The sequence below is a fragment of the Streptomyces sp. NPDC040405 genome, assembly GCF_055595765.1.
The window spans coordinates 1,117,372-1,348,057 of the sequence record NZ_JBVIVI010000001.1; the positions used below are offsets into that span (position 1 = coordinate 1,117,372).

Sequence of the window (230,686 nt, forward strand, 5' to 3'; positions counted from 1 at the left end):
CTTGGGCGGCAGCACCGTGTCGCGCGGGTTGGAGCGCGGCGGCTGGACGACCACGCCGACGATGTCCAGCCTGCTGAAGCGGACGTAGGGGCGCACCTGAAGGGTGCGGGTGAGGTCGCCGCCGGTGGGGTCGACGCGGACCACCTTGCCGACCGGCACGCCGGGCACGAACGGCTTGTCGGCCTGGGAGCCGAAGGTGACGAGCCGGTCGCCCTTCTTGATCTTGGCCTTGCCGTTGAGGAGCTGGACGTGCAGGGAGCGGTCGCCGCGGCCGGTGGCGAAGCCCAGCTCGCTGGACTTCTCCATCCGGGTGCCGACGGTGAAGTCGGGGTCGATGGCGAGCAGCACGGTGGAGGTGGAGGGGCCGACCGTGGTGACCCGGCCGACGAGTCCGTCGCCGTTGATGACGGTCTGGTCGCGCTGGATGCCGTCGTCGCTGCCGACGTCGAGGGTGACGGTCCAGGAGAAGCCCTGGGAGGCGCCGATGCCGATGACCTCGGCGCCCTTGATGCCGTACTGACCGGTGCCCGCGACCCGGCGCAGCTTGTCGAGTTCGACGGTACGGGCGCGGTTGCGGTCGTCGCTGCCGAGCCGCTGCCTGAGTCTGGTGTTCTCCTGCTCCAGCTGACTGATGCGGTCGTGTCGCGCATCGGAGTCCCGGACGGCGGCAACGGCGTTGCCGACGGGATCGACGGCGCTCGCGACGCCGTCCTCCACCGGGCCGAAGGCGGAAGCGGCGGCCTGACGGGCGCCGTCGAGGGGCGAGTCCTCGCCGCCGCGGATGTCCACCGTGATCAGTGCGAACGCGATGGCGATCAGCAGCACCAGGAGCAGCCGGCTCTCTCGTGTGTCCCTCACGTGCGGCGACGTGCCTTCCTCGTCGAAGTCGGACCGGTCCCGATCTCGTTGTGGCCGTCCGGTCCTTAAGGAGCCTTATGCCTGTATATCAGCGGATCCGCCGATGCGCCGTACGGGCGACACACCGCCCGCACGGCCGATCCGCCTGGTTGTCATCTGCGCGGCTGGGCGTCCAGCACCTGCTGGAGCGCCTCGAATTCCTCCACGCACTTGCCGGAGCCCAGCGCGACCGAATCCAGCGGATCCTCGGCGATGTGGATGGGCATTCCGGTCTCGCGGCGCAGCCGCTCGTCGAGGCCGCGGAGCAGTGCGCCACCACCGGTGAGGACGATGCCGCGGTCCATGACGTCGCCGGACAGCTCCGGCGGGCACTTGTCGAGCGTGGTCTTGACCGCGTCGACGATGGAGTTGACCGGCTCCTCCATGGCCTTGCGGACCTCGGCAGCGGAGATCACCACGGTCTTGGGGAGCCCGCTGACCAGGTCACGGCCGCGGATCTCGGTGTGCTCCTCTTCCTCGCTCTCGAACGCCGAGCCGATCGTGATCTTGATGTTCTCGGCGGTGCGCTCGCCAAGGAGGAGGCTGTACTCCTTCTTGATGTGCTGGATGATCGCGTTGTCCAGCTCGTCGCCCGCGACCCGGATGGACTGGGCGGTGACGATGCCGCCGAGCGAGATGACGGCGACCTCGGTGGTGCCGCCGCCGATGTCCACCACCATGTTGCCGGTGGCCTCGTGGACCGGGAGGCCGGAGCCGATGGCCGCGGCCATCGGCTCTTCGATGATGTGCACCTGGCGGGCGCCTGCCTGCGTGGACGCCTCGATGACGGCGCGGCGCTCGACTCCGGTGATTCCGGACGGAACACACACGACCACCCGGGGCCGGGCCAGATAGCGACGCTTATGGATCTTCAGAATGAAGTACCGCAGCATCCGCTCGGTGATCTCGAAGTCGGCGATAACGCCGTCCTTGAGCGGACGCACCGCGACGATGTTGCCAGGAGTGCGGCCGATCATCTTCTTTGCCTCGGCGCCCACGGCGAGAATTCCGCCGGTGTTGGTGTTGATGGCGACGACGGAGGGCTCGTTGAGGACGATCCCGCGGCCCCTGACGTACACCAGCGTGTTGGCGGTCCCGAGGTCGACAGCCATGTCACGGCCGATGAACGACATGTTGTTCCCCATGAGGATACGTCAGGCCTTCCCTACTGGAGCGATTGCTTGCTTGAGGTCGGCAGGATGTGGTGCGCTGCGAGGCGCGGAAGCTTCATCGTAGTCACGCCCGCGCGAACACGCTGCGGGGGTCCTCCGCCATTGTCAGCAGAACACGAGCCCGCCCCCTCTAATGGTGACGTCGTGTCGCGGAGATGCGTTCCCCCGATCGGCTCGCATATGCCAAGAGGCGGCCGAGAAATTCGACCGCCCCCAGGTCAGCAGGGGTGTGACCAGCTGATGATCGATCGATGCGAGATCAGGTGCGATCAGGCGAGACCGGGAAAGAAAATCTTGATTTCCCGCTCGGCCGACTCTTCGGAGTCGGAGGCATGGATCAGATTTTCCCGAACGATGGTGCCGAAATCGCCACGGATGGAACCGGGCGCCGCGGCGATCGGGTCGGTCGGGCCCGTCAGCGCCCGGACGCCCTCGATCACGCGCTCGCCCTCGACGACCAGCGCCACGGCCGGTCCGGAGGACATGAACTCGACCAGCGGCTCGTAGAAAGGCTTGCCGACGTGCTCGGCGTAGTGCTGCTCCAGCAGCTCACGGCCCAGCTGGCGCAGCTCCAGGGCGGAAATCGTCCAGCCCGCCTTCTGCTCGATCCGGCCGAGAATCTCGCCCACCAGTCCACGTCGTACGGCGTCGGGCTTGAGAAGGACGAGCGTGCGCTGGCTCACGTGCGGGCTCCTTTGGCAGTGACATAAAAAGAAGGGGGGCATGCGGGTGAAGCTGTGCGGCTGAGGCTACATGGGTGATCTCCGGCCACATCACGCAGCGTCAGGGGAGGCGGCGGAGGCCGCGGCGAACCGCTCCTTCGCCTGGTCCACCTTGCGGCCGAAGTGGACCGAGGCCCACCACAGCGCGGCGAAGACCACGCCGAGGACGAACATGGTGGTCACCACGAAGCCGCTCAGCACCAGCCCGATCTGCAGGGCCCAGCCGATCTGCACCGCACCGGGACGGCTCAGCATCCCGCACAGCAGTACACAGAGTGCCATGGCGATCCCGCAGACCGTCCACACGGTGCCCATGGCCAGGCCGGACACCTTCATCGCGACCAGCCCCGCGAAGCCGATCACAAAGAACTCACCGATCAGCGTGGAGGCGCACAGCGTCCGCATGTCAGCCCTTTCCCATCAGCAGCCGGGCTTCGCCGACCGTGATGACCGACCCGGTGACCAGCACCCCCGCACCAGCGTATTCGCCCTCCTCCTCCGCGAGGGTGATCGCGGCCTCCAGAGCGTCGTCCAAGCGGGGCTCGACCTGTACGCGATCGGAGCCGAATACCTCGACCGCGAGCCCGGCCAACTCATCCGCGTCCATCGCACGATGGCTGGAATTACGGGTCACCACGATTTCGGTGAAAATCGGCTCAAAGGCTTCCAATAGCCCACGAACGTCCTTGCCGTCGCTGGCCCCGATCACGCCGATCAGCCGACTGAAATCGAACGCCTCGGTGACCGCCTCGGCCGCCGCCCGGGCGCCGCCGGGGTTGTGCGCGGCGTCCAGCACCACGGTCGGACTGCGGCGCACCACCTCCATCCGGCCCGGCGAGCTGACGGAGGCGAAGGCGGTGCGGATGGTGTCCAGGTCCAGCGGCCGGGCGTGCTGGGAGCCGACGCCGAAGAACGCCTCGACGGCGGACAGCGCCACCGCCGCGTTGTGCGCCTGGTGGGCGCCGTGCAGCGGGAGGAAGATCTCGGGGTACTCACCGCCGAGACCGCGCAGCGTCAGCAGCTGGCCGCCGACCGCCACCTCGCGGGAGACCACCCCGAACTCCATGCCCTCGCGGGCCACCGTGGCGTCCACCTCGACGGCGCGCTTGAGCACCACGGACGCGGCCTCCACGGGCTGCTGCGCGAGCACCACCGTGGCGTCCTGCTTGACTATCCCGGACTTCTCGGCCGCGATCTCCGCCGGAGTGGTGCCGAGCCGGTCGGTGTGGTCCAGCGAAATCGGCATGATCACCGCGACGTCCGCGTCGATCACATTGGTGGCGTCCCAGGAGCCCCCCATGCCGACCTCGACCACCGCGATGTCCACCGGGGCGTCCGCGAAGGCCGCGTACGCCATGCCGGTGAGCACCTCGAAGAACGACAGCCGGTACTCCTGCCGCTCGTCGACCATCCCGATGTACGGCGCGATGTCCTGGTAGGTCTCGATGAAGCGCTCAGCGGAGATCGGCGCCCCGTCGAGGCTGATCCGCTCGGTAATGGACTGCACATGCGGGCTCGTGTAGCGCCCGGTGCGCAGCTCGAAGGAGCCCAGCAGCGCCTCGATCATGCGGGCGGTGCTGGTCTTGCCGTTCGTCCCGGTGATGTGGATCGAGGGATAGGCGCGGTGCGGCGAGCCGAGGATGTCCAGCAGCGCCTCGACGCGCACCAGCGAGGGGTCGAGCTTGGTCTCGCCCCACCGCGTGGCCAGCTCCGCCTCGACCTCGCGCAGCGCGCGATCCACCTCGGGGTCGGAGGGACGGGCCGGAATGCCGTCGCCCTGCGGCGGGCCGGACTGCGCGCGCAGCGTCCGGCTGCCCGCCTCGATCACCGCCAGATCGGGGTCGCGGTCGGTTTCGGCTCCGACGATCTCGTCGAAATCGTCCGGTTCGTTCTGTTCATCCGGTTCGTTCTGGGGGCGCTCGCTCACACCGACCAGTCTACGAGTGACCCCTGACAGGCCGAGGAAGCGCCCATGCGGTCCCGGCGCGGTCCCTCAGGACGCCGCCCCGCCGCCGACGGCGGCGGACATCATCGACTTGGCGATCGGCCCGGCCAGGCCGCCGCCGGAGATGTCCGCCCGGGGTGCGTCGCTGTCCTCGACCACCACCGCGACCGCGACCTTGTGGCCGCTGCCGTCATCCGCGTAACTCACAAACCACGCGAACGGATTACCGCTGTTGTTCTCGCCGTGCTGCGCAGTGCCGGTCTTGCCGCCGACCTCGATCCCGGGGATCTTCGCGTTGGTGCCCGTGCCCTTCTGCACGACCGTCCGCATCGCCGACCGCAGCTCCTGCGCCGTGGACTTCGACATCGCCTGGCTGTAGGTCTCCGGGTCGGTGCGGTCCAGAGTGGTCGCGCTGCCATCCGTCGTGCGGTCCACCTCGTACGGCTTCATCAGCTTGCCGTCATTCGCGATCGCCGAGGAGACCATCGCCATCTGGAGCGGGGTCGCGGTCACGTCGAACTGGCCCATGCCGGTGAGCGCCGTCTGCGCGTCGTCCATCCCGCTCGGGTACACGCTCTTGGCGGCGCGCACGGGGATGTCCAGCTTGGAGTCGTCGAAGCCCAGCTTCTTCGCCTCGGCACCCAGCTTGGACTGGCCCAGGTCCACGGCCAGCTTCGCGAAGACCGTGTTGCACGAGTACTGCAAGGCCGTGCGGATCGTCGCGTTCTCACAGGGCGCCGACGCGTTCTCGTTCTTCATGTCGGTGACCGTGCCGGGCAGCCGGTACGGGTCCGGGCTCTTGGTCGGCTCGTCCACCGACGAGTACAGCCCGTTCTCCAGGGCGGCCGCCGCGACCACCAGCTTGAACGCCGACCCCGGCGGGTACGTCTGGCGCAGCGCCCGGTTCAGCATCGGCTGGTCCTTGTCCTTCGTCAGCTTCAGCCACGCCTTCTGGTCGGAGGTACCGGACCCGGCGAAGTCGCTCGGGTCGTACGAGGGCGTACTGGCCAGGGCGAGCACCTTGCCGGTCTTCGGGTCGATCGCCACGGCCGCGCCAGCCTTGTTCCCCAGTCCCTCGAAGGCGGCCTTCTGCACGGCCGGGTCGATCGTCGTCAGCACATCGCCCGGCTTGGACGGCTCCCTGGTCATCGCCTCCAGGGGATTCTTCAGCCGGGTGTCGGTGCCGTCGAGCACGGACCGGTTCAGGGCCTCCAGCTGGTTGCTGCCGTACGACTGCGAGGCATAGCCGGTGACCGGCGCGTAGAGCTTCCCGTCGGGGTACGTCCGCTTGTACTTCAGATCGCCGGTGGTGGCGGTCGAGCCGGTGATGGGCTCGCCCTTCGCCATGATGTTGCCCAGCGGGTTGGCGTACTGGCTGATGGTGTTGCGTTCGTTGTGGGAGTTGTCCCGGAAGCTCGCCCCCTCCGCCACCTGGACATAGGTGACCCAGGCGAGCAGGACCAGCACGAGCAGCAGGGAGAAGACGGAGGCGCGGCGCAGCGGTTTGTTCATGGGAGGGGGGAGCTCCTTCCGGGACGTACGGGTGGATAACTCCCGGAAGGCGGCTACGGGTTCCCGACCCAGCGTACGGATGATGCCTGGTGGGGCCACTGTGCGACATCGCACACCGGCCCGGGGGCCCGGGCCGGGAACAAGCACGAGCGCCCCCGCCGTGAGGGGCGGGGGCGCTCGGCACCGGTCGGAGGGTCAGCCCTGGGGCAGGGACGCCAACTGCGCGGTGATCCTGGCGATGTCGGCCTCGGCGGTCGCCTGCCGGGCGCGGATCTTCTCCACCACGTGGTCGGGCGCCTTGCCCAGGAACCCGTCGTTGGACAGCTTGGCCGTGGTCTGCGCCTTGTCCTTCTCGGCCGCGGCGAGGTCCTTGGCCAGCCGCTTGCGCTCGGCCTCGACGTCGATCGCGCCGGACAGGTCCAGCGCCACGGTCGCGCCCGCCACCGGCAGCGAGGCGGTGGCGGTGAAGCCCTCCCCGGCCGGCTGGAGGCGCAGCAGGGAGCGCATCGCGTCCTCGTGGGCGGCGAGCGAGGTGCCGGACAGCTCGAGCCGGGCCGGGACCTTCTGGCCGGGCTGGAGGCCCTGGTCGGCGCGGAACCTGCGGACCTCGGTGACCACCTGCTGGAGGTTCTCGATCTCCCGCTCGGCGGCCTCGTCGCGGAAGCCGCTGTCCTTCGGCCAGTCGGCGATGACGACCGACTCCTGGCCGGTGAGCGCGGTCCACAGCTTCTCGGTGACGAACGGGACCACCGGGTGCAGCAGCCGCAGCGTGACGTCGAGGACCTCACCGAGGACGCGCCGCGAGACGTCGGCCTCCGCGCCGCCCTTCTGGAAGGTGGTCTTGGACAGCTCCACGTACCAGTCGAAGACCTCGTCCCACGCGAAGTGGAAGAGCGTGTCCGAGAGCTTCGCGAACTGGTAGTCCTCGTAGAACGCGTCGACGTCCGCGACGACCTCGTTCAGCCGGGACAGGATCCAGCGGTCGGTGGCCGACAGCCGCTCGGGGGCGGGCAGTTCGCCCTCGACCGTGGCGCCGTTCATCAGCGCGAAGCGGGTCGCGTTCCAGATCTTGTTGGCGAAGTTACGGGACGCCTGGACCCAGTCCTCGCCGATCGGCACGTCCACCCCGGGGTTGGCGCCGCGGGCGAGGGTGAAGCGGACGGCGTCGGAGCCGTAGGCGTCCATCCAGTCCAGGGGGTTGACCGCGTTCCCGAAGGACTTGGACATCTTCTTGCCGAACTGGTCGCGGACCATCCCGTGCAGGGCGATGGTGCGGAACGGCGGAGTGCCGTCCATCGCGTACAGGCCCATCATCATCATCCGGACGACCCAGAAGAAGAGGATGTCGTAGCCGGTGACCAGGACCGAGTTCGGATAGAACTTCGCCAGGCTCTCGGTCCGCTCGGGCCAGCCGAGCGTGGAGAACGGCCACAGGGCGGAGGAGAACCAGGTGTCCAGGACGTCGCTGTCCTGCGTCCAGCCCTCGCCGCTCGGCGGCTCCTCGTCCGCGCCGACACAGACGACCTCGCCGTCCGGCCCGTACCAGACCGGGATGCGGTGGCCCCACCACAGCTGGCGCGAGATGCACCAGTCGTGCATGTTGTCGACCCAGTCGAAGTAGCGCTTCGACATGTCGTCGGGGTGGATCTTCACCCGGCCGTCGCGGACGGCGTCGCCCGATGCCTTGGCCAGCGGGCCGACCTTGACCCACCACTGCATGGACAGCCGCGGCTCGATCGTGGTCTTGCAGCGCGAGCAGTGGCCCACGGAGTGGGTGTACGGGCGCTTCTCGGCGACGATCCGGCCCTCGGCGCGCAGGGCGCCGACGATGGCGCTGCGCGCCTCCAGCCGGTCCAGCCCCTGGAACGGGCCGTGCGCGGTGATCACCGCGTGCTCGTCCATGACGCTGAGGTTCGGCAGGTCGTGGCGCTGCCCGATCTCGAAGTCGTTCGGGTCGTGGGCCGGGGTGACCTTGACCGCGCCGGTGCCGAACTCCGGGTCGACGTGCTCATCGGCGACGACCGGGATGCGGCGGCCGGTCAGCGGCAGCTCGATCTCCGTGCCGACCAGGTGCCGGTAGCGGTCGTCGGCGGGGTGGACGGCGACCGCGGTGTCGCCCAGCATCGTCTCGGCGCGGGTCGTGGCGACGACGATCGCGGTGTCGCCCTCGCCGTACCGGATCGACACCAGTTCACCGTCGTCGTCCTGGTACTCCACCTCGATGTCGGAGATGGCCGTAAGGCAGCGGGGGCACCAGTTGATGATGCGCTCGGCGCGGTAGATCAGCTCATCGTCGTAGAGCTTCTTGAAGATGGTCTGGACGGACTTGGACAGTCCCTCGTCCATGGTGAACCGCTCGCGGTTCCACGCGACGCCGTCGCCCAGCCGCCGCATCTGGCCGGAAATCTGCCCGCCGGACTCGTTCTTCCACTGCCACACGCGCTCGACGAACGCCTCGCGGCCAAGGTCGTGGCGGGAGGCGCCCTCCTTGGCCAGCTCGCGCTCGACCACGTTCTGCGTGGCGATACCCGCGTGGTCCATGCCCGGCTGCCACAGCGTCTCGTAGCCCTGCATCCGCTTGCGGCGGGTGAGCGCGTCGATGATCGTGTGCTCGAAAGCGTGGCCCAGGTGGAGGGATCCGGTCACATTGGGCGGCGGGATGACGACCGTGTACGGCTCCTTGCCGCTCTGGGCGTCCGCTTCGAAGTAACCGCGCTCTACCCAGCGCTCGTACAGCTGCCCCTCTACCTCGGCCGGCGCGTACTGGGTCGGCAGTTCAGGGTGGCTGTTCGGCCCGCTGTCGGGGCGCTGCTGAGAGTTCTCGGTCACCCCCGCAGTCTAAAGGCCCGCCGGACTCCGTTACGAACCCGTTGCGGCCCCGCCGCAACGCCGCCGAGGCGCGTCGGGAAGGATGTTCAGGACCTGTCATGCGCTTCTAGGAGAGGCACGATGAGCTATCAGCAGCCGCCGCCGCAGCCCGGTCCCTACGGGGCACAGCCGGGCCCTCACGGCGCCGGCCAGCCACCTGTGCCGAATCCGTATGCCCAGCCCACCGGCTACGGTCACCCGCAGCCGGGTCAGCCCGGGCAGCCGGGGGGCTACGCGGCGCCTCCTCCGTACAACGGCGGCAGCCCGTACGGCTCCCCCGCGAACCCCTACGGCCAGCAGGCCCCGCAGCCGGGCCAGCCAGGGCAGCCGGGGCAGCCGGGGCAGGGCTTCTACGGCGGTCCGCCCGCGCCGCCCGCCGCTCCCGGTGGACGCGGCAAGGGCCGGACCATCGGCATGGCGGTGGGCGCGCTGGTGGTCGTGGGCGGGCTGGTGGCGGGCGGGTTCCTGCTGTTCGGCGGCGACGGCGGGCCGTACAAGCTCACGACCCCGAAGACGGTCGCGAAGGAGTACCAGCGCCAGGGCAACGGCACGGACGACGGCGATCTGTCGGCGTCGGGCAAGAAGGACCTCCAGCAGGTCCCGGTGGTCAAGGATCCGCACCTGGTGGCGGCCGACTACCAGACCGACGGCAAGGAGATGCTGAAGTTCACCGGTGTCTGGGGCGAGGTGACCGACCCGAAGCGGGGCGCGGACCTGGCCCTCGCGGTCATCGTCAAGGCGCTTCAGGACAACGGCACCGCGCAAGCGAGCGGAACGCCCCAGGAGTTCTCGCCGGACGGCTTCGACGGGGACGTCATGAAGTGCCAGTCCCTGAAGTTCACGTCGGATCAGGGATCCATGGAAGCTCCCGCGTGCGTCTGGGGCGACAAGAGCACCCTGGGCGTCGCGGTACTGGCGGACCCGGCGGGGGCCGTTCTCGGCGGCAGCATGTCGTTGGAGGACGCCGCGGGGCTGACCGCCAAGGTGCGTGAGGACGCACGCGTCGAAATCGACAAATAGCTACAACAGCACAACCTAACGAGGGAAAAAGATGAGCTACAACCAGCCGGGCCCCTACGGTCAGCAGCCCCAGCAGCCGGGTCCGTACGGACAGGGCGGTGCCGCCGGCCAGCCCGGCTACGGCTACCCGCAGCAGCCGCCCCAGCAGCCCGGTCCGTACGGCCAGCCGCAGCAGCCCGGCTACGGTCACCCGCAGCAGCCCGGCCAGCCCCCGAACCCGTACGGCCAGCAGCCGCAGCAGCCGTACGGTCAGCAGCCCTATGGCCAGCAGCCGTACGGTCAGCCGGGCATGCCGGGTCCGTACCAGCCGGGCCCGGGCCAGGGCGGCGGCAAGAAGAAGGGCCTGGCGATAGCCATCGGCGCGGTGGTCGTGGTGGCCGCGGTCATCGGCGGGGTCATGGTGTTCAGCAGCAGCGACAGCGGCGGCGGCTCGGTCGCCGACGACGGCAAGCGGTACAAGCTCACCACCCCGCAGACCGTGGCCGGTGAGTACACCAAGCAGGCGGGCAGCGACGACTCGATGACCTCCAGCGACACCAGCGACTTCGAGAAGTTCGGCGTGCAGAACCCGAAGGGCGCGGGCGCGAACTACAAGGCCGGTTCCGGGATGACCGTGAAGCAGCTGCAGTTCAAGGGCGTCTGGGGCGAGGTGAAGGACCCCGCGACGGTCGTCGACGGCGCCTTCGCGAAGATGGCGAACGAGGCCACCAAGGACCCGTCGACGGACAGCAGCGGCGGGAAGGCCGAACTCGTCGGCAGCCCCGAGAAGGTGACCCCCGCCGGGACGGACGACGCCGTCATCAAGTGCCAGAACGCCAAGTTCACCCCGGGGTCCGGCGCCAGCGCGAGCGGTGTGGGCAGCAAGGGCTTCACCGTTCCGATCTGCATGTGGGGCGACCACAGCACGGTCGGCTTCGTGATCGTGTCCGACGCCGCCGCCGTGATCTCCGGCGGGGGCATGTCAATGGACCAGGCCGGGGACATCACCGCGAAGGTCCGCAAGGACGTCCGCGTCGAGATCCCCAAGTAGACGCAAGCAGACGCACCCGGGGGCGCGGTTCCGCGCCCTCCCGGTCCATACGCCGCCCACCGTCCGGAGGGATAACCCCACACCCATGAGCCACAACCAGCCACCGCCGCCGCCCGGTCCCTACGGCGGCGGCGGGCCCGGCCCGTACGGGGGCGCCCAGCCCAATCCGTACGGCGGGGGGCAGCAGCCGTCCGCGGAGCCCAACCCGTACGCCCAGAACCCGGGTTACGGCTATCCGCAGGCACCCCAGCCGGGGTACGGCTATCCGCAGGCACCCCAGCCGGGGTACGGCTATCCGCAAGCGCCGGGGCCCTACGGGCAGCCGGGCTACCCGGCACCGCCCGGACCCGCGCCGGGCCGCAATCGCACCAAGATCATCGCGATATCGGCGGCGGGGCTCGTGGTGGCGGGGGCGATCGTCACCGGCGCCGTGGTGCTGTCCGGCGGCGACAGCGGCCCCGCGCCGATGCGGCTCGTCACCCCCAAGACGCTCGACAACGGCACGTACACCCTGTCCAAGGGCACCGATGCGCTGAAGGACGAGGGCACGAGCGTACAGAGCAGCATGCCCGAGGGCGCGACCTCCGTCCTCGGTCAGTACCAGCGCGCCGACGACGAGAACTCGGGGCTCGCGTTCTCCGGCATGTACGGGGAGATCGACGACCCCGGGCGGGTTCAGGACGGGATGTTCAAGGGCTTCGAGGGCGGCGAGGGCTCCCCGGCGGTCGAGCAGGAGCGCAAGACGTTCCGGCCGGACGGCGCGGACGGCCCCGCCATCGACTGCGAGGTCGTGAAGATGTACGACCGGATCTACGCCCCGGCCTGCGCGTGGGCGGAGGAGACAGACGCGGCGATGGTGCTGGACGTCAACGCGGAGAACACCACCGCGTCCGCTGTGGACGTGGAAGCCTTCGCGAAGGTGACCGCGGGCATCTACAAGGACACCCGCAAGCCCGCCTGAGCCGCCCACAGGACGCCGCACAGGCGCCTGTGACACGAAGAGGGCCCCGGAGACCGGGGCCCTCTTCGTATGCGCTCTACGCGGCGCTCACGCGCTCTTCTCGTGCCGTTCACCCGGCTCGGTGCCGCGCGAGCGGGGCACCAGCGTCGGGTTGACGTTCGAGTGAACGACGTCCTCGGTGATGACGACGCGGGCCACGTCCTTGCGGGACGGCACCTCGTACATCGCCGACATCAGGACCTCTTCGATGATGGCGCGCAGGCCGCGCGCGCCGGTGCCGCGCAGGATCGCCTGGTCGGCGATGGCCTCCAGGGCCGGGCGGTCGAAGTCCAGCTCCACGCCGTCGAGTTCGAACAGCCGCTGATACTGCTTGACGAGCGCGTTCCGCGGCTCGACCAGGATCTGCAGCAGCGCCTCGCGGTCGAGGTTGTGGACGGAGGTGATGACGGGGAGCCGTCCGATGAACTCCGGGATCATCCCGAACTTCACCAGGTCCTCCGGCATGACCTCCTGGAACTGGTCGCTGGCCTCGATCTCGCGCTTGGAGCGGATCGTGGCGCCGAAGCCGATGCCCTTGGCACCGGCCCGCGACTCGATGATCTTCTCCAGGCCGGCGAAGGCACCGCCCACGATGAACAGCACGTTCGTCGTGTCGATCTGGATGAATTCCTGGTGCGGGTGCTTCCGGCCGCCCTGCGGCGGCACGGAGGCGGTGGTGCCCTCAAGGATCTTCAGCAGCGCCTGCTGCACGCCCTCGCCGGAGACGTCACGGGTGATCGAGGGGTTCTCGCTCTTGCGGGCCACCTTGTCGATCTCATCGATGTAGATGATGCCCGTCTCGGCCTTCTTGACGTCGTAGTCGGCGGCCTGGATCAGCTTGAGGAGGATGTTCTCCACGTCCTCGCCGACGTAGCCCGCCTCCGTGAGCGCGGTGGCGTCGGCGATGGCGAAGGGAACATTGAGCATCCGGGCGAGGGTCTGCGCGAGCAGCGTCTTCCCGGAGCCCGTCGGACCGAGCAGCAGGATGTTGGACTTCGCCAACTCGATGCCGTCGTCCTTGCTGTGGCTGCCGTTCTCACCGGCCTGGACCCGCTTGTAGTGGTTGTAGACCGCGACGGAGAGGGACTTCTTGGCGGCCTCCTGGCCGACCACATAGCCCTCGAGGAACTCGTAGATCTCACGCGGCTTGGGGAGTTCCTCCCACCGCACCTCTGAGGTCTCGGCCAGCTCTTCCTCGATGATCTCGTTGCAGAGATCGATGCACTCATCGCAGATGTACACACCAGGGCCCGCGATGAGCTTCTTCACCTGCTTCTGGCTCTTCCCGCAGAACGAGCACTTGAGCAGGTCGCCGCCGTCACCGATGCGTGCCACGAGGTGCTTCCCCTTCGCCTTGGATCCGCTTTGCTCTGCGGAACCGGGTGCTTGCGCTGCGAGCTTTCCGCTTGATGTTTCCCGGGGGCCGGCCCCCAGCCCTCTATGACGGTACCTTGCCGGGCCCCCGGTTCGGGCCCCCCTTGGACCTAACTGGTCCAAGGGGCGCCGGGTCGCCCTGGCTTCAGCCCAGGCCGACCGAGGTCTTACGGGTCGAGACGATCTGGTCGACCAGACCGTACTCCAGCGACTCCTCGGCGGTCAGGATCTTGTCCCGCTCGATGTCGTCGCGGATCTTCTCGATCGGCGTGGTGGAGTGCTTGGCCAGCATCTCCTCCAGCTGCGACCGCATCCGGAGGATCTCATTGGCCGCGATCTCCAGGTCGGAGACCTGACCCCGGCCGGTCTCGCTGTACGGCTGGTGGATCAGGATACGGGCATTGGGCAGCGCCATCCGCTTGCCGGGGGTACCGGCGGCGAGCAGCACGGCCGCGGCGGAGGCCGCCTGGCCCATGCAGACCGTCTGGATATCGGGCTTGACGAACTGCATCGTGTCGTAAATGGCGGTCAGCGCCGTGAACGAGCCGCCGGGCGAGTTGATGTAGACCGAAATGTCGCGATCCGGGTCCATCGACTCCAGGCACAGGAGCTGCGCCATGACGTCGTTGGCCGAGGCGTCGTCGATCTGGACGCCCAGGAAGATCACGCGCTCTTCGAAGAGCTTCGCATACGGGTCGTACTCCCGGACACCCTGGGAGGTGCGCTCGACGAAGCGCGGGACGACATAGCGCGATTCGGCCATCGGGCCGTCGTAGAGGCCGCTGCCGGGAAAGTTGTTCATCTGGGTGTTCACCATCCTGTGGCGATCAAAGGGCTGGAGGTCGGTACGGGACGGCGGGGCTCAGGCCCCGGTGCCGCCCCCGCCCGGAACGCCCGAGGCCGAGGCCATGACGTCGTCGACCAGGCCGTACGCCTTGGCCTCCTCGGCGGAGAACCAGCGGTCGCGGTCGGAGTCGCGGGTGATCTGCTCAACGGTCTGACCGGTGTGGAACGCGGTCAGCTCGGCCATCCGCTTCTTGGTGTGCAGCAGCCGCTCGGCGTGGATCTTGATGTCCGAGGCCGAACCGGCCAGACCCGCGGACGGCTGGTGGATCAGAATCTCGGCGTTCGGCAGCGCGAATCGCTTGCCGGGGGTGCCCGCGCTCAGCAGGAACTGCCCCATCGAGGCGGCGAGGCCCATGGCGATGGTGACGACGTCGTTCGGAATGAACTGCATGGTGTCGTAGATCGCCATGCCCGCCGAGATCGAGCCGCCCGGAGAGTTGATGTAGAGGTTGATGTCCTTGTCCGGGTCCGCGGCGAGCAGGAGCAGCTGCGCGGTGATCTTGTTGGCGATTTCGTCGTCGACCGGCTGGCCGAGGAAGATGATCCGCTCACCGAGCAGCCGGTTGTAGACCTGGTCGCCGAGGCCACCGCCGGTCGGCTCGCCGGCGGCGGAAGGCATCGTATTCGTCACGTATCCACCTGCTCGTCTCTGACGGCGACTGGCCGTCTCAGCGTCTTCTTCTGGGCTCGGGGACGGGCCGGCCGGTGCGATCCGGCGGCCTGCGAGACTCCCTGCCCTCGTATCTACGGACCCTAACGCGCTGGTCGGCGGGCGCCATCCCGCATCAGGAACTGTTCGCTCTGAGCGCAGGTTCCGCGGCCCCGCGGGCCCGCGGACTTCGCGGAACACGAACGGGCCCGGACGCGCGCAGACGTTCGGGCCCGTTCGTTACGGGCTGCGGAGCGGCCAGGATCAGCCCTCGGCCTTGTCCTGCGCCTTCTCCTGCTCGGGAGCGGCCTCGGCGGCGGCCTCGGTGACCTCGGCGGTCTCTTCGGCGGCCTCGTCGCCCTCGGCTGCGGCCTCGACCGTCTCGGCGGTCTCGTCCTCGTCGTCCAGGTCGACGGTCTCGCCCTTGTCGTCGACGACCTTGGCGGCCTCGACCACGACGGCGAGCGCCTTGCCGCGGGCGACCTCACCGACGAGCATCGGCACCTGGCCACCCTCGACGACCTGCTGGGCGAACTGGTCCGGGCTCATGCCGGAGGACTGCGCACGGCGCATCAGGTGCTCGGTGAGCTCCTCCTGGCCGACGGACAGCTGCTCCTTGTTGACCAGCTCGTCGAGGACGAACTGGGTCCGGATGCCCTTCTCCGCCTGCTCCTTGAGCTCGGCGTCGAACTCCTCGGCGGACTTGCCCTGAAGCTCCAGGTAGGACTCCAGGTTCAGGCCCATCTGGCCGAGCTGGTGGTGCTCCAGGTTGTGCTTGCGGGTCTGGACCTCGTCCTCGAGCAGCTTCTCGGGGATCGGGACCTCGACCAGCTCCAGGAGGGCGTCGAGCACCTTCTCCTGGGCCTGGGTGGCCTGGTCGTACTTCTTCGACTGCTCCAGGCGCTTGCGGCTGTCCGCGCGCAGGTCCTCAAGGGTGTCGAACTCACTGGCCAGCTGGGCGAAGTCGTCGTCCAGCTCGGGCAGCTCCCGGGCCTTGACCTCGTTCACCTTGACGGAGACCTCGGCCTCCTTGCCCTGGGCGGAGCCGCCCTTCAGCTCGGAGGCGAAGGTGGCGGTGCCACCGGCCTCCAGACCGGTCACGGCCTCATCGATGCCGTCGAGCAGCTCACCGGAGCCGATGGTGTAGGTGACGCCCTCGGCGACACCGTCCTCCAGCACCTCACCGTCGACCTTGGCCTCCAGGTCGACGACGACGATGTCGCCCTCGCCCGCGGCGCGCTCGACGGGGCTGGTGGTGGCGAAGCGCTCACGCAGCTGCTCGACCGACTTGTCGATGTCCTCGTCCGAGACCTCGACGGAGTCGACGGTGACCTCGATGCCGGAGTAGTCCGGGATCTCGATCGTCGGGCGGATGTCCACCTCGGCGGTGAACGTCAGCAGCTCGTTGTCCTTGAGCTCGGTGATGTCGACCTCGGGCTGCCCCAGCGGGTTCAGCTCACCCTCGTTGACCGCTTCGGTGTAGAACTTCGGGAGGGCGTCGTTGACGGCCTCCTCCAGCACCGCACCGCGGCCGAAACGCTGGTCGATGATGCGGGCCGGGATCTTGCCCTTACGGAAGCCAGGCACCGTGACCTGCTGGTTGATCTTCTTGTACGCCGCGTCGAGGCTGGGCTTGAGCTCCTCGAAGGGCACCTCGACAGTGAGCCGAACCCGGGTCGGGTTCAGGTTCTCCACGGCGCTCTTCACGGTTCGGTCTCCTTGGGGCTGACGTGTGGTGTTCTGCTGCCTCGCACTGATGCTTCGCAGCGGATCGCGCCCGGTAAAGAAAGACACAGACGCGCAGCTTGCATAGTAACCGCAAGCATGACGCGGCCCACAACGCGATCTTGACGCCTGTGGATGGTCGGGGTGGCCGGATTCGAACCGACGACCTTCCGCTCCCAAAGCGGACGCGCTACCAAGCTGCGCCACACCCCGTCGGTGCGACACGTAGGGTACATGGCCGCGGACGCCCCGGCTGCCCGTTATTCCACCGGCGGGCAAGGGTGTGCGGGAGAGGGCCCGGACCCGCTACGATGCTTTCCGTACCGCGATCCGGGTGATCACACCCGGGCGATGCGCGGCACGTGCGGGCGTAGCTCAATGGTAGAGCCCCAGTCTTCCAAACTGGCTACGCGGGTTCGATTCCCGTCGCCCGCTCCATGACGTACGACGGCCCGGCCCCGGGATCCCCAGGGTCGGGCCGTCGGCGTATTCGAGCGTGGCTCCAGTTCAGTGGCTCCAGTTCAAGCGCGGCTCCAGTTCAAGCCTGGCTCCAGGCGCGACTCAGAGGTTGATGTCGCCGATGGAGCTGGCGACCGAGTCGAGGAAGTCCTGGATGTTCGGCGCCAGATCGGATGAGGCCAGCAGAAAGCCGAAGAGGGCGGCGACGAGCGCAGGCCCCGGTTTCGTCTTCCCGGCGCGGATCATCAGTACGAGGATGATCCCCACCAGCACCACCAATGACAGGGAAATGACCACAGCTGATCACGCTTCCTCGGTCGCTCATGTCTTCACCCGGCCCCGGAAGCACGCGACCTCGCACACCCCCGCTGCAGCCATCGTGCCATCAACTACGGCCCCACAGCAGCAGGGTGAGGTGATCACCTGTGTCGGCGCACACCACACCCACCGTCTTGGTACCCCGTCAGAAATGCCTTACACAGCAGGACACGGGTGACGCTCCCCACAATTCCGTGGATCAATTTTCGACCTGATCGCATAACCCGGAAGGGAATTCCGATTTCCATGAATCAGACATTCCACCAGAGACACCTGAGGGGCATATGCACCATTTAAGGTGGATGAAACCCGACAGAACGGACAGTCAAGTTCCTCATATCGAACAACCGGATCGCTATGTCGACTTGATAACGGTCGGCTATCGGCCGGAGTGTGAACCGTATTACTGGGGAAGACCAGGGCGAGGTTTTACGCAATAGAGGTTTCGGCGCTATCGTGCCTCAGATGTTCCACGCTGCCATCTCTCCCCCACGCGCAGTGCGGTCCCGGGTGCTCTCCCCCAGCTCCTGGTGGGAGGGCCTGTGACCAACTCCCTGCGCCCGCACGGTTCCCAGCGGTCCCCGCTCCCCCCGGTCCGGGAAGCCGAGGCCGGGTCGTCCCCCACACCGCAGCGCGAAGAATCAGGGCGTCAGGCGACTGCGCCCGCCGCCAGTGCCCCTGCCGGGCAGAAGCCGAAGCAGCGCGACGCGTTCTTCGACAACGCGAAGTACCTCGCGATCGTGCTGGTCGCGATGGCCCACTCGTGGGAGCCGCTCACCGATACGAGCCGCACCGCGGAAGCCCTGTACATGACCGTGTACACCTTCCACATGCCGGCCTTCATCATCATCTCCGGCTTCTTCTCCCGCAGCTTCGACATGCGGCCCGACCGGCTCCGGCGGCTCATCACCGGTGTCGCGGTGCCGTACGTGCTGTTCGAGGTCGCGTACAGCTTCTTCAAGCGCTGGGCCGACGACGACCCGGGCCACCCGATCAGCCTGCTCGACCCCTGGTACCTGACCTGGTTCCTGGTCGCGCTGTTCGTGTGGCGGCTGACGACGCCGATCTGGAAGCTGGTGCGCTGGCCGGTCCCGCTCGCGCTGGCGATCGCCACCCTGGCGTCCGTCTCGCCCGACATCGGCGACGACCTCGACCTCCAGCGGGTCCTTCAGTTCCTGCCGTTCTTCGTCATCGGCCTGTGCATGAAGCCCGAGCACTTCCAGCGCATGCGCGGCCCCAAGATGCGGATGGCATCGGTGCCGATCTTCGCGGGCGCCCTGCTGTTCGCCTACTGGGCGGCGCCCCGGATGAACTCGGCCTGGTTCTACCACCGCGACAGCGTCCAGGAGCTCCACGCCCCGGCGTGGACCGGCCCCGTGATGACCCTGGCCATGTTCGGCTGCTCGATGGTCCTCACCGCGTGCTTCTTCGCCTGGGTGCCGCGGCGCCACATGTGGTTCACGGTGCTGGGCGCCGGAACGCTGTACGGCTACCTGCTGCACGGCTTCCTCGCCAAGGGCTCGCGCTTCTGGGGCTGGTTCGACATCGCCTGGCTGCACAAGCCGCTGGGTGAGATCACCGTCACCATCGTCGCGGCCAGCGTGATCACCGTGCTGTGCACCCCGCCGGTGCAGCGCGCCTTCCGCTTCGCGATGGAGCCGAAGATGGCGTGGGCGTTCCGCAAGGACCCCGCCGAGCAGGCCCGTCACCGCACCGCCGCCTGACGGCTCGAAGAGAGCGCCCGAAAGGGGCCGGGACCGCATGGTCCCGGCCCCTTTCCCGTTTTCCCGTTGGCGGTCCGCTTGGCGGTCCCCTTGGCGTCCACCCGCTCACCCCCGTCCCGGCGGCTCCCGGCGCAGCACCGCCCGGGCGGGCAGGGCGGTCGCCGCGAGCCCGAGCGCCACGGCCGCGCCCGCGAACCCGGCGTAGGTCAGCGGCGGGAGGTACGGGCTCTCGCCGGTCATCCCGCGCACCATCGGTACGAGCGTGGCCAGGGCGATCGCCGTGCCCAGCGCGACACCGGCCGTGGCCACCAGCAGCGCCTCCCAGCGCACCATCCCCAGCACCTGCCGCCGGGTCGAGCCGATCAGCCGCAGGGTGCCCAGCTCCCGGCGGCGGTCGAGGACCGTCATCACCAGGGTGTTGACGGCGGCGACCGCGGCGAAGCCGCCGAGCACCGCGGCCATGGTGGTGTTGGACCAGGCGTTGAGCGCGCGGTTCCGGTCGTCGGCGGCCGCGTAGCCGTCGGGGCCGGTGACCTGCTCGCCGAGCCGCTTCCCGAGCGCCGCCGCGACGGCCTCGCGGTTCGCGCCCGCGTCGTCCCGTACCAGTACATCGGCGTCGAAGGCCGACGTGACGTGGGCCGCCAGGGCCGCGCGGGGCAGGGTGATCCGGGCGATGCCCAGGCCCCGGCCGTACGTCGCGACGACCTCGGGCGCGGCCCTGGTGCCGTCCGGCAGGCGGAGCCGCAGCCGGTCGCCGACGCGGACGTGCGCGGACTTCGCGAGGTTCGCGTCGACGGCCACCCGGCCCGGCCCCAGGTCCGCCAGGCGGCCGGTGCGGAGGTCCAGGTCCTGTACGGCCGCCAGCGCACGGCCCGTCCCGGAGACGCCCTGGGCCGTCTCGCCCTGCAGTGCGGAGCCCATCGTGACGAGCACCCCCGTGCGCAGCACGCCCACCGCCGCCGCCACGCCCGGTACGGAGGCGGCGCGGTCGGCCGTGTCGGCGGGGAGGCCGCCGGGTGCGGACACGACCTGGTCGGCGACGATTCCGGCGTGCCGCTGCCCGGCCATCGCGTGGTCCTCGCTGGTGTGGACGAACACGAGCGTCGAGGAGAACGCCATGGCCAGCACGATCGGTGTGATCGCCGAGGCCAGTCGGCGGGCGTTGGCCAGGCTGTTGGCCGACGCCAGGACGGCCGGGGCCGCGCCCGCGCGCAGCGGCAGCCCGATCAGCCAGGCGCACAGCCGGGCGACCAGCGGGCCGAGCAGGGCCACGGCCAGCATGAAGAGCATCACGATCCCCAGCGCGGTGTTGGCCGCGTCCTCGCCGGAGGTCGACGCGGCGATCCCGGCGAGCACAATGCCGCCGACCAGCGCCGCCACGCCCAGCAGGGTCCGGATCACCCCGAGGTGCGGCCGCTCGACGGCCGCCTCGCCGAGCGCCTGGCCGGGCCTGATCCGCGCCGGGCGGCGGGCGGCCAGCAGGCCCGCGAGGAGCGAGGTGACCAGCCCCGCGCCGACGGCGGTGACCAGCGGGATCCACGAGACCGCGAGCTCCACGGGGGCGGGGATCGCGCCCTTGTCCTTCAGCTGTCCGAACCACCACCCCGCGAGGGCGATGCCGGGCAGACAGCCGAGCGCGCCCGCGAGCGGGGCGACGAGCAGCGCCTCGGCCGCGAGGGAGCGGCGGATCTGGCGCGGGGTGGCGCCGATCGCGCGCAGCAGGGCGACCTCGCGGGCGCGCTGGCCGACGGACAGGGCGACCGTACCGGCGGCGGTGAAGACGGCGACGGCGGTGGCGATCCCGCCGAAGGAGCCGCCGAGGGCGACGAGCAGCTCCCGCGCGCCCGCGAGCGAGACGTCCTCGGCCGCGCCGCGCCCGCCCCCGGTGTGGACCCCCGCCTCGTTCCCGTACGCGTCCTTCAGGCGTGCGGCCAGACGGTCCGGGGTGGTGCCGGGGGCGGGCCGGACGAAGATGGCGTCGACCGTACGGGGGTGGCCGGACAGGGCCCGGGCGCGGGTGTCGGTGAACCAGGCCGTGGGGGCGGCGCCGCCACGGGCGATGCCGGACACCCGGAAGGCGTGCCGACCGTCCGGGGCGCTCACCGTGACGCGCCCGCCCACGCCGATGCCCGCCGCGCGGGCGGCGCCCTCGTCGAGCACGACGTCGCCCGCCCGGGGCGGGGTGCCGGTGGCGAGCGTCACGCCGGTGAAGGCCGCCGCGCCCCAGCCATGGCCGGTCAGCGCGCCCTCCGGGGCGCCGACGATGCCCAGCGGGAAGGTCGTGTCGGGCGCGGCGGCGGCCGCCCCGGGGGTGCGGGCGGCGGCGGTGACGAGCGCGGCGTCGAGCCGGGCCCGGTCGGGGACCGGCTCGGACTCGTCCTCCCGCTCCTCGCCGTGGCCGACGATGTGGTGGGCGCGCTGGTCGGCGGCGACGACGACCGGGGCGCTCGCGTAGCGCTCGGGCGGTACGGAGGCCCGTATGCCGGTTTCCAGAAGGATGCCGCAGGCGGACACGATCATCGCGGTCATCATCAGGGCGACGAAGGTGCCCGCGAAGGCGGCGGGCTTGAAGCGGACGGAGGCGCGGGCCAGCCCGTTGGTGAGCGCCCTCACCGGACGGCGGCGAGGGCGGCGGGGGCCGCGGGAGCGGCGGCGGGGGTGCGGGCGGTGAGCCGGGTCATCCGGTCGGCGATCTCGTGCGCCGGGGCGCGGGTGAGCCGGTCCGCTACGCGCCCGTCCGCGAGGAAGAGCACCCGGTCGGCGTAGCTCGCGGCGACCGGGTCGTGCGTGACCATCACCACGGTCGCGCCGAGCGCGTCCACCGCGTGCCGCAGCAGCCCGAGCACTTCGGCGGCGGTGACGGTGTCCAGGGCGCCCGTCGGCTCGTCGGCGAAGACGACGTCCGGGCTGGTGACGAGGGCGCGGGCGATGGCCACACGCTGCTGCTGGCCCCCGGACAGCTGTCCCGGGCGGCGCCGGGCGTGCTCGTGCAGCCCGACCCGGGCCAGCACCTCGCGGGCCCGCTCGCGGTCGGGGCGGGCACCGGCGAGCCGCATCGGGAGCAGCACGTTCTGCTCGACGGTGAGGGAGGGCAGCAGGTTGAAGGACTGGAAGACGAAGCCGAGGCGGCTGCGGCGCAGCGTGGTGAGCTTGTTCTCGCTCATTCCGGTGATCTCGGTGCCGCCGAGCGTGACGGACCCGGCGGTCGGCCGGTCGAGCCCGGCGGCACACTGCAGGAATGTCGACTTACCGGAGCCCGAGGGGCCCATGACGGCGGTGAAGCTGCCGTGCGGGAGGGCGAGGTCGATGCCGCGGAGCGCGTGCACGGCGTTGCCGCCGCGGCCGTAGCGGCGCTGGACGCCATGGAGTTCGATGGCGTGGGTGGCAGGGGCGGGGTGCGGTGCCGGGGGCCCCGCTGTCGTACGCCGCTTGCGCAGCCGCATGGTGGTGGCCCTTCTCCGGAGTTCGCCCGATGTCCTACGACGTCCTACGAACGTAGGGATCGGGGGTGTCCCGGGGCCATGGCGGTCACCGCCGTATCGGGGTGGGGTTAACCCCCGGTAAGCGGGCCCGGCAAGCCGGTACGGACGACGACGGCCCGGTACGACGGTCCTACTGGCGGCAGATCAGCAGGAGCGCCCGGTCGTCGTTGACGTCCTTCGCCACCGTCTCGATCAGATGCCAGGCCGCGCCCTGGAAGCCGGAGGCGACATAGCGGTCGGCCTCGCCCGTCAGGTGGTCGATGCCCTCGCTGATGTCGCGGTCGGCGGTCTCGACGAGGCCATCGGTGAACAGCATCAGAACGTCCCCGGGGCGCAGGGTGCCCTTGGTGGGGTCGAACTGGGCACCGTCGTAGACGCCCAGCAGCGGGCCGTCGGCGGACTTCTCCTCCCATTTGCCGGTGCCCGCGCTGAGCTGGAGCGCGGGCAGATGACCGGCCGAGAAGAGTTCGAAGTCGCCGCTGTCGAGGTCGAGTACCAGGTGGACGGAGGTCGCGAAGCCCTCTTCCCAGTCCTGGCGCAGGAGATAGCCGTTGGCGGCCGGGAGGAAGCCGTGCGGGGGCAGCGAGCCGAGCAGGCCGCCGAAGGCGCCGGAGAGCAGGAGGGCGCGGGAGGCGGCGTCCATGCCCTTGCCGGAGACGTCGGTGAGGACGACTTCGAGGGTGCGGCCGCCGTTGCCGGTGCGGGCGGCGACCACGAAGTCGCCGGAGAAGGACTGGCCACCGGCCGGGCGCAGCGCCATCTCGCGGTGCCAGCCGCGCGGCAGGGCGGGCAGCTTGCTCTGGACGCGGATGCGTTCGCGCAGGTCGAAGAGCATGGTGCCGCCGCGCCGCCAGGGCACGCCGACCCGGCTGCGGAACTGGGCGATCAGCAGCCCGGAGAAGCCGACGGCGGCGACCACGAGGATGGTGCCGGGGGTGACCCGGGCGGAGGTGTCCTCCTCGGTGTACGGGCCGAGGACGGCGGACTCCACGATGAGGGCGGAGGCGGCGGCCGCGTACAGGGCGAGCAGGCTGGCGGGGCGCAGCAGCAGGCCGCCCGCGACGATCGGCAGGACGAGGGCGGAGGGGGCGCACCAGTCGGGGGTGGCGATGGTGCCGCCGGCGATGGCGGGGACGGCGAGGAGCAGCAGGGCGAGGGCGAGCCGGTCGGAGCCCTCGCCGCGGAAGTAGTCGACTCCGGCTTTACGCACGCCTGTGCGAGCCCGGTGCAGAGCTTTGCGCATCCGGGCCATCGGAGTGTCCGCGCCGCCAGTCATTGCATCGGGACCCTACCCACCCGTTCGGACGCGCGTCGATTCGTGGCGCGTTGAACCACCCAGCCAGGGGGGCAATCGTAAGCGATATTCGTTCGCGTGTACGGGAAACCGCTGCTAGGGATGGGGATATGACCACAGAGCTGAAGGTGCTCGATCCGACCGTTTGGGATGATTGGTACGGAAAGGTGCTCCTCGCCTTCGGCGGTGTGCCCGAAGCACCGGAGGAATCCGCGCTCTGGCGGGAGTTGACCGAATGCGAGCGCTCCATCGGCGCCTGGGACGGCGAGGACGTCGTCGGCACGGCGTCGCTCGCCAGCTTCCGGCTGTCGGTGCCGGGCGGGGCGCTCGTCCCCGCGGCCGGTCTCACCATGGTCAGCGTGCAGGCCACCCATCGGCGCCGCGGCGTGCTGCGGGCCATGATGCGGCGCCAGTTGGACGACATCCGCGCGGCGGGCGAGCCGCTGGCGATCCTGACCGCCTCCGAACCGGACATCTATGGACGGTTCGGATACGGCGCGGCCACCCAGAGCGCGCACGCCGAGATCGACACCGCCCGGGTGCGGCTGACCGTCCCGGAGGGCACCGACGGCGTACGGCTGCGGGCCGTGGCGCCGGACTCCGCCGTGGAGACGTGTGAGGCGGTCTACGCGCGGCTCCTGGCCACCCGGCCGGGCAGGCTGGAGCGGCGGCCGGGCTGGGAGCGGGTTCCGCTGCTCGACCCGCCGGGCGACCGCGAGGGGGCGTCCCCGCTGCGCTGTGTGCTGGCCGAGTCGGGCGGCGAGGTCAGCGGGTACGCGCGCTTCGCGGTCAAGCCGGACTGGGATCTGGCCGGGCCGAAGGGGGTGGTCGTGCTGCGCGATCTGGAGGCCCTCGATCCGGCGTCCGGCGCGGCGCTGTGGCGCTTCCTCTTCGACCTCGACCTGACCTCGGTGATCCGTACGAACACCCGCCCGGTCGACGATCCCTGGACGCAGCTGGTCTCCGACATCCGGCGGTGCGGGGTGCGGCTGCGGGACGCGCTGTATCTGCGACCGGTGGACGTCGGCGCGGCGCTGGCGGCACGTACGTACACCGCCCCGGTGGATGTGGTGTTCGAGGTCTCGGACCCGTTCTGCCCCTGGAACGAGGGGCGTTGGCGGCTCTCCGGCGACACCGCGGGCGCCTCTTGCGAGCGCACCGGCCGGGCGCCCGATCTCCGGTTGGGCGTACGGGAGTTGGGCGCGGCCTACCTGGGCGGGGTCTCGCTGGCCGCGCTGGCGGGCGCGGGCCGGGTCCGGGAGGTGCGGCAGGGCGCGCTGGCGGAGGCGGCGGCCGCGTTCCTCTCCCCGGTCGCGCCCTGGCTTCCGCTCCACTTCTGACGGCTGACGGCTGCCGAGGGGCTGAACACCCCTGACGGGCTGCCAGGGGTCTCTGACGGCCTGCCAGGGGCCTCTGGCGGTCTGCCAGGAGCCTCTGGCGGTCGCTCTAGGTCCGCTGGCAGGCGGGGCACCAGAACAGATTGCGGGCGGCGAGACCGGCGGTGCGGATCTCGCCGTCGCAGACGAGGCAGGGCTGCCCGGCCCGGCGGTAGACGTAGACCTCGCCGCCGTGGTCGTCCACGCGCGGCGGACGGCCCATGGCCTCGGGGGTGTGCTCGGGGCGGACCGTGTCGATCCGGTTGTTCCGTACGCCCTCGCGCATCAGCTCCGCGAGATCGGACCAGATCGCGTCCCATTCGGCGCGGGCCAGCCCGCGGCCCGGGCGGTACGGGTCGATACCGTGCCGGAACAGGACCTCGGCGCGGTAGACGTTGCCGACACCCGAGACCACCTTCTGGTCCATCAGCAGCGCGGCCACGCTGACCCGGCTGCGGGAGATCCGGGCCCAGGCGGCGTCGCCGTCATCGGGGCGCAGCGGATCGGGGCCGAGGCGGTCGTGGATCGCCTGCTTCTCGGGCTCGGTGATCAGCGCGCAGGCGGTCGGCCCGCGCAGATCCGCGTACCCCCCGGGGCCCGCCAGCCGCAGCCGTACGGTCTCGGTGGGCGGCGGCACGGGGGCCGGGCCGAAGGTGTACTTGCCGAAGAGCCCGAGGTGGACATGGACCCAGCCGGTGGCCGCGAAGTCCAGGAAGAGGTGCTTGCCGTGCGCCTCGGCGTGCTCGAGCACCTGCCCGTCCACGAGGGCGGCCCCGTCGGCGAACTTGCCCTGGGGACTGGTGGCACGGACAGGCCGGCCGCCGAACCGGTCGAGGTGGTCGGCGGCCAGTCGGTGGATCGTGTGCCCTTCGGGCATCAGTCGCCGGCGGGGTGATGGGCCGGGACGGGCGGCAGTTCGCCGGTGGTCTCGTAGTCGGCGAGCATGGCGATGCGGCGGGTGTGCCGCTCCTCGCCCGAGTACGGGGTGGCCAGGAAGATCTCGACGAACTTGGTCGCCTCTTCCCGGGTGTGCATGCGCCCGCCGACGCTGATCACGTTGGCGTCATTGTGCTCGCGCGCGAGGGCGGCGGTCTGCTCGCTCCAGGCCAGTGCGGCGCGCACTCCCTCGACCTTGTTCGCCGCGATCTGCTCGCCGTTGCCGGAGCCGCCGATCACGATGCCGAGGCTGTCGGCGTCGGCGGCGGTCCGCTCGGCGGCACGCAGGCAGAACGGCGGGTAGTCGTCCTGGGCGTCGTAGATGTGCGGCCCGCAGTCGACGGGGTCATGACCGCCCGCCCGGAGCCACTCCACGAGGTGGTTCTTCAGTTCGTAACCGGCATGATCGGAGCCGAGGTACACGCGCATGCCCCGAGTGTGGCATGGCCGTGTCTTTCCCGCCGAGGCGGGTAGGCGCCCGTTATTGCTATGCAACACCAAGGAACCTCATGAAAACCTCAAGTAACGATTTGAAATCAAAGGTTCACCTGCTGGTTCTCCTGAGATTCACTGGCGTCGCTCGTAACCCGGAAGCAAAGGATCGAGCCATATGAGCGCGCAACCAGCGACTTCCCCCGACGGCCTCAAGCCCGGGCTCAAAAATCGCCACCTGTCCATGATCGCGATCGGCGGGGTGATCGGCGCCGGGCTGTTCGTCGGCTCCAGCGCCGGTATCGCCAAGGCCGGGCCGGGCATCCTCGTCTCCTACGCACTCGTCGGCATCATGGTCGTCCTCGTGATGCGCATGCTGGGCGAGATGGCCGCCGCGAACCCGACCTCCGGTTCCTTCTCCGCCTACGCCGACCGGGCGCTCGGCCGCTGGGCCGGTTTCTCGATCGGCTGGCTCTACTGGTTCTTCTGGGTCGTGGTGCTGGCGGTCGAGGCGACCGCCGGTGCCAAGATCCTGGAGGGGTGGTGGCCCGCCGTACCGCAGTGGGGCTGGGCATTGATCGTGATGCTCGTTCTCACCGCCGCCAACCTGGCCTCGGTCTCCTCCTACGGTGAATTCGAATTCTGGTTCGCCGGAATCAAGGTCGTCGCGATCGCCGCCTTCATCGTCATCGGCGGGCTCGCGGTCTTCGGCCTGCTGCCCGGCTCCGAGAACGAGGGCGCGGGGCTGCACCATCTGACCGACCACAGCGGCTTCCTGCCCAACGGTCCGGGCGCGATCCTCACCGGCGTGCTGCTGGTCGTCTTCTCCTTCATGGGCAGCGAGATCGTCACCCTGGCCGCCGGTGAGTCCGAGGACCCCCAGCGGGCCGTCTCCAAGGCCACCAACAGCGTGATCTGGCGGATCGCGGTCTTCTACCTGGGCTCGATCTTCGTCGTGGTCACCCTGCTGCCCTGGGACTCCAAGGCGATCACCAAGGACGGCAGCTACGTCGCCGCACTGGAATCGATCGGCATTCCGCACGCCGGTCAGGTCATGAACGTCATCGTGCTGACCGCCGTGCTCTCCTGTCTCAACTCCGGCCTCTACACCGCCTCCCGGATGGCCTTCTCGCTCGGGCAGCGCGGTGACGCCCCGGCCGCCTTCGCGAAGGTGAACCCGCGCGGTGTGCCGCAGGCCGCGATCCTCGGCTCGGTCGTCTTCGGCTTCGTCGCGGTCTGGTTCAACTACCAGTGGCCGGACACGGTCTTCGAGTTCCTGCTGAACTCCTCGGGCGCGGTCGCGCTCTTCGTCTGGCTGGTGATCTGCTTCACCCAGCTGCGGATGCGCGGCATCATCCTGCGCGAGAACCCGGACAAGCTCGTCGTCCGGATGTGGGGCTTCCCGTATCTGACCTGGGCGACCATCGGGATGATCTCGTTCGTGCTGGTCTACATGCTCACCGACGACGACGGACGCGAGCAGGTGCTGCTGTCCGCCCTGGCGGCGGCGCTCGTGGTGGGCATCGCGCTGGTACGGGACCGGGTCGCCGGGCCCAAGCCGGTCGCCCCGGCCGACAGCCGCTCCAAGGACTCCGTGGGCTCGTAACCCTCGGCCATCGGACATCGGACATCGGACATGGGACGGGCGGGCTGGAGAACCAGCCCGCCCGACGCATATCCAGGAGGCGCGTGTCCCAGTGGTGTACGGCTCAGCCGCGGCGGCCCACCAGCTTCCAGGCGGTCGGCAGCGCGCCCATCGCCAGCGCCGCCTTCAGCGCGTCCCCGATCAGGAACGGGGTCAGACCGGCGGCTACCGCCTGGCCGAGGGAGATGTCCGTGGCCAGCGCCAGGTACGGGACGCCGATCGCGTAGATGATCGCGGAGCCGACCGCCATGGTGCCCACGGTGCGCAGCGCTCCCCGGTCACCCCCGCGCCGCGCCAGTGCGCCCACCACGGTCGCGGCGAGCAGCATGCCCAGCACATAGCCGAAGGACGGCATGGTGGCGCCGGAGTCGCCCTCGGCGAACCAGGGCATGCCCGCCATCCCGGCCAGCGCGTACAGCGCGAGCGACAGGAAGCCGCGGCGGGCCCCGAGCGAGGTGCCCACCAGCAGCGCGGCGAACGTCTGGCCGGTCACCGGCACCGGCGAGCCGGGGACGGGCACCGAGATCTGCGCGGCGAGACCGGTGAGCACGGCGCCGCCCACGACGAGCGCGGCGTCCCGGGCGAGAACACGCCGGGCGGGGAAGACCGCGTCGGCGAGGACCGTCCCGGTCGAGGCGGCGGCAGAAACAGTGCTCATCAGCGGAACTCCGAGGTCAGGAGGGGGTGGACTACGCGACGGTAACCCGGCGTGGAGGCGCCGCACACCGTCGGATGACCACAAAGGCCGGGCCCCGGGCTTGGCGGCTTCGGCAGATTGGTACGCAGATTGGCGCGATACGGAGCGTGACCATCATGTCCGATATCCAGAAAAGTTTGACATCAATGTTGTCCTGATCGGACGCACACCCCACACTGGGGGCGTTTTGCATCCGCCCGCCCCTCACACAAGGGACAGAGACCAGCCATGAACCCGACACCTGCGTCCTCAGCGCCGCAGAGCGGCACCAAGGCGACCGACGCGGGCGGGGACGCCTCGCGGCCGCTCTCGCACGGCCTCAAACAGCGCCATCTGTCGATGATCGCCCTCGGCGGGGTCATCGGCGCCGGGCTGTTCGTCGGCTCCGGTGCCGGAATCGCCGCCGCAGGGCCGTCGATCATCCTCGCCTACGCGCTCTCCGGGCTGCTCGTGATGCTCGTGATGCGGATGCTCGGCGAGATGTCGGCGGCCAACCCGGCCTCCGGTTCGTTCTCCGTGCACGCCGAGCGCTCGATCGGGCCATGGGCCGGATTCACCGTCGGCTGGATGTTCTGGGTGCTGCTGTGCGTGGGCATAGCCGCCGAGGCGATCGGCGCCGCCGGGATCATGGTCCACTGGTTCCCGGGCACCGACTCCTGGATGTGGGTCGCCCTCTTCATGGCGATGTTCTGCGGCACGAACCTGGCGGCCGTCAGCAACTTCGGCGAGTTCGAGTTCTGGTTCGCCGCGCTGAAGATCGCCGCGATCTCGATCTTCCTCATCCTGGGCGTCCTCGCCATCATCGGCGTCCTGCCCGGCACCGACGCCCCCGGCGGCAGCAACCTCACCGGCGAGGGGGGGTTCATGCCCAACGGCGCGAACGGCCTCGTCGTCGGCCTGCTGGCCTCCGTCTTCGCCTACGGCGGCCTGGAGACGGTGACGATCGCGGCGGCCGAGTCCGAGAACCCGGTCAAGAGCGTCGCCGGAGCCGTGCGCACCGCGATGTGGCGCATCGCCCTCTTCTACGTCGGCTCGATGATCGTCGTCGTCACGCTCATCCCGTGGAACGACGCCGCGGTCGTCAAGGACGGCCCGTACGTGGCGGTGCTCAACCACCTCGACATCCCGGCGGCGGGCAACATCATGAACGTCATCGTGCTGATCGCCCTGCTCTCCGCGATGAACGCCAACATCTACGGCGCCTCCCGCATGTCCTACTCCCTGATCGTCCGCGGCGAGGGCCCCGCCGTCCTCGGCCGCGTCTTCGGCGGCGTCCCCCGCCTCACCGTGCTCGCCTCGTCCTTCTTCGGCTTCGTCGCGGTGCTGCTCAGCTACTGGTGGCCGGACACCATCTTCAAGTGGCTCCTCAACATGGTCGGCGCCGCGGTGCTGGTGGTCTGGGGCTTCATCGCCGTCTCGCAGCTGGTGATGCGCCGCCGCCTGGAGCGCGAGGCCCCCGAGAAGCTGGTCGTCAAGATGTGGCTCTTCCCGTACCTCACCTACGTCGCCCTGGCCGCCACCCTCGCCGTCCTCCTCCTGATGCTCCGCGAGGACGACACGAGCACGCAGCTGTACTTCACGCTCGGCATGACGGTCGTACTCGCCGCCATCGGCTACGCCCGTCAGAAGGCAGTGTCGGCGCGACGCTGATCTCTCTTCTCCTCCGCTTCCGAGGCGGGGCGGGTCCTTGAGTCCAAGGGCCCGCCCCGCCTCGTTCTTTTGGAGCAGATCCCCGGTCTCCGCCACCGAAGAACACTCTTGCCGTTAAGGTGTACTTGCAAGTTGATTGCAATAAGCGGTCCGAAGGGCTTGGCATGGCCATCTACACACTTCCTGAACTCCCGTACGACTACTCGGCGCTGGCCCCGGTCATCAGTCCCGAGATCATCGAGCTGCATCACGACAAGCACCACGCCACGTACGTCAAGGGCGCGAACGACACGCTGGAGCAGCTCGCGGAGGCGCGGGAGAAGGACCAGTGGGGGTCGATCAATGGGCTGGAGAAGAATCTGGCCTTCCATCTGTCGGGCCACATCCTGCACAGCATCTACTGGACCAACATGACCGGCGACGGTGGCGGGGAGCCGCTGGAGGCGGACGGGGTGGGTGAGCTGGCGGGGGCCATCGCCGAGCACTTCGGGTCCTTCGGCCGGTTCAAGGCGCAGCTGTCCAAGGCGGCGGCGACCACCCAGGGGTCCGGGTGGGGTGTGCTGGCGTATGAGCCGGTGAGTGGGCGGCTGGTGGTGGAGCAGGTGTACGACCACCAGGGGAACGTGGGGCAGGGCACGGTGCCGATCCTGGTGTTCGACGCCTGGGAGCACGCCTTCTATCTGCAGTACAAGAACCAGAAGGTGGACTTCATCGAGGCCATGTGGAAGGTCGTCAACTGGCAGGATGTCGCCCGCCGTTACGCGGCGGCGAAGGAGCGGGCGCATAATCTGCTGCTCGCGCCGTAGCGCCGCGACAGACCTCCTGCTCTCGTGATCGTCTTCTCAACCTTCACGGGCAGGCGGAAAAACAGGGCCCCCGCGCGGTCGAGTCGCGCGGGGGCCCTGCCGTACAGGGGTATCGAGGGTGGGCGTCAGTCGAAGATCGGGCCCACCGTGCGGGTGCGCTTGATCTCGTAGAAGCCGGGGATGGCGGCGACCATCAGGGTGCCGTCCCAGAGCTGGGCGGCGGCGTCGCCCTTGGGGGCGGGGGTGACGACCGGGCCGAAGAAGGCGATCTGCTCGCCGTCCGAGCCGGGGACGGCGATGACCGGGGTGCCGACCTCCTGGCCGACCAGGTCGATGCCCGCCTTGTGGGAGGCGCGCAGCTCGGTGTCGTACGCGTCGGAGTCGGCCGCGTCCGCGAGGTCGGCGGGCAGTCCGGCCTCCTCCAGGGCGGCGACTATCGTCGCGCGGTCCTTCTCCAGGCCCTGGTTGTGGAAGCGGGTGCCGAGGGCGGTGTAGAGGGGGCCGAGGACGTCGCTGCCGTGCTTCTGCTCGGCGGCGATGCAGACCCGGACCGGACCCCAGGCGGTCTTCATCAGCTCCTGGTACCGCTCGGGCAGCTCGTCCAGCTTGGGCTCGTTGAGGACGGCGAGGCTCATGACATGCCAGCGCACCTCGACCGGGCGGACCTTCTCCACCTCGAGCATCCAGCGCGAGGTCATCCAGGCCCAGGGACACAGCGGATCGAACCAGAAATCAGCAGGAGTCTTGACGGTCTCGGTCACGGTCTCTCCTCAGACGGGCACGTGCGAATAAAGAGGTATCGGGGGTTGTCCCGTACGGACAACGTGGCCGGACCCGGCGACCATTCCCCGATGCCGGGTGTCAGTGCCACGTGACATGATTCCCGCTGTCCGAATGGCGAGAGGGAACACGAGGGAGCCGCTACGTGCCCGGTGAGAACCTGACCCGTGACGAGGCCCGCGAGCGGGCGAGGCTGCTGGCGGTGGACGCGTACGACGTGGCCCTCGATCTGCGGTCCGCGGTCGGGGCGGATACCGGACCCGGGCCGCGCACCTTCCGCTCCACGACGACCGTGCGCTTCCGCTGCGCCGAGCCGGGCGCCGCGTCCTTCGCCGACCTGGTGGCGCCGGAGATCGTCGCGGTGCGGCTCAACGGGCGGGAGCTGGACCCGGCGGCCGTCTTCGACGGGACCCGGATCGCCCTGGAGGGGCTGGCCGGGGAGAACGAGCTGGTGGTGGACGCGCGGTGCGCGTACAGCCGCACGGGCGAGGGGCTGCACCGCTTCGTGGACCCCGAGGACGGCGAGGTGTATCTGTACACCCAGTACGAGCCCGCCGACGCCCGCCGGGTCTTCGCCAACTTCGAACAGCCCGACCTGAAGGCGCCGTTCACCTTCTCGGTGACCGCCCCCGCGGGCTGGACGGTGCTGAGCAACGGGACGGTCGCCGGAGCCGAGCCGTCCGGTGACGGCGACGGGGCCGCGACCACCCGCTTCACCCCGACCCTGCCGATCTCGACGTACATCACGGCCGTCGTCGCGGGCCCGTACCACTACGAGAGCGACCGGTACCGCCGCACCCAGCCGGACGGCTCGGTGCTGGAGATCCCGCTCGGCGCGCTGTGCCGCAAGGGGCTCGCCAAGCACTTCGACGCGGACGACATCTTCACGGTCACCAAGCAGGGCCTGGACTTCTTCCACGACCACTTCGACTATCCGTACCCCTTCGGGAAGTACGACCAGGCGTTTGTGCCGGAGTACAACATCGGCGCGATGGAGAACCCGGGGTGCGTGACCTTCCGCGAGGAGTTCATCTTCCGCGGCAAGGTCACCCAGGCGTCGTACGAGCACCGGGCGACGGTGATCCTGCACGAGATGGCGCACATGTGGTTCGGCGACCTGGTCACCATGGAGTGGTGGGACGACCTGTGGCTCAAGGAGTCGTTCGCCGACTTCATGGGGGCCTTTGCGCTGGTCGGGGCGACCCGCTTCACCGACGGCTGGATCACCTTCGCCAACCGCCGCAAGTCCTGGGCGTACCGGGCCGACCAGCTGCCGTCCACCCATCCCGTCACGGCTGACATCCGGGACCTGGAGGACGCCAAGCTCAACTTCGACGGGATCACCTACGCCAAGGGCGCGTCCGTGCTCAAGCAGCTGGTGGCCTACGCCGGGCAGGACGCCTTCCTGGAGGGGGCCCGCCGTTACTTCAAGCGGCATGCGTACGGGAACACCCGGCTGACCGATCTGCTGTCGGTGCTCACCGAGACCTCCGGCCGGGACATGGCGGCCTGGTCCCGCGCCTGGCTGGAGACCGCGGGGGTCAACGTACTGACCCCGCAGGCCGTCTATGACGCCGAGGGGCACATCACCGAGCTGGCCGTCCTCCAGGAGGCCGGGGCCGACAGCCATCCCACCCTGCGCCCGCACCGGGTCGCGGTCGGGCTGTACCGGAAGGACGCGGCCGCCGGGGAGCGCGCCGGGGCGCTGGTGCGCTACGCCCGCGCCGAGGTGGACGTCGACGGCCCGCGTACGGTCGTCACCGAGCTGACCGGGGCCGAGCGGCCCGATCTGATCCTGGTCAACGACGAGGACCTCACCTACTGCAAGGTCCGCTTCGACGAGGTCTCGCTGGACACCCTGCGCGAGCATCTGGGCGACCTGAGCGATCCCCTCGCCCGCGCGCTGTGCTGGTCCGCGCTGTGGAACCTCACCCGGGACGGGCTGATGCCCGCCCGCGACTACCTCACGCTGGTGGAGAGGTTCGCCGGGGCGGAGAGCGACATCGGCGTGCTCCAGATGGTCCAGGCGTGGGCGCTGTCGGCGCTGCATCACTACACCGCGCCGGAGCGCCGTACGGAGGCCGGGAGCGGGATCGCCGAGGGCGCGCTGCGCGAGCTGCGGCTCGCCGCGCCGGGCAGCGGGCACCAGCTCGCCTGGGCGCGGTTCTTCGCCCAGGCCGCCTCCGGCGAGGCCGAGTTGCGGATGCTGCGGGGGCTGCTGGACGGGTCGGCCCGGATCGACGGGCTCGATGTGGACCAGGAGCTGCGCTGGACGTTCCTGGCGTCGCTCGCCGCGCTGGGCGAGGCCGACGAGAAGGCGGTCGCTGCGGAGCTGTCCCGGGACGACACCGCGTCCGGCAAGCGCCATCAGGTGCGCCTCCTGGCCGCCCGGCCCTCGGCCGCGGTCAAGGCCGAGGCGTGGGCGACGGTGGTGGACTCCGACCGGCTCTCGAACGCGCTGGTGGAGGCCACCATCGCGGGCTTCGACCAGCCGAACCAGCGCGAGCTGCTGGCCCCGTACGCCCCACGCTACTTCGAGGCGATCGAGCGCATCTGGCAGGAGCGGTCGATCGAGATCGCCATGGCGATCGTGCGCGGGCTGTTCCCGGGCACGCAGGGCGACGCCACCACCCTGGCCACGACCGACGCCTGGCTGGCCGGTCACCCTGAGGCGCCGTCCGCGCTGCGCCGACTGGTGCTGGAGGCCCGCGACGACCTCGCGCGGACCCTGCGCGGACAGGAGTGCGACGCGCGGGCCGCCGGATGACCGGCCGCGGCGGGGGCCCTTTCGGCATTCGAACTGCCGTACTTTAGTGCGGTGTTGTCCGGTTTTGTCGACGGTTCTGTCACAGCGGTGAGCGGGGTGGAGCGGGCGGGAATGGCGGGGTCATGAGCCACAACACACCGCTGTCCCCCCGTCCCCTCCACCAGCTCTCGGACGCCCGCCGCCGGGTCCTGACCACACATCAGCTGCGTGAGCACGGCGTGACGGCGGCCCAGACCGCCGAGCGCTGCCGGGCCGGTGGCCCCTGGCAGCGGATCCTGCCGGGCGTGCATCTGCTCCACCCGGGGCCGCCGACCGGCGAGGAGCGGCTGTACGCGGCGCTGCTGTACACCGCGAGCCGCGGCCACGCGGGCGACCACGGGCGTGGGGATTCCGCAGGGGACGGCGAGGCGATGATCACCGGACTCGCGGCGCTCGCCCTGCACCACTTCTCCTCCGCTCCCCCGCTGGCCTCCCTCGACCGCGTCGACGTCCTCGTACCGCACGCCCGGCGGCTGCGCTCCACCAGCTTCGTGCGCTTCGTCCGCGCCCACCCCCTCCCGTCGCCGCAGGACCGCGCCGGGATGCCCGTCGCCCCGGTCGCCCGGGCGCTGGCCGACGCGGTCGCCCGGCTCTCCGACGCGGTGACGGTGCGGGCGCTGCTCACCGAGTCCGTGCGCCAGGGGCACTGTGACGCCGCGGCCGTGGTCACGGAGCTGAGCGGGGCCCGGCTGCTGTCCCGGCCGCATGTCGTCGACGCCGTGGACGCGCTGCTCGCCGAGGGGCGGGCCATCGCCGAGGGCCGGTTGTACGACATGGTGCGCGGCTACGGCCTGCCCGAACCGCTGTGGAACGTGGAGCTGCGGCTGCCGGGCGGGCCCGCGCTCGGCGGGGTGGACGCGTACTGGCGGGATCAGGGGGTCGCACTGGAGATCGACGCCCGGGCGCCGCGCCACGGCGGGCCCGTCCCGGGCACCGCCCAGGCCCGGCGGCGCGAGCATCTGGAGGGGATGGGCATCACGGTCGTGCGCGTGACGCCCAGGCGGCTCCGGGAGGGCCTGGAGGAGCAGGCCGCGGTGGTCCGTACGGCGCTGATCGCGTCCGCCGACCGCGGCCCGGCTCCCTATGTGCTGCTCCTGCCGCGCTGAGAGTGCTCGGGGCTGAGAGCGCTCAGGGCTTGCGCAGCAGCAGCTCGGTGTTGCGGTCGTCCGGGTCACCGGCGAGGGTCTGGCTGGCGCCGGGCGCGTTGAAGGCCAGTTCGCGGTAGAGCGCGGCGAGTCCGGTCTGCGACAGGTCCTCGAAGTCGGTGCGGCGCGGGGCCGCCGCCTCGATGAGCGTGGTGAACAGGGACAGCGTGCCGTCGTGGTTGTCCACGACCTCGATGACCCGGGCCAGCTGGGGGAAGTCGACGTGGGAGGCGGTGGTGATCTCCCAGAAGGTGTCGTGCGGCGTGATCTCGTTCTGGTGGCTGTGGCCGTTGATCCAGGCCACCACGTGGGGGTTGCTCTGAAAGAGGGAGACCACCTCGTCGCCGCCGTGCCGGGCCTCGCCCGGGCGGGACGGGTCGGCGTTCATGTTGTTCATGCTGTCGCTGTAGTGGTGGCTGTAGACGATGACGTAGTCGTCCTTGTGCTCCTTCAGCGTCTTCTCCAGCCACTTCAGCTGGGCGGTGCCGATCGAGCCGGTGTAGTGGCCGCCCGGGTCGGTGGTGTCCAGGCTGATCCCGACGACGTTCTCGGAGATCCGGAACGAGTAGTAGAGGGTGCCCTCTTCGAGGTTGGCCTTGGTGTAGCCGTGGCCGACCGGGCCCGCCCCGGCGGCCAGCGGGTCGAGGTGCGCGGCGAGGTATTCCTTCTGGGTGAAGGGAGCGCGGCGCTCGTCCGGGGTGACCGTGCGCATCTCCTTGGCGTGCGCCTCCACCAGCGCCTTCATGTCGGCGCCCTTGGGGTCGGCGCCCTTGCGCTGGCCCTTGTAGATCGCCGCGGCCTCGTCGGCCGGGATGAGCTGGAGCTTCCGCTTGCCGGTCGCGATGTCCGCGATGTAGTCGGCGCCGAACGAGTAGACGCCGCCCGCCAGATCGTCGTGGTTGCCGATGGTCGAGTACCACGGCAGCCGCAGGCCGGGGCTGTTGACGGTGCGCAGGGCGGCGTCGAGGAAGCCTTCGATGCGCGGGAAGCCGAGCTGCTTGTCGGAGTCGCGCAGCGCCTGGTCCGGGTGCCAGAACTCCTTGAGCCCGCTGTTCTGCACGCCCTCGTAGTGGCGCGGATCGCCGGTGTTGGGGGTGATCCGGCCGCCGTTCATGGCGGTGAGGAACCAGTCCAGCTCGATCTTCGAGTTGTTGTCGGTGTTGTCACCGGTGGTCATCACGAAGGAGAGCGGGGCGCCGGTGGCCGGGCCGCCGCGCAGCCCGTTGACGCGCTCGATGAGGGAGGCGAGACCCACGACGGTGAGCGCCTCGTGGGGACGCCAGGCGCCGGTGCGCCCGGAGCGCAGGAACTCGTAGCGCAGCGGGTGCTGAACGTCCGCCAGGTGCAGGTCCGTCAGCTGGACGAACGAGGCGAGGGCGGTGCGCCGGTCCTCCCGGCCGCCCTTGGCGCCAATGATGTCGGTGCGCACCTGGCGCTCCCAGGCCGGGCCGTCGCCGAGGCGCCGGTAGCCGCCGGTACCGGTGGTCGGCGCGGAGAACGTCTCCAGCGTGGTACCGGCGTCGGAGGGGGCGGCGGGCGCCTGGGCCACCCTGCGTCCCGCGGCGCGCACCGTGGCGGGCTGCGACGCCTTCGCCGTTCCGCTGCCGGGACCGAAGGCGATGCCGAGACCGGCCGTGGCGCCGGTGGCTGCCGCGGCGGTGAGAAAGGTGCGACGGTCGAGCGCGGCGACCGCGGAGGCGGCGGACCGTATGCGGGACATGCGCGATCTCTCCCCGAGTGGATTCGCGAAGCGGGTGGACAGCGGTGGCTGTCCTCACTTCGGATCGTTGGCATCGGGGATGGCGTGGGAGTGAACGACATGGCAACGCCGGTCGCCGATCTCCTCACGACGATCTTCGTGAAGAAAAAGGCCATCGCACCCTCGTGAACAGGAATTCTTCCGCTCACTTCGTGTTCACCCGCGCGGGAAGCCCGGGACCCGCCGCGGGGCGCCGCACCAGCGTGGCGTTGGTCACGGAAGGGTTACGGCGGGGCCTGAGACACTGGCCGGAAGGGTAGGCGCCATCACGAGATACGACCAAGGAAAAGGGTTCATATGAGGATCGGAATCGTCGGAGCGACCGGCCAGGTCGGCGGAGTGATGCGGAGGATACTCGCCGAGCGCGACTTCCCCGCCGACCAGCTGCGGCTGTTCGCATCCGCGCGTTCCGCCGGCCGCACGCTCCCCTGGGGCGGCACCGAGGTCACCGTCGAGGACGCGGCCACGGCCGACTACTCCGGGCTGGACATCGTGCTGTTCTCGGCGGGCGGCGCCACCTCCCGGGCGCTGGCCGAGAAGGTCGCCTCGCAGGGCCCGGTCGTGATCGACAACTCGTCCGCCTGGCGCATGGACCCCGACGTCCCGCTGGTCGTCTCCGAGGTCAACCCGCATGCGGCGGTGCAGCGCCCCAAGGGCATCATCGCCAACCCGAACTGCACCACCATGGCGGCCATGCCGGTGCTGCGCCCGCTGCACCGGGAGGCGGGGCTGACCGCCCTGGTCGCCACCACCTACCAGGCCGTCTCCGGCTCCGGGCTCTCCGGCGTCGCCGAGCTGGACAGCCAGATCCGCAAGGGCTCCGAGCGCGCGGCCGAGCTGACCCACGACGGTTCGGCGCTCGACCTTCCCGAGCCGGAGGTCTACGCCCGCCCGATCGCCTTCAACGTGCTCCCGCTGGCCGGGAAGATCGTCGAGGACGGACGGCTGGAGACCGACGAGGAGCAGAAGCTCCGCAACGAGAGCCGCAAGATCCTGGAGATCCCGGACCTGAAGGTCTCCGGCACCTGCGTCCGGGTCCCGGTCTTCACCGGCCACTCGATCCAGGTGAACGCCCGCTTCGAGCGTCCGATCAGCGTCGAGCGGGCCGTGGAGCTGCTGGCCGGTGCCCCGGGCGTGGCCCTCAGCGACATCCCGACCCCGCTGCAGGCCGCGGGCCAGGACCCGAGCTTCGTGGGCCGGATCCGGGCGGACGAAACGGTCGAGAACGGCCTCGCGCTGTTCCTGTCCAACGACAACCTGCGCAAGGGCGCGGCGCTCAACGCGGTGCAGATCGCCGAGCTGGTGGCGGCCGACCTGAGCTGACGCCACACCTCATCCGGGGGAGCGGCCGACGGCCGCTCCCCCGCGGCGTTTCCCCGGCCGGTCATGTACCGGCGCCGACCGGCTCCGACGTGCGAGGATGGCAATCCGCCTGACGCATGGCGTACCGCACATACCGCACATGACGAACGGGAGAGAGCCGACGTGCCTGGTACCAACCTCACCCGGGAGGAAGCGCAAGAGCGAGCGCGCCTCCTGACCGTGGACGCGTACGAGATCGAGCTGGACCTGAGCGGCGCGCAGGAGGGCGGCACCTACCGATCGGTGACCTCGGTGCGCTTCGACGCCGTCGAGGCGGGTGCGTCCTCGTTCATCGACCTGGTGGCGCCCACCGTGCACGAGGTGGTCCTCAACGGGGACGCCCTGGACCCCGCCGAGGTCTTCCAGGACTCGCGGATCGCGCTGCCGTCGCTGCTGGCCGGGCGCAACGAGCTGCGGGTCGTGGCCGACTGCGCCTACACCAACACCGGTGAGGGGCTGCACCGCTTCGTCGACCCGGTCGACCAGCAGGCGTACCTCTACACGCAGTTCGAGGTGCCGGACGCCCGCCGGGTGTACGCCAGCTTCGAGCAGCCGGACCTGAAGGCCACCTTCCAGTTCACCGTGAACGCGCCCGAGGGCTGGACGGTGATCTCCAGCTCGCCGACGCCCGAGCCCAAGGACAACGTCTGGCACTTCGAGCCGACGCCGCGCATCTCGACGTACGTCACCGCGCTCATCGTCGGCCCGTACCACAGCGTGCACAGCTCGTACGAGAAGGACGGCCGGTCGGTGCCGCTGGGCATCTACTGCCGTCCCTCGCTCGCCGAGTTCCTCGACTCGGACGCGATCTTCGCGGTGACGCGGCAGGGCTTCGAGTGGTTCGAGGAGAAGTTCGACTACGCGTACCCCTTCGCCAAGTACGACCAGCTCTTCGTGCCGGAGTTCAACGCGGGCGCGATGGAGAACGCGGGCGCGGTCACCATCCGCGACCAGTACGTCTTCCGCTCCAAGGTGACGGACGCGGCGTACGAGATGCGGGCCGAGACCATCCTCCACGAGCTGGCCCACATGTGGTTCGGCGACCTGGTCACCATGGAGTGGTGGAACGACCTGTGGCTGAACGAGTCGTTCGCCACCTACACCTCCATCGCCTGCCAGGCGTACGCGCCGGGCAGCAGGTGGCCGCACTCGTGGACCACCTTCGCCAACTCCATGAAGACCTGGGCCTACCGGCAGGACCAGCTGCCGTCCACCCACCCGATCATGGCCGAGATCAGCGACCTGGACGACGTCCTGGTCAACTTCGACGGCATCACGTACGCCAAGGGCGCGAGCGTGCTCAAGCAGCTCGTCGCGTACGTCGGCATGGACGAGTTCTTCCAGGGCGTCCAGGCGTACTTCAAGCGCCACGCGTACGGCAACACCCGGCTCACCGACCTGCTCGGCGCGCTGGAGGAGACCAGCGGACGCGACCTGAAGACCTGGTCGAAGGCGTGGCTGCAGACGGCCGGTATCAACGTGCTGCGCCCGGAGATCGAGACGGACGCCTCCGGCACCATCACCGCCTTCGCGGTACGGCAGGAGGCCCCCGCGCTGCCGACCGGCGCCAAGGGTGAGCCGACGCTGCGGCCGCACCGCATCGCGATCGGGCTGTACGACCTCGACGCGACCGGCAAGCTGGTCCGCTCCGAGCGGATCGAGCTGGACGTGGACGGCGCGCTGACCGAGGTGCCCGCCCTTGTCGGCACGAAGCGGTCCGCCGTCATCCTGCTCAACGACGACGACCTCTCGTACGCCAAGGTCCGGCTCGACGCCGACTCGCTCGCCGTCGTCACCGAGCACCTGGGCGACTTCGAGGCATCCCTGCCGCGGGCCCTGTCCTGGGCCTCCGCCTGGGACATGACCCGGGACGGCGAACTGGCCACCCGGGACTACCTAGCGCTCGTGCTGTCCGGCGTGGCCAAGGAGTCGGACATCGGCGTGGTGCAGTCGCTGCACCGCCAGGTGAAGCTCGCGCTCGAGCTGTACGCCGCGCCGGAGTGGCGTGAGACCGGGCTCGCCCAGTGGACCGACGCCACGCTGGAGCATCTGCGTGCCGCCGCCCCCGGCAGCGACCACCAGCTCGCCTGGGCCCGCGCCTTCGCCGCGACGGCCCGCACCGACGCCCAGCTCGGCCTGCTCGCGGGGCTGCTGGACGGCAGCGAGACGATCGAGGGCCTGGCCATCGACACCGACCTGCGCTGGGCGCTGGTGCAGCGGCTCGCCGCGACCGGGCGCGCCGACGAGGCCGGGATCGCCGCCGAGCTGGAGCGCGACAAGACGTCGGCGGGCGAGCGGCACGCCGCCACCGCGCGCGCCGCTCGGCCGACCGAGGCCGCCAAGGCCGAGGCGTGGGCGTCGGTCGTCGAGGGCGACAAACTGCCGAACGCGGTGCAGGAGGCGGTGATCGGCGGGTTCATCCAGACCGATCAGCGGGAGCTGCTGGCCCCGTACACCGAGAAGTACTTCGCGGCGGTCAAGGACGTCTGGAACAGCCGCAGCCATGAGATGGCGCAGCAGATCGCGGTGGGGCTGTACCCGGCGCTCCAGGTCTCCCAGGGCACGCTGGACGCCACGGACGCGTGGCTGGCCTCCGCCGAGCCCAGTGCGGCGCTGCGGCGGCTGGTGACCGAGTCGCGGGCGGGCGTCGAGCGCGCGCTGAAAGCCCGCGCGGCGGACGCCGCGGCGGCGGGCTGACCGAGCCGCTCACCGGCCGGTGCGGGCCCTGTCCGGGGCCCGCACCGGCCTCCGGTGGCTTCAGCGCGCCCGGTCGGCGTAATGGATCGCCTCCCAGGGGGCCCGGTTCCACGGGCTCTCGGCCCGGGCGGGGTCCAGAAGGCCCCGCAGATGAGCGTCCGAGACCTGCTGCGACGCCGGGAAGTGCTCGTCCGGGGAGTCGCGCAGCAGGCCCATCCAGATGGCCCGCCCCGTGAGATAGCCCTCGGCGTACTCCCGCCAGGACCGGTACGTGTCCCTGGCGAGCGGGACGATCTGGTGCAGCAGGGGCCAGGTGGCCGCCTCGTCGAGGTGACCGGCCGCGAAGCCCTTGCGGACGACGTCCACGTAGAGGCCCACGTCCCAGGCGATCGGGGAGGTGCTGGTGCGGGCCGAGGCCCGCGCGCGGTACCCCGTATCGGCCAGGTGCGCGAGACGCCTCAGCAGCTCGTCCCGCGAGGAGATCTCCCACTGCTCGGTCAGCCAGCTCCGGGCGCGCCCGTCGTCGAGGCGTACGAACGGGTAGAGCGTCGTCCGTGAGGCTTCCGGGCCCCGGTTCACGGGTGCGCACAGCGACACCATCCACAGCTGGTGCACCGTCAACGGCACCGGATACTTCCGCTCGGCCCGACGTCCTCGCCACATGGCGCAGACCCTAGCCCCGCCGTCGCCCCGCAGTTCAGCGGGGGTGGGTGGTCACCTGGGACAGGAAGGTGCGGATGTCGCGGGGGGTTTGGGGCGCGCCGCTCTCGGGGGCGGTCTGCGCTGCTCGCCGCTCGTGGTGGGCCGCCGCCTCGTGGTCGCCGCTCCGGCGGGCGATTCCGGCTGCCAGGCGGTGGGCCGTGCGGTGGCCGGGGTGGTCGGCGAAGACCTCCGTCAGCACCTCGCCCGCCGCCTCGTCGCGGCCCAGTTCGACCAGCACCTCGGCGAGGTCGGGGCGCGGGTCGGGGAGGGCGAGCCGGGCCATGGCGCCGTACTCGCCCACGGCCTGCGGATGGCGTTCAGCGGCCGTGCGCAGCCACCGTTCGGCCTCCTCCGGGCGGCCGAGTCCGCGTTCGGCCTTGGCCAGCCAGTACGCGGCCTCCGCGTGGTCGCCGTCGTGGGCGGTGTGCAGCAGCGGTACGGCGTCGGCGTGGGCGCCCCGGCGGACCATGCTGCGGCCCGCGAGGAAGGCGGGCGGTACGAGGCCGGTGCGGGCGGCGCGGACGTACCAGCGCTCGGCCTGCTGCGGGTCGCCGCCGCGCTCCTCGGAGGTCCGGCCGAGCCACCACGCGGCGCCCCCGTGGCCGAGCCGGGCCGCGCGGTGGAACCAGATCTCGGCGGTGCGCCCGTTCCCGGCGTCGTCGTGGATGCGGCCGATGTCGTACGCGGCGGAGGCGTCGCCCGCACCGGCGGCGGGTTCGTAGTACGGCACCATGAGCGTGCCCTTGGCGCCGCCCGACCGGTAAAGCATCCGGCCGAGGGCGAGGAGGGCGCGCGGGGTACCGGCCTTGCGGTACCACTCGGCGGCCTCGGGGAGCCGGTGGATGTGGTCCAGGGCCTCGGCGTGGGCGTACCAGGCGTCGGGCCCGCCGTCCCGGGCGTGGGCGCGCAGCGCGGGGAGGCGGTCGCGCCAATGGGCGGAGCCCTGCCGTCCGGGGTCGGCGCGGATGGCGGCGACGTCCTCCAGGGCTCTGATGACCCGTTCCTCGCTCTCCGAGAACGGGTCCCAGTGCTCCGGGTCGATGCCGGTGGACAGCAGCCACTCCTCGGCCTCGTCCAGCCGCCGCTGACGGGTGCAGAGCACGCCGAGGTTGTAACAGGCCCAGAAGTGGCCGCCGTCGGCGTCGTCGGCCGTGCGGTACCAGGTCTCCGCGGCCCGCAGCTCGCCGCGCTCCTCGGACCAGACGCCGAGCACGAAGGCGGCGCCGTCGTAGCCGCGTTCATGGGCGCGCTCGACCAGGGCGTGGGCCTCGTCCCGGCGGGCGGCGTCGCGGGCGACGAAGATGGCCTGGTCGACCAGGGCCTTGACGCTGCCGACCGCCGCGGCGCGGGCGTACAGCGCCTCGGCCTCGGCGACCATGTGCGGGTAGGCGTCGTACATGGTCGCCCGCTCGGGGTCGAGCAGCCCGCGCAGCGCCTCGTACGCGGCCTCGGGGTCGCCCGCGGCCTCCGCGTCGGCGAGGGCGTCGCGCCAGCCCGCCAGCTCGGCGAGGAGGTCCTCGATCACCTTGCGGGTGCGGGTGGCGACGTCGTCGCCCTCGGCGGACGCCTCGGCCAGCCGCTCCAGGGCGGTGTCCCACTCGCCCCGGGCGGCCAGCATCATGGCGCCGCTGGTCGCGCAGGCGACGCTGCCGAGCGCGGCCCCGCGCCCGTACCACTCCTCGGCACCGGCCGGGTCGCCCGCCTCCTGGAGGAGCCGGGCGAGCCCGAGGGCGCAGCCGCCGTCGCGGTCGGCGGCGGTGCGGTACCACCGTTCGGCCTCGGCGAAGTCGCCGCGGTCCTGGTGGCATATCGCGAGGGTGCGCGAGGCGTCCGCGTCACCGGCGTCGGCAGCCCTGGCCCACCAGGGCAGGGCCTCGTCCAACTGCCCGCGCCCGGTGAGGAGTTCCGCGTAACGGCGGTACGCGCCCGGCTCCCCGGCCGCCGCCGCTGCCCGCAACTCGGCTGCCGCGTCACGGCTTTCACCGGGGATTTCCTCGGGTGCCGCGCCGGACGTCCCGTGCGAAGGATGATCGACCATCACCCGATGGTGCCAGAGTGATCAATCCCGTTCGGCACGGGCCCTGCGCCGGGCCAGCAGCGCCTCGCGGCGCTCGTCGAACTTGGTGGCCTGGTCGTCCAGTCCGCCCATGTAGAGGCCCAGTTCCTCCTGTGCCTTCAGGCCCTCCGGGCCGAGCCCGCCGATCTCCAGCACCTTGAGGTAGCGCAGCACCGGCTGGAGGACGTCGTCATGGTGGATGCGCAGGTTGTAAATGCCGCCAATCGCTATCTGCGCGGCGGCCCGCTCGAAGCCGGGCATGCCGTGACCGGGCATCCGGAAGCCGACGACGACGTCGCGGACGGAGCACATGGTCTGGTCGGGCGCCAGCTCGAACGCCTTCGAGAGCAGGTTCCGGTAGAAGATCATGTGCAGGTTCTCGTCGGTGGCGATGCGCGCCAGCATCCGGTCGCAGACCGGGTCGCCGGAGTGGTGGCCGGTGTTGCGGTGCGAGATGCGGGTGGCCAGCTCCTGGAAGGCGACGTAGGCCACGGTGTGCAGCATGCTGTGGTTGTTGTCGGACTCGAAGCCCTCACCCATGTGGGTCATGCGGAACCGCTCCAGCTGCACCGGGTCGACGGCGCGGCTGGTGAGCAGGTAGTCGCGCATGACGATGCCGTGCCGCCCCTCCTCCGCCGTCCAGCGGTGCACCCAGGTGCCCCAGGCGCCGTCCCGGCCGAAGAGGGTCGCGATCTCGTGGTGATAGCTGGGGAGGTTGTCCTCGGTGAGGAGGTTCACCACGAGCGCGATCCGGCCGACGTCGGTGACCTTGGACTGGTCGGGGGCCCATGCCTCGCCGCCCATCACCCCGTCGAAGTTACGGCCGTCGCTCCACGGCACGTACTCGTGCGGCATCCATTCCTTGGCGACCTTCAGGTGCCGGTTCAGCTCGGTCTCGACGACTTCTTCGAGCGCGTACAGGAGCTGGGTGTCGCTCCACACGGCCTGACCGTTGCGGCTGGAAGGGGCGAGGGTCACTGCGGAGCTCCTGGGGACGGGTACGGCGGACTTTACCTACGGCTCCGTAGGTTACGGCACCGTAGGTTAAAGCGAAAATAAACCGCCTGGTTCCGGCGCGTGGCGGCCCCCCGATACGGGGAAGGGCCCGCATACGACGAGGGCGCCCCCGGCCGGTCGGCCAGGGGCGCCCTCGCAGCGCCGTTCAGCGCTTCAACGATCGCTCGCCCGTCGTCAGTCGGTCTGCTGACGGGACGTCTTCTTGTCACCCAGCATGACGAGGCCCGCGATCACCAGGAACAGGAGGATCGGGGCGACGACGAAGAGGCCCAGCGTCTCGGCGACGCTCAGGCCCGGACCCGGGTCGTCACCGTCGTCGCGGGTGAGCGCGAACGCGGGGGACGACATCAGCTGCATCGCCGTCGTCGCGGCGATGACGGCACCGGCGCGTACGGCGTTCTTTTTGACCTTGTTGCTCACACGCTCAAGCTATCGGACGCCCGTGGCGGGCGCGTGCCCGGGGTGGCCCTTAGGCACTCCCGCCCTTCAGGGCGTTCCCGCCCTCGCCGCGCGGTGGACGGTCACCGGCAGCAGCCGTGGCGTCGCGCGGGACTCCTTGACCCGCACCCGCACCGTGTCGGCGGTCACGGCCGTGGGCAGGGCCAGGATGCGCCGCGCGCCGATGGTGGTACCGGAGGCGATGTCCCGCCAGGCCCCCGTCCCCGTACGCGCCTGCACGGTGAACGCCTCGACCCGCTGGCCGTACCGGATGTCCTCGCCGAGGCGCACCCGGTCGAACGTCACGGGGGCGCCGCCGGTCGGCAGGCCGGAGCCGTAGGTGTTCCGTACGGCCGTGCCGAAGGCGGTCAGCGAGGCGACGTCGGCGGCGTCGATCCGGCCGTTCTTCGCGGGCGGGACGTTGAGCAGCAGCGAGGCGTTGCGGCCCACGCTGCGCTCGTACAGCGACATCAGCTGCGCGGCCGTCTTGGGGCGCTCGGCGGGGTGGTGGAACCAGCCCGGGCGCAGCGAGACGTCCGCCTCGGCCGGATACCACTGGAGGTACTTCACGCCGGGGGCGGTCAGCTTCGCCCGGGAGCCGATGTCAGCGTCGGTGGAGTCGTTGGGCAGCCCGCCGCCGATGACCGTCCCGGGGTCGATGGCGGACGGGGTCACCGACCACTCCGTCTCACGGGCGACGCCGTCCTCGTTGCCCACCCAGCGCACGCCCTGGGCGCCCTGGAAGACGACGGCGTCCGGGGAGAGGGCGCGGATCAGCCGGAACCAGTTGGCGACGTTGTACTTCTGCGTGACCCCGGCGCCCGACCAGGGGTTCGCGCCGTCCAGCCAGAACTCGTCGATGGGGCCGTACTGGGTGAGGATCTCGTAGATCTGGTTGAGGTAGTACGCGTCGTAGTCGTCGGCGGTGAAGCGGAAGCTGGGGAGCTTGCCGGAGGCGACGTCGGCGGCGCGGTCGTCGCCGGGCACGAGGGTCGGGATGGTGCGCTCGGTGGGCGTGCTGCCGTTGCCGTACCGGCCCTGGCCCGCGGGCGCGCGGCCGGCGTCCTCCAGCGCCATGCGCTCCGGCAGCGACAGCTGCTCGCCGTTCGCCTGCTTCTCCCGGACCTTCTCGACCCACTGGGCGTGCCAGGCGTGCGGCAGTTCGGCCCCGTCGGCGGGCGACAGATACACCCCGACCTTGAGGCCCGCCGCCCGTGCCGACTTCGCGTACGCGCCGAGTACGTCCCCGTCCGGGTTCCTGCCGCCGGGGCCGCGGGTCCACCAGGGGCTGGCGGCCACGTCGTGGTCCGTGTAGCGGCTGGGGTAGAGCGTGAAGCCGTCGTGGTGCTTGGCGGTGAGCATGACCTGCCGGGCTCCCGCCGCCTTGTACGCGCCCATCCACTGGTCGAAGTCGAGCGCGGCGGGGTCGAACAGCTTCTCGTCCTCGGTGCCGGAGCCCCATTCGCGGTTGGTGAAGGTGTTCATCCCGAAGTGGGTGAAGGCGGTGACCTCCCGCTGCTGCCAGGCGAGCTGGCCGGGGGTGGGGACGGTGTGCACGGCCTTGTCGATGATGCGGGCGGGGGTGTCGCAGTCCTCGATGACGTGCTGCGATGCGTTGGCGATGGGGTCCTCGCAGCCGTCCTGGGCGGCGGCGCCGCCGCCCAGGGGTATCAGGGTCGCCGCGGCGGCCATGGTGGCGAGGGCGAGGGTGCGGAGTCTTCGGGCGGGTCGTCGTCGTCCGGGCATGGGTCCCCTCCACGGAGCGTGGCTGTGTCCATGACAGCAATCCCCCACCCCGCCCACGCCCAAAACCGCGCCCCCAGCCCGCGGCCCCGGGGGGCCTGGGCCACGGTCAGTGGCCGGGGCGGTCCCGGTGACCGGGATGCAGGCCAGTGGCCGAGTGCGGCCCGGTGGCCGGTTTGTGCCCACCCGTTCCTCCCCCAGCTACCGCTGGGAGGTGCCCCCTCGCGGAACGCCTGCCCACAAACCGGGGGCCCCTGGGGCGCAGCCCCGCAGGGGGGAGCGGGGGCTGCCCCCGGGTTCGGGGAGGGGCGGGGTGGGGGTTGCCCCCGGAGGGGGCTAACCCGGGTCGGTCAGGGTTGCCATCAGGGCGTGGAGGCGGGGGGAGGATGCCAGGTCCTCCAGGGTCATCGGGCTTCCCGACGCGTCGGCGATCGGCAGGCGCCAGTTCGGGTACTGATCCCACGTTCCCGGCAGGTTCTGCGGGCGCCGGTCCCCTACCGCGTCGGGGAGCCACACGCCCACCATCCGCGCGGGCGTGCGCAGCAGGAAGCGGTGGACGGCCCTGATCGCGGCCTCCTCGTCGCCCGGCCCCTCCGGCAGCAGGCCGAGCCGTCCCAGCAGCTCCGTCCACTCGGCGACCTCGGCCGCCTCGGCGGCCCGCTCGGCCGCGAGGGGGCGGGACAGCAGGCCCAGGCGGTGGCGCAGGGCGACATGGTCGCCGGTGAGCCGGGCCGCGGTGCTGGGGAGGTCGTGCGTGGTGGCCGTGGCCAGGCAGTCGGCGCGCCATTCGCCGGGGGCCAGCGGACGGGCGGCGCCGCCGCCGTTCCAGTCGCGTTCGAACCACAGCACCGACGTCCCGAGTACGCCCCGCCCGGCCAGGGCCTCCCGTACGCCGGGCTCGACGGTCCCCAGGTCCTCCCCTATGACGACGGCCCCCGCCCGGTGCGCCTCCAGGGCGAGCACGCCGAGCATCGCGTCCGCGTCGTACCGGACGTACGTGCCCTCGGTCGGCGGCCTGCCCTCGGGGACCCACCACAGCCGGAACAGGCCCATCACATGGTCGATGCGCAGCGCGCCCGCGTGCCGCAGCAGGCCGCTCAGCAGCTCGCGGTACGGAGCGTAGCCGGTGGCGGCGAGGGCGTCCGGGCGCCAGGGCGGGAGGCCCCAGTCCTGGCCGCGGGAGTTGAAGGCGTCGGGGGGCGCGCCGATGGACATGCCGGAGGCGAAGACGTCCTGCAGGGCCCAGGCGTCGGCGCCCGAGGGGTGCACCCCGACGGCGAGGTCGTGCACCAGTCCGACGCCCATGCCCGCGTCGAGCGCCGCGCGCTGGGCGGCGGCGAGCTGGCCGTCGGTGAGCCAGGCGAGCCAGGAGTGGAAGTCGGCGCGGTCCAGGTGCTCGCCGCGGGCGCGGGCGGTGCGGGCGGAGCGCGGGTCAGCCAGGCCGTCGGGCCAGGTGCGCCAGTCGGGGCCGTACGTCTCGGCGAGGGCGCACCACAGGGCGTGGTCCTCCAGGGCCTGGCCGCGCTCGGCGAGGAAGTCGCAGTAGGCGGCGCGGCGGCCGGGGCTGAGGGGGACGGCCCGTACCAGCTCCAGGGCCTCGTGCTTGAGGGCCCAGACCGCGTCCCGGTCGATCAGGGCGCCGTCGCGCAGGACGGACGTACGGAGCGCGGCCGCGGCCTCCAGCAGCCGGTCGGCCCGCTCGCGGGCGGCGCCGCCGAGGTGGGCGTATTCGGGCACGTTCTCGACCCGCAGATGGACGGGGTCGGGGAAGCGGCGCGAGGAGGGGCGGTAGGGGGAGGGGTCGGTGGGGGCGGCCGGGGTGCCGGGCACCGCCGCGTGCAGCGGGTTGAGCTGGATGAATCCGGTGCCGAAGGAGCGCCCGGACCAGGCGGCGAGGTCGGCCAGGTCACCGAGGTCGCCCATGCCCCAGGAGCGGGCGGACAGCAGCGAGTAGAGCTGGACGAGGAGGCCGTGGCTGCGGGCCGGGGGCGACGGCATCCGGTCGGGGGCCACGACGAGGGCGGCGGTGGCGGTGCGCCCGTCGGGGGTGTGCGCGGTGAGGGCGTGGGTACCCAGGGGTAAGTCCGCGCCCGGCACCCATCGCGTACCGACGGGTAATAACGGGCCGTCGACGGCCACCGGCCCCCACCCGCGTGGCGCGCCGTCCTCGGTGCGTACGCGCAGCTCCGTACCGTCGGGCAGGGCCTCGGCCAGGCCGTCGGGCAGGGCCCGGTGCGGCGTTCCGCCGGGGCGCAGGACCACGCAGGGGGGCAGCAGCCGGTCGCGCTGTCGGCGCTCATGCCGGTCCAGCGCGTCTTTCACTGATCGGGGGGTGGAGGCGTCCACGCCCAGCGCGGCGAGTACGGCTACGACGGTGTCCTCGGGCACCTGGACGGTGCGGCCCGGGGCGGGCTCGTAAGAGGTGGCGACACCGTGCAGCTCGGCGAGCCGCGCTCTGCCCATCAGTACTCCATCGGCTCCACGCATGTGCCCGCGCCGGTCCCGGCGGCGGTCGGCTCACTGGTCAGGGGCATTTCGGTGGCGAGCGGCGGCTCGCTGGTCAGGGGGATGTTGTCGGCGAGCGGGGGCTCGCTGGTGAGGGGCGCCTCGGTGGCTACACCGGACCCGAAACCGTCCAGTCCGCACAGTCCGCAGTCGGGGTCGGAGACCCCGGCGAACGGGTCCGGCTCGCGCACGGCTTCGGGCACGGGTTTGGACAGGGCGCTGGGAAGAAGAGCTGACGCGGCCACACGGACCTCCGTGGGGTGTCGGCAGTGTGTCAATGACGAGCTCTACCCACTCAAGCCGACCGCAGACGTAAACGACACCCGGACGTGCCGCACGTCACACCTTCGGGACAGGCGATTTCGCGGCCGGGAGGGGTCGAGAACACAGAGCTTACGGACAGGGCCCGCCTTCATCCGTCAGAATTGCGGGGGCGACACGACGGCGCGCAGGGGGGGGCGGCCCGCAGGGGGCGCACAACCGTCGGCACCACCGCGCTCGCGGCAATGCCGACAGTTCGGTCATGCGCGTTGACACCCTCACCGGCGTGCTGGTGGGCTCGTCGCCGATTGGCGCCTTTTGCGGCCGATACGACGGGGCCAGCTATCTGAATCAAGGAGACGCCCGTGCACTTCCGGGGGAAGAGGCCGAGGGCAGTGGGGGCGACGGCCATGGCGGCCGCGGTCATCGGCGGACTGCTCGGCGGCGCCCAGGGGGCGAGCGCCGCACCCGTGGATCCCGGCACCACCGGGACCTCCACACCGGACCGGAACAGCACCGGGGACGTACCGCCCGTGTGGCCGCGGCCCCAGTCGCTGCGCGCACAGGGGACGGACGTGGCGATATCCGGCGAGGCCACGCTCGTCGCCGACGGCGACGCCGATCCGTACGCGCTGGACGCGCTGCGTGCCCTGCTGCACGACGCGGGGGTGCGTACGGTCAGCGAGGCCACCCCAGGGGGCACGCCCCCGGCGCGCGGACTCGTGGTGCACGCCGGAGGCAAGGGCGCGCAGAGCGCGTTGCGCGCGCTGCGGGCTCCGGAGCGCGGCGACCTTCCGTCCGGCGGCTACCGGCTGGCCACCGGCCGGGTGGACGGGCGCGCCACGGTCGCGCTGGACGGCGTCGGGCCGGACGGCCTCTTCCACGCCGTCCAGACGCTGCGCCAGCTGCTCGTCCAGCGGACCGGGCAGGGCTCCCACGCCTTCGCCGGGGTCACCGTCCGCGACTGGCCCGGTTCGGCGGTCCGCGGCACCACCGAGGGCTTCTACGGCTCTCCCTGGTCGCAGCGGGACCGGCTGGCCCAGCTGGACTTCATGGGACGCACCAAGCAGAACCGCTACCTCTACGCGCCCGGCGACGACCCGTACCGCCAGGCCCGCTGGCGCGATCCGTACCCCGCCGAGCGGCGCGCGGAGTTCCGCGAGCTGGCCACCCGCGCCCGCGCCAACCATGTGACCCTCGGCTGGGCGGTCTCCCCTGGCCAGGAGATGTGTTTCTCCTCCGACAGCGATCTGAAGGCGCTGCTGAAGAAGGTCGACGCCATGTGGGCGCTGGGGGTGCGCTCCTTCCAGCTCCAGTTCCAGGACGTCAGCTACAGCGAGTGGCACTGCGGCAAGGACGCCGACACCTTCGGTTCCGGTCCGAAGGCGGCCGCGAAGGCGCAGGCCGGGATGGCCAACGCGGTCGCCCGCCACCTCGCCGGGCGGCACCCGGACGCGGCCCCGCTCTCGCTGATGCCGACCGAGTACTTCCAGGACGGCGACACCGAGTTCCGGCGCGCGCTGGCCGCCGAACTGGACACCGCCGTCGAGGTGGCGTGGACCGGCGTCGGGGTGGTGCCCAGGACGATCACCGGCGGTGAGCTGGCCGACGCCCGGTCCGCCTTCGGCCACCGGCTGGTCACCATGGACAACTACCCGGTCAACGACTACGCCCAGGACCGGATCTTCCTCGGCCCCTACACGGGCCGGGACCCGGCCGTGGCCACCCAGTCCGCCGCCCTGCTGGCCAACGCCATGGAGCAGCCGACCGCGTCCCGCATCCCGCTGTTCACGGCGGCCGACTTCGCCTGGAACCCGCGCGGCTACCGCCCCCAGGAGTCCTGGCAGGCGGCCATCGACGACCTGGCCGGACCGGACCGCAAGACCCGCGCGGCGCTGCACGCGCTCGCCGGGAACGACGCGTCCTCGGTGCTCGGCGGCGACGAGTCCGCGTATCTGCGCCCCCTGACCGACGACTTCTGGGCGGCGGTCGGCCGTACGGACGTGGGGCGGCTGGACCGGGCGGCGGACCGGCTGCGCGCGGCGTTCGCCACGATGCGCGACGCCCCCGAGCGGCTGTCCGGGATGCTCGGCGACGACGTACGGCCCTGGCTCGACCAGCTCGGGCGCTACGGCGACGCGGGCGTGCGGGCCGTGGACATGCTCACCGCGCAGGCGCACGGCGACGGCGACAAGGCATGGACCGCCCGGCTCGCGGTGGAGGGCCTCCGCGAGAAGATCGCGGACAGCCGGGTCACGGTGGGCAAGGACGTACTGGACCCCTTCCTGAAGAAGGCCCTGGCCGAGGCGGACCACTGGTCCGGCGTGAAGCGCTCGGGCAAGGAGAAGCTCCGCACGCGCGAGGACGACCACGCGGCCGCCGACGGCAAGGCGACCACCACGGTGGCCTCCCCGGGCAAACCGGTCACCGTGCGCTTCGGCCGCACCCGGCCGCTGTCCTCGGTCTCCGCGCTCACCGGGCGGTCCGCGGAAGGCTCGGGCACCGTCGAGGCCCATGTGCCGGGCGAGGGCTGGCGCAGGCTCGGCGCGCTGGCCGCGGACGGCTTCACCCAGGTCGGCGGCAAGGGCGTACGGGCCGACGCGGTCCGGCTCAGCTGGGCGGCGGGCACCACCCCGCCCACCGTGCACGAGATAACCCCCTGGTTCGCCGACACCCCGGCCGCCGAGCTGCGGCTGTCGCGCACGTCCGTGGACGCCGAGGTCGGCGGCCGGTCCGCGACCATCAAGGCCGAGCTGACCTCGCTGCGCCCCGGCGATGTGAACGACAAGCTCACGCTGCGCACCCCGCGCGGCATCACGGCCCGGGCCCCCGAGGGGGTGACGGCCCCGCGCGGGGCCACGGCGACCGCCCGTATCGAGGTTTCGGTCGACGAGAACACCAAGCCGGGCACGTACGCCGTCCCGGTCCGCTTCGGGACGGAGCAGCGCATGCTGACCGTCCGGGCCCTGCCCCGCACCGGCGGCCCCGACCTGGCCCGCGCCAAGGGCACGAAGGCGACCTCGTCCGGCGACGAGACCCCCGACTTCCCGGCGTCCGCGGCCGTCGACGGCGACTCCGGAACCCGCTGGTCCTCCCCCGCCGAGGACGGCGCCTGGCTCCAGCTCGAACTGGCCCGCCCCACCCACCTCGGGCGGCTCGATCTGCGGTGGCAGGACGCGTACGCCTCGCGCTACCGGGTCCAGGTCTCGGCCGACGGCCGCACCTGGCGCACGGCGGCGACCGTCACCGACGGCCAGGGCGGCCGGGAGATGGTGGGGGTGGACTCCCCCGACACCCGGTTCGTCCGGATCCAGGGCATCGAGCGCGGCACCCGCTTCGGCTACTCGCTCTGGTCGGTCGCGGCGTACGCGGTGGAGGAGACCAAGGGCAAGAAGCCGGGCAAGGGCTAGCGCGCCGAGGTGCCCCTTCGGCGGGTGAGCCGAAGGGGCACCTCGGGGGCGAGCCGAGCCTCAGAAACGCTTCAGCCCGGATCTCAGGCCGATTTGCAGCCGTCGATCCGGGCCATCGCGTCGTCCGCGCCGAATGCCTCCAGGTATGGCAGCCAGCGCGGGTCCCTATGGCCGGTGCCGATGATCCGCCAGGCGAGGCCGGACGGCGGCGCGGGTTGATGACGCAGCCGCCAGCCGATCTCGGCGACATGTCGGTCTGCTTTGACGTGGTTGCACCTGCGACAGGCGGCGACCACGTTTTCCCAGGTGTGCTGCCCGCCACGGCTGCGCGGGATGACGTGATCGACGCTGGTTGCGACGCCACCGCAATAGGCGCATCTGCCACCGTCGCGGGCGAACAGGGCGCGGCGGGTGAGCGGGACGGGCCCGCGAAAGGGCACCCTCACGAAGCGCTTCAGCCGGACGACGCTGGGAGCGGGGATCGCGCGGGTCGCGCTATGCATCAGGGCGCCTGAGTCCTCGAGGCTGATGGCCTTGTCGTTGAGGACGAGAATGAGCGCGCGGCGGAGCGGTACGACGCCGAGCGGCTCGTACGACGCGTTGAGGACCAGGACATGCGGCACGGATGCCTCCTTGTACGCCGGCGGCGCGTGGCTCGCGCCGGGACGATCTCACCCAGTTTCCCCTGAACCCTGGCCGGAACGCCACTATCACCGGGTTAACGGTTGAGAGGCATTTCCGCGTACCGCACGTATACGACCCCCACACACTGCACACGAGGCCCTGGAGACCTCGCCGGAGTGGCAAGAATCACGGCTCGCGGCGGCCCCGGGGCCGCCCCGACGATCACCGGGTCCCGACGGGCGGCGGAAACCGCGAGCTGAGGCCGTTCCCCCTGCTTTCGTGCGCCCCCCGGGCGCGCTCGCGCGCTCTCGAACACAGGAACGGCGGTTTCCCGCGCCCGGCTACTGTGTGAAGGAATTGCGCGCGCGCCAATACGCGCGGGCATGCCGTACACGAAGGGTTTCCGCTGTGTTCTGGTCCGCTGCTCTGGCCGCTGACTCGACGCCTCGTCCCCAGACCCCGTCTCTGGACGATGCGCACAGGAGCGCCACCAATGCCGCGGGCTGGGTGGAGGACAACTGGTCCACCTGGCTCAGCGTCGGGCTGCGCATAGCCCTGATCCTGGTGATCGCGTTTGTGCTCCGGTCCGTCGTACGGCGGGGGATCACCAAGCTGATAGAGCGCATGAACCGCACGGCCCAGGCCGTGAACGGCACCGCGCTCGGCGGGCTGCTGGTCAATGTCGAGCGGCGGCGGCAGCGGTCAGCGGCCATCGGCTCGGTGCTGCGCTCCGTCGCCTCGTTCTCGATCATGGGGACGGCGGGGCTGATGATCCTCTCCGCCCTCCAGATCAATCTGGCGCCGCTGCTCGCGAGCGCCGGTGTGGCGGGTGTGGCGATCGGTTTCGGCGCCCGCAACCTGGTCACCGACTTCCTCTCCGGCGTCTTCATGATCCTCGAGGACCAGTACGGAGTGGGCGACTCGATCGACGCGGGGGTGGCCTCCGGCGAGGTGATCGAGGTCGGCCTGCGGGTCACCAAGCTGCGCGGGGACAGCGGGGAGATCTGGTACGTCCGCAATGGCGAGGTCAAGCGGATCGGCAACCTCAGCCAGGGCTGGGCGACGGCCGGGGTGGACGTCCAGATCCGCGCCGACGAGGACCTGGAACGGGTCCGCGAGGTGATCAACCAGGTCGGCGTGGACATGGCCAAGGACGAGCCGTGGAACGAGCGGCTGTGGGAGCCGATCGAGGTGCTGGGGCTCACCGCGGTCTATCTGGAATCCATGATCGTCCAGGTCTCGGCGCGCACCATGCCGGGCAAGGCACTCGGCGTCGAGCGCGAGCTGCGCTGGCGGATCAAGAAGGCGCTGGACGAGGCGGGCATCCAGCTGGTCGGCCACCCGCCCGAGGCGAACCTGGCGTCCGAGGCGGGCGACGCGTCGGGATCGGTGAACGCACCGTCCGCGCTGGCCAACCCGGACTCGCCGCAGTCGGTTGCGGCCAGCCCCCTCACGCCGCCCGCCACGACGACACCGCCCGCCCCCTCGAAGTGAACCTCTGAACGAGAGAGGACGGGCGGCATAGCCGGTGCGGGCGGCTCAGCGTCGGTGCGTGCCGAACGACGCCAGGTATCCGGCGGCCGGGGTGCCCACCCCGGTCACGTCGTCGTAGCCGACGACCGCGCTCAGCGAGCTGTCGCGGCCGAGGCTGCGCAGCGAGGTGACCAGGCCGTCCGAGGCGTCATGGCTGTTGACGTAGTCGACCCGGACCACACCGAGCGAGACCCCGGCGCCGAGCGGGTGGTCGGTCACGTCGTGGTACGAGGCGGTGCCGTACCGGCCGTACAGCGACGGGTTGGCGAAGCCGAGCGGCCGTCCGCCGCCCGCCTGCTGGGCCAGCGCCTGCACCCCGGCGATCACCGGGGCGGCCAGCGAGGTGCCGCCGATGCGGTATTCGCCGTACTGGAGCGATCCGTCGGGGAAGGTCTGCGTCTGCCCCACCAGGAAGCCGGTGTTGGGGTCGGCGACGGCCGCGACGTCCGGGGTGACGCGCTGCTTGGCGGTTCCGCCGTTCGCCCGGGCGAGCCCGTCGGGCACCACGCCGCGCTGGTAGAACGGCTGCGGCACGGTCTTGCTGGTGCCGCCTCCGGCGCCCGAGGTGTACGCGCCGGGCAGGGAGTCCCAGTTACTGCCGTCCGCCGTGAGGGTGGACTTGGTGGTGCCCCAGCCGGTCTCCCACTGGTACGCGTTCCCCTTGCCGACGGCCAGTGAGGTGCCGCCGACCGCTGTCACCCACGCGGAGTTGGCGGGGGTGTCGACCTGCTTGGTGCCGGTGGAGGCGACGTTGTCGCCGTTGTCGCCGGAGGAGAAGTAGAAGCCGATGCCCTCGACCGCGCCCTGCTGGAAGATCTGGTCGTAGGCGAGCGCCAGGTCCGGGGTCTGGTTGGCCTCCACATCACCCCAGGAGTTGGAGACGATGTCGGCCAGCCGGTTGTCGACGACCTTGGCGAGCGAGTCGAGCAGATCGTCGTCCGTGCAGGACGCGCCGCCGACGTAGACGATGTCGGACGCGGGGGCCAGCGCGTGCACGGCCTCGACGTCGAGCGTCTCCTCGCCGTACCAGCCGCTCGCGTCGCACTCCTCTGTGTGCCGGTACTCGGCGGGCAGCACCTGCGTCAGCTGGCCCTTGCGGTAGGCGGGGTCGCCGTTGCGCTGGGCGTAGCGGGCGGCGTCGGCGGCGATGGTCGGCGAGGCGTAGGCGTCGGTGATGGCGACCGTCACGCCCTTGCCGGTGTTGCGGCTCTTGGCACCGTAGGCGGCGCGCAGCTGCTTGCCGGTGTACCCCTTGACGGCGTACGGCTGCTTGGCGCCGTACGCGGACGGCAGGCTCTTGTCGGTCCGGGAGCCGTAAGTGCTGGAGAACGGCCCGGCGTTCTTGAAGACCGCTCCGGGCGGCGGCAGCGTCTCGCCCCCGGTGGCCATGTGCCGGGCCCGCTTGGGCGCGTTGTCCAGGCCGACGACGGTGAGGACGGCGCCGCCCAGCGAGGCGGGCACGGTGGCGGCCTTGGACGGGGCCCGGTAGACCTTGCCGCCCTTGGTGTAGTTGTGCAGCTGGGTGCCGAACGCCTTCTCGGCGTCGGTCACTTCGCCGGTCACCGAGACGTAGTGCTGGTTGTGGCCGGTGACGGTGAGCCCGGAACCCCGCAGCCAGCTGGTCACGGCGTCGGTCTGCTGCCGGGTCGGCCCGAACCGCGCCCGGGTCTGCCGGGCCGTCAGGTAGTGGCCGTAGGTGGGCGAGGAGGGGTCGGACACGGCGGTGGCGTAGTCGGCGAGCCCCTTGGCGTCGCGCCCGGCGAGATAGACGCGGGCGGTGACCTTACCGCTGTCGGCGGCGGCACCCCGGTCCGAACTCGCCGTGGCCCAGGCGGGCTTGGTCGCGCTCAGGGTGTGCCTGCCGGACGGTGCGGAGTCGGCCCGGGCGGTGGGCATGCCCACCGCGAGCGCACCGGCGGCCAGCGGCAGTGCCGTTGCCATCACCAAGGCCGTGCGTATACGGGAAGAAGACGGCCCGAAAGAAGACGGCCCGAAAGAAGACGATCTCACTTAGCCCCCTGCGATACGTAAAGTCGTCAGGCCACTCTTTCGATGTCTTGTCCATGCCAGGACTATGGCTTCGCCAAGAAGACGCCAAATCCGGACGCTCACCCCCATTGACGCCGCCCCGGAAGCGCCCTACCTTCCTTTTCATCAATAGGAAAGTTTCTTAACAGAGTGAGGCGGGGCACCACCATGGCCGCACCACCCCCCGGCAACAACACCCCCAACGGCACCCCCGGGACCCCCCGGGTCCTGCGCGCCATGAACGACCGGGCCGCGCTGGACCTGCTGGCCGCGCACGGCCCGCTCACCCGGACCCGGCTCGGGGAGCTGACCGGGCTGTCCAAGCCGACCGCCTCGCAACTGCTGACCCGTCTGGAGTCCGCCGGGCTGGTCCGGCCCACCGGCAACGTGACCGGGCGGCCCGGGCCCAACGCCCAGCTGTACGAGATCAACCCGGCCGCCGCCCATGTCGCGGCGCTCGCCGTGGACCAGGAGGGCATCTCCGCCGCCGTCGCCGACATCACCGGCCGGCTGGTCGGGGAACACCGGGTGACCGCCCCGACCACCGACGAGTCCCTGACCGGCCGTACCGCGGAGCTGGTGGCCGAGGCCGTCGACGGCGCCCTGGCCGCGGCCGGGCTCGACCGGTCCGACCTGCACGGGACCGTCATCGGCACCCCCGGCGCCCTCGACCCGCGCACCGGAACCCTGCGCTACGCACCGCATCTGCCCGGCTGGCAGTCGCGCGCCCTGCGGGACGAGCTGGCCGAGGTGCTGCACACCCCGATCACCATCGAGAACGACGTCAATCTGGCGGCCGTCGCCGAACAGCACCACGGCACCGCCCAGGACTTCGACGACTTCGCCCTCGTCTGGGCCGACGAGGGGGTCGGCGCGGCCATCGTGCTCGGCGGCACGCTGCTACGCGGGGCCACCGGCGGAGCCGGGGAGATCGGCTACATGCCACTGCCGGGGGCGCCGCTCGCCCGCGGCGGACCGGACGCCGCGGCCGCGCCGGACGGCGGCGGGGGGTTCCAGAAGCTGGTCGGCTGCCCCGCCGTCGTGGAGCTGGCCCGGGAGCACGGCATCGAGGCGCCCACGGCCGCCAAGGCGCTCGCCGCCGCGCTGCGCACCCCGGGGGCGGGCGACGAGGTGCTGACCGAGCTGGCCCGGCGGCTGGCCACCGGGCTCGCCTCCGTCGTCGCGGTGGTCGACCCGGAGCTGGTGGTGCTGTCGGGGGAGGTCGCGCAGGCCGGTGGGGAGCGGCTGCGCGAGCTGGTCGAGACCGAGCTGACGGGGCTCGCGCTGCCCCGGCCGGAATTGCGGATCAGCGCTATCGAGGGGGATCCGATACTCATCGGCGCGCTGCGTCAGGCGGTCGCCGATGCCCGTAACACCGTTTTCGACACGGCCTGAGCTTCGACACCGCCTGAGCCTCGACACTGCCTGAGTTTCGACACCGCCTTTCGTCGCAGATTCCCCCGCAAGGAAGTACCGCCATGCCACCAAGACTGGCTGTTCTCGCCTCGGTGCTCGGCGCCGGTGCCCTGCTGCTGGCCGGTTGCGCCAATCCCAGCACCGGCAGCGCGACCGACGACCCGACCAAACCCGTCACCATAAAGTTCTGGCACGGCTGGTCGGAGAATACCGAGGTCAAGGCGATCGATGACAGCATCGCCCGGTTCGAGGAACTCCACCCCAACATCAAGGTGAAGACCACCGGCAATGTCACCGACGCCACCCTGAACCAGGCGCTGCGGGCCGGCGGGGACGACGCTCCGGACGTGGCCTCGTCGTTCACCACCAACAATGTCGGTCAGTACTGCTCGTCCGGGATGTGGGCGGACCTCGATCCGTTCATGAAGAAGACCGGAATGGACAAGAACAAGGTCTTCCCCAAGACGCTGCTGGACTACACCAGCTATGACGGCGACCAGTGCGCGCTGCCGCTGCTGGCCGACGCGTACGGCATGTACTACAACAAAGACGCGTTCCGGGAAGCCGGAATCTCCCGGCCGCCGCGCACCATGTCGGAGCTGAAGCGGGACGCCGTCAAGCTGACCAAGCGCACCAAGAACGGCGGCTATCAGCGGGTCGGCTTCATGCCTAACTTCCGGCTCTACCAGAACAGCCCGGACCGCCTCTTCGCCCAGTGGGGTCCCGCCTACTTCGGCAAGGACGGAAAGGCGCGGCTGGCGAAGGACAAGACGACCAAGGAGTTCTTCGCCACCACCCAGGATCTGGTGCGCAGCCAGGGCGGCTACGGTCCGCTGGAGAAGTTCCGTACCTCGTTCGGCGACGAGATGTCCTCGCAGAACGCCTTTCTCACCGGCAAGCTGGCCATGCACATGGACGGCGAATGGCGCGGCCTGTACATGAAGGGCGCGAAATTCAAGTGGGGCACCGCTCCCCTGCCGGTGCCCGACGACCAGCCCGAGACGTACGGCCGGGGCTATCTCACCGGCACGGTGATCGGCATAGGACACAGCAGCAAACACCAGAACGCGGCATGGGAACTGGTGAAGTTCCTGACCGCCGACACCAACCAGGTCGTCTCCTTCGCCAACGCCATCCACAACGTGCCGTCCACCAAGGCGGCGCTCGCCTCCCCCAAGCTCGACCCCGACCCCACCTTCCGCGCCTTCCTGGACATCGCGCAGAACCGATACAGCACCGCCCTGCCCGCCTCGATCAACGGCGGCCAGTACGTGGTCTCCCTCCAGGACTTCTCCTACGGCGTCGAGGCGGGCAAGGAGCACGATCTGGACAAGGGCCTGCGGGAACTCGACAAGGAAATCGACGCCGATAATCTCCAGGCCCAGAACTGACGGAGTGCGACATGGCCACTGTGATGAACTCCCCCGCCCTGCGCCGTAAGGCCATGCGCCAGCGGCTGCGCACCCTCGGTTTCCTCTCCCCCTGGCTGGTCGGTTTCACCGTCTTCTTCGGCTATCCGCTGATCGCCACCGTCTATTTCTCCTTCATGCACTACAACCAGATCGAGGCCCCGACCTTTGTGGGGCTGCGGAACTGGCGGTACGTATTCGAGCAGATGCCGTTGTTCGGCCCGGCGCTGTGGAACACGCTGTGGCTGGTCGTGGTGATGGTCGCGCTGCGGGTCGTCTTCGGCCTCGGCATCGGCCTTCTGGTCACCAAGGTCAAGACCGGGGTCGGCTTCTTCCGCACCGCGTTCTACCTGCCGTATCTGGCTCCCCCGGTGGCGGCCACCGTGGCCTTCGTCTTCCTGCTCAACCCCGGTACCGGCCCGGTGAACGACATTCTCGGGAGCATCGGGATCTCCGCCCCCAACTGGTTCAACGACCCGACGTGGGCCAAGCCCTCGCTCGTCATGCTGTCCCTGTGGGGCATCGGCGACCTCATGGTCATCTTCATGGCGGCGCTGCTGGACGTGCCGAAGGACCAGTACGAGGCGGCCGATCTGGACGGCGCCGGGGCGATCCACAAGTTCCGCTATGTGACCTGGCCGTCGATCACCCCGATCGTGATGTTCGCGGTCGTGACGGGCGTCGTCCAGACCATGCAGTACTACACCCAGGCGCTGGTGGCCGGAAAGCTCGCCTCCGGCGTCAGCATCGGGCCCGGTTCGGTCATCCAGCCCGGCTATCCCGACCACTCCACCCTCACCGTGCCGCAGCTCGTCTACTCGCTCGGCTTCCAGAACTTCAACACCGGAGCCGCTTGCGTGCTCTCGCTCGTACTCTTCGCGATCGCGATGGCAGTGACGACGCTGCTGATGCGCCGGCGCGCCGGCCTGCTGTCGGCCGAGGACTGAGAGGACCGTCCGCCATGACCGCAACCACCACCCTCCCGGCGCCCTCCGCGCCCGTCCGTCCCCACGCCCGGCGCTCCCCCGCCCCGGCCGCCCGCCGCCGCGCCGCGCTCCACTGGGTCGCCGTGCACACGGTCGCCATCGCCGCGGCGCTCTTCTTCCTGCTGCCGTTCGTCTTCATCTTCCTGACCGCCGTGATGAGCGACGACCAGGCGTTGAGCGGCGCCCTGTGGCCCACCGAATGGCACTGGTCGAATTACGCCGAGGTCTTCCGGACCCCCGGTTTCCTCGACTGGTGGCGCAATTCGCTGATGTACGCCGTGCTCGGCACCCTGTTCACGCTCTGCTCGTCCATTCCGGTCGCGTACGCGCTCGCCAAGTTCCGCTTCCGTGGCCGCCGTACCGCCATGCTCCTGGTCATCTCGACGATGATGCTGCCGCCACAGGTCATCGTGGTGCCCATGTATCTGGTCTGGGCCCAGCAATTCCACCTGTCGGGCTCGCTGTGGCCCCTGATCATCCCGATGGCGTTCGGTGACGCGTACTCCATCTTCCTGCTGCGCCAGTTCCTGCTGACGATTCCGCGGGAATACCTGGAGTCGGCCAGGGTCGACGGCTGCGGGGAGTTCCGCACCCTGGTGCGCATCATCGTGCCGATGGCCAAGCCGGGCATCGCGGCCGTCGCGCTCTTCCAGTTCTTCTACTGCTGGAACGACTACTTCGGCCCGCAGATCTACGCCGCGCAGAACCCGGGCGCCTGGACGCTGAGTTACGGGCTGGAGAGCTTCAAGAGCGCGCACAGCGTCAACTGGAACCTGACGATGGCCGCGACGCTGCTGGTCATGGCCCCCGTCATCATCGTCTTCTTCTTCGCTCAGAAAGCCTTCGTCGAAGGCGTCACACTGACAGGAGTCAAGGGTTGAAACTCGCAGTCGTGGGGGGCGGATCCACCTATACCCCCGAACTCATCGACGGGTTCGCCCGGTTGCGTCACGCACTCCCGCTGGAGGAACTGGTCCTGGTCGACCCGGCCGCGGACCGGCTGGAGCTGGTCGGCGGGCTCGCCCGCCGGATCTTCGCCAAGCAGGGCCATCCCGGGAAGATCTCCTGGACCGATGACCTGGACGCGGGCGTGGACGGCGCCGACGCGGTGCTGCTCCAGCTGCGCGTCGGCGGCCAGGCCGCGCGCAACCAGGACGAGACCTGGCCGCTGGAGTGCGGCTGCGTCGGCCAGGAGACCACCGGCGCGGGCGGGCTCGCCAAGGCGCTGCGTACCGTCCCGGTGGTGCTGGACATCGCGGAGCGGGTGCGCCGCCGCAACCCGGACGCGTGGATCGTGGACTTCACCAACCCGGTCGGCATCGTGACCCGGGCGCTGCTGACCGCCGGGCACCGGGCCGTCGGCCTGTGCAACGTCGCCATCGGCTTCCAGCGCAAGTTCGCGAAGCTGCTGAACGTGGCCCCCGGGGACGTGACGCTGGAGCACGTCGGCCTCAACCACCTCACCTGGGAGCGGGCGGTGCGCATCGGCGGCCCGGACGGCGAGGACGTGCTGCCCAAGCTGCTCGCCGAGCACGGTGAGGCGATCGCAGACGATCTGCGGATGCCGCGCGACCTGGTGGACCGGCTGGGCGTCGTCCCGTCCTACTACCTGCGCTACTACTACCAGCACGACGCCGTCGTACGGGAGCTGCGCACCAAGCCGTCGCGGGCGGCGGAGGTCGCGGCGATCGAGCGCGAACTGCTGGAGATGTACGGCGACCCCGCGCTGGACGAGAAGCCGGAGCTGCTGAGCCGCCGCGGCGGCGCGTTCTATTCGGAGGCGGCGGTCGATCTGACCTCGTCGCTGCTGCGCGACAGCGGGGACGTGCGCATCGTCAACGCGTTCAACGACGGCACCCTGCCCTTCCTGCCCGACGACGCGGTGATCGAGGTCCCGGCGACCGTGGACGCACGGGGCGCGAAGCCGCTCCCGGTACGCCCCCTGGAGCCGCTGTACGCCGGGCTGATCGCCCATGTCACCGCGTATGAGCACCTGGCGCTGGAGGCAGCGTTGAAGGGCGGGCGGGAGCGCGTCTTCCAGGCGCTGCTCTCGCACCCCCTCATCGGCCAGATCGACTATGCCGAGAAGCTGACCGACGACCTGATCGCGCACAACCGGGAGCACCTGGCGTGGGCCTGACGCAGTCCGAACCAACCGGTTCCGCACCGGCCTCCGCCGCCTCCACCGCGGCGGGGGCGTCCGTGCTGGCGATCGACGCGGGCAACAGCAAGACCGATGTCGCGCTGGTCGGCCCGGACGGAACCGTGCTCGGCACGGCCCGCGGCGGCGGCTTCCGGCCGCCCGTCGTGGGCACCGAGCGAGCCGTCGGCGCGCTCGCGCGCCTGGTGGAGGAGGCGGCGCGGCGGGCCGGAGGCTCCGGTCCGCCGCGGGTCGGGCACGTCTCCGCGTGCCTGGCCAACGCCGATCTGCCGAGCGAGGAGGCGGAGCTGACGGAGGCACTGGCCGGTCACGGCTGGGGCGACACCGTCACGGTCGCCAACGACATCTTCGCGCTGCTGCGGGCCGGGGCCGCGGACGACGGCGAGCCGACCGGCGTCGCGGTCGTCTGCGGCGCCGGTATCAACTGCGGCGGGCTGGGCCACGGCGGGCGCACCGCCCGCTTCCCCGCCATCGGGCGGCTCTCCGGCGACTGGGGCGGCGGGGGCTTCCTGTCGGAGGAGGCGCTGTGGTGGGCGGCGCGCGCGGAGGACGGCCGGGGCGAGCCGACCGAGCTGGCCCGCGCCCTGCCCGCGCACTTCGGCCTGACCACGATGTACGAGCTGATCGAGGCCGTCCATCTGGGGCGGCTGGAGCCGTCCCACCGCTACGCGCTGACGCCGGTGCTCTTCGCGGTGGCCGCGGGCGGCGACGAGGTCGCGCGCGCGATCGTCGACCGCCAGGCGGAGGAGGTGGTCACGATGGCCACGGTCGCGCTGACCCGGCTGGACCTGCTGGCCGAGGAGACGCCGGTGATCCTGGGCGGCGGGGTGCTCGCGGCCCGGCATCCGCAGCTGGACGACCGGGTCCGCGAACTTCTCGCGGAGCGCGCCCCGAAGGCCGCCCCCCGGGTCGTCACGGCCCCGCCCGTGCTCGGCGCGGCGCTGCTCGGCCTGGACCGCACCGGCGCGCCACCCGCGGCGTACGCCCGGCTGCGGGCGTACTACGACGGGGCCGGGGGGACGCCGACACAGCGTGCGCGAAAGGGCGTCACGGAAACTGACGGTGACGAATGGGGAACCGGGAGTCCCTCCCGAGCGTAATCAGAGTGGGGAGGGAAGATCGCGGTCCGAGCAAGATCCAGGCAAGACCGGTGACCTTGCCGGGGGGCGCGGTCCATACTTCTGCGGACAGCAGCGACCGTGGGGTCCGGACCAGGGGGAGGTCTTGTGCCAAATCTGTCGACCATCGGCAGACCCGCGCCGCCGCCCGCGCCCGCGGCCCCGCCGCGGACCGCGTGGCGGGAGGGCCTGGACCGATTGCGGGCCGGGGCCACGACCGAGCCCGGGCGGCTGCGGATCATCGGAGCCGTGCTGGCCGCGCTGGTGGTGGCGTTCGGAGCGGTGACGGCCTGGCAGGTCTCCGACCGGGAGACCGCGGCCGACGCGGTGGCCGAGCACAGCCAGCCGCTGAGCGCGGACGCCGCGCGGATCTACCGCTCGCTGGCCGACGCCGACACCACGGCGGCGAGCGGCTTCCTGGCGGGCGGCCAGGAGCCCGCCGCGGTGCGTCGGCGGTACGAGCGGGATATCGGTACCGCGTCCGAGCTGCTGGTGCGGGCCGCGGCGAACACGGAGGGTTCGGCCTCGGCACGCGCCGAGATACGGAAGATCAGCCAACTGCTGCCGGTCTACACGGGGCTGGTCGAGTCCGCGCGCGCCAACAACCGCCAGGGCCTGCCGCTGGGCGGCGCGTACCTGCGGTATGCGAACGACACGATGCGCGCCCGGCTGCTGCCCGCCGCCGACCGGCTGTACGAGGCGGAGACGGCCCGGCTCGGCGAGGACTACGAGGACGCGAAGGCCTGGCCCTGGGTGGCGATAGGGGTGGGCGTGGCCGCGCTGGCCGCCCTGGGCTGGGCCCAGCGCCGCAACTACCGGCGGACCAACCGGGTGTTCAACCACGGTCTGCTGGGCGCGTCCGCCACCGCCACGGTGGTGCTGGTGTGGCTGGTGGCCGGTCATGCCCTCGCCCGCGCCGATCTGAACGAGTCCGACGACCACGGGGCGAAGTCCCTGCGGGTGCTCAACGAGGCGCGGATCGCCTCGCTGCGGGCCCGCGCCGACGAGAACCTGACGCTGGTGGCGCGCGGCGCGGTCGTCGTCGACAAGGACGGTGCCAACAAGGGCAAGGACGCGTACGAGGTCAGCTACGCCTCCCGGATGGCCGGGCTCATGGGCAGCGGGTCCGGCGACCGTCCGGCCGGGGGCAGCCTGCTGGACCGGGCACAGGACCTCGCGGACGACGGCGGGGGCCGGGAGCCGGTGGAGGCGGCCGCCACGGCGGTCCGCGCGTGGCAGACCCGCCACAAGGCGGCGCGCAGCGCCGATGACGCGGGCGACTACAAGGACGCGCTGGAGAAGGTCGTCGGCGGCAAGGACAGTACGGGCGAGTCCTTCGACCGGGTGGACGACGAGCTGGCAAAGGCGCTGGGCCATGAGCAGCGGCAGTTCAAGGAGGCGGCCGACAGCGGGCGCGGGGCGTTCACCGGGATGGCGGTCGGGGCCGGGGTGCTGGCGGTGCTGGGCGCGGCGGGCGCGGTCCTGGGCATAGGCCGCAGGCTGTCGGAGTACCGGTGACGGCGACGGGGGGCGGAGACATGCGACCGGCACGACGGGAATCGGCACGGCCGCGATCGGCACGACGGGAATCGGCACGGCCGCGATCGGCACGGCTGGGGTCGGCACGGATGCGATCGGGCCTCGCCGCGGTGGTGTGCGCGCTCGGGGTGACCACGGCCCTCGTGGGGCCCGCTCTGGTGGACGGCGGGAGCGACGACACCCGGCAGTCCGAGCCGTCGCCCCGGTCCCGTCCGGGGCCGCAGAGTGTGGGCGCCGGTTCCGGGGCGGCGGCACAGAGCTGTGAGAAGCCGGAGGCGAGCCTGCGGCCTTCGGGGGCGAGCGGCCCGGCCATCAAGCGGATCAAGGAACGGAAGATCCATGGGCACAAGGTCAGCAAGCTGATCGCGGGCGTCGACCAGAACAGCTACCGCTGGGGCTATCGCGACCCGGCCACCGGTGAGCTGACCGGGTTCGACATCGACCTCGTGCGCGCGATCGCCAAGAACATCTTCGGCGATCCGGACGCGGTCATCTACCGCACCATTCCGACCAGTCAGCGCATCAAGGCCCTCCAGCAGGGCAAGGTGGACATCGTGGTGCGCACCATGACCATCAACTGCGACCGGATCAAGGACGTGGCCTTCTCCACCGCCTACTTCCAGGCCGGACAGCAGGTGCTGGTCCCCGACGACTCGTCCATCACCGGCTACAACTCGACCCTGCGCGGCAAGAGGGTCTGCACGGCGCAGGGGTCGACCGCCGAGGCCGTGCTGGACGAGCCGGAAAAGGGCGCCGAGGCGCTCGGCGCGATCAAGGTGAAGCCCGTCCCCAACCAGCTGGACTGCCTGGTCAGGCTGCAGATGGGTCAGGTGGACGCGGTGATCACGGACAATGCGCTGGCGGCGGGCCAGGCCGCCCAGGACCCCTCCGTCAAGCTGGTCGGCCCACGATTCACCGACGAGCTGTACGGCGTGGCGATGAACAGAGACGACGACGACCTGGTACGCCGGGTCAACAAGGTCCTGGAGGACTACCGCGCAGGCGGCGCCGACAGCCCCTGGCAGCGCGCCTACCGCACCTGGCTCGCGGAGGATTTCGGCAGGACACAGCGGAACCCCGCACCTCCGGATCCCCTGTACAAGGACTAGGGGGCCAGGAAATAGAGGGGTCAGAAATCTGAGGGCACAAGGACCGAGGACGGGAGGAGTTGAGGACCGGCGAGGAGCCGAGGATCACGGACCGGCAAGGATTAGCGCCCGGTTCACACGCGTAGGGATGTCGCAGCAGACGGATCACGCCTGACGGATACGGACACGGACTCGGAGAGGTGATCGATGGGGGTCCCGGGACCCTTCCCCGGCGCCGCGGGGACACCCGAGGGGCCGGCCATGGGCCGCGAAGAGGTCGACCGTGCGCTGGCGAGGCTCGGAGCCGAGCATGAGGCGATCGAGACGTCGCTGCTCGCCCTCCAGGACCACGCGGGCAGAAGGCTGCTCGAGGGCGCCGAGCTGACGGGCGTCACCAAGGACCGGTGGGCCACCACCGAGCAGGCCATCTCCCTTCTGTGGAGCTATTACGACGCGTACACGGACGCCCTCCGGCGCGCCCGCGAGGTGCGCTCCCGGCACCGCTGGTCCACCCCGGGCGAGCTGGCCGAGCTGACCGAGCTGCTGCGCGGCCCCGGGATCACCCTGCCCAGCACCGCCACGATCACCGGATCGCCGCTGCTCAGCGAGCAGTTGAGCCTGGACCGGCTGGTCGACCGGATGAACCGCTGGTATGCCGAGGCGCTGGACGTCATCGTCACGGCCGACGCCGTGTGGTCCGCGCTGCCCGCCCGGATCGACATGCTCTCCGCCGAGCTGCACCGCACCCGTTCGCTCGCCCATTCGGTCGGGGTGCGGCCCGGTGAGCACCCTTCGGGCGACGATCTGGAGCAGATCACCGCCGAGCTGACCGGGCTGCGCGCCGAGGTGGTCTCCGATCCGCTCGCCTTCTGGAAACCGGCCGTCGGCAGTTCGGCGCCCGGCGGCGGCAGCCCCGACACCGTGCGCTACGACCGCGCCGCCCGCGCTCTGGACGACGTGCGGCGCGAGATCGAGGCCGTTCTGGACGTCCGGCAGGACGCGGAGCGGCGTCTGATGCGGCTGCGCGATGTGCTCTCCCGCGCCGATCGCACGCTCGCGGAGGCCCGGCAGGCGCGCGGTGAGGTGCTGGCGAAGATCGCGGCAACTGAGGTGCCCGCGGTCAGCGGCCCGCCGACCGCCCTGCACGAGCAGCTGGTCACGGCCGCCGACTACCGGCGGCGCTCCCAGTGGCACCGGCTCTCGCCGCTGCTGGAGAGCCTGGAGCAGCGCGCCGACGACGAACTGCTGCGCGCCCGCGAATCGTTGACGGCGGTGACCGCGCCGCTCGCGGTCCGCGCCGAGCTGCGCGGCCGACTGGACGCGTACAAGGCGAAGGTCGCCCAGCACGGTATGGCCGAGGATCCGCTGCTGGTGGAGCGGTACGACGCGGCGCGGCGGATGCTGTGGAGCGCCCCGTGCGATCTGCGCGTCGCCGATCAGGCGGTCCTGCGCTATCAGCGGGCGGTCGCCGAGGCGTTGGCGTCCCGGCAGCAGGACACCGCCGGTCACGGTGCCGCCGAGCACGGCAGCGAGGGGGAGCGGTATGAGTGAGACGGTCACCTGTCAGCGGCGCGAGTGCGACGGGTCGTACGAGGACATGGGCGGCGGCGAGCTGTACTGCGACACCTGTGGGATGGCCCCGGTGGTCTCCCCGCAGGGCATGGTGAGTTCACCGCCCACCGGCGTCGCCGGAGGGGGCCGGGGCTCGTCGTCCCGCTCCTCGCGTGCGTCCCGGCCGTCCCGCTCGTCGTCGTCCCGGCGCTCGGTGTCCGGGCGGCTGACCCGTGCCTCGTCCGGGCGCTCCTCGCGTTCGGTCTCGGTGCGCGGCTCCGGCTCCTCCTCGGCCGCCTCCGGGCGGAACGCGCTGGGCGCGGGCCTGGTCAGCGTCCCGGGGGTGCCGCGCCCCGATCCGCGCACGGCGGTCCTGGCCAACCCCGAGGTGCCGGAGCGGAAGCGGTTCTGCAGCCGGGGCGACTGCGGGGCGCCGGTGGGCCGCGCCCGCGGCGACCGGCCGGGCCGCACCGAGGGCTTCTGCACCAAGTGCGGCCACCCGTACTCGTTCGTGCCGAAGCTCGGCGCCGGCGACATCGTGCACGGGCAGTACGAGGTGGCGGGCTGTCTGGCGCACGGCGGTCTCGGCTGGGTCTATCTGGCCATCGACCGTGCGGTGTCGGACCGCTGGGTGGTGCTCAAGGGCCTGCTGGACACCGGCGACGAAGAGGCGCTGGCGGCCGCGGTGTCCGAGCGCCGCTTCCTCGCCGAGATCGAGCACTCCAACATCGTCCGGATCTACAACTTCGTCGAGCACCTCGACCAGAACACCGGCAGCCTCGACGGCTACATCGTCATGGAGTACGTCGGCGGCAAGTCCCTCAAGGACATCGCCAACGAGCGGCGCGCCCCGGACGGCAGGCGCGATCCGCTGCCGGTCGAGCAGGCGTGCGCGTACGGGATCGAGGCGCTGGAGGCCCTCGGCCATCTGCACAGCCGTAATCTGCTCTACTGCGACTTCAAGGTCGACAACGCCATACAGCAGCAGGACCAGCTCAAGCTCATCGACATGGGCGCGGTCCGCAGGCTGGACGACGAGGACAGCGCCATCTACGGCACGGTCGGCTACCAGGCCCCGGAGGTCGCCGAGCAGGGCCCCTCGGTCGCCTCCGACCTCTACACGGTGGCGCGCACGCTCGCGGTGCTCACCTTCGACTTCCAGGGCTATACGAACGTCTTCGTGGACAGCCTCCCGGACCCCGAGCACATCGAGGTCTTCCGGCGGTACGAGTCGTTCTACCGGCTGCTGGTGCGGGCCACCGACCCCGATCCGGAGCGCCGGTTCTCCTCCGCGCAGGAGATGGCCGACCAGCTGACCGGCATCCTGCGGGAGGCCGTGGCGCTGCAGACGGGGCAGCCCCGTCCCGCGCTGTCGACGCTCTTCGGGCCGGAGACCCGGGTGGTGGACACGGCGCTCTTCGCCGAGCAGGGCCAGGATCCGTCGCTGCTGGGCGGGCGGGCCTCGGGCCGGGGCGCGCCGACGGGCGTCCCCGTGCCGCCGCAGGGCCCGCTTGCCCTGCCGCTGCCCGCCATCGCACCGCTGGACGCCCGGGCCACCGCCCTCGCCCTGCCCGTGCCGCTGGTGGATCCGGCGGATCCCAACGCCGGTTTCCTGGCCGGGCTGCTGTCCGCCCCGCCCGCCGAGGTCGGCGCGGCGCTGCACACCGCGCCCGTCGACTCGCCCGAGCTGCGGCTGCGGCGGGTGCGCGCCCTGCTGGAGCTGGGGCAGGCGCAGGAGGCGGGCGTCGCGCTGACGGGTCTGGAGGCCGCGTACCGCGACGACTGGCGGATCGTCTGGTACCGGGGGGTGCACGCGCTGGCCACCGGTGACCACGAGACGGCCGCGCTGTCCTTCGACGCCGTCTACGACGCGTTCCCCGGGGAGCCCGCGCCGAAGCTGGCGCTCGGCGTCTGCGCCGAGGTGCTGGGCCAGCTGGACAACGCGGCGGAGTACTACCGGCTCGTCTGGGCGACCGACCCCAGCTTCGTGAGCGCCGCCTTCGGGCTGGCCCGGGTCCGTCTGTGCTCCGGGGACCGGGCGGACGCGGTGCGGGTGCTGGAGTCGATCCCGGAGTCGTCGATCCACTACACGGCGGCCCGGGTCGCCGCGGTGCGGGCCCGGCTGCGCGAGCGGGCCGCGCGGGAGGCGCTGCTGGCCGATCTGACGGCGGCCGCCCTCCAGGTGGAGCGGCTGGGCGAGTTGGGCCTCGACGCGCTGCGGCGCGAGCGGCTGTGTACGGAAGTCCTGGGCAGTGCGCTCGATTGGGTACTGTCCGGCAGCAGCGGCGCGCCGCCGGGCCAGACCCGGCCGCCGTTGCTCGGCAGCAGCCTGGACGAGCGCGGGCTGCGGCTGGGACTGGAGCGCTCGTACCGGGTACTCGCCAGGCTCGCGCAGCGCGGCGAGGAAAGGATCGAACTGGTGGAGCGGGCCAACCGCTACCGCCCCAGAACGTGGGTGTGATCGATGTCGCAGATGCCACAGCTGCCCCAGCTGTCAGCCTGCCCAACCTGTGCGGAGCCGCTGGAGGCGGGAGACAACTACTGTGGCGGGTGCGGGGCCGACCTGTCGGCGGCCGTGCCGTCCGCGCGGCAGGGGCCGGAGGACTACCGGCTGGCCGCCCCGGCGCCCGCCCCGGTGGCCGACCCCCGGACCGCGGCGGCGCTCGGCGCCCCGCCCCCGCCGGGCCCGCCAGCGCCCGGCACACAACCGACCACCCCCGCCGACGCACCCGTCGGCACGCACACGCAGACTCGGACGCACACCAGTACAGCTACGGGAGCGAGCGCGGGCACCGGCACCGGGGCGGACCCCCGGCAGCCCGGCGGCGACAGCCGCCCCCGGTGCGCCGCGTGCCAGGAGGGCACCATCGACAGGGACGGATACTGCGAGCACTGCGGCCACGCCCAGGCGCGTGAGCGCGACCATATGGAGCGGGAGGTCGCGGGTGTGGCCGCGGCCAGTGACCGCGGGCTGCGCCACCACCGCAACGAGGACGCGTTCTCCGTGGCCGCCGCGGCCCTCCCGGACGGCTCACCGGCCGTCGTCGCGGTGGTCTGCGACGGGGTCTCCTCGGCCACCCGCCCCGACGAGGCGTCGGCGGCGGCCGCCCACGCGGCGGAAGTGTCGCTGCTGGCCTCGCTCCCCCGCGGGGCCCACCCCCGGCAGGCCATGAACGACGCGATCGTGGCCGCGGCCGACGCGGTCACCGCGCTCGCCGTGGAGACCGCCGCGCCGGGCCCGCACGAGGAGCCCCAGCGCCAGAACGCTCCGGCCTGCACCATCGTCAGCGCGGTGATCACCGGCGACCTGCTCACCGTCGGCTGGATCGGCGACAGCCGCGTCTACTGGGTGCCCGACGACCGGGCGACTCAGCCCGCCCGGCTCACCGAGGACGACTCGTGGGCGGCCCAGATGGTGGCGGCGGGGCTGATGTCGGAGGCCGAGGCGTACGCGGACGAGCGGGCACACGCCATCACCGGCTGGCTCGGGGCGGACGCCTACGAAGTGGAGCCGCACACCGCCTCGTTCAAGCCCGACCGGCCGGGGGTCGTGGTGGTGTGCTCCGACGGGCTGTGGAACTACGCCGAGTCGGCGGAGGAGATGGCCCGCGCGGTGCCGCCGGACGCCCGGGGCCGGCCGCTGCAGAGTGCGCGGGTCCTGGTGGGCCACGCCCTCAACGGCGGGGGCCACGACAACGTAACAGTGGCGGTGGTGCCGTTCCCCGCCGCGCCGGGAGGGGCAGGATCCGCCTGACGGCCCGAGGGGGACGGGCTCCGGCCCAAGGGGGGTGACGGCCGGGCGCCATCACTCCGCCCACGCTCTCGCGGCACGACGTGATGCCCGTACGTCCCTGTGGAGCGCCAAGGAGCGGATCAGATGGCCAATTTCTCCAAGTCCCAAGCGCCGCGGTTCTCGGTCGACGTCTATCAGAACGAGTACCTCCCGGAGGGAGGCCGTGAGGTCAACGCGATCGTCACGGTCACCTCGACCGGCGGCGGGACGACCGGAGGGATACCGATCCCCGCTCCCGTCGCCGCCCCGGGCCAGTACGCCCGGGACGGCGGCCCGGCCGACGCAGCCGTGGTGATCATGGTGGACTGCTCCGGCTCCATGGACTATCCGCCGACGAAGCTGCGCAATGCCCGGGACGCGACCGCCGCCGCGATCGACACGGTGCGCGACGGGGTCGCCTTCGCCGTGATCGCGGGCACCCACAAGGCGGTCGAGGTCTTTCCGGGCAACGGTCGGCTGGCGACGGCGGATCCGGTCACCCGCGCCGAGGCCAAGGACGCGCTGCGGGGGCTCGGCGCTGCGGGCGGCACGGCGATCGGCACCTGGCTGAGGCTCGCCGACCGGCTGCTGGGCGCCGCCGATGTCTCGATCCGGCACGGCATCCTGCTCACCGACGGCCGCAACGAGCACGAGAAGCCGGAGGAGCTGCGGGCCGCGCTCGACGCCTGCGCGGGCCGCTTCACGTGCGACGCCCGCGGGGTCGGCACGGACTGGGAGGTCAAGGAGGTCACCGGGATCGCCTCCGCCCTGCTCGGAACGGCCGATATCGTGGCGAATCCGGTCGAACTGTCCGCGGACTTCACGCAGATGATGGCGACGGCCATGCGGAAGGAGGTCGCGGACGTCCATCTGCGGCTGTGGACCCCGGTGGGCGGCGAGGTGGTCTTTGTGAAACAGGTCGCACCCACGGTCGAGGATCTGACCGGGCGGCGCACCGAGGCCGGGCCCCGCTCAGGCGACTACCCAACAGGGTCATGGGGGGACGAATCACGCGATTATCACGTGTGTCTGCGGGTTCCGGCGGCGGAAATCGGCCAGGAAATGCTCGCGGCCCGGGTCTCGCTCGTCCTGCCGCAGCCGGACGGCCAGAGCCCCCCGGCCCCGCTGTCCCAGGGGCTCGTCCGAGCCGTGTGGACGACCGACATGACCGCCTCCACCTCGATGAATCCGCAGGTCGCGCACTACACGGGCCAGGCCGAACTGGCACAGGTCATCCAACAGGGCATGGATGCGCGTAAGTCCGGCGATATCGAGGGAGCGACCGCCAAGCTGGGAAGGGCCGTACAGCTGGCGGACGCTTCGGGGAACAAGGAAACGGCGAAACTGCTTGCGAAGGTGGTGGACGTCGTCGATGCGGCGGCAGGTACTGTGCGACTGAAAGCGAAGGTCGCGGAGGCGGACGAGATGACACTCGAGACACGCTCGACCAAGACAGTTCGCGTCAAGAAGTAGCACGAAGAGATCGCGTTACGGCAGAAATGCCAAGAACGGCACAAGAGGGGGATCACCGACATGCCGACTTGCCCTAACGGCCACCAATCGGCTGCCGAGGACTGGTGCGAGGTGTGTGGCCACCGGATGTCGGGGACACCCATGCCCTCCGGCCACGTCCCGCCGCCGCCCCCGCCGATGCCGGGCGGCCCGGGTGCGCCCGGCCCCGGCGGCTACGGCTACCCCACCCCGGGCGGCCCGCCCCCGCCCGGCGCGCCCTCGTCCGGCTACGGCTACCCCGCCCCGCCGCAGCCGAACGCCGGTTACCCGGGGGAGGCGTGCCCGCAGTGCCGTACGCCGCGTGAGGCGCAGGCGCCGTTCTGCGAGGAGTGCCGCTACAACTTCCTGACGCAGCAGCCCACCTCGTACGCTCCGCCGCCCCCCGGGCAGGGCGGCTTCCCGCCGCCGCCCGGGCCGCCGCAGCCGTACGGGCAGCCGTCGTACGGACAGCCGCCGCAGGGTCCGCCGTCGCAGGGCCCGCCGTCGCAGGGGCAGCCGCTGCCGCCGCACGGCCAGCAGCCGCCGCACCAGACGCACGGCGGTGACTACCAGGCCTCGCGCCCGTCGCAGATCAACCGCCCGGCCGAGCCGCTGTCCCCGTCGGAGCCCCACCAGCAGCCCTCCGGCCCGGCCTTCGGTGCCGCGGAGGACGACTGGCCGCTGGCGCCGCCGCAGGCTTCCGCGGGCGCCGCCCCGCCGCCACCGGCTCCGGCCCCGCCGCAGCAGCAGGGTTACGGCTACGGCTACCCCCAGGCGCCGCAGCCGCCCGCGCCCCAGGCCCCGTCGTACGGCAACGAGGCGTACCAGGGCCCCGGCGCGCCCCCGCCGCCCGGCCCGTACGGACAGGGCGGCGGCCACACGCCCCCGCCCCCGGCCGGACCCGGGAACTGGACGGCGGTCGTCGCGCCGGACCGTGACTACTTCACGGCGATGATGCACCGCAGCGGCCCGGAGGCCGCCGGGCTGAATCTCCCGGCGTACTCCCCCGAGCAGCAACTGCCGATGGGCGGCCAGCAGATCACCATCGGCCGCCGCCGCCACAGCACGGGCGAGGCCCCGGACATCGACCTCGGGCGCGCGCCCGAGGACCCGGGCGTCTCGCACCAGCACGCGGTCCTCGTCCAGCAGCCGGACGGTGGCTGGGCGGTCGTCGACCAGGACTCGACGAACGGCACGACGATCAACGGCGGCGAGGAGCCGATCCAGCCGTACGTCCCGATCCCGCTCCAGGACGGCGACCGCGTGCACGTCGGCGCCTGGACGACGATCACCGTCCGCCGCGGCTAGCCACACCCGGGCCGGGGCATGCCGCCCCGGCCCGGCCGCGGAGCCGGGCCTCATCGGCTGAGTTCCGCGCCCAGCGGCCAGGCGTACGCGCCCTCCGCGTCGTCCAGCCAGGTCCACTGCCGCTCGCCCCGCACCGTGACCCCGTAGCGCTCGCGCCCCGGGCGCCCCTCGTGCTCCCACAGCGCCAGCGCCTCGACCGGCTCCAGTCGGCCCGCGGCCACGTTCAGCAGGAAGCGGAACGACTCGTCCAGCAGCGGCCACGAGGGCAGCCCGTGCGTGGGAACGGGATCCGGCGGCCCGCTGCCGCGCAGCGGAACGAAGTACGCGGGCGTGGCCAGAAAGCGGCCCTCCGCGTGCCGGGCGTCATGGACCCGCAGGCGCACCAGCCCGGTGGCCAGCGGCATCAGCACCAGCGCCCCGGGCGGGCACTGCCCGAGCCACGCGGACGGTACGGACGGCACGGCGCACGTCGCGATGATCCGGTCGTAGGGGGCTCGCGCGGGACAGCCGCGCGCCCCGTCACCGGTGAGGACGGCCGGACGGAATCCGGCCGCGGCGAGATGTCTGCGCGCGGCCTCGGTGATCTCCGGGTCGAGGTCGACGGTCGTCACCCGGGCGTCGCCGAGCCGATGGGCGAGCAGCGCCGCGTTGTAGCCGCTGCCCGCGCCGATCTCCAGCACCCGGTCTCCGTCCCGCACCCGCAGCGCGTCGAGCATCCGCGCCATCAGGGACGGCTGGCTGCTGGAGGAGATCAGCTCGCCGTCGCGCACCCGCGTCGCCAGGGGTGCGTCGGCGTACGCCCCGGCCAGCCAGCGGGCCCGGTGCAGCGGGTTCCGGTCGTCCCGCCAGAGCCGGGCGGTGAGCGCCGTCCCGCCCTTGTCGCCCGCCTCGCCCGCTTCGTAGTAGTACGGCACGAAAAGATGGCGCGGCACCTCCTCGAACGCCGCCCGCCACCGCGGATCGGTGAGCCCGCCGCCCGCCGTCATCGCGCGGACGAGCCCGGCCCGCGCCACCGCGGCCGCCTCGGCATACGGATCGGGCCGCTCGCCCGTACGTCCGCGCCCGCCGCCCGTCTCCGTCACGCCCGCGCCGCCCATGCCTCCACTGTCCTGCGCCCGTCTCCGGCCCGCTACCTCCGTCTGCCGGGCAGGTCCTACGCCCCCTTACCTAGGACGCCCTGTCTGAGAGCATGGAGGCGTGAAAGACATTCCGCGCGGCACACTTCAGGAGCAGACCTTCTACGAGCTGGTCGGCGGCGAACAGACCTTCCGGCGCCTGGTGCGACGCTTCTACCAGGGGGTCGCGGAGGACCCGCTGCTCCGGCCGATGTACCCCGAGGACGATCTGGGCCCGGCGGAGGAGCGCCTGGTGCTCTTCCTCATGCAGTACTGGGGCGGACCCCGCACCTACAGCGACAACCGCGGCCATCCGCGACTGCGCATGCGCCACGCGCCGTTCACCGTGAACCGGGCGGCCCATGACGCCTGGCTGCGCCATATGCGGGACGCGGTCGACGAACTGGAGCTGGCGCCCGACCTGGAGCGCCAGCTGTGGAACTACCTCACGTACGCGGCCGCCTCCATGGTCAACACGGAGGGCTGAGACGCCGCTGCCCCGGGCACGCCCTCGGCGTGCCCTAGGGGTGCCCTAGGCGGGCGTCACGGACAGCCCGGGCAGCCCCGACGTACGCACCGCGATCGAGCCGTACGGGGTGCGCAGCCGCAGCCAGCCGCCCGCGGCGAGCAGGGCGAGCGGCTCGGCCACCGGGGCGAGGGCGGTGGCACCTCGGGAACCGGTGGCGGCGGGCGCGCCCGCCCGCGCGGGGCGCAGGAAGCCCAGCGACTGGGCGGCGTGCACGGCACGCAGCGGCAGCCGGGTGTCCCCGAGGGTGCGGGACCAGATCTCGTGGCCGATCGCATCGCGCTCGGCGCGCGTACGGCGCTCCTCGGGCAGCGCCTCGTCGCGGGCCCGGAACTCGGCGACCGCGGCCGCCACCGCCCCGCGCACCTCGTCCGCGCCGGGCAGCCCCGGCTCCCGGCGCCAGCCGCCGCGCGGCGGCAGCACCCCGGCCCAGGGCGGGCCGGTGACGGCTTCCGGCACGGCGACGGTGAGACCGCCGGGCGCGCTCTGCGCCGTCCGGCCGGAGCCCGCCTCATCCAGCGCGTCGGCGAACTGACCGGCCGAGACGGTGGTGTCCAGCTCCCCCGGCCCGCCGGGCGCCCCGGCGTCCGTGGCACCCGCGGTGACGAGGGCTTCCAGCCGTGCCGTACGGATGGCCAGGACCTCGAACGACGGCGGGCGGCCGAAGACGGCCAGCACCCCGCCGCCCGCCTGGAGCCGGACGGCCGCGGCGCGGTCGTAGTGGATCAGCCGGGCCAGAAAGGCGGCGAGATCGGCCGCCTCCCCCGCGTCGGCGAAGTGCAGCTCATTCCGGAAGGCTGTCATACCGTGACGGCCCCCTCGGCGGACTTCTCAGCAGACTTCCCGGCCTTCCCGGCCGCTTTCCCGGCACCCGGCTCGGGCTCCAGGTAGGTGGTCAGGAAGCTCACCTCCTCGGAGGAGACGCGGCGCGGCCGACCCGCTTCGAGGTCGAAGGGGACGATGCGGGTGGCGGCCCGCACATACACCGTCTCCTCGTCCTTGACCTCGTAGCACAGGTCGATGGAGGCGGCGCGGATCTTCTTCACCCAGGTCTCGATGGTCACCGGCGAGTGCCGGTGGACGAGCGGCCTCAGATAGTCGATCTCGTGCCGCGCCACGACCACCCCGCCGGTGAACGCGTCGCTTCCGTTCCCCGGCGCCAGCCGCCACATGAAGTCGACGCGCGCCTCCTCCAGGTAGCGGAGGAAGACCACGTTGTTCACATGGCCGAACGCGTCCATGTCGGACCAGCGCAGGGGGCAGGAGTAGAGGTGCCGGGCCATCCCCTCAGCCCCGGGTCAGCTTCTTGTAGGTGGCACGGTGCGGACGGGCCGCGTCCGGACCGAGCCGCTCGATCTTGTTCTTCTCGTACGACTCGAAGTTGCCCTCGAACCAGAACCACTTGGATTCGCCCTCGTACGCCAGGATGTGGGTGGCGACGCGGTCGAGGAACCAGCGGTCGTGGGAGACGACCACGGCGCAGCCGGGGAAGTCGAGCAGCGCGTTCTCCAGGGAGGAGAGGGTCTCCACGTCGAGGTCGTTGGTCGGCTCGTCGAGGAGCAGCAGGTTGCCGCCCTGCTTGAGGGTGAGCGCGAGGTTGAGGCGGTTGCGCTCACCGCCGGAGAGGATCCCGGCGGGCTTCTGCTGGTCCGGGCCCTTGAAGCCGAACGCGGAGACATAGGCGCGGGACGGCATTTCGACCTGGCCGACGTTGATGTAGTCCAGCTCGTCGGAGACGACCGCCCACAGCGTCTTCTTGGGGTCGATGTTGGCGCGGCTCTGGTCGACGTAGGAGATCTTGACCGTGTCGCCGACCTTGATCTTGCCCGCGTCCGCGGTCTCCAGGCCCTGGATCATCTTGAACAGGGTGGTCTTGCCCGCGCCGTTGGGGCCGATGACGCCGACGATGCCGTTGCGCGGCAGGGTGAACGAGAGGTCGTCGATGAGGACCTTCTCGCCGAACGCCTTGGAGAGGTTCTCCACCTCGACCACGACGTTGCCCAGGCGCGGGCCCGGCGGGATCTGGATCTCCTCGAAGTCCAGCTTCCGGGTCTTCTCGGCCTCGGCGGCCATCTCCTCGTAACGGGTCAGCCGGGACTTGGACTTCGCCTGGCGGCCCTTGGCGTTGGAGCGGACCCAGTCCAGCTCTTCCTTGAGGCGCTTGGCGCGCTTGGCGTCCTTCTGCCCCTCGACCTTGAGGCGGGCCTGCTTCTTCTCCAGGTAGGTGGAGTAGTTGCCCTCGTAGCCGATGGCGCGGCCGCGGTCCAGCTCGAGGATCCACTCGGCGACGTTGTCCAGGAAGTACCGGTCGTGGGTAATGGCCACGACGGTGCCCGCGTACTTGGCGAGGTGCTGCTCCAGCCACTGCACGGACTCGGCGTCCAGGTGGTTGGTGGGCTCGTCGAGGAGCAGCAGGTCGGGGGCCTCCAGCAGCAGCTTGCAGAGCGCGACGCGGCGCTTCTCACCGCCGGAGAGGGTGGTGACCGGCGAGTCGCCGGGCGGGCAGCCGAGGGCGTCCATGGCCTGCTCCAGCTGGGCGTCCATGTCCCACGCGTTGGCGTGGTCCAGGTCCTCCTGGAGCTTGCCCATCTCTTCGAGCAGCGCGTCGCTGTAGTCGGTCGCCATCTGCTCGGCGATCTCGTTGAAGCGGTCGAGCTTGCTCTTGGTCTCCGCCACGCCGTCCTGGACGTTCTCCAGCACGGTCTTGGACTCGTCCAGCGGGGGCTCCTGCAGCAGGATGCCGACGCTGTAGCCCGGGGAGAGGAAGGCATCGCCGTTGGACGGATGCTCCAACCCGGCCATGATCTTCAGCACCGTCGACTTACCGGCGCCGTTGGGACCCACGACACCGATCTTCGCGCCGGGCAGAAAGCTCAGCGTGACGTCGTCGAGGATCACCTTGTCGCCGTGCGCCTTGCGCGTCTTGCGCATGGTGTAGATGAACTCAGCCAAGAGAAACCGTCCGGCAATCTGGTAGGTATCGATGTGCGGGCGCGCCGCATGGGTGCATGCGGGCTCCGCCGCGTCAGGGCAGAGACACCCCACCCCATCTTGCCGTACGGCGGCCCCGAGGCGGAAACCAGTTGGTCCGCCGTGTGGGACGGCCGCCCCGGCAGGAAGGGCCGGAAGCCCGCTTCCCGAGGCCCCGGCCCTTCCTCACCGTCCGTTGTCGGCGGTCACTCCGCCGGGCGGTCACTCGCCCGAGGTGGCCTTCTTCCTGCGGACGAAGAAGATCGCGCCGCCACCGGCCACGACGAGCGCGATGGCGATGCCCGCTATCACCGGGGTGGAGCTGCTGCTGCCGGTCTCGGCGAGGTCCTCGCCACCGGCGGTGTCGTCGACGATAGTGGTGTCACCGCTGGCGACCTCGCCGCCGCTGGTGCCCCCGGCCGACGCCGGGCCCGCCTTGGAGGAGGGGGTGTCACTGCCGCCGCCGCTGCCCGCGGTCTTGCAGTCGAGGACGCCGGAGAAGGACTTCTTGAATCCGTTCGGGCCCCGGACGCTGAACTTGTAGCTCTGGTCCTCGTTCACCGGAACGGTGACGGTCTTCGACTGACCGGCCTCGACCGTGTACTTCTGGTCGAGCAGCGTGAAGGTGAACGCCTCGTCGCCCTTGTTGGTCGCCGTGACGTCCACACCGCCCTCGGCGCAGTCCTTCTCGGCGGTGACGGCCGGGACCGCGCCCTTCTCCGCCCAGTGGGCGCTGGCCGAGGCGGAGACGGTGCTCTCGCTGGAACCGGCGAGTATCTGGGTCTGGCTCTTGGTGTCGCTGGAGAACGCGCGGCCGACCGGAACCTTGGTGGCGGCCTGGGCGGTCAGCGTGGCAGAGCCGTCGGCCGCGTCGGACGGCACGTCGACGTAGACCTCGCCGCCGTTGGCGGCGCTGGTGATCGTCTTGCCGCTCTTGTCGACGAGCCTGACGCCGGAACCGGCCGCCTCGGTGCCCGGGGTGAGGGTGACGCTTTCGGCGTTGGTGCGGACCTTGACCGGACCGAGCCGCTCACCGGCCTTGCCGGAGACGGCCGACGGTTCGAGGCTGAGCGATGCCTTGGGCTCGGCCAGGTTCCGCGCGCTCTTCTCCAGATAGTCGGCGAGCTTCTCGGCCGCCGGGTCGACCGCGTCGACCTTCGCCTGGTCGGAGAAGCGCCAGATGGCGACCTGGGTACCGGCCGCGGCGGTCTTCTCGGTGAGGGCACCGGAGCCCGCCTTCGAGGCGAGTTCGGCGAGGTCGTTCACCTGAGGATAGGAATTCTGCAGAATCCAGTTGATCTTGCCTGCTTCGCGGTTGTTCGCCAGCGAAGTCTGACTCCAGGGCTTCTCTTCGTATTTCGCCTTGCTCTGCGTCGGGTTGTGCAGATCGATGCAGTACGTCTGGATACTGCCACCGTTGTCGACCGCCATCTCGAAGAGACCGGCGCCGACCTCCTGGTCACCCTTGTCGTGAATGACCGCCTTGTCGAAGGTCTTGAGACCGCTCAGCGTGGCGGTGGCCCCACCGCTCCCCGGAGGCACATCGTCCGCGGCGGCGGTGCCGGCGCCGGCCAGCGCGCCCACGGCGACCAGCCCTGACGCCAGAACGGCGGCCGCAAAACGGGCGGCACCCCGCCTCTTCACAGAATTCATGGTTTCCCCTCCGGGCGAGCGCCAGTCAGTTGGTGCGCCCCGCCAGCGAACTCAAAACTCAGTAACCCCCGTTGGGCACTCAGGGATCCTAGGGAGCGAAAAGCCCCACGATCCCCGCTTGGACCGGACCCCAACCGATCCGAATCGGAATTGTTATCTGCCCCACAGAACTCGAATGACCTGGGATTATCGATAAATCCCCCCTGGTCACAGGGGTGTTGCCCCGGTCGGTACGTTTAAAAGCGGTTTGGCCTGCGAGACCCGTCGGAAGGCGGAGGTCCCGCGCGTGAGATCGTGCCCGACCGCCACCGCGTCGATCTCGGCGGTGATCCACCGCTTGGGGCCGCTGTCCCCCTCCCCCGCGCCCTGCCCCGCCTTCTCCCGGTCCCGCTCCTTCTCCCGCTCACGCACCCGCAAGGTGCCGTGGACCAGCAGCGGTTCGCCGAGCGTCACCGAAGCCGCCACGTTCGCCGCGAGGGTCCGCCAGGTCCAGACCGTGTAAAAGCTCGTGTACGCGTCCAGCCATCCCTCGCTCTTCCGGTCCCAGCGGCGCACCGTCGCCGCCAGCCGGAACCGGGCCACCGCGACCCCGGCCGCCGTCTCCCAGAAGTCCGGCCGCGTCGCGGCGTTCCCCACCACCGTCGTCCAGGTCTCGTTCATGCCCGGTCCCCCCGATCTGCCGCTCTCCCCCGGCGGCCCACCGGACCGCCGACCCCCATGCTGCCCGCGATCCGCGACCCCCGCCGGAGCCTGTGCACAACCCCCAGGCTGTGGACAACCCGCTCCCTCGTTCCGGTGAACTCACCCCTCCCCCGCCGCGATCACGTACTGCGCCCGCACCTCCCGGTACCGCGCCAGCTCCGCCCCCACCGGCCCCAGCACCCGCGCCCGGCCACAGCCCACCGCCGCGTCCCGCAGCCGCGCCTCCGCCGCCTGCCCGTACCGCCGCGCGGGCCCCCGCGCCGCCAGGCCGCACGCCCACGCCAGCCCCGCCCCGGCCAGTGCGCCCCCCGCCAGCAGCGCCGCTGGCATCCACCATTCGGGCCCGCCGAACAGCCCCGCGGCGGCCCCCACCAGCCAGACCACCCCCACCACCTGGAGCACCAGCAGGACCACCTGGGTCACCGCCACCACCGACCACCACGCGGGCCGCGTCAGACACTGTCCGCGCCGCGTGGCCGCCACCGCCTCGTCCACGGCCTCCGGCAGCCCCCGGCCGCCCCACCCCGCCGCCTCCCGCACCGCCTGGGCCCAGGGGCCGGGCAGCCCGGCAGTGGCCTCGTCGGCGAGCGTCCGTACGGCCTCCTCCACCGCGGGCCGCGCCGTGACCGCTTCCATCGCCGCCGCCTTCGCCCGCGCCCCCGGGACCTCCCGCTCCCCCGAACGCCCGGCCCCCGCCGGACCCACCGAACCCGGCGAACCCTCCGCACCCTCCGGATCCGCCGAACCCCACGTCCCCTCCGCCCGGCCACCGGCCGGGCCCCGCCCCCGCCCCAGCCGCGCCCACGGCGTCCCGCACACCCACCGCGCGTCCCGCAGCCAGGCCCGCTCCGCGGCCTGCCCGGCCGCCGCCGCGCCCGCCGCCTCCGCCAGCCGGTCCTCGAACTCCGCCCGCGCCAGGGCGGTGAACCCGGCCGGTGCCCCGTCCGCCACGTACTGCGGCCGCAGCCGTGCGGTCGTGCCGTCCACGTCCGCCGCCAGCCGCCGCTCCGCCGCGCCGCATTCGGCCGCGAGCCCGCCCAGCATCTCCCGCAGCTCCCCGACGCCCTCCCCGGTGAGCGCGGACAGGGCGAGCACCGCCGCGCCCGGCTCCCCGTGCTCGCCGAGCGCCAGCCCGTCCTCGTCCAGCAGCCGCCGCAGATCGTCCAGCACCTGGTCGGCGGCGTCGCCCGGCAGCCGGTCCACCTGGTTGAGGACGACGAACGTCACCTCCGCATAACCGGCGAGCGGCCGCAGATAGCGCTCATGCAGCACCGCGTCCGCGTACTTCTCGGGATCCACCACCCACACCACCGCGTCGACCAGCCCCAGCAGCCGGTCCACCCGGTCCCGGTGGCCCGGGGCGGCCGAGTCATGGTCGGGCAGGTCGAGCAGGACGAGGCCGCGCAGCGCCGGATCGTACGGATACGCCGGGCGGCGGCGGTCCGCGTGCGGGATGCCGAGCCGGTCCAGCAGCCCGTCGGCGTGATCGGTCCAGGCGCAGGAGAGCGGCGCCGCGGTGGTCGGCCGACGGATCCCGGCCTCGGAGAGCGGCGCCCCGGCGAGCGCGTTGAAGAGTGTCGACTTACCGCTTCCGGTGGCTCCGGCGAGGGCGACGACGGTATGCCCGAGCGGATGCCGTCCGCGCGCGGCGGCCTCGTCCAGCACCCGCCCGGCCCCGGCGAGGGTGCGGCCGTCCAGCCGGGTGCGGGACAGCCCCACGAGCTGGCGCAGGGCGTCGAGGCGCGGCCGCAGACTGCCTGCGGCGAAGCTGCGGGCGCCGGGGCCGAAGGGCCGCTCGTACGACGCGTACGCCTCGTAGGTCTCGTACGCCTCGCGGGACCCGTACGAGCTGTACGACCCGTACGCCCCGTCCAGCTCCCGCACCCCGGAGGCACTAGCACTAGCACTAGCACCGGCCTCGGCACCGGCACCGGCACCGGCACCGGCACCGGCAGCAACAGCGACGGCAACGGCAGCGGTTCGCGCCGCCGGTGCCGCCGAGCCGGAGACCACCGAGGCGGACGCCACCGGGCCGGGCACCGCCCGGGGAGCGCGGCGGGCGGCCCGCCTCCCGGCGCGCCGGGCGATCAGCCCGTCGTCCCATGTCTGCCGCGCCCGCAGCGCGTCCTCGGAGCCCGCGTCATCCCCGGGTCCGCTCCCGTCTCCGCCGTCCGGACCAGCAGCAGTGGCCGTCACCTCGGTCACCTCTCCTTCTGCAGTAGGGACAGCGCGGCGATCAGCTGGACCTGGAGGTCCGGGGTCGCGTCCAGGGCGTCGAGGGGCGCCAGCCGCCGGTCGCGCTCCGCCTCCAGGGCGCGCGCCACACAGCCGTCGAGCAGCCGCCCGCCGCGGTCGCCCAGCCGCAGCGCGCGGTGCGCGCCCAGCGTCTCGGCGAGCCGTTCGCCCGCCTTGCGGGCCCGGCGCCCGCCCAGCAAGGAGGCGACCAGCAGGGCGGCGACCTCGTCGGATGCGTCGGTTCCGCCGTCGTCGGGGATCCGGGCGCGGGTCTCCTCCTCCGCCAATTCCTCGACGCAGCGCTGCCAGCGCCGTACGGCTACGCCGATCCGTTCCCCGGCCTCGCGCGCGTCGGCCGGGGCGAGCCCCGTCCGGGCGGCCGGATCCCGCTTCCCTGCCTCGGCGACCCGCTCGTCGGCGGCGGCCGCCGCGCTGCGCAGCAGGGTGGCGAGGGATTCGGTGAGCGCCGTAAGGAGCTCACCGGGGGTGCTGTCGTGCGGCTGGCCATGCCAGTGGGTGAGCGCGCTGCCCGCGAGCGCCGCCCCCGCGACGATCTCCCGCCGCACCCGCTCGGCCGCCTCCGCGTACGCCCCCTCGACCCGCTGGATCAGCCGCACCGCCGCGGCGTGCTGGGCCGCCGCCGCCCCGGCCAGGGCGGGCAGCCGGGACTGGAGCGAGGCGAGGACCCCGGCCGCGGTGCGGGCGGCGGCGACGGTACGGGCCTGCGGGTCCTGGGCGTGCTGGGTGAGCCAGCCGCGCAGCGCGGCGACGGCGGTGGCCGGGAGCAGCCCGCTGCCGCCGCCCGCCGACTCGGGAAGCTCGGGGATGGTGAAGCGGGGCACATCGCCGAGCCCGGCCGCCGTGAGGAGCGCCGCGTACTGCCCGGAGACCTCGGCGGCGACCTGGTGCGGCACCCGGTCGAGCACGGTGACAAGTGTCACGTCGTATTCCTTCGCGGTCCGCAGCAGATGCCAGGGCACGGCGTCGGCGTACCGGGTGGCCGTGGTGACCAGCACCCAGATGTCGGCGGCGCAGATCAGCTCGGCGGCGAGGTCGCGGTTGCGGGCCACGAGCGAGTCGATGTCGGGCGCGTCGAGCAGCGCCAGCCCCCGCGCGAGCCCCGGATCGGTCTCGATCCGCAGCGCCGCGGGCCCGTCGCCCTCCCGGGCCCGTTCCTCCTCGTCGTACGGCCCCTCCGCCCGGTCGCCCTGGGCCGGTACCCACACCCTGGTGAGCTGCGGCAACACCCGCTTTCCGGCAAACCAGGAGTGATCGTCGGGATGGCACACCAGCACCGGCGTACGGGTCGTCGGCCGCAGTACCCCGGCCTCCGTCACCCGCCGCCCGACCAGCGAATTGACCAGAGTGGACTTCCCGGCTCCGGTCGATCCGCCGATCACCGCCAGGAGAGGCGCTTCGGGGGCACGCAACCGGGGCACGAGGTAGTCGTCCAGTTGAGCGAGCAACTCGGCACGGCTGCGGCGAGCGCGGTCGGCACCGGGAAGAGGGAGAGGAAACCGTGCGGCGTCAACGCGGTCGCGCAGTGCGGTCAGCGCGTCGAGCAGCCGGGGCCGTACGTCCAAGATCGCCACATGCGAAGAATGCCCGGTTTTGATGTCTTTTTGAAGCGTATGCTCATTCGTGCGCGTCTAAGAGACCCACCCGGATCACCTCAGATCGGACACGAGGCAGACGTGACGGACGGGACTCAGGCATAACGAGTAGACAACACCCGCCGTTTGAGGCGTGAAAAACGATGCGAGTTTCGTACCTGCCTGCGATTATCGGACCGCTTCACCGAACCTCCACAACGTGCCACGGAGGTGAAGCAACCGGGGCGAGGCGCAGTGAGCCCTATCCTTGTCCCCGGCAAGGTCACGGATCCGCCGCGCCCGGCCACCGGCACCACGGCCGCACCGCGGACCCGTCGGCACCCGGGGGCTCAGCAGTTCCAGGCCCACCACCGGCCCCCGTAGCTCAGTGGATAGAGCAGGCGCCTTCTAAGCGCTTGGCCGCAGGTTCGAGTCCTGCCGGGGGCGCCACTGGCTCACCGCCGGCCGGGCCGCGCGGCTCCGCCCGCGCCGGCCCCGGCCATCCCGCACGCCGATGACCCCGGCCGCCCCGCACACCGATGATCCCGGATCCTCCCCCGGGCTTGTGTGAACTCCTGACGAAGCTTGACGCACCGCCGGACATGCCGGAGTTCACACCACGCCCGGCCCGCCGTCAGGTGACGTTGGGGGGAGGCGTGTCACCGAGGGAGAGCAGCAGCTTGCGCATCAGGTGGGTCAATTGCTCCTGCTCCGTCCGGTCCAGGGCGCTGAACAGGCTTTCTCCGTTGAGGACATGCCCCTCCACTGCGTTTTCCAGCAGCTCAAATCCTTCCGGGGTGAGTGAAATCACCATCCTGCGTCGGTTGGTGGGGTCGAGTTCGCGGTCGACCAGGCCGCGGGTCACCAGCCGGTCGACCCGGTGGGTCAGCGCCGGAGGCTTGATCATCATGGCCGCGGCCAGGGCTTTCGGGGACAGGGCATAGGGCGGGCCACTGCGACGCAGGCTGGCGAGTACGTCGAATTCCCAGCGCTCCATGCCCTCTGCCGCGAGCTGCTCCACCACCCCCCGCTCGACCAGTCGCGTTGCACGGAAGAGCCGCCCCATCAGCCCCATGGACCAGGCGTCCAGGTCGGGACGAGTCTCCGCCCACTGCTGAAGGATGCGGTCGAGCGCGTCTTCCGGCTGCTGAAATGCCTGGTCAAGCGGCTGCTCAGGGGGCTGCTCACGGGCCTGTTCGTGCTGCTGGTTCACCTCTCCGGCCCCGCCGCTTCTGGGCGAGTTCAACATCGAACTATTTGACATGAACCAAGCCTACTTTCTACGGTCAGTGGCTGTCAGACAGCTCTGGGTACGCAACGGGGTCACTCCCGGCCACGCCCATGAGCACACCAACCCTCGTCCATGCCCATGGCCGGCGCCAGGCCCGGGTGCCTTACGGCCGAAGGCCCCCGGCTGAGCCATGCCTGGGTTCCCACCGAAGACCTGAACAGACCCATCTCGTCAGCACTGCTTGATCTCATCCATCGGCGCTCGCACCGAAGCCAACGCCGGAAGCCATCAAGAGCGACAAACGGGAAGGTTTTTCATGCCTGTCGGAAACCCTGACACCCTGACTGCTCTCCTTCGAGCGCAGGTCTCGTCTCGACCGAACGACATCGCCGTCGTCTCCGAGGACGCCCAGCTCACCTATGCGGGCCTCCTCGACCAGAGCACCCGCTTGACCCGCCGGCTCCAGGAGTCCGGCGTACAGCACGACCACCGCGTGGGCCTTTTCGCCGATCCGTCCCTCGACCTCATCGTCGGCGCGTGGGGCATCCTGAGCGCCGGTGGCGCGTATGTGCCGCTCTCCCCGGACTACCCCGAGGAGCGGCTGCGCTTCATCATCGAAAACGCCCGTGCGCAGGTCATCGTCACCCAGTCGCACCTGGTCGGCCGGCTGCGCCAACTCGCCCCGACCGATACCGCCATCGTCGCGGTGGACGAGGCCCTGGCCGATCAGCCGACGGGGACACCGCCGCCCCTCCCGGATCCCGTGGCGGAGCCGCAGCCGGAGGATCCGCGGCCGGACGGGCTCGCCTATGTGATCTACACCTCCGGGAGCACCGGCAAGCCCAAGGGGGTGATGGTCGAACACCGCAGCATCGCCGCCCAGCTCGGCTGGCTCCGGGAGTCCGGCCATCTGGACGGTGACACCGTCATCCTCCAGAAGACCCCGATGAGTTTCGACGCCGCCCAGTGGGAAATCCTCGGATCGGCGTGCGGCGCCCGCGTGGTGATGGGCGCCCCGGGCGTCTACCGCGACCCGGAGGGGCTGATCGAAACGATCGACCGCCACCGGGTGACCACGCTCCAGTGCGTCCCGACGCTGCTCCAGGCCCTGGTGGACACCGAGCGGCTGGGCGACTGCACCAGCCTGAGCCGGGTGTTCAGCGGGGGCGAGGCGCTCACCAGGGCGCTGGCCGCCGAGTTCTTCGAAACGCTGCCGAAGGCGCGCCTGGTGAACCTGTACGGGCCCACCGAGTGCACCATCAACTCCTCGGCGTACGAGATCGACCCGGCCACCGTGGACGACGAACCCACCGTCATCCCCATCGGCACCCCTGTCGCCCGCACCGGCTACCACGTGCTGGACGAGAACCACCGGCCCGTGCCGCACGGCGAGACCGGTGAGCTGTACATCTCCGGTGTCCAGCTCGCCCGCGGCTATGTGCACCGGCCCGAGCTGACCGAGGAGCGCTTCCCGCACGTAGCGGCGGCTCCCGGGCAGGACCCGGTGCGGCTGTACCGGACCGGCGACCTGGTGTCCCAGGCCCCCGACGGGACGGTCCACTTCCTCGGCCGGACCGACAGCCAGGTCAAACTGCGCGGCTACCGCGTCGAGCTGGACGAGATCGCCCGCACCATCGAGAACCACGCCTGGGTCAAGCGGGCCGCCGTCCTCGTCAAGGACGACGAGCGCACCGGCTCCCAGAACCTGGTCGCCGCCGTGGAGCTGAACCCCAAGGAAGCCGCCCTGATGGACCAGGGCAACCACGGCTCCCACCACCAGTCCAAGTCCAACAAGCTCCAGGTCAAGGCCCAGCTCTCCAACCCCGGGCTGCGGTCCTCCGAGGACCTCGCCGGGCGGACCCACGTGGACCTGCCCGGGCGCGACGCGAGCGCGGAGCTGCGCCGGGAGGCGTTCGCCCGTAAGACGTACCGCTTCTACGAGGGCGGGGAGACCAGCCGCGCACGCGTCCTCAAGCTGCTCGACCACGGTGCCGGACCTCTCTCGTCCCGGCCGCTCGGCGAGCTGACGCTTCAGGGGCTGGGCAAGATCCTGCGCTCCTTCGGGCAGTTCCAGAGCGAGGAGCGGCTGCTGCCGAAGTACGCGTACGCCTCGCCCGGCGCGCTGTACGCGACCCAGATGTATCTGGAGATCGCGGGCATCGACCAGCTGGCGGCCGGTATCTACTACTACAACCCGCTGGACCATCAGCTCACCCTGATCCGCACCGTCGAGGGCGACGGCTCCCCGCAGCTGAAGGTCCACTTCGTGGGCAAGCGGCAGGCCATCGAGCCCGTCTACAAGAACAACATCCTCGAGGTGCTGGAGTTCGAGACGGGCCATATGGTCGGCCTGTTCGAGCAGGTGCTGCCCGCCCACGGCCTGTCCATTCATCCGTACGGGTTCCGGCCGGAAGTGATGCCGCTGTTCGACGTGGCGGAGGACGACCACTACCTGGGCACCTTCGACATCCGGCAGAGCGACGGGCGACCGCCGGAGGACCCCACCGAGATCTACCTCCAGGTCCACCCCGGGAAGGTCACCGACCTGCCGGGCGGTCAGTACCGCTACCAGGGCGGCGATCTGGAGAAGATCTCCGACGAGCTGGTGGAGAAGCGGCACGTGATCGCCATCAACCAGGCGGTCTACGAGCGCTCCAGCTTCGGCATCAGCGCCGTCAGCCGGGCCGAGGAACCGTGGCTGGAGTACATCGCGCTGGGCAAGAAGCTCCACCACCTCCAGGCCAACCACCTGGGGCTGGGGCTGATGTCCTCCGGGTACAGCTCCAAGACCGGCCATCCGCTGCCCGCCGCGCGGCGTCTGGACGCCATTCTGGCCGAATCCTCGATCCCGGCCGGGGCCTCCTACTTCTTCGTCGGCGGCCGGATCTCGCCCGAGCAGGAGGCGAGCGAGGGCATGGGCGAGGACATCGTCCATATGAAGGGTCCGACCGAGGTGATCAGGGACGACCTGGCCGCCTATCTGCCGGACTACATGCTGCCCAACAAGGTCGTCGTCCTGGACGCGCTGCCGCAGACGGCCAACGGCAAGATCGACGTGAAGACGCTGGCCACCTTCGACGAGCTGTCCCAGGGGCTGGAGAGCCGCGCCTTCGTGGCGCCGGGCACCGACGCCGAACTGGCCCTCGCCGAACTGTGGGGCGCGGCGCTGAAGTACGAACCGGTCTCGACGGAGGACAACTTCTTCGAAGCCGGGGGTAATTCGCTCATCGCCGTGACGCTCGTCAATCGGCTCAACAAGCGATTCGGGACCCGGCTTCCGGTTCAGGTGCTCTTCGAGGCGCCCACGGTGGCCCAGCTCGCCGAGCATGTCGACGGCACCGTCACCGGGGAGATATCCCGGTTCCTGCGGCTGCAGTCCGAGGGCAGCAAGTCGCCGGTGTTCTGCTGGCCGGGGCTCGGCGGCTATCCGATGAACCTCCAGCAGCTCGCCCTGAGCGCCGATATGGACCGGCCGTTCTACGGAATCCAGGCGCACGGCATCAATGACGGCGAGACGCCGTACCCGACGATCCGGGAGATGGCCGCGGCGGATGTGGCCGAGATCCGGAAAATCCAGCCGGAGGGCCCGTACACCCTGTGGGGCTATTCCTTCGGCGCCCGGGTCGCCTTCGAGACGGCCTGGCAGCTGGAGAACGCGGGGGAACGGGTGGAGAACCTGTTCCTGATCTGCCCCGGAAACCCCGAGGTTCGGGAGACGGAAGGAAAGCAGTATGGACGTGAGGCGACGTACGACAATCCGGCCTATCTCACGATCCTCTACTCCGTCTTCACCGGCGGAATCAGCGGTCCCGACCGCGACCGGTGCCTTGAGACGGTCCGGAACGAGGACGAGTTCGTGGCCTATATCCATGAACTCCTCCCGCAGTTGGACGAAGCGCTCATCCACCGGATCACCCGGATCGTGGAGGCGACGTACGAATTCGAGTACAGCTTCCGCGAGCTGGCCGAGCGCACGCTGAACACCCCTGTGACCATCTTCAAGGCCACGGGTGACGACTACTCGTTCATCGAGGGCAGCACGGACTTTTCCGCTACGCCTCCGACCATGGTGAAGCTGGCCGGAGACCACTACAGCGTGCTGAAGGAAAAGGGAGTCGGCGAGCTCGTTTCGGCGATCCACACCCGCCTGGGCGGCTGACCCACCAGCCGTCACCCCGTAGACCATCCCCGTACGCCATCACGGAATCACGGAATCACGGAGGAAATCGTGCCCCACGTCTCCATCAAGCACTTTCCCCGGGACGTCGACGAGCAGCAGCGGAAGCAGCTCACCGAGGACCTCACCGCGCTGGTGACGCGGCACTTCGAGGTTCCCGAGGGCGCCGTGTCGATCGCACTGGAGCAGGTGGACCAGTCGTCATGGAACGACGCCGTCATCGTTCCGGAAATCATAGGGCGGGAGCACCTCCTCATCAAGGCCCCGAACTACTGAGTAACCCCCTCAACTCCCCGTCACACCACAGCACAAGGAGCGCGATATGACCGACTGCCTCGGACCGCGTCTCAAAGTCGGCGTAGTCCTCCCCGCGACCAACACCTCCGTCCAGCCGGAAATGGAAGCCATGCGGCCGGAGGGGGTCACCAACCACACCGGGCGCATGCAGACCCAGGACACCTCGCTGACCGGTGGCATCGAGGATCTGGTGAGCAGTTACCGGGAGTCGACCCATCGGGCGATCGGCGATCTGCTGCCGTGCAAACCCGACTGCTTCGTCATCGCCTTCTCCCCCGAGATCTACTGGGACGGCCCCGGATCCCAGGACGAGGTGGTGGCTTCGATGAAGTCCGCCAGCGGCGGTCTTCCGGTCACGATGAGCCCTGATGCCTTCACCACGGCGCTGTCCCAATACAACGTCCGGCGGCTCGGGGTCATCACCCCGTACGTTCCGGCCGGCGACGACTCGGTAAGCCGTTTCTTCGCCGAATCCGGATATGACGTGGTATCGATGACAGGACTGGGTTGCAGCAGTCCTGAGCGGATCGCTCATGTCCCCGAGCCCGAACTGCGCGATGCGGTGAAGGCCGTCGACACCCCGGATGTGGAGGCGATCGTGCAGGTGGGCACCAATATGGCCATGATGCGCGTCGCGGCCGGTGCCGAGGAATGGCTCGGCAAGCCGGTCATCTCCAACAACACGGTGCTCTATTGGCGGGCGCTGCGGCAGAACGGCATTGCCGACCGCGTCAAGGGATTCGGCTCCCTGGCCGCCGAGTACTGAGAGCGGGCCGACGGACGGTCGGCCTGAGAAATAGCCGGGCGGGGGTGGCCGAAACACCCCCGCCCGGCGCCGACATGTAAAACAGGAGAACTACGTGAGCAATACCGGCAGTGAGATGACTGCCATGGACCCGCAGCGGGTCACCGAGGACGACAAGCTTCCGTTAGGAAAACTGCTGGCGCTGACCACCGCCGGCTTCCTGGCCATCATGACCGAGACGACGCCCGCGGGACTCCTCCCGCAGATCGGCGACGGACTCGGCGTCTCCGAGGGCCTCGCGGGACAGCTCGTCACGCTCTACGCGATCGGTTCCGTGGTCGCCGCCATACCCGTCATCGCCGCCACCCGCAGCATGCGCCGAAGGCCGCTGCTGCTCCTGGCGGTTGGCGGGCTTTTGGCTTTCAACACCGTCACGGCGCTGTCCACCAGCTACCCACTCACCCTCGTCGCCCGCTTCATCGCCGGGATGGCGGCCGGAGTCGTCTGGGGACTGCTCGCCGGATACGGCCGACGGCTGGTACCCGAACACCTTCAGGGGCGGGCGCTGGCCGTCGTCGGGGTGGGTCAGCCGGTCGCGCTGACCCTCGGGGTCCCGCTGGGCACCTGGCTCGGGTCGCTGTTCGACTGGCGCGGCGTGTTCTGGATCATGTCCGGCGTCGCGCTGCTGCTGATGTTCTGGGTCCGTGCGCTCGTCCCGGACTTCCCCGGCCAGAGCGCCACCGAGCGGCAACCGATCCGGCAGATCTTCACGCTGCCGGGCATCAGTGCCGTGCTGGGCACGGTGCTCCTGTGGATGCTGGCGCACAACATCCTCTACACCTACATCGCCCCGTTCCTGGAGCGGTCCGGTCTCGGTGAGCGCGTCGACCTCGCGCTGCTGGTGTTCGGCGCCGCGGCCCTCGTGGGGATCTGGTTCACCGGAATCCTGGTCGACCGCAAGCTGCGCCCGGTCACCCTGCTCAGCCTCGCCGGGTTCGCGCTCGCGTCCCTGGTACTGGGGGTCGCGGGCACGTCCGTGCCGATGGTGTTCCTCGGCATCGTCATCTGGGGTGTGACGTTCGGCGGCGCGCCCACGCTGCTCCAGACCGCCAACGCCGACGCGGCCGGGGACGCGGCCGATGTCGCGCAGTCGATGTTCGTCACCGTCTTCAACCTCGCGGTCGCGGGCGGCGGGGTGTTCGGCGGTCTCCTGCTGGAGTCGGCCGGTGCCGAGTCCATCCCCTGGGTGCTGTTCGGGCTGGCCCTCCTGGCCACCGCCGTGGTCGCCATGGCACATCGCCACGGCTTCAAACCGGGCCCACGGGTCACCGACGGCTGATATGCCCGGGCCTCCTCCTCTGCGGACACGCCCGTAGCGGAGGAGGCCCTTCGTATGCGGTCAGCGGCGTCAGCGGCGGGAGTGACCGAAGAACAGCCGGTAGGCGATCAGCAGCACCAGGGCGCCACCGATGGCGGCGCCCCAGGTGGCGGGGTCGAAGAACTGGTCATCGATGGGGCGGTCGAGGAACTTGGCGGAGAGCCAGCCCCCGACGAAGGAGCCGACGACGCCGATGACCGTGGTGCCGATCAGACCGCCCGGGTCACGACCGGGGAGAAGGAACTTGGCGATGGCTCCGGCGATAAGCCCGAGGACGATCCAGCTCACGATGCTCATGGTGCGGTTCCGGCCTTTCGATGTGCGGGGTGCAGGGCTGGTCTGCCCGTTTGGCTTCTTTACCGGGCCGTTGGGGGCAAACCTCACGTCGCAGACGTCTCCCCGACCAGCTCCTCCAGCACGTCCGTCATCGTCACGAAGCCGAGCACGGAGCCGCCGTCGCCCGTCACCGCCGCCAGGTGGGTCCCGGCGCCGCGCATCGCCGTCAGCGCGTCGTCCAGCGGGGTGTCCGCGGGGACGCGGGTGACGGTGTGCAGGGCGGTGCGCGGGAAGGGCCGGTCGCGGTCGGTCACGCCGAGGGTGTCCTTGATGTGGAGGTACCCCAGAACGGTGCCGCCGGGGCCGGTGACCGGCAGCCGGGAGAAGCCGGAGGCGGCCGCGGTGCGCTCCAGCACGCCCGGGGTGACCCGGTGGCCGACGGTGACCATCTCGCCGAGCGGCACCAGGATGTCGCCCGCCCGCCGGGTACCCAGCTCCAGCGCGTCGCGCAGCCGCTCGCTGCCGGAGGCGTCGAGGAGGCCCGCGTCGCTGGAGTCCCGTACCAGCCGGATGAGTTCGGCGTCGGTGTAGACCGACTCGACCTCGTCCTTGGGCTCGACCTTCAGCAGCCGCAGCAGCCCGTTGGCGAAGGCGTTGATGCCGAAGACGACGGGGCGCAGCGCGCGGGTGACGGCCACCAGGGGCGGGCCGAGCAGCAGCGCGGTGCGCTCCGGGGCGGCGAGGGCGATGTTCTTGGGGACCATCTCGCCGATGAGCATGTGCAGATAGGTGGCCACGGTCAGGGCGAGCACGAAGGCGATCGGGTGCACCAGGGCCTCGGGGACCTTGGCCGCCGCGAACACCGGCTCCAGCAGGTGGGCGATGGCCGGTTCGGCGACCGCGCCGAGGACCAGCGAGGAGATGGTGATGCCCAGCTGGGCGGTGGCCAGCAGGGCGGACAGGTGCTCCAGCGCCCACAGCACGGTGCGGGCGCGCTTCCCGCCCTCCCTGGCACGCGGTTCGATCTGGCTGCGGCGCACGGAGATCAGGGCGAACTCGGCGCCGACGAAGAAGGCGTTGGTGAGCAGGGTGAGGGCGCCGATGGCCAGTTGCAGCAGGGTCATCGGACGTCCTCCCCCGCGTCGGCGGAGGCCGGGGCGGTGATGCGTATGCGGTCGGCGCGGTGGTGGTCCACCGCGAGCACGGTGAGCTGCCAGCCGTCGGTCTCGATGCCGTCGCCCGTCCGGGGGATGCGCTCCAGGGCGGTGGCCATCAGGCCCGCGACGGTTTCGTACGGGCCCTCGGGCACGGTCAGGGCGATGGCGGACAGCTCATCCAGCCGTACGGCGCCGTCGGCCTCCCAGGTGCCGGGGCCCGCGGGCACCAGGGCGGGGGTCTCGTCGGGGTCGTGTTCGTCGCGTACGTCGCCGACGACCTCCTCGACGATGTCCTCCAGGGTGGCGACTCCGGCGGTGCCGCCGTACTCGTCGATGACGACGGCCATGGTGTGGGCGCCGCGCAGCCGGTCCAGCAGCCGGTCCACCGGGAGGCTGTCCGGGACCAGCAGCGGGGCGGTGGCCAGCTCGGTGACCGGGGTGTCGGCCCGGCGGGCGGCCTCCAGCGCGAGGACGTCGCGGATGTGCACGGTGCCGACCACCTCGTCCAGCGTGTCGCGGTAGACGGGGAACCGGGACAGACCGGTGGCGAGGGTGAGGTTGGCGGCGTCGGCGGCGGTCGCGTGCGCCTCCAGCGCCTGGACGTCCACCCGCGGGGTCATCACGTTCTCGGCGGTCAGCTCGCTCAGGTGGAGCGTACGGACGAACAGCTCCGCCGAATCGGGCTCCAGCGCGCCCTCAGCGGCCGAATGGCGGGCCAGCGCGACCAGCTCGTCCGGGGTGCGCGCCGAGGCCAGCTCCTCGGCGGGCTCCAGTCCGGCGCGGCGCACCAGGCGGTTCGCGGTGTTGTTCAGGTGGTGGATCAGCGGGGCGAAGGCGGCGGTGAAGCCGCGCTGAGGGCCCGCGACCACCTTGGCCACGGCCAGCGGCCGGGAGATCGCCCAGTTCTTGGGCACCAGCTCGCCGATCACCATCAGGACGACGGTCGACAGCACCACGCCCAGCACGGAGGCCACCGACGAGGCGGCGGGGCCCAGCCCCGCGGCGCTCAGCGGGCCGCGCAGCAGGACGGCCAGCGAGGGCTCGGCGAGCATGCCGATCACCAGCGAGGTCACGGTGATGCCCAGCTGGGCGCCGGACAGCTGGAACGTCAGCTTCCGGGCGGCCTTGAGCGCGCCCGTGGCGCCCCGCTCGCCCGCCGCGGCGGCGCGTTCCAGCTCCCCGCGCTCGACCGTGGTCAGGGAGAACTCCGCGGCGACGAAGACCGCACACGCCAGGGTCAGCAGCAGGGCCAGCAGGACCAGCAGCACTTCGGTCAGCACGCCGGTCCCCTTCCTGTGCGCTCGGCGGACAGCTCATGGGCGGACCGCTCATGAGCGGTCCGCCCATGGACGGATACGGGCGCGGGCGCGCCGGGGGCAGGGCAGCGGGGACTGGGAGGCTCGTCCATCGCGGTGACCGCGACTCCTTCGTGGTTCGAGGGGCTTTCGGTAAAGGAACGGCAAACTGCGGTCCATGGTTCCCGTCCGGCGGTGCGACATCCCTCCCTGGCAAGGGCCGCGGGGAAGTGCGGGCGACACCCGGCCAGGTGGCCGAATTGATCCACCCATGACACAGGCGTGGGAGTTGCTTTACCCGGCCGGAGCGTTCGGTCCGGCAAGAACAGTGAACGGCGCACAGAGGAGGAGTGAACGCCGCGATGGTGTTCAAACAACTGCCTGGCCCTTCCGGTGCCGACGGGCCTGCGGCGGGCCCTGCACCGGCCGCCGGTCCGGTGCCCCCGAGCGGGCCGCCGCACGGCGGGGCACGAGGGATCCAGCTCACACCGGCGCCGACGTGCGCCCCTGCGGCAAAGGAGATCGACGTGCCCTTATCGGCCAACCCGGACGGCCGGAATGGCGTCTTGAAGACCGACGGGCAGGTGCGGGCTGTTCGCGGAGGGGCGCGCTCCCTCCGAAAAAGCGGAGGTGGAGGCATGGATCCGGCAGGTGACCGGCCGTCGGGCCGGGGCCGTCGCGGCGCGGGCCGCGACCCGGAACCGGGTCAGCTGTAATGGAATTGCGTGGGTGGTGTGACGTACTTCATGCTGTCACAGATCTGACATAACAGCGCGTAGCGAGACTCCTACCAATTTAGTACGTACTGTTGTGTGTTGGTGGAGCTCATCTGGAAACAAGCGAATCCCGTGGAGCATTAGAGGTCAGTCATGCAGCCCTTCGCCCTGAACCATGCGGTCCCAGCCGAACAATCACCGGCTGTCATTCCGTACTCGTACAACGCGGCCCTGCAGTTGAATGTGCTGGCCGATGGACGCCCCGCCATCTCCGACCGGGGGGTGCTTCTGGAATGCGGCACGACGACCTCCACCGCGGGCTCCAAGACGCACTTCGACGACTGACCCACCCCACCGAGTCCCCACGTCGATGACGGTACTCATCCTGACCTGCCAGGAGGATGTGACAGCGGACCTGGTGGTGGCCGAATTACGTGAGCGAAATGTCCCGCTGATCCGATTCGATCCCGCCGATCTGCCCGGACAGGCGGGGATCTCGACCGAATTCGAACGCGGTGACTTCACCGGTTATCTGTCCACCGACGGCCGCCTGGTCAGCGTGAACAGCCTGCGGTCCGTCTGGGTGCGCCGCCCGGGGCAACCGGCGGCACACGCCCCCGAGCCCTCCGAGTGGCTGACCGCCGAGTGCGGACAGGCCCTGTACGGAATGCTGTATTCCACCGAGGCGCGCTGGATGAACCACCCCAGCGCCGCCCTGTTGGCGCGTTCCAAACCGTGGCAGTTGCGCACCGCCCACCGCAGCGGATTCGCCGTTCCCCCGACACTCATCACCACCTATCCGCGCGCCGCCAAGGAGTTCGCCGGGCAGTTCCAGGACGTCGTGGTGAAGACCGTCTCCGGACCCCCGCCGGTCAATCCCCCAATAGCGCTGCCGACCACCCGTATCGACCCCGACACGGATTTCTCGGGCGTTGCGGCAGGTGCCACGCTTCTTCAGCGCTACATTGCCAAAACGGCCGATATCCGCCTGACCTGCGTCGGTGGCCGTTTGTTCGCCGCCCGGAAGGCCACAGCTTCCGAGCAGGTCGATGGGAGGTATGGTTTCTATGGCCATCTATGGGGCGCGGTGGACGTTCCCCACCGGATCGCCCAGGCCGTACGGGAATATATGACTCTCGCCGGTCTCGCCTACGGAGCTTTCGACTTCGCCGAGGACGAGGACGGCACCTGGTGGTTTCTGGAGTGCAATCAGGGCGGTCAGTTCGGGTTCATCGAGCTGGAGACCGGCCAGCCGATCGCCGCCGCCATCGCCACCTGGCTGGCCGCGCCCAGACCGGTCCAGTAGCCCAGGCCGGTCCAGTGGCTCAGGCGGCGTCCGTCAGGACGGCGACGCCGTTCACCCGGTCGTTCGCGAGGTCGTCCAGGGCGGCGTCCGCGCGGGCGAAGGGGTACGGGGTGATCGTGGCGCGGAGGTGGTGGGCGGCGGCCGCGGTGAGGAACTCGCGGCCGTCCTCACGGGTGTTGGCGGTGACGCTGCGCAGGGTGCGCTCGTGGAACAGATCGCGCTCGTACACCAGCGCGGGGATGTCGGAGAGGTGGATTCCGGCGACGCTCAGCGTGCCGCCCGCGTCCAGCGCCTCCAGCGCCACCGGCACCAGCTCGCCCACCGGGGCGAAGAGGATCGCGGCGTCGAGCGGTTCGGGCGGCCGTTCCCGGGCGTCCCCGGCGGAGGCGGCGCCGAGTTCGAGGGCGAGGGCCCGGGCGGCGGCCGAGCGGGTCAGCACATGGACGACGGCGCCGCGGGCCAGGGCGACTTGGGCGGTGAGGTGCGCGGAGCCGCCGAAGCCGTAGATGCCGAGCCGTCCGCCCGCCGGGAGGTCGGCGCGGCGCAGCGCGCGGTAGCCGATGATGCCCGCGCACAGCAGCGGGGCCAGCTCCTCGTCGGCGTACCCGGCGGGCAGCTCATAGGCGTACGCCGCCGGTACGGTGACGTACGGGGCGTAGCCGCCGTCCGCGTCCCAGCCGGTGTAGACGGACGAGGGGCACAGGTTTTCCTGGCCGCGCACGCAGAAGCGGCAGCGGCCGCAGGTACGGCGGAGCCAGGGGACGCCCACCCGGGCGCCGGGCGCGGGCCCGGCGGCCCGCTCGCCCGCCGCGATCACTTCGCCGACGGCCTCGTGCCCGGGGACGACGGGGCTGCGGTGCGGCGGCAGGTCGCCGTCGCGGACGTGGAGATCGGTGCGGCAGACCCCGCAGGCCCGGACCCGGACCAGCAGCTCGTCGCCCGCCGGGCGCGGAATCGGCAGCTCCACCTGGTCGATCCGGCCCGGCGTGCGCACCACCCAGGCCCGCATGGTGCCCGGAGTGTCTGCTTTCGCACCCGTCACATGCCCAACGTAACGCCGTGGCGGGGCCGCCCGCAGTCGGGAACCCGGTCGGGCCCGGGTCAGGACGCGGGGGCGTCCATCGCGGTCGCGAGGCTCTTCGGACGCATGTCGGTCCAGTGCTCCTCGACATAGTCCAGGCACGCCTGGCGGTCGTCCTCGCCGTGCGCGACGGTCCAGCCCTCGGGCACCTCGGCGAAGGAGGGCCACAGGGAGTGCTGCCCTTCGTGGTTGACGAGCACGACGTAACGGCCGTCGGGATTGTCGAACGGGTTACTCATGAGCTGTCTCCTCGGTGTCTCAACTCGTTCTCCAGCACGCCTCACGATCTTCCGGGGCTGACGGTACCGGCCGAGGACACGCCGCGTGAAGTGGTGCCAGCACCACGTAGCCTGAGCGGTATGGAGGAGGGCACACGACGGTCGCGGCACGGCGCGTGGCACGGGCAGGGGCCGGTGGTGTGCGTGGTCGCGGCCGGCGGCGGCATCGGCGCGACCGCCCGGTACGGGGCTTCCCTGCTGTGGCCGACCCCGGGCGGCGCCTTCCCCTGGACGACGCTGCTGGTGAACGTCGTGGGCTGTGCGCTCATCGGCGTCCTGCTGGTGCTGATCGGTGAGGTGTGGGCGGCCCACCGGCTGGTGCGGCCCTTCGTCGGCACCGGGGTGCTGGGCGGGTTCACCACCTTCTCGACCTACGCCGTCGACATCAGGCGGCTGGTCGTGGCCGGTCACGCCGCGACCGGGGCGGCCTACCTGGTGGCGACGCTGCTCGCGGCGATGGCGGCGGTATGGGGCGCGGTGGTGGGCACCCGTCGGATCATCGGGGTCATGGGGGCGTACGGCAGGAGCACGGGATGAACGCGAACGGACTGAGGCTGACCGTCTTCGTCGGCGAGAACGACACCTGGCACCACAAACCGGTCTTCGCCGAAATCGTGCACCGTGCGCACCGGGCGGGGCTGGCGGGGGCGAGCGTGTTCCGCGGGGTGGAGGGCTTCGGCGCCTCGTCCCTGGTCCACACCACGCGGCTGCTGTCGCTCAGCGAGGAACTGCCCGTCTGCGTGGTGATCATCGATACGGAGGAGCGGGTGCGGGCCTTCCTGCCCGAGCTGGAGGAGATCGTCGGCGACGGTCCGGTGGTCCTGGACCCGGTCGAGATCGTCCGCTTCCCGCAGCCGGACCGACCGGAGCGCGACCGGTGAACTGGCTCCTCGTGGTCGTCGGCGCGATGGTCGGCGCCCCGCTGCGGTATCTGACCGACCGGATGGTGCAGTCCCGGCACGACTCGGTGTTCCCCTGGGGGACGTTCGTGGTGAACGTGGCGGGGTGCGCGGTGCTCGGCACGCTGACCGGGGCGGCGGCGGCCGGGGCCGCGTCGTCGCAGACGCAGCTGCTGCTGGGGACGGGGCTGTGCGGTGCGCTGACCACGTATTCGACGTTCTCGTACGAGACGCTGAGGCTGGCGGAGGACGGGGCGCGCGGTTTCGCGGTCGCGAACGCGGTGGGCAGCGTGGTGGCGGGGGTGGCGGCGGCCTTCGCGGGCGGCGCGGCGGCCACGGCGCTCTGGGGCTGAGCACCGCCTGAGCACCGCGCGCATCGCTCAGGGCAGCAGGCGGGTGCTGGGCGGCAGGCCCGGCAGCTCGTCCGCGTCGGCCGAGCGCAGATACTCCAGCAGCACCCGGCGCAGCTCCCGCGCGGCCCTCGGCGGGGCGACGTCCTTGCGGTGGGCGACGGCGATGGTGCGCCGCATCGTGTGGCCCGCGAAGGGCGTGACCCGCAGTCCCGAGCGCGCCGCCACCATGCCGGGGAGGACGGCGAGGCCGAGGCCCGCCCGTACGAAGCCGAGCACCGCGTCCATCTCGCCGCCCTCGACCGTGAACGAGGGCTCGAAACCCGCCGCCCGGCAGGCGGCCGTGGTGAATTCCCGCAGGTCGTAGCCGCGGCGGAACATCACCATCGGCCGGTCGCGAAGGTCCTCGACCCGGATCCGGCGGGCTTTCGCGGGCGGCGGGGCCGTGGGCGAGGAGACGACCACCAGCTCCTCGCGCAGCAGCTCGGTGGCGGCGAGGGCGGGGGCCTGGCCGGGCAGCGGGGTGATGATCAGGGCGAGGTCCAGCTCACCGGCGGCGAGGGTGCGGACGAGGTCCTGGGAGCCGCCCTCGTCGATGATCAGCTCGATGCCCGGGAACTCGTCGTGGAAGCGGCGCAGCACATCCGGTACGAGGCTGGCGCACAGGCTGGGCGGGGCGCCGAGCCGCACCCGGCCGCGCCGCAGCTGGGCGACCTCCTGGACCTCGCGGCGCGCGGTCTCGGTGTCGGCGAGGATCTGGCGGGCCAGCGGAAGCAGCGCCTCCCCCGCGTCGGTGAGGGCGATGTGGCCGCGCGCGCGGTGGAACAGCTCGGCGCCCAGCTCCCGCTCCAGCGCCCTGATCTGCTGGGACAGCGACGGCTGGGCGACATGGAGCCGCTCGGCGGCGCGGGTGAAGTGGCGGGTGTCCGCGACGGCGGCGAAATAGCGGAGCTGCTGTAGCTGCACGCAGCGATAATAGGCATCGTCTATGGAATCCAGCCACAGCATGTCTTGGACTAATCACAGAGCCGCTGCCTAGCGTCGAGAACATGGCACTGGCGACACGGACGGGCACGGGCCACGACGGGCGGCCCGGCCAGAAGCGGAAGCCGCCGCGGAAGCCGTCCTTCATCGGCTCCGTGTGGCGGTCCACCATCGGTAAGAAGGCCGTGATGGCCGTCACCGGGCTGATCATGCTGGCCTATCTGGTGGCCCACATGCTCGCCAACCTGAAGATCTTCTTCGGGCCCGGCGACCTCAACGGCTACGCGCACTGGCTGCGCACCCTCGGCGAGCCCTTCCTCCCCCACGAGGGGTTCCTGTGGCTGGCCCGCGTCGGGCTGCTGGCCTCCGTCGTGCTGCACGGCGTGGCCGCGTACCAGCTCAGCCGCCGGGATCTGGCGGCCAGGCCGCGCGGTTACGCCCACCGGCGGCGTGCGAGCTACGCGACCCGCACGATGCGCTGGGGCGGGGTGATCCTCGCGCTGTTCATCGTCTGGCACATCCTGGATCTGACGACGCTCACGGTGAACGAGCGCGCCGAGCCCGGCCATCCGTACGAGAACATCGTGGCGACCTTCTCCACCTGGTACGGCAACACCATCTACATCGTGGCGATGCTCGCCCTCGGCCTGCACATCCGGCACGGCTTCTGGAGCGCCGCCCAGACCCTCGGGGCGGGACGGCCACGCCGCGACCGGGCCCTCAAACTGGCCGCGAATGGCCTGGCCGCCATCCTGACCTGCGGCTTCATCGCGGTGCCCATCGGCGTGATGAGTGGAGTGGTGAGTTGAGATGAGCGCGTACACGGACTTTTCGACCGGTGAGCCGATCGCCGACACCAAGGCTCCGGAGGGCCCGATCGAGGGGCGCTGGGACCGCCGCCGCTTCGAGGCGAAGCTGGTCAACCCGGCCAACCGCCGCAAGTACACGGTCATCGTGGTCGGTACGGGGCTCGCGGGCGGGGCGGCCGGGGCGACGCTGGCCGAACAGGGCTACCACGTCGTCCAGTTCTGCTACCAGGACTCGCCGCGCCGGGCGCACTCCATCGCCGCCCAGGGCGGGATCAACGCCGCCAAGAACTACCGCAACGACGGCGACTCCGTCCACCGCCTCTTCTACGACACCGTCAAGGGCGGCGACTTCCGCGCCCGCGAGGCGAACGTCCACCGGCTCGCCCAGGTGTCGGTGGAGATCATCGACCAGTGCGTGGCGCAGGGCGTGCCGTTCGCCCGCGAGTACGGCGGGCTGCTGGACACCCGCTCGTTCGGCGGCGTCCAGGTCTCCCGCACCTTCTACGCCCGCGGCCAGACCGGTCAGCAGCTGCTGCTCGGCGCGTATCAGGCGCTCAGCCGCCAGATCGCCGCCGGGAACGTGGAGATGCACGCGCGCACCGAGATGCTCGACCTGATCGTCGTGGGCGGGCGGGCCCGCGGCATCGTGGCCCGCGACCTGATCACCGGCCAGGTCTCCACCCACTTCGCGGACGCCGTGGTGCTGGCCTCCGGCGGCTACGGCAACGTCTTCTACCTCTCCACGAACGCCAAGAACTCCAATGCCACCGCGATCTGGCGGGCCCACCGGCGCGGCGCCTGGTTCGCCAACCCCTGCTTCACCCAGATCCACCCCACCTGCATCCCGCGCTCCGGCGACCACCAGTCCAAGCTGACGCTGATGAGCGAGTCGCTGCGCAACGACGGCCGCATCTGGGTGCCGAAGGCGAAGGGCGACACGCGCCCGCCCGCCGAGATCCCGGAGGACGAGCGCGACTACTACCTGGAGCGGATCTACCCGGCGTTCGGCAATCTGGTGCCGCGCGACATCGCCTCCCGCGCCGCGAAGAACGTGTGCGACGAGGGGCGCGGGGTGGGGCCCGGCGGGCAGGGCGTCTATCTGGACTTCGCGGACGCCATCGGGCGGCTGGGCCGGGCGGCGGTCGAGGAGAAGTACGGCAACCTCTTCGAGATGTACCAGCTGATCACGGCGGAGAACCCGTACGAGGTGCCGATGCGCATCTACCCCGCCATCCACTACACGATGGGCGGGCTGTGGGTGGACTACGACCTGCAGACCACGGTGCCCGGGCTGTTCGCGATCGGCGAGGCCAACTTCTCCGACCACGGCGCCAACCGGCTCGGCGCCTCCGCACTGATGCAGGGCCTGGCCGACGGCTACTTCGTCCTCCCGGCCACCATCAACGACTACCTGGCCCGCCATCCGCACGACGAGGTCGACCCGGCCCATCCGGCGGTGGTCGAGGCCCTGGTGTCGGTGACCGACCGGCTGCGGCGGCTGCTGGAGAACGACGGCGACCGCACCCCCGACTCCTTTCACCGGGAGCTGGGCGAGCTGCTGTGGGACGAGTGCGGCATGGCCCGCACCGAGACCGGGCTGCGCAAGGCGCTGGACCGCATCCCGGCGCTGCGCGAGGAGTTCTGGCGGCGGATCAAGGTGCCGGGCCGGGGCGAGGAGCTGAACCAGTCGCTGGAGAAGGCGAACCGGGTCGTCGACTATCTGGAGCTGGCCGAGCTGATGTGCCTGGACGCGCTGCACCGCGCCGAGTCCTGCGGCGGCCACTTCCGCGAGGAGAGCCAGACCGCGGACGGCGAGGCGGCCCGCGACGACGAGGCGTTCTCGTACGCGGCGGCCTGGGAGTTCGGCGGCACCGGCGGCGCGCCCGTGCTGCACCGCGAAGACCTGGTCTTCGAGTATGTCCACCCCACCCAGCGGAGTTACGCATGAGGCTCACCCTGCGGATCTGGCGCCAGCGCGGCCCCGAGGAGCCGGGCGCCCTGACCACTTACGAGGTCGAGGGCATCTCGCCCGAGATGTCCTTCCTGGAGATGCTCGACACGCTCAACGAGGAGCTGACCCTGCGCGGGGAGGAGCCCGTCGCGTTCGACCACGACTGCCGCGAGGGCATCTGCGGGGCGTGCGGCATGGTGATCAACGGGCAGGCGCACGGCCCCGTGCGCACCACCACCTGTCAGCTGCACATGCGGCACTTCCAGGACGGCGACACCATCGACGTGGAGCCGTGGCGCGCCGCCGCGTTCCCCGTCGTCAGGGATCTGGTGGTGGACCGGTCGGCGTTCGACCGGATCATCGGCTCGGGCGGCTTCATCTCCGCGCCGACCGGGAGCGCCCCGGAAGCGCACGCCACGGCCGTGCCGAAGCCGGTCGCGGACACCGCGTTCGAGCACGCGGAGTGCATCGGGTGCGGGGCGTGCGTGGCGGCCTGCCCCAATGGTTCGGCGATGCTGTTCACCTCGGCGAAGGTGACGCATCTGAACGTGCTGCCGCAGGGGCGGCCCGAGCGCGAGTCCCGGGTGCTGGACATGGTCGGCACGATGGACGAGGAGGGCTTCGGCGGCTGCACGAACACCGGGGAGTGCGCGGTGGCCTGCCCGAAGGGGATCCCGCTCCAGTCCATTTCGACCATGAACCGGGAGTTCCTTCGAGCAAGCCTCAAGAACGGTGGCCGCGACCGCCCCTGAGTGCCCCTACGCCTGCTGCTGCTCTTCCACCCAGCGCAGGAAGGCGATCTGCCGGGACATGAGGGTGACCAGCTCGTACGCGGTGTGCGAGGCGGCCACGGAGGTGATGTCGGCGTGGTCGTACGCGGGGGCGACCTCGACCAGGTCGGCGGAGACCAGATGGCAGTCGGCCAGTCCGCGCACGATCTCCAGCAGCTCCCGCGAGGTGAGCCCGCCCGCCTCGGGGGTGCCGGTGCCGGGGGCGTGCGAGGGGTCCAGGACGTCGATGTCCACCGAGATGTACAGCGGCCGCTTGCCGATCCGCTCCTTGAGCTGCTGCACCACCTCGTCGACACCGCGCCGCATCACATCGGCCGAGGTGACGATCCCGAAGCCCAGCTTCGTGTCCTCGTCCAGGTCACCCTTGCTGTACAGCGGGCCGCGGGTGCCGACGTGGGAGAGGGCGGAGGTGTCGAGGATGCCCTCCTCGACCGCGCGGCGGAACGGCGTGCCGTGGGTGTACTCGGCGCCGAAGTGGGTGTCCCAGGTGTCCAGATGGGCGTCGAAGTGCAGCAGCGCGACCGGGCCGTGCTTGCGGGCCACCGCGCGCAGGATCGGCAGCGCGATGGTGTGGTCGCCGCCCAGCGTCATCAGCTGCGCGCCCGTGGACAGCAGCTCCTCCGCGCCCGCCTCGATGTTCTCGACGGCCTCGTGGATGTTGTGCGGGTTGGCGGTGATGTCCCCGGCGTCCGCGACCTGGACGTAGTGGAACGGGTACGCGTCCTGCGCCGGGTTGTACGGGCGCAGCTGGCGCGACGCCTCCCGGATCGCGTTCCCGCCGAACCGGGCACCCGGCCGGTACGACACGCCCGCGTCGAACGGCACCCCGACCACCGCGATGTCCGTGGTGCCCACCTGGTCGAGGCGCGGGACGCGGCCGAAGGTCGCCGGGCCCGCGAAGTGCAGGGTGCGCTCGCTCTCCTCGGGCGGGACGGGCATGGCTGGGTCGCGAGGGGTCGCGGACATGGTCGGTTCTGAGCCCTTTGCATGGGGGGAAACGGCGAGGCAGTGAGTCCTGCCGTCAACCATTGAATCCCTCGATCGGGTGAATGCCCACCGTAATCACCCCCTAGAGGGAGTCACGCCCCTATCGGGCAGCCGGTACACGCCCAGGGCGCCACCCGGCGACCGGCCGCCGAAAGGCGGTGGCCGCCGGGTGACGACGTGCGCCTTACGGGTGGCCGGCCAGCGCCTGCGTACCCGGGCTACAGGATTCGAGCAGCGGGGCGAGCTCCGCGTCGGGCAGCTTCCGCGCGGCGCCGGGGCGGCCGCCGTCGAGCAGGGCGACGGACGCGTCCAGCCAGGTGGAATCCGGTTCCACACCGATGAATTCGGCCAGCCGGATCAGTTCCTTCTCCGGCTCCTCCAGAAGCGTCTCGTACGACAGCCCGGTGCGCTGTGCCGCCGGGACCGTCTCCAGCTTCTGGAGACCGTCGACGATCACACCGGACCAGATGGCGCCGAACGCGTCGAGCGGGATGGGGCGGTCCATCACCAGGGCCGGGTCCCACTCGTCGCTCAGCAGCGGAGCGAGGTCGGGCGGAAGCTGGTCCGCGTGCTCCGGGGTCAGCTCGTACGGCGAGTCCAGACCACAGCGAGCGGCCATCTCATGCCCCAGCGGAAGCATGCGGAAGCTGACATGCCGGCTCATGGAAACGGCGCAGTCGGGCCCTTCGCGGTAGAGATGAACGAACCGCGCCTCGGGGAAGGCGTGGTGCATTTCCTCGACCCGGCCGATGGACATACCGCTGCGCTCGACGACGGCGCCGGTATTGCCGAACCGTGCGCCGAGGGTTCCGAAGAGGGCCCACCAGTGGTCCGCCGGACGGCGCGTGGGCCAGGAGGTGACCTCGGACTCCAACTCGTCGAAGAGCGCGTCCGGGGCATCGGTCAGATGGGGCAGCACCATGAGGCTGATGGCCGGGATACCGGTGGTGCCGGCGTCGAACCGCCGCTCGGGCAGCCGGTGGTAGAGGAACTCGGGCGGAATGGCCCCGTTCTTGATCAGGACGTCGCTGACCGCGTTGGGCCGGGACAGATATTCCCAGAACTCCGGGCCGCTCAGCGGGGTCTCGCCCAGCACCGCCGACACCTCCGAAGCGGGAATGCTGGCGAACAATTCATTGACGCTGAGAACGTCTGGATGAAGATTGATGACCTTGGACAGAGCCGTCGAACCGCAACGGCCGGTGCCGACGACAAAAGTCAACTTCTGATTGAGCACGCGTACTTTCCTTACATTTGCTCGTGCAAGTCTGCATTCCCAGAGTGGCCATGGTGCACCACCGCTTGTCGTTGCGGCATGAATGGGCGTCTTGAGTCCACGCCCATCGCTCACCGAACTAAGGAAACGCCTCACAACGCGACGTGAAACGCGTATCTGTCGTTCCGGAGTTTCCGAAATTTTTGCGCAACTTTCACATCCGACAGGGATGTTACTCCTCATCACACCCCGCCCCATCAGCGGTGGAGCCCTGGTCGAGCGACCGCGGGGGGCTTCACAAGTCGGCTACGGTGCCGTGACCTAATCGAACACATTCAGCCGTGACGAGACAGTCATCTTTTCGCACCAACAGCACTGCTAGAGTGCCCACTTACTCCACACCCGTGTTGCACTGGCTGGCAAGCCCCAGCCTGACCGGGAGGGGTTGCGAACGCACGACACGATGTCGAACACACGGCATGACCCAGAGCAGTCATGCGGCCGCAGAGGGTGCGGCAAGGGGAGGGGCGGGCAGCACAAAAGGGCGGCACGGTATTTTCAACTCAGGGGACGGTGCGTTACCAGGTGCACCATGCACGGTGTTTCACCACCGCTGCGCACGAGTGAATTCGGGGAAGGTGTTTCGTACGTGTTGGTGGAGCGCGATCAGGAGATAGCTCGGCTCAATCGTCTCCTCTTCGAGGACGCCCGGGAGGGGAGCCGACTCGCCGTCATCAGCGGTGCCGTGACGTCGGGTAAGACCGCGCTGCTGCACGCGGTGACGGACACCGCGGGCACGCGGGGCGTCCGGGTGCTGCCCGCGGTCGCCTGCACTTCGGAGCAGAAGTTCCCGTACGCGGTGCTCGATCAGCTCTACCAGGGCATGCCGGCCCGTCTTCGGCACGCCCGGCCGCGGCCGGGTCTCGACGCGTCCCCGAATCCCTGCGACCCTGACCAGGTCGACCTGCCGCTCCTCCAGGAGTTCCACCGCACGCTAGAGGAACTGACCGATGACGCCCCGCTGCTGATCGCCATCGACGACGTCCAGTTCGCCGATCTGCCGTCGCTGCGCGCGCTCGCCTACGGCATCCGGCGTTGCCGCTCCGAGGCGCTGTCCATCGTGATGACCCGCGGCGCGCTCACCGGGCCCGCCACGTCGGTCCTGGACGAACTGCTGCACCGGCCGACCGTGTGCCACGTACGGCTCGCCCCGCTCACCGCCGCGGGCGTCGCCACCCTGCTGACCGAGGAACTCGGCCCCGCGGAGGCCGAGCGCCACGCCACCGCGTTCCACGACCTGACCGGCGGCAACCTGCTGCTGCTGCGCGGGCTGCTGGACGACCGGTTCTCCCGGCTCACCCGCGGCCCCCTCGACAGCGCGCCCGGCACGGCCGTCTCGGCGCCCGGCGAACTGTTCCGGCAGGCGGCGCTGTCCTGCGTCTACCGCGGCGGCCCGGCCCACCACCGGATCGCCCAGGGGATCGCGCTGCTGGGCGACGCCTCGTCCGTACCCCTGCTGAGCAGGCTCGTCGAGATCGAGGAGCGCCAGGTGCGGCAGGCCGTCGCGGCGCTCGCCGAGGTGGGCATCCTGCGCGGCGCCCACTTCAGGAGCGCCGAGGCGCGCACCGTACTGCTGGACGACCTGCCCGCGGACGAACTCGGCACGCTGCACCACCGGGCCGCGCGGCTGCTGCACGACGAGGGCGCCGACCCCGTCGACGTGGCCGGTCATCTGCTCCACCACGAACTGGCCGAGCCGGTCGAGGAGTGGATCCCCGCGACCCTGCGCGACGCCGCCCGGCACGCGGTCGCCGCCGACTGCATGGAACTGGCCGTCAACTGCCTGCAGATGGCCCACCGATGTACCACTGACGAGCGGGAGACGCTCATCCTCCAGGCCACGATGGTGGAAGCCATGTGGCCGTTCAATCCGCTCTCCCAGCTGCGCCGGCTCCAGTCGCTGGCCGGTCCCGCCGGGAGCGGGCTGCTGCCGCCGGAGTACGCGATACCCGTCGTCCAGAAGCTGCTGACCCTCGGCCAGACGGACGAGGCCGCCGCCGCCCTCGACCGGATCGGCCGGGTCGCCGCCCAGAGCCCCGGCTCGGACCTCGGCACCACGCTGCGGACCATCGACCTCGCCGTGGCCTCCACCTACCCCGGCTCCCCCGCGCTGCGGACCTATCTGGAGCGGGCCGAGCCGGACGGCCCCCGGGCCGACGGCCCCCCGGCGGGCGAGCCGACCCTCGAGTCGCCGCAGCTCACCGCGGGCAAGGCGCTGCGGACCGTGCTGCGCCACGGCGCCGACGACCGCGCCGTACGCTCCGTGGAACGGGTGCTGGAGACCTCCCGGCTCACCGACACGACCCTGCCGACGGTGCAGGCCGCGCTGCAGGCCCTCATCTACGCGGACCGGCTGGCCTCCGCCACCTCTTGGTGCGACCAGCTGATCGAGCAGTGCGAGCGGCGCGGCGCCAAGGCGGTGCTGGCCTCCTTCCTCGCCCTGCGCGCCCAGATCGCGATCCGGGCCGGCCGGCTGCCGGACGCGGTGCGCTACGCGGAGCGGGCGTTGGAGGAGCTTCCGGCCCGCGGCTGGGGTATCACCGTCGGCACGCCGCTCGCGATGCTGGTCAACGCGCACACCGCGATGGGCCACCACGACACCGCCGCCGAGATCCTGGCGCGGCCGGTGCCGGAGGAGATGTACCGGAGCCGGTACGGGCTCCACTACCTGTACGCCCGCGCCTGCCACCAGCTGGCCACCGGGCGCCAGCACGCCGCCCTCACCGACTTCCGGGCCTGCGGCGAGAAGATGACCGCCTGGGGTCTGGACTCGCCCGCCATGCTGCCCTGGCGGCTCGGCGCCGCCGACACCTGGCTGACCCTCGGCAGCCAGGACCGGGCCGCGCGGCTGGCCCAGGAACAGCTGGAGCTGATCGGCGACAGGCCCTCCCGCGCCCGCGGCGCCGCGCTGCGCGTCCTGGCCGCCACCCGGCCGGTGAGCGAGCGGCCCGCCCTGCTCCAGCAGGCCATCGCCGTGCTCCAGGAGAGCGGCGGCTGGTACGAGATGGCGCGGGCGCTGGCGGATCTCGCCGAGGCGCACAAGCAACTCGGCGACCTGGACAACGGACGGCTGATGACCCGGCGGGCCCTGTGGCTCGCGGACAGCTGCGGCGCCGAGGAGCTGTCCCGCTCGCTGCAGCGGACTCCGGGGCGCTCCGCCCTGTCGGAGGCGGCCCGCACCGGCGAGGACACGACCGCGTTCTCCGAACTGTCCGACGCCGAGAGCCGGGTGGCCGCGCTCGCCGCCTCGGGCTACACCAACCGGGAGATCGCCGCCAAGCTCTACATCACCATCTCCACGGTGGAGCAGCACCTCACCCGGGTCTACCGGAAGATCAACATCAGTCAGCGCCGCGATCTGCCCGCGAGCCTCGACTTCGATGTCGCCCACACCGCCTGATATCCCCGCGATGCCTGATTTCCACGCGATTCCGCACGGCCCCAAGAGGTTGTTTCCATGACGTCTGCGCCCGCGTCTCCCCTGACGATGCTGGTACCGGACTTTCCTTTCTCCTACGACAGTTGGCTGACCCATCCAGCTGGTCTGGGCGCGGTGCCGAGCGAACGGCACGGCACCGAAGTCGCGGTCATCGGCGGCGGAATGTCCGGGATGACGGCGGCATATGAACTGCTGCGTCTGGGACTGCGTCCGGTCGTCTACGAAGCGGAGCAATTGGGCGGCCGGATGCGTTCCACGCCCTTTCCCGGGAATCCGGAGTATGTGGCGGAAATGGGCGCCATGCGCTTCCCCCTCTCCGCGACCGCGCTGTTCCACTACATCGGCACGCTGGGGCTGGCCACCCGGCCCTTTCCGAACCCCCTGGCGCCCGCCACCCCCAGCACCCTGATCGACCTGAACGGCGGGCGCCGCCAGGCCCGCACCCCCGACGACCTCCCTTCCGTCTACCAGGAGGTCGCCGACGCCTGGGAAAAGGCGCTCCAGGAGCGGGCCGAGCTGTCCACCCTGCGGGACGCCATCCAGCGGCGGGACACCCTCACCCTGAAGGCCGTCTGGGACCGGCTGGTCAGGGAGTTCGACGACCAGTCCTTCTACGGCTTCCTCGCCACCTCCCCCACCTTCCAGTCGTTCCGCCACCGGGAGATCTTCGGCCAGGTCGGCTTCGGCACCGGCGGCTGGGACACCGACTTCCCCAACTCGGTGCTGGAGATCCTGCGCGTCGTCGTCACCGAGGCCGACGACCACCAGGTCGGCATCGTCGGCGGCTCCCAGCAACTGCCGCGCGGCCTGTGGGAGCACGCCCCGGCCGGGCCCGCGCACTGGCCGGAGGGCACCTCACTGGCGTCGCTGCACGACGGCGGGCCGGCACCCGCGGTCACCCGGCTGCGGCGGGCGGGGAGCGGCATCCGGGTACGGGACGAGAGCGGCGCGGAGCGCGCGTTCCCCGCGGTGGTCTTCAGCCCGCACGTATGGACCCTGCTGAACCGGATCGACTGCGACCCGGCGCTGCTTCCCACCCCGCTGTGGACGGCGGTCGAACGCACCCACTACATGGGCGCCTCCAAGCTGTTCGTCCTGGTCGACCGGCCGTTCTGGCGGGACACCGACCCGGCGACCGGCCGGGACGTGATGAGCATGACGCTCACCGACCGGATGCCGCGCGGGGTCTATCTGTTCGACGACGGGCCCGACCGGCCCGGGGTGATGTGCCTGTCGTACACCTGGAACGACGACTCGCTGAAGGTCGCCACCCTCTCGCCGGAGGACCGGCTGGAGCGGCTGCTGAGCCAGCTGGGCGCGATCTACCCGGACGTCGACATCCGCTCGCACATCGTCGCGGGGCCTCTGACCGTCACCTGGGAGACCGAGCCGCGCTTCATGGGCGCGTTCAAGTCCAACCTGCCCGGCCACTACCGCTACCAGCGGCGGCTGTTCACCCAGTTCATGCAGCAGGACATGCCCCCGGAGCAGCGCGGCTTCTTCCTGTGCGGGGACGACGTGTCCTGGACGGCCGGATTCGCGGAGGGCGCGGTGACCACGGCGCTCAACGCGGTGTGGGGGGTGCTCGACCACCTGGGCGGCGCCACCCACCCGGACAACCCGGGCCCGGGCGACCGCTTCCACGACTTCGCCCCCATGGAGCTTCCGTACGACTAGGGGTTTCCCTAGAACTAGTAGGGGGGCCGGTGCTGAGCACCGGCCCCCCTTTCGTCTCCGCGGTGCCGCTAGCCCCGCGCGATCTCTTCCAGACGGCGCTTGTCCGGCTTGCCGTTGCGGTTGAGCGGGAAGGCGTCCAGCACCTCGACCCGGTTGGGCTGCTCGTAGACCGGCAGCACCTGGCACAGCCGCTCGCGCCAGTACTTGGCGTCCCGCTGCTCCTCGTCCTCGACGAAGAAGACCAGCTGCACATCGCCGCGGCGGCGCTCGTCGGGGAGCGGCACGATCCGGGTGGAGATGTGCGCGATGGCGGCCTTGCGCTCGACCAGCTCGGGGTAGAGCAGATAGCCGTAGCGGTGCACCGCGAACTTCCGGCCCAGGACGAAGAGGTTGTCGTCCTCGTCCAGGTAGCCGAGGTCGCCGGTGGCGTGCCAGCCGGTCGGCATGGCGTCGATGCCGCCGTCCTCGTCGAGGTGGCCCTCCAGCGCGTCCGGGGTGTCGACCTCGATCTCACCGGCCTGGCCGGGGGCGGCCGGGACGCCGGACTCGTCGATGACGCGGAGCTTGATGCCGTCCATGGCCCGGCCGCAGGAGACCGGGTTGTCCAGGGTGGCGAAGGCGATGTTGCCCAGCTCGGTGCTGCCGTAGCTGTCCAGCAGCGGCAGCCCGAACTCGGCGGCGTAGCCCTCGGAGAGCGCGCCGTCGAGCGGTGCCGCGCCCGAGCAGAACATGCGGACCTGCTCCAGCCGCGCCCGCAGCGAGGGCTTCCGGCCGACCAGGTTGAGCATGGTGCGGTAGCTGGACGGGGTGGCGTCGAGCACGGTCGCGCCGGTCCGCCCCGCCATCTGCACGGCCCGGTCGAGGCGCTTGTAGGGGGCGATCACCAGGGAGCAGCGGGTGAGCCAGGCGATGAGCACCATGGACAGCCCGTACTGGTGGGCGAAGGGCAGCAGCGGCAGCAGGACGTCGTCCTCGCGGTGCCCCACCTGGGCGGCGTTGCGCTCCAGGTTGGTCAGGAACTTGCGGCCGGACTTGACCGCGCCCTTGGGCTCGCCGGTGGAGCCGGACGTCCACATGATGAGGCCGTCCTGCCGGTCGGCCCAGGCGTCGAAGGACAGCTTCTGGGCGCTGAGCGGGCGTCCGGCGGCCGGGGCGATCAGCTCGTAGAGGTTCACCACACGGGCGTCGTCGTGGATCGGGGAGTCGTCGTCGACGAAGGCGATCCCGGCGCCGGTGCGCCGGGCTATCCGCCGGGTCTCGTCCGGGTGCTCCTGCTGGTCGATCAGCACGATGGAGGCGCCGACGTGCATGAGGGCGAACAGCACGCTGACGTAGGCGGCGGAGTTGCCCGCCTTGAGGATGACGCGGTCGCCCGGGGCGACCCCGTGCTCGCGGATCACATCGGCGACGCGGATCGCGTCCAGCTCGAAGTCGGCCAGGGTCTGCACCGAGTCGAGCGCGTAGATCTTCGCGGTCATCGAACGTACTCTTTCCTTTTCACTCAGGAGTACGGGCAGCCCTGGGCTTGTCCCCCTAGGCTCCCTTGTCTTCGGCGCCGGTTTCCCACTCGGCATCGACGGTGGACTGCGAGAGCAACTGGTCGTGCACCAGGTTGACGACCTCTCGTCGGCTCGAGTCGAGGTAGCCGTAGGAGCCGGGAAACACCTCGAGGTCGAATCGTCCGCTCGTCCGCCGCCGCCAGGCCCGTACACCGCGCAGCGGGGTCCTGGGGTCGCCCTCACCGGCGAGGGCGACGATCCGGCAGCCGAGCGCGGGCGGCCCCAGGGGCATGCCCCAGTGCGCGGTCCGGCCGGATACGAACAGGGTCAGCAGCGGCGTCCCGGTCTCCCGTTCCAGGCGCTCGGCCACGCGGTAGGCCAGGTCGGCGCCTGCCCGGTGGCCGAAGAAGGCGAGTGGGCGGTCCATCCACTCCCCCAGCGCTCCGAAGATCCGGTCGGCCAGCTCCGGCGAGTCGGTCAGCCGCTCGTCGTCGCCGTCCTCGCTCCCGCCGTACAGGGGGTACTGGATCGCCAGCACCTCCACCGTGGGCAGCAGAAGCTCGGACAGGGAGAGGTAGTACGCGGTGGAGCGGGCGGACTCCGGGAAACAGATCAGCCGGAAACTGCTCGGAGTTTCCGTTTGCAATATCCGAATAAGGCCCACATCATCGGGCTTGATCTGGCTCAAGGAGCACATCCCCGGGATTGCACTGAGGGGCCGGGCACGAGTACACGGTGGGGCGCGTCGACCACGCTCGTCCGAGGCGCTGACTCCGTGAGGTTATGAGCCCTTCTCCTGCGCCACAACCCCTAGTAACCGCTATTCGAGGTACGCCTTATATGCGGGTACCGCGCCATCCCGGGGTGATACGGGGCCCGGGGGCGCGCCCCCTTAACCCCCCTCACTTGTGCCATCACCCCCTAAGCAGGGGGCAGTTACTCACTCCCAGTCAAGCGGCTGTGTTAAACATGAGGCAAAGAATGTTCTCCTCAAGCCAATTAAATTCGGTGCGACGACAGCGATGAACACAACACGTCCCATTGATTTCGCCGCCGTTGTCGACGGCTTGGTCAAGAAGTACCCCGGGCGCCCCGTCCCGGCGGTCGACAATCTCAGCTTCACCGTGAGGCACGGCGAGGTCTTCGGCTTCCTCGGCCCCAACGGAGCCGGCAAGACCACCACCATCGGCATCCTGACCACCCGGATCGCCCCCACCGGCGGACGCGCCTTCGTCCAGGGCGTCGACGTGATAGCCAGGCCCGCGGTGGCCCGGCAGTCCTTCGCCGTCGTGCCGCAGCGCAACAACCTCGACCGGTCACTGACGATTCGTCAGAATCTTACGTTCCACGCCGGTTACCACGGGCTCTCCCGTGCGGAGCGCGGTCGGCTGGCGGACGAGAGCCTGGAGTGGCTCGGCCTCACCGACCACGCCAAGAACCGGGCGGACCAGGTCTCCGGCGGTCAGGCGCAGCGCGTGATGATCGCGCGGGCGCTGATGCACCGCCCCCGGGTGCTGTTCCTCGACGAACCGGCCACCGGTCTGGACCCGCAGTCGCAGATCTTCGTGCGCGACCGGATAGCCGACCTCAAGAACCGTGGCGTCACGGTGGTGCTCACCACCCACGACATGGAGGAGGCCTCCAGGCTGTGTGACCGGATCGGCATCGTCGACCACGGCAAGCTGCTCGCCCTGGACACCCCCGAGGCGCTGACCAGCAGGATGAGCAACACCGCCCTGACCGTGACGGTGCGGCCGCCGTACAGCGGCATGAACGGCGTGGTCCAGCTGGTGCAGAGCCTCGGTGTCGCGGAGCGGGTCGAGGTGCTGCAGCAGGAGGACCCCACCGCACAGGGCGCAGACGGCGACGGGACCTTCCGGATGAAGGTCTACAGCAACGCGTCGTCCTCCGTGCTCCTGCCCACTGTCATCAAGGCCCTGTCCGACACCGGCTGTGAAATCAAGGACCTGAATGTGAGCAAGGCGAGCCTGGAAGACGTGTTTGTCGAGCTGACGGGGAAGGAGATGCGATGAGCTCCTCCGCACGCCCCCCGTCCTCGGCCGGCGGAAACACCGGTGGCGAGGCCGCTGAGGAGAAGCCCGGGACGGGTCCGGCGGCGTCCGCGAGCCGGGGCGGCCGGGGTGACTCCGCCGACCGGGGCGCCGAGCGTCAGCCCGCCGACACCAGGACCACGAACTTCAGGACCTCGGACTTCGGGGTCCCGGGCGCCAGGCCGGACGGGAACAGGGCCGACGACCCGAGGGCCGCCGCCGGTCCGAGGACCGCCGATCCGAGGGGCGCCGACCCCAGGGCCGCCGGTCCGAGGACCGCCGATCCCAGGGGCACCGATCCGAGGGCCGCCGAGTCCCGGTCCGCCGAGGACGACGGTTTCGAGGACACCCGGACCGCGCTCGTCCCGGCCAGGCAGCGCGCCCCGCTGCCCGCCGCCACGGACGACCGGAAGACCCCCGCGGTCCCGCCGGTCAAGCACGAGCCCAAGCCGTACGAGGCCAGGTCTCATGAGCCCCGGCCCCCCGAGGCCAGGCATGAGACCCGGCACGACACCCGGCACGAGGCCAGGCCGCACCCGGCCGGGGACACGGGCCCCAGGCAGGGCGACATCGGCGACACGCTGACCCTGGTCATCAAGCCCATACCGGCCCCGTCGGCTTCCCAGGCCGCGCAGGACGCCAAGGCCGCGCTGAACAGCATCATCGCTGCGGCCGAGGCCCGTGCGCCCCTCGTGGAGCCCGAGCCGGAGCCCTCGCCCGAACTGGATCTGCCCGACGGGAAGCGCCGCGGCGGGCGCCACCGGCGCCGCGCCAACCGGTGGCGGACGTTCTTCTTCATCCTGTGGCGCGACATCTTCGTCACCGGCCGCGAGATCGGTCCCTTCCTGGGACAGGTCATCGTGGAACCGTTCTTCATGCTCTTCGTCTTCGGCAAGGTGCTCGGCGAGATCGGCATGACCCAGCCCGGATTCCAGCAGGTGCTGCTGCCCGGTGTGGTGGCGCTCAACAGCTTCCTGGTCTCCCTGCAGAACACCGCGTTGCCGCTGGCCATCGACTTCTCCTGGACCAAGGAGATCGAGGACCGATTGCTCTCGCCGCTCCCGACCGGCCTGGTGGCGGTGGAGAAGGCGCTCTTCGGAGCGATGCGCGGGGTGATCGGCGCCCTGGTCATGATCCCGATCGGTCTGCTGCTGCTGGACGGCGTCTCCTGGCCGCTGTCCAAGATGCCGGAGACCCTGGGCATCCTCAGCCTCGGCGGACTGGTCGGCGGCGCGGTCGGGCTCACCCTCGGCACCCTGGCGCCCGCGCGCCACATCTCCATCGTCTTCGCCATGACGCTCACCCCGATCATGTTCACCGGGGCCACGCAGTTCCCGTGGCGGAGCCTGGACGGTGTCCGCTGGTTCCAGATCCTGTGCACCTTCAACCCGCTGACCTACGTCACCGAGGCGATGCGCGGGCTGCTGCTGCCCGATGCGCCCGGGGTGCCGCCGTCGATCCCGCTGTGGATCTGCGCGTGCGCCATCGGGGCGTCCCTCCTGATTTTCGGGTTCATCGGTATCCGGGGCTTCAACCGCCGGGCGCAGGACTGAGCGACGGCAGGTCCAGAGAGTAAGGCACCACACCATGACGGCATCCGAGCAGACCAAGACAGCCATTGTTTTCCCGGGCATGGGACCTTCCGGCTTCTCCGAGGTGGGCAGGTTCCTGACGCTCGACCCGTTCGCCCGGAAGCGGCTCGCCGAGGCCGACGAGGCGCTGGGCTACTCGGTCTTCGACCGGCTCCGCGACTCCGAGGACGACTACGACGAGGCCACCCAGGTGGCCTTCCTGGTGAACTCGATGGCCTCGGCGGACCGGGCGGAGCAGGTGCACGGCCTCGTCCCGGACCTGTGCGTGGGCCCCAGCTTCGGGCAGAAGGCGGCGACGGCCTACGTCGGTTCGCTGCCGTTTCCCGAGGTGGTGCGGCTCACCGCGGAGATGGCCCGCTGCGAGCACACGTACTTCACCGAGGAGTACCAGGACGCGGTCACCCACACCTTCGTCCGCACCCCGCAGGAGAAGCTGACGGAAATCCTCACCGAACTCGGTGAGCGCGGCGAGTGGTACGACTACTCCGGCCATCTCGACGACGGCTTCTTCATGGTCTCGCTGCGCGAGAAGGAGCTCGACGGGTTCAAGAAGGCGATCAGCCAGGCCGGCGGCTACTCCATGTACACCATGGTCCCGGCGGTGCACGCGCCCGCGTTCGCGGAGCTGCGGCGCCGGGCCGCCGAGGAGATCCTGCCGAAGTACGACCTCCTCGACCCGAAGCTTCCCGTGGTAACCGACCAGGAGGGCACGATCGTGACCTCGGCCGGGGAGCTGCGCACGATGCTGCTGGACACCTTCGACCTGCCCATCCACTGGCCCAAGGTCGTCGACACGCTGAAGGGTGCCGGGGTGTCGAAGATGTACATCACCGGCCCGGACAACCTCTTCCACCGGCTGGACCGCACCAAGTCCAACTTCGAGGTCGTGACGGTGGGGCCGGGCAAGCGCTCGCGCCCCGCCCGTACGCGCTGATCCCCCTCCGCGACACCCGCGCAGCACGGCAACACCCGCACAGCACAAGGGCCGGGCCCCGTCCCCTCCTCGGAGGGGGCGGGGCCCGGCCCTTTCGGCGCCGGAGCGCCCGTCAGTCCGACAGCCAGTCCTCCACCACTCGCGCCGTCGTACCGGCGTGGTCCTCCATCATGGTGAAGTGGTGCCCCGGCACATCGCGCACGGTGTGGGGCAGCTCCCAGTACGACCGCCAGTCCCCGTCGCGGGTCCAGTCGAAGAACTGCTCCTCGGCCCGGACCAGCAGGGTCGGCGTCTTGACCTCGCGGGGCTCCCACTGGCCGAACAGCCGGAAGTACGCGCCCATGGCCAGCAGCCGGGCGTCGTCCACCGGCACATGGCCCGTGCTCCGCTCGTCGATCCCGGCCCGCAGGCCGGGCTGGAGGGCCATGGCCGCCTCCCGGTCGTGCGAGTAGATGTCGAGCAGCACCACCGCGTCCGGGAAGACCCCGGTGCTCTCCAGCCGCGCGGCCACCTCATGGGCGAGCAGCCCGCCCGAGGAGTGGCCCAGCAGCACGAACGGCTCCCCTTCGGTCTGCCGCAGCACCGCCTCGGCCTGCGCCTCGATCACCGCCTCCGGGTTCGCCGGAAGCCGCTCCCCTGCGACGAAGCCGGGGTTGCCCAGCGCCCAGACGTCCCGGTGGCCGCGGAATCCGGCGGCGAACCGCGCGTACTGGTGCGGGCCTCCGATCGACAGGATCGAGGGGAAGCACACCAGCGCGGGCCCCGTCTCCCCGCGGGACAGCCGCACCAGCGTGGGCGCCTTGTCCAGTTCGGCGGCGCTCGCGAACGAGGGCCGGAACCGCGAGACGTCCATCAGCAGCCGGGTGAACTCCCCCTGCCGACCGAGTTCCTCGGCCTCCCGCATCATCGCGCCGAACACGGCCGACGGCTCCGCGCCCGCCGCCTCGGCCTGCGAGGCGTCCGACACCGCACCGCCCTCGGCGGCCACCGAACCGGCCAGCCCGGCGAGCAGTTGCCGGGCGACCAGCTCGGGCGTCGGCTGGTCGAAGAGCAGCGTCGGGGGCAGCCGCAGCCCGGTCGCGGCATTGAGCCGGTTGCGCAGCTCGACGGAGGTCAGGGAGTCGAAGCCCAGCTCCAGGAAGCCACGCGTGGCGCCCACGGCCTCCGGGTCCTCGAAGCCGAGGACCACGGCGGCGTGGGTGCGGACCAGATCCAGCAGGGTCTTCTCCCGCTCCGCCTCGTCCAGCCCGGCCAGTCGACGCGCCAGCGAAGGCCCGCCCGCGTCGGCCGCCGCGGCGGCGGCCGTGCGCCGCCGGGGCGTCGCCCGGACCAGGCCGCGGAACACCGCGGGCAGCGCGCCCTCGGCGGCCTGCTCCCGCAGCGGCGCGGTGTCCAGATGGAGCGGTACGAGCACCGCCTCACCGTCGACCGCGCACGCCGCGTCGAACAGCTCCAGACCGTCCCGCGAGGACAGCGGCGCCATCCCGGAGCGCGCCATGCGCCGCACGTCCGCGTCCGACATGGTGCCGGTCATCGCGCTGCGCTGCTCCCACATGCCCCACGCCAGCGAGAGGGCGGGCAGTCCGGCGGAGCGGCGTCGCGCGGCGAGGGCGTCCAGGAAGACGTTGGCCGCGGCGTAGTTGGCCTGACCCGGCGCGCCGAAGGTGCCCGCCACGGACGAGAACAGCACGAACGCCCTGAGATCGAGATCCCGGGTCAGCTCGTCGAGGTTCCGGGCGGCGTCCACCTTCGGCCGGAAGACCGTGTCGATCCGGTCCGGGGTGAGCGCGGGCAGCGGCCCGTCGTCCAGCACACCCGCCGTGTGCACCACGGCGGTGAGCGGATGCGCCGGGTCCACCTCGGCCAGCATCGCCGACAGCGCCTCGCGGTCGGCCACGTCGCAGGCCGCGACGGTCACCGCCACGCCCTGCGCGGTCAGTTCGGCGATCAGCTCCGGCATTCCCTCGGCGCTGTGCCCCCGGCGGCTGCCCAGCAGCAGATGCCGCACCCCGTGCCCGGCCACCAGATGACGGGCGAGCTGCCCGCCGAGGGCGCCGGTGGCTCCGGTGATGAGCACCGTGCCGTCCGGGTCGAACCCGGGCAGCCCCTCCGGCGCCGGATCGGTGGCGACGACCTTGGCCAGCCGGGGCGCGTACAGGCCGCCCGCGCAGACGGCGAGCTGCGGCTCACCGCTCGCGACGGCCGCCGTGAGCGCCGTGGTCCCCTCCTCGTCCAGGTCGAGAAGCAGGAACCGGTCCGGGTTCTCGGTCTGGGCGGTGCGGATCAGACCCCATACGGGCGCGTTCGCCAGGTCGGACACCTCGGAGGACGGGGACGTGGCGACCGCGCCGCGGGTGACGAACGCCAGCCGCGCCCCGGCGAAACCCTCCTCCGCGAGCCACGCCTGCGCGCTCTCCAGCGCGGCGTGGGCGGCCAGCCGTGCGCCCTCGGCCACCTCACCGGAGGTGGTGGTGTGCGGGAGGAGCACGACGTCCGGCCGTTGCCCGCCGGAGGCCACCACGGCCGCCAGCTCGGTCAGATCGGGGAACACCTCGCACTCGGCACCGGTGGACTCCAGCGCGGCGACGAGCCCCAGGGTGTCCGTACCGTCCGCGGCGGCCGCGTCGACCAGGGCCCAGCGGATGGCCTCGGGGGCCGCCGAGGGCGCGGGCACCGCGGTCCAGTCCAGCCGGAACAGCGAGTCGTGGTAGGTCACCTGGGCCGCGCGCAGCTGCTCCGGAGCGATGGTCCGCAAGCTCAGGGAGTCCACCGACGCGACCGCGCCGCCGTTCTCGTCCGCGACGGCCAGGGCCACCGCGTCCGGCCCGGCCGGTGCGATCCGTACACGCAGCGCCGTGGCACCCGACGTGTGGAGGGTGACACCGCTCCAGGAGAACGGCAGCCGGATCCCGTCGGCGTCGGCGCCCACGAAGTCGCCGAGCGCGACGCCGTGCAGCGCGGAGTCCAGCAGGGCCGGGTGCAGCCCGAACAGCGCGGCCTCGGTCTGCTGCCGCTGCTCCAGACGGAGTTCGGCGAAGACCTCGTCACCGCGTCGCCAGGCGGCCGTCAGCCCCTGGAACGCCGGACCGTAGCCGATACCGGCGGCGGCGAACCGCTCGTAGAGGTCGTCCACCTCGATGGCGGCCGCCTCGGCGGGCGGCCATTCGGCCAGGCCCTCGGCGGTGTCGGCCGCCGCACCGGACGCGAGGACGCCGCTGGCGTTACGGCTCCAGGACTGGTCCGAGCCGTCGCCCCGGTCCGCGTCCGGCTCCGGGCGGGAGTAGACCTCCAGGGTGCGGCGTCCGTCCGCGTCGGGCACGCCGACCGTCAGCCGCAGCTGGACCCCGCCCCGCTCGGGCAGGACAAGCGGCGCCTCCAGGGTCAGCTCCTCCAGCAGTTCACAGCCCACCTGGTCGCCCGCCCGGATGGCCAGTTCGACGAAGGCCGTCCCCGGCAGCAGCGCGGTACCGGCCACGGCGTGGTCGGCGAGCCAGGGGTGGGTGTGGAGGGAGAGCCGCCCGGCGAGCAGGAAGCCGTCGGAGTCCGGCAGTTCGACGGCCGCGCCCAGCAGCGGGTGATCGGCGGCGCCCAGACCGGCGGAGGCGACATCGCCCACCGAGGCCGGGACCTCGATCCAGTAGCGCTCGTGCTGGAAGGCGTACGTGGGCAGCTCGACGCGCTCCGCGCCCGTGCCCGCGTAGTACGCCTCCCAGTCCAGCGCCATACCCCGGGTGTGCAGGGCGGCCACGGCGGCCGTCAGGCTCTCGGCCTCGGGACGGCCACCCCGCAGCGCGGCCACGAACGCGGCATCGGCATCCGTGACGCACTCCTGGGCCATGGCGGTGAGCACACCGTCCGGGCCCAGCTCCACGTACGTCGTGACGCCCTGGGCTTCGAGCGCGCGCGCACCGTCGAGGAAGCGCACGGCCTCCCGGACGTGGCGCACCCAGAACTCGGCCGTGACGATCTCCTCACCGGCGACACCGCCGGAGAGGTTGGAGACCACCGGGATCTTCGGGGCCTGGTACGTCAGGCTCTCCGCGACCTCACGGAACGGCTGCAGCATCGGCTCCATCAGCGGCGAGTGGAACGCGTGGCTGACGGTGAGCCGCTTGGTCTTGCGGCCCTGCGCCTCGAAGGTCGCCGCGATCTCCAGAGCCGCGTCCTCCACACCGGCGACGACCACCGAGGCGGGACCGTTCACCGCGGCGATCGAAACGCCCTCGGTGAGCAGCGGCAGCACCTCGTCCTCCGACGCCTGGACGGCGATCATCGCGCCATCCGCCGGAAGCTCCTGCATGAGCCGACCACGGGCGGCTACGAGGGTGCACGCGTCCGCGAGCGAGAACACACCCGCGACATGCGCGGCGGCGATCTCACCGATGGAGTGGCCGGAGACCACGTCCGGCTTCACGCCCCACGAGGCGACGAGGCGGAACAGCGCCACCTCGATGGCGAACAGCGCGGGCTGAGTGAAGCCGGTCTGGTCCAGCTGCTCGGCATCGTCCCCGAACAGCACGGTCTTCAGAGGCCGTTCGAGGTGCTGGTCCAGCTCATCGCAGACGGCGTCCAGCGCCTCCGCGAACACCGGGTACGCCGCATACAGCTCACGCCCCATACCCAGGCGCTGGCTGCCCTGACCGGTGAAGAGAACCGCCACCTTCCCGCGGGTCTCCGCCCCCTGCACCACTCCGGCAGCGGACTCGCCCGCAGCGAGCGCTGCCAGCCGGTCCAGGAAGGTCGTGCGGTCATCGGCGATGACGGCCGCCCGGTGCTCCAGCACCGTGCGGGAAGTCGCCAGCGAGTAACCGACGGACACCGGGTCCAGATCGGGGCGCCCGGCCACATGGCTGTGGAGCCGGGCCGCATTGGCCCGCAGAGCGTCCTCGCTCTTACCGGACACCACCCAGGGCACCAGCGGAAGCGCCCGGGGCTCCCTCGCCGCCGCGTTGTCCCTCTGTCGCGGCTCCGGGGCCTGCTCGATGATGGTGTGCGCGTTGGTACCGCTGATGCCGAACGACGACACGGCGGCGCGACGCGGGCGGCCGGTGTCCGGCCACTCCAACTGCTCGGTGAGCAGCGACACCGCACCCGCCGACCAGTCCACATGGGTGGACGGCTCGTCCACGTGCAGGGTCTTCGGCAGGACACCATGCTCGATGGCCTTGACCATCTTGATGAGCCCGGCGACACCGGCCGCGGCCTGGGTGTGCCCGAAGTTGGACTTCACCGAACCCAGCCACAGCGGCGCGTCCTCGGCACGCTCCTGGCCATAGGTGGCCAGCAGCGCCTGCGCCTCGATCGGGTCACCCAGCGTGGTGCCCGTACCGTGCGCCTCGACCATGTCGATCTCGGCGGCGGACAGCCGCGCGTTGGCCAGCGCCTGCCGGATCACCCGCTGCTGCGACGGACCGTTCGGCGCCGTCAGACCATTCGAGGCACCATCCTGGTTGATCGCGCTGCCGCGCACGACGGCGAGCACCGGGTGACCGTTCTTACGGGCGTCCGACAGCCGCTCCACGAGCAGCATGCCCACGCCCTCGCCCCAGGCCGTGCCATCGGCAGCATCGGCGAACGGCTTGCAGCGACCATCGGTCGCCAGGCCACGCTGCTTGCTGAAGGCCACGAACGTACCCGGGGTCGCCATCACGGTCACACCGCCCGCGAGGGCGAGCGAGCATTCGCCGTTGCGCAGCGCCTGCACCGCCATGTGCAGCGTCACCAGCGACGACGAACACGCCGTATCGACCGTGACCGCCGGGCCCTCAAGACCGAAGGTGTACGACACCCGGCCCGAAGCCACGCTGCCCGAACTCGCGGTGCTGATGTAGCCCTCAAGACCATCGGGCGCGCGGTAGAGGAGCGTGCCGTAGTCGTTGTACATCACGCCCGTGTAGACGCCAGTCTGGCTGCCACGCAGCGCTGCCGGGTCGATACCCGCCCGCTCGAACGCCTCCCACGACGTCTCCAGCAGCAACCGCTGCTGCGGGTCCATCGCCAGGGCCTCGCGCGGCGAGATCCCGAAGAAGACCGGGTCGAAGTGGTGGGCGTCATGCAGGAAGCCACCGTTACGGGCGTAGCTGGTGCCCCGCTGGTCCGGATCGTCGTCATAGAGCGACTCGATGTCCCAGCCACGGTCCGTGGGCATGTCGGTGATGGCGTCCGTGCCATCGACCACCAGCTTCCACAGCTCCTCGGGTGACGTCACCCCGCCGGGGAAACGGCAGCTCATCGCGACGATGGCGATGGGGTCGTCGTCGCGTGCGACCGCGGTGACGGTGGGTACCGCCGCGTCGGCCTGACTCCCCTGGGCCTCGGCCCGCAGATAGGTGGCGAGCGCGACCGGGTTCGGGTAGTCGAAGATCAACGTTGCCGGGAGCCGGACGCCGCTGACCGAGGTCAGACGGTTGCGCAGCTCGACAGCCGTGAGCGAGTCGAAGCCGACCTCACTGAACGCGCGCTGCGGATCCACCGCGTCGGGCCCGGCGAAGCCGAGTACGGCCGCCACCTGCGTACGCACCACGCCGAGCACGATCGCCTCGGCCTCCGCCTCGGACGTCCCGGCCAGTTGCTGCGCCAGCGCGCCGGACTGCGCGGCCGCGGCGGCCTGCGCGGCCCGCCGGGGCGGGACACGCACCAGACCGCGGAAGAGCGGCGGCAGCATCCCGACACTCGCCTGCGCGCGAAGGGCGGCCAGGTCGAGCGGCATCGGCACCAGCAGCGCCTCGTCAACGCCATCCGCCAGGTCGAACAGCTCCAGGCCCTGTCCGGCGGTGAGAGCGACGACGCCACCACGCCGCAGGCGGGCGAGCTCCGCCTCGTCCAGCTCCCCTGTCATGGCGCTGGCCTCGGCCCACAGGCCCCAGGCAAGGGAGGTGGCGGGCAGGCCCTGGGCACGGCGGTGCTGGGCCAGGGCGTCCAGGAACGAGTTGGCCGCCGCGTAGTTGCCCTGCCCCGCACCGCCGAAGACACCCGCGGCCGACGAGAACAGCACAAACGCCGACAGGTCCAGATCCGCGGTCAGCTCATGCAGGTTCCACGCCGCGTCCACCTTCGGACGCAGCACACCGGCCATGCGCTCCGGGGTCAGCGCCCCGATCACACCGTCGTCCAGCACACCCGCCGTGTGCATCACGGCCGTCAGCGGATGCTCGGCGGAGATGGAGCCGATGACGCGGGCCAGAGCGTCCCGGTCGGCCACGTCGCACGCGACCCACTGCGCCTCGGCGCCCAACTCGCCCAGCTCGGCCGTCAGTTCAGCGGCACCCGGAGCCCGGTCACCGCGGCGGCTGACCAGCAGCAGTCGACGTACACCCCGCTCGGTCACCAAATGGCGCGCGAAGAGGTTGCCCAGCATGCCACCGGCACCAGTGATCAGCACTGTGCCATCCGCACCGAAGGCAGGGATCTCCTGATCGGCGGCGGGGGCGGTGGCGCGGACCAGACGCGGAGCCTTGACCGCGCCCTGGCGTACGGCGAGTTCCTGCTCGCCCGATTCGAGGGCGGCGGGGAGGGCGGTGAGCGAGTCCGGGTGGCCGTCGAGGTCCACCAGGCCGACGCGACCGGGGTTCTCCGACTGCGCGGAGCGGATCAGGCCGGTCACGGTCGTCTGGGCCAGGCTGGTCGCCGGGTCGTCGATGGCGGTGGCCACCGCACCCTCGGTGAGGATAACCAGGCGCGAGTCCGCGAAGCGGTCCTCGGCCAGCCACGTCTGCAGCAGGTTAAGCGCGTGGTCGGCGATCTCGTGCGCCATGGCGACCGGCGAGGAGTCCTCCCCCGAGGCCGCCCGCGCGGACACCACCACCTGGTCCGGGGCCGTGCTGCCGGACCCGATCGCCTCGGCCAGCGCGGCCAGGTCCGGGTACGTCACGGCCTCGGCCCCGAGGCCGGGGACGTCCGGGCCCACGACCGCGACGCGCCCGTCGAAGGGCTTCCCCGGGGCGACCGGGACCGGAATCCACTCCACCCGGAACAGGGCGTCCGCCGCGTCGCCACCGACGCCGTCCCCGCCCAGCTGCTCCGGCGACACGGTGCGCAGCGCGAGCCGCTCCACCGACGCCACCGGGGCACCGGTCACATCAGCGAGCTGGAAGGTCACCGTGTCGTTCCCGGCCGACGACAGCCGCACCCGCAGGCTGTCCGCGCCCACCGAATGGACCTGGACACCCGTCCAGGAGAAGGGCAGTGCGCCCTCCCCCAGGTTCTCGGTCAGGCCACCCAGGGCGATGGCGTGCAACACGGAGTCCAGCAGCGCGGGATGCAACCCGAACAGGTCCGCGCCGGGCTCGACGCCCTCGGGCAGCGCGACCTCGGCATAGATCTCGCCGTCGCCCCGCCAGGCGGCCCGCAGCCCCTGGAAGGCCGGGCCGTAGCCGAAGCCCGCCTCGGCCAGGCCCTCGTACAGGCCATCGATCTCGATGCGCTCGGTACCGGCGGGCGGCCAGGCGCTCAGCTCGAACGCCGGAACCGACAGCGGCGCGCTCTCCACGAGCACACCCACGGCATGCCGCACCCACGGCACCTCGTCGCCGACCCCATCGGGACGCGAATGCAAGGCAAGGGCGCGACGACCGGAGTCGTCCTCGGCAGCCACGGCGATCTGCAGCTGAACCCCGCCCCGCTCGGGCAGGATCAGCGGCGCCTCAAGGGTCAGCTCCTCCACCAGGTCACAGCCGACCTGCTCACCGGCCCGCACCGCCAGCTCCACGAACGCGGTACCGGGCAGCAGCACCGAACCCATCACCGCGTGATCGGCCAGCCAGGGATGCGTCTCCAGCGAAAGCCGTCCCGTGAACAGGAAGCCCTCGAAGTCCGGCAGCTCGACGGCCGCACCCAGCAGCGGGTGATCGGCGGCGCCCAGACCGGCGGAGGCGACATCGCCCACCGAGGCCGGGACCTCGATCCAGTAGCGCTCGTGCTGGAAGGCGTACGTGGGCAGCTCGACGCGGGCCGCGCCCGTGCCGTCGAACACCGCGTCCCAGTCGACCTGAACGCCCCGCGTCCACGCCTCGCCCAGCGATGCCCAGAAGCGCTCCAGGCCACCCGCGTCGCGGCGCAGCGAACCGATAGCGGCCGCGTCCAGACCGGCGTCCTCGGCCGTCTCTTGCACCGCCATCGCCAGCACGGGATGGGCGCTGGACTCGATGAACGCCCCGAAGCCCTCGTCCAGCAGCCGCCGGACGGCGCCTTCGAGTTCGACGGTGCGGCGGAGGTTGGTGAACCAGTACTCGGCGTCCAGCTCGGAGCCGTCGACCCACTCCCCTGTCACGGTCGACAGGAAGGGGGTGTGGGCGGTCTGCGGCTGTACAGGGGCGAGCAGCGTGAGCAGTTCGTCGCGCAGCAGCTCCACCTGCGCGGAGTGCGAGGCGTAGTCCACCGGCACCCGGCGCGCCCGGACCTCGTCTGTCTCACACGAAGCCAGCAGCTCATCCAGCGCGGTCGGCTCACCGGAGACCACCACGGCGGAGGGGCCGTTCACGGCCGCCACCGAAATGCGCTCCTCGCCCCAGGCGGCAATCCGCTCCCGTACGTCCGACACGGGCAGGGCTACGGACACCATGCCGCCCTGGCCTGCCAGCACCCGACCAATCGCCTGGCTGCGCAAGGCCACCACACGCGCCGCATCCTGCAGCGACAAAATCCCCGCCACACACGCGGCCGCGATCTCACCCTGCGAGTGACCCACCACTGCCGACGGCTTGACGCCGAAGGAACGCCACAGCTCCGCCAGGGACACCATCACCGAGAACAGCACCGGCTGAACCACATCGACACGGTCCAGCGACGGCGCACCCTCGGCGCCCCGCAGCACCTCCACCAACGACCAGTCGGTGAACTCCGCGAGCGCGTCGGCACACTCCTCGATACGCGCCGCGAACACCGGCGAGGCATCCATCAGCCCCACCGCCATGCCCACCCACTGCGAACCCTGCCCCGGGAACACGAACGCCGTCTTGGCGGAGGTCCCGATGCCCTGGACCGGAGCCTCACCCTGGGCCAGCGCCGTCAGGGCGCGGACGAAGTCGTCACGGTCGGTGCCCACCAGGACCGCGCGCTGCTCGAAGGCGGCGCGGGTGGTGGCCAAGGAGTAGCCGATGTCGGCCGGACGCAGACCCGGGTCGGCGTCGAGGTGGGCCAGCAGCTTGGCGGCCTGCGCGCGCACGCCCGCCTCGCTCCTGGCGGACAGCGGCCACGGCAGCACACCGGGCGCTTCGAGGGAGGGTTCGGCCGACTCGGCCTTCGTCTCCCGCAGCTCCGGGGCCTGCTCGATGATGGTGTGCGCGTTGGTGCCGCTGATGCCGAACGACGACACCGCGCCACGGCGCGGGCGACCGGTGTCCGGCCACGTCTGCCGCTCGGTGAGCAGCGACACCGCACCCGCCGACCAGTCCACATGCGCCGACGGCTCGTCGACGTGCAACGTCGCGGGCAGGACGCCGTGCTCGATGGCCTTGACCATCTTGATGATTCCGGCGACACCGGCCGCAGCCTGGGTGTGGCCGAAGTTCGACTTCACCGAGCCCAGCCACAGCGGCGCGTCCTCGGCACGCTCCTGGCCATAGGTGGCCAGCAGCGCCTGCGCCTCGATCGGGTCACCCAGCGTGGTGCCCGTGCCGTGCGCCTCGACGGCATCCACCTCGGCGGCGGACAGCCGCGCGTTGGCCAGCGCCTGCCGGATCACCCGCTGCTGCGACGGACCGTTCGGCGCCGTCAGACCATTCGAGGCACCATCCTGGTTGATCGCGGAACCCCGCACGACGGCGAGCACCGGGTGGCCATTCTTCCGGGCGTCCGACAGCCGCTCCACCAGCAGCATGCCCACGCCCTCACCCCAGGCCGTGCCATCGGCGGCATCGGCGAACGGCTTGCAGCGACCATCGGTCGCCAGGCCACGCTGCTTGCTGAAGGCCACGAAGGTGCCGGGGGTCGCCATCACGGTCACACCGCCCGCGAGCGCGAGCGAGCATTCACCATTGCGCAGCGCCTGCACCGCCATGTGCAGGGTGACCAGGGAGGATGAGCACGCCGTGTCGACGGTGACGGCCGGGCCCTCAAGGCCGAAGGTGTACGACACCCGGCCCGAGGCGACACTGCCGGAGCTGGCAGTGCTGATGTAACCCTCAAGACCATCGGGCGCACGGTGCAGCAGCGTGCCGTAGTCGTTGTACATCACGCCCGTGTAGACACCGGTCCGGCTGCCGCGCACGGTCGCCGGGTCGATACCCGCCCGCTCGAACGCCTCCCACGACGTCTCCAGCAGCAGCCGCTGCTGCGGGTCCATGGCGAGCGCTTCGCGCGGCGAGATCCCGAAGAAGACCGGGTCGAAGTGATGGGCGTCATGCAGGAAGCCACCGTTGCGGGCATAGCTGGTGCCCCGCTGGTCCGGATCGTCGTCGAACAGCGCCTCGATGTCCCAACCACGGTCGGTGGGCATGTCGGTGATGGCGTCCGTACCCTCGCTGACCAGCTTCCACAGGTCGTCGGGCGAGGCCACCCCGCCGGGGAAACGGCAGCTCATCGCCACAATGGCGATCGGGTCGTCATTGCCCGCCATGACAGCCGCGACCGGTCCGGCCACATCGTCCTGGCTGCCCTGGGCCTCGGCCCGCAGATACGCGGCGAGGGTGATCGGGTTCGGGTAGTCGAAGATCAACGTCGCCGGGAGCCGGACGCCGCTGACCGAGGTCAGACGGTTACGCAGCTCGACGGCCGTGAGCGAATCGAAGCCGATCTCACTGAACGCACGCTGCGGATCCACCGCGTCGGGCCCGGCAAAGCCGAGCACCGCCGCCACCTGCGCACGGACCACGCCCAGCACGATCGCCTCGGCCTCGGTCACGGAGGCCCCGGCCAACTGCCGCGCCAACGCACCGGACCGCGCCGCCGCGGCGGCCTGGGCTGCCCGCCGGGGCGGAACACGCACCAGACCACGGAAGAGCGGCGGCAGCATCCCCGCACCGGCCTGCTCGCGCAAAGCCGCCATATCGAGCGGCATCGGCACCAGCAGCGCCTGGTCAGCGGCATCCGCCAGGTCGAAAAGCTCCAGACCCTGATCGGCGGTGATGGCGGCGATGCCGCCGCGCTGGAGGCGGGCGAGTTCCGCCTCGTCCAGGTCTCCGGCCATGCCGCCGGACTCGGCCCACAGCCCCCAGGCGAGGGAGGTGGCGGGCAGGCCCTGAGCACGACGGTGCTGGGCCAGGGCGTCGAGGAAGGCGTTCGCCGCCGCGTAGTTGCCCTGTCCGGCGCCGCCGAAGACACCGGCGGCCGACGAGAACAGCACAAACGCGGCCAGGTCCAGATCCGCGGTCAGCTCATGCAGGTTCCACGCCGCGTCCACCTTCGGGCGGAGCACGGTGTTCAGCCGCTCGGGGGTGAGGGACGCGATCACGCCGTCGTCCAGCACACCCGCCGTGTGCATCACGGCCGTCAACGGATGTTCGGTGGGAACGGATGCGATGACGCTGGCCAGCGCGTCCCGGTCGGCCACGTCGCACGCGACCCACTGCGCCTCGGCGCCCAACTCGGCCAGCTCGGCCGTCAGTTCAGCGGCACCCGGAGCCTGGTCGCCACGGCGGCTGACCAGGAGGAGGTGGCGCGCACCCCGCTCGGTCACCAGATGGCGCGCGAACAGGCCACCGAGCGTGCCACCGGCACCGGTGATCAGTACCGTGCCCTCCGCGTCGAAGACCGAGGTCTCCCGGTCGGTGGCCGGAACGGTGGTGGTCCGGGCCAGCCGCGGAGTCATGACCGCGCCCTGACGGACGGCAAGTTCCTGCTCGCCCGATTCGAGGGCGGCGGGAAGAGCGGGGAGCGAGTCCGGGTGGCCGTCGAGGTCCACCAGGATGATCCGGCCGATGTTCTCCGACTGCGCGGAGCGGATCAGGCCGGTCACGGTGGCCTGCGCGGGCCCGGTCACCGGGTCATCGGTGCCCGTGGACACCGCGCCCTCGGTGAGGACGACCAGGCGCGAGTCCGCGAACCGGTCCTCGGCCAGCCACAGCTGCAGCAGGTCGAGGACGCGAACGGCGTTCTGATGCGCCACGGCGGCAGGCGAGGAGTCCTCCCCCGAGGCCGCCCGCGCGGACACCACCACGTGGTCCGGGGCCGTGGCGCCGGACCCGATCGCCTCGGCCAGCGCGGCCAGGTCCGGGTACGTCACGGCCTCGGCCCCGAGGCCGGGGACGTCCGGGCCCACGACCGCAACACGCCGCTCGGCGGGCTTCCCGAAGAGGGCCGGGACCGGAAGCCAGTCCACCTGGAACAGCGCGTCCGCCGCGCCACCACCGGTCTGACCGGCACCCAGCTGCTCCGGGGACACCGCACGAAGTGCGAGCCGCTCCACCGACGCCACCGGAGCACCGGTCGCATCGGCCAGCTGCAGCGCCACCGTGTCGTTCCCGGCCGACGACAGCCGAACCCGCACGCTGTCCGCACCGACCGAATGGACCCGGACACCCGTCCAGGAGAACGGCAGTCCGGCCCCGTCCAGGTTCTCGGTCAGGCCACCCAGCGCGACGGCGTGCAGAACGGAGTCCAGCAGCGCGGGATGCAACCCGAACAGATCCGCGCCGGGCGCGACATCCTCAGGCAGCGCGACCTCGGCAAACACCTCGCCGTCGCCCCGCCAGGCGGCCCGCAGCCCCTGGAAGACCGGGCCGTAGCCGAAGCCCGCCTCGGCCAGCCCCTCATACAGGCCATCGGTCCCGATGGGCTCGGCACCCGCAGGCGGCCAGGCGCTCAGCTCGAACGTCGGAACCGACAGCGGCGCGCTCTCCACGAGCACACCCGTGGCATGCCGGATCCACGGCACCTCGTCATCGCCCGCATCGGGACGCGAGTGGAGCTCAAGGGTGCGGCGGCCGGTGTCATCCTCGGCGCCCACGGCGATCTGCAGCTGAACCCCGCCCCGCTCGGGCAGGATCAGCGGCGCCTCAAGGGTCAGCTCCTCCACCAGATCGCATCCGGCCTGCTCACCGGCGCGTACGGCCAGCTCCACGAACGCGGTACCGGGCAGCAGGACCGCGCCCATGACGGCGTGATCGGCCAGCCACGGATGGGTCTCCAGCGAAAGCCGCCCGGTGAACAGGAAGCCCTCCGCAGCGGCCAGCGGCACGGCCGTGCCGAGCAGCGGATGATCGGCGGAGCCCAGACCGGCGAAGGCCACATCGCCCACCGAGGCCGGAACCTCGATCCAGTAACGCTCGTGCTGGAAGGCGTACGTGGGCAACTCGACGCGCTCCGCGCCCGTGCCCGCGTAGTACGCCTCCCAGTCCACGGCCGCGCCCCGGGTGTGCAGGGCGGCCACGGCGGCCGTCAGGCTCTCGGCCTCGGGACGGCCACCCCGCAGCGCGGCCACGAAGGCGGCGTCCTCGCCGGTCACACACTCCTGCGCCATGGCGGTGAGCACACCGTCCGGGCCCAGCTCCACGTACGTCGTGACACCCTGCGCTTCGAGGACGCGGACACCGTCGAGGAAGCGGACCGCCTCGCGGACATGGCGCACCCAGAAGTCGGGGCTGGTGATCTCCTCGGCGGAGACGACGTCCCCGGTCAGGTTGGACACGATCGGGATGCGCGGAGCCTCGTACGAAAGCCCCTGCGCCACCTCGCGGAACGCCTCCAGCATCCCGTCCATGCGCGGAGAGTGGAACGCGTGGCTGACCGTGAGCCGCTTGGTCTTACGGCCCTGCGCCTCGAAACCAGCGGCGATCTCCCGAGCGGCGTCCTCGTCGCCCGCGATGACGACCGACGTCGGGCCGTTGAGGGCGGCGATGCTGACGCGCTCGGTGAGCAGCGGCAGTACCTCGTCCTCCGATGCCTGGACGGCGATCATCGCGCCACCGGCCGGGAGTTCCTGCATCAGACGCCCACGCGCGGCCACCAATCGGCAGGCATCCGCGAGCGACAGCACGCCCGCCACGTGGGCGGCGGCCAGCTCACCGATCGAGTGGCCGGACAGGAAGTCCGGCTTCACGCCCCAGGTTTCGAGCAGCCGGAACAGCGCCACCTCGATGGCGAACAGCGCGGGCTGGGTGTACCCCGTCTGGTCCAGCTGCTCGGTGTCATCCCCGAACAGCACGGTCTTCAGCGGTCGGTCGAGGTGCCGGTCCAGCGCGTCGCAGACGGCGTCCAGCGCCTCCGCGAACACCGGGTAGGCGTCGTACAACTCACGACCCATACCCAGGCGCTGGCTGCCCTGGCCGGTGAAGAGAACCGCGAGCTTCCCCCTGGTCTCCGCACCCTGCACCACTCCCGTCGAGGGCTCGCCAGCGGCCAGCGCGGCAAGTCGCTCCAGGAAGGTCGTGCGGTCATCGGCGATGACGGCTGCCCGGTGCTCCAGCAGCGCGCGAGTGGTGGCCAGCGAGTGGCCGACGGACACCGGGTCCAGATCGGGGCGCTCGGCCACATGGCCCTGGAGCCGGGCCGCATTGGCCCGCAGAGCGTGCTCGTCCTTACCGGACACCACCCAGGGCAGCACCGGAAGGACACGGGGTTCTGCCGCCGACTCGGCATCGGAGACGGCCGGGGCCTGCTCGATGATGGTGTGCGCGTTGGTGCCGCTGATGCCGAACGACGACACGGCGGCGCGGCGCGGGCGGCCGGTGTCCGGCCACGTCTGCTGTTCGGTGAGCAGCGATACCGCGCCCGCGGCCCAGTCCACGTGTGCGGACGGCTCGTCCACGTGCAACGTCCTGGGCAGAACGCCGTGCTCGATGGCCTTGACCATCTTGATGATTCCGGCGACACCGGCCGCGGCCTGGGTGTGGCCGAAGTTGGACTTCACCGAGCCCAGCCACAGCGGCGCGTCCTCGGTGTGCTCCTGGCCGTAGGTGGCGAGCAGTGCCTGCGCCTCGATCGGGTCGCCCAGCGTCGTACCGGTGCCATGCGCCTCGACGATGTCGATCTCGGCGGCGGACAGCTGGGCCCCGGCCAGGGCCTGGCGGATGACGCGCTGCTGGGACGGGCCGTTGGGGGCGGTGAGGCCGTTGGACGCACCGTCCTGGTTGATCGCGCTGCCGCGCACGACGGCGAGCACCGGGTGGCCGTTCTTACGGGCGTCCGACAGCCGCTCCACCAGCAGCATGCCCACGCCCTCACCCCAGGCCGTGCCATCGGCAGCATCGGCGAACGGCTTGCACCGGCCGTCGGTCGCCAGGCCGCGCTGCTTGCTGAAGGCCACGAAGGTGCCGGGGGTCGCCATCACGGTCACACCGCCCGCGAGGGCGAGCGAGCATTCGCCGTTGCGCAGCGCCTGCACCGCCATGTGCAGGGTGACCAGGGAGGATGAGCACGCCGTGTCGACGGTGACGGCCGGGCCCTCAAGGCCGAAGGTGTACGACACCCGGCCGGAGGCGACACTGCCGGAGCTGGCCGTGCCCATAAAGCCTTCGAGGCCGTCGGGCGCGCGGTGCAGCAGCGTGCCGTAGTCGTTGTACATCACGCCCGTGTAGACGCCGGTCCGGCTGCCGCGCACGGTCGCCGGGTCGATACCCGCCCGCTCGAACGCCTCCCAGGTGGTCTCCAGCAGCAGCCGCTGCTGCGGGTCCATGGCGAGGGCTTCGCGCGGCGAGATCCCGAAGAAGACCGGGTCGAAGTGGTGGGCGTCGTGGAGGAAGCCGCCGTTGCGGGCGTAGCTGGTGCCCTGCTGGTCGGGGTCGTCGTTGTAGAGCGACTCGATGTCCCAACCGCGGTCGGTGGGCATGTCGGTGATGGCGTCCGTGCCGTCGGTGACCAGCTTCCACAGGTCGTCGGGCGAGGCCACCCCGCCGGGGAAACGGCAGCTCATCGCGACGATGGCGATGGGGTCGTCGTCGTGTGCGATCGCGGTGGCGGTGGGAACCGCCACGTCGGCCTGGCTGCCCTGGGCCTCGTCCCGCAGGTACGTGGCGAGGGCGGCGGGGGTCGGGTAGTCGAAGATCAGCGTGGCCGGGAGCCGGACGCCGGTGACGGCGGTGAGGCGGTTGCGCAGCTCGACGGCGGTGAGCGAGTCGAAGCCGACCTCGCTGAACGCGCGCTGCGGTTCGACCTCTTCGGGCCCGGCGTAGCCGAGCACGGCCGCCACCTGGGTACGTACCAGGGTGAGGACGATCGCCTCGGCCTCGGCGGCGGGCGCTCCGGCGAGCTGCTGCGCGAGGGCGCCGGACTGCGCGGCCGCGGCGGCCTGCGCGGCGCGGCGCGGCGGGACGCGGACCAGGCCGCGGAAGAGGGGCGGCAGCATGCCGACGCTTGCCTGCGTGCGCAGTGCCGCCATGTCGAGGGGCATGGGGACCATCAGCGGCTCGCTGGTGGTGTTCGTCGCGGCGTCGAAGAGTTCGCGGCCCTCGTCGGCCGTGATCGCGGCTACGCCGCCGCGCTGGAGGCGGGCGAGTTCCGCCTCGTCCAGGTCTCCGGCCATGCCGCCGGGCTCGGCCCACAGGCCCCAGGCGAGGGAGGTGGCGGGCAGGCCGTGCGCATGGCGGTGCTGGGCCAGGGCGTCCAGGAAGGCGTTGGCTGCTGCGTAGTTGCCTTGGCCTGCGCCGCCGAAGACTCCGGCGGCGGAGGAGAAGACGATGAACGCCGCCAGGTTTTGGTCCTGGGTGAGTTCGTGGAGGTTCCACGCCGCGTCTGCCTTCGGGCGCAGTGTCTTGGCGAGGCGGTCCGGGGTGAGGGACGCGATGACGCCGTCGTCCAGCACGCCTGCCGTGTGCACCACGGCCGTGAGCGGGTTGGTGGTGGGGATGGTGGCCAGGGTTTCGGCCAGGGCGGTGCGGTCTGCCACGTCGCAGGCCGACCAGCTTACGGTGGCGCCCAGGTCGGTGAGCTCGGTGGTCAGGTCCTGAGCGTTGGGCGCCGCGTCGCCGCGGCGGCTCACCAGGAGGAGGTTTCGTACGCCACGCTCCGCCACCAAGTGGCGGGCGAACAGGGCACCCAGGGTGCCGGAAGCGCCCGTGAGCAGGACCGTGCCGTCCGGGTCCCACTCGGTGGCTTCGTCCTGCGTCGGTGTGGTGGCGCGGGCCAGGCGGGGGGCCTTGACCTCGCCGTTGCGGATGGCCACCTGGGGTTCGCCGGTGGCCAGGACTGCGGCCACGGCGTCATGCAGCTCGCCTTGGCCGTCGGTGTCGACCAGGACGATGCGGTCCGGGTTCTCCGACTGGGCGGAGCGGATCAGGCCGCGGGCGGCGGCGTGGGCCAGGTCTGTGGCGGAGGTGAGGACGACGAGGCGGGAGTCCGCGAAGCGGTCGTCGGCCAGCCACGTTTGGAGGAGGGTGAGGGCTTGGGTGGTGGCGTCGTGTGCGGCTTGAGCGGGGCTTTCCCCTACCCCGCCCCTTCCCGAAACTTGGGGCTCCGCCCCAAGACCCCGGTCCTCAAACGCCGGACGGGCTTGGTTTGCCAGGGACACCACTACGTGGTCCGGCAGCGGCGTGCCGGAATCGACGGCCTGACCCAAGGCCTCCAGGTCCGGGTAGACCGTGTCGGGGCCCACGGTCACCCAGGTGTCCTTGGAGAGCGGCTCGGACACCGCCGCCACCGGGGTCCAGTCGACGCGGAACAGGGCGTCCGACGCGGCGCCCTGGCCGCTCGGGGCCAGTTGGTCCGGGGAGACCGTGCGGAGGGCCAGGCGGTCCACCGAGGCCACCGGGGCGCCCGTGACGTCTGCCAGCGCCAGCGACACCGTGCCGTTTCCGGCCGACGTCAGGCGGACCCGTACCGTGTCCGCGCCCACGGAGTGGACTCGGACGCCGGTCCAGGAGAAGGGGAGGCCGCCCTGGCCCGGGGTTTCGGTCAGGTCGCTGAGGCCGATGGTGTGCAGCACGGCGTCCAGCAGCGCCGGGTGGAGGCCGAAGAGGGCGGCGCCCGGTTCGGTGCCCTCGGGGAGCGCGACCTCGGCGTAGACCTCGCCGTCGCCGCGCCAGGCGGCCCGCAGGCCCTGGAAGGCCGGGCCGTAGGCGAAGCCCGCCTCGGCCAGGCCCTCGTACAGGCCGTCGACGGCGATCTGCTCGGCGCCCGTGGGCGGCCAGGTGGTCAGGTCGAACGGCGCCGTCGGGGGGCTCTGCGCGAGGACGCCCGTGGCGTGGCGTACCCACGGCTCGTCGTCGGTGGCCGCGTCGGGGCGGGAGTGGAGCTCAAGGGTGCGGCGGCCGGTGTCGTCCTCGGCGCCCACGGCTATCTGGAGCCGGACCCCGCCCTGTTCGGGCAGGATCAGCGGGGCCTCAAGGGTCAGCTCCTCGACCAAGTCGCATCCGGCCTGCTCACCCGCGCGTACGGCTAGCTCCACGAACGCGGTGCCGGGCAGCAGGACCGCGCCCATCACGGTGTGGTCGGCCAGCCACGGGTGGGTGTCCAGGGCGAGCCGCCCGGTGAACAGGAAGCCCTCGGCGGCGGCCAGCGATACGGCCGCGCCGAGCAGCGGGTGGTCGGCGGTGCCGAGGCCGACGGAGGAGACGTCGCCGTAGGCGGTGCCCGCGTCCAGCCAGTAGTGCTCGCGCTGGAAGGCGTACGTGGGCAGTTCGACGCGCTCCGCGCCCGTGCCCGCGTAGTACGCCTCCCAGTCGGGGGCGGTGCCCCGGGTGTGCAGGGTGGCCAGGGCGGTGGTCAGCGTCTCGGCCTCGGGGCGGCCGGAGCGCAGCACGGGGACGAACGCCATCTGCTCCGAGTCGCCCGCCAGGCAGTCCTGGCCGAGCGCGGACAGCACGCCGTCCGGGCCGAGTTCGAGGTAGGTGGTGACGCCCTGGGCTTCGAGGGTGCGGACACCGTCGAGGAAGCGGACGGCCTCGCGGACGTGGCGCACCCAGAAGTCGGCGGTGGCGATCTCCGACGCGGGGGCGATGCCGCCGGTCAGGTGGGAGACGACCGGGATCTTGGGGGTGTCGTACGTCAGGCTCTCGGCGACCTTGCGGAACGCCTCCAGCATCGGGTCCATCAGCGGCGAGTGGAAGGCGTGGCTGACCGTGAGCCGCTTGGTCTTGCGGCCCTGGGCCTCGAAACCAGCGGCGATCTCCAGAGCCGCATCCTCGTCACCCGCGATGACCACGGAGGTCGGGCCGTTGAGGGCGGCGATGCTCACGCGGTCGGTGAGCAGCGGCGCCACCTCGTCCTCCGACGCCTGCACCGCGACCATCGCGCCCCCGGCCGGAAGCCGCTGCATCAGACGACCACGCGCCGCCACCAGCAATGAGGCGTCCGCGAGCGACAGCACGCCCGCTACGTGCGCGGCGGCGATCTCGCCGATGGAGTGGCCGGAGACGAAGTCCGGCTTCAGGCCCCACGATTCGACCAGGCGGAACAGGGCCACCTCGATGGCGAACAGCGCGGGCTGGGTGAAGCCGGTGCGGTCCAGGGCCGCGGCGTCGTCCCCGAAGAGGACGTCCTTCAGCGGCCGTTCGAGGCGCGGGTCGAGCGCGGCGCATACGGCGTCGAACGCCTCGGCGAAGGCCGGGTACGTCTCGTACAGCTCACGGCCCATACCGAGCCGCTGGCTGCCCTGGCCGGTGAAGAGGAACGCCAGCTTGCCCCGGGTTTCGGCGCCCTCGACCAGCCCGGCGGCGGGCTCGCCCGCGGCGAGGGAGGCGAGCCGGTCGAGGAACGTCTCGCGGTCCCCGGCGATGACGGCCGCACGGTCCTGGAGGGCGGCGCGGGTGGTGGCGAGGGCGTAACCGGTGGACAGCGGGTCCAGGTCGGGGCGTTCGGTGACGTACGCGTGCAGCCGGGCGGCCTGGGCGCGCAGCGCGTCCTCGCCCTTGCCGGAGAGCAGCCACGGGAGGAGGGGGAGGTCGCGCGGCGAGGCGACGGCCACCGGCTCGGTGTCCTCGTCGGTGGCTTCGTCGGTGGCTTCGTCCGGCGCCGGGGGCTGCTCGATGATCAGGTGGGCGTTGGTGCCGCTGATGCCGAACGAGGACACGGCGGCGCGGCGCGGGCGGCCGGTCTCCGGCCACGGGCGGCCCTCGGTGAGCAGCGAGACGGATCCGGCCGTCCAGTCGATGTGCGGCGACGGCTCGTCCACGTGCAGGGACTTGGGCACGTAGCCGTGCTCGATGGCCTTGACCATCTTGATGATCCCGGCGACACCGGCGGCGGCCTGGGTGTGGCCGACGTTGGACTTGATGGAGCCGAGCAGGAGCGGCCGTTCGGCGGGCTTCTCCTTGCCGTAGGTGGCGAGCAGGGCCTGCGCCTCGATCGGGTCGCCCAGCTTCGTACCGGTGCCGTGCGCCTCGACGACGTCGATCTGGTCGGCCGTCAGCCGGGCGCTGGCCAGCGCCTGGCGGATGACGCGCTGCTGGGACGGGCCGTTGGGGGCCGTGAGGCCGTTGCTCGCGCCGTCCTGGTTGGTGGCCGAGCCACGGACGACGGCCAGCACCCGGTGGCCATTCTTGCGCGCGTCCGACAGCCGCTCCACGAGCAGCATGCCCGCGCCCTCGGACCAGCCGGTGCCGTCGGCGGCCGCCGCGAACGACTTGCAGCGGCCGTCGAAGGACAGCCCGCGCTGGCGGCTGAACTCGGTGAAGGTGCCGGGCGTCGACATCACGGTGACGCCACCGGCCAGGGCGAGTGAGCATTCGCCATTGCGCAGCGCCTGCATGGCCAGGTGCAGGGTGACCAGCGACGACGAGCACGCCGTGTCGACGGTGAGGGCCGGGCCCTCCAGGCCGAAGGTGTACGCGACGCGTCCGGAGGCGATGCTGCTGGAGCCGCCGGTGCCGAGGTAGCCCTCGACGCCGGGCGGTACGGAGCGCAGCCGCGAGGCGTAGTCGTGGTACATGACGCCCGCGAACACGCCCGTACGGCTGCCGCGTACGGAGGTGGCGTCGATGCCCGCGCGCTCGAACGCCTCCCAGGTGGTCTCCAGCAGCAGCCGCTGCTGCGGGTCCATCGCGAGGGCCTCGCGCGGGCTGATGCCGAAGAACGCCGGGTCGAAGTAGTTGGCGTCGTGGAGGAAACCGCCCTCCCGGACATAGCTCGTGCCCGCGCCGTCCGGGTCGTCGTCGAAGAGCCGCCCCATGTCCCAGCCGCGGTCCGTGGGGAACTCGGAAATGCCGTCCCCGCCCTCGGACACCATCCGCCACAGATCCTCGGGCGACTCGACGCCGCCCGGGTAGCGGCAGCTCATGCCGACGATCGCGATGGGCTCCTGGTCCTCCGACTCCACCTCCTGGAGGCGTCGCCGGGTCTCGTGCAGGTCGGCGGTGACCCGCTTGAGAAAGTAGCGGAGCTTTTCCTCGTTCATGCGTGCGTTCCCTCTCGAGGAATCCGGAAGTCGGGTCCCTTTACGTCGGCCACGGTCACTTCAGGAGATCCCGAATTCTTTGCCGAGGAAGTCGATGAGGTCGTCGTCCGTCGCGGACTCGATCTCGCCGACGACGTCGGCGCCGTCTTCCGGTCCTCGGTTGTCGTTCCATTGCGCGAGCAGCGCCTGCAGGCGTGCGGTGATCCTGTTCCGGTCCTCGTCGTCCGGGGTGGCCTCGGCGGCCCCGGCCAGGGACTTTTCCAGTCCGTCGAGTTCGGCGAGCAGGGAGGTGACCCCCGTCGTCGCCTCGTCCGGCAGGATCTCGCCCCGCAGGTACTGGACCAGTGCGTTCGGTGTCGGGTAGTCGAAGACCAGCGTCGCCGGGAGCCGGACTCCGGTGGTCGCGTTCAGCCGGTTGCGCAGCTCGACCGCGGTGAGCGAGTCGAAGCCGACCTCGCTGAACGAGCGTGCCGGGTCGACCGTTTCCGGCCCGGCGTAGCCGAGTACGGCCGCCACCTGGGTGCAGACCAGGTTCAGCACCGCTTCGTCCCGCTCGGGCTCGGACAGCCCGGCGAGCCTTGCGCGCAGCTCGTCCGCTCCGCCGGTGGTCGCCGCCGCGGATTCCGCCGCGCGGCGGGCGGGAGTCGCCCGTACCAAGCCGCGGAAGAGGGGCGGCAGCATGCCTACACCTGCCTGGGCGCGCAGTGCCGCCATGTCGACGGGCATCGGGACCAGGAGTGGTTCGGTCTGTCCGTACGTGGCGTCGAACAGCTCCAGGCCGGTGTCCGCCGTGAGCACGCCGATGCCGCCTCGGCGGATGCGGGCGATCTCCGTCTCGTCCAGCTCACCGCCCATGCCTCCGGCCACCGACCACAGGCCCCAGGCTAGGGAGGTGGCGGGGAGGCCCTTCGTTTGGCGGTGCTGGGCCAGGGCGTCCAGGAAGGCGTTGGCTGCTGCGTAGTTGCCTTGGCCTGCGCCGCCGAAGACTCCGGCGGCGGAGGAGAAGACGATGAACGCCGCCAGGTTTTGGTCCTGGGTGAGTTCGTGGAGGTTCCACGCCGCGTCTGCCTTCGGGCGCAGTGTCTTGGCGAGGCGGTCCGGGGTGAGGGACGCGATGACGCCGTCGTCCAGCACGCCTGCCGTATGCACCACGGCCGTGAGGGGATTGGTGGTGGGGATGGTGGCCAGCGTTTCGGCCAGGGCGTCGCGGTCTGCCACGTCGCAGGCCGACCAGCTTACGGTGGCGCCCAGGTCGGTGAGCTCGGTGGTCAGGTCCTGAGCGTTGGGCGCCGCGTCGCCGCGGCGGCTCACCAGGAGGAGGTTTCGTACGCCACGCTCCGCCACCAAGTGGCGGGCGAACAGGGCACCCAGGGTGCCGGAAGCGCCCGTGAGCAGGACCGTGCCGTCCGGGTCCCACTCGGTGGCTTCGTCCTGCGTCGGTGTGGTGGCGCGGGCCAGGCGGGGGGCCTTGACCTCGCCGTTGCGGATGGCCAGCTGGGGTTCGTCGGTTGCGACGGCCGTCGCCAGTGTGTTCAGCGAGGTGTCGTGGTCCTCGGTGTCGACCAGGACGATGCGGTCCGGGTTTTCTGCCTGGGCGGAGCGGATGAGGCCGCGGGCGGCGGCGTGGGCCAGGTCTGTGGCGGAGGTGAGGATGACCAGGCGGGTTTCCGCGAAGCGGTCGTCGGCCAGCCACTGCTGTAGTAGGCCCAGGGTGTGGGTGGTCGTCTGATGCGCCGCCTCGGCGGGGGACTTTTCCCCCACCCCGCCCCTTCCCGCAGCATCGATATGCGGCTCCGCCGCGTGGTGGGGCTCCGCCCCAAGGCCCCGGTCCTCAAACGCCGGACGGGCTGAAGACGCCGCACCGTCGGCGTGCGGGCCAGAACGCCCTTCGGGCGTGTCCTCAAACGCCGGACGGGCTTGAATTGCCCCACCTGGGCTTTCAAGTGCCGCGTCCAAACTGGCTTGCCTTGCCAGGGACACCACTACGTACTCCGGGGGCTCCGCGCCCGTCTCCAGGGCATCGGCCAGCGACGCCAGGTTCGGGTACGTGGGCAGGCCCAGGGTGTCGGGGCCTACGGCCGCCCAACCGGTTGTGGACACCGACTCGGACGCCGTCGGGATGACGGCCCAGTCGACGCCGAACAGGGTGTCCGACGTGCCGCTCGGGCGGGTTGCGGCCAGTTGGTCCGGGGAGATCGTGCGCAGGGCCAGGCCCTCTACCGAGGCCACCGGGGCGCCCGTCGTGTCCGCCAGGGCCAGCGACACCGTGCCCGTGGTCGTGCCCGACAGGCGGACCCGTAGCGCGGAGGCGCCCACCGCGTGCAGGGAGACGCCCGTCCATGAGAACGGCAGTCGGCCCTGGCCGCCGTCTTCTTCCGTGGCGGCCAGGCCGAGGACGTGCAGCGCCGCGTCCAGCAGGGCCGGGTGCAGGCCGTAGGTCTTGGCTTCGGCCTCGGCGCCCTCCGGGAGCCGGACCTCGGCGAACACCTCGTCGTCGCGCCGCCAGGCCGCTTCGAGGCCCTGGAAGACCGGGCCGTAGCCGAAGCCTGAATCGGCCAGGCCGTCGTAGAGGCCGCCGACGGCGATCTGCTCGGCGTCGGCCGGGGGCCACGCGGTCAGGTCGAACGCAGCCGCCTCCGCGTCCGCCGCCAGCGCGCCGGTCGCGTGGCGCAGCCACGGCTCGTCGGCCGGGGCGTTCTCGGCGCGGGAGTGCATCGTCAGCGCGCGGCGGCCGGTGGTGTCGGGGGCCGCGAGTGACAGGCGGAGCTGGACGGCGCCCTGCTCGGGCACGATCAGCGGTGCTTCCAGGGTGAGTTCGTCCAGCCGGTCGCAGCCCGCGTGTTCCCCGGCGCGCAGCGCCAGTTCCACGAAGGCGGTGCCGGGCAGCAGGACCGTGCCCATCACGGCGTGGTCGGCCAGCCACGGCTGGGTCTGGAGGGACAGCCGTCCGGTGAAGGCGAAGCCGTCCGCGTCGGGCAGTTCCACGGCGGCGCCGAGCAGCGGGTGGCCCGCCGCGTGCAGACCGATCGCGGTGGCGTCGCCGCCGGTGGGTCCGACGTCCAGCCAGAACCGGCGGCGCTGGAAGGCGTACGTCGGCAGCTCCACCCGCTGCGCGCCGTACGGGGCGTACAGCGCCTCGAAGTCCACGGCGACGCCCCGGGCATGGGCCCGGCCGAGGGCGGTGAGCAGCGTCTCGGGCTCGGGTCGGCCACCGCGCAGGGTGGCGGCGAAGGCGTGGCGCTCGTCCGTGACGCAGTCCTGCGCCATGGCGGTGAGCACCCCTTCCGGGCCCAGCTCCACGTACGTGGTGACGCCCTGGGCTTCCAGAGTGCGGATGCCGTCGAGGAAGCGGACCGCCTCGCGGACGTGGCGCACCCAGAAGTCCGGGGTGGTGATGTCCTCGGCGGAGACCAAGGCACCGGTCAGGTTGGAGACGATCGGGATGCGTGGGGCCTCGTACGTCAGCTCCTCCGCCACCTGGCGGAACGCGTCCAGCATGCCGTCCATGTGCGGCGAGTGGAACGCGTGGCTCACCGTGAGCCGCTTGGTCTTGCGGCCCTGGGCCTCGAACGACGCCCCCAGCTCGGCTGCCGCGTCCTCGTCGCCCGCGACCACGACCGAGGTCGGGCCGTTGACGGCCGCGAGGCTCACGCGCTTGCTCAACAGCGGCGTCACCTCGTCCTCGGACGCCTGCACGGCGATCATCGCGCCGCCGGTCGGCAGTTGCTGCATCAGACGGCCACGGGCCGCGACCAGCTTCGCGGCGTCCGCGAGCGTCAGCACACCCGCCACATGCGCGGCGGCCAACTCGCCGATCGAGTGGCCGGACAGGACATCGGGCTTCACACCCCATGTCTCGACCAAGCGGAACAGCGCCACCTCAACCGCGAACAGCGCGGGCTGGGTGTAGGCCGTCTGGTCCAGCACCGAGGCGTCGTCCCCGAACAGGACCGTCTTCAGGGGCTGTTCGAGGTGTGTGTCGAGCGCGTCGCACACCGCGTCCAGCGCCTCCGCGAACACCGGGTACGCCTCGTACAGCTCGCGGCCCATGCCGAGCCGCTGGCTGCCCTGGCCCGTGAACAGGAATGCCACCTTGCCCTCGGCCACCGTGTCCGCCACGAGCCCGGGCGCGGTGCGCCCCTCGGCCAAGGCGTCCAGACCGGCCAAGAGCCCGTCGCGGTCGCGGGCGACGAGCGTCGCCCGGTGGTCGAAGGAGGCGCGGCCGGTGGCCAGGGAGTAGCCGAGGTCGGCCAGGGCGGTCTCGGGGTGGTCCGCCACATGGGTACGGAGCCGGGCGCCCTGGGCGCGCAGCGCCTCCGGGGACTTGGCGGAGAGCACCCACGGCAGCGCGGCCCCCGTGGCCCCCGTGGCTCCCTCAGGTTCCGCCGCCGGGCGGGGCTCCGGCTCGGGGGCCTGCTCGATGATGGCGTGGGCGTTGGTGCCGCTCATGCCGAAGGAGGAGATGCCCGCGCGGCGCGGACGGTCGGTCTGCGGCCATTCCCTCGGCTCGGCGAGCAGGGAGACGGCCCCGGCCGACCAGTCGACGTGCGGCGACGGCTCGTCGATGTGCAGGGACTGCGGAAGCATCCCGTGCCGCATGGCGAGGACCATCTTGATGATGCCCGCGACACCGGCCGCGGCCTGCGTGTGGCCGAAGTTGGACTTGATGGAGCCCAGCCACAGCGGCTGCCCCTCCGGCCGCTCACGGCCGTACGTGGCCAGCAGCGCCTGCGCCTCGATCGGGTCGCCCAGCGTGGTCCCCGTACCGTGCGCCTCGACCGCGTCCACCTCGGCGGCGGACAGCCCGGCGTTCGCCAGGGCCTGGCGGATGACGCGCTGCTGCGACGGGCCGTTCGGCGCCGTCAGACCGTTGGACGCACCGTCCTGGTTGACCGCCGTACCGCGCACCACGGCCAGCACCTGATGGCCGTTGCGACGCGCGTCCGACAGCCGCTCCACGAGCACCATGCCGACGCCCTCGCCCCAGGCCGTACCGTCGGCCGCCGCCGCGAACGGCTTGCAGCGGCCGTCCGTGGCCAGGCCGCGCTGGCGGCTGAACTCGGTGAACACGGCGGGCGTGGTGATGATGGTGACACCGCCCGCCAGCGCCAGCGTGCATTCGCCGTTGCGCAGCGCCTGCGCCGCGAGGTGCAGCGCCACCAGGGACGACGAGCACGCCGTGTCGACGGTGACGGCCGGGCCCTCGAAGCCGAAGGTGTACGACACCCGGCCGGAGGCGATGCTGCTGGAGCCGCCGGTGCCGAGGTAGCCCTCGACGCCCTCGGGGACGGTGCTCAGCCGCGACACATAGTCGTTGTGCATCTGGCCGACGAAGACGCCGACCTCCTTGCCGCGCAGCGTGCCCGGGTCGATGCCCGCCCGCTCGAACGACTCCCACGACGTCTCCAGCAGCAGCCGCTGCTGCGGGTCCATCGCCAGGGCCTCGCGCGGGTTGATGCCGAAGAACTCCGGGTCGAAGTCGGCGGCGTCGTACGTGAACCCGCCCTCGCGGGCGTACGACGTGCCGGGCCGGTCCGGGTCCGGGTCGTAGAACGCCTCGATGTCCCAGCCCCGGTCGTCCGGCAGCCGGGAGATGCCGTCGCGGCCCTCGGCCAGCAGCTCCCACAGGTCCTCGGGGGTGCGGACGTCGCCGGGGAAGCGGCAGCTCATGGCGACGATGGCGATCGGGTCGTCCTCGGCCTCGGCGGCCCCCTTACCGCCCCTGGCCTGCGCCGTGATGGCCGCGGCCGCCTCGGAGCCGAGGAGTTCGTCCCGCAGGTATCCGGCGAGCGCGGTGGGCGTCGGGTAGTCGAAGACGAGGGTGGCGGGCAGCCGCAGCCCGGCGGCGCCGCCGAGGCGGTTGCGGAACTCCACGGCGGTCAGCGAGTCGAAGCCGAGGTCCTTGAAGGCCCGGGCGGCCTCGACCGCGTCCGGCGAGTCATGGCCGAGCACCACGGCCACCTGGGCGCGTACGAGGTCGAGCAGCAGCTGATCGCGCTCGGCCGCGTCCAGCCGGACCAGCCGCTCCAGCAGCGAGGAGCCGTCGCCCGCGGCGCCCGACTCGGCGGTGCGGCGGGTCGTACCCCCGCGCACCAGGCCGCGCAGGAGCGGCGGCACGTCCGAGACGGTCGCGCCCGTGAGCGACGCCAGGTCGATCTGCATGGGCACCAGGAACGCGTCGCCCACCTGCTGGGCGGCGTCGAACAGGGCCAGGCCCTCGTCCGAGGACAGCCCCTGCACACCGGACCGGCTCATCCGGGACTTGTCGGTGGCCTCCAGTTCGCCGGTCATGCCGCTGGCCTCGGCCCACAGGCCCCACGCGAGGGAGGTGGCGGGCAGGCCCTGGGCCTGGCGGTGGCGGGCGAGGGCGTCGAGGAAGGAGTTGGCCGCCGCGTAGTTGGCCTGGCCCGGGCCGCCGAACGTACCGGCCGCCGAGGAGAACAGGACGAACGCGGACAGGTCCAGGTGCCGGGTCAGCTCGTGCAGGTTCAGCGCCGCGTCCACCTTGGGCCGCAGCACCTTCTCCAGCCGCTCGGCCGTCAGCGAGCCGATCACCCCGTCGTCCAGCACACCGGCCGTGTGCACCACGGCGGTCAGCGGATGTGCGGCGGGGACGGCGGCCAGGACGGCGGCGAGCTGGTCCCGGTCGGCCGCGTCGCAGGCGGCGACGGTGACCGCGGCACCCAGCTCGCGCAGCTCGGCGGCGAGTTCGGCCGCGCCCGTGGCCTGCTCTCCGCGGCGGCTGGTGAGCAGCAGATGCCGGGCGCCGCGCTCGGTCACCGCGTGCCGGGCGACCAGGCCGCCCAGGGTGCCGGTGCCGCCGGTGATCAGCACCGTGCCGTCCGGGTTCCACGCGGCGGGCACGGTGAGGACGACCTTGCCGATGTGGCGGGCCTGGCTCAGGTAGCGGAACGCGTCCGGGGCCTGCCGCACATCCCATGCGGTGATCGGCAGCGCCCGCAGCGCGCCCCGGTCGAACAGCTCCAGCAGTTCGCACAGCATCGCCTGAATGCGGTCCAGGCCCGCCTCGGTCAGGTCGAATGCCTGGTAGGAGACGCCCGGGTAGGCGGCCGCGACATCTTCGGGCGCGCGGACGTCCGTCTTGCCCATCTCCACGAACCGGCCGCCGCGCGGCAGCAGCCGCAGCGACGCGTCCACGAACTCCCGGGCCAGCGAGTCCAGTACGACATCCACGCCACGGCCGCCGCTGGCCTCGCGGAACGTGTCCTCGAAGGCCAGGTCGCGGGAGGAGGCGATGCGGTCGTCGGCGAGCCCGAGGCCGCGCAGCGTGTCCCACTTGCCGGGGCTGGCGGTGGCGTAGACGTCCACACCCCAGTGGCGGGCCAGTTGCACGGCGGCCATGCCGACACCACCGGCGGCGGCGTGGACGAGCAGCGATTCCCCGCCACGCAGGTCCGCCAGGTCGCGCAGCGCGTAGTACGCCGTCATGAAGACGATCGGCACGGACGCGGCCTGGGCGTACGACCAGCCCTGGGGCATCGGCGCCACCATGCGGCGGTCCACGACCACCAGCGGCCCGAACCCGCCGGGCAGCATGCCCATCACCGGGTCGCCGGGCGCCAGATCGGTGACATCGGGGGCGGTTTCGAGGACGACACCCGCGCCCTCACTGCCCATCAGGCCCGCGTCACCGGGGTACATGCCCAGCGCGTTCAGCACGTCGCGGAAGTTCACACCGGCGGCCCGGACCGCGACCCGCACCTGTCCGGCCTCCAGCGGCGCGGCGGCCTCCGGGCTCGGCAGCAGGGTCAGGTTCTCCAGCGTGCCCTTGTCCTCGATGTCGAGCCGCCACGCCTGCTCACCGGCCGGCGGCGCCATGGGCCCGTCGGCGGCGATGCGCGCCAGCCGGGGCGCGTGGACGGCGCCTCGGCGCAGCACGAACTGCGGCTCGCCGGAGGCCAGCGCGGCGCCCAGCGTCTCGTACGAGGCGTCGGTGCCGTCGAGGTCCACCAGCACCAGCCGGTCGGGGTTCTCGGACTGCGCGGAGCGCACCAGACCCCACACCGGGGCGTGCGCCAGGTCGTGCGTTCCCGCGTCACCGGCGGTGGCCACCGCGCCCCGGGTCACCAGGACCAGCTGTGAGGCCGCGAACCGGTCGTCGGCCAGCCACTCCCGTACGAGGGAAAGGGCTTCCTGGGTGGCGGTGTGCACCGCGCCCGTCGCCTCGTCGCCGTCGGCACCGCGCGGGTCGAGGTACGCGAGGACGTACTCGGGCGCCGTCCCGGCCTCGCCCAGCGCGGCCAGGTCGGCGTGGACCGGCGCGCCGGACGTCAGCGCGGCGGGCGCGCCGCCGCTGAGCACCGCCCACCGCGCGGTGCCTTCCGCGGCCAGCGGCACGGTGGCCCAGTCCAGCCGGTACAGCGACTCGTGGTACGCGGCGGAGCGGGCGCCCGCGAGCTGCCCGGCCGCGACCGGGCGCAGCGCCAGCTGCTCCACGGACGCCACCGGGGCGCCGGTTCCGTCGGCCAGCTCCAGCGCGACCGCGTCCGTCCCGGCCGGGGTCAGCCGCACCCGGAGCGCACCGGCGCCGACCGCGTGCAGCGACACCCCGCCCCAGGAGAACGGCAGCCTGCCCTGCTCATCGCCGTCGGGACGGGCGAACGTGCTGTGCAGCGCCGCGTCCAGCAGCGCCGGGTGCAGCCCGAACGCCTTGGCGTCGGCCTCGGCGCCCTCGGGCAGCCGGACCTCGGCGAACACCTCGTCGCCGCGCAGCCACGCCGCCTCAAGGCCCTGGAAGACCGGGCCGTACGCGAAACCGCCCTGCGCCAGGTGGTCGTAGAGCCCGTCGACGTCGGCGGGCTCCGCGCCCGGCGGCGGCCACGCCGTCAGGTCGAACGACGGCTGCGGGGCGCCCGCCACCAGCACACCGCTGGCGTGCCGGATCCACGGCACGTCGGCGGGCGCGTCCTGGGCCCGCGAGTACAGCTCCAGCGTGCGGTGCCCGGCGGGCTGCGGGGCCCCGACCACGATCTGCAGCTGCACCGCGCCGCGCTCGGGGAGGATCAGCGGCGCCTCGATGGTCAGCTCGTCCAGCCGGTCGCAGCCCACCTGGTCACCGGCGCGGATCGCCAGCTCCACGAAGGCGGTACCGGGCAGCAGGACCGTGCCCATGACGGCGTGGTCGGCCAGCCACGGGTGGGTTTCGAGGGAGAGCCTGCCCGTGAGCAGGAAGCCGTCGGAGTCGGCCAGCTCCACGGCCGCGCCCAGCAGCGGGTGGTCGGCCCGGCCCAGGCCCGCCGACTCCACGTCGCCCACGAAGCCCGCCGGGTTCGTCAGCCAGAAGCGGCGGTGCTGGAAGGCGTACGTGGGCAGGTCGACGCGGGACGCACCGGTCCCGTCGTAGTACGCCGCCCAGTCCGGCGCCACGCCACGGACGTGCAGCCGGGCGACGGCGGCGGTGACGGTCTCGGCCTCGGGGCGGTCCTTGCGGCAGGTGGCGGCGAATGCGGCGGCGCCCTCGGTGACACAGTCCTGCGCCATGGCGGTGAGCACACCGTCGGGGCCGAGTTCGAGGTACGTCGTGACGCCCTGGGTCTCCAGGGTGCGGATGCCGTCGAGGAAGCGCACGGCTTCGCGGACGTGGCGCACCCAGAAGTCGGCCGTCGTGATCTCGTCGGCGGAGACGACCTCACCGGTCAGGTTGGACACGATCGGGATGCGCGGGGCCTCGTACGACAGCCCCTCGGCCACCTCGCGGAACGCCTCCAGCATCCCGTCCATACGCGGCGAGTGGAAAGCATGGCTCACCGTGAGCCGCTTGGTCTTACGACCCCGCTCCTCGAAACCGGAAGCGATCTCCAGAACCGCGTCCTCGTCACCCGCGATGACCACGGACGACGGCCCGTTCACAGCGGCGATGCTGACCCGCTCGGTGAGCAGCGGCGCCACCTCGTCCTCGGACGCCTGCACCGCGATCATCGCGCCACCGGCCGGGAGTTCCTGCATCAGGCGGCCACGCGCGGCCACCAGCTGCGCGGTATCGGCGAGCGAGAGCACACCCGCCACATGCGCGGCGGCCAGCTCACCGATGGAGTGGCCGGAGAGGTAGTCGGGCGTCAGACCCCACGCCTCGACCAGCCGGAACAGCGCCACCTCGACCGCGAACAGGGCGGGCTGGGTGTAGGCCGTCCGGTCGAGCACCGAGGCGTCGTCACCGAACAGAACCGTTTTCAGGGGCTGTTCGAGGTGTGTGTCGAGCGCGTCGCACACCGCGTCCAGCGCCTCCGCGAACACCGGGTAGGTGGCGTACAGCTCACGGCCCATCCCGAGCCGCTGGCTGCCCTGGCCCGTGAACAGGAACGCCACCTTGCCGTCCGCCACCGAGCCCTCGACCAGCGCCGCGGCCGACTCGCCGCGCGACAGCGCTTCCAGGCCCGTGATCAGCGCGGCGCGGTCCTCGCCGACCACCACCGCGCGGTGGTCCAGCGCGGCGCGCGTGGTGGCGAGGGAGTAGCCGAGGTCGGTCAGCGGCAACTCGGGCCGCTCCGCCAGGTGGGCGAGCAGCCGTACGGCCTGGGCGCGCAGCGCGTCGGCGGACTTGCCGGAGAGGGCCCAGGGCAGCACTCCGGCCGCGCGGGGCGCGGCCTCGGCCACCGGGCGGGGCTCCGGCTCGGGGGCCTGCTCGATGATGACGTGGGCGTTGGTGCCGCTGACGCCGAAGGAGGAGATGCCCGCGCGGCGCGGGTGGCCGGTCTCCGGCCACTCCCTCGCCTCGGCGAGCAGCGAGACGGTGCCCGGCTCCCAGTCGACGTGCGGCGACGGCTCGTTGATGTGCAGGGACCGCGGCAGCACCCCATGCCGCATCGCCTGCACCATCTTGATGATGCCCGCGGCACCGGCGGCGGCCTGCGTGTGGCCGATGTTCGACTTGATGGAGCCGAGGAACAGCGGCTGTTCGGCGCTCTTCTCCTTGCCGTACGTGGCGAGCAGCGCCTGCGCCTCGATCGGGTCGCCCAGCGTGGTCCCCGTACCGTGCGCCTCGACCGCGTCCACCTCGGCGGCGGACAGACCGGCACCGGCCAGGGCCTGGCGGATGACACGCTGCTGCGACGGTCCGTTCGGCGCCGTCAGACCGTTGGACGCACCGTCCTGGTTGACCGCCGTACCGCGTACGACGGCCAGCACCTGGTGGCCATTGCGACGCGCGTCCGACAGCCGCTCCACGAGCAGCATGCCGACGCCCTCGGCCCAGCCCGTGCCGTCCGCCTCCGCCGAGAAGGACTTGCAGCGGCCGGAGGCCGACAGGCCGCCCTGACGGCTGAAGTCGATGAAGGTGTCCGGGGTGGACATGACGGTGACGCCGCCCGCGAGCGCCATGGTGCACTCGCCGCTGCGCAGCGCCTGCGCGGCCAGGTGCAGGGCCACGAGGGACGACGAGCACGCCGTGTCGATGGTGACGGCCGGGCCTTCGAGGCCGAAGGTGTACGCGACGCGGCCCGAGGCGACGCTGCCCGCCGTACCGGTGCCGAGGTAGCCCTCCAGGCCCTCGGGGAGGGCGGTCAGCCGGGAGAGGTAGTCGTGGTACATGACGCCGGTGAAGACGCCGGTCCGGCTGCCGCGCACCGCCGCCGGGTCGATGCCCGCGCGCTCGAACGCCTCCCAGGAGGACTCCAGCAGCAGCCGCTGGTGCGGGTCCATGGCGAGGGCTTCGCGCGGGTTGATGCCGAAGAAGTCCGGGTCGAACTCGCCCGCCTCGTAGAGGAATCCGCCCTCGATGGTGGCGCTGGTGCCCGTCTGCCCCTGGTCGTCGCCGAGCAGTCCGTCGAGCTGCCAGCCGCGGTCGGTGGGGAAGCCGGAGATGGCGTCGGTGGCGCCCATGACGAGCTGCCACAGCTCCTCCGGGCTGGTGACGCCGCCCGGGTAGCGGCAGCTCATGCCGACGATGGCGATCGGCTCGTCGTCGGCGACGGCGAGGGCCGTCGCGGGTGCCGCGGCGCCCTCGTCGGCCTGGTCGCCGAGGATTTCGGTGCGCAGGAAACCGGCGAGCGCGGTGGGTGTCGGGTAGTCGAAGACGAGGGTGGCCGGGAGCCGTACGCCCGTGACGGCGCCGACGCGGTTGCGCAGCTCGACGGCGGTGAGCGAGTCGAAGCCCAGCTCCTTGAAGGCGCGGCCCGCGCCGACCGCCTCCGGGCCCGCATAGCCGAGGACGGCGGCGACCTGGCCGCAGACGATCTCCAGCAGCAGCCGGTCGCGTTCGGGGACGGACAGCCCGAGGAGCCGTTCCGCGAGCCCGCCGGGGGCGGCGCCGTCCGCGGCCTCCACGACGCGGCGGGTCGTACCGCCGCGCACCAGGCCGCGCAGCAGCGGCGGCACCATCGCGACGGGCGCGCCCGCGAGCGACGCCAGGTCCAGACGCATGGGGACGAGCGCGGGGTCGCCGACGGCGAGCGCGGTGTCCAGCAGGGTCAGGCCCTCGTCGGAGGTGAGGGCGGTGACCCCGGCGCGGGTGATGCGCTGGAGGTCGGCGTCGTCCAGCTCGCCGGTCATGCCGCTGCGCTCGGCCCACAGGCCCCAGGCGAGGGCGGTGGCGGGGAGCCCCTGGGCGCGGCGGCGCTGGGCGAGGGCGTCGAGGAAGGCGTTGGCGGCCGCGTAGTTGGCCTGTCCGGGGCCGCCGAGCGTTCCGGCGGCGGCGGAGAACAGGACGAACGCGGACAGGTCCAGCTCGCGCGTCAGCTCGTGCAGGTTCAGCGCCGCGTCCACCTTGGGGGGAAGTACGCGGTCGACGCGCTCGGCGGTGAGCGAGCCGATGACCCCGTCGTCCAGCACGCCCGCGGTGTGCACCACGGCGGTCAGCGGGTGTGCGGCCGGGACGGCGGCCAGCACCTCGGCGAGCGCGGCGCGGTCGGCCACGTCGCAGGCGGCGAGGGTGACGTCGGCGCCGGAGGCGCGCAGTTCGGCGACGAGTTCGGCGGCGCCGTCCGCGTCGGCGCCGCGCCTGCTGAGCAGCAGCAGGCGGCGTACGCCGTGCTCGGCGACCAGGTGGCGGGCGACCAGGCCGCCCAGGGTGCCGGTCGCGCCGGTGACCAGGGCGGTGCCCTCGGGGTCGAGGGCGGGGGCGGTATGGGCGGCGTCGGAGGCGACCTTCGCCAGGCGCGGCACGACGACGGATCCGGCGCGGACCGCGAGCTGCGCTTCGCCGGTGGCCAAGGCGGGGGCGAGCGCGCGGTACGAGGCGTCGCCGCCGTCGATGTCGACCAGGGTGAAGCGGTCCGGGTTCTCGGACTGCGCGGAGCGCAGCAGGCCCCACAGCGGGGCGTGCGCCAGGTCCTCGGTGTCGGCGTCCGCTGCGGTGGCGACGGCGCCGCGGGTGGCGATGACCAGCCGGGAGCCCTCGAAGCGGTCGTCGGCGAGCCAGTTCTGGGCCAGTTCGAGCGCGCGGTGCAGGGCGTCGCGTACGCCCTCCTGGACCGAACCCTCCTGGACCGAGCCCTCCGGGACCGAGCCCTCCGGGTCGGCCGGGAAGAACGGCGCGACGACGGCCTGCGGCACCGGGGCGCCCCCGGTCACGGCCTCGCCGAGCGCGGCCAGGTCGGGGTAACCGGCGGCGGTGGGCAGCGCGGCGGCCAGGGCGGGAGTGTCGTCGCCCAGCAGCGCCCACTGCCCGGCCACGACGGTGGTGGCGGAGGGCACGGGGGCGGGGGTCCACTCGACGCGGAACAGCGCGTCGTGGAAGGCACCGCGCGCGGAAGTCACCTGCTCGGGCGAGACCGGGCGCAGCAGCAGCGCGTCGACCGAGGCGACGGGCGCGCCGCTCTCGTCGGTCACCAGGACGGCCACGGTGTCCTGGCCCGCGGGCGAGAGCCGCACGCGCAGCGCGGAGGCGCCGACGGCGTGCAGCCGGACGCCGCTCCAGGAGAACGGGAGGCGGCCGTGTTCGGTGTCCTCCAGGAGGGAGCCGATGCCGACGGCGTGCAGGGCCGCGTCCAGCAGCGCCGGGTGCAGCCCGAACAGGTCGGCCTCGGCGCGGGCGCTGTCGGGCAGGCGGACCTCGGCGTACACGTGGTCGCCGTGCTGCCAGGCGGCCTTGAGGCCCTGGAACACCGGGCCGTAGGCGAATCCGCTTGTCGTGAGCCAGTCGTAGAGCCCGTCGACGGGGACCTCGGTGGCATCGGCCGGGGGCCAGGTGGTGAGGCGGTCGTCGGGGGTGGTGGCGCCGGTGGCGAGCACACCGGTGGCGTGGCGGGTCCACTCGCCCTCGCCCCAGGTGCCGTCGGCGGCCTCTTCGAGCCGCGAGTGCAGGGTCAGCGAGCGGCGGCCGGTGGCGTCCGGCGCGCCGACGGACACCTGCACCTGCACCCCGCCCTGCGGGGGCAGGACGAGCGGCGCTTGAAGGGTCAGTTCCTCCAGGACGTCGGCGCCGACGTGGTCACCTGCGCGGATGGCCAGCTCCACGAAGGCGGTGCCGGGCAGCAGCACGGTGTCCATGACGGCGTGGTCGGCCAGCCACGGGTGGGTCTGGAGGGAGAGGCGGCCGGTGAACAGGAATCCGGCGGCGTCGGCGAGCGAGACGGCGGCGCCGAGCAGCGGGTGGTCGGCCGAGCCGAGCCCGGCGGCGGTGACGTCGCCGGTCCAGGGCCCGGGGGGCTCGGGCCAGTACAGCTCGCGCTGGAAGGCGTAGGTGGGCAGTTCGACGCGGCGGGCGCCGGAACCGGCGAAGACGGCGGCCCAGTCGACGGCCACGCCGTGCACATGGGCGCGGGCGAGCGCGTCGGTGAGGGCGGTGGTCTCGGGGCGGTCGCCGCGCAGGACGGGCACGAAGGCGGCGCCGTCGGCGGTGACGCAGTCCTGCGCCATGGCGGTGAGCACCCCGTCGGGGCCCAGCTCCACGAAGGTGGCGACGCCGTACTCTTCGAGCCCGCGGATGCCGTCGGTGAAGCGGACGGCCTGCCGGACGTGCCGGACCCAGTAGTCGGGCGAGCAGATCTCGTCGGCGGAGACGGAAGCGCCGGTCAGGTTGGAGATGACGGGGATGACCGGCGGCGCGTACGTGACGCTCCGCGCGACCTCGCGGAACGCCTCCAGCATGCCGTCCATGTGCGGCGAGTGGAACGCGTGGCTGACGGTGAGCCGCTTGGTCTTGCGGCCCTGTGCCTCGAACGACGCGGCGATCTGTTCGGCGGCGTCCTCGTCGCCCGAGATGACCACGGAGGTCGGGCCGTTCAAAGCGGCGATGCTCACGCGGTCGGTGAGCAGCGGCGCCACCTCGTCCTCGGACGCCTGCACGGCGATCATCGCGCCGCCGCCGGGAAGCTCCTGCATCAGACGGCCGCGCGCGGCGACCAGCTTCGCCGCGTCCGTCAGCGACAGCACGCCCGCCACATGGGCGGCGGCCAGCTCGCCGATGGAGTGGCCGACGAGGAAGTCGGGCTTGACGCCCCACGTCTCCAGCAGCCGGAACAGCGCCACTTCGAGGGCGAACAGGGCGGGCTGGGTGTAACCGGTGCGATCCAGCAATCCGCTGTCGTCGCCGAACATGACGTCGCGCAGCGGCCGTTCGAGGTGGCCGTCGAGCTCGGCGCACACCTCGTCCAGCGCCTTCGCGAAGGCCGGGACGGCCGCGTACAGCTCACGGCCCATGCCGGTGCGCTGGCTGCCCTGCCCGGTGAACAGGAACGCGACCTTGCCCTCGCCGACCTCGCCCCGGACGAGCCCGCTCGCGGGCCCCTCCTCGGCGAGCGCGGCCAGCCCGCGCAGCAGGTCGTCCCGGCCGCCGTCGCCCGCGAGGACCACGGCCCGGTGGTCCAGCGCGGCGCGGGTGGTGGCAAGGGAGTGGGCAAGGTCGGCCAGGCCGAGGCCCGGGTCGTCCTGCACATGGGCGGCGAGCCGCGCGGCCTGGGCGCGCAGCGCCCGCGCGCTCTGCCCGGACACCAGCAGCGGCAGCTGCCCGCCGAGCCCGGACCACTCACCGGCGGCCGCCTCCGGCTGGCGGTCCTCGGCGGGCGCCTGCTCGATGACGGTGTGGGCGTTCGTACCGCTGACGCCGAACGAGGAGATGCCCGCGCGGCGCGGCTGTCCGGTCTCCGGCCACGGCGTGTTCTCGGTGAGCAGCGACACGGCGCCCGCCGACCAGTCGACGTCCCCGGAGGGCGCGTCGACGTGCAGCGTCTTGGGCAGGACGCCGTGCTCGATGGCCTTGACCATCTTGATGATTCCGGCGACACCGGCCGCGGCCTGGGTGTGCCCGAAGTTGGACTTGACGGAGCCGAGCCACAGCGGGCGGCCCTCGGCCCGGTGCTGCCCGTACGTGGCGAGCAGGGCCTGCGCCTCGATGGGGTCGCCCAGCGAAGTGCCGGTGCCGTGCGCCTCGACGGCGTCCACCTGGGCCGGGGTGAGGCGGCCGTCGGTGAGCGCCTGGCGGATGACGCGCTGCTGGGACGGGCCGTTCGGCGCCGTCAGACCGTTGGACGCGCCGTCCTGGTTGATGGCCGAGCCGCGGACGAGGGCGAGCACCCGGTGGCCGTTCTTACGGGCGTCCGACAGCCGCTCGACGAGCAGCATGCCGACGCCCTCGCCCCAGCCGGTGCCGTCCGCGCCGTCCGCGAACGCCTTGCAGCGGCCGTCGGGCGCGAGGCCCCGCTGACGGCTGAAGTTGATGAACGCGCGCGGGCTGTTCATGACCGTGACACCACCGGTCAGCGCCAGCGAGCATTCGCCGTTGCGCAGCGCCTGCACGGCCAGGTGCAGCGCCACCAGCGACGCGGAGCACGCCGTGTCGACGGTGAGCGCCGGGCCCTCCAGACCGAAGGTGTAGGAGATGCGGCCGGAGATGACGCTCGCCGCGTTGCCGGTCAGCAGATACTGCTCGACGCCCTGCGGCAGCCCGTGCAACAGCTCCGGGTAGTCCTGCCCGTTGGTGCCGATGAAGACACCGGCCTTGCTGCCGCGCAGCGTGGCCGGGTCGATCCCGGCCCGCTCGAACGTCTCCCAGGACGTTTCCAGCAGCAGCCGCTGCTGCGGGTCCATGCCGAGGGTTTCGCGCGGGCTGATCCCGAAGAACCCGGCGTCGAACTCGCCCGCGCCCGCCAGGAATCCGCCCTTGTCGGTGTAGCTGGTGCCCTGGGCGTCCGGGTCCGCGTCGAAGAGCGACGAGACGTCCCAGTTCCGGTCCGTGGGGAAGTCCGTGATGGCGTCGCTGCCACCGGCCACGAGCTGCCACAGCTCCTCCGGAGACGTGACGCCTCCGGGGAACCGGCAGCTCATGCCGACGATCGCGATCGGCTCAGGCTCCTGCGACTCGACCTCGCGAAGACGCTGCCGCGTCTGGTGCAGATCGGCAGTTACCCGCTTGAGGTAGTCGAGGATCTTGTCCTGATCCGCCATTGGAGTCTCACCCATGCTTCTCGTCACAAACCTTGCGCCCGCGGACCCATCGATCCTTAGATTCCGAGTTCTTTTTCGATGAAGTCGAAGACCTCATCCTGCGTCGCCTGCTGCAGCTTCTCCGTCACGGTGTCGGCGCCGCCGTCGGCCGTCTCGGCACCGGCCGTACGGGGCTCCGCCCACCTCGCCGCGAGGTCCCGCAGCCGGGCCGCGATGTCCTCCCGCGACCCGCTCTCCGGGTCGAGGACGGACAGTGCGGACTCCAGCGCGTCCAGCTCAGCGAGCCCGGGCGCGGCCGCCGAACCGCCGTCGCCGACGAGCTCGCCGCACAGGAACTCGGCCAGCGCCGTCGGGGTCGGATAGTCGAAGACCAGCGTGGCGGGCAGCTTCTGCCCGGTGGCGACGCCGAGCCGGTTGCGCAGCTCCAGCGCGATCAGCGAGTCGAAGCCCAGCTCCTTGAACGCCCGCCCCGCGCCGACCTCGTCGGTCGTCGGGTGGCCGAGCGCCGCGGCCGCGTTGGTGCGTACGACCTCCAGCACCACCAGGGACTGTTCGGCCCGGGAGATCCCGGCCAGCCGCTGCCGCAGCGCCTCCGCGGGGGAGCCGTCCGCGGCCGCCGCCGGGTCGCCGCCCGGGCCGCCGGTCTCCCGCAGCCGCCGCACCTCGGGCAGATCGCCGATGAGCGGGCTGGGGCGGACCGCCGTGTAGCCCTGGGCGAAGCGTTCCCACTGGATGTCGGCGACGGCCAGCACGGCATCGGCGTGGTCCAGCGCCTGCTGGAGCGCCGCGATGGCCGCGTGCGGGTCCATCGCCGGGACACCGCCGCGGTCCAGCCGCTCGCCGATGGCCCCGCCCGCGGCGAGTCCCGTCTCACCCCAGCGGCCCCAGGCCACGGAGGTGGCGGGCAGGCCGTCGGCGCGGCGCTGCTCGGCCAGCGCGTCGAGATAGGCGTTGGCCGCCGCGTAGTTGCCCTGCCCCGCGTCGCCGAGGGTGCCCGCGATGCCGGAGAACAGCACGAACGCGGACAGCTCCAGGTCGCGGGTCAGCTCGTGCAGATGGCGCGCCGCGTCGGCCTTCGGGCCGAGGACGGTCGCGAACCGCTGCGGGGTGAGCGCGTCCAGTACGCCGTCGTCGAGGACGCCCGCGGCGTGCATGACGGCGGTGAGGGGCTGGTCGGCCGGGATCGCGGCGAGCAGCGCTTCGACCGCCTTACGGTCGGCCACATCGCACGCGGCGACCGTGACCCGGGCGCCGAGCGCGGTGAGTTCGTCGCGCAGCTCGGCCGCGCCGGGCGCCTCCACGCCACGGCGGCTGGTGAGCACCAGGTGCTCGGCACCGTTACGGGCCAGCCAACGCGCCACATGGGCACCCAGCGCCCCCGTACCGCCCGTGACCAGCGTGGTGCCAGTCGGCTTCCAGGACCGTGCGGCGGGCGCACCGGCCAGCGGGGAGCGGGCGAGCCTGCGGGCGAACACGCCCGCCGCGCGCACCGCGAGCTGGTCCTCGCCGTCGGCCCCGGCGAGCACGTTCATCAGCCGGGACAGCGCCCGCTCGTCGGCCGTCCCGGGCAGGTCGACCAGGCCGCCCCAGCGCTCCGGGTACTCCAGCGCGGCGGTCCGGCCGAGGCCCCAGACGAGGGCCTGCTCGGGGGCTTCCGGCCGGTCCGTACCGCTGACGGACACCGCGCCGCGCGTGGCGCACCACAGCGGCGCCTCCACCCCGGCGTCGCCCAGCGCCTGGATCAGCGCGGCGGTGCCGGTCAGCCCGGCGCCGACACCATCGGTGCCGGGCGCGGTCCGCTCGTCGAAGGCGAGCAGCGACAGCACACCGGAGACGGTTCCGGCGTCGGCCAGCTCGTCGCGCACCAGGCGGGTCAGCGTCGCGCGGTCGGCCTCGACCGCGGCCGGGGTGATCTGCCGTACGTCGGCGCCGCGTTCGGCGAGCGTACGGACCACGCCGAGCGTCCAGTCGTCGGTGATCGCGGACTCGGGCACGGCCAGCAGCCACACCCCGGACAGCCTCGGGGCCTGGCCCTCGGCCTGCGCCTGCCACGTCACGCGGTAGCGCCAGCCGTCCACGGTGGACTGCTCGCGGGCCTGCTTGCGCCACGACGCGAGGGCGGGCAGGACGGCGCCGAGCGAGGACCGCTCGGTGTCGTCGTCACAGGCGAGCGTGTCGGCCAGCGACTCCAGGTCCTCGCGCTCGACGGCCTCCCAGAAGCGGGCGTCGACAGTGTCGGACTGCGCTGCCGGTGCGTCCGCCGCGGATTCGGCGGCCTGCGGCCAGTAGTGCTGGTGCTGGAAGGCGTACGTGGGCAGCTCGACGCGGGCCGCGCCCGTGCCGTCGAACACCGCGTCCCAGTCGACCTGAACGCCCCGCGTCCACGCCTCGCCCAGCGATGCCCAGAAGCGGTCCAACCCGCCCTCGTCGCGGCGCAGCGAGCCGATCGCGGCCGCCTCGCGGCCCGCGTCCTCGGCGGTCTCCTGCACGCCCATCGCCAGCACGGGGTGGGCGCTGGACTCGATGAACACGCTCATGCCCTCGTCGAGCAGGCGCCGGATGGCGCTCTCCAGCTCGACGGTGCGGCGGAGGTTGGTGAACCAGTACTCGGCGTCCAGCTCGGAGCCGTCGGCCCACTCACCCGTCACGGTCGACAGGAAGGGGGTGTGGGCGGTCTGCGGCTCTACGGGGGCCAGCAGCGTGAGGAGTTCGTCGCGCAGCAGCTCCACCTGGGCGGAGTGCGAGGCGTAATCCACCGGCACCCGACGGGCCCGGACCTCATCCGCCTCGCACGAGGCCAGCAGCTCATCCAGCGCGGTCGGCTCACCGGAGACCACCACAGCCGACGGACCATTCACGGCCGCCACCGAGATGCGCTCCTCGCCCCACGCCGCGATCCGCTCCCGTACGTCCGACACCGGCAGGGCTACGGACACCATGCCACCCTTGCCCGCCAGCACCCGGCCAATCGCCTGGCTCCGCAAAGCCACCACACGCGCCGCGTCCTGCAAGGTCAGGATCCCGGCCACGCACGCGGCCGCGATCTCACCCTGCGAGTGACCCACCACGGCCGAGGGCTTCACACCCAGCGAACGCCACAGCTCCGCCAGGGACACCATCACCGAGAACAGCACCGGCTGAACGACGTCCACCCGCTCCAGCGACGGCGCGCCCTCCGCTCCTCGCAACACGTCCACCAACGACCAGTCGGTGAATTCGGCGAGCGCGTCGGCACACTCATCAATACGGGCAGAGAACACCGGTGAAGCATCCAACAGCCCCACAGCCATGCCTACCCATTGTGACCCCTGTCCGGGGAACACGAATGCGGCCTTGCCCCCGATTGAGGCCCCCTGCACCAGGTTGGGCAGGACCTGCCCCCTAGAGAGGGCGTCCAAACCTTGAGCGAAGTCCTCCCGATCCGAGCCCACGAGCACCGCTCGCCGGTCGAAGGCGGCGCGGGTGGTGGCCAGCGAATGGCCGATGTCCGCCGGGCGCGGGACCGGGTCGGCGTCGAGGTGGGCCAGCAGCTTTGCGGCCTGGGCGCGCAGCGCCGCCTCGTTCTTGCCCGACAGCACCCACGGCAGCACACCGGCGTTCTCCGTCGGCGTCTCCCGCTCCGCGTCCGGCTCGTCGGCGGGGGCCTGTTCCAGGATGGTGTGCGCGTTGGTGCCGCTGAAGCCGAACGACGACACGGCGGCGCGGCGCGGGTGGCCGGTCTCCGGCCACGGCCGGGCCTCGGTCAGCAGCTCGACGTCGCCCGCCGACCAGTCCACGTGCGGGGTCGGTTCGGCGATGTGCAGCGACTCGGGCAGGACGCCGTGCTCCATGGCGAGCACGGTCTTCATCACGCCCGCGACACCGGCCGCCGCCTGGGCGTGGCCGATGTTGGACTTGATGGAGCCGAGCAGCAGCGGCCGTCCCTCGGGCCGGTCCTGGCCGTACGTGGCGAGCAGCGCCTGCGCCTCGATCGGGTCGCCCAGCGTCGTCCCCGTACCGTGCGCCTCGACCACGTCGACCTCGCCGCTGCCCAGGCGGGCGTTGGCGAGGGCCTGACGGATGACGCGCTGCTGCGACGGGCCGTTCGGCGCCGTCAGACCATTCGAGGCGCCATCCTGGTTGATCGCGCTGCCGCGCACGATGGCCAGCACCGGGTGGCCGTTCTTCCGGGCGTCCGACAGCCGCTCCACCAGCAGCATGCCCACGCCCTCGGCCGGGCTGAAGCCGTCGGCGTCCGACGAGAACACCTTGCTGCGGCCGTCGGAGGAGAGTCCGCGCTGGGCGCTGAACTCGATGAACGTGCCGGGCGTCGCCATGACGGTGACACCGCCCGCGAGCGCGAGCGAGCATTCGCCGTTGCGCAGCGCCTGCACGGCCAGGTGCAGCGCCACCAGCGACGCCGAGCAGGCGGTGTCGACGGTGACGGCGGGCCCTTCCAGGCCGAAGGTGTACGACAGCCGCCCGGAGACGACGCTCGCGGCGCTGCCGGTGGCGAGGTGGCCCTCGTAGCCCTCGGTGTTGCTGCGCATGAGGATCGAGTAGTCGGAGCCGTTGGTGCCGACGAAGACGCCGGACGGGCTGCCGCGCAGCGCGGACGGGTCGATGCCCGCGCGCTCGAACGCCTCCCAGGAGGTCTCCAGCAGCAGCCGCTGCTGCGGGTCCATCGCCATGGCCTCACGCGGCGAGATCCCGAAGAAGGAGGGGTCGAACTCGGCGGCCCCGGTGAGGAATCCGCCCTCGCGGGTGTAGCTGGTGCCCTGCGCTTCCGGGTCCGGGTTGTAGAGGGAGTCGATGTCCCAGCCACGGTCGCCGGGGAACTCCGACAGCGCGTCGCCACCGGCGTCGAGGAGCTGCCACAGCTCCTCCGGGGTGCGTACGCCGCCCGGGAAGCGGCAGCTCATGGCGACGATGGCGATGGGCTCGTCATCGGCGGACGCCGCCGCGACCGGCTGCGTGGCCACGGCCGTCCGCTGCCCGCCGGACAGCTCGGTGCGCAGCTGGCGGGCGAGCACCGTGGGGGTCGGGTAGTCGAAGATCAGGGTCGGGGGCAGCTTCAGCCCGCTGGCGGCGCCGAGGCGGTTGCGGAGTTCGACGGCGGTCAGCGAGTCGAAGCCCAGGTCCTTGAAGGCCCGGCCCGGCTCCACGTCGTCGGCGCCCGCGTAGCCCAGCACGGCCGCCACGGCGGTCCGTACCAGCTCCAGCACCAGCCGCTCCCGCTCGGCCTCCGACGCCCCGGCGAGCTGCCGCACCAGCGCGGCACCGTCGGCGCCCTCCGCCTCGGCGTCGGCGCTCATGTCCGCGACGACGTCCCGCGCCTCGGGCAGGTCGTGCAGCAGCGGACGGGAGCGGCCGGAGGTGAAGGCGAGGACGAAGCGCTTCCACTCCATGTCGGCGACGGTCAGCACCGACTCGTCGCGGTCCAGGGCGTGCTGGAGCGCGGTGACGGCCGCGCCGGGCGCCATCTCGATGACGCCGTGGCGGCGCATCCGGTCGCCCACGCCGCCCTCGGCCATGCCGCCCTCGCCCCACGGCCCCCAGGCCAGCGAGGTGGCGGGCAGGCCCTGGGCGCGCCGCCACTCGGCGAAGGCGTCGAGGAACGCGTTGCCGGGCGCGTAGTTGCCCTGCCCGGGCGCGCCGAAGGTGGCCGCGAAGGACGAGAACAGCACGAACGCGGACAGGTCCAGCTCGCGGGTCAGCTCGTGCAGATGCCGGGTGGCGTCGACCTTCACCTTCAGCACCCGGTCGATCTGCTCCGGGGTCAGCCCCTCGATCACCCCGTCGTCCAGCACGGCGGCCGTGTGCACGACGGCGGTCAGCGGGTGGGCGGCGGGGACCGCCGCCAGGGTTTCGGCCAGGGCGTCGCTGTCGGCCACGTCGCACGAGGCGATGGTGACCTGGGCGCCGAGCGCGGTGAGTTCGTCGCGCAGGTCGGCCGCGCCGGGCGCTTCCATGCCACGGCGGCTGGTGAGCACCAGGTGCTCGGCACCGTTACGGGCCAGCCAGCGCGCCACATGGGCACCCAGCGCCCCCGTACCGCCCGTGACCAGCGTGGTACCGGACGGCTCCCAGGACCGTACGGCGGGCGTGCCGCTCAGCGGGGCGCGCACCAGACGGCGTACGAGGAGCCCGGTGGCGCGGATCGCGAGCTGATCCTCGTCCCCCGCCCCGGCGAGCGCCGTGGCCAGCCGGGTCAGCGCCCGCTCGTCGGCCGTCCCGGGCAGGTCGACCAGACCGCCCCAGCGCTCGCCGTGCTCCAGCGCGGCCACCCGGCCCAGGCCCCAGATCAGCGCCTGCTCGGGCGCGTCCAGCACATCCGCGCGGCCGACGGACACCGCGCCGCGCGTGGCGGACCACAGCGGCGCGCCGATCTCGGCGTCGCCCAGCGCCTGCACCAGCGCGAACTGCGCCGCCACTCCGGCCGGGACGGAGCCGTGCAGCGGGTGCGGACGGCCGTCCAGCGCCAGCAGCGACAGCACACCGGCGAACGGGATACCGTCGGTGTCGGCGAGCGCGGCGCGCAGCCGCTCGGTGAGCTGCTCACGGCCGTCGGTGGCGGGGTTCACCACGATCCGGCGTACGTCCGCGCCGCGTTCGGCGAGCGTACGGGCCGCACCGGTCGCCCACTCGCCCTCGGCGGCGGCCTCCGGCACGACCAGCAGCCACGCACCGGACAGCCGCGCGGGCTGTCCATCGGCGAGGGGCTTCCACGTCACGCGGTAGCGCCAGCCGTCCACCGTGGACTGCTCGCGGGCCTGCTTGCGCCACGCAGCGAGGGCGGGCAGCAGCGCGCTGACCTGCTCGTCGCCGTCGACGGCCAGCTCGGCGGCCAGCGCCTGCCAGTCCTCGCGGTCGACGGCATCCCAGAAGCGGGCCTCGACGGGGTCGGCGGCGGTGGCGGCAGTGGGCGTCGTACCCGACTCAAGCCAGTAGTTCTGGTGCTGGAAGGCGTACGTGGGCAGCTCGACGCGGGCCGCGCCCGTGCCGTCGAACACCGCGTCCCAGTCGACCTGAACGCCCCGCGTCCACGCCTCGCCCAGCGATGCCCAGAAGCGGTCCAACCCGCCCTCGTCGCGGCGCAGCGAACCGATGGCGGCCGCGTCCAGACCGGCGTCCTCGGCCGTCTCCTGCACCGCCATCGCCAGCACGGGATGGGCGCTGGACTCGATGAACGCCCCGAAGCCCTCGTCGAGGAGGCGGCGTACGGCGCTCTCCAGCTCGACCGTGCGGCGCAGGTTGGTAAACCAGTACTCGGCGTCCAGCTCCGGACCCTCGACCCACTCCCCCGTCACCGTCGAGAGGAACGGCACCTCGGCGGCCTGCGGCTGCACGGGCGCAAGGAGCTTCAGCAGCTCATCGCGCAACAGCTCCACCTGCGCGGAGTGCGACGCGTAGTCCACCGGCACCCGACGGGCCCGGACCTCGTCCGTCTCACACGAAGCCAGCAGCTCATCCAGCGCAGCCGGTTCACCGGAGACCACCACGGCCGACGGACCGTTGACGGCCGCCACCGAAATGCGCTCCTCGCCCCACGCCGCGATCCGCTCCCGTACGTCCGACACCGGCAACGCCACGGACACCATGCCGCCCTGCCCCGCCAGCACCCGACCAATCGCCTGGCTGCGCAGCGCCACCACACGCGCCGCATCCCGCAGCGAAAGAATCCCCGCCACACACGCGGCCGCGATCTCACCCTGCGAGTGACCCACCACAGCGGCCGGTGCCACACCGAACGAACGCCACAGCTCGGCAAGCGAGACCATCACCGAGAACAGCACCGGCTGAACCACATCGACCCGGTCCAGCGACGGCGCACCCTCGGCACCCCGCAGCACCTCCACCAACGACCAGTCGGTGAACTCCGCCAGCGCCGCCGCACACTCCTCGATCCGCGCCGCGAACACCGGCGAGGCATCCATCAGCCCCACCGCCATGCCCACCCACTGCGAACCCTGCCCCGGGAACACGAACGCCGTCCGGCCGCCGACGACGGAACCCTGGGCCACGCCCGCCGCCATGCCGCCGTTGGCCAGCGCGGCCAGTCCGGCGAGCAGTTCGTCGCGGTCGTGGCCGCGTACGACGGCACGGTGGTCCAGCTGTGCCCGCGTCGTGGCCAGCGACAGGCCCACGTCCACCGGGCGCGGCGCGGGGCCGGCCTCAAGGTGGGTCAGCAGCCGCTCGGCCTGCGCACGCAGCGCGGCGGCGCTCTTGCCGGACACGGTCCACGGCACCACGTCCAGCTGGCGCGTGACCGCGGGCTTCGCCGGTGCCTCGGCGGATTCCTCCGCGTCCTCCTCGGCGGGGGCCTGCTCCAGGATGGTGTGCGCGTTGGTGCCACTGAAGCCGAACGACGACACGGCGGCGCGGCGCGGCCGGTCGGTCTCCGGCCACGGCGTGGTCTCGGCGAGCAGCGACACCGCGCCCGCCGACCAGTCGACGTGCGGGGTGGGCTCGTCGAGGTGCAGCGTCTTGGGCAGCACACCATGGCGGATGGCCATGACCATCTTGATGATTCCGGCGACACCGGCCGCGGCCTGGGTGTGGCCGATGTTGGACTTGATGGAGCCGAGCAGCAGGGGCCGTCCCTCGGGCCGGTCCTGCCCGTACGTGGCGAGCAGGGCCTGCGCCTCGATGGGGTCGCCCAGCGTCGTACCGGTGCCGTGTGCCTCGACCACGTCGACGTCGGCCGCGCCGAGGCGGCCGTTGGTGAGCGCCTGGTGAATGACGCGCTGCTGGGACGGGCCGTTCGGCGCCGTCAGACCGTTGGACGCACCGTCCTGGTTGACGGCCGAGCCGCGCACGATGGCGAGGACGGGGTGGCCGTTCTTACGGGCGTCCGACAGCCGCTCCACGAGCAGCATGCCGACGCCCTCGCCCCAGCCGGTGCCGTCGGCGGCGGCGGCGAACGGCTTGCAGCGGCCGTCGGCGGCGAGCCCGCGCTGACGGCTGAACTCGGTGAACGTCGCGGGCGTGGCCATCACGGTCACACCGCCCGCGAGCGCCATCGAGCATTCGCCGTTGCGCAGCGCCTGCACCGCCATGTGCAGGGTGACCAGCGACGACGAACACGCCGTGTCGACGGTGACGGCCGGGCCCTCAAGACCCAGCGTGTACGACACGCGGCCGGACGCGATGCTGCCCGAGCTTCCGGTGCCGAGGAACCCTTCGACGCCCTCGGGCACGGAGTCGAGCCGCGAGGTGTAGTCGTGGTACATGACGCCCGCGAACACGCCGGTGCGGCTGCCGCGCAGCGCGGTCGGGTCGATGCCCGCGCGCTCGAACGCCTCCCATGACGACTCCAGCAGCAGCCGCTGCTGCGGGTCCATCGCCATCGCCTCACGCGGCGAGATGCCGAAGAGCGTGGGGTCGAAGCCGCCCGCGTCGTAGAGGAATCCGCCCTCGCTCACATAGCTGGCGCCCGCCTGGTCGGGGTCGGCGTCGTACAGCGACTCGATGTCCCAGCCGCGGTCCGTGGGAAAGCCGGAGATGGCGTCCTCGCCGCCCGCGACGAGCTGCCACAGCTCCTCGGGGGTGCGGACACCGCCCGGGTAGCGGCAGCTCATCGCGACGATCGCGATGGGCTCCTGATGCCGCTCCTCGACCTCGCGGAGCTGACGGCGGGCCTGACGCAGGTCGGCGGTGGCCCGCTTGAGGTAGTCGCGGAGCTTGTCCTCGTTATTGACCATTGCGTCGGCTCCTTGCGAAGGGGGAGGTGGTGCTCATGAGTTCCGTACGCTCCCTTTCAGGAGGAGCCGAGTTCGTCGTCGAGCAGGTCGAAAAGCTCGTCGTCGGTTGCGGATTCGAGGTCGTTGTCGTCGGTGGCACCGTCGGCGGCCGCGTCCTGCGCGTCGTTCCACTTCGCCAGCAGCGCCTGGAGGCGCATGGTGATCCGGGAGCGGGTCACGCTGTCGTCCGCGGCCCCCGCAAGGGCGGCTTCCAGCCGGTCGAGTTCGCCGAACACCGACGGGCCGCCGCCGTCCCCGTGCGGGAGTTCCGCGCGCAGATGGTCGGCGAGGGCGTCGGGCGTCGGGTAGTCGAAGATCAGCGTGGCGGGGAGCCGGAGGCCGGTGGCCGCGCCGAGCCGGTTGCGGAGTTCGACGGCGGTCAGCGAGTCGAAGCCCAGCTCCTTGAAGGCCGCGGCCGGTTCGATGGCCGCCGCGCTGCCGTACCCGAGCACGGCGGCCACCTGGGCGCACACCAGGTTGAGCAGGAAGCGGTCCCGTTCGGCGGCGGACATGCCCGCGAGCCGCTCGGCGAGGCTCGTCGCCTCGTCCGCCCCGCCGCCACCGGCCGCGGCGCGCCGCATCGGGGTACGGATCAGCCCGCGCAGCAGCGGCGCGACCCCGGCGGCCGACTGGGCGCGCAGGGCGGCGATGTCCAGTGCGGCGGGGATCAGCACCCCGTGTCCGGCGAGTCCGGCCACGTCGAACAGGGCCAGGCCCTCGGCGTTGCCGAGCGCGTTCATGCTGCCGCGGTTCATCCGCTGCCGGTCGGCGGTGGCGAGGGTGGCGGCCATGCCGCCCTCGTCATCCTCGTCGTCCCACAGGCCCCAGGCCAGCGAGACGGCGGGGAGGCCGTGGGCGCGCCGGTGCTGGGCGAGGGCGTCCAGGAAGGTGTTGGCCGCCGCGTAGTTGCCCTGCCCCGGGTTGCCGAAGACACCGGCCGCCGAGGAGAACAGCACGAACTTGGCGAGGTCGAGGCCGCGGGTCAGCTCGTGCAGGTTCCACGCCGCGTCGACCTTCGGCCGCAGCACCCGCTCGACGCGCTCCGGGGTGAGGGATTCGACCGTCCCGTCGTCGAGCACGCCCGCCGAGTGGATCACGGCGGTGAGCGGGTGTTCGGCGGGGATGTCGGCCAGGACGGCGGCGAGCGCGTCCCGGTCGGCCGCGTCGCACGCCGCCCAGGTGACGTCGGCGCCCAACCCGTGCAGCTCGGTGGCGAGTTCGGCGGCGCCCGCCGCCTCGGCGCCACGGCGGCTGGTCAGCAGCAGGTGCCTGGCGCCGCGTTCGGTCACCAGGTGGCGGGCCAGCAGCCCGCCCAGGGTGCCGGACGCGCCGGTGACCAGCACCGTGCCCGCCGGGTCGAGGCCGGACACGGCCGCCTCGTCCAGCGCGGCCACGCGCGCCAGCCGCGGTGCGTACGCGGCACCGGCGCGCACGGCGAACTGCGGTTCGTCCGTCCGCAACGCGGCCAGCAGCGCGGGGAGGGAAGCGTCGGCGGCGCTGTCCACATCGGCCAGCACGAACCGGCCCGGGTGCTCGGCCTGCGCCGACCGCACCAGGCCCCAGAGCGCGGCGTGGGTGAGGTCGTCCACGCCCTCGGCGGTGTTCTCCCCGTCCGTCGTCACGGCCACGGCGCCCCGGGTGAGCATCACGAGCCGGGAGTCGGCGAACCGCTCGTCGGCCAGCCACTCCCGTACGAGGGCCAGCGCCCGCAGGGTCACGGCGTGCGTGGCGGCGGCCATGTCCCCGGGGGCGGTGAGGTCGGGCAGGCACGGTACGAGGACCACGTCCGGCGCGATCCCCTCGGCCTCGACCGCCTCGCCGAGCGCGGACAGGCCCGCGTAGGTCTCGGCCTCGATCCCGGTGTCGGCCAGCGCCGCGGTGATCTTCAGGTCGCCGCCGCCGGTGTTCTCCAGGACGGCCCACAGGGCGGTGTCGTCCGACTGGTCGGCCGCGGGCAGCGCGGCCCAGTCGACGTGGAACAGCGACTCGTGGTGGCGGGCGTTGCTCGCGTTGAACTGCCTGGGGTCGAGCGGCCGGAGCGCAAGCGAGCCGACCGACACCACCGGGGCACCGGCCTCATCGGCGATCTCCAGCGCCACCGCGCCCTGCCCACCGCCCTGCCCGGCCGGGGAAACCCGCACCCGCAGGGCCGTCGCACCGACCGCGTGCAGCCGTACGGCGTCCCACGAGAACGGCAGCCGGGCCTGCCCGGCCTCCTCCTCCGGGAAGAACTCGCCGAGGCCCACCGTGTGCAGCGCGGCGTCCAGCAGCGCCGGGTGCAGCCCGTACGCACGGGCCTCGCCCTGCTGCTCCTCGCCCAACGCCACCTCGGCGAACACCTCGTCGCCGCGCCGCCATGCCTTGCGCAGCCCCTGGAACACCGGTCCGTACGCGAGGCCGAGGGCGGCGAAGCCGTCGTACAGGCCGTCGACGTCGATCGGCTCGACGGTCGTGCCGTCGACGTCCGCCGGGGGCCACTCCGTCAGGGGGGCGGTGGCCACGGCGCCGGAGACCGTGAGCACACCGGCCGCGTGCCGGGTCCACGGCTCGTCGGCGGCGTCCTCCGGGCGCGAGTAGATGTGCAGCGCGCGCCGCCCCTCGGCGCCCTCGGGCTCGTCCACGGAGACGCGCAGCTGCACCGCGCCACGCTCCGGAAGGACCAGCGGCGCTTCCAGGGTCAGCTCCTCGACCTGGTCGCAACCGACCTGGTCACCGGCCCGGACCGCCAGTTCGACCAGGGCCGTCCCCGGCAGCAGCACGGTGTCCATGACGGCGTGATCGGCCAGCCAGGGGTGCGTACGGAGCGACAGCCGTCCCGTGAAGAGGAAGCCCTCGGAGTCGGGCAGGTCCACCGCCGCACCCAGCAAGGGGTGATCGGCGGAGCCGAGACCGGCCGACACCACGTCGCCCACGGCCCCGGCGGGGGCCTCCAGCCAGTAGCGCTCGCGCTGGAAGGCGTACGTCGGAAGCTCGGCGCGGCGTGCCCCGGTCCCGGCGAAGTACGCGTCCCAGTCCACCGCCACGCCACGGACGTGCGCCCGCGCGACGGCGGCCGTCAGCGCCTCGGCCTCGGGACGGTCCTTGCGGAGGGCGGCCGCGAAGGCGGCGTCCTCGCCGGTCACGCACTCCTGCGCCATCGCGGTGAGCACACCGTCCGGGCCCAGCTCGACGTAGGTGGCGACGCCCTGCGCTTCGAGGACGCGGATGCCGTCGAGGAAGCGGACGGCTTCGCGGACGTGGCGTACCCAGAAGTCGGGGGTCGTGATCTCGTCGGCGGAGGCGATGTCGCCGGTCAGGTTGGAGACGATCGGGATGCGCGGGGCCTCGTACGAAAGCCCCTGCGCCACCTCGCGGAACGCGTCCAGCATGCCGTCCATGCGCGGGGAGTGGAAGGCGTGGCTGACCGTGAGCCGCTTGGTCTTACGGCCCTGGGCCTCGAAAGACGCGGCGATCTCCAGGGCGGCGTCCTCGTCGCCCGCGATGACCACGGAGGTGGGGCCGTTGAGGGCGGCGATGCTCACGCGGTCGGTGAGCAGCGGCGCCACCTCGTCCTCCGACGCCTGCACCGCGATCATCGCGCCACCGGCCGGAAGCTCCTGCATCAGACGCCCACGCGCCGCAACCAGCTTCGCGGCATCCGCGAGGGACAGCACGCCCGCCACATGCGCGGCGGACAGTTCGCCGATGGAGTGGCCGGACAGGAAGTCCGCCTTCAGACCCCAGGTTTCGACCAGCCGGAACAGCGCCACCTCGACCGCGAACAGCGCGGGCTGCGTGTACCCCGTCTGGTCCAGCGCTTCCGTATCGTCCCCGAACAGCACCGTCTTCAGCGGCCGTTCGAGGTGCTGGTCCAGCTCATCGCAGACAGTGTCCAGCACCTCGGCGAACGCCGGGTAGGCGTCGTACAGCTCACGGCCCATCCCGAGGCGCTGGCTGCCCTGTCCCGTGAACAGGAACGCCACCTTGCCGTCGCTCACCAAGCCCTCGACCAGCCCGGGAGCCGACTCGCCACGCGCCAGCGCGTCCAGTGCGGCGCGGTCGTCGCCGACCACCACCGCACGGTGGTCCAGCGCGGCGCGCGTGGTGGCGAGCGAGTAGCCGAGGTCGCCCGGAGTGATCTCCGGGTGTTCGTCCAGGTGGGAACGGAGCCGCACGGCCTGCGCCCGCAGCGCGGCCGCCGTCTTGGCCGACAGGACCCACGGCGTCACGCCGGGCGTCACCGCCACGTCCTGCGACGCCTCGTCCTCGACCGCAACCGGCGCCTGCTCGATGATCGTGTGCGCATTGGTACCGCTGAACCCGAAGGACGACACGGCGGCGCGACGCGGCCGGTCGGTCTCCGGCCACTCCCGCGCCTCACCGAGCAGCGACACCGCACCCGCGGACCAGTCGATGTGCGGCGACGGCTCATCCGCGTGCAGAGTCCGCGGCAGCATCCCGTACCGCATCCCCATCACGATCTTGATGATGCCCGCGACACCGGCCGCGGCCTGCGTGTGGCCCATGTTCGACTTGATCGACCCGAGGAGCAGGGGCCGGTCCTCGGGGCGGTCCTGCCCGTACGTGGCGAGCAGCGCCTGCGCCTCGATGGGGTCGCCCAGCGACGTACCCGTACCGTGCGCCTCCACCGCGTCCACCTCGGCAGCGGACAGACCGGCGTTGGCGAGGGCCTGCCGGATGACGCGCTGCTGCGACGGGCCGTTGGGGGCGGTGAGGCCGTTGGACGCACCGTCCTGGTTGATCGCAGAGCCACGCACGACGGCGAGCACCGGGTGGCCGTTCTTCCGGGCGTCCGACAGCCGCTCCACCAGCAGCATGCCCGCGCCCTCGGACCATCCCGTGCCATCGGCATCCGCGGAGAACGCCTTGCACCGGCCGTCCGCCGCGAGCCCGCGCTGACGGCTGAACTCCACAAACGGCGCCGGAGTCGCCATCACCGTCACACCACCGGCCAACGCCAGCGAGCATTCGCCGTTCCGCAGCGCCTGCACCGCCAGGTGCAACGCCACCAGCGACGACGAACACGCCGTATCCACCGTGATCGTCGGCCCCTCAAGCCCGAACGTGTACGCCAACCGGCCCGAGATCACACTCGCCGCGTTGCCCGTACCGACGAATCCCTCGACGCCTTCCGGAAGCGCCGGGAGCGAGGACGCGTAGTCGTGGTACATGACGCCCGCGAAGACACCGGTCCGGCTGCCGCGCAGGGTCGTCGGGTCGATGCCCGTCCGCTCGAACGCCTCCCACGACGTCTCCAGCAGCAACCGCTGCTGCGGATCCATGGCGAGGGCCTCACGCGGGCTGATGCCGAAGAAGGCCGGGTCGAAGTGGCCCGCTTCCGCCACGAAACCGCCCTCGCGGGCGTATGTGGTGCCGGGGTGATCCGGGTCCGGGTGGTAGAGGCCGTCCAGGTCCCAGCCACGGTCGGTCGGGAACTCGGCAATCGCGTCCCGGCCCTCCATGACCAGCCGCCACAGATCCTCCGGAGACTCCACGCCACCCGGGTAACGGCAGCCCAGACCCACGATCGCGATCGGCTCGTCATTCGCAGCGGACACCACGACCGGCCCGGCGACGGCCGCCGCCGTGCCACCAAGCTCCGCGCGCAAGAACTCCGCGAGCACCACGGGCGTCGGGTAGTCGAAGACCAGCGTCGCGGGCAGCCGCAGCTCACTCGCGGCGCCCAGCGCGTTCCGCAGTTCCACCGCCGTCAGGGAGTCGAAGCCCAGTTCGCGGAAGGAGCGACCGGGTTCGACGGTCTCCGGACCGGCGTAGCCGAGCACCGCAGCGACGTTGGAGCGGACGAGGTCGAGCAGCAGGTCGAGTTGTTCGGGCTCGCCGAGCCCGGCCAGCCGCTGCGCCAGCGCGCCCGATGCGGCCGCGCCCTCCGCCGTACGCCGTGCGGGTGCGCGTACCAGCCCACGGAGCAGCGACGGCAGCGCGCCGCTGCTCGCCTGCGCCCGGAGCGCGGCCATGTCCAGCGACATCGGTACGAGCAGCGGCTCGGCCGCGCTGTGAGCGGCGTCGAACAGCTCCAGTCCCTCGGCGGCCGAGAGCGCGGCGACGCCGCCTCGGGTTATGCGGGACACGTCCGCGTCGTCCAAGGCACCGGTCATCGCGCTGGCGTCGGCCCACAGGCCCCAGGCGAGGGATGTGGCGGGCAGGCCCTGCGCCCTGCGGTGCTGGGCGAGGGCGTCCAGGAAGGTGTTGGCGGCGGCGTAGTTGCCCTGACCCGCGCCGCCGAAGACACCGGCAGCGGAGGAGAAGAGGACGAATGCCGACAGGTCGGTGGTTGCCGTCAGCTCGTGGAGGTTCCACGCCGCGTCTGCCTTCGGGCGCAGTGTCTTGGCCAGGCGGTCCGGGGTGAGGGACGCGATCACGCCGTCGTCCAGCACGCCCGCCGTGTGGACGACGGCTGTCAGCGGATGCTCGGCCGGAATGGCTGCGAGGGTCGCGGCCAGTGCGTTGCGGTCGGCCGCGTCGCAGGCCGCCCAGCGCACGTTGGCACCCAGCTCGGTCAGCTCGGCGCCGAGTGCGGCCGCACCGGGGGCGTCCGCGCCACGGCGACTCATCAGGAGCAGCTGGCGGACGCCGCGCTCTGCCACCAGGTGGCGGGCCAGCAGGCCGCCCAGCGTGCCGGTGGCACCGGTCACCAACACCGTGCCCTCGGCGGCGAACTCCGCCACGGCATCGGCATCGGCGTCGTCGGAGGCCGACGCCCGCGCCAGGCGTGGCGCTCGCAGCACGCCGTCTCGTACGGCCACCTGCGGCTCGCCCGATGCCAGTGCGGCGGAGAGCGCACGAGACGAGGCGTCTTGGCCGTCGGTGTCTACGAGCACCAGGCGATCCGGGTTCTCCGACTGTGCCGAGCGGACCAGGCCCCATACGGCGGCTTGGGCCAGGTCGGTCACCGGATCGGCCGGACCGGCGGCTACGGCGCCTGAGGTCAGGAGGACTAGGCGGGTGTCCGCGAAGCGGTCGTCGGCCAGCCACTGCTGTAGTAGGGCCAGGGTGTGGGTGGTCGTCTGATGCGCCGCCTCGGCGGGGGAGATTTCCCCCACCCCGCCCCTTCCCGCAGCACCGATATGCGGCTCCGCCGCGTGGTGGGGCTCCGCCCCAAGACCCCGGTCCTCAAACGCCGGACGGGCTGAAGATGCCGCACCGTCCGCGTGCGCGCCAGAACACCCTTCGGGCGTGTCCTCAATCGCCGGACGGGCTTGATTTGCCGCACGTGGGCCGTCGAGTGCCGCGTCCGTGGGGGCTTGATTTGCCGCAACCGGGCCGTCGAGTGCCGCGCCCGGGAGGGCTGGATTTGCCGCACCTGGGCTTTCAAGTGCCGCGTTCGTGCGCCCTTCGGGCGTGTCTTCAAACGCCGGACGGGCTTGGTTGGCCAGGGGCACCACTACGTACTCCGGCAGCGGCGTTCCGGTGTCGGCGGCGGCTGCCAGCTCGGCCAAGTTCGCGTACGTGTCGAACCGCTGCGCCAAGCCAGGGACATCGGACCCCAACAGCGCACACCGCCCCGCCTCGCCCGTGGCCGAGACCTCGGGCCAGTCCAGGCGGAACAGCGAATCCTGGCGGCCGCCCCGCGCGCCGCTGATCTGCTCAGGCGACACGGGCCTCAGCATCAGCGAATCCGCCACCAGAACGGCACGGCCCGCACCGTCAGCCACCGCCAGCGACACCGCATCCGTACCAGCGGCAGACAACCGCACCCGCAGCACCGACGCGCCCACCGCGTGCAGCGACACGCCCGACCACGAGAACGGCAGCCGGGCCCCCTCGCCCTCGATCAGGCCGCCCAAGCCCACGGCGTGCAACGCCGAATCCAGCAACGCCGGATGCAGGCCGAACGCACCCGCATCGGACCGCGCATCCTCGGCAAGCTCCAACTCGGCAAAGACCTCATCGCCCAGCCGCCACGCGGACTTAAGCCCCTGGAAAACCGGGCCGTACGCCAGCCCAAGGCCCGCCATGCCCTCGTACAGACCCTCGGTCTCAACCCGCGTCGCACCCTCCGGAGGCCACACCTCCAGGTCCAGCGACCCGGGCGCCGCGCCCTCCGCCAAAGCACCCGAGGCGTGCCGTACCCACGACTCGTCCGCAGCCGCGTCCTCAAGCCGCGAGTACACCTCGAACGCACGAAGCCCATCGTCGTTCGGCGCGCCGACCGACACCTGAAGCTGAACGCCACCCACCTCAGGAAGCACCAACGGCGCCTCCAGCGTCAGCTCCTCCAGCAGATCACTCCCCAGCTCATCACCAGCACGAAGCGCCAACTCCACGAACGCCGTGCCCGGCAGCAACACCGAGCCCATCACCACGTGATCGAGCAGCCACGGATGCGTCTGCACCGACAACCGCCCGGTCAGCAGCAGCCCGTCACCACCCGCGAGCGGCACGGCAGCCCCCACCAGCGGGTGATCCACGGTCGCCAGACCCAACCCGGCCGTGCCACCCAGCGCGGCGGCCGGGACCTCCGGCCAGTAGCGCGCGTACTGGAAGGCGTACGTCGGCAGGTCGACCCGCGCGGCACCCGTACCGGCGAAGACGGCATCCCAGTCCACCGCCACGCCACGGACATGTGCCCGCGCGACGGCGACTGTCAGCGCCTCGGCCTCGGGACGGTCCTTGCGAAGGGTGGCCGCGAAGGCGGCGTCCTTGCCGGTCACACACTCCTGCGCCATCGCGGTGAGCACACCGTCGGGGCCCAGCTCGACGTACGTGGCGACGCCCTGCGCTTCGAGGGTGCGGATGCCGTCCAGGAAGCGGACCGCCTCGCGGACATGGCGCACCCAGAAGTCGGGGGTGGTGATGTCGTCGGCGGAGACGATGTCGCCGGTGAGGTTGGAGACGATCGGGATCTTCGGGGCCTCGTACGTCAGCCCCCGCGCCACCTCACGGAACGCCTCCAGCATCCCGTCCATCCGAGGGGAGTGGAACGCGTGGCTCACCGTGAGGCGCTTGGTCTTCCGGCCCTGCGCCTCGAACGAGGCGGCTATCTCCAGAGCCGCGTCCTCGTCACCCGCGATCACGACCGACGTCGGACCGTTCACAGCGGCGATGCTCACACTCTCGGTGAGCAGCGGCGCCACCTCGTCTTCCGATGCCTGGATGGCAATCATCGCGCCACCCGCCGGAAGCTCCTGCATCAGACGGCCACGGGCCGCGACCAGCTTCGCGGCGTCCGCGAGGGACAGCACACCGGCCACATGCGCGGCGGCCAGCTCACCGATGGAGTGGCCGGAGAGGAAGTCCGCACGCAGACCCCATGCCTCGACCAGGCGGAACAGCGCCACCTCCACCGCGAACAGCGCGGGCTGGGTATAGGCCGTCTGGTCCAGCATCGAAGCGTCGTCCCCGAACAGGGCCGTCTTCAGGGGCTGTTCGAGGTGTGTGTCGAGCGCGTCGCACACCGCATCCAGCGCCTCCGCGAACACCGGGTACGCCTCATACAGCTCACGGCCCACCCCGAGCCGCTGGCTGCCCTGACCTGTGAACAGGAACGCCACCCGCCCACCGGCCACGGAACCCTCAACGAGCCCAGCAGCCGACTCGCCGCGCGCCAGCGCCTCCAGACCGGTCAGCAGCCCGGCGCGGTCCTCGGCTACGACGGCCGCGCGGTGGTCGAAGGCGGACCGGGTGGTCGCGAGCGAGTAGCCGAGGTCGAGCGGGCGCAGGTCGGGGTGAGCACGCACATGCGCGGCCAGGCGCTCGGCCTGGGCGCGCAGGGCGGCCGCGCTGCGGCCGGAGACCATCCAGGTGAGCGCGGGCGCGGTCTCGGGAGCAGTCTCCACAGCCACGGAGGCCGGAGCCTGCTCGATGATCGTGTGCACATTGGTGCCGCTGATGCCGAAGGACGAGATGCCCGCCCGGCGCGGGCGGCCGGTCTCCGGCCACCGCGTCTGCTCCGCCAGCAGCGACACCGCGCCCGCCGACCAGTCGACGTGCGGGGACGCCTCGCCCGCGTGCAGGGTCTGCGGCAGCACCCCGTGGCGCATGGCGAGGACCATCTTCATCACGCCCGCGACACCGGCCGCGGCCTGCGTGTGGCCCATGTTGGACTTGATGGAGCCGAGCAGCAGGGGCCGGTCCTCGTCCCGCTCCTGGCCGTACGTGGCGAGCAGCGCCTGCGCCTCGATCGGGTCGCCCAGCGTCGTACCCGTACCGTGCGCCTCCACCGCGTCCACCTCGGACGCCGAGAGACCGGCACCGGCCAGGGCCTGGCGGATGACGCGCTGCTGCGAGGGGCCGTTGGGTGCCGTCAGACCGTTCGACGCCCCATCCTGGTTGACGGAGCTTCCGCGTACGACCGCCAGCACGGGGTGGCCGTTGCGGCGCGCGTCCGACAGGCGTTCCACGAGCAGCATGCCCGCGCCCTCGGCCCAGCCCGTGCCGTCAGCGTCCGCCGAGAACGCCTTGCAGCGGCCGTCGGCGGACAGGCCGCCCTGTCGGCTGAAGCCGATGAAGGTGGCGGGGGTGGCCATCACCGTGACACCACCGGCCAGTGCCAGCGAGCATTCACCCGCCCGCAGGGCCTGTATGGCCCAGTGCAGGGCGACGAGCGACGACGAGCACGCCGTGTCGACCGTGACCGCCGGGCCCTCCAGCCCGAGGGCGTACGCGACGCGGCCGGAGGCGATGGAGCCGGTGCTGCCGGAGCCGATCGCGCCCTCGCCGCCGCCGTCGGGTGACTGCTCCACGAGCGTGGCGTAGTCGTGGTACATGACGCCCGCGAAGACGCCGGTCCGGCTGCCGCGCAGGGTCGTCGGGTCGATGCCCGCGCGCTCGAACGCCTCCCACGACGTCTCCAGCAGCAACCGCTGCTGCGGGTCGGTGGCCAGCGCCTCGCGCGGCGAGATCCCGAAGAAGGTGGGGTCGAAGTCGGCCGCGTGGTGGAGGAAGCCGCCCTCGCGGGTGTACGAGGTGCCCGGGTGCTCCGGGTCCGGGTGGTAGATCGTGTCCAGGTCCCAGCCGCGGTCGACGGGGAAGCCGGAGATCGCGTCCTGGCCGGTGGCCAGCAGCTGCCACAGCTCCTCGGGGGTGCGCACTCCGCCCGGGAAGCGGCAGCTCATGGCGACGATGGCGATCGGCTCATCGTCGACCGCGCTCGCGGTCGCTGTCGGTACGGCCAACTTGCCCTGCGTACCTGCCAGTTCGGACCGAAGGTGTTCGGCCAGGACGAGGGAGGTCGGGTAGTCGAAGACCAGCGTCGCGGGAAGTCGCATCCCGGCGGCCGCGTTCATGCGGTTGCGCAGTTCGACGGCCGTCAACGAGTCGAAGCCCAGGTCGCGGAAGGCGCGATCGGGGTCCACGGAGTCGGCGGAGCCGTAGCCCAGGACGGCGGCGACCTGCGTACGGACCAGGGTGAGCAGCAGGTCGAGCTGTTCGGCCTCGCCGAGCCCGGCCAGCCGCTGCGCCAGCGCGCCCGTCCCGGCCGAGCCCTCCGCCGTACGCCGTGCGGGTGCGCGTACCAGCCCACGGAGCAGGGGCGCCACCACGCCGGATGACGCGGCCTCGGCCCGTACCGCCGCCAGGTCCAGCCGGACCGGCACGAGCAGCGGCTCGGCCGCGCTGTGAGCGGCGTCGAACAGCTCCAGTCCCTCGGCGGCCGACAGTGCGGCGACGCCGCCCCGGGTCATCCGGGACACGTCCGCGTCGTCCAAGGCGCTGGTCATTCCGCTGGCGTCGGCCCACAGGCCCCAGGCGAGGGATGTGGCGGGCAGGCCCTGCGCCCTGCGGTGCTGGGCGAGGGCGTCCAGGAAGGTGTTGGCGGCGGCGTAGTTGCCCTGACCCGCGCCGCCGAAGACACCGGCAGCGGAGGAGAAGAGGACGAATGCCGACAGGTCGGTGGTTGCCGTCAGCTCGTGGAGGTTCCACGCCGCGTCTGCCTTCGGGCGCAGTGTCTTGGCCAGGCGGTCCGGGGTGAGGGACGCGATGACGCCGTCGTCCAGCACGCCCGCCGTGTGGACGACGGCTGTCAGCGGATGCTCGGCCGGAATGGCTGCGAGGGTCGCGGCCAGTGCGTTGCGGTCGGCCGCGTCGCAGGCCGCCCAGCGCACGTTGGCACCCAGCTCGGTCAGCTCGGTGCCGAGTGCGGCCGCGCCGGGGGCGTCCGCGCCACGGCGACTCATCAGGAGCAGGTGGCGGACTCCGCGCTCTGCCACCAAGTGCCTCGCCAGCAGGCCGCCCAGCGTGCCGGTGGCACCGGTCACCAACACCGTGCCCTCGGCGGCGAACTCCGCCACGGCATCGGCATCGGCGTCGTCGGAGGCCGACGCCCGCGCCAGGCGTGGCGCTCGCAGCACGCCGTCTCGTACGGCCACCTGCGGCTCGCCCGATGTCAGCGCGGCCGACACCGCCGTGTGCGCATCGGCTGCGCCGTCTACGTCGACGTCGACCAGTACGAAGCGGCCCGGGTTCTCCGATTCGGCGGAGCGGACCAGGCCCCATACGGCAGCTTGGGCTAGGTCGGTCACCGGGTCGTCTGTAGCGGCGGCTACGGCGCCTGAGGTCAGGAGGACGAGGCGGGTGTCCGCGAAGCGGTCGTCGGCCAGCCACTGCTGTAGTAGGGCCAGGGTGTGGGTGGTGGCCTGATGCGCCGTGGTGGCGGGCGAGGAGGTTTCCCCCACCCCGCCCCTTCCCGCAGCACCAATATGCGGCTCCGCCGCGTGGTGGGGCTCCGCCCCAAGACCCCGGTCCTCAAACGCCGGACGGGCTGAAGATGCCGCACCATCGGCGTGCGCGCCGGAACGCCCTTCGGGCGTGTCCTCAATCGCCGGACGGGCTTGAATTGCCGCACGTGGGCCGTCGAGTGCGGCGTCCAAACTGGCTTGATTTGCCAGGGGCACCACTACGTACTCCGGCAGCGGCGTTCCGGCGTCGGCGGCGGCCGACAGCTCGGCTAGGTCCGCGTACGTGTCGAACCGCTGCGACAGGCCGAGCGCATCGGAGCCCAGCAGCACGCACTTGCCCGGTGTGCCCGTGGCCGATACTTCGGGCCAGTCCAGGCGGAACAGCGACTCCTGGCGTGCGCCGCGCGCGTTGCGGATCTGTTCGGTGGCCACCGGGCGCAGCACCAGCGAGTCCACCGACAGCACGGCACGGCCCGCACCGTCAGCCACCGCCAGCGATACCGCGTCCCCGCCCACGGGCGACAGGCGCACCCGCAGCACCGACGCGCCCACCGCGTGCAGCGACACACCCGACCACGAGAACGGCAGCCGGGCACCCTCGCCCTCGATCAGGCCACCCAGACCCACCGCGTGCAGTGCCGAGTCGAGCAAGGCCGGGTGCAGGCCGAACGCACCCGCCTCGGACCGGGCCTCCTCCGGCAACTCCAGCTCGGCGTAGACGTCGTCGCCCAGCCGCCACGCGGACTTCAGCCCACGGAACACCGGGCCGTACGCCAGCCCAAGGGCCGCCATGCCCTCGTACAGACCATCCAGTCCGACCGGCGTCGCACCCTGCGGAGGCCATACGCCCAGGTCGAAGGAGGCCGAAGGGGAGCCCGACGCCAGGACGCCCGTCGCGTGGCGCTCCCATACCTCGTCCACGGCCGCGTCCTCGGACCGCGAGTACACCGTCAGCGTGCGCCGACCCGACGCGTCGGGGGCGCCCACCGACAGCTGAAGCTGAACGCCGCCCACTTCGGGAAGCACCAACGGCGCCTCCAGGGTCAGCTCCTCCAGCAGATCGCAGCCCACCTGGTCACCGGCGCGCACCGCCAGCTCCACGAACGCGGTTCCCGGCAGCAGCACCGAACCGGCCACCGTGTGGTCCGCCAGCCACGGGTGGGTGTCCAGGGCGAGGCGGCCGGTGTAGAGGAAGCCGTCGGTGTCGGCGAGCGCCACGGCGGCGCCCAGCAGGGGGTGGTCTGCGGCGCCGAGCCCGGCGGACGTCACGTCGCCCATCGGGTATCCGGCGTCCAGCCAGTACGTCTCGCGCTGGAAGGCGTACAGCGGAAGGTCGGTGCGCGTGGTGTCCGTACCGGCGAACACCGCGTTCCAGTCGGGCGAGACGCCGCGTACGTGTGCCCGGGCGAGGGCGGTGGCCAGGCTCCGGACCTCCGGGCGGCCAGTGCGCAGCGCGGGGACAAGGGTGGCGTCGTCACGGGTCAGGCAGTCCTGTGCCATGGCGGTGAGCACACCGTCCGGGCCCAGTTCCACGAACGTCGTGACGTTACGGTCCTCAAGCGCGCGCACGCCGTCGAGGAAGCGCACGGCCTCGCGGACGTGGCGCACCCAGAAGTCGGGGGTGGTGATGTCCTCGGCGGACACCACGGAACCGGTCAGGTTGGAGACGATCGGGATCTTCGGGGCCTCGTACGTCAGCCCCCGCGCCACCTCGCGGAACGCGTCCAGCATCCCGTCCATGCGAGGGGAGTGGAAGGCGTGGCTCACCGAGAGGCGCTTGGTCTTACGACCCTGCGCCTCGAAACCGGAAGCGATCTCCAGAGCCGCGTCCTCGTCACCCGCGATGACGACCGACGTCGGACCGTTCAGCGCGGCGATGCTCACACGCTCGGTGAGCAGCGGCGCCACCTCGTCTTCCGACGCCTGGATGGCAATCATCGCGCCACCAGACGGCAGCTCCTGCATCAGACGGCCGCGAGCAGCAACCAACCGGCACGCGTCCGCCAGGGACAGCACACCCGCCACATGCGCGGCGGCCAGCTCACCGATCGAGTGGCCGGAGAGGAAGTCCGGCCGCAGACCCCACGCCTCGACCAGGCGGAACAGCGCCACCTCCACCGCGAACAGCGCGGGCTGAGTGAACGCCGTCCGGTCCAGCAGCGAGGCGTCATCGCCGAACAGGACGCCCTTCAGCGGGCGTTCGAGATGCGGGTCCAGTTCGGCGCACACCTCGTCCAGGGCAGCGGCGAACACCGGGTACGCCTCGTACAGCTCACGGCCCATCCCGAGCCGCTGGCTGCCCTGGCCCGTGAACAGGAACGCCACCTTGCCGCCCGCCGCCTTGCCGTCGAACAGCCCGGGCGCGGGCTCCTCGCGGGTCAGGGCGTCGAGGGCGCGTACCAGGCCGTCGCGGTCGTCGAGGTCGTCGGCGACGATCGCCGCGCGGTGCTCGAAGGCCGCCCGGCCGGTGGCCAGGGAGAACGCGGCGTCGGCGAGCGGGAGTCCGGGGTTGGCGTCGAGGTGCGCGCGGAGGTTCGCGGCCTGGGCGCGCAGCGCGGGCCGGGACTTGGCCGCGATGGTCCACAGCGGCAGCGTGGCGGCGGGGGCCGCGGCCGGGGCGGCGTCTTCGGCGGTGGGCTGCGCCTCGTCGGCGGCCGGGTCGGGCGCCTGCTCGATGATGGTGTGCGCGTTGGTGCCGCTGATGCCGAACGAGGACACCGCGGCGCGGCGCGGCTGTCCGGTGTCGGGCCAGGCGCGGGTCTCGGTGAGCAGCGAGACGGCTCCGGCGGACCAGTCGACGTTGGGGGTGGGCTGGTCGACGTGCAGGGTCTGCGGAAGGACGCCGTGGCGCATCGCCATGACCATCTTGATGATGCCCGCGACACCGGCGGCGGCCTGGGTGTGGCCGATGTTGGACTTGATGGACCCCAGCCACAGCGGCTGGTCCCCGTCCCGCCCCCGGCCGTACGTGGCGAGCAGCGCCTGCGCCTCGATGGGGTCGCCCAGCGTCGTCCCCGTACCGTGCGCCTCGACCACGTCGATCTGCCCGGCGGAGAGCCGGGCCCCGGACAGGGCCTGGCGGATGACGCGCTGCTGGGAGGGGCCGTTGGGGGCGGTGAGGCCGCTGCTGGCGCCGTCCTGGTTGATGGCCGAGCCGCGGACGAGGCCGAGCACCTGGTGGCCGCCTGCGCGGGCGTCGGACAGCCGCTCCAGCAGCAGCATGCCCGCGCCCTCGCCCCAGCCGGTGCCGTCGGCGGCGCCCGCGAAGGACTTGCAGCGGCCGTCGGCGGCCAGCCCGCGCTGGCGGCTGAACTCGGTGAACGTACCGGGGGTGGCCATGACGGTGACGCCACCGGCCAGCGCCAGCGAGCACTCGCCCCGGCGCAGCGCCTGGGCGGCGAAGTGCAGGGCGACCAGGGAGGAGGAACAGGCCGTGTCGATGGTGACGGCCGGACCTTCGAGGCCGAAGGTGTACGCGACGCGGCCGGAGGCGATGGACCCGGAGCTGCCGTTGCCGAGGAAGCCCTCGACGTCCTCGGGCGCCGTGAACAGCCGGGACGCGTAGTCGTGGTACATGACGCCCGCGAACACGCCGGTCCGGCTGCCCTGGAGCGTCGTCGGGTCGATGCCCGCCCGCTCGAACGCCTCCCAGGAGGTCTCCAGCAGCAGCCGCTGCTGCGGGTCCATCGCAAGGGCCTCGCGCGGCGAGATGCCGAAGAACGCCGGGTCGAACTCGGCGGCGTCGTGCAGGAAGCCGCCCTCGCGGACGTACGGCTCCTGGCCGCTGTCCGGCTCGGGGTCGAAGAGGACGTCCGTACCCCAGCCGCGGTCGGTGGGGTACGGCGAGGCCGCGTCACCGCCGCGGGCTACGAGGTCCCACAGCTCCTCGGGCGTCCGCACACCGCCCGGGTAGCGGCAGCTCATCGCCACGATGGCGATCGGCTCCTGCTCGCGCTCCTCGACCTCGCGCAGCCGCCGCCGCGCCTCGCGCAGGTCGGTGGTGGCCCGCTTGAGGTAGTCGAGGTACTTCTCTTCGTTCGCCGTCGCCATTACGCCGTCTCCGCGGTGCTGAGATGAGTCGATGAGCTCTTGTGGAGCCGGTCAGGAGAGCCCGAGCTCGTCGTCGAGGAGATCGAAGATCTCGTCTGCTGTCGCGGACTGGATTTCACGGTCTTCTGCGGTGCTGCCCGTGGCACTGTGCGTTTCATTCCACTTCGAAAGGAGGTCGCGCAGGCGGGTGGTGATCCCGGGGCTCTCGGCGTCGTCGGGGGCGATCGTGGCGAGGATCGCTTCCAGCTTGTCGAGTTCCGCGTGCACGGGCTGGTGTGCGGCCGTGGCGTCCAGGCCGAGTTCCTCGCGCAGATACCCGGCGAGGGCGGTGGGCGTCGGGTAGTCGAAGATCAGCGTGACCGGCAGCCGCAGTCCGGCGGCGGCGCCCAGTCGGTTGCGCAGATCCACGGCGGTGAGCGAGTCGAAGCCCAGGTCGAGGAAGCCGCGCCCGGCGTCGACGTCGTCGGGGGTGGCGTGTCCGAGGACGGCCGCCACATGGGTCCGTACGACCTCCAGCAGTTCCCGGTCGCGTTCGGTGTCCGAGAGGCCCGCGAGCCGTTCGGTCAGCGAACCCGCGCCGGAGTCGGCCGGGGTCCCGGCACCGGTGGCTCCGGTGTCGGCGGAGCGCCGTACGGGGGTACGGACCAGGCCGCGCAGCAGCGGCGGCAGCAGCCCGGCGGCGGCCTGGCCGCGCAGGGCGCCCGTGTCGATGCTGATGGGTACGAGCGCGGCCTCGGACAGGGTGTCCGTCACGTCGAACAGGGCCAGGCCCGCGTCCTGCGGCAGCGCCTCGTAGCCGCCGCGCGAGATGCGGCTGACGTCGGTGGTGTCCAGGCTGCCCGCCATGCCGTCGGCCGCCGCCCACAGGCCCCAGGCCAGCGAACTCGCGGGCAGGCCCTGGGCGTGGCGATGCTGGGCGAGCGCGTCCAGGAAGGTGTTCGCCGCGGCGTAGTTGCCCTGCCCCGCGCTGCCGAAGGCTCCGGCGGCCGAGGAGAAGAGCACGAACGCGGACAGGTCCAGCCCGCGGGTCAGCTCGTGGAGATTCCACGCGGCGTCCACCTTGGGGCGCAGCACCGCGTCGATCCGCTCACCGGTCAGCGAGCTGATCACGCCGTCGTCCAGCACGCCCGCGGTGTGCACCACTGCGGTCAGCGGATGCGCGGCGGGGATCGCGGAGAGGACTGCGGCCAGGGCGTCCCGGTCGGCGGTGTCGCAGGCCGCCCAGGTCACCGTGGCGCCCAACGCGCCCAGTTCGGTGGCGAGTTCGGCCGCGCCGGGGGCGTCGCCGCCGCGCCTGCTGAGCAGCAGCAGCCGCCGTACGCCGCGCTCGGCGACCAGGTGGCGGGCGAACAGGCCGCCCAGGGCGCCGCTCGCGCCGCTGAGCAGCACGGTGCCGTTCGGGTCGCCGAACCCGGCCGCCGCCGGGGTGTCCGGCGTGGCCGGGACCCGGGCGAGCCGGTAGGCGTGTGCGGTGCCGGAGCGCAGCGCGAGCTGCGGTTCGTCGGTGGCGAGCACCGTCGGCAGCGCCCGCTGGGAGGCGTCGGTGCCGTCGACGTCGACGAGCACGAACCGGCCCGGGTTCTCCGACTGGGCGGACTTGACCAGGCCCCAGACGGTGGTGCGGGCCAGGTCGGCGATGTCCTCGCCGGGGCGTGCCGCGACCGCGCCACGGGTCACGAACACCAGGCGGGTGTCGGCGAACCGCTGGTCGGCCAGCCACTTCTGGACGAGGTCCAGCGCGTCCCGGGTGGCAGTCCTGGCCGTGTCGGGCAGCGGCTCACCGCCACCGGTGAGGGGCACGAGCACCACGTCGGGGGCGGTGCCGTCGCTCTCGGCGAGCGCCGCCAGGTGCGGGTAGTCCTCCAGCCGCTCGCCCGCCGCCGTGAAGGCGGCGTCGGCGCCGAGGGTCACCCAGCGTTCGCCGAGCGGGATGCCGGTGGCGTGGGCGGAGGTCGGCACGGCCGTCCACTCCGGGCGGAACAGCGACTCGTGGTACGCGGCGCGCGAGGCGTTCAGCTGGTCGGTCGACAGCGGGCGCAGCACCAGCCCGTCGATGCTGCCGATGGCGGCCCCGGTGCCGTCCGCGAGGTCCAGCGCCACGCCTTCGGCGGCCGGGCGCAGCCGTACGCGCAGCGACGCGGCGCCCCCGGCGTACAGCCGTACGCCGGTCCAGGCGAACGGCAGCCGCGCGCCTTCGGGGGTCGCGCCGTCCGGCGTGGCGAGGCCGAGGGTGTGCAGGGCGGCGTCCAGCAGGGCCGGATGCACCCCGTACGTGGCGGCCTCGGGCTCGTGGCCGCGCGGCAGCCGGATGTCGGCGAACAGCTCGTCGCCGCGCTGCCAGGCGCTGTGCAGGCCCTGGAAGACCGGGCCGTAGCCGAGCCCGGCGGCGGCCGCGTGCTCGTAGAACGCCTCGGTTTCGAGGGCGGTCGCGTCGGCGGGCGGCCAGACGGCGAGATCGGCCCGCTCCTCGGCGGGTCCGGCCGACGGGGTGAGGAACCCGGTGGCGTGCCGGATCCACGGCTCGTCGGCGGGGACGTCCTCCCGGCGGGAGTGCAGGGTCAGCTGGCGCCGCCCGGACTCGTCGCCCGCCGCCAGCTCCAGCCGCAGCTGGACGGCGCCCTGTTCGGGCACGACCAGCGGCGCCTGCAGCGTCAGCTCCTCGACCGTGTCGCAGCCCGCCTCCTCACCGGCCCGCAGGGCCAGCTCCACGAAGGCGGTGCCGGGCAGCAGGACGGTGTCCATCACGGCGTGGTCGGCCAGCCAGGGGTGGGTCAGCAGCGACAGCCGCCCGGTGAACACGAAGCCGCCGGTGTCGGGGAGTTCCACCGCCGCGCCCAGCAGCGGGTGGCCCGCCGTGCCGAGGCCCGCGGAGGCCACGTCCTCGGCGGAGATGCCCACGTCGAGCCAGTAGCGCTGACGCTGGAAGGGGTACGTCGGCAGCTCGACGCGGCGGGCGCCGCGCCCGGCGTAGACGGCCGCCCAGTCCAGCGCCACGCCGCGTACATGGAGCTGCGCGAGGGCGGCGGCCAGCGCCTGGGCCTCGGGACGGCCGTTGCGCAGGGCGGGGACGAACACGGCCTCTTCCGCGTCCTCCTCGATCTCGGCCAGGCAGTTCTCGCCCATCGCGGCGAGCACCCCGTCGGGGCCGAGTTCCACGAAGGTGGTCACACCGTTGTCGCGCAGGGTGCGCACACCGTCGAGGAAGCGCACGGACTCGCGGACATGGCGGACCCAGAAGTCCGGCATGCAGATCTCGTCGGCCGTGGTCACAGTGCCGGTGAGGCAGGAGACCAGCGGGATCGTCGGGGCGTTGAACGTCAGGCCCTCCGCGACCTTGCGGAAGTCCGCGAGCATGGCGTCCATGCGCGGCGAGTGGAAGGCGTGGCTGACCGTGAGCCGCTTGGTCTTACGGCCCTGCGCCTCGAAGCCGGAAGCGATCTCCAGAGCCGCATCCTCGTCACCCGCGATGACCACGGACGACGGGCCATTCACAGCGGCGATGCTCACACGCTCGGTGAGCAGCGGCGCCACCTCATCCTCCGACGCCTGCACCGCGACCATCGCGCCACCGGCCGGAAGCTCCTGCATCAGACGCCCACGAGCCGCAACCAGCTTCGCCGCGTCCGCGAGCGAGAGCACACCAGCCACATGGGCGGCGGCCAGCTCACCGATCGAGTGGCCGGAGAGGTAGTCGGGCCGCAGGCCCCACGCCTCGACCAGCCGGAACAGCGCCACCTCCACCGCGAACAGCGCGGGCTGGGTGAAGCCGGTCCGGTCCAGCGCCGAGGCATCGTCCCCGAACAGGACGGTCTTCAGCGGGCGTTCGAGGTGCGGGTCCAGCGCGTCGCACACCGCGTCCAGCGCCTCCGCGAACGCCGGGAACGTCGCGAACAGCTCGCGGCCCATCCCGAGCCGCTGGCTGCCCTGCCCCGTGAAGAGGAACGCCACCTTGCCGCCCTCGGCGGCGACCCCGCGCAGCTCTGCCGCCGGGTGCTCGCCGCGCGCCAGCGCGTCCAGCGCGCCCAGCACCTCGTCGCGGCCGTCGGCGACCAGGGCGACGCGGTGTTCGAGCGCGGCGCGGGTGGTCGCGAGGGAAAAGCCCAGATCGGTCAGGTCAGCGGTCCCGGTGGCGGTCCCGGCGGCGGTCCCGGCGGCGATCCGGGAGCGCAGCCGCCGCGCCTGCGCACGCAGGGCGTCCTCGCCGCGCGCCGACAGCAGCACGGGGACGTACGGCAGGGCCGTGGTGTCCGCCGGGGCCGCGACCGCCTCGAAGGCGGGCGGCTGCTCGATGATGGCGTGCGCGTTGGTGCCGCTGATGCCGAAGGAGGACACGGCGGCGCGGCGCGGGCGGCCGGTCTCCGGCCACGTCCGCTGTTCGGTGAGCAGCGAGACCGCGCCCGCCGACCAGTCGACGTGCGGCGACGGCTCGTCCACATGCAGGGTCTGCGGCAGCACACCGTGGCGCATCGACAGCACCATCTTGATGACACCGGCAACGCCGGAGGCGGCCTGGGTGTGGCCCAGGTTGGACTTGACGGAGCCCAGCCACAGCGGCCGCTCCGCGTCCCGCTCCCGGCCGTAGGTGGCGAGCAGCGCCTGCGCCTCGATCGGGTCGCCCAGCGTCGTCCCCGTGCCGTGCGCCTCGACCACGTCGACCTCGCCGGTGGCCAGGCGGGCGTTGGCGAGGGCCTGCCGGATGACACGCTGCTGCGACGGGCCGTTCGGCGCGGTCAGACCGTTGGACGCGCCGTCCTGGTTGACGGCGGAGCCGCGTACGACCGCCAGCACCTCGTGGCCGTTCTTGCGGGCGTCCGACAGCCGCTCCAGCAGCAGCATGCCCGCGCCCTCGCCCCAGCCGGTGCCGTCGGCGGCGCCCGCGAACGACTTGCAACGGCCGTCCCTGGCCAGCCCGCGCTGGCGGCTGAAGTCGATGAACGTGCCCGGGGTGAACATCACCGTGACACCACCGGCCAGCGCGAGGGAGCATTCGCCGTTGCGCAGCGCCTGCGCGGCCAGGTGCAGCGCCACCAGCGACGACGAGCAGGCCGTGTCGACCGTGACGGCCGGGCCTTCGAGGCCGAAGGTGTACGCGACGCGGCCGGACACCACGCTGCTGGAGCTGCCGGTGCCGAGGTAGCCCTCGACCCCGTCCGGCACGGCGTGCAGCCGGGACCCGTAGTCGTGGTACATGACGCCCGCGAACACACCGGTCCTGCTGCCGCGTACGGACGACGGGTCGATGCCCGCGCGCTCGAACGCCTCCCAGGTGGTCTCCAGCAGCAGCCGCTGCTGCGGGTCCATGGCCAGCGCCTCACGCGGGGAGATCCCGAAGAAGGCGGGGTCGAACTCGGCGGCGTCGTGCAGGAATCCGCCGTCTCGGGCGTACGAGGTGCCCGGGGTCTCCGGGTCCGGGTCGTACAGGGCATCGAGGTCCCAGCCGCGGTTGTCCGGGAAGCGCGTGATGCCGTCCTCGCCCGCCGCGAGCATCTGCCACAGCTCCTCGGGCGTGGTGACCCCGCCCGGGTAGCGGCAGCTCATCGCCACGATGACGATCGGGTCGTCGTCGGTGGCGACGGCGGTGACCGGCACCGGCGTGTGCACCTCGGCCGCCTCGTCGCCCACCAGCTCGGTCCGCAGGTAGCGGGCCAGGACCTGCGGGTCCGGGTAGTCGAAGATGAGGGTGGCGGGCAGCCGCAGCCCGGTCACCGAGTTGAGCTGATTACGCAGCTCGACGGCGGTCAGCGAGTCGAAGCCCAGATCCTTGAACGCCCGCCCGGAACCAATGGTGTCCGCGCCCGCGTAGCCCAGCACGGTCGCCACCTGCGCCCGCACCAGGTCCAGCAGCAGCCGCTCCTGCTCCGCCACGTTCAGCCCGGCCAGCCGACCGGCCAGCCCGGCATCGCCACCGGCCGCGACCGCGTCCACCGCGCGCCGCGCCGGGATGCGCACCAGGCCGCGGAAGAGGGGCGAGATCGCGGGCTGGTTGCGCAGCGCCGCGAGGTCCACCCGCATGGGCACCAGCGACGCCGCGTTGAGGGTCAGCGCGGTGTCGAGCAGCGCGAGGCCGTCCGCCACCGGCAGCGGCGGAAGTCCGGCCCGCCGCATGCGGTTGATGTCGGCCTCGTCCAGCGTGGTGCCCATACCGGCCCCGGCCCACAGGCCCCAGGCCAGCGCGGTGGCGGACAGGCCCTGGGCAGCGCGGGCTTGCGCCAGCGCGTCGAGGAAGGCGTTGGAGGCGGCGTAGTTGCCCTGCCCAGGGCCGCCGAACACGCCGGAGGAGGACGAGAACAGGACGAAGGCCGCGAGGTCGAGGTCCGCCGTCAGCTGGTGCAGATTCCACGCCGCGTCGACCTTCGGGCGCATGACATGGTCGACGCGCTCGGGCGTCAGCGAACCGATCACCCCGTCGTCCAGCACACCGGCCGTGTGCACCACGGCGGTCAGCGGATGCTCGGCGGGGATGGTGGCGAGGGTCGCGGCGAGCGCGTCCCGGTCGGCCACATCGCACGCCGCCCAGGCGATCCGGGCACCCGACTCGGCCAGTTCCGCGCCCAGTTCTGCCGCACCCGGCGCCTGGTCGCCACGGCGGCTCACCAGCAGCAGGCGCCGTACGCCACGCTCCGCCACCAGGTGGCGCGCCACCAGCCCGCCCAGCGAACCGGACGCACCGGTCACCAGCACCGTGCCCTCGGGGTCCAGGCCACGGGCCCCGTCCGCCTCCGGCTCCACGGCCACCCGCGACAGCCGTGGCGTCGACACCACACCCGCGCGGAGCGCGAGCTGCGGCTCGCCCGATGCCACGGCGGCGGGCAGCGCCTGCGCCGACTCGTCCCGGCCGTCCACATCCACCAGGACGAAACGTCCCGGGTTCTCCGACTGCGCCGAGCGCAGCAGACCCCATACGGCCGCACCGGCCGGGTCCGCCACCGGCTCACCGGCCTCGGCGGCCACCGCGCCACGGGTCAGGACCACCAGCGGCGCGTCCCCGAACCGCTCCTCGCCCAGCCACTGCTGGACGACGGCAAGCGCCTCGGCGGCGGCCCGGTGCGCGCCCGCGGCCACGTCACCACCATCCGTGGACGGCGACACGACCACGTACTCGGGCGACACGGCCGTGCCCGAGTCGACCGCCTCGGACAGCGCCGCGAGGTCCGCGTACGCCGTGCCACCGAGCCCCTGCGTGTCCGCGCCCAGCACGGCCCAGCGGCCATCGGCCAGGGTGTCCGTCATGGCCACCGGCCCGGCCGCCGTCCACTCCAGACGGAACAGCGAGTCGTGGTAGGCCGTACGCGCGCTCCGCAGCTGCTCGGCCGACACCGGGCGCAGCCCGAGCGTCTCCACGGCCCCGACCGGCGCGCCGGTGGTGTCGGCGATCTCCAGCCGCACCCCGTCGTTGCCCGCGGGCACCAGGTGGACGCGCAGCGCGGACGCGCCGCTCGCGTACAGCGACACCCCGGTCCACGCGAACGGCAGCCGCCCCTCGCCGCCCGTGTTGCCCAGACCCTCCAGCCCGATGGCGTGCAGGGCGGAGTCCAGCAGCGCCGGGTGCAGCCCGAACACGGCGGCGTCCTCGGCGACGTCCTCGGGGAGCGCCACCTCGGCGAACACCTCGCCGTCGCGCTGCCACGCCCTGCGCAGGCCACGGAACTCCGGGCCGTACGCGAAGCCGATGTCCAGCAGGCCCTCGTAGCGGCCGTCGAGGTCGATCTCGGTGGCGTCGGCGGGCGGCCAGGCGCCCAGCTCGAACTTCGCCTCCGGGCGACCGCCCGACGCCAGGACACCGGTCGCGTGCCGGGTCCACGGCTCCTCGGCGGGCAGGCTCTCCACGCGCGAGTGCAGCGCCAGCGGACGGCGGCCCAGCTCGTCGGTCGCGCCCACCGAAAGCCGCAGCTGTACGCCGCCCTGCTCGGGCAGGACCAGCGGCGCTTCGAGGGTCAGCTCTTCGAGGTAGTCACAGCCGACCTGGTCACCGGCGCGGATCGCCAGCTCCACGAACGCGGTGCCGGGCAGCAGCACGCTGTCCAGGATGGTGTGGCCCGCGAGCCAGGGGTGGGTGGACAGCGCCAGACGGCCGGTGAACAGCATCCCGTCCGAGTCCGGCAGTTCGGCGCTCGCGCCGAGCAGCGGATGCCCGGCCTCGCCCAGACCCACCGCGGCCACATCGCCGAGGAACAGCGACGACACCTTCGGCCAGTAGCGCTGCCGCTGGAAGGCGTACGTGGGCAACTCGACCTGCGCGGCGCCCGTACCGGCGTAGAACGCGTCCCAGTCCACCGCCACGCCACGGACGTGCGCCCGCGCGACGGCGTTCGTCAGCGCCTCGGCCTCGGGGCGGTCCTTGCGGAGGGCGGCGACGAAGGCCGCGTCCTCGCCGGTCACGCACTCCTGCGCCATGGCGGTGAGCACACCGTCCGGGCCCAGCTCGATGAAGGTGGTGACACCCTGCGCTTCGAGGGTGCGCACACCGTCGAGGAAGCGCACCGCCTCGCGGACGTGGCGCACCCAGAAGTCGGGAGTCGTGATCTCGTCGGCGTTGGCGACCTGTCCGGTGAGGTTGGAGACGATCGGGATGCGCGGGGCCTCGTACGAAAGCTCCTCGGCCACCTCGCGGAACGCGTCCAGCATCCCGTCCATGCGCGGCGAGTGGAACGCGTGGCTGACGGTGAGCCGCTTGGTCTTGCGACCCTGCGCCTCGAAGAACGCCGCGATCTGCGCCGCATCGTCCTCGTCACCCGCGATGACCACCGACGACGGCCCGTTGAGGGCGGCGATGCTCACGCGGTCGGTGAGCAGCGGCGCCACCTCGTCCTCCGACGCCTGCACCGCGATCATCGCGCCACCGGCCGGAAGCTCCTGCATCAGACGGCCACGAGCCGCCACGAGAGTGCACGCATCCGCCAGCGAGAGCACACCCGCCACATGCGCGGCGGCCAGCTCACCGATGGAGTGACCGGACAGGAAGTCCGCCTTCAGACCCCACGCCTCGACCAGCCGGAACAGCGCCACCTCCACCGCGAACAACGCGGGCTGGGTGAAGCCGGTCCGGTCCAGCGCGGCGGCGTCCTCACCGAAGAGGACATCGCGCAACGGCTGCTCCAGATGCGCGTCCAAATGGGCGCACACCTCGTCCAGCGCGTCCGCGAACACCGGGTACGCGTCGTACAGCTCACGCCCCATGCCCAGCCGCTGGCTCCCCTGCCCCGTGAACAGGAACGCCACCTTGCCGCCCGCCGCCGAGCCCTCGACCAGGCCCGGTGCGGTGGTGCCCTCGGCGAGCGCGTCGAGGGCGGTCAGCAGCCCGGCGCGGTCGTCGGCGACCAGGGCGGCCCGCTCCTCGAACGCCGTACGACGCGTGGCGAGCGTGAACGCCACGTCGCGGCCGTCCAGCTCTGGGCGGGAGTCGAGGTGGGCGCGCAGCTGTGTGGCCTGGTCGCGCAGCGCTTCGGGGGTCTTGGCCGACAGCACCCAGGCGGCGGGGCCATGGGCCCGCGCGGCCGTCGTGGCTTCCTCGGCTTCGATCGCCGGGGCCTGCTCGATGATGGTGTGCGCGTTGGTACCGCTGATGCCGAACGAGGACACGGCGGCCCGGCGCGGGCGGCCGGTCTCCGGCCACTCCCGCGCCTCGGTCAGCAGCGCGACCGCGCCCGCCGACCAGTCGACCTCGGGCGTCGGCTCGTCCACGTTGAGGGTCTGGGGCAGCACGCCATGCCGTAGCGCCAGCACCATCTTCATCACGCCCGCGACACCGGCGGCGGCCTGCGTGTGGCCGAAGTTGGACTTGATGGAGCCCAGCCACAGCGGCTGGTCCGCGTCCCGCTCCTGGCCGTACGTGGCGAGGAGTGCCTGCGCCTCGATCGGGTCGCCCAGCCGGGTGCCCGTACCGTGCGCCTCGACCGCGTCCACCTCGGCGGCGGACAGACCGGCACCGGCCAGCGCCTGCCGGATCACCCGCTGCTGCGACGGCCCGTTCGGCGCCGTCAGACCGTTCGACGCACCGTCCTGGTTGATCGCAGAGCCGCGCACCACGGCCAGCACCTCGTGGCCGTTGCGCCGGGCGTCCGACAGCCGCTCCACGAGCAGCATGCCGACACCCTCGCCCCACCCGGTGCCATCCGCACCCGCCGCGAACGCCTTGATACGCCCATCGGCGGCCAGCCCACGCTGACGGCTGAAGTCCACGAACGAACCCGGCGTCGACATCACCGTCACACCACCGGCCAGAGCAAGGGAGCACTCCCCCGCCCGCAACGCCTGAATCGCCCAGTGCAGCGCCACCAGCGACGACGAACACGCCGTGTCCACCGTCACCGCCGGACCCTCAAGACCCAGCGCGTACGACACCCGGCCCGACATCACACTGGCCGCGTTGCCCGTGCCCAGGAAGCCTTCCGACCCATCGGGGGCGGAGAGGATCACGGGCAGGTAGTCCTGGCCGTTCGTACCGGCGAACACGCCGACCTGCTGGCCGCGCAGCGTCGTCGGGTCGATGCCCGCGCGCTCGAACGCCTCCCACGAGGTCTCCAGCAGCAACCGCTGCTGCGGGTCCATCGCCAGCGCCTCACGCGGCGAGATCCCGAAGAAGACCGGGTCGAACTCGGCGGCGTCCGCGAGGAATCCGCCCTCGCGCACATAGCTGGTGTTCTCGGCGTCGGACTCCGGGTCGTACAGCGACTCGACGTCCCAGCCGCGGTCGGCCGGGAAGTCCGTCACCGCGTCCTGTCCGGACGCCAGAAGCCGCCACAGCTCCTCGGGGGTGCGGACACCGCCGGGGAAGCGGCAGCTCATGCCGACGATCGCGATCGGGTCGTCGTCCACGGCCACGCCCACGGACGACGCTCCGGTGACGGCCGGGTGCGAGCCGATGAGTTCGGCTTGGAGGTGGTCGGCGAGGGCGAACGGGGTCGGGTAGTCGAAGATGATGGTGGCGGGCAGCCGCAGCCCGGTGAGCGTGCCGAGCAGGTTGCGGATCTCGACGGCGGTGAGCGAGTCGAATCCGAGGTCCCGGAAGGCGCGGCTGGGTTCCACCGAGTCCGGCCCGGGGTAGCCGAGGACGACGGCCACCTGGGTGCGTACGAAGTCCACGGCGAGTTGGTCGCGTTCGTCGTCGGTGGCGGCACCGGCCAGCTGCCGGGCCAGCGACGACGCGTCTCCGGGCATGGCGCCGGGGGTGGCCGCGACGGCGGCGCGGGCCGCGTCGAGGGCACGCCGGGCGTCGGGGAGGTCGGCGATCAGCGGGTTGGGGCGGTTGGCGGTGAGGCCGGGCGCGAAGCGGTCCCAGTCGATGTCCACGACGAGGGAGAAGGTCTCGCCCAGGTCGAGCGCGGCGCCCAGGGCGGTGGTCGCGGCTTCGGGGGCGAGGGCGGGGAGCCCTGCCTGCCGGAGGCGTTCGGCGACGAGTTCGTCGTCGGCCATGCCGCCCTCGGCCCAGGCGCCCCACGCGACGGAGGTGGCGGGCAGGCCCTCGGCGCGGCGCTGTTCGGCGAGCGCGTCGAGGTAGGCGTTGGCGGCCACGTAGTTGGCCTGACCGGCGGCGCCGAAGGTGGCGGCCATGGAGGAGAACAGCACGAAGGCGGACACGTCGTGTCCGCGGGTCAGCTCGTCCAGGTGGTGTGCCGCGTCGGCCTTGGCGCGCAGCACGTCGGCCATGCGCTGCGGGGTCTGGGCGTCGAGTACGCCGTCGTCGAGCACACCGGCGGCGTGGACGACGGTGGTCAGCGGGTGTTCCGCCGGTACGGTCGCGAGGAGCGCGGCGAGGGCGTTCCGGTCGGCGACGTCGCAGGCGGCGAGGGTCACCTCGGCGCCCTGGGCGGTGAGTTCGTTGGCCAGTTCGGCCGCGCCGGGGGCGTCGGGGCCTCGGCGCCCGGCGAGCAGCACATGGTCGGTGCCGTGGGCGACCAGCCAGCGGGCGACGTGTGCGCCGAGGGCGCCGGTGCCGCCGGTGATCAGTGCGGTGCCGTGGGTGGTCCAGCCGTCGCCGGTGGTCTCGTGGTGCGGTGCGCGGGCGAGCCTGCGGGCGTGGACGCCCTGCGGGCGGATCGCGAGGTGGTCCTCGTCGCGGAGCGCGTCGGGTCCGGCGAGGAGGTCGGCGAGCCGGGCGAGGGAGCGGTCGTCGGCGGTCTCGGGGAGGTCGATCGACCCGGCCCAGCGGTCGGGCTGTTCGAGGGCGACGGTGCGGCCGAGGCCCCAGATCTGGGCCTGAACGGCGCTGGTGAGCCGGTCGGAGCGGCTGACGGAGACGGCGCCTCGGGTGGCGGACCACACGCGGGCGTCCGTACCGGCGTCGCCGAGGGCCTGGACGAGGGCGAGGGTGCCCGCGAGTCCGGCGCTGAGCGAGGGGTACTGGGCGTGCGGGCGCTCGTCCAGGCCGAGGAGGGACAGCACGCCGTCGACGCGTACCGTCTCGTCCTGCCCCAGGGCGGCGCGGAGGTGTTCGGCGACGGTGGCGCGGTCGTCCGCCGTGCCGTCGACGGTGAGGTGGTGGACGCGTACGCCGCGTTCGGCCAGGGTCCGCAGCGGCCCCTCGACCCAGGGGTGGCCGTCGTGTCCGGCGGGGGTGGCGACGAGCCAGGTGCCGGTGAGCGGCGTGGCCTGGAACGGCGGCAGCGGCTTCCAGGTGGTGCGGTAGCGCGAGCCGTTGACGGTGGTGTCGACGTGGCTGCGGTGGCGCCACGCGGACAGCGCGGGCAGCACCTCGCTGAGCGGCTGGTCGCCGTCGAGCCCGAGGGTGTCGACCAGGGCGGCCAGGTCCTCGCTGTGGACGACCTCCCAGAACCGGGCGTCGGCGACGGCCGGTGCGCCCGCCTCGGCGGCGGACTCGCTCTCGTACGAGAACGGGTTGGCGGGCCAGTAGCGCTGCCGCTGGAAGGCGTAGGTGGGCAGGTCTACGCGGCGGGCGCCGGTGTCCGCGTAGTACGTGGTCCAGTCGACGGGTATGCCGCGGACGTGGGCGTGGGCGAGCGCCTGGTGGACCGTGCGGGTCTCGGGGCGGCCGGGGCGCAGGGTGGGCAGGAACGCGAACGTCCTGCTCTTCGCCTCGGTGACGCACTCCTGGGCCATGGCGGAGAGCACGCCGTCGGGGCCCAGCTCCACGAAGGTGGTCACGCCGAGGTCTTCCAGGCGGCGCACGCCGTCGGAGAAGCGGACGGCCTCGCGGACGTGGCGGACCCAGAACTCGGGCGTGCTGATGTCGTCGGCGCCGACCAGGTCGCCGGTGAGGTTGGAGACGATGGGTATCCGCGGGGCCTCGTACGTGAGGCGCTGGGCGACCTGGCGGAAGTTGTCCAGCATCGCGTCCATGTGCGGGGAGTGGAACGCGTGGCTGACGGTGAGCCGCTTGGTCTTGCGGCCCCGCGCCTCGAAACCGGCAGCGATCTCCAGGGCCGCGTCCTCGTCGCCCGCGATGACGACCGACGTCGGGCCGTTGAGCGCGGCGATGCTGACCCGCTCGGTGAGCAGCGGCGCCACCTCGTCCTCGGTGGCCTGCACAGCGATCATCGCGCCGCCGCCGGGGAGTTGCTGCATCAGCTGGCTGCGCGCGGCCACCAGGGCGGACGCGTGGGTGAGGGACAGCACCCCGGCCACGTGGGCGGCGGCGATCTCGCCGATGGAGTGGCCGCAGAGGAAGTCGGGCAGCAGGCCCCACGACTCGACGAGGCGGAACAGCGCCACCTCGACGGCGAACAGGGCGGGCTGGGTGTAGCCGGTCCGGTCGAGCGCGGTGGCGTCGTCGCCGAACAGTACGTCCTTCAGCGGCCGGTCGAGGAAGCGGTCGAGCTGGGCGCAGACCGCGTCCAGCGCCTCGGCGAACGCCGGGTGGCTCTCGTACAGTTCGCGGCCCATCCCGAGCCGCTGGCTGCCCTGGCCGGTGAAGAGGAACGCGATGTTGCCCTCGACAGCCAGGCCCTCGGTGACCTCGGGGTGGTGGCGGCCCTCGGCGAGCGCTTCGAGGCCCGCGAGGAGTTCGTCCCGGTCGGCGGCGGCGACCACGGCGCGGCGGTCGAGCGCGGCGCGGGTGACGGCCTGCGAGTAGCCGATGTCGGCGGGCCGGTAGCCGGGGTTCGCGGCCAGGTGGGCGTGGAGCTGGGCGGCCTGGGCGCGCAGCGCGTCCCGGTGCTTGCCGGAGAGTGCGACCGGGGTGAGGGGCGGCGTGGTCCCGGCCGGGTCCGGCTCGGCGCGACCGGGCACGACGTGCGTGCGGTCGGCGTCCGTCCGGTCGGTGGCGGGGGTGGGGGGCTCCTCCAGGATGGTGTGCACGTTGGTGCCGCTCATCCCGAACGACGAGATGCCCGCCCGGCGCGGCTCGGCGCCCTCGGGGTCGTGCGGCCACTCGCGGGTGGCGGTGAGCAGTTCGACGTCCCCGGCGGTCCAGTCGACGTGCGGGGTGGGCTCGGTGAGGTGGAAGGTCCTGGGCAGCGCTCCGTGGCGCATGGCCATGACCATCTTGATGACGCCGCCGACACCGGCACCCGCCTGGGCGTGGCCGATGTTGGACTTGATGGAGCCGATCAGCAGCGGCTTGCCCGCGGGCCGGTCCTGGCCGTACGTGGCGAGCAGCGCCTGCGCCTCGATCGGGTCGCCGAGTGCGGTGCCGGTGCCGTGGGCCTCGACGGCGTCGACCTGGTCGGGCGAGAGCCGGGCGTTGGCGAGCGCCTGGAGGATGACCCGCTGCTGGGAGGGGCCGTTGGGGGAGGTGAGGCCGTTGGACGCGCCGTCCTGGTTGACGGCGGAGCCGCGGATCACGGCGAGCACCGGGTGGCCCTTGCGCTGGGCGTCCGACAGCCGCTCCACGAGCAGGATGCCGACGCCCTCGCCGAGGCAGAAGCCGTCGGCCTCGGGCGCGAACGGCTTGGAGCGGCCGTCGAGGGCCAGTCCGCGCATCTTGCTGTAGTCGACGAAGACGCCGGGCGCGCACATCAGGGTCGCGCCACCGGCCAGGGCGAGCGAGCATTCGCCCTGCCGCAGCGCCTGGACGGCGAGGTGGATCGCCACCAGGGACGAGGAGCAGGCGGTGTCGACGGTGACCGCCGGGCCCTCGAAGCCGAAGGTGTACGAGAGGCGGCCGGAGGCGATGCTCGCGGCATTGCCGGTGCCGAAGTAGCCCTCGAAGTTTTCGTCGGAGCTGAGGATCGCCCCGAGGTAGTCGTGATTGCTGGTGCCGACGAAGACGCCGACCTGCTTGCCGCGCGCCGAAAGCGGGTCGATACCGGCCCGTTCGAAGGCTTCCCAGGAGGTTTCCAGCAGCATGCGCTGCTGGGGGTCCATGCCGAGCGCTTCACGGGGGCTGATGCCGAAGAGCGACGGGTCGAAATCGGCGATGCCGTCGACGAATCCACCCTCGTGCACATAGCTGGTGCCGGGGTGGTCCGGGTCCGGGTGGTACATCCTGTCGACATTCCACCCGCGGTCGACCGGGAAGTCGCTGACCGCGTCGACGCCTTCGCTGACGATGCGCCACAGGTCCTCGGGCGACCGGACGCCTCCGGGATAACGGCAGCCGATCCCCACGATGGCGATGGGGTCGTGGTTCTTCGCCTCGGCCTCTTGCAGGCGGAGGCGAGTCTGATGCAGATCCGCCGTTACCAGCTTGAGGTAGTCCCGCAGCGTCTCTTCATTCGCCATTTACGCAATCCATTTACGGCAGACGGCATCGGAAATGCTCCACAGATCCTCAACAGGGGAGCCGGTAACCAACAACCAATTAGTCGACTTCTCCACGTGAGCCTATGCGCGGCTTAACCCTCTCGACAACCCCTAGCTGCCCCCTACGACCCCCTGGTGACTCAGGGATTCAATAGGGGGCAGCCGGTATTGGAGAACTCTATTCAAGGGTGGGGAAAATCCTGTCCGACATCGGATACGACGTCAATAGCAGAATTCGTTTCATGCCCTTCCCAGACCCTTGTTGATGAATGCGAACAGCTCTTCGTCACTGGCCGACTGGAGCTGGTCGGCCTCGGCCGCGCCCTGGGCGAGGGCTTCGGACGGGGCCGCCGCGGGCTCGGCCGGGGCGGCGGTGTCGTCGGACTCGTGCCACTTCGCCAGCAGCGACTGGAGGCGCATGGTGATGCGGGCCCGGGTGATGTTGTCGGGGGCGCTGCCCGCGAGCACGGTTTCCAGCTTGTCGAGTTCTTCGAGCACCGGGGCGCCGGTGGCCGCCGCGTCGGGGACGATCTCGGACCGCATATGGGCCGCCACGGCGGCCGGGGTCGGGTGGTCGAAGATCAGGGTCGGCGGCAGCTTGAGCCCGCTGGCCGCGCCCAGCCGGTTGCGGAGTTCGACCGCGGTGAGCGAGTCGAAGCCCAGGTCCTTGAACGCCCGGCCCGCCTCGATCGCCTCGGCGCCGGAGTGGCCCAGCACGGCGGCGACCGCGCTGCGGACCAACTCCAGCAGCACCCGCTCCCGTTCGGTCTCGGGCAGCGTCGCGAGCTGACCGGCCAGCGCCTCCCCCGCGGCGGTGTCCCCGGCGGCGTCGGCCCGCATCTCCTCGGCGACCTCGCGGGCCTCGGGCAGGGTGTCGAGCAGCGGCCGCGGCCGGTCGGCGGTGAAGGCGAGGGTGAAGCGGCGCCAGTCCATGTCGATGACGGTGAGCGCCGTCTCGTCCCGGTCCAGGGCGTGCTGGAGAGCGGCGGTGGCGGGCAGCGGCGCCATCTCGTTGATGCCGTGGCGGCGCATCCGGTCGCCGGTGGCGCCGTCCACCGAGCCGCCGTCGCCCCACGGGCCCCAGGACACGGTGGTGGCGGGCAGCCCGTCGGCGCGGCGCTGCTCGGCGAAGCTGTGCAGGAACGCGTTGCCGGGCGCCTGGTTGCCCTGGCCCGGTGCGCCGAACGTCGCGGAGAAGTGCGAGAACAGCACGAACGCGGACAGCTCCAGATCCCGCGTCAGCTCGTGCAGATGGCGCGTGGCGTCCACCTTGAGCCGCAGGACGCGCTCGGCCTGATCCGCAGTCAGCCCCTCGATCACCCCGTCCTCGATGACGGCGGCGGTGTGCAGGACGGCCGTCAGCGGCTGGTCGGCCGGGATGGCCGCGAGGGTTTCGGCGAGCGCCGCGCGGTCGGTCACATCGCAGGTGGCGAGGGTGACCTTGGCGCCGAGGCCCGTCAGTTCGGCCTCCAGCTCCACAGCGCCGGGGGCGTCCGCGCCCCGGCGGCTCGCCAGCACCAGGTGTTCGGCGCCGTTACGGGCCAGCCAGCGCGCGACCTCCGCGCCGAGGCGTCCCGTACCGCCGGTGACCAGCGTGGTGCCGGACGGCCTCCAGGGCCGTACGGGGGAGGTGTCGGCGAGCGGGGCGCGCACCAGCCGCGGCCCGAAGACGCCCGCCTCGCGGATCGCCACCTGGTCCTCGTCGTGCTCGGCGGCGAGGACGCCCATGAGCCGGGACAGCGCCTGCTCGTCGGGCGTCCGCGGCAGGTCGACCAGGCCGCCCCAGCGCTCCAGGTGTTCCAGCGCGGCCACCCGGCCGAGCCCCCAGACGAGGGCCTGTTCGGGGCATTCCGGCCGGTCGGCGCCGCCGGTGGAGACCGCGCCCTGGGTCAGGCACCACAGCGGCGCGCCGATCTCGGCGTCGCCGAGCGCCTGGATCAGGGCGAGCTGGGCGGCGGTTCCGGCGGGCAGGGAGGGGGCTTGCGGATGCGCGTCCCCGGCCGGGGCGAGCAGCGACAGCACACCGGTGAAACCCTCCCCGTGGGCCTCGGCGACGGCGGTGCGCAGCCAGTCGGCGAGCTGTTCGCGGCCGTGGGTGGCGGGGTCCACCACGATCTGCTGTACGGAGGCGCCGCGCCCGGTCAGCGCGCCGGTCACGGCGGCCGTCCACGCGTCGTCGGTGCTGGCCGCGACGACGAGCCAGCTGCCGCCCGGGTGCGCGGACCGCGCCTCGGGGAGCGGCTGCCACGTCACGCGGTAGCGCCAGCCGTCCACGGTGGACTGCTCGCGGGCCTGCTTGCGCCAGGACGCGAGGGCGGGCAGGACGGCGCTCATCGGCTGGTCGCCGTCGACGGTCAGCTCGGCGGCCAGGGCCTGCCAGTCCTCGGCCTCCACCGCCGCCCAGAACTTGGCCTCCACGGCGTCGTGCCGCGCCTCCTGCGCCGTGCGCCCCGCCCCGGCCTCGGGCCAGTAGCGCTGCTGCTGGAAGGCGTACGTGGGCAGCTCGATACGGCGGGCTCCGGTGCCGTCGAACACCGTCTTCCAGTCCACGGCGACACCGCGCGACCACGCCTCGCCGACGGAGGCCCAGAACCGGTCGAGACCGCCTTCGTCGCGGCGCAGCGAGCCGATCGCGGCCGCGTCGAGACCCGAGTCCTCGGCGGTCTCCTGCACGCCCATCGTCAGCACCGGGTGGGCGCTGGACTCGATGAACACGCCGAAGCCCTCGTCCAGCAGGCGCCGGACGGCGCCTTCGAGTTCGACGGTGCGGCGGAGGTTGGTGAACCAGTACTCGGCGCCCAGCTCGGGACCCTCGACCCACTCCCCCGTCACCGTGGACAGGAACGGCACCTGTGCGGTCCTGGGCTGTACGGGGGCCAGCAGCGTGAGCAGTTCGTCGCGCAGCAGTTCCACTTGGGCGGAGTGCGAGGCGTAGTCCACCGGCACCCGGCGGGCCCTGATGTCATCCGCCTCGCAGGACGCCAGCAGCTCGTCCAGCGCGGCCGGTTCGCCCGAAACCACCACGGCGGAGGGGCCGTTGACGGCCGCCACCGAGATGCGCTCCTCGCCCCAGGGCGCGATCCGCTCCCGTACCCGGGATACGGGCAGCGCCATGGACACCATGCCGCCCTTGCCCGCCAGCACCCGGCCGATGGCCTGGCTGCGCAGCGCCACCACGCGCGCCGCGTCCTTCAGCGACAGGACGCCCGCCACGCACGCGGCGGCGATCTCGCCCTGCGAGTGGCCGACCACGGCGGACGGTTCGACGCCGAGCGAGCGCCACACCTCGGCCAGCGACACCATCACCGCGAACAGCACCGGCTGGACCACGTCCACCCGGTCCAGCGACGGCGCCCCGTCCACCCCGCGCAGCACATCCACCAGCGACCAGTCGGTGAACTCCGCCAGCGCCGCCGCGCACTCCTCGATGCGGGCGGCGAACACCGGCGAGGCGTCCATCAGCCCCACGCCCATCCGCACCCACTGGGACCCCTGCCCCGGGAAGACGAACGCCGTCTGACCCGCCACCACCGAGCCCCGCTCCACGCCCGCGGCCATGCCGCCGTCGGCGAGGGCGGTCAGCCCGGCCACCAGTTCGTCGCGGTCCCGGCCCTGGACGACACCGCGTACGTCCAGCGCGGCGCGGGTCGTGGCCAGCGACAGGCCCACGTCCACGGGGCGCAGCGCCGGTTCGTCGTGGAGGCGGTCCAGCAGCCGCCGGGCCTGGGCGCGCAGCGCGGACTCGCTCTTGCCGGAGACCACCCACGGCACCACGCCCGGCTGCTTCGCCACCAGCTCGACCGGCTCCCGCTCCTCGGCGGGCGCCTGCTCGATGATGGTGTGCGCGTTGGTGCCGCTGAAGCCGAACGAGGAGATGCCCGCGCGGCGCGGGCGGCCCGTCTCGGGCCACGGGGTGGCCGACCTGACCAGCGAGACCGTGCCGGAGGACCAGTCGATGTGCGGGGACGGCTCGGCGATGTGCAGCGACTCCGGCACCACGCCGTGCCGCATGGCCAGCACCATCTTCATCACGCCCGCGATGCCCGCGGCGCCCTGGGTGTGGCCGATGTTGGACTTCACCGACCCCAGCAGCAGGGGCAGTTCCTCGGGGCGGTCCGCGCCGTAGGTGGCGAGCAGCGCCTGTGCCTCGATCGGGTCGCCCAGCGACGTGCCCGTGCCATGCGCCTCGACCACGTCCACATCGGCACCGGACAGCCGCGCGCTGGCCAGGGCCTGCTGGATGACGCGCCGCTGCGACGGGCCGTTGGGCGCGGTGAGGCCGTTGGACGCGCCGTCCTGGTTGACGGCGGAGCCGCGGACGACCGCGAGCACCTGGTGGCCATTCTTCCGCGCGTCCGACAGCCGCTCCAGCAGCAGCACGCCCACGCCCTCGGCCGGTCCGAAGCCGTCGGCGTCGGCCGAGAACGCCTTGCAGCGGCCGTCCTGGGACAGCCCGCGCTGGCGGCTGAACTCGATGAACAGGCCGGGCGTGGACATCACATGGACACCGCCCGCCAGTGCGAGCGAGCACTCGTCGAGACGCAGCGACTGCACCGCCAGGTGCAGCGCCACCAGGGACGCGGAGCAGGCCGTGTCCACGGTGACGGCCGGACCCTCCAGGCCGAAGGCGTAGCTGAGCCGTCCGGAGACGACGCTGCTGGCGTTGCCCGTGCCCAGGTGTCCGCCGAAGTCGTCGTCCGCGTCGAGCGCCACCGTCAGGTAGTCGGAGGCGTTCATGCCCGCGAACACTCCCGTACGGCTGCCGCGCAGGGCGGCCGGGTCGATGCCCGCCCGCTCGAACGCCTCCCACGATGTCTCCAGCAGCAGCCGCTGCTGCGGGTCCATCGCCGTCGCCTCACGCGGCGAGATCCCGAAGAACGCCGCGTCGAACCGGGTGGCGTCGCCGAGGAACCCGCCCTCGCGGGTGTACGTGGTGTCCGGCGTGTCCGGGTCCGAGTCGAACAGGTTCTGCAGGTCCCAGCCCCGGTCGGCCGGGAACGCCGACTGCGCCTCGCCACCGGAGGACATGAGCTGCCACAGCTCCTCCGGCGTGTCGACACCGCCGGGGAAGCGGCAGCTCATGCCCACGATCGCGATCGGCTCATGGGCCTGATCGTCGACCTCCTGCAGACGCCGGTGGGCGGCGGTGAGGTCGGTGGTGACCTTCTTCAGATATTCGCGGAGCTTGGCTTCGTTCGCAGTCGCCATGGACGTTCACCTATTCGCAGTGCTCTGGATCGTCGGGGGGTCCGGGAGGGGGTGCCGTTCGCGTTCAGCCGTTGCCGAACCTCTTGTCGATGAAGTCGAAGAGTTCGTCATCGCTGACCTCTTCGAACGCGTCCGACTCGGCGTCCGCCCCGTCGTCGTCCGCGGTGCGACGCACGTCGTGCCACTTGGCCAGCAGCGTCTGCAGGCGCACGGCGATGTTCGCATGCGCGGCCTCGTCCCCCGCGACCGCCGCCAGATCCTCCGGCGCCAGCGAGGCGAGGCTGTTCTCCAGCCGCTCCAGCTCGTCCGTGAGGGACATTCCGCTGTGCGCCGCCTCCGGTGCCAGCTCCCGGCGCAGCTGCCGCGCGAGCGCCACCGGCGTCGGGTAGTCGTACACCAGCGTCGCCATCAGCTTCAGCCCGGTGGCCGCGTTCAGCCGGTTCCGCAGCTCCACGGCCGTCAGCGAGTCGAAGCCCAGCTCCTTGAACGCCTGCTCGGCGCCCACCTGCTCCTTGGACGCGTAGCCGAGGACGGCGGCCACCTGTCGGCGCACCAGGTCGAGCGTGGTGCGCTCCTGCTGGGCCTCCGACTGCCGCGCCAGCTGCTGCGCCAGGGTCTCCGCCCCGGCCCCGTCCGCCGTTTCGGCGACGGCCGTGCCGCCGCTGTCGGCGGCGCGCCGCACCGGAGTGCGCACCAGGCCGCGGTAGAGCGGCAGCAGCTCCCCGGCGGAGGCGGCACCGCGCAGCGCCGCCAGATCGAGCCGTACGGGCACCAGCACCGCTTCGTCGGTCACCGCGCGGGCGGCGTCGAACAGGGCCAGGCCCTCCTCGGCGGACAGCGGCAGCACACCGCCGCGCGCCGCCCGCTTCAGGTCGGCCGCGCCGATCCTGCCGCCCATGCCCCGCTCCTCGGCCCACATGCCCCACACGAGGGACTGCGCGGTACGGCCGGTGGCGCGGCGGTGTCCGGCGAGCGCGTCGAGGAACACGTTCGCCGCCGCGTAACCGCCCTGGCCCGGGCCGCCGATCGTCCCGGCCGCGGCCGAGAAGAGCACAAAGGCGGACAGGTCCAGATCGCGGGTCAGTTCGTGCAGGTTGACCGCCGCGTCGACCTTCGGCCGCAGCACCCGGTCCAGCCGCTCCGGCGTCAGCATGTCGATGACGCCGTCATCGAGGACGCCCGCGGTGTGCACCACGGCCGTCAGCGGACGGTCGGCCGGAATGCCCGCCAGCAGCCCGGCCAGCGCCTCCCGGTCGGCCGCGTCACACGCGACGACGGTGGCCTCGGCACCCAACTCGGCCAGTTCGGCGGTCAGTTCGGCCATGCCCTCGGCGGCGGGGCCGCTCCGGCTGGTCAGCAGCAACCGGCGGGCGCCGTGTGCGGTGACCAGATGGCGGGCTACCAGCCTGCCCAGACCACCGGTGGCGCCGGTGATCAGGACGGTGCCCTCGGGGTCGATCGCGGTGCCGGGTTCGGCGGCCGGGGCCTCGGCCCGGGCCAGCCGTGGCGCGTACGCCGCCCCCGCGCGCAGCGCGATCTCGGGCTCGCCCGAGTCCAGCGCCGCCGCGATCGCCGGGTACGACACCTCGCCGTCGACGTCGAGCAGGACGAACTGCCCCGGGTTCTCCGTCTGCGCGGACCGCAGCAGCCCCCACACGGGCGCGTTGGCCAGGTCCGCGACCTCGGTGTCCCCGGCCGCGGCGACCGCGCCGCGCGTGACCAGCACCAGCCGGGCGCTGCCGGGCCTGCCTCCGTTCAGCCACTCCTGGACCAGGCCCAGGGCCCGGTGGGTGGCGGCGTGCGCGCCCGCGACGAGGTCACCGCTGCCGTCGGGCAGGAAGGGGATCAGGACCGTGTCCGGCGCCGTCCCGTCCATCACGACCGCCATGTCGAGTGCCGCCAGGTCGTCGTGGACCGTGGCGGTGTGCCCGGCCGCGTCGAGGGCCACGCTCAGCTTGAGGTCGTCGCCACCGACGACGGCGAAGCTCGCCGATGTGCCGCCCGAAGGCGCCGCCACCGGGGCCCAGTCGACCCGGAACAGCGAGTCCTGGCGCCCGGACGTCGCCGACGCTCCGGCGATGCGGTCCACGTCCAGCGGCTCGGCGGCCAGCGCGTCCACCGACGCGACGAGCGCGCCCGTCTCATCGGCCGCCACCAGCGACACCGTGCCGTCCGCCGCGTCCGCCACCGGGGCCAGCCGCACGCGCAGCGCCTCGGCGCCCACCGCGTACAGGCTCAGCCCCCGCCACGACGCCGCCACCGCGGCACCGTCCACGCCCAGCCCCAGCGGCTGGAGCGCACCGTCCAGCAGGGCCGGATGCAGCGCGAAGCGGGCGGCGTCCGCCTGCTGCGCCTCGCCGACGCGCACCTCCGCGTACACCTCCTCGCCGCGCCGCCACACATGGCGCAGGCTCTGGAACGCCGGGCCGTGCAGCAGCCCGGCGCGCCCCATGCCCGCGTACAGCGCGGCGGTGTCCACCGGCTCCGCGTCGGCGGGCGGCCATACGGCGAACTCGCCGACGGCGGCCGGCCGCATTCCGGCCGGGGCGAGAACGCCCCCGGCGTGCCGCGTCCACGGCTGCTCCTGCTCCGCACCCTCCGGGCGCGAGTACACCGCCAGCGGGCGGCGGCCCTCGTCGTCGGGCTCGCCGAGCGACACCCGCAGCTGAACCCCGCCGCGCTCCGGCAGGATCAGCGGCGCTTCGAGGGTCAGCTCTTCGAGGTAGTCACAGCCAACCTGGTCCCCGGCGCGCACCGCCAGCTCCACGAACGCGGAGCCCGGCAGCACGGCCGTATCGGCGACCGTGTGGTCCGCCAGCCAGGAGTGCGACGCGAGCGACAGCCGCCCGGAGAAGACGTACGCGTCCGCGTCGGGCAGCTCCACCGCCGCACCCAGCAGCGGGTGACCGGCCGCGCCGAGCCCGGCCGAGGCCACCTCGTCCAGGGTGAGCAGTGCGTCGACCCAGTAGCGGCTGCGCTGGAACGCGTACGTCGGCAGGCCGACCTTGCGTGCGCCCCTCCCGGCGAAGAACGCCTCCCAGTCCGGGGCCTGGCCACGCACGTACAGCCGCGCGACGGCGTTCGTCAGCGCCTCGGCCTCGGGACGGTCCTTGCGGAGGGCGGCGACGAAGGCCGCGTCCTCGCCGGTCACGCACTCCTGCGCCATGGCGGTGAGCACACCGTCCGGGCCCAGTTCGACGTACGTGGAGACGCCCTGCGCTTCGAGGGTGCGCACACCGTCGAGGAAGCGGACCGCCTCGCGGACATGGCGCACCCAGAAGTCGGCCGACGTGATCTCCTCGGCGGAGACGACCTCTCCGGTGAGGTTGGAGACGATCGGGATGCGCGGGGCCTCGTACGAAAGCTCCTCGGCCACCTCGCGGAACGCGTCCAGCATCCCGTCCATGCGCGGCGAGTGGAACGCGTGGCTGACGGTGAGCCGCTTGGTCTTGCGACCCTGCGCCTCGAAGAACGCCGCGATCTGCCCCGCATCGTCCTCGTCACCCGCGATGACCACCGACGACGGCCCGTTGAGGGCGGCGATACTCACGCGCTCGGTGAGCAGCGGCGCCACCTCGTCCTCCGACGCCTGCACCGCGATCATCGCGCCACCGGCCGGAAGCTCCTGCATCAGACGGCCACGAGCCGCCACGAGAGTGCACGCATCCGCCAGCGAGAGCACACCCGCCACATGCGCGGCGGCCAGCTCACCGATGGAGTGACCGGACAGGAAGTCCGCCTTCAGACCCCACGCCTCGACCAGCCGGAACAGCGCTACCTCGATGGCGAACAGCGCGGGCTGGGTGAAGCCGGTCCGGTCCAGCGCGGCGGCGTCCTCACCGAAGAGGACATCGCGCAGCGGCTGCTCCAGATGCGCGTCCAAGTGGGCGCACACCTCGTCCAACGCGTCCGCGAACACCGGGTACGCCTCATACAGCTCCCGGCCCATCCCGAGCCGCTGGCTGCCCTGCCCCGTGAACAGGAACGCCACCTTGCCACCGGCCACCGAGCCCTCGACCAGGCCCGGCACCTCGGTCTCGCCGCGCGCCAGCGCCGCGAGACCGGCCAGCAGCCCGTCCCCGCCGCCGTCAGCGGTGAGTACGGCCCGGTGGTCCATGGCGGTGCGGGTGGTGGCCAGCGAGAAAGCTACATCGGTATGGGGCACATCGATGGGTGTGGCGTCGCCGCCCAGGTGGGCCAGCAGCCGTGCGGCCTGACCGCGTACGGCGGCCCGGGACTTGGCCGACAGCACCCACGGCACGGACGGCAGCTCCACCGCCGGATCGGCGGCGGGGGCGGCCTCCGGGGCCGGGGCCTGCTCCAGCACGGTGTGCGCGTTCGTACCGCTGATGCCGAACGCCGAGACCGCCGCCCGGCGCGGACGGCCGGTCTCCGGCCACTCCCGTGCCTCGGTCAGCAACGCCAGTTCACCGGCGGACCAGTCGACGTGCGGCGTCGGCTCGTCCACGTGCAGCGTCTGCGGCAGCACGCCGTGCTGCAACGCCAGCACCATCTTCATCACGCCCGCCACACCGGCAGCGGCCTGCGTGTGACCGATGTTGGACTTGATGGAGCCGAGAAGCAGGGGCTGGCCCTCGGCGCGGTCCTGGCCGTAGGTGGCCAGCAGCGCCTGCGCCTCGATCGGGTCGCCCAGCGTCGTACCGGTGCCATGCGCCTCGACCGCGTCCACCTCGGCGGCCGACAGACCGGCACCGGCCAGCGCCTGCCGGATGACACGCTGCTGCGACGGCCCGTTCGGCGCCGTCAGACCGTTCGACGCGCCATCCTGGTTGATCGCAGAGCCGCGCACGGTCGCCAGCACGGTGTGGCCGTTGCGGCGGGCGTCCGACAGCCGCTCCACGAGCAGCATGCCCACACCCTCGCCCCAGCCGGTGCCATCCGCACCCGCCGCGAACGCCTTGATACGACCATCCGCCGCAAGCCCACGCTGACGACTGAAGTCCACGAACGAACCCGGCGTCGACATCACCGTCACACCACCAGCCAGAGCAAGGGAGCACTCCCCCGCCCGCAACGCCTGAATCGCCCAGTGCAGCGCGACGAGCGACGACGAGCACGCCGTGTCGACGGTGACGGCCGGACCCTCAAGACCCAGCGCGTACGACACCCGGCCCGACATCACACTGGCCGCGTTGCCCGTGCCCAGGAACCCGTCGCCACCGTCCTCCGAGTGGAGGACGAGGGACATGTAGTCCTGGCCGTTCGTACCGGCGAACACGCCGACCTGCTGACCGCGCAGCGTCGTCGGGTCGATCCCGGCCCGCTCAAAGGCTTCCCACGACGTCTCCAGCAGCAACCGCTGCTGCGGGTCCATCGCCACCGCCTCACGCGGCGAAATCCCGAAGAACGCCGCGTCGAAGTCCCCGGCGTCCGCCAGGAATCCGCCCTCGCGGACGTAGGTGGTGTACTCGGTGCCCGGCTCCGGGTCGTACAGCGACTCGACGTCCCAGCCACGGTCGGCCGGGAAGTCCGTCACCGCGTCCTGCCCGGTGGACAGCAGCCGCCACAGCTCCTCGGGCGAGTCCACCCCGCCCGGGAAGCGGCAGCTCATGCCCACGATCGCGATCGGATCGTCGGTGGCCACCAACGAGACCGTGCCGACGGCATCGGCCGGGGTCTCCTCGCCCAGGACCTCCGTACGGAGGTGGCCCGCGAGCGCCGTTGACGTCGGGTAGTCGTAGACCAGGGTGGGCGGCAGCCGCAGCCCGGTCACGGTGTTCAGCCGGTTGCGCAGCTCGACGGCGGTCAGCGAGTCGAATCCCAGCTCGCTGAACGCCCGGCTCGCCTCCACCGCCTCCGCGTCGGCGTGGCCGAGTACGTCCGCCACGGCGGAGCGCACCAGGTCCAGCAGGACGCCCTCGCGCTCCGCCGCCGGAACGCCCGCGAGCCGCTGCGCGAGCGAGGACTCGTCGCCGACCGTACGCGTGGCCTGCTCGCCCGCGGCCTCCAGCGCCGTACGCGCCTCGGGCAGCTCCCGCAGCAGCGGGCTCGGCCGGGACGCGGCGAAGCCGGGGGCCAGCCGCTCCCAGTCGATGTCCGCGACCAGCACGGTCGTCTCGTCCAGATCCAGGGCGCGCTGGAGCGCGGCGATGGCCAGGTCGGCCGCCATCGGCGGCACACCGGCCCGGCGCATGCGCTGCTCCAGCGCGTCGTCCGCGGCCATGCCGCCCTCGGCCCACGGGCCCCACGCCACCGAGGTGGCAGGCAGGCCCTCGGCCCGGCGCCGCTCGGCGAGCGCGTCCAGGAAGGCGTTCGCGGCGGCGTAGTTGGCCTGCCCCGCGGCGCCCATGGAACCGGAGAACGAGGAGAAGAGGACGAAGGCCGTGAGGTCCAGGTCCCGCGTCACCTCGTGCAGGTTGGCGGCGGCGTCGGCCTTCGCGCGCAGCACGGTGGCGAAGCGCTCGGGGGTCAGCGACTCCAGTACGCCGTCGTCCAGCACACCGGCCGCGTGGATGACGGCCGTCAGCGGCAGCTCGGCCGGAAGCCCGGCCACCAGCGCGGCCAGCGCGTCGCGGTCGGCGGCGTCGAAGGCCGCGACGGTGACCCGGGCGCCCGAGGCGGCGAGTTCGTCCCGCAGCTCGGCCGCGCCGGGGGCGTCGAGGCCCCGGCGGCTGGTGAGCACCACGTGCTCGGCGCCCTTGTCGATCAGCCAGCGGGCCACGTGCGCGCCCAGCGCGCCCGTACCGCCGGTGACCAGCACCGACCCCGCACCCGGCCGCCAGTCGCTGCCGCGTGAGGCGGCGGTGGCGTGGGTCAGGCGACGGCCGAAGACACCGGAGGCGCGCACCGCCACCTGGTCCTCGCCCTCGGCGCCGGTCAGCACCCCGGCCAGGCGGGACAGCGCCCGGTCGTCCGCCGTCTCCGGCAGATCGACCAGACCACCCCACCGCTCGGCCAGTTCCAGTGCGGCGACCCGGCCCAGGCCCCAGACCCGTGCCTGCCACGGGTCCGCCGGACCGTCGGACCGGCCGGTGGAGACCGCGCCACGCGTGGCCACCCACAGCGGCGCGGCCACGCCCAGGTCGACCAGGGCCTGCGTCAGCGCGGCCGTACGCAGCAGCCCTTCGGGGCCCGCGGAGACGGACGGCAGCGCGAACACGCCCGCCACCGGGCCCTCCGCGACCGCCTCGCGCAGCCCCTCGGCCATGCCCGCACGGTCCTCGGCGGCCAGCTCGATCCGCCGGACCTCGGCGCCCCGCGCGGACAGCGTCCGTACGGTCCCCTCGGCCCAGACGTCACCGTTCTCACCGTTCTCACCGGCCGGGACGACGACCAGCCATCGGCCGCTCAGCGTCCCCGCACCACGGGCCGACGTCACCGGCTTCCACGTCACCTGGTAGCGCCAGGCGTCCACGGTGGACCGCTCGCCCTGGCGGCGCCGCCACGAGGACAGCATCGGCAGGGCGGCGCCCAGCGAGGAGAGCGCCTCGTCGTCCTCGGACTGGAGCGTCCCGGCCAGGGCGCTCAGATCCTCGCGCTCCACGGCCTCCCAGAACCGGGCGTCCACGGAATCCACCGCCGCCAGCGCCTCGCGGACCTCCTCCGGGTCCTCCACCCAGAAGCGCTGCCGCTGGAAGGCGTACGTCGGCAGGTCGACCCGCACGGCGCCCGTACGGGCGAAGAAGGCCCGCCAGTCCAGTGCGACACCCCGGGTGTGGAGGGCGGCCAGCGCAGCGGTCAGCGACTCGGGCTCGGCGCGTCCCTTGCGCAGCGCGGTCACGAACGCCGCATCGGCCCCGGTGGCGCACTCCTGCGCCATGGCGGTGAGCACACCGTCCGGGCCCAACTCCACGAAGGTGGTGGCACCTTGGGCTTCGAGAGTACGGATGCCGTCGAGGAAACGCACGGCCTCACGGACGTGGCGGACCCAGAAGTCCGGGCTGGTGATCTCCTCGGCGGAGACCACCTCGCCCGTCAGGTTCGACACGATCGGGATGCGCGGCGCCTCGTACGAAAGCCCCTCCGCCACCTCGCGGAACGCGTCCAACATGCCGTCCATGCGCGGCGAGTGGAACGCGTGGCTCACGGTGAGCCGCTTGGTCTTACGGCCCTGCGCCTCGAAGCCGGAAGCGATCTCCAGAGCCGCGTCCTCGTCACCCGCGATGACCACGGACGACGGGCCATTCACAGCGGCGATGCTCACCCGGTCGGTCAGCAGCGGCGCCACCTCGTCCTCCGACGCCTGCACCGCCACCATCGCGCCACCAGCCGGAAGCTCCTGCATCAGACGGCCGCGCGCGGCCACCAGTTTCGCCGCGTCCGCGAGCGAGAGCACACCCGCCACATGCGCGGCGGCCAGCTCACCGATGGAGTGACCGGACAGGAAGTCCGCACGCACACCCCACGCCTCGACCAGCCGGAACAGCGCCACCTCGACCGCGAACAGCGCGGGCTGGGTGAAGCCGGTCCGGTCCAGCGCGGCGGCGTCCTCACCGAAGAGCACCGTCTTCAACGGCTGTTCAAGGTGCCGGTCCAGCTCATCGCATACGGCGTCCAGCGCCTCCGCGAACACCGGGTAGGCGTCGTACAGCGCACGGCCCATCCCGAGCCGCTGGCTGCCCTGCCCCGTGAACAGGAACGCCACCTTGCCGCCCTCGGCCACCGGGCCCTGAGCGGCCAGCCCGGCGGCCGACTCGCCGCGCGCCAGCGCCTCCAGAGCGGACAGCAGCCCGTCCCGGTCCTCGCCGACGACGACCGCGCGCCGCTCCAGCGCCGCCCGGCCGGTCGCCAGCGCGTAGCCGACGTCCGTGGCGTCCAGGTCAGGGTGGGTGCCGAGGTGGGCCAGGAGCCGTTCGGCCTGATCGCGCAGCGCGGCCTCGGACTTGCCCGAGAGCACCCACGGCACCGTCGGCAGCTCCACATCGGAAGCCGCGTCCGCGTCCGGGGCCGGGGGCTGCTCCAGGATGGTGTGCGCGTTCGTGCCGCTCACGCCGAACGACGACACGGCCGCCCGGCGGGGTCGGCCGAGTTCCGGCCACGGGCGGGCGTCGGCCAGCAGCTCGACGTCGCCCGACGCCCAGTCCACGTGCGGGGTGGGCTCGTCCAGGTGCAGCGTCCGCGGCAGCACTCCGTGGCGCATCGCCATGATCATCTTGATGATGCCCGCGACACCGGCCGCCGCCTGCGCGTGGCCGATGTTCGACTTGAGGGAGCCCAGCCACAGCGGCTGCCCCTCCGGCCGCTCACGGCCGTATGTGGCGAGCAGCGCCTGCGCCTCGATCGGGTCGCCCAGCTTCGTACCCGTACCGTGCGCCTCGACCACGTCGATGTCGGCGGTGGTCAGCCGGGCGCTGGTGAGCGCTTCGCGGATGACGCGCTGCTGGGACGGGCCGTTCGGCGCGGTGAGGCCGTTGGACGCGCCGTCCTGGTTGATGGCGGAGCCGCGTACGACCGCCAGCACCCGGTGGCCGTTGCGCCGCGCGTCCGACAGCCGCTCCACGAGCAGCATGCCCGCGCCCTCGGCCCAGCCCGTACCGTCCGCCGAGGCCGCGAAGGACTTGCAGCGGCCGCTGGTCGACAGGCCGCCCTGGCGGCTGAAGTCGATGAAGGTCTCCGGGGTGGCCATGACGGTGACACCACCGGCCAGCGCCATCGAGCACTCGCCGTTGCGCAGCGCCTGCGCGGCCAGATGCAGCGCCACCAGCGACGACGAGCAGGCCGTGTCGACCGTGACCGCCGGGCCTTCGAGGCCGAAGGTGTAGGCGACCCGGCCGGAGGCGACACTGCCCGCGGACCCGGTGCCCAGATAGCCTTCGAGCCCGTCGGGGACCGCGTTCAGGCGGGACAGATAGTCGTGGTACATGACTCCGGCGAAGACACCGGTCCTGCTGCCGCGCGCCGCCGCCGGGTCGATCCCGGCCCGCTCGAACGCCTCCCACGACGTCTCCAGCAGCAGCCGCTGCTGCGGGTCCATGGCAAGGGCCTCGCGCGGGGAGATCCCGAAGAAGTCCGGGTCGAACTCGGCCGCGTCGTGGAGAAAGCCTCCCTGGCCCGTGGTGCTGGTGCCCGCCTTGCCGGGGTCGTCGCTCCGCAGCCCGTCCAGGTCCCAGCCACGGTCGGCCGGGAAGTCGGAGATGGCGTCCACGGAACCCATGACGAGCTGCCACAGCTCCTCGGGCGTACTGACCCCGCCCGGGTAGCGGCAGCTCATCCCGACGATGGCTATCGCGTCGTCGTCGGTGGTGGCCACCGTCGGCACGGGGGCCGCCAGGCCCTCGTCCGCCTGGTCGCCCACCAGCTCGGTCCGCAGATGGCGGGCCAGAACCTGCGGGTCCGGGTAGTCGAAGACGAGGGTGGCGGGCAGCCGCAGCCCGGTCACGGAGTTGAGGTGATTGCGCAGTTCGACCGCGGTCAGCGAGTCGAAGCCCAGCTCCTTGAACGCCCGCGCCGATCCGATGGTGTCCGCGCCCGCGTACCCGAGCACCGTCGCCACCTGCGCACGGACCAGGTCCAGCAGCAGCCGCTCCTGTTCCGGCGCCGACAGCCCCGAGAGCCGCCGCGTCAGGTCCGACTCGACCGACCCGGCGACGGCCTCGACCGCACGCCGCGCCGGTACCCGCACCAGACCGCGCAGCAGCGGCGAGACGGCACCCGCCGCGGCCTGCGTCCGCAGGCCCGGGAGATCCACGCGCATCGGCACCAGGCACGCTTCGCCCACGGACAGCGCGGTGTCGAACAGCGCCAGGCCCTCCGCCACGGGCAGCGGGGGAAGTCCGGCCCGCCGCATACGGGCGATGTCGGCCTCGTCGAGCGTGTCCCCCATACCGCCACCGGCCCAGAGGCCCCACGCCAGCGAGGTGGCGGGCAGGCCACGCGCCGCACGGTGCTGCGCGAGCGCGTCGAGGAAGGCGTTGGCGGCGGCGTAGTTGCCCTGTCCCGGGCTGCCGAACACCGCGGCCACCGACGAGAACACCACGAAGGCCGTCAGGTCCAGGTCCTGGGTCAGCTCATGCAGATTCCAGGCCGCGTCCACCTTCGGACGCAGGACCCCCGCCAGCCTCTCCGGCGTCAACGATCCGATCACACCGTCGTCCAGCACACCGGCGGTGTGGACCACGGCGGTCAGCGGATGCTCGGCGGGGACGGTGGCGAGGGTCGCGGCGAGCGCGTCCCGGTCCGCCACATCGCACGCCGCCCAGCGCACCTCCGCGCCCGCATCGGCCAGTTCGGCGGTCAGCTCGGCGGCGCCGGGCGCCGCCTCGCCACGACGGCTCACCAGCAGCAGCTGCCGTACACCGTGCTCGGCCACCAGACGCCGGGCGAACAGGCCGCCCAGCGAGCCACCGGCCCCGGTCACCAGCACCGTGCCGTCCGGATTCCATTCCGGGGCGCGGCTGTCGGGCCCGGACGTGGCGCGGACGAGCCGGGGAATCCTGAGGGCCCCCTGCCGTACGGCGATGTCGGGCTCGCCGCTCGCCAGCGCCGCGGGCAGCGCGGCGAGCCCCTCCTGACGGCCGTCGACGTCGATGAGGACCACGCGGTCCGGGTTCTCGGACTGCGCCGAACGCAGCAGGCCCCGCACCGTGGCGCCCGCCAGGTCCGCCACCGGCTCACCGGCCTCGGTGGCCAGCGCCCCCGATGTCAGCAGGACCAGACGTGAGTCCGTGAAGCGGTCGTCGGCCAGCCACTGCTGCAACAGCCCCAGTACCTGAGTGGTGGCCTCGTGCGCCGTGGTGGCGGGCGAGGGGTTTTGCCCCACCCCGCCCCTTCCCACAACTTGGGGCTCCGCCCCAAGGCCCCGGTCCTCAAACGCCGGACGGGCTGAAGATGCCGCACCGTCCGCGTGCGGGCCGGAACGCCCTTCGGGCGTGTCCTCAATCGCCGGACGGGCTTGATTTGCCGCACCATCCGATGTCAGGTTCACCAGTACGCATTCCGGCAGCGCCGCGCCGGACTCGATCGCCGCGGTCAGCTCCGCGAGGTCGGCGTACGCCGCGACGTCACCGCCCACTCCTTCCGCCGCCGCGTCACGCGCGAGGTCGTCGGAGCCCAGCACAGCCCACCGGCCGCCGCCATCCGTACCGGCCACGCCCGCGAGTTCGGTCCACTCCAGGCGGAACAACGACTCGTGATGCTCCGTACGCACACTCCGCAGCTGCTCGGCCGAAACCGGGCGCAGCCGCAACGCCTCCACCGCGGCGACCGGCACCCCGGCCGTATCCGCGATCTCCAGCCGCACCCCGTCGCCGTCCACGGGCGTCAACCGCACCCGCAGCGCCGAAGCACCGCTCGCGTACAGCGACACCCCGCTCCACGCGAACGGCAGCCGCCCCTCGCCGTCGGTGTTGCCCAGCCCCGCGAGCCCCACGACGTGCAGAGCCGAATCCAGCAGCGCCGGGTGCAGACCGAACCGGCCCGCCTCCTCCGTCGCGTCCTCGGGCAGCGTCACCTCGGCGAACAGCTCACCCTCGCGCTGCCACGCCCTGCGCAGCCCCTGGAACACCGGCCCATACGCGAAGCCGATGTCCCGCAGACCTTCGTAGCGGCCGTCGAGGTCGATCTCGGTGGCGTCCGCCGGAGGCCACACGCTCAGCTCGAAGGACGCCTCCGGGCGACCACCGGGCGACAGCACACCACTGGCGTGCCGCGTCCACGGCTCCTCGCCCGGCAGACCTTCCTGACGGGAGTGCAGCGCCAACGACCGCCGCCCCGCGTCGTCGGCGGCGCCGACGGCGAGCCGCAGCTGCACACCGCCCTGCTCGGGCAGCGCCAACGGCACTTCCAGCGTCAGCTCTTCCAGATGGTCGCACCCCACCTGGTCGCCCGCCCGGACCGCCAACTCCACCAGCGCCGTGCCCGGCACCAGCACCGTGTCCAAGATGGTGTGCTCGGCCAGCCACGGATGAGTGGACAGCGCCAGTCGGCCGGTGAACAGCGTCCCGTCCGAGTCCGGCAGCTCAGCGGTCGCCGCCAGGAGCGGATGCCCCGCCTCGCCCAGGCCCACGGCGGCCACGTCGCCGAAGAACAGCGACGACACCCGCGGCCAGTAGCGCTGCCGCTGGAAGGCGTACGTGGGCAACTCGACCCGCGCCGCGCCCGTACCGGCGTAGAACGCCGCCCAGTCCACCGGCACCCCACGGACATGCGCCCGCGCGACGGCGTTCGTCAGCGCCTCGGCCTCGGGGCGGTCCTTGCGGAGGGCGGCCGCGAAGGCGGCGTCCTCGCCGGTCACGCACTCCTGCGCCATCGCGCTGAGCACACCGTCCGGGCCCAGCTCGATGAAGGTGGTGACGCCCTGTGCTTCGAGGGTCCGTACGCCGTCGAGGAAGCGGACGGCCTCCCGGACGTGGCGCACCCAGAAGTCCGGGCTGGTGATCTCCTCGGCGGAGACCACGGCACCGGTCAGATTCGACACGATCGGGATACGCGGAGCCTCGTACGAAAGCCCCTGCGCCACCTCGCGGAACGCGTCCAACATGCCGTCCATACGCGGGGAGTGGAAGGCGTGGCTGACCGTGAGCCGCTTGGTCTTACGACCCTGCGCCTCGAAGCCCGCCGCAATCTCCAGGGCGGCATCCTCGTCACCCGCGATGACCACGGACATCGGGCCGTTCACAGCGGCGATGCTCACCCGGTCGGTGAGCAGCGGCGAGACCTCGTCCTCCGACGCCTGCACCGCGATCATCGCGCCACCGGCCGGAAGCTCCTGCATCAGACGCCCACGAGCCGCCACCAGCGTGCACGCGTCCGCCAGCGACAGCACACCCGCCACATGCGCGGCAGCCAGCTCACCAATCGAGTGCCCCGACAGGAAGTCCGCCTTCAGACCCCACGCCTCGACCAACCGGAACAGCGCCACCTCAACCGCGAACAACGCAGGCTGGGTGAACCCGGTCCGGTCCAGCGCCTCGGCATCGTCCCCGAACAACACATCCCGCAGCGGCCGCTCCAGATGCGCGTCCAAGTGGGCGCACACCTCGTCCAGCGCATCCGCGAACACCGGGTACGCCTCATACAGCTCCCTGCCCATCCCGAGCCGCTGGCTGCCCTGACCCGTGAACAGGAACGCCACCCGGCCACCGGCCACCGACCCCTGCACCAGCCCGGCGGCGGAACGTCCCTCCGCCAGCGCCTCCAGACCAGCCAGCAACCCGTCCCGGTCCTCCGCGACCAGCGCCGCCCGCTCGTCGAGCGCCGACCGGCCGACGGCCAGGGAGTAACCGAGATCCGCCAACCGGATCCCGTCCTCCCCCACGAGATGGTCGCGCAGCCGCCCGGCCTGCGCCCGCAGCCCCTCCTCCGTCTTGCCCGAGAGGACGATCGGCAGCACACCGTCACCGGGAACATCCCCGACCACGGACCCGGCCGACTCCACCTCGGCCACCGGCGCCTGCTCCAGCACCGCATGAGCGTTGGTACCGCTGAAGCCGAACGAGGAGACGCCCGCACGGCGCGGCTCACCGGTCTCCGGCCACGGCCGGGTCTCGGACAGCAACTCGATGTCGCCCGCCGACCAGTCCACATGCGGCGACGGCTCATCCACATGCAGGGTCCGCGGCAGCACACCGTGCCGCATCGCCAGCACGATCTTCATCACACCGGCAACACCAGCGGCCGCCTGCGTATGGCCGAGGTTCGACTTCACCGACCCCAGCCACAGCGGCTGCCCCTCCGGCCGGTCCTGGCCGTACGTGGCCAGCAGCGCCTGCGCCTCGATCGGGTCGCCCAGCGACGTACCCGTACCGTGCGCCTCCACCATGTCCACTTCGGAGGCCGACAGACCCGCGTTTGCCAGCGCCTGCCGGATGACACGCTGCTGCGACGGGCCGTTGGGCGCCGTCAGGCCGTTGCTCGCACCGTCCTGGTTGACGGCCGAGCCGCGCACCACGGCCAGCACCGGGTGGCCGTTGCGCCGCGCGTCGGACAGCCGCTCCACGAGCAGCATGCCGACGCCCTCGCCCCAGCCCGTGCCGTCCGCGCTCGCCGCGAACGCCTTGACCCGGCCGTCCTGCGCGAGCCCCCGCTGACGGCTGAACTCGATGAACGCGCCAGGGGTGGACATCACGGTCACACCACCGGCCAGCGCCATGGAGCACTCACCGGCCCGCAGCGCCTGGACCGCCGTGTGCAGGGCGACCAACGAGGAGGAGCAGGCGGTGTCGATGGTGAGGGCCGGGCCCTCCAGGCCGAAGGTGTACGCCAGTCGGCCCGAGATCACACTGGCCGCGTTGCCCGTACCCACATGGCCGTCGATGGCGTCCTGCTCACCGGCCAACAGCACCGACAGATAGTCCTGGCCGTTGGTGCCGACGAAGACACCGGCCGTCGAACCACGCAGCGTCGCCGGGTCGATCCCGGCCCGCTCGAACGCCTCCCACGACGTCTCCAGCAGCAACCGCTGCTGCGGATCCATCGCCAGCGCCTCACGGGGCGAGATCCCGAAGAAACCGGGGTCGAAGTCCGCCGCGTCGTCGAGGAAACCTCCGTCACGGGCGTACGAGGTGCCCGGCTGATCCGGGTCCGGGTCGTACAGCGCCTCCAGGTCCCAGCCCCGGTCCGTGGGCATACCCGAGATCGCGTCCGTACCGGACATGAGCAGCTGCCACAGCTCCTCGGGAGTCCGCACACCACCCGGGAACCGGCAGCTCATCGCCACGATCGCGATCGGTTCGTCATCGACGTCCACGGCCCCGGCCACCGCCGGGCCGTCGACACCGGCCACCTGCCCGCCGAGAAGCTCGGTGAAGAGATGGTCGGCCAGGGCGATCGGCGTCGGGTAGTCGTAGACGAGCGTGGCGGGAAGCCGCAGCTCGGTGGCCGCGTTCAGACCGTTGCGCAGCTCCACCGCGGTCAGCGAGTCGAAACCGATCTCCCGGAACGCCCGCTCGGCACCGACCTCCGCCACATCGGCATGGCCCAGCACCCCCGCGACATGCGTACGCACCAGATCCACCAGCGCACGCTTACGCTCCGCTTCGGGCAGTCCGAGCAGCCGCTCGGCCAGCGCGGAAGCCGACTCGGCACCGCCCTCGCCACGCCCGCCGGAATCCCGTTCGCCGACGTCCCGGACCGGCGTCAGCTCGGCCAGCAGCGGACTCGGCCGAACAGCGGTGAACGTGGACAGGAAGAGTTCCCAGTCGACGTCCGCCACCGTCACGACGGCCTCCGGGCGGGACAGCGCCCGCTGGAGAGCCACCAGGTTCAGATCAGGCGCCATCACCCGCAGGCCACGGCGGCGCAGCTGCTCCTCGGCGTCGCCCTCGGCGGCCATACCGCCGTCCGCCCACGGGCCCCAGGCCACAGCGGTCGCGGGCAGGCCACGCGCCCGGCGCTGCTCGGCCAGCGCGTCCAGGAACGCGTTGCCCGTGGAGTACGCGCCCTGGCCGCCACTGCCCCAGATACCGGCGATGGACGAGAACAGGATGAAGGCGTCCAGGGGGTCGGACGACTCGCCGAAGATGCTGTCGAGGTGGATCGCCCCGGCCGTCTTCGCCTCCACGATGCGGGCGAACTCCGACAGGTCCCCGTCGGTACCGGGCTCCTGGGAGACACCGGCCGCGTGCACCACGGCCCGCACCGGCGTACCGTCCGCCGAAAGCCGCTCCACCAGCGCTTCAAGGGCCTCGCGGTCGGCCACATCGCACGCCTCGACGGTCACGGCGGTGTCGGTGCCGGACAGTTCGGCCACGATCTCGGCCGCGCCCGGCGCGTCCGGACCACGACGGCTGAGCAGCACCAGCCGCTCAGCTCCCTGCTGGGCCAGCCAACGGGCCACATGACGGCCCAACGCACCCGTGCCACCGGTCACCAGCACCGTGCCACGCGGCGTCCACGGCTCGACGGAGGCGGCGGCCGCGTCCCGCGGAGCCCGCACCGCACGCCGTACGAAAACCCCGGCGGCGCGGATCGCCACCTGGTCCTCGCCGCTCGCTCCGGTGAGCACACCCGCGAGCCGGTCCAGCGCCCGCCCGTCCAGCGACTCCGGCAGATCGACCAGACCGCCCCACCGCTCGGGCCACCCGAGCCCCACGGCCCGGCCGAAGCCCCAGAGCTGCGCCTGCGTCAGGCTGTCGAGCCGGTCCGCACCACCGATCGAGACGGCGCCCCGGGTCGCACACCACACGCGCGCCGAGGCATAGCCGTCCCGGTCTTCCAGCGCTTCGACCAGCGCACCGGTCAGCGCGAGACCGACCGGCACCGCCGGAGCTTCAGGATGCGGCCGCTCATCCAGCCCCAGCAGCGACAGGACCCCGGCCACCGGACCATCGGCCGCCGCCGAATCAAGCCGCCCGGCGAGCAATTCGACGTCGGCATCGGCCACGTCCAGCTCGGCCCGGACCACCCGCACTCCGCGCCGCACCAGGTCATCAGCCACCGCGGCAACCCAGGGATCGTCCCCACGACCCGCCGGAACTGCCAGCAACCAGGTACCCGTCAGCGCGGCCGTCTCCGACGAGCCACCGCGCACACGGGACTGGGGCCTCCAGACGACGTTGTAGAGACGTCCGTCGACCGTGGACAGCTCCTGCTGTTCACGGCGCCACGACGACAGGGCGGGCAGCACCGCGCTCAGCGGCTGGTCGCCCTCGACCCGCAGTTGACCGGCGAGCGCCTCCCAGTCGCCGCGCTCCACCGCCTCCCAGAAGCGTCCCTCGACCACGTTCACGGCCGGGGCGCCCGACGCCGCCGCCTCCGGAGGGGCCTCGAGCCAGTACCGGCGGCGCTGGAACGCGTACGTCGGCAGCTCGACCCGGTCGGCGCCCGTGCCCGCGTAGAACGCGGTCCAGTCCACCGGCACGCCACGCACATGCGCCCGCGCCACGGCGGTGGTCAGCGCCTCGGCCTCGGGACGCCCCTTGCGCAGCGCGGAGATGAACGCCGCGTCCTCGCCGGTCACGCACTCCTGCGCCATCGCGCTGAGCACACCGTCCGGGCCCAGTTCGAGGAACGTGGTCACGTTCCGGGCTTCGAGCGTCCGTACGCCGTCGAGGAAACGCACCGCCTCCCGGACATGCCGCACCCAGAAGTCGGGGCTGGTGATCTCCTCGGCGGACACCACGGCACCGGTCAGGTTCGAGGCGATCGGGATGCGCGGCGCCTCGTACAACAGCCCCTGCGCGACCTCGCGGAACGCCTCCAGCATCCCGTCCATACGCGGCGAATGGAACGCGTGGCTGACCGTGAGCCGCTTGGTCTTACGACCCCGCTCCTCGAAAGACGCGGCGATCTCCAGAACCGCGTCCTCGTCACCCGCGATGACCACCGACGACGGGCCATTCACAGCGGCGATGCTCACCCGGTCGGTGAGCAGCGGCGCCACCTCGTCCTCCGACGCCTGCACCGCCACCATCGCGCCACCAGCCGGAAGCTCCTGCATCAGACGCCCACGCGCCGCCACCAATCGGCAGGCATCCGCGAGCGACAACACGCCCGCCACATGCGCGGCGGCCAGCTCACCGATGGAGTGGCCCGACAGGAAGTCCGGCTTCACACCCCACGCCTCGACCAGCCGGAACAGCGCCACCTCGACCGCGAACAGCGCGGGCTGCGTGAACCCGGTCCGGTCCAGCGCTTCCGCGTCGTCCCCGAACAGCACCGTCTTCAGCGGACGTTCAAGATGCGGGTCCATCTCCGCGCACACCGCGTCCAGCGCCGCCGCGAACACCGGGAAGGCGTCGTACAGCTCACGACCCATCCCCAGCCGCTGGCTGCCCTGGCCCGTGAACAGGAACGCCACCTTGCCCGGCACTGGCGAGCCCTGCACCAGCCCGGGGGTGGTCCCGTCCGCCGCCAGGGCGTCGAGTCCGGCCCGGAGGCCGTCGCGGTCGGCCGCGACGACCACCGCGCGGTGGTCGAAGGCCGAGCGGGTGGTGGCGAGCGAGTGGCCGAGGTCGAGCGGGCGCAGGTCGGGGTGGGCCCGCACATGCGCAGCCAGGCGCTCGGCCTGGGCGCGCAGGGCGGCGGCGCCGCGTCCGGACAGGACCCACGGCAGCACGGCGGGGGCCGCGGCGGGGGCCGAAGAGGCAGTGGCCGGTTCGGGCTCGGGCGCCTGCTCGATGATGGTGTGGACGTTGGTGCCGCTGACGCCGAACGACGAGATGCCCGCGCGACGCGGGCGGCCGTCCGTCTCCGGCCACTCCCGCGCCTCCGTGAGCAGCGACACCTCGCCCGCCGACCAGTCGACGTGGGGGGTGGGTGCGTCCACGTGCAGCGTCTGCGGCAGCACACCGTGCCGCATCGCCATCACCATCTTGATGACGCCGCCGATACCGGCGACGTTCTGGGTGTGGCCGATGTTCGACTTCAGCGAGCCGAGCCACAGGGGCTGGCCCTCCGGCCGCTCTTGGCCGTACGTGGCGAGCAGCGCCTGCGCCTCGATGGGGTCGCCCAGCGTCGTACCCGTGCCGTGCGCTTCGACGGCGTCCACGTCGGCGGCGGTCAGGCGGGCGTTCTCCAGGGCCTGGCGGATGACACGCCGCTGCGACGGCCCGTTCGGCGCCGTCAGACCATTGCTCGCACCGTCCTGGTTGACGGCCGAGCCACGCACCACCGCCAGCACCGGGTGGCCGTTGCGCCGCGCGTCCGACAGCCGCTCCACCAGCAGCACACCGACACCCTCGGACCAGCCCGTACCGTCCGCCGACGCCGCGAAGGACTTGCACCGGCCGTCGGCGGACAGCCCGCGCTGACGGCTGAACTCCACGAACACGTCCGGGGAGGACAGCACGGTCACGCCCGCCGCCAGGGCGAGCGAACATTCGCTCTGCCGCAGCGCCTGGACCGCCAGGTGCAGCGCGACCGAGGAGGACGAGCAGGCCGTGTCGATGGTGGCCGCCGGGCCCTCCAGACCCAGGGTGTACGAGAGCCGCCCGGACGCGACGCTGGCGGCGGTGCCGGTCAGCAGATGGCCCTCGACGCCCTCCGGCAGGTCGTACCCGCCCGCCCCGTACGCCTGCGTGGAGGCGCCGACGAACACACCGGTCCTGCTGCCCCGCATCGTCGCCGGGTCGATCCCGGCCCGCTCGAACGCCTCCCACGACGTCTCCAGCAGCAGCCGCTGCTGCGGATCCATCGCCAGAGCCTCACGCGGCGAGATCCCGAAGAAACCGGCGTCGAACTGGTCCGCGTCGTACAGGAAGCCACCGCCGCGGGCGTAGAAGGTGCCCGCGCGCTCCGGATCCGGGTCGTACAGCGACTCAAGGTCCCAGCCGCGGTCGCCGGGGAATCCCGAGATGGCGTCCTGACCGTCCGCGACGAGCTGCCACAGCTCCTCGGGGCTGCCGACGTCGCCGGGGAACCGGCAGCTCATGCCGACGATCGCGATCGGTTCGCGCGACGCGTCGGTGAGCTGCTGGTTCTGCTTGCGCAGCCGCTCGGTTTCCTTCAGCGAGGCCCGCAGCGCGTCAACGAGTTTGTCGTTGGGGGTTGTCATCGTCCTACTCCGTGCTTTGGGTCCGCGTCAGGAATCGTTGCCGTCGAGGCCGTCGATATCGAGCGCCATGTCGATGAGGTGCTGAACGTCCATCGTGTCGATGGACTCGGTGTCGTCTTCGACACCGCTGGTCTCCGAGGTGGCCGCTTGTGGTTCGGCCAGCCGGAGCAGCGTGTCCAGCAGCCCGGCTTCCCGGATCCGGCTCATCGGAAGGGTGGTCAGGATGCGGCGCAGCTCGGCGTCCCGAGGATCGGTGTCCAGATCGGCCGACACGTGGCGCGGGCCGTCGTCCGGAACCAGTTCGGTCAGCAGATGCTCGGCGAGCACGGCCGGTGTCGGGTAGTCGTAGACCAGGCTCGCGGGCAGCCTGAGGCCGGTGGCCGAGCCCAGCCGGGTGCGCAGTTCGACCGCGGTGAGGGAGTCGAAGCCCAGCTCCTTGAAGGCGCGTCCGGCCTCCACCTCGTCGGCGGAGGCGTGGCCGAGTGCGGTGGCCACATGGGTGCGGACCACCTCCAGCACCGCGTCCGCGCGGTCGGCCGCGGCCAGCCCGGTCAGCCGCTCGCGCAGCGCCGACGCGCCGTCGGCCGCCGCCTCGCTCCGGCCCTCGCCGTCGCCCCGCAGGGCCTTGGCGACCTGGGCCAGATCGTCGATCAGCGGGCGCGGGCGGGCGGCGGTGAAGGCCGGAGCGAAACGCTCCCAGTCGACATCGGCCACGGTCACGGCGGTCTCCCGGCGGGACAGCACCCGCTGGAAGGCGGCCATGGTCAGGTCCGGCGCCATCGGCGGCAGGCCACGGCGGCGCAGCTGCTCCTCGGCGTCGCCCTCGGTGGCCATGCCGCCCTCCGCCCACGGTCCCCAGGCCACGGACGTGGCGGAAAGGCCACGGGCGCGGCGCTGTTCGGCCAGCGCGTCGAGGAAGGCGTTGCCCGCCGCGTACGCGCCCTGGCCGCCGCTGCCCCACACCCCGGCGATCGAGGAGAAGAGCACGAACGCGTCCAGCGGTTCGGCGCCCTCCCCGAAGAGGGCGTCGAGGTGGAGCGCTCCGGTGGTCTTCGCCGCCACGATCCGGGCGAACTCCGGGAGTTCGGTGCCGGTGCCGGGCTCCTGGGAGGTCCCGGCCGCGTGCACCACGGCCCGTACGGGGGTGCCGTTGGCGGCCAGCTTCTCCACGAGCGCCGCCAGCGCCTCGCGGTCGGCCACATCGCACGCCTCGACGGCCACGGCGGTGTCGGTGCCGGACAGTTCGGCCACGATCTCGGCCGCGCCCGGCGCGTCCGGACCACGACGGCTGAGCAACACCAGCCGCTCAGCCCCGTGCTGCGCCAGCCAACGGGCCACATGACGGCCCAGCGCACCCGTGCCACCGGTCACCAGCACCGTGCCACGCGGCGTCCACGGCTCGGCGGAGGCGACGGCCGCGTCCCGCGGGGCCGGGGCGAGGCGGCGTACGAAGACCCCGGCGGCGCGGATCGCCACCTGGTCCTCGTCGTCGGACCCGGCGAGCACACCCGCGAGCCGGTCCAGTGCGCGTTCGTCGAGCGTCTCCGGCAGATCGACCAGACCGCCCCACCGCTCGGGCTGCTCCAGGGCGACGACCCGGCCGTAGCCCCAGACCTGGGCCTGGGTGACGCTGTCCAGCCGGTCGGCGCTCCCGGTCGAGACCGCGCCCCGGGTGGCGCACCACAGGCGCGCGGTGGCGTCGCCGCCCTGCCGCGCCAGCGCCTCGGCCAGCGCACCGGTCAGCGCGAGGCCGACCGGCACCGCCGGATGGTCCGGATGCGGCCGCTCGTCCAGCGCCAGCAGCGACAGGACACCGGCCACCGGGCCGTCGGCCGACGCCGAGGCGAGGCGGGCGGCCACGGTCGCGGGATCGGCGTCCGCGGCGTCCAGTTCGACCCGTACGACGCGCACTCCGCGCCGCGCCAGGTCGTCGGCCACCGCGGCGACCCGGGAGTCCCCGGCGAGGCTCGCGGGGACGACGGTCAGCCAGGTGCCGGACGGGGCAGCGGTCGGGGCCTGCGCGTGCGGCTTCCACGCCACGTTGTAGAGACGGCCGTCGGCGGCCGACTCCTCGCGCCGGGCGCGGCGCCACGACGACAGGGCGGGCAGCACCGCGCTGAGCGGCTGGTCGCCCTCGACGCGCAGTTCGGTGGCCAGCGACTGCCAGTCCTCGCGCTCCACGGCGTGCCAGAACCGGGCGTCCACCGCGTCCACGGTGGCCTCGACGGCCCCTTCCGGCGCAGTGTCGGGCCAGTAGCGGCGGCGCTGGAAGGCGTACGTGGGCAAGTCGACGCGGGACGCACCGGTCCCGTCGTAGTACGCCGCCCAGTCCACGGCGGCGCCCCGGACGTACGCCTGGGCGAGCGCCGCCGTGACGGCCTCGGCCTCGGCGCGGCCGTTGCGCAGCGCGGCCACGAAGGCGGCGTCCTCGCCGGTCACGCACTCCTGGGCCATGGCGGTGAGCACACCGTCCGGGCCCAGCTCGACGTACGTCGTGACGCCCTGGGCTTCGAGGCTGCGGACACCGTCGAGGAAGCGGACCGCCTCGCGGACGTGACGCACCCAGAAGTCGGGGCTGGTGATCTCCTCGACGGAGACCAACTCGCCCGTCAGGTTGGAGACGATCGGGATGCGCGGGGCCTCGTACGAAAGCCCCTGCGCCACCTCGCGGAACGCCTCCAGCATCCCGTCCATGCGCGGCGAGTGGAACGCGTGGCTGACCGTGAGCCGCTTGGTCTTACGACCCCGCTCCTCGAAACCGGAAGCGATCTCCAGAACCGCGTCCTCGTCACCCGCGATGACCACCGACGACGGGCCATTCACAGCGGCAATGCTCAAGCGCTCGGTGAGCAGCGGCGCCACCTCGTCCTCCGACGCCTGCACCGCCACCATCGCGCCACCGGCCGGAAGCTCCTGCATCAGACGCCCACGCGCCGCCACCAATCGGCAGGCATCCGCGAGCGACAGCACACCCGCCACATGCGCGGCGGCCAGCTCACCGATCGAATGGCCGGACAGGAAATCGGGCGTCAGCCCCCACGCCTCGACCAGCCGGAACAGCGCCACCTCGACCGCGAACAGCGCGGGCTGAGTGAACCCGGTCCGGTCCAGCACCGAGGCATCGTCCCCGAACAGCACCGTCTTCAGCGGCGCCTCAAGGTGCGGGTCCAGTGCGTCGCAGACCACGTCCAGCGCCTCGGCGAACACCGGGTAGGCGTCGTACAGCTCACGACCCATCCCCAGCCG

Annotated in this window: 100 protein-coding genes, 3 tRNA genes and 1 pseudogene (2 of these 104 running past the window's edge); 47 read left to right on the plus strand and 57 right to left on the minus strand. The window is 72.2% G+C overall.

Annotation, left to right across the window (positions count from 1 at the left end; translation table 11 throughout):
* The 7 genes from mreC to ACZ59A_RS05015 all read right to left on the minus strand — a co-directional run.
* Nucleotides 1–858 carry the 5' portion of a rod shape-determining protein MreC gene (gene mreC, locus ACZ59A_RS04985; protein WP_470953581.1) on the minus strand. It extends 84 nt beyond the left edge of the window, so only the first 858 of its 942 coding nucleotides appear in the window; it begins with the start codon at nt 856–858; the stop codon falls past the left edge of the window.
* A 152-nt stretch (nt 859–1,010) separates the two neighbouring features.
* Nucleotides 1,011–2,030 carry a rod shape-determining protein gene (locus ACZ59A_RS04990; RefSeq protein WP_039941926.1) on the minus strand — a complete coding sequence of 340 codons (1,020 nt, stop codon included), beginning with the start codon at nt 2,028–2,030 and terminating at the stop codon, nt 1,011–1,013.
* A gap of 308 nt (nt 2,031–2,338) precedes the next feature.
* On the minus strand, nt 2,339–2,752 hold the full coding sequence (ndk, locus tag ACZ59A_RS04995; RefSeq protein WP_468050118.1) for a nucleoside-diphosphate kinase: 414 nt from the start codon (nt 2,750–2,752) through the stop codon (nt 2,339–2,341).
* Between the two features lie 90 nt (nt 2,753–2,842).
* Nucleotides 2,843–3,196: a DUF4233 domain-containing protein gene (locus tag ACZ59A_RS05000; RefSeq protein WP_470953584.1), complete on the minus strand. Its 354-nt coding sequence runs from the start codon at nt 3,194–3,196 to the stop codon at nt 2,843–2,845.
* Nucleotide 3,197: 1 nt separating this feature from the next.
* Entirely contained in the window at nt 3,198–4,718 is a 1,521-nt protein-coding gene (folC, locus tag ACZ59A_RS05005; protein ID WP_470953586.1) for a bifunctional tetrahydrofolate synthase/dihydrofolate synthase, read from the minus strand.
* A 66-nt stretch (nt 4,719–4,784) separates the two neighbouring features.
* Nucleotides 4,785–6,248, minus strand: a complete 1,464-nt coding sequence (locus ACZ59A_RS05010) for a peptidoglycan D,D-transpeptidase FtsI family protein (RefSeq protein WP_470953588.1) — start codon at nt 6,246–6,248, stop codon at nt 4,785–4,787.
* Nucleotides 6,249–6,443: 195 nt separating this feature from the next.
* Nucleotides 6,444–9,077: a valine--tRNA ligase gene (locus tag ACZ59A_RS05015; protein WP_470953591.1), complete on the minus strand. Its 2,634-nt coding sequence runs from the start codon at nt 9,075–9,077 to the stop codon at nt 6,444–6,446.
* Between the two features lie 120 nt (nt 9,078–9,197).
* Between ACZ59A_RS05015 and ACZ59A_RS05020 the strand changes: the two genes are divergently transcribed.
* From ACZ59A_RS05020 to ACZ59A_RS05030, 3 genes are all read left to right on the plus strand, one after another.
* A complete protein-coding gene (locus tag ACZ59A_RS05020) occupies nt 9,198–10,136 on the plus strand; it encodes a hypothetical protein (protein ID WP_470953594.1) in 939 nt (312 codons plus the stop codon).
* Nucleotides 10,137–10,167: 31 nt separating this feature from the next.
* Nucleotides 10,168–11,166, plus strand: coding sequence for a hypothetical protein (locus ACZ59A_RS05025; RefSeq protein WP_470953597.1), 999 nt, complete (start codon nt 10,168–10,170; stop codon nt 11,164–11,166).
* A gap of 85 nt (nt 11,167–11,251) precedes the next feature.
* On the plus strand, nt 11,252–12,127 hold the full coding sequence (locus ACZ59A_RS05030; protein ID WP_470953600.1) for a hypothetical protein: 876 nt from the start codon (nt 11,252–11,254) through the stop codon (nt 12,125–12,127).
* 87 nt (nt 12,128–12,214) lie between these two features.
* On the opposite strand, the gene clpX is transcribed toward ACZ59A_RS05030, so the two are convergent.
* The 5 genes from clpX to ACZ59A_RS05055 all read right to left on the minus strand — a co-directional run bounded on the left by clpX (nt 12,215) and on the right by ACZ59A_RS05055 (nt 16,973).
* Nucleotides 12,215–13,501 (minus strand): ATP-dependent Clp protease ATP-binding subunit ClpX, encoded by a 1,287-nt coding sequence (clpX, locus tag ACZ59A_RS05035; protein WP_009717929.1) that lies wholly within the window; start codon nt 13,499–13,501, stop codon nt 12,215–12,217.
* Between the two features lie 184 nt (nt 13,502–13,685).
* On the minus strand, nt 13,686–14,342 hold the full coding sequence (locus tag ACZ59A_RS05040) for an ATP-dependent Clp protease proteolytic subunit (RefSeq protein ID WP_039941924.1): 657 nt from the start codon (nt 14,340–14,342) through the stop codon (nt 13,686–13,688).
* Nucleotides 14,343–14,402: 60 nt separating this feature from the next.
* Nucleotides 14,403–15,017 carry an ATP-dependent Clp protease proteolytic subunit gene (locus tag ACZ59A_RS05045; protein WP_385436109.1) on the minus strand — a complete coding sequence of 205 codons (615 nt, stop codon included), beginning with the start codon at nt 15,015–15,017 and terminating at the stop codon, nt 14,403–14,405.
* Between the two features lie 282 nt (nt 15,018–15,299).
* Nucleotides 15,300–16,742, minus strand: coding sequence for a trigger factor (tig, locus tag ACZ59A_RS05050; RefSeq protein ID WP_470953603.1), 1,443 nt, complete (start codon nt 16,740–16,742; stop codon nt 15,300–15,302).
* Nucleotides 16,743–16,896: 154 nt separating this feature from the next.
* Nucleotides 16,897–16,973 (minus strand) — tRNA-Pro (locus ACZ59A_RS05055).
* 151 nt (nt 16,974–17,124) lie between these two features.
* Between ACZ59A_RS05055 and ACZ59A_RS05060 the strand changes: the two genes are divergently transcribed.
* Nucleotides 17,125–17,198, plus strand: a tRNA-Gly gene (locus ACZ59A_RS05060).
* 123 nt (nt 17,199–17,321) lie between these two features.
* Here ACZ59A_RS05060 and ACZ59A_RS05065 read toward each other — a convergent pair.
* Nucleotides 17,322–17,516 (minus strand): hypothetical protein, encoded by a 195-nt coding sequence (locus ACZ59A_RS05065; RefSeq protein ID WP_470953606.1) that lies wholly within the window; start codon nt 17,514–17,516, stop codon nt 17,322–17,324.
* 563 nt (nt 17,517–18,079) lie between these two features.
* Between ACZ59A_RS05065 and ACZ59A_RS05070 the strand changes: the two genes are divergently transcribed.
* The gene (locus tag ACZ59A_RS05070; RefSeq protein WP_470953608.1) at nt 18,080–19,261 is read left to right on the plus strand and encodes an acyltransferase family protein; all 1,182 of its coding nucleotides are present in this window, start codon (nt 18,080–18,082) and stop codon (nt 19,259–19,261) included.
* 105 nt (nt 19,262–19,366) lie between these two features.
* Here ACZ59A_RS05070 and ACZ59A_RS05075 read toward each other — a convergent pair whose 3' ends face one another.
* The 3 genes from ACZ59A_RS05075 to ACZ59A_RS05085 form a co-directional block, all read right to left on the minus strand.
* Nucleotides 19,367–21,874 (minus strand): ABC transporter permease, encoded by a 2,508-nt coding sequence (locus ACZ59A_RS05075; protein WP_470953611.1) that lies wholly within the window; start codon nt 21,872–21,874, stop codon nt 19,367–19,369.
* Complete coding sequence (locus tag ACZ59A_RS05080; RefSeq protein ID WP_470953614.1) at nt 21,871–22,704, minus strand: ABC transporter ATP-binding protein; 834 nt, start codon at nt 22,702–22,704, stop codon at nt 21,871–21,873. Before ACZ59A_RS05080 ends, ACZ59A_RS05075 begins: the two co-directional genes overlap by 4 nt.
* Nucleotides 22,705–22,873: 169 nt before the next feature.
* Nucleotides 22,874–24,019, minus strand: a complete 1,146-nt coding sequence (locus ACZ59A_RS05085) for a SpoIIE family protein phosphatase (RefSeq protein ID WP_470953615.1) — start codon at nt 24,017–24,019, stop codon at nt 22,874–22,876.
* 128 nt (nt 24,020–24,147) lie between these two features.
* On the opposite strand from ACZ59A_RS05085, the gene ACZ59A_RS05090 reads away from it, so the two are divergent.
* Complete coding sequence (locus tag ACZ59A_RS05090; RefSeq protein WP_470953618.1) at nt 24,148–25,377, plus strand: GNAT family N-acetyltransferase; 1,230 nt, start codon at nt 24,148–24,150, stop codon at nt 25,375–25,377.
* A gap of 106 nt (nt 25,378–25,483) precedes the next feature.
* Here ACZ59A_RS05090 and ACZ59A_RS05095 read toward each other — a convergent pair whose 3' ends face one another.
* Both ACZ59A_RS05095 and ACZ59A_RS05100 read right to left on the minus strand, forming a co-directional pair.
* Nucleotides 25,484–26,290, minus strand: coding sequence for an Fpg/Nei family DNA glycosylase (locus tag ACZ59A_RS05095; RefSeq protein WP_470953620.1), 807 nt, complete (start codon nt 26,288–26,290; stop codon nt 25,484–25,486).
* Nucleotides 26,290–26,778, minus strand: a complete 489-nt coding sequence (locus ACZ59A_RS05100) for a ribose-5-phosphate isomerase (RefSeq protein ID WP_470953623.1) — start codon at nt 26,776–26,778, stop codon at nt 26,290–26,292. Before ACZ59A_RS05100 ends, ACZ59A_RS05095 begins: the two co-directional genes overlap by 1 nt.
* Nucleotides 26,779–26,959: 181 nt before the next feature.
* On the opposite strand from ACZ59A_RS05100, the gene ACZ59A_RS05105 reads away from it, so the two are divergent.
* Nucleotides 26,960–28,387, plus strand: a complete 1,428-nt coding sequence (locus ACZ59A_RS05105; RefSeq protein ID WP_470953626.1) for an amino acid permease — start codon at nt 26,960–26,962, stop codon at nt 28,385–28,387.
* Nucleotides 28,388–28,490: 103 nt separating this feature from the next.
* Here ACZ59A_RS05105 and ACZ59A_RS05110 read toward each other — a convergent pair whose 3' ends face one another.
* Nucleotides 28,491–29,084 carry a biotin transporter BioY gene (locus ACZ59A_RS05110; protein ID WP_470953629.1) on the minus strand — a complete coding sequence of 198 codons (594 nt, stop codon included), beginning with the start codon at nt 29,082–29,084 and terminating at the stop codon, nt 28,491–28,493.
* 267 nt (nt 29,085–29,351) lie between these two features.
* Here ACZ59A_RS05110 and ACZ59A_RS05115 point away from each other — a divergent pair, with 267 nt between their 5' ends.
* Both ACZ59A_RS05115 and ACZ59A_RS05120 read left to right on the plus strand, forming a co-directional pair.
* Nucleotides 29,352–30,773, plus strand: a complete 1,422-nt coding sequence (locus ACZ59A_RS05115; protein WP_470953632.1) for an amino acid permease — start codon at nt 29,352–29,354, stop codon at nt 30,771–30,773.
* A 164-nt stretch (nt 30,774–30,937) separates the two neighbouring features.
* Nucleotides 30,938–31,579 carry a superoxide dismutase gene (locus ACZ59A_RS05120; protein WP_470953635.1) on the plus strand — a complete coding sequence of 214 codons (642 nt, stop codon included), beginning with the start codon at nt 30,938–30,940 and terminating at the stop codon, nt 31,577–31,579.
* Nucleotides 31,580–31,704: 125 nt separating this feature from the next.
* Here ACZ59A_RS05120 and ACZ59A_RS05125 read toward each other — a convergent pair whose 3' ends face one another.
* Nucleotides 31,705–32,340 carry a mycothiol-dependent nitroreductase Rv2466c family protein gene (locus ACZ59A_RS05125; protein ID WP_470953638.1) on the minus strand — a complete coding sequence of 212 codons (636 nt, stop codon included), beginning with the start codon at nt 32,338–32,340 and terminating at the stop codon, nt 31,705–31,707.
* Between the two features lie 164 nt (nt 32,341–32,504).
* Between ACZ59A_RS05125 and pepN (ACZ59A_RS05130) the strand changes: the two genes are divergently transcribed.
* Together pepN (ACZ59A_RS05130) and ACZ59A_RS05135 are read left to right on the plus strand one after the other, a co-directional pair.
* A complete protein-coding gene (gene pepN / locus ACZ59A_RS05130; protein WP_470953641.1) occupies nt 32,505–35,126 on the plus strand; it encodes an aminopeptidase N in 2,622 nt (873 codons plus the stop codon).
* 122 nt (nt 35,127–35,248) lie between these two features.
* Complete coding sequence (locus ACZ59A_RS05135; protein WP_470953644.1) at nt 35,249–36,271, plus strand: hypothetical protein; 1,023 nt, start codon at nt 35,249–35,251, stop codon at nt 36,269–36,271.
* 22 nt (nt 36,272–36,293) lie between these two features.
* On the opposite strand, the gene ACZ59A_RS05140 is transcribed toward ACZ59A_RS05135, so the two are convergent.
* Nucleotides 36,294–38,030: a TIGR03767 family metallophosphoesterase gene (locus tag ACZ59A_RS05140; RefSeq protein WP_470953646.1), complete on the minus strand. Its 1,737-nt coding sequence runs from the start codon at nt 38,028–38,030 to the stop codon at nt 36,294–36,296.
* A gap of 336 nt (nt 38,031–38,366) precedes the next feature.
* On the opposite strand from ACZ59A_RS05140, the gene ACZ59A_RS05145 reads away from it, so the two are divergent.
* Together ACZ59A_RS05145 and pepN (ACZ59A_RS05150) are read left to right on the plus strand one after the other, a co-directional pair.
* Nucleotides 38,367–39,392 (plus strand): aspartate-semialdehyde dehydrogenase, encoded by a 1,026-nt coding sequence (locus tag ACZ59A_RS05145; protein WP_468050094.1) that lies wholly within the window; start codon nt 38,367–38,369, stop codon nt 39,390–39,392.
* A gap of 162 nt (nt 39,393–39,554) precedes the next feature.
* Nucleotides 39,555–42,128 (plus strand): aminopeptidase N, encoded by a 2,574-nt coding sequence (gene pepN, locus ACZ59A_RS05150; RefSeq protein WP_470953648.1) that lies wholly within the window; start codon nt 39,555–39,557, stop codon nt 42,126–42,128.
* Between the two features lie 60 nt (nt 42,129–42,188).
* On the opposite strand, the gene ACZ59A_RS05155 is transcribed toward pepN (ACZ59A_RS05150), so the two are convergent.
* From ACZ59A_RS05155 to ACZ59A_RS05185, 7 genes are all read right to left on the minus strand, one after another.
* Nucleotides 42,189–42,791 (minus strand): DUF1266 domain-containing protein, encoded by a 603-nt coding sequence (locus ACZ59A_RS05155; protein ID WP_470953651.1) that lies wholly within the window; start codon nt 42,789–42,791, stop codon nt 42,189–42,191.
* A gap of 34 nt (nt 42,792–42,825) precedes the next feature.
* The gene (locus ACZ59A_RS05160) at nt 42,826–44,868 is read right to left on the minus strand and encodes a tetratricopeptide repeat protein (RefSeq protein ID WP_470953654.1); all 2,043 of its coding nucleotides are present in this window, start codon (nt 44,866–44,868) and stop codon (nt 42,826–42,828) included.
* A gap of 21 nt (nt 44,869–44,889) precedes the next feature.
* A complete protein-coding gene (locus tag ACZ59A_RS05165; protein ID WP_470953656.1) occupies nt 44,890–45,864 on the minus strand; it encodes an acyl-ACP desaturase in 975 nt (324 codons plus the stop codon).
* Nucleotides 45,865–46,077: 213 nt separating this feature from the next.
* A complete protein-coding gene (locus ACZ59A_RS05170; RefSeq protein WP_470953659.1) occupies nt 46,078–46,323 on the minus strand; it encodes a hypothetical protein in 246 nt (81 codons plus the stop codon).
* Between the two features lie 66 nt (nt 46,324–46,389).
* Nucleotides 46,390–48,087 carry an alpha-L-fucosidase gene (locus ACZ59A_RS05175; protein WP_470953662.1) on the minus strand — a complete coding sequence of 566 codons (1,698 nt, stop codon included), beginning with the start codon at nt 48,085–48,087 and terminating at the stop codon, nt 46,390–46,392.
* A 333-nt stretch (nt 48,088–48,420) separates the two neighbouring features.
* The gene (malQ, locus tag ACZ59A_RS05180) at nt 48,421–50,547 is read right to left on the minus strand and encodes a 4-alpha-glucanotransferase (RefSeq protein WP_470953665.1); all 2,127 of its coding nucleotides are present in this window, start codon (nt 50,545–50,547) and stop codon (nt 48,421–48,423) included.
* Entirely contained in the window at nt 50,547–50,834 is a 288-nt protein-coding gene (locus ACZ59A_RS05185; protein ID WP_470953668.1) for a hypothetical protein, read from the minus strand. Before ACZ59A_RS05185 ends, malQ begins: the two co-directional genes overlap by 1 nt.
* Nucleotides 50,835–51,260: 426 nt before the next feature.
* Between ACZ59A_RS05185 and ACZ59A_RS05190 the strand changes: the two genes are divergently transcribed.
* Nucleotides 51,261–54,260 carry a beta-N-acetylglucosaminidase domain-containing protein gene (locus tag ACZ59A_RS05190; protein WP_470954650.1) on the plus strand — a complete coding sequence of 1,000 codons (3,000 nt, stop codon included), beginning with the start codon at nt 51,261–51,263 and terminating at the stop codon, nt 54,258–54,260.
* An 83-nt stretch (nt 54,261–54,343) separates the two neighbouring features.
* Here the strand turns inward: ACZ59A_RS05190 and ACZ59A_RS05195 are convergent, their stop codons facing one another.
* A complete protein-coding gene (locus ACZ59A_RS05195; RefSeq protein ID WP_468050084.1) occupies nt 54,344–54,883 on the minus strand; it encodes an HNH endonuclease in 540 nt (179 codons plus the stop codon).
* A gap of 409 nt (nt 54,884–55,292) precedes the next feature.
* Between ACZ59A_RS05195 and ACZ59A_RS05200 the strand changes: the two genes are divergently transcribed.
* On the plus strand, nt 55,293–56,378 hold the full coding sequence (locus ACZ59A_RS05200) for a mechanosensitive ion channel family protein (protein ID WP_468050083.1): 1,086 nt from the start codon (nt 55,293–55,295) through the stop codon (nt 56,376–56,378).
* 45 nt (nt 56,379–56,423) lie between these two features.
* On the opposite strand, the gene ACZ59A_RS05205 is transcribed toward ACZ59A_RS05200, so the two are convergent.
* Nucleotides 56,424–58,358 (minus strand): S53 family peptidase, encoded by a 1,935-nt coding sequence (locus tag ACZ59A_RS05205; RefSeq protein WP_470953671.1) that lies wholly within the window; start codon nt 58,356–58,358, stop codon nt 56,424–56,426.
* Nucleotides 58,359–58,613: 255 nt separating this feature from the next.
* On the opposite strand from ACZ59A_RS05205, the gene ACZ59A_RS05210 reads away from it, so the two are divergent.
* The 13 genes from ACZ59A_RS05210 to ACZ59A_RS05270 all read left to right on the plus strand — a co-directional run bounded on the left by ACZ59A_RS05210 (nt 58,614) and on the right by ACZ59A_RS05270 (nt 76,284).
* Nucleotides 58,614–59,840 (plus strand): ROK family transcriptional regulator, encoded by a 1,227-nt coding sequence (locus ACZ59A_RS05210; RefSeq protein WP_470953674.1) that lies wholly within the window; start codon nt 58,614–58,616, stop codon nt 59,838–59,840.
* A gap of 83 nt (nt 59,841–59,923) precedes the next feature.
* Nucleotides 59,924–61,252 (plus strand): ABC transporter substrate-binding protein, encoded by a 1,329-nt coding sequence (locus ACZ59A_RS05215; protein ID WP_470953677.1) that lies wholly within the window; start codon nt 59,924–59,926, stop codon nt 61,250–61,252.
* 11 nt (nt 61,253–61,263) lie between these two features.
* Nucleotides 61,264–62,217, plus strand: coding sequence for a carbohydrate ABC transporter permease (locus ACZ59A_RS05220; protein ID WP_470953680.1), 954 nt, complete (start codon nt 61,264–61,266; stop codon nt 62,215–62,217).
* Nucleotides 62,218–62,231: 14 nt separating this feature from the next.
* Nucleotides 62,232–63,137: a carbohydrate ABC transporter permease gene (locus tag ACZ59A_RS05225; RefSeq protein WP_470953683.1), complete on the plus strand. Its 906-nt coding sequence runs from the start codon at nt 62,232–62,234 to the stop codon at nt 63,135–63,137.
* Nucleotides 63,134–64,396: a 6-phospho-beta-glucosidase gene (locus tag ACZ59A_RS05230; RefSeq protein ID WP_470953686.1), complete on the plus strand. Its 1,263-nt coding sequence runs from the start codon at nt 63,134–63,136 to the stop codon at nt 64,394–64,396. Before ACZ59A_RS05225 ends, ACZ59A_RS05230 begins: the two co-directional genes overlap by 4 nt.
* A gap of 62 nt (nt 64,397–64,458) precedes the next feature.
* Entirely contained in the window at nt 64,459–65,517 is a 1,059-nt protein-coding gene (locus tag ACZ59A_RS05235; protein WP_470954651.1) for an N-acetylglucosamine kinase, read from the plus strand.
* 126 nt (nt 65,518–65,643) lie between these two features.
* On the plus strand, nt 65,644–67,053 hold the full coding sequence (locus ACZ59A_RS05240; protein WP_470953688.1) for a hypothetical protein: 1,410 nt from the start codon (nt 65,644–65,646) through the stop codon (nt 67,051–67,053).
* Between the two features lie 110 nt (nt 67,054–67,163).
* Nucleotides 67,164–68,183 (plus strand): glutamate ABC transporter substrate-binding protein, encoded by a 1,020-nt coding sequence (locus ACZ59A_RS05245; protein ID WP_470953691.1) that lies wholly within the window; start codon nt 67,164–67,166, stop codon nt 68,181–68,183.
* A 186-nt stretch (nt 68,184–68,369) separates the two neighbouring features.
* Entirely contained in the window at nt 68,370–69,713 is a 1,344-nt protein-coding gene (locus ACZ59A_RS05250; protein WP_470953694.1) for a hypothetical protein, read from the plus strand.
* A complete protein-coding gene (locus ACZ59A_RS05255) occupies nt 69,706–72,174 on the plus strand; it encodes a serine/threonine-protein kinase (RefSeq protein WP_470953697.1) in 2,469 nt (822 codons plus the stop codon). The genes ACZ59A_RS05250 and ACZ59A_RS05255 overlap by 8 nt, the downstream gene beginning before the upstream one ends.
* 3 nt (nt 72,175–72,177) lie before the next feature.
* Nucleotides 72,178–73,467, plus strand: a complete 1,290-nt coding sequence (locus ACZ59A_RS05260) for a PP2C family protein-serine/threonine phosphatase (protein ID WP_470953699.1) — start codon at nt 72,178–72,180, stop codon at nt 73,465–73,467.
* Nucleotides 73,468–73,590: 123 nt separating this feature from the next.
* Nucleotides 73,591–74,958: a vWA domain-containing protein gene (locus ACZ59A_RS05265; RefSeq protein ID WP_470953702.1), complete on the plus strand. Its 1,368-nt coding sequence runs from the start codon at nt 73,591–73,593 to the stop codon at nt 74,956–74,958.
* A gap of 60 nt (nt 74,959–75,018) precedes the next feature.
* Nucleotides 75,019–76,284, plus strand: a complete 1,266-nt coding sequence (locus ACZ59A_RS05270) for an FHA domain-containing protein (RefSeq protein ID WP_470953705.1) — start codon at nt 75,019–75,021, stop codon at nt 76,282–76,284.
* Between the two features lie 50 nt (nt 76,285–76,334).
* On the opposite strand, the gene ACZ59A_RS05275 is transcribed toward ACZ59A_RS05270, so the two are convergent.
* Nucleotides 76,335–77,381 (minus strand): methyltransferase domain-containing protein, encoded by a 1,047-nt coding sequence (locus ACZ59A_RS05275; RefSeq protein ID WP_470953708.1) that lies wholly within the window; start codon nt 77,379–77,381, stop codon nt 76,335–76,337.
* A gap of 100 nt (nt 77,382–77,481) precedes the next feature.
* On the opposite strand from ACZ59A_RS05275, the gene ACZ59A_RS05280 reads away from it, so the two are divergent.
* On the plus strand, nt 77,482–77,886 hold the full coding sequence (locus ACZ59A_RS05280; RefSeq protein ID WP_358617572.1) for a globin: 405 nt from the start codon (nt 77,482–77,484) through the stop codon (nt 77,884–77,886).
* A 45-nt stretch (nt 77,887–77,931) separates the two neighbouring features.
* Here ACZ59A_RS05280 and ACZ59A_RS05285 read toward each other — a convergent pair whose 3' ends face one another.
* The 7 genes from ACZ59A_RS05285 to ACZ59A_RS05315 form a co-directional block, all read right to left on the minus strand.
* Complete coding sequence (locus ACZ59A_RS05285; RefSeq protein WP_470953711.1) at nt 77,932–78,729, minus strand: DUF8185 domain-containing protein; 798 nt, start codon at nt 78,727–78,729, stop codon at nt 77,932–77,934.
* Nucleotides 78,726–79,208 (minus strand): acyl-CoA thioesterase, encoded by a 483-nt coding sequence (locus ACZ59A_RS05290; protein WP_470953714.1) that lies wholly within the window; start codon nt 79,206–79,208, stop codon nt 78,726–78,728. The genes ACZ59A_RS05285 and ACZ59A_RS05290 overlap by 4 nt, the downstream gene beginning before the upstream one ends.
* Before the next feature lie 4 nt (nt 79,209–79,212).
* Nucleotides 79,213–80,877, minus strand: a complete 1,665-nt coding sequence (gene ettA, locus ACZ59A_RS05295; RefSeq protein WP_470953716.1) for an energy-dependent translational throttle protein EttA — start codon at nt 80,875–80,877, stop codon at nt 79,213–79,215.
* Nucleotides 80,878–81,117: 240 nt separating this feature from the next.
* The gene (locus ACZ59A_RS05300; RefSeq protein ID WP_470953718.1) at nt 81,118–82,548 is read right to left on the minus strand and encodes a Cys-Gln thioester bond-forming surface protein; all 1,431 of its coding nucleotides are present in this window, start codon (nt 82,546–82,548) and stop codon (nt 81,118–81,120) included.
* 207 nt (nt 82,549–82,755) lie between these two features.
* The gene (locus tag ACZ59A_RS05305) at nt 82,756–83,208 is read right to left on the minus strand and encodes a single-stranded DNA-binding protein (protein WP_470953721.1); all 453 of its coding nucleotides are present in this window, start codon (nt 83,206–83,208) and stop codon (nt 82,756–82,758) included.
* 141 nt (nt 83,209–83,349) lie between these two features.
* Nucleotides 83,350–85,455, minus strand: coding sequence for a GTPase (locus tag ACZ59A_RS05310; RefSeq protein ID WP_470953723.1), 2,106 nt, complete (start codon nt 85,453–85,455; stop codon nt 83,350–83,352).
* Nucleotides 85,452–87,068, minus strand: a complete 1,617-nt coding sequence (locus ACZ59A_RS05315) for a dynamin family protein (protein WP_470954652.1) — start codon at nt 87,066–87,068, stop codon at nt 85,452–85,454. Before ACZ59A_RS05315 ends, ACZ59A_RS05310 begins: the two co-directional genes overlap by 4 nt.
* Before the next feature lie 383 nt (nt 87,069–87,451).
* Here ACZ59A_RS05315 and ACZ59A_RS05320 point away from each other — a divergent pair.
* A tRNA-Arg gene (locus tag ACZ59A_RS05320) sits at nt 87,452–87,527 on the plus strand.
* Nucleotides 87,528–87,711: 184 nt separating this feature from the next.
* Here ACZ59A_RS05320 and ACZ59A_RS05325 read toward each other — a convergent pair.
* Entirely contained in the window at nt 87,712–88,290 is a 579-nt protein-coding gene (locus ACZ59A_RS05325; protein WP_470953725.1) for a MarR family winged helix-turn-helix transcriptional regulator, read from the minus strand.
* A 334-nt stretch (nt 88,291–88,624) separates the two neighbouring features.
* Between ACZ59A_RS05325 and ACZ59A_RS05330 the strand changes: the two genes are divergently transcribed.
* From ACZ59A_RS05330 to ACZ59A_RS05345, 4 genes are all read left to right on the plus strand, one after another.
* Nucleotides 88,625–92,467, plus strand: coding sequence for an amino acid adenylation domain-containing protein (locus ACZ59A_RS05330; protein WP_470953728.1), 3,843 nt, complete (start codon nt 88,625–88,627; stop codon nt 92,465–92,467).
* 69 nt (nt 92,468–92,536) lie between these two features.
* Nucleotides 92,537–92,761 (plus strand): tautomerase PptA, encoded by a 225-nt coding sequence (gene pptA, locus ACZ59A_RS05335; RefSeq protein WP_468050060.1) that lies wholly within the window; start codon nt 92,537–92,539, stop codon nt 92,759–92,761.
* Nucleotides 92,762–92,807: 46 nt separating this feature from the next.
* On the plus strand, nt 92,808–93,548 hold the full coding sequence (locus ACZ59A_RS05340) for a maleate cis-trans isomerase family protein (RefSeq protein WP_470953730.1): 741 nt from the start codon (nt 92,808–92,810) through the stop codon (nt 93,546–93,548).
* Nucleotides 93,549–93,642: 94 nt separating this feature from the next.
* Entirely contained in the window at nt 93,643–94,866 is a 1,224-nt protein-coding gene (locus ACZ59A_RS05345; protein WP_470953733.1) for an MFS transporter, read from the plus strand.
* A 69-nt stretch (nt 94,867–94,935) separates the two neighbouring features.
* Here the strand turns inward: ACZ59A_RS05345 and ACZ59A_RS05350 are convergent, their stop codons facing one another.
* The 3 genes from ACZ59A_RS05350 to ACZ59A_RS05360 all read right to left on the minus strand — a co-directional run bounded on the left by ACZ59A_RS05350 (nt 94,936) and on the right by ACZ59A_RS05360 (nt 97,615).
* Nucleotides 94,936–95,202, minus strand: a complete 267-nt coding sequence (locus ACZ59A_RS05350) for a GlsB/YeaQ/YmgE family stress response membrane protein (RefSeq protein WP_470953736.1) — start codon at nt 95,200–95,202, stop codon at nt 94,936–94,938.
* 83 nt (nt 95,203–95,285) lie between these two features.
* Nucleotides 95,286–96,305, minus strand: coding sequence for a hemolysin family protein (locus ACZ59A_RS05355; RefSeq protein WP_470953739.1), 1,020 nt, complete (start codon nt 96,303–96,305; stop codon nt 95,286–95,288).
* Nucleotides 96,302–97,615 carry a hemolysin family protein gene (locus tag ACZ59A_RS05360; RefSeq protein WP_470954654.1) on the minus strand — a complete coding sequence of 438 codons (1,314 nt, stop codon included), beginning with the start codon at nt 97,613–97,615 and terminating at the stop codon, nt 96,302–96,304. Before ACZ59A_RS05360 ends, ACZ59A_RS05355 begins: the two co-directional genes overlap by 4 nt.
* Nucleotides 97,616–98,502: 887 nt before the next feature.
* Between ACZ59A_RS05360 and tgmA the strand changes: the two genes are divergently transcribed.
* Nucleotides 98,503–98,694 carry a putative ATP-grasp-modified RiPP gene (gene tgmA, locus ACZ59A_RS05365; protein WP_470953741.1) on the plus strand — a complete coding sequence of 64 codons (192 nt, stop codon included), beginning with the start codon at nt 98,503–98,505 and terminating at the stop codon, nt 98,692–98,694.
* 25 nt (nt 98,695–98,719) lie between these two features.
* Nucleotides 98,720–99,655, plus strand: coding sequence for an ATP-grasp ribosomal peptide maturase (tgmB, locus tag ACZ59A_RS05370; protein WP_470953744.1), 936 nt, complete (start codon nt 98,720–98,722; stop codon nt 99,653–99,655).
* 19 nt (nt 99,656–99,674) lie between these two features.
* On the opposite strand, the gene ACZ59A_RS05375 is transcribed toward tgmB, so the two are convergent.
* Entirely contained in the window at nt 99,675–100,664 is a 990-nt protein-coding gene (locus ACZ59A_RS05375; RefSeq protein WP_470954656.1) for a zinc-dependent alcohol dehydrogenase family protein, read from the minus strand.
* A gap of 92 nt (nt 100,665–100,756) precedes the next feature.
* Entirely contained in the window at nt 100,757–100,975 is a 219-nt protein-coding gene (locus ACZ59A_RS05380; RefSeq protein WP_470953747.1) for an MbtH family protein, read from the minus strand.
* 120 nt (nt 100,976–101,095) lie between these two features.
* On the opposite strand from ACZ59A_RS05380, the gene ACZ59A_RS05385 reads away from it, so the two are divergent.
* From ACZ59A_RS05385 to crcB, 3 genes are read left to right on the plus strand one after another with little or no spacing between them, the layout of a single operon-like run.
* Nucleotides 101,096–101,551: a fluoride efflux transporter FluC gene (locus ACZ59A_RS05385; RefSeq protein WP_470953749.1), complete on the plus strand. Its 456-nt coding sequence runs from the start codon at nt 101,096–101,098 to the stop codon at nt 101,549–101,551.
* On the plus strand, nt 101,548–101,895 hold the full coding sequence (locus tag ACZ59A_RS05390) for a DUF190 domain-containing protein (RefSeq protein WP_470953751.1): 348 nt from the start codon (nt 101,548–101,550) through the stop codon (nt 101,893–101,895). The genes ACZ59A_RS05385 and ACZ59A_RS05390 overlap by 4 nt, the downstream gene beginning before the upstream one ends.
* Complete coding sequence (gene crcB / locus ACZ59A_RS05395; RefSeq protein WP_470953752.1) at nt 101,892–102,266, plus strand: fluoride efflux transporter CrcB; 375 nt, start codon at nt 101,892–101,894, stop codon at nt 102,264–102,266. The genes ACZ59A_RS05390 and crcB overlap by 4 nt, the downstream gene beginning before the upstream one ends.
* 27 nt (nt 102,267–102,293) lie before the next feature.
* On the opposite strand, the gene ACZ59A_RS05400 is transcribed toward crcB, so the two are convergent.
* Nucleotides 102,294–103,229, minus strand: a complete 936-nt coding sequence (locus tag ACZ59A_RS05400; RefSeq protein ID WP_470953754.1) for a LysR family transcriptional regulator — start codon at nt 103,227–103,229, stop codon at nt 102,294–102,296.
* Between the two features lie 83 nt (nt 103,230–103,312).
* Between ACZ59A_RS05400 and ACZ59A_RS05405 the strand changes: the two genes are divergently transcribed.
* The 3 genes from ACZ59A_RS05405 to ACZ59A_RS05415 are packed head-to-tail and all read left to right on the plus strand — an operon-like array spanning nt 103,313 to nt 106,759.
* Nucleotides 103,313–104,056 carry a succinate dehydrogenase cytochrome b subunit gene (locus ACZ59A_RS05405; RefSeq protein WP_470953756.1) on the plus strand — a complete coding sequence of 248 codons (744 nt, stop codon included), beginning with the start codon at nt 103,313–103,315 and terminating at the stop codon, nt 104,054–104,056.
* A 1-nt stretch (nt 104,057) separates the two neighbouring features.
* Complete coding sequence (locus ACZ59A_RS05410; RefSeq protein WP_470953758.1) at nt 104,058–106,004, plus strand: fumarate reductase/succinate dehydrogenase flavoprotein subunit; 1,947 nt, start codon at nt 104,058–104,060, stop codon at nt 106,002–106,004.
* Nucleotides 106,001–106,759, plus strand: coding sequence for a succinate dehydrogenase/fumarate reductase iron-sulfur subunit (locus ACZ59A_RS05415; protein WP_470953759.1), 759 nt, complete (start codon nt 106,001–106,003; stop codon nt 106,757–106,759). The genes ACZ59A_RS05410 and ACZ59A_RS05415 overlap by 4 nt, the downstream gene beginning before the upstream one ends.
* Before the next feature lie 6 nt (nt 106,760–106,765).
* Here the strand turns inward: ACZ59A_RS05415 and speB are convergent, their stop codons facing one another.
* Both speB and ACZ59A_RS05425 read right to left on the minus strand, forming a co-directional pair.
* Nucleotides 106,766–107,737: an agmatinase gene (speB, locus tag ACZ59A_RS05420; protein ID WP_468050160.1), complete on the minus strand. Its 972-nt coding sequence runs from the start codon at nt 107,735–107,737 to the stop codon at nt 106,766–106,768.
* Between the two features lie 232 nt (nt 107,738–107,969).
* Nucleotides 107,970–109,022, minus strand: a complete 1,053-nt coding sequence (locus ACZ59A_RS05425) for a sulfotransferase (RefSeq protein ID WP_470953761.1) — start codon at nt 109,020–109,022, stop codon at nt 107,970–107,972.
* Between the two features lie 628 nt (nt 109,023–109,650).
* Between ACZ59A_RS05425 and ACZ59A_RS05430 the strand changes: the two genes are divergently transcribed.
* On the plus strand, nt 109,651–112,461 hold the full coding sequence (locus ACZ59A_RS05430; protein ID WP_470953763.1) for a helix-turn-helix transcriptional regulator: 2,811 nt from the start codon (nt 109,651–109,653) through the stop codon (nt 112,459–112,461).
* A 57-nt stretch (nt 112,462–112,518) separates the two neighbouring features.
* A complete protein-coding gene (locus ACZ59A_RS05435; protein WP_470953765.1) occupies nt 112,519–114,177 on the plus strand; it encodes a flavin monoamine oxidase family protein in 1,659 nt (552 codons plus the stop codon).
* Between the two features lie 68 nt (nt 114,178–114,245).
* Here the strand turns inward: ACZ59A_RS05435 and ACZ59A_RS05440 are convergent, their stop codons facing one another.
* Both ACZ59A_RS05440 and ACZ59A_RS05445 read right to left on the minus strand, forming a co-directional pair.
* Nucleotides 114,246–115,655: a class I adenylate-forming enzyme family protein gene (locus tag ACZ59A_RS05440; RefSeq protein WP_470953768.1), complete on the minus strand. Its 1,410-nt coding sequence runs from the start codon at nt 115,653–115,655 to the stop codon at nt 114,246–114,248.
* 55 nt (nt 115,656–115,710) lie between these two features.
* Nucleotides 115,711–116,322, minus strand: coding sequence for a thioesterase II family protein (locus ACZ59A_RS05445; RefSeq protein WP_468050042.1), 612 nt, complete (start codon nt 116,320–116,322; stop codon nt 115,711–115,713).
* Between the two features lie 376 nt (nt 116,323–116,698).
* Between ACZ59A_RS05445 and ACZ59A_RS05450 the strand changes: the two genes are divergently transcribed.
* From ACZ59A_RS05450 to ACZ59A_RS05460, 3 genes are read left to right on the plus strand one after another with little or no spacing between them, the layout of a single operon-like run.
* The gene (locus ACZ59A_RS05450; RefSeq protein WP_470953779.1) at nt 116,699–117,709 is read left to right on the plus strand and encodes an ABC transporter ATP-binding protein; all 1,011 of its coding nucleotides are present in this window, start codon (nt 116,699–116,701) and stop codon (nt 117,707–117,709) included.
* Nucleotides 117,706–119,280, plus strand: a complete 1,575-nt coding sequence (locus ACZ59A_RS05455) for an ABC transporter permease (RefSeq protein WP_470953782.1) — start codon at nt 117,706–117,708, stop codon at nt 119,278–119,280. Before ACZ59A_RS05450 ends, ACZ59A_RS05455 begins: the two co-directional genes overlap by 4 nt.
* Before the next feature lie 34 nt (nt 119,281–119,314).
* Nucleotides 119,315–120,253, plus strand: coding sequence for an ACP S-malonyltransferase (locus ACZ59A_RS05460; protein ID WP_470953785.1), 939 nt, complete (start codon nt 119,315–119,317; stop codon nt 120,251–120,253).
* Between the two features lie 112 nt (nt 120,254–120,365).
* Here ACZ59A_RS05460 and ACZ59A_RS05465 read toward each other — a convergent pair whose 3' ends face one another.
* The 8 genes and pseudogenes from ACZ59A_RS05465 to ACZ59A_RS05500 all read right to left on the minus strand — a co-directional run.
* Nucleotides 120,366–142,454 (minus strand): SDR family NAD(P)-dependent oxidoreductase, encoded by a 22,089-nt coding sequence (locus ACZ59A_RS05465; RefSeq protein ID WP_470953800.1) that lies wholly within the window; start codon nt 142,452–142,454, stop codon nt 120,366–120,368.
* Nucleotides 142,455–142,514: 60 nt separating this feature from the next.
* Nucleotides 142,515–159,794, minus strand: a complete 17,280-nt coding sequence (locus tag ACZ59A_RS05470) for an SDR family NAD(P)-dependent oxidoreductase (RefSeq protein WP_470953805.1) — start codon at nt 159,792–159,794, stop codon at nt 142,515–142,517.
* Between the two features lie 56 nt (nt 159,795–159,850).
* On the minus strand, nt 159,851–169,477 hold the full coding sequence (locus ACZ59A_RS05475) for a type I polyketide synthase (protein ID WP_470953806.1): 9,627 nt from the start codon (nt 169,475–169,477) through the stop codon (nt 159,851–159,853).
* Between the two features lie 56 nt (nt 169,478–169,533).
* The gene (locus tag ACZ59A_RS05480) at nt 169,534–186,201 is read right to left on the minus strand and encodes a type I polyketide synthase (protein WP_470953808.1); all 16,668 of its coding nucleotides are present in this window, start codon (nt 186,199–186,201) and stop codon (nt 169,534–169,536) included.
* Between the two features lie 51 nt (nt 186,202–186,252).
* Nucleotides 186,253–201,819: a type I polyketide synthase gene (locus ACZ59A_RS05485; protein WP_470953810.1), complete on the minus strand. Its 15,567-nt coding sequence runs from the start codon at nt 201,817–201,819 to the stop codon at nt 186,253–186,255.
* Nucleotides 201,820–202,080: 261 nt separating this feature from the next.
* Nucleotides 202,081–207,042: pseudogene (locus ACZ59A_RS05490) on the minus strand (type I polyketide synthase); the annotation flags it as partial.
* Nucleotides 207,043–207,112: 70 nt separating this feature from the next.
* Nucleotides 207,113–227,440 (minus strand): type I polyketide synthase, encoded by a 20,328-nt coding sequence (locus ACZ59A_RS05495; protein WP_470953813.1) that lies wholly within the window; start codon nt 227,438–227,440, stop codon nt 207,113–207,115.
* 27 nt (nt 227,441–227,467) lie between these two features.
* Nucleotides 227,468–230,686 carry the 3' portion of a type I polyketide synthase gene (locus ACZ59A_RS05500; protein WP_470953816.1) on the minus strand. Its footprint extends 7,968 nt past the window's final position, so the window shows 3,219 of its 11,187 coding nt (coding positions 7,969–11,187); the start codon falls outside the window, past its right edge; the stop codon is at nt 227,468–227,470.

Excerpts from the sequence above, each read along its gene's own strand:
- ACZ59A_RS04990 (WP_039941926.1), bottom strand. The coding sequence starts at position 2,030 with ATGTCGTTCATCGGCCGTGACATGGCTGTCGACCTCGGGACCGCCAAC.
- ACZ59A_RS05000 (WP_470953584.1), bottom strand. The coding sequence starts at position 3,196 with ATGCGGACGCTGTGCGCCTCCACGCTGATCGGTGAGTTCTTTGTGATC.
- ACZ59A_RS05010 (WP_470953588.1), bottom strand. The coding sequence starts at position 6,248 with ATGAACAAACCGCTGCGCCGCGCCTCCGTCTTCTCCCTGCTGCTCGTG.
- ACZ59A_RS05020 (WP_470953594.1), top strand. The coding sequence starts at position 9,198 with ATGAGCTATCAGCAGCCGCCGCCGCAGCCCGGTCCCTACGGGGCACAG.
- ACZ59A_RS05025 (WP_470953597.1), top strand. The coding sequence starts at position 10,168 with ATGAGCTACAACCAGCCGGGCCCCTACGGTCAGCAGCCCCAGCAGCCG.
- ACZ59A_RS05030 (WP_470953600.1), top strand. The coding sequence starts at position 11,252 with ATGAGCCACAACCAGCCACCGCCGCCGCCCGGTCCCTACGGCGGCGGC.
- ACZ59A_RS05040 (WP_039941924.1), bottom strand. The coding sequence starts at position 14,342 with ATGAACAACTTTCCCGGCAGCGGCCTCTACGACGGCCCGATGGCCGAA.
- ACZ59A_RS05080 (WP_470953614.1), bottom strand. The coding sequence starts at position 22,704 with ATGCGGCTGCGCAAGCGGCGTACGACAGCGGGGCCCCCGGCACCGCAC.
- ACZ59A_RS05085 (WP_470953615.1), bottom strand. The coding sequence starts at position 24,019 with ATGACTGGCGGCGCGGACACTCCGATGGCCCGGATGCGCAAAGCTCTG.
- ACZ59A_RS05090 (WP_470953618.1), top strand. The coding sequence starts at position 24,148 with ATGACCACAGAGCTGAAGGTGCTCGATCCGACCGTTTGGGATGATTGG.
- ACZ59A_RS05095 (WP_470953620.1), bottom strand. The coding sequence starts at position 26,290 with ATGCCCGAAGGGCACACGATCCACCGACTGGCCGCCGACCACCTCGAC.
- ACZ59A_RS05100 (WP_470953623.1), bottom strand. The coding sequence starts at position 26,778 with ATGCGCGTGTACCTCGGCTCCGATCATGCCGGTTACGAACTGAAGAAC.
- ACZ59A_RS05105 (WP_470953626.1), top strand. The coding sequence starts at position 26,960 with ATGAGCGCGCAACCAGCGACTTCCCCCGACGGCCTCAAGCCCGGGCTC.
- ACZ59A_RS05110 (WP_470953629.1), bottom strand. The coding sequence starts at position 29,084 with ATGAGCACTGTTTCTGCCGCCGCCTCGACCGGGACGGTCCTCGCCGAC.
- ACZ59A_RS05115 (WP_470953632.1), top strand. The coding sequence starts at position 29,352 with ATGAACCCGACACCTGCGTCCTCAGCGCCGCAGAGCGGCACCAAGGCG.
- ACZ59A_RS05120 (WP_470953635.1), top strand. The coding sequence starts at position 30,938 with ATGGCCATCTACACACTTCCTGAACTCCCGTACGACTACTCGGCGCTG.
- ACZ59A_RS05135 (WP_470953644.1), top strand. The coding sequence starts at position 35,249 with ATGAGCCACAACACACCGCTGTCCCCCCGTCCCCTCCACCAGCTCTCG.
- ACZ59A_RS05140 (WP_470953646.1), bottom strand. The coding sequence starts at position 38,030 with ATGTCCCGCATACGGTCCGCCGCCTCCGCGGTCGCCGCGCTCGACCGT.
- ACZ59A_RS05145 (WP_468050094.1), top strand. The coding sequence starts at position 38,367 with ATGAGGATCGGAATCGTCGGAGCGACCGGCCAGGTCGGCGGAGTGATG.
- ACZ59A_RS05155 (WP_470953651.1), bottom strand. The coding sequence starts at position 42,791 with ATGTGGCGAGGACGTCGGGCCGAGCGGAAGTATCCGGTGCCGTTGACG.
- ACZ59A_RS05160 (WP_470953654.1), bottom strand. The coding sequence starts at position 44,868 with ATGGTCGATCATCCTTCGCACGGGACGTCCGGCGCGGCACCCGAGGAA.
- ACZ59A_RS05175 (WP_470953662.1), bottom strand. The coding sequence starts at position 48,087 with ATGCCCGGACGACGACGACCCGCCCGAAGACTCCGCACCCTCGCCCTC.
- malQ (WP_470953665.1), bottom strand. The coding sequence starts at position 50,547 with ATGGGCAGAGCGCGGCTCGCCGAGCTGCACGGTGTCGCCACCTCTTAC.
- ACZ59A_RS05190 (WP_470954650.1), top strand. The coding sequence starts at position 51,261 with ATGGCGGCCGCGGTCATCGGCGGACTGCTCGGCGGCGCCCAGGGGGCG.
- ACZ59A_RS05205 (WP_470953671.1), bottom strand. The coding sequence starts at position 58,358 with ATGGCAACGGCACTGCCGCTGGCCGCCGGTGCGCTCGCGGTGGGCATG.
- ACZ59A_RS05210 (WP_470953674.1), top strand. The coding sequence starts at position 58,614 with ATGGCCGCACCACCCCCCGGCAACAACACCCCCAACGGCACCCCCGGG.
- ACZ59A_RS05215 (WP_470953677.1), top strand. The coding sequence starts at position 59,924 with ATGCCACCAAGACTGGCTGTTCTCGCCTCGGTGCTCGGCGCCGGTGCC.
- ACZ59A_RS05220 (WP_470953680.1), top strand. The coding sequence starts at position 61,264 with ATGGCCACTGTGATGAACTCCCCCGCCCTGCGCCGTAAGGCCATGCGC.
- ACZ59A_RS05225 (WP_470953683.1), top strand. The coding sequence starts at position 62,232 with ATGACCGCAACCACCACCCTCCCGGCGCCCTCCGCGCCCGTCCGTCCC.
- ACZ59A_RS05245 (WP_470953691.1), top strand. The coding sequence starts at position 67,164 with ATGCGATCGGGCCTCGCCGCGGTGGTGTGCGCGCTCGGGGTGACCACG.
- ACZ59A_RS05250 (WP_470953694.1), top strand. The coding sequence starts at position 68,370 with ATGGGGGTCCCGGGACCCTTCCCCGGCGCCGCGGGGACACCCGAGGGG.
- ACZ59A_RS05255 (WP_470953697.1), top strand. The coding sequence starts at position 69,706 with ATGAGTGAGACGGTCACCTGTCAGCGGCGCGAGTGCGACGGGTCGTAC.
- ACZ59A_RS05260 (WP_470953699.1), top strand. The coding sequence starts at position 72,178 with ATGTCGCAGATGCCACAGCTGCCCCAGCTGTCAGCCTGCCCAACCTGT.
- ACZ59A_RS05265 (WP_470953702.1), top strand. The coding sequence starts at position 73,591 with ATGGCCAATTTCTCCAAGTCCCAAGCGCCGCGGTTCTCGGTCGACGTC.
- ACZ59A_RS05270 (WP_470953705.1), top strand. The coding sequence starts at position 75,019 with ATGCCGACTTGCCCTAACGGCCACCAATCGGCTGCCGAGGACTGGTGC.
- ACZ59A_RS05275 (WP_470953708.1), bottom strand. The coding sequence starts at position 77,381 with ATGGGCGGCGCGGGCGTGACGGAGACGGGCGGCGGGCGCGGACGTACG.
- ACZ59A_RS05285 (WP_470953711.1), bottom strand. The coding sequence starts at position 78,729 with ATGACAGCCTTCCGGAATGAGCTGCACTTCGCCGACGCGGGGGAGGCG.
- ACZ59A_RS05290 (WP_470953714.1), bottom strand. The coding sequence starts at position 79,208 with ATGGCCCGGCACCTCTACTCCTGCCCCCTGCGCTGGTCCGACATGGAC.
- ACZ59A_RS05300 (WP_470953718.1), bottom strand. The coding sequence starts at position 82,548 with ATGAATTCTGTGAAGAGGCGGGGTGCCGCCCGTTTTGCGGCCGCCGTT.
- ACZ59A_RS05305 (WP_470953721.1), bottom strand. The coding sequence starts at position 83,208 with ATGAACGAGACCTGGACGACGGTGGTGGGGAACGCCGCGACGCGGCCG.
- ACZ59A_RS05330 (WP_470953728.1), top strand. The coding sequence starts at position 88,625 with ATGCCTGTCGGAAACCCTGACACCCTGACTGCTCTCCTTCGAGCGCAG.
- ACZ59A_RS05340 (WP_470953730.1), top strand. The coding sequence starts at position 92,808 with ATGACCGACTGCCTCGGACCGCGTCTCAAAGTCGGCGTAGTCCTCCCC.
- ACZ59A_RS05350 (WP_470953736.1), bottom strand. The coding sequence starts at position 95,202 with ATGAGCATCGTGAGCTGGATCGTCCTCGGGCTTATCGCCGGAGCCATC.
- ACZ59A_RS05355 (WP_470953739.1), bottom strand. The coding sequence starts at position 96,305 with ATGACCCTGCTGCAACTGGCCATCGGCGCCCTCACCCTGCTCACCAAC.
- tgmA (WP_470953741.1), top strand. The coding sequence starts at position 98,503 with ATGCAGCCCTTCGCCCTGAACCATGCGGTCCCAGCCGAACAATCACCG.
- tgmB (WP_470953744.1), top strand. The coding sequence starts at position 98,720 with ATGACGGTACTCATCCTGACCTGCCAGGAGGATGTGACAGCGGACCTG.
- ACZ59A_RS05375 (WP_470954656.1), bottom strand. The coding sequence starts at position 100,664 with ATGCGGGCCTGGGTGGTGCGCACGCCGGGCCGGATCGACCAGGTGGAG.
- ACZ59A_RS05380 (WP_470953747.1), bottom strand. The coding sequence starts at position 100,975 with ATGAGTAACCCGTTCGACAATCCCGACGGCCGTTACGTCGTGCTCGTC.
- ACZ59A_RS05385 (WP_470953749.1), top strand. The coding sequence starts at position 101,096 with ATGGAGGAGGGCACACGACGGTCGCGGCACGGCGCGTGGCACGGGCAG.
- ACZ59A_RS05390 (WP_470953751.1), top strand. The coding sequence starts at position 101,548 with ATGAACGCGAACGGACTGAGGCTGACCGTCTTCGTCGGCGAGAACGAC.
- ACZ59A_RS05405 (WP_470953756.1), top strand. The coding sequence starts at position 103,313 with ATGGCACTGGCGACACGGACGGGCACGGGCCACGACGGGCGGCCCGGC.
- ACZ59A_RS05410 (WP_470953758.1), top strand. The coding sequence starts at position 104,058 with ATGAGCGCGTACACGGACTTTTCGACCGGTGAGCCGATCGCCGACACC.
- ACZ59A_RS05415 (WP_470953759.1), top strand. The coding sequence starts at position 106,001 with ATGAGGCTCACCCTGCGGATCTGGCGCCAGCGCGGCCCCGAGGAGCCG.
- speB (WP_468050160.1), bottom strand. The coding sequence starts at position 107,737 with ATGCCCGTCCCGCCCGAGGAGAGCGAGCGCACCCTGCACTTCGCGGGC.
- ACZ59A_RS05435 (WP_470953765.1), top strand. The coding sequence starts at position 112,519 with ATGACGTCTGCGCCCGCGTCTCCCCTGACGATGCTGGTACCGGACTTT.
- ACZ59A_RS05440 (WP_470953768.1), bottom strand. The coding sequence starts at position 115,655 with ATGACCGCGAAGATCTACGCGCTCGACTCGGTGCAGACCCTGGCCGAC.
- ACZ59A_RS05450 (WP_470953779.1), top strand. The coding sequence starts at position 116,699 with ATGAACACAACACGTCCCATTGATTTCGCCGCCGTTGTCGACGGCTTG.
- ACZ59A_RS05455 (WP_470953782.1), top strand. The coding sequence starts at position 117,706 with ATGAGCTCCTCCGCACGCCCCCCGTCCTCGGCCGGCGGAAACACCGGT.
- ACZ59A_RS05460 (WP_470953785.1), top strand. The coding sequence starts at position 119,315 with ATGACGGCATCCGAGCAGACCAAGACAGCCATTGTTTTCCCGGGCATG.
- ACZ59A_RS05465 (WP_470953800.1), bottom strand. The coding sequence starts at position 142,454 with ATGAACGAGGAAAAGCTCCGCTACTTTCTCAAGCGGGTCACCGCCGAC.
- ACZ59A_RS05470 (WP_470953805.1), bottom strand. The coding sequence starts at position 159,794 with ATGGCGGATCAGGACAAGATCCTCGACTACCTCAAGCGGGTAACTGCC.
- ACZ59A_RS05475 (WP_470953806.1), bottom strand. The coding sequence starts at position 169,477 with ATGGTCAATAACGAGGACAAGCTCCGCGACTACCTCAAGCGGGCCACC.
- ACZ59A_RS05480 (WP_470953808.1), bottom strand. The coding sequence starts at position 186,201 with ATGGCGACGGCGAACGAAGAGAAGTACCTCGACTACCTCAAGCGGGCC.
- ACZ59A_RS05485 (WP_470953810.1), bottom strand. The coding sequence starts at position 201,819 with ATGGCGAATGAAGAGACGCTGCGGGACTACCTCAAGCTGGTAACGGCG.
- ACZ59A_RS05495 (WP_470953813.1), bottom strand. The coding sequence starts at position 227,440 with ATGACAACCCCCAACGACAAACTCGTTGACGCGCTGCGGGCCTCGCTG.